This window comes from Priestia sp. USM5 (assembly GCF_058323215.1).
In genome coordinates, this window is sequence record NZ_JBSGKN010000002.1 from 1 (window position 1) to 224099 (window position 224099).

Annotated in this window: 215 protein-coding genes, 1 tRNA gene and 1 other RNA gene; 166 read left to right on the plus strand and 51 right to left on the minus strand. The window is 38.6% G+C overall.

The window, feature by feature from the left end; all coding sequences use genetic code 11:
* Positions 1 to 276: 276 nt before the first annotated feature.
* Positions 277 to 1737, minus strand: a complete 1461-nt coding sequence (gene katA, locus ACWATA_RS24395; RefSeq protein ID WP_473050247.1) for a catalase KatA — start codon at positions 1735 to 1737, stop codon at positions 277 to 279.
* Between the two features lie 276 nt (positions 1738 to 2013).
* On the minus strand, positions 2014 to 3822 hold the full coding sequence (gene cstA, locus ACWATA_RS24400) for a carbon starvation protein CstA (RefSeq protein WP_014457699.1): 1809 nt from the start codon (positions 3820 to 3822) through the stop codon (positions 2014 to 2016).
* Positions 3823 to 4075: 253 nt separating this feature from the next.
* Here cstA and proB point away from each other — a divergent pair, with 253 nt between their 5' ends.
* Positions 4076 to 4900: a glutamate 5-kinase gene (proB, locus tag ACWATA_RS24405; protein WP_013085533.1), complete on the plus strand. Its 825-nt coding sequence runs from the start codon at positions 4076 to 4078 to the stop codon at positions 4898 to 4900.
* The gene (locus tag ACWATA_RS24410) at positions 4897 to 6141 is read left to right on the plus strand and encodes a glutamate-5-semialdehyde dehydrogenase (RefSeq protein ID WP_034263707.1); all 1245 of its coding nucleotides are present in this window, start codon (positions 4897 to 4899) and stop codon (positions 6139 to 6141) included. Before proB ends, ACWATA_RS24410 begins: the two co-directional genes overlap by 4 nt.
* 273 nt (positions 6142 to 6414) lie before the next feature.
* Here the strand turns inward: ACWATA_RS24410 and ACWATA_RS24415 are convergent, their stop codons facing one another.
* Positions 6415 to 7800, minus strand: coding sequence for a sugar porter family MFS transporter (locus tag ACWATA_RS24415; RefSeq protein WP_049166315.1), 1386 nt, complete (start codon positions 7798 to 7800; stop codon positions 6415 to 6417).
* A 192-nt stretch (positions 7801 to 7992) separates the two neighbouring features.
* On the opposite strand from ACWATA_RS24415, the gene ACWATA_RS24420 reads away from it, so the two are divergent.
* From ACWATA_RS24420 to ACWATA_RS24460, 9 genes are all read left to right on the plus strand, one after another.
* On the plus strand, positions 7993 to 8769 hold the full coding sequence (locus ACWATA_RS24420; protein ID WP_047749562.1) for an alpha/beta hydrolase: 777 nt from the start codon (positions 7993 to 7995) through the stop codon (positions 8767 to 8769).
* 95 nt (positions 8770 to 8864) lie between these two features.
* Positions 8865 to 9875 carry a LacI family DNA-binding transcriptional regulator gene (locus tag ACWATA_RS24425; protein ID WP_473050248.1) on the plus strand — a complete coding sequence of 337 codons (1011 nt, stop codon included), beginning with the start codon at positions 8865 to 8867 and terminating at the stop codon, positions 9873 to 9875.
* A 144-nt stretch (positions 9876 to 10019) separates the two neighbouring features.
* Positions 10020 to 10781, plus strand: coding sequence for a threonine/serine exporter family protein (locus tag ACWATA_RS24430; protein WP_013085528.1), 762 nt, complete (start codon positions 10020 to 10022; stop codon positions 10779 to 10781).
* A gap of 14 nt (positions 10782 to 10795) precedes the next feature.
* Complete coding sequence (locus tag ACWATA_RS24435) at positions 10796 to 11251, plus strand: threonine/serine exporter family protein (RefSeq protein WP_013059882.1); 456 nt, start codon at positions 10796 to 10798, stop codon at positions 11249 to 11251.
* A 300-nt stretch (positions 11252 to 11551) separates the two neighbouring features.
* Positions 11552 to 12958 (plus strand): cytochrome ubiquinol oxidase subunit I, encoded by a 1407-nt coding sequence (locus ACWATA_RS24440; protein ID WP_028411940.1) that lies wholly within the window; start codon positions 11552 to 11554, stop codon positions 12956 to 12958.
* Positions 12945 to 13961: a cytochrome d ubiquinol oxidase subunit II gene (gene cydB, locus ACWATA_RS24445; RefSeq protein WP_028411941.1), complete on the plus strand. Its 1017-nt coding sequence runs from the start codon at positions 12945 to 12947 to the stop codon at positions 13959 to 13961. The genes ACWATA_RS24440 and cydB overlap by 14 nt, the downstream gene beginning before the upstream one ends.
* Positions 13961 to 15673 carry a thiol reductant ABC exporter subunit CydD gene (gene cydD / locus ACWATA_RS24450; RefSeq protein WP_099000257.1) on the plus strand — a complete coding sequence of 571 codons (1713 nt, stop codon included), beginning with the start codon at positions 13961 to 13963 and terminating at the stop codon, positions 15671 to 15673. The genes cydB and cydD overlap by 1 nt, the downstream gene beginning before the upstream one ends.
* Entirely contained in the window at positions 15673 to 17418 is a 1746-nt protein-coding gene (gene cydC / locus ACWATA_RS24455) for a thiol reductant ABC exporter subunit CydC (protein WP_047749566.1), read from the plus strand. The genes cydD and cydC overlap by 1 nt, the downstream gene beginning before the upstream one ends.
* A 225-nt stretch (positions 17419 to 17643) precedes the next feature.
* Positions 17644 to 19443: a cation:proton antiporter gene (locus ACWATA_RS24460; RefSeq protein ID WP_165635070.1), complete on the plus strand. Its 1800-nt coding sequence runs from the start codon at positions 17644 to 17646 to the stop codon at positions 19441 to 19443.
* 29 nt (positions 19444 to 19472) lie between these two features.
* On the opposite strand, the gene ACWATA_RS24465 is transcribed toward ACWATA_RS24460, so the two are convergent.
* From ACWATA_RS24465 to ACWATA_RS24505, 9 genes are all read right to left on the minus strand, one after another.
* Complete coding sequence (locus ACWATA_RS24465; RefSeq protein ID WP_165635069.1) at positions 19473 to 20849, minus strand: O-antigen ligase family protein; 1377 nt, start codon at positions 20847 to 20849, stop codon at positions 19473 to 19475.
* A 25-nt stretch (positions 20850 to 20874) separates the two neighbouring features.
* Positions 20875 to 22377 (minus strand): murein biosynthesis integral membrane protein MurJ, encoded by a 1503-nt coding sequence (gene murJ, locus ACWATA_RS24470; RefSeq protein WP_473050249.1) that lies wholly within the window; start codon positions 22375 to 22377, stop codon positions 20875 to 20877.
* A 30-nt stretch (positions 22378 to 22407) separates the two neighbouring features.
* Positions 22408 to 22740: an EamA family transporter gene (locus tag ACWATA_RS24475; RefSeq protein WP_014457712.1), complete on the minus strand. Its 333-nt coding sequence runs from the start codon at positions 22738 to 22740 to the stop codon at positions 22408 to 22410.
* A complete protein-coding gene (locus ACWATA_RS24480; RefSeq protein ID WP_013059873.1) occupies positions 22733 to 23068 on the minus strand; it encodes an EamA family transporter in 336 nt (111 codons plus the stop codon). The genes ACWATA_RS24475 and ACWATA_RS24480 overlap by 8 nt, the downstream gene beginning before the upstream one ends.
* Complete coding sequence (locus tag ACWATA_RS24485; protein WP_033580378.1) at positions 23068 to 24786, minus strand: DUF6020 family protein; 1719 nt, start codon at positions 24784 to 24786, stop codon at positions 23068 to 23070. Before ACWATA_RS24485 ends, ACWATA_RS24480 begins: the two co-directional genes overlap by 1 nt.
* Positions 24787 to 24788: 2 nt before the next feature.
* Positions 24789 to 25727: a glycosyltransferase family 2 protein gene (locus ACWATA_RS24490; protein ID WP_013059871.1), complete on the minus strand. Its 939-nt coding sequence runs from the start codon at positions 25725 to 25727 to the stop codon at positions 24789 to 24791.
* Complete coding sequence (locus tag ACWATA_RS24495) at positions 25724 to 26824, minus strand: glycosyltransferase family 4 protein (protein ID WP_165635068.1); 1101 nt, start codon at positions 26822 to 26824, stop codon at positions 25724 to 25726. Before ACWATA_RS24495 ends, ACWATA_RS24490 begins: the two co-directional genes overlap by 4 nt.
* Positions 26825 to 27114: 290 nt before the next feature.
* Complete coding sequence (locus tag ACWATA_RS24500; protein ID WP_028411950.1) at positions 27115 to 27900, minus strand: endonuclease/exonuclease/phosphatase family protein; 786 nt, start codon at positions 27898 to 27900, stop codon at positions 27115 to 27117.
* Between the two features lie 4 nt (positions 27901 to 27904).
* Complete coding sequence (locus ACWATA_RS24505) at positions 27905 to 29542, minus strand: PTS transporter subunit IIBC (protein WP_025752447.1); 1638 nt, start codon at positions 29540 to 29542, stop codon at positions 27905 to 27907.
* A gap of 275 nt (positions 29543 to 29817) precedes the next feature.
* On the opposite strand from ACWATA_RS24505, the gene pgmB reads away from it, so the two are divergent.
* The gene (gene pgmB, locus ACWATA_RS24510) at positions 29818 to 30525 is read left to right on the plus strand and encodes a beta-phosphoglucomutase (RefSeq protein ID WP_473050250.1); all 708 of its coding nucleotides are present in this window, start codon (positions 29818 to 29820) and stop codon (positions 30523 to 30525) included.
* Between the two features lie 88 nt (positions 30526 to 30613).
* Positions 30614 to 31483 carry a Cof-type HAD-IIB family hydrolase gene (locus ACWATA_RS24515; protein ID WP_033580381.1) on the plus strand — a complete coding sequence of 290 codons (870 nt, stop codon included), beginning with the start codon at positions 30614 to 30616 and terminating at the stop codon, positions 31481 to 31483.
* Positions 31484 to 31516: 33 nt separating this feature from the next.
* Here ACWATA_RS24515 and pdxK read toward each other — a convergent pair whose 3' ends face one another.
* Positions 31517 to 32341, minus strand: coding sequence for a pyridoxine/pyridoxal/pyridoxamine kinase (gene pdxK, locus ACWATA_RS24520; RefSeq protein ID WP_034263713.1), 825 nt, complete (start codon positions 32339 to 32341; stop codon positions 31517 to 31519).
* 490 nt (positions 32342 to 32831) lie between these two features.
* On the opposite strand from pdxK, the gene ACWATA_RS24525 reads away from it, so the two are divergent.
* Positions 32832 to 33521 carry a hypothetical protein gene (locus ACWATA_RS24525; RefSeq protein WP_367077561.1) on the plus strand — a complete coding sequence of 230 codons (690 nt, stop codon included), beginning with the start codon at positions 32832 to 32834 and terminating at the stop codon, positions 33519 to 33521.
* Positions 33522 to 33583: 62 nt separating this feature from the next.
* Here ACWATA_RS24525 and ald read toward each other — a convergent pair whose 3' ends face one another.
* Together ald and ACWATA_RS24535 are read right to left on the minus strand one after the other, a co-directional pair.
* Positions 33584 to 34717: an alanine dehydrogenase gene (gene ald / locus ACWATA_RS24530; RefSeq protein WP_013059863.1), complete on the minus strand. Its 1134-nt coding sequence runs from the start codon at positions 34715 to 34717 to the stop codon at positions 33584 to 33586.
* Positions 34718 to 34964: 247 nt separating this feature from the next.
* On the minus strand, positions 34965 to 36200 hold the full coding sequence (locus ACWATA_RS24535; RefSeq protein WP_028411954.1) for a PucR family transcriptional regulator: 1236 nt from the start codon (positions 36198 to 36200) through the stop codon (positions 34965 to 34967).
* Between the two features lie 396 nt (positions 36201 to 36596).
* Between ACWATA_RS24535 and gnd the strand changes: the two genes are divergently transcribed.
* A complete protein-coding gene (gnd, locus tag ACWATA_RS24540) occupies positions 36597 to 38009 on the plus strand; it encodes an NADP-dependent phosphogluconate dehydrogenase (RefSeq protein WP_013059861.1) in 1413 nt (470 codons plus the stop codon).
* Between the two features lie 42 nt (positions 38010 to 38051).
* Here gnd and zwf read toward each other — a convergent pair whose 3' ends face one another.
* Both zwf and ACWATA_RS24550 read right to left on the minus strand, forming a co-directional pair.
* A complete protein-coding gene (zwf, locus tag ACWATA_RS24545; protein WP_013085508.1) occupies positions 38052 to 39554 on the minus strand; it encodes a glucose-6-phosphate dehydrogenase in 1503 nt (500 codons plus the stop codon).
* Between the two features lie 305 nt (positions 39555 to 39859).
* Positions 39860 to 40306, minus strand: a complete 447-nt coding sequence (locus tag ACWATA_RS24550; RefSeq protein WP_013085507.1) for a staygreen family protein — start codon at positions 40304 to 40306, stop codon at positions 39860 to 39862.
* A gap of 177 nt (positions 40307 to 40483) precedes the next feature.
* Between ACWATA_RS24550 and ACWATA_RS24555 the strand changes: the two genes are divergently transcribed.
* From ACWATA_RS24555 to ACWATA_RS24565, 3 genes are all read left to right on the plus strand, one after another.
* Positions 40484 to 41158 carry a uracil-DNA glycosylase gene (locus ACWATA_RS24555; protein ID WP_473050251.1) on the plus strand — a complete coding sequence of 225 codons (675 nt, stop codon included), beginning with the start codon at positions 40484 to 40486 and terminating at the stop codon, positions 41156 to 41158.
* A 115-nt stretch (positions 41159 to 41273) separates the two neighbouring features.
* Positions 41274 to 41579, plus strand: coding sequence for a YwdI family protein (locus ACWATA_RS24560; RefSeq protein ID WP_231503786.1), 306 nt, complete (start codon positions 41274 to 41276; stop codon positions 41577 to 41579).
* A 15-nt stretch (positions 41580 to 41594) separates the two neighbouring features.
* Positions 41595 to 41966 (plus strand): DUF423 domain-containing protein, encoded by a 372-nt coding sequence (locus ACWATA_RS24565; protein WP_034264472.1) that lies wholly within the window; start codon positions 41595 to 41597, stop codon positions 41964 to 41966.
* 23 nt (positions 41967 to 41989) lie between these two features.
* Here ACWATA_RS24565 and gerQ read toward each other — a convergent pair whose 3' ends face one another.
* The 3 genes from gerQ to hemQ form a co-directional block, all read right to left on the minus strand.
* Positions 41990 to 42472 carry a spore coat protein GerQ gene (gene gerQ / locus ACWATA_RS24570; RefSeq protein ID WP_028411957.1) on the minus strand — a complete coding sequence of 161 codons (483 nt, stop codon included), beginning with the start codon at positions 42470 to 42472 and terminating at the stop codon, positions 41990 to 41992.
* Positions 42473 to 42498: 26 nt separating this feature from the next.
* The gene (locus ACWATA_RS24575; protein WP_016765947.1) at positions 42499 to 42921 is read right to left on the minus strand and encodes a cell wall hydrolase; all 423 of its coding nucleotides are present in this window, start codon (positions 42919 to 42921) and stop codon (positions 42499 to 42501) included.
* A gap of 156 nt (positions 42922 to 43077) precedes the next feature.
* A complete protein-coding gene (hemQ, locus tag ACWATA_RS24580; RefSeq protein ID WP_013059854.1) occupies positions 43078 to 43821 on the minus strand; it encodes a hydrogen peroxide-dependent heme synthase in 744 nt (247 codons plus the stop codon).
* A 276-nt stretch (positions 43822 to 44097) separates the two neighbouring features.
* Between hemQ and pta the strand changes: the two genes are divergently transcribed.
* On the plus strand, positions 44098 to 45069 hold the full coding sequence (gene pta, locus ACWATA_RS24585) for a phosphate acetyltransferase (RefSeq protein ID WP_013059853.1): 972 nt from the start codon (positions 44098 to 44100) through the stop codon (positions 45067 to 45069).
* A 31-nt stretch (positions 45070 to 45100) separates the two neighbouring features.
* Here the strand turns inward: pta and lipL are convergent, their stop codons facing one another.
* Entirely contained in the window at positions 45101 to 45952 is an 852-nt protein-coding gene (gene lipL / locus ACWATA_RS24590; protein WP_473050252.1) for an octanoyl-[GcvH]:protein N-octanoyltransferase, read from the minus strand.
* 128 nt (positions 45953 to 46080) lie between these two features.
* Positions 46081 to 46755 carry an RsfA family transcriptional regulator gene (locus ACWATA_RS24595; RefSeq protein WP_033580385.1) on the minus strand — a complete coding sequence of 225 codons (675 nt, stop codon included), beginning with the start codon at positions 46753 to 46755 and terminating at the stop codon, positions 46081 to 46083.
* A gap of 201 nt (positions 46756 to 46956) precedes the next feature.
* Between ACWATA_RS24595 and ACWATA_RS24600 the strand changes: the two genes are divergently transcribed.
* The 3 genes from ACWATA_RS24600 to ACWATA_RS24610 all read left to right on the plus strand — a co-directional run bounded on the left by ACWATA_RS24600 (position 46957) and on the right by ACWATA_RS24610 (position 49215).
* Positions 46957 to 47181, plus strand: coding sequence for a YuzB family protein (locus tag ACWATA_RS24600; RefSeq protein ID WP_013059850.1), 225 nt, complete (start codon positions 46957 to 46959; stop codon positions 47179 to 47181).
* A gap of 193 nt (positions 47182 to 47374) precedes the next feature.
* On the plus strand, positions 47375 to 48682 hold the full coding sequence (locus ACWATA_RS24605) for an HD domain-containing protein (RefSeq protein ID WP_013059849.1): 1308 nt from the start codon (positions 47375 to 47377) through the stop codon (positions 48680 to 48682).
* Between the two features lie 23 nt (positions 48683 to 48705).
* Positions 48706 to 49215 carry a YwgA family protein gene (locus ACWATA_RS24610; RefSeq protein ID WP_013085498.1) on the plus strand — a complete coding sequence of 170 codons (510 nt, stop codon included), beginning with the start codon at positions 48706 to 48708 and terminating at the stop codon, positions 49213 to 49215.
* A 46-nt stretch (positions 49216 to 49261) separates the two neighbouring features.
* Here the strand turns inward: ACWATA_RS24610 and thmT are convergent, their stop codons facing one another.
* Positions 49262 to 49447, minus strand: coding sequence for a 2-hydroxymuconate tautomerase (thmT, locus tag ACWATA_RS24615; RefSeq protein WP_013085497.1), 186 nt, complete (start codon positions 49445 to 49447; stop codon positions 49262 to 49264).
* Between the two features lie 273 nt (positions 49448 to 49720).
* On the opposite strand from thmT, the gene ACWATA_RS24620 reads away from it, so the two are divergent.
* A complete protein-coding gene (locus tag ACWATA_RS24620) occupies positions 49721 to 50368 on the plus strand; it encodes a site-2 protease family protein (RefSeq protein ID WP_028411960.1) in 648 nt (215 codons plus the stop codon).
* A 16-nt stretch (positions 50369 to 50384) separates the two neighbouring features.
* Complete coding sequence (locus ACWATA_RS24625; RefSeq protein WP_013085495.1) at positions 50385 to 50897, plus strand: YwhD family protein; 513 nt, start codon at positions 50385 to 50387, stop codon at positions 50895 to 50897.
* 38 nt (positions 50898 to 50935) lie between these two features.
* On the opposite strand, the gene ACWATA_RS24630 is transcribed toward ACWATA_RS24625, so the two are convergent.
* On the minus strand, positions 50936 to 53002 hold the full coding sequence (locus tag ACWATA_RS24630) for a transglycosylase domain-containing protein (RefSeq protein ID WP_028411961.1): 2067 nt from the start codon (positions 53000 to 53002) through the stop codon (positions 50936 to 50938).
* A 266-nt stretch (positions 53003 to 53268) separates the two neighbouring features.
* Here ACWATA_RS24630 and speE point away from each other — a divergent pair, with 266 nt between their 5' ends.
* From speE to argS, 4 genes are all read left to right on the plus strand, one after another.
* Positions 53269 to 54096 carry a spermidine synthase gene (speE, locus tag ACWATA_RS24635; protein ID WP_013059843.1) on the plus strand — a complete coding sequence of 276 codons (828 nt, stop codon included), beginning with the start codon at positions 53269 to 53271 and terminating at the stop codon, positions 54094 to 54096.
* Positions 54097 to 54171: 75 nt separating this feature from the next.
* The gene (gene speB / locus ACWATA_RS24640; protein ID WP_028411962.1) at positions 54172 to 55050 is read left to right on the plus strand and encodes an agmatinase; all 879 of its coding nucleotides are present in this window, start codon (positions 54172 to 54174) and stop codon (positions 55048 to 55050) included.
* 189 nt (positions 55051 to 55239) lie between these two features.
* A complete protein-coding gene (locus tag ACWATA_RS24645) occupies positions 55240 to 55680 on the plus strand; it encodes a YwiB family protein (protein ID WP_014457736.1) in 441 nt (146 codons plus the stop codon).
* A complete protein-coding gene (argS, locus tag ACWATA_RS24650; RefSeq protein WP_033580387.1) occupies positions 55677 to 57347 on the plus strand; it encodes an arginine--tRNA ligase in 1671 nt (556 codons plus the stop codon). Before ACWATA_RS24645 ends, argS begins: the two co-directional genes overlap by 4 nt.
* Before the next feature lie 32 nt (positions 57348 to 57379).
* Here argS and uvsE read toward each other — a convergent pair whose 3' ends face one another.
* The gene (gene uvsE, locus ACWATA_RS24655) at positions 57380 to 58333 is read right to left on the minus strand and encodes a UV DNA damage repair endonuclease UvsE (RefSeq protein WP_473050253.1); all 954 of its coding nucleotides are present in this window, start codon (positions 58331 to 58333) and stop codon (positions 57380 to 57382) included.
* A gap of 24 nt (positions 58334 to 58357) precedes the next feature.
* Positions 58358 to 59551 carry a cardiolipin synthase gene (gene cls, locus ACWATA_RS24660; protein WP_051137078.1) on the minus strand — a complete coding sequence of 398 codons (1194 nt, stop codon included), beginning with the start codon at positions 59549 to 59551 and terminating at the stop codon, positions 58358 to 58360.
* 198 nt (positions 59552 to 59749) lie between these two features.
* Between cls and ACWATA_RS24665 the strand changes: the two genes are divergently transcribed.
* From ACWATA_RS24665 to pyrG, 9 genes are all read left to right on the plus strand, one after another.
* Positions 59750 to 61861 carry a (Fe-S)-binding protein gene (locus ACWATA_RS24665; RefSeq protein ID WP_473050254.1) on the plus strand — a complete coding sequence of 704 codons (2112 nt, stop codon included), beginning with the start codon at positions 59750 to 59752 and terminating at the stop codon, positions 61859 to 61861.
* 104 nt (positions 61862 to 61965) lie between these two features.
* A complete protein-coding gene (locus tag ACWATA_RS24670; RefSeq protein ID WP_473050255.1) occupies positions 61966 to 63129 on the plus strand; it encodes an acetyl-CoA C-acetyltransferase in 1164 nt (387 codons plus the stop codon).
* 15 nt (positions 63130 to 63144) lie between these two features.
* Entirely contained in the window at positions 63145 to 63999 is an 855-nt protein-coding gene (locus ACWATA_RS24675; protein ID WP_033580390.1) for a 3-hydroxybutyryl-CoA dehydrogenase, read from the plus strand.
* A 12-nt stretch (positions 64000 to 64011) separates the two neighbouring features.
* Entirely contained in the window at positions 64012 to 65139 is a 1128-nt protein-coding gene (locus ACWATA_RS24680) for an acyl-CoA dehydrogenase (RefSeq protein WP_473050256.1), read from the plus strand.
* Between the two features lie 11 nt (positions 65140 to 65150).
* Positions 65151 to 66284 (plus strand): acyl-CoA dehydrogenase, encoded by a 1134-nt coding sequence (locus ACWATA_RS24685; protein WP_473050257.1) that lies wholly within the window; start codon positions 65151 to 65153, stop codon positions 66282 to 66284.
* Positions 66285 to 66311: 27 nt separating this feature from the next.
* On the plus strand, positions 66312 to 66956 hold the full coding sequence (locus tag ACWATA_RS24690) for a TetR/AcrR family transcriptional regulator (RefSeq protein WP_014457745.1): 645 nt from the start codon (positions 66312 to 66314) through the stop codon (positions 66954 to 66956).
* Positions 66953 to 70195, plus strand: coding sequence for a fused isobutyryl-CoA mutase/GTPase IcmF (gene icmF / locus ACWATA_RS24695; RefSeq protein WP_473050258.1), 3243 nt, complete (start codon positions 66953 to 66955; stop codon positions 70193 to 70195). The genes ACWATA_RS24690 and icmF overlap by 4 nt, the downstream gene beginning before the upstream one ends.
* 349 nt (positions 70196 to 70544) lie before the next feature.
* Positions 70545 to 71081 carry a DNA-directed RNA polymerase subunit delta gene (gene rpoE / locus ACWATA_RS24700; RefSeq protein ID WP_033580392.1) on the plus strand — a complete coding sequence of 179 codons (537 nt, stop codon included), beginning with the start codon at positions 70545 to 70547 and terminating at the stop codon, positions 71079 to 71081.
* A gap of 320 nt (positions 71082 to 71401) precedes the next feature.
* Complete coding sequence (gene pyrG, locus ACWATA_RS24705) at positions 71402 to 73009, plus strand: CTP synthase (RefSeq protein ID WP_033580393.1); 1608 nt, start codon at positions 71402 to 71404, stop codon at positions 73007 to 73009.
* Positions 73010 to 73047: 38 nt separating this feature from the next.
* Here pyrG and ACWATA_RS24710 read toward each other — a convergent pair whose 3' ends face one another.
* Positions 73048 to 73578, minus strand: a complete 531-nt coding sequence (locus tag ACWATA_RS24710) for a DUF2529 family protein (RefSeq protein WP_473050259.1) — start codon at positions 73576 to 73578, stop codon at positions 73048 to 73050.
* Positions 73579 to 73815: 237 nt separating this feature from the next.
* Here ACWATA_RS24710 and ACWATA_RS24715 point away from each other — a divergent pair, with 237 nt between their 5' ends.
* From ACWATA_RS24715 to fabZ, 40 genes are all read left to right on the plus strand, one after another.
* Complete coding sequence (locus tag ACWATA_RS24715) at positions 73816 to 74190, plus strand: response regulator (protein WP_087944205.1); 375 nt, start codon at positions 73816 to 73818, stop codon at positions 74188 to 74190.
* A 224-nt stretch (positions 74191 to 74414) separates the two neighbouring features.
* The gene (locus ACWATA_RS24720; protein ID WP_013059826.1) at positions 74415 to 75272 is read left to right on the plus strand and encodes a class II fructose-bisphosphate aldolase; all 858 of its coding nucleotides are present in this window, start codon (positions 74415 to 74417) and stop codon (positions 75270 to 75272) included.
* A 137-nt stretch (positions 75273 to 75409) separates the two neighbouring features.
* Positions 75410 to 76054 (plus strand): fructose-6-phosphate aldolase, encoded by a 645-nt coding sequence (gene fsa, locus ACWATA_RS24725; RefSeq protein ID WP_013059825.1) that lies wholly within the window; start codon positions 75410 to 75412, stop codon positions 76052 to 76054.
* Positions 76055 to 76261: 207 nt separating this feature from the next.
* Complete coding sequence (murA, locus tag ACWATA_RS24730; RefSeq protein ID WP_028411974.1) at positions 76262 to 77548, plus strand: UDP-N-acetylglucosamine 1-carboxyvinyltransferase; 1287 nt, start codon at positions 76262 to 76264, stop codon at positions 77546 to 77548.
* 525 nt (positions 77549 to 78073) lie between these two features.
* Complete coding sequence (gene rho, locus ACWATA_RS24735) at positions 78074 to 79348, plus strand: transcription termination factor Rho (protein WP_014457752.1); 1275 nt, start codon at positions 78074 to 78076, stop codon at positions 79346 to 79348.
* A gap of 154 nt (positions 79349 to 79502) precedes the next feature.
* The gene (rpmE, locus tag ACWATA_RS24740; protein ID WP_013085477.1) at positions 79503 to 79703 is read left to right on the plus strand and encodes a 50S ribosomal protein L31; all 201 of its coding nucleotides are present in this window, start codon (positions 79503 to 79505) and stop codon (positions 79701 to 79703) included.
* Positions 79704 to 79907: 204 nt separating this feature from the next.
* Complete coding sequence (locus ACWATA_RS24745) at positions 79908 to 80522, plus strand: thymidine kinase (RefSeq protein WP_153252841.1); 615 nt, start codon at positions 79908 to 79910, stop codon at positions 80520 to 80522.
* A 138-nt stretch (positions 80523 to 80660) separates the two neighbouring features.
* Positions 80661 to 81728: a peptide chain release factor 1 gene (prfA, locus tag ACWATA_RS24750; RefSeq protein ID WP_013059820.1), complete on the plus strand. Its 1068-nt coding sequence runs from the start codon at positions 80661 to 80663 to the stop codon at positions 81726 to 81728.
* Positions 81728 to 82579 carry a peptide chain release factor N(5)-glutamine methyltransferase gene (prmC, locus tag ACWATA_RS24755; RefSeq protein ID WP_028411975.1) on the plus strand — a complete coding sequence of 284 codons (852 nt, stop codon included), beginning with the start codon at positions 81728 to 81730 and terminating at the stop codon, positions 82577 to 82579. Before prfA ends, prmC begins: the two co-directional genes overlap by 1 nt.
* Positions 82580 to 82700: 121 nt before the next feature.
* Positions 82701 to 83594, plus strand: a complete 894-nt coding sequence (gene spoIIR / locus ACWATA_RS24760) for a stage II sporulation protein R (RefSeq protein WP_048021722.1) — start codon at positions 82701 to 82703, stop codon at positions 83592 to 83594.
* 85 nt (positions 83595 to 83679) lie between these two features.
* Positions 83680 to 84126 carry a GNAT family N-acetyltransferase gene (locus ACWATA_RS24765; RefSeq protein ID WP_033580397.1) on the plus strand — a complete coding sequence of 149 codons (447 nt, stop codon included), beginning with the start codon at positions 83680 to 83682 and terminating at the stop codon, positions 84124 to 84126.
* 192 nt (positions 84127 to 84318) lie between these two features.
* Positions 84319 to 85359: an L-threonylcarbamoyladenylate synthase gene (locus ACWATA_RS24770; protein ID WP_098627061.1), complete on the plus strand. Its 1041-nt coding sequence runs from the start codon at positions 84319 to 84321 to the stop codon at positions 85357 to 85359.
* 67 nt (positions 85360 to 85426) lie between these two features.
* A complete protein-coding gene (locus ACWATA_RS24775) occupies positions 85427 to 85987 on the plus strand; it encodes a manganese efflux pump MntP (RefSeq protein WP_028411979.1) in 561 nt (186 codons plus the stop codon).
* A gap of 231 nt (positions 85988 to 86218) precedes the next feature.
* Entirely contained in the window at positions 86219 to 86647 is a 429-nt protein-coding gene (locus tag ACWATA_RS24780; protein WP_028411980.1) for a low molecular weight protein arginine phosphatase, read from the plus strand.
* A 79-nt stretch (positions 86648 to 86726) separates the two neighbouring features.
* Positions 86727 to 87188, plus strand: a complete 462-nt coding sequence (rpiB, locus tag ACWATA_RS24785; RefSeq protein WP_028411981.1) for a ribose 5-phosphate isomerase B — start codon at positions 86727 to 86729, stop codon at positions 87186 to 87188.
* Between the two features lie 35 nt (positions 87189 to 87223).
* Positions 87224 to 87775 carry a TIGR01440 family protein gene (locus ACWATA_RS24790; protein WP_028411982.1) on the plus strand — a complete coding sequence of 184 codons (552 nt, stop codon included), beginning with the start codon at positions 87224 to 87226 and terminating at the stop codon, positions 87773 to 87775.
* A gap of 117 nt (positions 87776 to 87892) precedes the next feature.
* Positions 87893 to 89137, plus strand: coding sequence for a serine hydroxymethyltransferase (gene glyA / locus ACWATA_RS24795; protein WP_013059811.1), 1245 nt, complete (start codon positions 87893 to 87895; stop codon positions 89135 to 89137).
* Between the two features lie 213 nt (positions 89138 to 89350).
* A complete protein-coding gene (gene upp, locus ACWATA_RS24800) occupies positions 89351 to 89980 on the plus strand; it encodes a uracil phosphoribosyltransferase (RefSeq protein WP_013059810.1) in 630 nt (209 codons plus the stop codon).
* 22 nt (positions 89981 to 90002) lie between these two features.
* The gene (gene wecB / locus ACWATA_RS24805) at positions 90003 to 91154 is read left to right on the plus strand and encodes a non-hydrolyzing UDP-N-acetylglucosamine 2-epimerase (protein WP_063248427.1); all 1152 of its coding nucleotides are present in this window, start codon (positions 90003 to 90005) and stop codon (positions 91152 to 91154) included.
* Positions 91155 to 91221: 67 nt separating this feature from the next.
* Positions 91222 to 93414, plus strand: a complete 2193-nt coding sequence (locus ACWATA_RS24810; RefSeq protein WP_176344909.1) for a S8 family serine peptidase — start codon at positions 91222 to 91224, stop codon at positions 93412 to 93414.
* Positions 93415 to 93710: 296 nt separating this feature from the next.
* Complete coding sequence (locus tag ACWATA_RS24815; protein WP_013085464.1) at positions 93711 to 93932, plus strand: AtpZ/AtpI family protein; 222 nt, start codon at positions 93711 to 93713, stop codon at positions 93930 to 93932.
* Between the two features lie 6 nt (positions 93933 to 93938).
* Entirely contained in the window at positions 93939 to 94310 is a 372-nt protein-coding gene (locus ACWATA_RS24820; RefSeq protein WP_013059806.1) for an ATP synthase subunit I, read from the plus strand.
* 18 nt (positions 94311 to 94328) lie between these two features.
* Positions 94329 to 95039 (plus strand): F0F1 ATP synthase subunit A, encoded by a 711-nt coding sequence (atpB, locus tag ACWATA_RS24825; protein ID WP_013059805.1) that lies wholly within the window; start codon positions 94329 to 94331, stop codon positions 95037 to 95039.
* A gap of 90 nt (positions 95040 to 95129) precedes the next feature.
* Entirely contained in the window at positions 95130 to 95342 is a 213-nt protein-coding gene (gene atpE, locus ACWATA_RS24830) for a F0F1 ATP synthase subunit C (RefSeq protein WP_013059804.1), read from the plus strand.
* A gap of 102 nt (positions 95343 to 95444) precedes the next feature.
* The gene (locus tag ACWATA_RS24835; RefSeq protein WP_013085463.1) at positions 95445 to 95963 is read left to right on the plus strand and encodes a F0F1 ATP synthase subunit B; all 519 of its coding nucleotides are present in this window, start codon (positions 95445 to 95447) and stop codon (positions 95961 to 95963) included.
* Positions 95960 to 96505, plus strand: coding sequence for a F0F1 ATP synthase subunit delta (locus ACWATA_RS24840; RefSeq protein ID WP_176344908.1), 546 nt, complete (start codon positions 95960 to 95962; stop codon positions 96503 to 96505). Before ACWATA_RS24835 ends, ACWATA_RS24840 begins: the two co-directional genes overlap by 4 nt.
* Before the next feature lie 15 nt (positions 96506 to 96520).
* Positions 96521 to 98029: a F0F1 ATP synthase subunit alpha gene (atpA, locus tag ACWATA_RS24845; protein ID WP_013085461.1), complete on the plus strand. Its 1509-nt coding sequence runs from the start codon at positions 96521 to 96523 to the stop codon at positions 98027 to 98029.
* A gap of 105 nt (positions 98030 to 98134) precedes the next feature.
* Positions 98135 to 98992 carry a F0F1 ATP synthase subunit gamma gene (locus tag ACWATA_RS24850; RefSeq protein WP_013059800.1) on the plus strand — a complete coding sequence of 286 codons (858 nt, stop codon included), beginning with the start codon at positions 98135 to 98137 and terminating at the stop codon, positions 98990 to 98992.
* 36 nt (positions 98993 to 99028) lie between these two features.
* Positions 99029 to 100450, plus strand: a complete 1422-nt coding sequence (gene atpD / locus ACWATA_RS24855; protein ID WP_013059799.1) for a F0F1 ATP synthase subunit beta — start codon at positions 99029 to 99031, stop codon at positions 100448 to 100450.
* A gap of 26 nt (positions 100451 to 100476) precedes the next feature.
* On the plus strand, positions 100477 to 100881 hold the full coding sequence (locus tag ACWATA_RS24860; RefSeq protein WP_028411988.1) for a F0F1 ATP synthase subunit epsilon: 405 nt from the start codon (positions 100477 to 100479) through the stop codon (positions 100879 to 100881).
* A gap of 274 nt (positions 100882 to 101155) precedes the next feature.
* Positions 101156 to 101392, plus strand: coding sequence for a DUF1146 family protein (locus ACWATA_RS24865; RefSeq protein ID WP_013059797.1), 237 nt, complete (start codon positions 101156 to 101158; stop codon positions 101390 to 101392).
* A 160-nt stretch (positions 101393 to 101552) separates the two neighbouring features.
* Entirely contained in the window at positions 101553 to 102293 is a 741-nt protein-coding gene (locus ACWATA_RS24870) for a YwmB family TATA-box binding protein (RefSeq protein WP_028411989.1), read from the plus strand.
* A gap of 31 nt (positions 102294 to 102324) precedes the next feature.
* Positions 102325 to 103629, plus strand: coding sequence for a UDP-N-acetylglucosamine 1-carboxyvinyltransferase (gene murA / locus ACWATA_RS24875; RefSeq protein ID WP_028411990.1), 1305 nt, complete (start codon positions 102325 to 102327; stop codon positions 103627 to 103629).
* Between the two features lie 161 nt (positions 103630 to 103790).
* The gene (spoIID, locus tag ACWATA_RS24880; protein WP_028411991.1) at positions 103791 to 104813 is read left to right on the plus strand and encodes a stage II sporulation protein D; all 1023 of its coding nucleotides are present in this window, start codon (positions 103791 to 103793) and stop codon (positions 104811 to 104813) included.
* Positions 104814 to 104974: 161 nt separating this feature from the next.
* Positions 104975 to 105805: a stage II sporulation protein SpoIIQ gene (spoIIQ, locus tag ACWATA_RS24885; protein ID WP_028409695.1), complete on the plus strand. Its 831-nt coding sequence runs from the start codon at positions 104975 to 104977 to the stop codon at positions 105803 to 105805.
* Positions 105806 to 106080: 275 nt separating this feature from the next.
* A complete protein-coding gene (gene spoIIID / locus ACWATA_RS24890; protein ID WP_013059792.1) occupies positions 106081 to 106344 on the plus strand; it encodes a sporulation transcriptional regulator SpoIIID in 264 nt (87 codons plus the stop codon).
* 186 nt (positions 106345 to 106530) lie between these two features.
* The gene (locus ACWATA_RS24895) at positions 106531 to 107532 is read left to right on the plus strand and encodes a rod shape-determining protein (RefSeq protein WP_013059791.1); all 1002 of its coding nucleotides are present in this window, start codon (positions 106531 to 106533) and stop codon (positions 107530 to 107532) included.
* 114 nt (positions 107533 to 107646) lie between these two features.
* Positions 107647 to 108471: a flagellar hook-basal body protein gene (locus ACWATA_RS24900; RefSeq protein ID WP_033580401.1), complete on the plus strand. Its 825-nt coding sequence runs from the start codon at positions 107647 to 107649 to the stop codon at positions 108469 to 108471.
* A 23-nt stretch (positions 108472 to 108494) separates the two neighbouring features.
* Entirely contained in the window at positions 108495 to 109316 is an 822-nt protein-coding gene (locus ACWATA_RS24905; RefSeq protein ID WP_033580402.1) for a flagellar hook-basal body protein, read from the plus strand.
* Between the two features lie 83 nt (positions 109317 to 109399).
* Positions 109400 to 109834 carry a 3-hydroxyacyl-ACP dehydratase FabZ gene (fabZ, locus tag ACWATA_RS24910; protein ID WP_013059788.1) on the plus strand — a complete coding sequence of 145 codons (435 nt, stop codon included), beginning with the start codon at positions 109400 to 109402 and terminating at the stop codon, positions 109832 to 109834.
* Between the two features lie 28 nt (positions 109835 to 109862).
* Here fabZ and ACWATA_RS24915 read toward each other — a convergent pair whose 3' ends face one another.
* A complete protein-coding gene (locus ACWATA_RS24915; protein ID WP_028411995.1) occupies positions 109863 to 110285 on the minus strand; it encodes a helix-turn-helix domain-containing protein in 423 nt (140 codons plus the stop codon).
* A gap of 523 nt (positions 110286 to 110808) precedes the next feature.
* Positions 110809 to 111246 carry a YwpF-like family protein gene (locus ACWATA_RS24920; RefSeq protein WP_028411996.1) on the minus strand — a complete coding sequence of 146 codons (438 nt, stop codon included), beginning with the start codon at positions 111244 to 111246 and terminating at the stop codon, positions 110809 to 110811.
* A 96-nt stretch (positions 111247 to 111342) separates the two neighbouring features.
* On the opposite strand from ACWATA_RS24920, the gene ssb reads away from it, so the two are divergent.
* Positions 111343 to 111705 carry a single-stranded DNA-binding protein gene (gene ssb / locus ACWATA_RS24925; RefSeq protein WP_028411997.1) on the plus strand — a complete coding sequence of 121 codons (363 nt, stop codon included), beginning with the start codon at positions 111343 to 111345 and terminating at the stop codon, positions 111703 to 111705.
* A 282-nt stretch (positions 111706 to 111987) separates the two neighbouring features.
* Here ssb and ACWATA_RS24930 read toward each other — a convergent pair whose 3' ends face one another.
* The 3 genes from ACWATA_RS24930 to ACWATA_RS24940 all read right to left on the minus strand — a co-directional run bounded on the left by ACWATA_RS24930 (position 111988) and on the right by ACWATA_RS24940 (position 117529).
* Positions 111988 to 113046, minus strand: a complete 1059-nt coding sequence (locus ACWATA_RS24930; RefSeq protein ID WP_473050261.1) for a C40 family peptidase — start codon at positions 113044 to 113046, stop codon at positions 111988 to 111990.
* Positions 113047 to 113343: 297 nt separating this feature from the next.
* Positions 113344 to 115974 carry a DEAD/DEAH box helicase gene (locus tag ACWATA_RS24935; protein WP_028411999.1) on the minus strand — a complete coding sequence of 877 codons (2631 nt, stop codon included), beginning with the start codon at positions 115972 to 115974 and terminating at the stop codon, positions 113344 to 113346.
* A complete protein-coding gene (locus ACWATA_RS24940; protein ID WP_034263687.1) occupies positions 115967 to 117529 on the minus strand; it encodes a hypothetical protein in 1563 nt (520 codons plus the stop codon). The genes ACWATA_RS24935 and ACWATA_RS24940 overlap by 8 nt, the downstream gene beginning before the upstream one ends.
* A gap of 241 nt (positions 117530 to 117770) precedes the next feature.
* Here ACWATA_RS24940 and galU point away from each other — a divergent pair, with 241 nt between their 5' ends.
* From galU to ACWATA_RS24955, 3 genes are all read left to right on the plus strand, one after another.
* Complete coding sequence (galU, locus tag ACWATA_RS24945) at positions 117771 to 118655, plus strand: UTP--glucose-1-phosphate uridylyltransferase GalU (protein ID WP_028412001.1); 885 nt, start codon at positions 117771 to 117773, stop codon at positions 118653 to 118655.
* Positions 118656 to 118901: 246 nt separating this feature from the next.
* Positions 118902 to 120185 carry a nucleotide sugar dehydrogenase gene (locus tag ACWATA_RS24950; RefSeq protein WP_028412002.1) on the plus strand — a complete coding sequence of 428 codons (1284 nt, stop codon included), beginning with the start codon at positions 118902 to 118904 and terminating at the stop codon, positions 120183 to 120185.
* Between the two features lie 66 nt (positions 120186 to 120251).
* The gene (locus ACWATA_RS24955; RefSeq protein WP_028412003.1) at positions 120252 to 120959 is read left to right on the plus strand and encodes a WecB/TagA/CpsF family glycosyltransferase; all 708 of its coding nucleotides are present in this window, start codon (positions 120252 to 120254) and stop codon (positions 120957 to 120959) included.
* A gap of 36 nt (positions 120960 to 120995) precedes the next feature.
* On the opposite strand, the gene floT is transcribed toward ACWATA_RS24955, so the two are convergent.
* Positions 120996 to 122525: a flotillin lipid rafts scaffold protein FloT gene (gene floT, locus ACWATA_RS24960; RefSeq protein WP_028412004.1), complete on the minus strand. Its 1530-nt coding sequence runs from the start codon at positions 122523 to 122525 to the stop codon at positions 120996 to 120998.
* Between the two features lie 20 nt (positions 122526 to 122545).
* Entirely contained in the window at positions 122546 to 123079 is a 534-nt protein-coding gene (locus ACWATA_RS24965) for an NfeD family membrane protein (protein ID WP_013059777.1), read from the minus strand.
* 629 nt (positions 123080 to 123708) lie between these two features.
* Between ACWATA_RS24965 and ACWATA_RS24970 the strand changes: the two genes are divergently transcribed.
* The gene (locus tag ACWATA_RS24970) at positions 123709 to 124761 is read left to right on the plus strand and encodes a glycosyltransferase family 4 protein (RefSeq protein ID WP_013059776.1); all 1053 of its coding nucleotides are present in this window, start codon (positions 123709 to 123711) and stop codon (positions 124759 to 124761) included.
* Between the two features lie 38 nt (positions 124762 to 124799).
* On the opposite strand, the gene ACWATA_RS24975 is transcribed toward ACWATA_RS24970, so the two are convergent.
* Entirely contained in the window at positions 124800 to 125798 is a 999-nt protein-coding gene (locus ACWATA_RS24975; protein WP_028412005.1) for an LCP family protein, read from the minus strand.
* A 195-nt stretch (positions 125799 to 125993) separates the two neighbouring features.
* The gene (locus ACWATA_RS24980; RefSeq protein WP_028412006.1) at positions 125994 to 126629 is read right to left on the minus strand and encodes a YigZ family protein; all 636 of its coding nucleotides are present in this window, start codon (positions 126627 to 126629) and stop codon (positions 125994 to 125996) included.
* 438 nt (positions 126630 to 127067) lie between these two features.
* On the opposite strand from ACWATA_RS24980, the gene ACWATA_RS24985 reads away from it, so the two are divergent.
* The 15 genes from ACWATA_RS24985 (at position 127068) to cudC (ending at position 138912) form a co-directional block, all read left to right on the plus strand.
* The gene (locus ACWATA_RS24985) at positions 127068 to 128216 is read left to right on the plus strand and encodes a sensor histidine kinase (protein WP_013059773.1); all 1149 of its coding nucleotides are present in this window, start codon (positions 127068 to 127070) and stop codon (positions 128214 to 128216) included.
* Positions 128217 to 128293: 77 nt separating this feature from the next.
* Positions 128294 to 128977: a response regulator gene (locus ACWATA_RS24990; RefSeq protein ID WP_013059772.1), complete on the plus strand. Its 684-nt coding sequence runs from the start codon at positions 128294 to 128296 to the stop codon at positions 128975 to 128977.
* A gap of 378 nt (positions 128978 to 129355) precedes the next feature.
* Complete coding sequence (gene fliS, locus ACWATA_RS24995) at positions 129356 to 129787, plus strand: flagellar export chaperone FliS (protein WP_367077594.1); 432 nt, start codon at positions 129356 to 129358, stop codon at positions 129785 to 129787.
* 120 nt (positions 129788 to 129907) lie between these two features.
* A complete protein-coding gene (locus ACWATA_RS25000) occupies positions 129908 to 130345 on the plus strand; it encodes a YaaR family protein (RefSeq protein ID WP_033580405.1) in 438 nt (145 codons plus the stop codon).
* A gap of 106 nt (positions 130346 to 130451) precedes the next feature.
* The gene (locus ACWATA_RS25005) at positions 130452 to 131297 is read left to right on the plus strand and encodes a DegV family protein (RefSeq protein WP_367077573.1); all 846 of its coding nucleotides are present in this window, start codon (positions 130452 to 130454) and stop codon (positions 131295 to 131297) included.
* A 97-nt stretch (positions 131298 to 131394) separates the two neighbouring features.
* Entirely contained in the window at positions 131395 to 132885 is a 1491-nt protein-coding gene (locus tag ACWATA_RS25010) for an ATP-dependent helicase ComFA (RefSeq protein WP_473050262.1), read from the plus strand.
* The gene (locus tag ACWATA_RS25015) at positions 132882 to 133574 is read left to right on the plus strand and encodes a ComF family protein (RefSeq protein WP_028412011.1); all 693 of its coding nucleotides are present in this window, start codon (positions 132882 to 132884) and stop codon (positions 133572 to 133574) included. The genes ACWATA_RS25010 and ACWATA_RS25015 overlap by 4 nt, the downstream gene beginning before the upstream one ends.
* A gap of 61 nt (positions 133575 to 133635) precedes the next feature.
* Complete coding sequence (locus ACWATA_RS25020; protein ID WP_154974049.1) at positions 133636 to 134049, plus strand: TIGR03826 family flagellar region protein; 414 nt, start codon at positions 133636 to 133638, stop codon at positions 134047 to 134049.
* A 159-nt stretch (positions 134050 to 134208) separates the two neighbouring features.
* The gene (gene flgM / locus ACWATA_RS25025) at positions 134209 to 134463 is read left to right on the plus strand and encodes a flagellar biosynthesis anti-sigma factor FlgM (RefSeq protein ID WP_165635057.1); all 255 of its coding nucleotides are present in this window, start codon (positions 134209 to 134211) and stop codon (positions 134461 to 134463) included.
* Between the two features lie 21 nt (positions 134464 to 134484).
* Positions 134485 to 134946: a flagellar protein FlgN gene (locus ACWATA_RS25030; RefSeq protein ID WP_321201868.1), complete on the plus strand. Its 462-nt coding sequence runs from the start codon at positions 134485 to 134487 to the stop codon at positions 134944 to 134946.
* An 18-nt stretch (positions 134947 to 134964) separates the two neighbouring features.
* Positions 134965 to 136488, plus strand: a complete 1524-nt coding sequence (gene flgK / locus ACWATA_RS25035) for a flagellar hook-associated protein FlgK (protein ID WP_154992153.1) — start codon at positions 134965 to 134967, stop codon at positions 136486 to 136488.
* A gap of 2 nt (positions 136489 to 136490) precedes the next feature.
* The gene (flgL, locus tag ACWATA_RS25040; RefSeq protein ID WP_034264317.1) at positions 136491 to 137372 is read left to right on the plus strand and encodes a flagellar hook-associated protein FlgL; all 882 of its coding nucleotides are present in this window, start codon (positions 136491 to 136493) and stop codon (positions 137370 to 137372) included.
* Positions 137373 to 137453: 81 nt separating this feature from the next.
* On the plus strand, positions 137454 to 137876 hold the full coding sequence (fliW, locus tag ACWATA_RS25045) for a flagellar assembly protein FliW (RefSeq protein WP_028412016.1): 423 nt from the start codon (positions 137454 to 137456) through the stop codon (positions 137874 to 137876).
* Between the two features lie 24 nt (positions 137877 to 137900).
* Entirely contained in the window at positions 137901 to 138131 is a 231-nt protein-coding gene (csrA, locus tag ACWATA_RS25050; protein ID WP_029714345.1) for a carbon storage regulator CsrA, read from the plus strand.
* 226 nt (positions 138132 to 138357) lie between these two features.
* Positions 138358 to 138912 (plus strand): choline uptake/conversion transcriptional regulator CudC, encoded by a 555-nt coding sequence (gene cudC, locus ACWATA_RS25055; RefSeq protein ID WP_028409671.1) that lies wholly within the window; start codon positions 138358 to 138360, stop codon positions 138910 to 138912.
* 42 nt (positions 138913 to 138954) lie between these two features.
* On the opposite strand, the gene gbsB is transcribed toward cudC, so the two are convergent.
* Positions 138955 to 140157: a choline dehydrogenase gene (gene gbsB, locus ACWATA_RS25060; protein WP_016765895.1), complete on the minus strand. Its 1203-nt coding sequence runs from the start codon at positions 140155 to 140157 to the stop codon at positions 138955 to 138957.
* Positions 140158 to 140178: 21 nt separating this feature from the next.
* Positions 140179 to 141669 (minus strand): betaine-aldehyde dehydrogenase, encoded by a 1491-nt coding sequence (betB, locus tag ACWATA_RS25065; RefSeq protein WP_176521382.1) that lies wholly within the window; start codon positions 141667 to 141669, stop codon positions 140179 to 140181.
* 630 nt (positions 141670 to 142299) lie between these two features.
* Here betB and ACWATA_RS25070 point away from each other — a divergent pair.
* Positions 142300 to 144012, plus strand: coding sequence for a high affinity choline transporter 1 (locus ACWATA_RS25070; RefSeq protein ID WP_473050264.1), 1713 nt, complete (start codon positions 142300 to 142302; stop codon positions 144010 to 144012).
* Between the two features lie 39 nt (positions 144013 to 144051).
* Here ACWATA_RS25070 and ACWATA_RS25075 read toward each other — a convergent pair whose 3' ends face one another.
* On the minus strand, positions 144052 to 145449 hold the full coding sequence (locus tag ACWATA_RS25075; protein WP_154990613.1) for an amino acid permease: 1398 nt from the start codon (positions 145447 to 145449) through the stop codon (positions 144052 to 144054).
* Between the two features lie 325 nt (positions 145450 to 145774).
* Between ACWATA_RS25075 and ACWATA_RS25080 the strand changes: the two genes are divergently transcribed.
* The 5 genes from ACWATA_RS25080 (at position 145775) to hpf (ending at position 149969) form a co-directional block, all read left to right on the plus strand.
* Complete coding sequence (locus ACWATA_RS25080) at positions 145775 to 146461, plus strand: YpmS family protein (protein ID WP_224980629.1); 687 nt, start codon at positions 145775 to 145777, stop codon at positions 146459 to 146461.
* Positions 146462 to 146664: 203 nt separating this feature from the next.
* Complete coding sequence (fliD, locus tag ACWATA_RS25085) at positions 146665 to 148470, plus strand: flagellar filament capping protein FliD (RefSeq protein WP_473050265.1); 1806 nt, start codon at positions 146665 to 146667, stop codon at positions 148468 to 148470.
* A gap of 16 nt (positions 148471 to 148486) precedes the next feature.
* Entirely contained in the window at positions 148487 to 148888 is a 402-nt protein-coding gene (gene fliS / locus ACWATA_RS25090; protein ID WP_028412023.1) for a flagellar export chaperone FliS, read from the plus strand.
* A 2-nt stretch (positions 148889 to 148890) separates the two neighbouring features.
* The gene (fliT, locus tag ACWATA_RS25095) at positions 148891 to 149229 is read left to right on the plus strand and encodes a flagellar protein FliT (protein WP_028412024.1); all 339 of its coding nucleotides are present in this window, start codon (positions 148891 to 148893) and stop codon (positions 149227 to 149229) included.
* A gap of 188 nt (positions 149230 to 149417) precedes the next feature.
* The gene (gene hpf, locus ACWATA_RS25100) at positions 149418 to 149969 is read left to right on the plus strand and encodes a ribosome hibernation-promoting factor, HPF/YfiA family (protein ID WP_013059750.1); all 552 of its coding nucleotides are present in this window, start codon (positions 149418 to 149420) and stop codon (positions 149967 to 149969) included.
* 73 nt (positions 149970 to 150042) lie between these two features.
* Here hpf and ACWATA_RS25105 read toward each other — a convergent pair whose 3' ends face one another.
* Positions 150043 to 150447: a GNAT family N-acetyltransferase gene (locus tag ACWATA_RS25105; RefSeq protein ID WP_028412025.1), complete on the minus strand. Its 405-nt coding sequence runs from the start codon at positions 150445 to 150447 to the stop codon at positions 150043 to 150045.
* A 226-nt stretch (positions 150448 to 150673) separates the two neighbouring features.
* Between ACWATA_RS25105 and secA the strand changes: the two genes are divergently transcribed.
* The 6 genes from secA to cccB all read left to right on the plus strand — a co-directional run bounded on the left by secA (position 150674) and on the right by cccB (position 157887).
* The gene (gene secA, locus ACWATA_RS25110) at positions 150674 to 153190 is read left to right on the plus strand and encodes a preprotein translocase subunit SecA (protein WP_013059748.1); all 2517 of its coding nucleotides are present in this window, start codon (positions 150674 to 150676) and stop codon (positions 153188 to 153190) included.
* Between the two features lie 99 nt (positions 153191 to 153289).
* A protein-coding gene (gene prfB, locus ACWATA_RS25115; RefSeq protein WP_114896991.1) for a peptide chain release factor 2 occupies positions 153290 to 154388 on the plus strand; the annotation gives its coding sequence in 2 pieces (ribosomal slippage) (positions 153290 to 153352 and positions 153354 to 154388; 1098 coding nt in all).
* Between the two features lie 305 nt (positions 154389 to 154693).
* Positions 154694 to 156427, plus strand: coding sequence for an alkaline phosphatase PhoD (phoD, locus tag ACWATA_RS25120; RefSeq protein ID WP_372456118.1), 1734 nt, complete (start codon positions 154694 to 154696; stop codon positions 156425 to 156427).
* 26 nt (positions 156428 to 156453) lie between these two features.
* Complete coding sequence (locus ACWATA_RS25125; RefSeq protein WP_028412028.1) at positions 156454 to 156672, plus strand: twin-arginine translocase TatA/TatE family subunit; 219 nt, start codon at positions 156454 to 156456, stop codon at positions 156670 to 156672.
* Positions 156673 to 156731: 59 nt separating this feature from the next.
* Positions 156732 to 157448, plus strand: coding sequence for a twin-arginine translocase subunit TatC (gene tatC, locus ACWATA_RS25130; protein WP_028412029.1), 717 nt, complete (start codon positions 156732 to 156734; stop codon positions 157446 to 157448).
* A 124-nt stretch (positions 157449 to 157572) separates the two neighbouring features.
* The gene (gene cccB / locus ACWATA_RS25135; protein WP_013059743.1) at positions 157573 to 157887 is read left to right on the plus strand and encodes a cytochrome c551; all 315 of its coding nucleotides are present in this window, start codon (positions 157573 to 157575) and stop codon (positions 157885 to 157887) included.
* Positions 157888 to 157912: 25 nt separating this feature from the next.
* Here the strand turns inward: cccB and ACWATA_RS25140 are convergent, their stop codons facing one another.
* A complete protein-coding gene (locus ACWATA_RS25140) occupies positions 157913 to 158449 on the minus strand; it encodes a flavodoxin family protein (RefSeq protein ID WP_028412030.1) in 537 nt (178 codons plus the stop codon).
* 338 nt (positions 158450 to 158787) lie between these two features.
* Here ACWATA_RS25140 and ftsE point away from each other — a divergent pair, with 338 nt between their 5' ends.
* The 7 genes from ftsE to ACWATA_RS25175 all read left to right on the plus strand — a co-directional run bounded on the left by ftsE (position 158788) and on the right by ACWATA_RS25175 (position 166170).
* Positions 158788 to 159474, plus strand: a complete 687-nt coding sequence (gene ftsE, locus ACWATA_RS25145) for a cell division ATP-binding protein FtsE (protein WP_013085414.1) — start codon at positions 158788 to 158790, stop codon at positions 159472 to 159474.
* Positions 159464 to 160354, plus strand: coding sequence for a permease-like cell division protein FtsX (ftsX, locus tag ACWATA_RS25150; RefSeq protein WP_280158342.1), 891 nt, complete (start codon positions 159464 to 159466; stop codon positions 160352 to 160354). The genes ftsE and ftsX overlap by 11 nt, the downstream gene beginning before the upstream one ends.
* A 160-nt stretch (positions 160355 to 160514) precedes the next feature.
* Positions 160515 to 161723 (plus strand): murein hydrolase activator EnvC family protein, encoded by a 1209-nt coding sequence (locus ACWATA_RS25155; RefSeq protein WP_430078317.1) that lies wholly within the window; start codon positions 160515 to 160517, stop codon positions 161721 to 161723.
* Positions 161724 to 161896: 173 nt separating this feature from the next.
* Positions 161897 to 163336 carry a S41 family peptidase gene (locus tag ACWATA_RS25160; RefSeq protein ID WP_028412032.1) on the plus strand — a complete coding sequence of 480 codons (1440 nt, stop codon included), beginning with the start codon at positions 161897 to 161899 and terminating at the stop codon, positions 163334 to 163336.
* A 162-nt stretch (positions 163337 to 163498) separates the two neighbouring features.
* Positions 163499 to 164689: a PDZ domain-containing protein gene (locus tag ACWATA_RS25165; RefSeq protein WP_328141563.1), complete on the plus strand. Its 1191-nt coding sequence runs from the start codon at positions 163499 to 163501 to the stop codon at positions 164687 to 164689.
* A 20-nt stretch (positions 164690 to 164709) separates the two neighbouring features.
* Positions 164710 to 164940: a DUF2198 family protein gene (locus tag ACWATA_RS25170; RefSeq protein WP_473050267.1), complete on the plus strand. Its 231-nt coding sequence runs from the start codon at positions 164710 to 164712 to the stop codon at positions 164938 to 164940.
* 315 nt (positions 164941 to 165255) lie between these two features.
* A complete protein-coding gene (locus ACWATA_RS25175; RefSeq protein WP_028412035.1) occupies positions 165256 to 166170 on the plus strand; it encodes a proline dehydrogenase family protein in 915 nt (304 codons plus the stop codon).
* 64 nt (positions 166171 to 166234) lie between these two features.
* Here ACWATA_RS25175 and ACWATA_RS25180 read toward each other — a convergent pair whose 3' ends face one another.
* Positions 166235 to 167896 carry a sigma-54 interaction domain-containing protein gene (locus ACWATA_RS25180; protein ID WP_047749599.1) on the minus strand — a complete coding sequence of 554 codons (1662 nt, stop codon included), beginning with the start codon at positions 167894 to 167896 and terminating at the stop codon, positions 166235 to 166237.
* Between the two features lie 335 nt (positions 167897 to 168231).
* Between ACWATA_RS25180 and uvrB the strand changes: the two genes are divergently transcribed.
* From uvrB to ACWATA_RS25305, 25 genes are all read left to right on the plus strand, one after another.
* Positions 168232 to 170211 carry an excinuclease ABC subunit UvrB gene (gene uvrB / locus ACWATA_RS25185; protein WP_033580416.1) on the plus strand — a complete coding sequence of 660 codons (1980 nt, stop codon included), beginning with the start codon at positions 168232 to 168234 and terminating at the stop codon, positions 170209 to 170211.
* A gap of 6 nt (positions 170212 to 170217) precedes the next feature.
* A complete protein-coding gene (uvrA, locus tag ACWATA_RS25190; RefSeq protein ID WP_028412038.1) occupies positions 170218 to 173094 on the plus strand; it encodes an excinuclease ABC subunit UvrA in 2877 nt (958 codons plus the stop codon).
* A gap of 87 nt (positions 173095 to 173181) precedes the next feature.
* The gene (locus ACWATA_RS25195) at positions 173182 to 173493 is read left to right on the plus strand and encodes a hypothetical protein (protein ID WP_013059730.1); all 312 of its coding nucleotides are present in this window, start codon (positions 173182 to 173184) and stop codon (positions 173491 to 173493) included.
* A gap of 38 nt (positions 173494 to 173531) precedes the next feature.
* On the plus strand, positions 173532 to 174623 hold the full coding sequence (locus ACWATA_RS25200) for a DUF4097 family beta strand repeat-containing protein (protein ID WP_028412039.1): 1092 nt from the start codon (positions 173532 to 173534) through the stop codon (positions 174621 to 174623).
* A 41-nt stretch (positions 174624 to 174664) separates the two neighbouring features.
* The gene (locus tag ACWATA_RS25205) at positions 174665 to 174859 is read left to right on the plus strand and encodes a PspC domain-containing protein (RefSeq protein WP_013059728.1); all 195 of its coding nucleotides are present in this window, start codon (positions 174665 to 174667) and stop codon (positions 174857 to 174859) included.
* A gap of 2 nt (positions 174860 to 174861) precedes the next feature.
* Positions 174862 to 175227, plus strand: coding sequence for a phage holin family protein (locus ACWATA_RS25210; protein ID WP_013059727.1), 366 nt, complete (start codon positions 174862 to 174864; stop codon positions 175225 to 175227).
* A gap of 191 nt (positions 175228 to 175418) precedes the next feature.
* Positions 175419 to 176354, plus strand: a complete 936-nt coding sequence (gene hprK, locus ACWATA_RS25215; protein WP_028412040.1) for an HPr(Ser) kinase/phosphatase — start codon at positions 175419 to 175421, stop codon at positions 176352 to 176354.
* Between the two features lie 16 nt (positions 176355 to 176370).
* On the plus strand, positions 176371 to 177204 hold the full coding sequence (gene lgt / locus ACWATA_RS25220) for a prolipoprotein diacylglyceryl transferase (RefSeq protein WP_028412041.1): 834 nt from the start codon (positions 176371 to 176373) through the stop codon (positions 177202 to 177204).
* A 60-nt stretch (positions 177205 to 177264) separates the two neighbouring features.
* Positions 177265 to 177912, plus strand: coding sequence for a pyrophosphatase PpaX (gene ppaX, locus ACWATA_RS25225; RefSeq protein WP_033580418.1), 648 nt, complete (start codon positions 177265 to 177267; stop codon positions 177910 to 177912).
* Complete coding sequence (locus tag ACWATA_RS25230) at positions 177909 to 178436, plus strand: acyltransferase (protein ID WP_013059723.1); 528 nt, start codon at positions 177909 to 177911, stop codon at positions 178434 to 178436. The genes ppaX and ACWATA_RS25230 overlap by 4 nt, the downstream gene beginning before the upstream one ends.
* Positions 178437 to 178619: 183 nt before the next feature.
* On the plus strand, positions 178620 to 179801 hold the full coding sequence (locus tag ACWATA_RS25235) for an ATP phosphoribosyltransferase regulatory subunit (protein WP_028412043.1): 1182 nt from the start codon (positions 178620 to 178622) through the stop codon (positions 179799 to 179801).
* Positions 179801 to 180433, plus strand: coding sequence for an ATP phosphoribosyltransferase (gene hisG / locus ACWATA_RS25240; RefSeq protein ID WP_013059721.1), 633 nt, complete (start codon positions 179801 to 179803; stop codon positions 180431 to 180433). The genes ACWATA_RS25235 and hisG overlap by 1 nt, the downstream gene beginning before the upstream one ends.
* Positions 180434 to 180448: 15 nt before the next feature.
* Positions 180449 to 181717, plus strand: a complete 1269-nt coding sequence (gene hisD, locus ACWATA_RS25245) for a histidinol dehydrogenase (protein WP_028412044.1) — start codon at positions 180449 to 180451, stop codon at positions 181715 to 181717.
* A gap of 74 nt (positions 181718 to 181791) precedes the next feature.
* Positions 181792 to 182376 (plus strand): imidazoleglycerol-phosphate dehydratase HisB, encoded by a 585-nt coding sequence (gene hisB / locus ACWATA_RS25250; RefSeq protein WP_013059719.1) that lies wholly within the window; start codon positions 181792 to 181794, stop codon positions 182374 to 182376.
* Positions 182377 to 183024: an imidazole glycerol phosphate synthase subunit HisH gene (gene hisH, locus ACWATA_RS25255; RefSeq protein ID WP_034264272.1), complete on the plus strand. Its 648-nt coding sequence runs from the start codon at positions 182377 to 182379 to the stop codon at positions 183022 to 183024.
* A complete protein-coding gene (gene hisA, locus ACWATA_RS25260; RefSeq protein ID WP_025752584.1) occupies positions 183011 to 183745 on the plus strand; it encodes a 1-(5-phosphoribosyl)-5-[(5-phosphoribosylamino)methylideneamino]imidazole-4-carboxamide isomerase in 735 nt (244 codons plus the stop codon). The genes hisH and hisA overlap by 14 nt, the downstream gene beginning before the upstream one ends.
* On the plus strand, positions 183745 to 184503 hold the full coding sequence (hisF, locus tag ACWATA_RS25265; RefSeq protein WP_025752585.1) for an imidazole glycerol phosphate synthase subunit HisF: 759 nt from the start codon (positions 183745 to 183747) through the stop codon (positions 184501 to 184503). Before hisA ends, hisF begins: the two co-directional genes overlap by 1 nt.
* Complete coding sequence (gene hisIE / locus ACWATA_RS25270; RefSeq protein ID WP_028412046.1) at positions 184500 to 185123, plus strand: bifunctional phosphoribosyl-AMP cyclohydrolase/phosphoribosyl-ATP diphosphatase HisIE; 624 nt, start codon at positions 184500 to 184502, stop codon at positions 185121 to 185123. The genes hisF and hisIE overlap by 4 nt, the downstream gene beginning before the upstream one ends.
* 181 nt (positions 185124 to 185304) lie before the next feature.
* A complete protein-coding gene (locus tag ACWATA_RS25275; protein WP_028412047.1) occupies positions 185305 to 186807 on the plus strand; it encodes a tetratricopeptide repeat protein in 1503 nt (500 codons plus the stop codon).
* A 111-nt stretch (positions 186808 to 186918) separates the two neighbouring features.
* Positions 186919 to 187872, plus strand: a complete 954-nt coding sequence (trxB, locus tag ACWATA_RS25280; protein WP_013059713.1) for a thioredoxin-disulfide reductase — start codon at positions 186919 to 186921, stop codon at positions 187870 to 187872.
* 303 nt (positions 187873 to 188175) lie between these two features.
* On the plus strand, positions 188176 to 188634 hold the full coding sequence (locus tag ACWATA_RS25285; RefSeq protein WP_013059712.1) for an 8-oxo-dGTP diphosphatase: 459 nt from the start codon (positions 188176 to 188178) through the stop codon (positions 188632 to 188634).
* Positions 188635 to 188675: 41 nt separating this feature from the next.
* Positions 188676 to 189569: an RNase adapter RapZ gene (gene rapZ, locus ACWATA_RS25290; protein WP_013059711.1), complete on the plus strand. Its 894-nt coding sequence runs from the start codon at positions 188676 to 188678 to the stop codon at positions 189567 to 189569.
* Positions 189566 to 190552 carry a gluconeogenesis factor YvcK family protein gene (locus ACWATA_RS25295; RefSeq protein WP_028412048.1) on the plus strand — a complete coding sequence of 329 codons (987 nt, stop codon included), beginning with the start codon at positions 189566 to 189568 and terminating at the stop codon, positions 190550 to 190552. Before rapZ ends, ACWATA_RS25295 begins: the two co-directional genes overlap by 4 nt.
* Positions 190553 to 190585: 33 nt before the next feature.
* Complete coding sequence (gene whiA, locus ACWATA_RS25300) at positions 190586 to 191530, plus strand: DNA-binding protein WhiA (protein WP_013085390.1); 945 nt, start codon at positions 190586 to 190588, stop codon at positions 191528 to 191530.
* Positions 191531 to 191558: 28 nt separating this feature from the next.
* On the plus strand, positions 191559 to 191813 hold the full coding sequence (locus ACWATA_RS25305; protein ID WP_013059708.1) for an HPr family phosphocarrier protein: 255 nt from the start codon (positions 191559 to 191561) through the stop codon (positions 191811 to 191813).
* Between the two features lie 34 nt (positions 191814 to 191847).
* On the opposite strand, the gene clpP is transcribed toward ACWATA_RS25305, so the two are convergent.
* Positions 191848 to 192435, minus strand: a complete 588-nt coding sequence (gene clpP / locus ACWATA_RS25310) for an ATP-dependent Clp endopeptidase proteolytic subunit ClpP (protein ID WP_013059707.1) — start codon at positions 192433 to 192435, stop codon at positions 191848 to 191850.
* Positions 192436 to 192655: 220 nt separating this feature from the next.
* Here clpP and ACWATA_RS25315 point away from each other — a divergent pair.
* The 15 genes from ACWATA_RS25315 (at position 192656) to ssrA (ending at position 207898) form a co-directional block, all read left to right on the plus strand.
* Positions 192656 to 192727, plus strand: a tRNA-Arg gene (locus ACWATA_RS25315).
* 201 nt (positions 192728 to 192928) lie between these two features.
* Positions 192929 to 193603, plus strand: coding sequence for a DUF8580 domain-containing lipoprotein (locus ACWATA_RS25320; protein ID WP_473050269.1), 675 nt, complete (start codon positions 192929 to 192931; stop codon positions 193601 to 193603).
* Positions 193604 to 193889: 286 nt separating this feature from the next.
* Positions 193890 to 195200, plus strand: a complete 1311-nt coding sequence (gene rpoN / locus ACWATA_RS25325; RefSeq protein ID WP_473050271.1) for an RNA polymerase factor sigma-54 — start codon at positions 193890 to 193892, stop codon at positions 195198 to 195200.
* 12 nt (positions 195201 to 195212) lie between these two features.
* Entirely contained in the window at positions 195213 to 195461 is a 249-nt protein-coding gene (locus ACWATA_RS25330; protein WP_033580423.1) for a glutaredoxin family protein, read from the plus strand.
* Between the two features lie 133 nt (positions 195462 to 195594).
* Positions 195595 to 196623 (plus strand): sugar-binding transcriptional regulator, encoded by a 1029-nt coding sequence (locus ACWATA_RS25335; protein WP_014457838.1) that lies wholly within the window; start codon positions 195595 to 195597, stop codon positions 196621 to 196623.
* A 46-nt stretch (positions 196624 to 196669) separates the two neighbouring features.
* Entirely contained in the window at positions 196670 to 197677 is a 1008-nt protein-coding gene (gap, locus tag ACWATA_RS25340) for a type I glyceraldehyde-3-phosphate dehydrogenase (RefSeq protein ID WP_013059702.1), read from the plus strand.
* A gap of 309 nt (positions 197678 to 197986) precedes the next feature.
* Positions 197987 to 199171, plus strand: a complete 1185-nt coding sequence (locus ACWATA_RS25345) for a phosphoglycerate kinase (RefSeq protein WP_028412053.1) — start codon at positions 197987 to 197989, stop codon at positions 199169 to 199171.
* A 175-nt stretch (positions 199172 to 199346) separates the two neighbouring features.
* Positions 199347 to 200102: a triose-phosphate isomerase gene (gene tpiA, locus ACWATA_RS25350; protein WP_013085385.1), complete on the plus strand. Its 756-nt coding sequence runs from the start codon at positions 199347 to 199349 to the stop codon at positions 200100 to 200102.
* Positions 200102 to 201634 carry a 2,3-bisphosphoglycerate-independent phosphoglycerate mutase gene (gene gpmI, locus ACWATA_RS25355; RefSeq protein WP_028412054.1) on the plus strand — a complete coding sequence of 511 codons (1533 nt, stop codon included), beginning with the start codon at positions 200102 to 200104 and terminating at the stop codon, positions 201632 to 201634. Before tpiA ends, gpmI begins: the two co-directional genes overlap by 1 nt.
* Positions 201635 to 201658: 24 nt before the next feature.
* Positions 201659 to 202954, plus strand: coding sequence for a phosphopyruvate hydratase (gene eno, locus ACWATA_RS25360; protein ID WP_028412055.1), 1296 nt, complete (start codon positions 201659 to 201661; stop codon positions 202952 to 202954).
* 208 nt (positions 202955 to 203162) lie between these two features.
* Positions 203163 to 203396, plus strand: a complete 234-nt coding sequence (gene secG, locus ACWATA_RS25365) for a preprotein translocase subunit SecG (protein WP_014457843.1) — start codon at positions 203163 to 203165, stop codon at positions 203394 to 203396.
* A 268-nt stretch (positions 203397 to 203664) separates the two neighbouring features.
* Complete coding sequence (locus ACWATA_RS25370) at positions 203665 to 204405, plus strand: alpha/beta hydrolase (protein ID WP_028412056.1); 741 nt, start codon at positions 203665 to 203667, stop codon at positions 204403 to 204405.
* Positions 204406 to 204443: 38 nt separating this feature from the next.
* A complete protein-coding gene (rnr, locus tag ACWATA_RS25375; RefSeq protein ID WP_028412057.1) occupies positions 204444 to 206786 on the plus strand; it encodes a ribonuclease R in 2343 nt (780 codons plus the stop codon).
* Positions 206787 to 206931: 145 nt separating this feature from the next.
* Positions 206932 to 207399, plus strand: a complete 468-nt coding sequence (gene smpB / locus ACWATA_RS25380) for an SsrA-binding protein SmpB (protein WP_013059694.1) — start codon at positions 206932 to 206934, stop codon at positions 207397 to 207399.
* A gap of 137 nt (positions 207400 to 207536) precedes the next feature.
* Positions 207537 to 207898: a transfer-messenger RNA gene (gene ssrA / locus ACWATA_RS25385) on the plus strand.
* Positions 207899 to 208052: 154 nt separating this feature from the next.
* Here ssrA and modB read toward each other — a convergent pair.
* The 4 genes from modB to fdhF form a co-directional block, all read right to left on the minus strand.
* Positions 208053 to 208709, minus strand: a complete 657-nt coding sequence (gene modB / locus ACWATA_RS25390) for a molybdate ABC transporter permease subunit (RefSeq protein WP_034264255.1) — start codon at positions 208707 to 208709, stop codon at positions 208053 to 208055.
* 7 nt (positions 208710 to 208716) lie between these two features.
* Positions 208717 to 209514, minus strand: coding sequence for a molybdate ABC transporter substrate-binding protein (gene modA / locus ACWATA_RS25395; RefSeq protein ID WP_099000230.1), 798 nt, complete (start codon positions 209512 to 209514; stop codon positions 208717 to 208719).
* A gap of 124 nt (positions 209515 to 209638) precedes the next feature.
* Positions 209639 to 210118, minus strand: a complete 480-nt coding sequence (locus tag ACWATA_RS25400; RefSeq protein ID WP_033580426.1) for a helical membrane plugin domain-containing protein — start codon at positions 210116 to 210118, stop codon at positions 209639 to 209641.
* A gap of 11 nt (positions 210119 to 210129) precedes the next feature.
* Positions 210130 to 213069, minus strand: a complete 2940-nt coding sequence (gene fdhF, locus ACWATA_RS25405; protein WP_165635047.1) for a formate dehydrogenase subunit alpha — start codon at positions 213067 to 213069, stop codon at positions 210130 to 210132.
* Between the two features lie 366 nt (positions 213070 to 213435).
* Between fdhF and ACWATA_RS25410 the strand changes: the two genes are divergently transcribed.
* The 3 genes from ACWATA_RS25410 to moaA are packed head-to-tail and all read left to right on the plus strand — an operon-like array spanning position 213436 to position 215654.
* Positions 213436 to 213780, plus strand: coding sequence for a Na-translocating system protein MpsC family protein (locus tag ACWATA_RS25410; RefSeq protein WP_013059689.1), 345 nt, complete (start codon positions 213436 to 213438; stop codon positions 213778 to 213780).
* 15 nt (positions 213781 to 213795) lie between these two features.
* Positions 213796 to 214593, plus strand: a complete 798-nt coding sequence (gene fdhD / locus ACWATA_RS25415) for a formate dehydrogenase accessory sulfurtransferase FdhD (RefSeq protein WP_473050272.1) — start codon at positions 213796 to 213798, stop codon at positions 214591 to 214593.
* Positions 214594 to 214637: 44 nt separating this feature from the next.
* Positions 214638 to 215654, plus strand: a complete 1017-nt coding sequence (moaA, locus tag ACWATA_RS25420; protein ID WP_028412063.1) for a GTP 3',8-cyclase MoaA — start codon at positions 214638 to 214640, stop codon at positions 215652 to 215654.
* 13 nt (positions 215655 to 215667) lie between these two features.
* Here the strand turns inward: moaA and mobA are convergent, their stop codons facing one another.
* Positions 215668 to 216237: a molybdenum cofactor guanylyltransferase gene (gene mobA, locus ACWATA_RS25425; protein ID WP_473050273.1), complete on the minus strand. Its 570-nt coding sequence runs from the start codon at positions 216235 to 216237 to the stop codon at positions 215668 to 215670.
* Between the two features lie 161 nt (positions 216238 to 216398).
* On the opposite strand from mobA, the gene ACWATA_RS25430 reads away from it, so the two are divergent.
* Genes ACWATA_RS25430 through moaD form a run of 5 tightly spaced genes read left to right on the plus strand, consistent with a single transcriptional unit; the run spans position 216399 to position 219909 of the window.
* Positions 216399 to 217415 (plus strand): molybdopterin-synthase adenylyltransferase MoeB, encoded by a 1017-nt coding sequence (locus tag ACWATA_RS25430; RefSeq protein ID WP_028412065.1) that lies wholly within the window; start codon positions 216399 to 216401, stop codon positions 217413 to 217415.
* Between the two features lie 16 nt (positions 217416 to 217431).
* On the plus strand, positions 217432 to 218697 hold the full coding sequence (locus ACWATA_RS25435; protein WP_165635045.1) for a molybdopterin molybdotransferase MoeA: 1266 nt from the start codon (positions 217432 to 217434) through the stop codon (positions 218695 to 218697).
* On the plus strand, positions 218685 to 219212 hold the full coding sequence (gene mobB, locus ACWATA_RS25440) for a molybdopterin-guanine dinucleotide biosynthesis protein B (RefSeq protein ID WP_165635044.1): 528 nt from the start codon (positions 218685 to 218687) through the stop codon (positions 219210 to 219212). The genes ACWATA_RS25435 and mobB overlap by 13 nt, the downstream gene beginning before the upstream one ends.
* Positions 219209 to 219673 carry a molybdenum cofactor biosynthesis protein MoaE gene (locus tag ACWATA_RS25445; RefSeq protein WP_025752620.1) on the plus strand — a complete coding sequence of 155 codons (465 nt, stop codon included), beginning with the start codon at positions 219209 to 219211 and terminating at the stop codon, positions 219671 to 219673. Before mobB ends, ACWATA_RS25445 begins: the two co-directional genes overlap by 4 nt.
* A 2-nt stretch (positions 219674 to 219675) precedes the next feature.
* Positions 219676 to 219909: a molybdopterin converting factor subunit 1 gene (moaD, locus tag ACWATA_RS25450; RefSeq protein ID WP_028412068.1), complete on the plus strand. Its 234-nt coding sequence runs from the start codon at positions 219676 to 219678 to the stop codon at positions 219907 to 219909.
* Positions 219910 to 219941: 32 nt separating this feature from the next.
* Here moaD and ACWATA_RS25455 read toward each other — a convergent pair whose 3' ends face one another.
* From ACWATA_RS25455 to ACWATA_RS25465, 3 genes are all read right to left on the minus strand, one after another.
* On the minus strand, positions 219942 to 220583 hold the full coding sequence (locus tag ACWATA_RS25455) for a nitroreductase family protein (RefSeq protein WP_013059680.1): 642 nt from the start codon (positions 220581 to 220583) through the stop codon (positions 219942 to 219944).
* A 27-nt stretch (positions 220584 to 220610) separates the two neighbouring features.
* Complete coding sequence (locus tag ACWATA_RS25460) at positions 220611 to 221048, minus strand: MarR family winged helix-turn-helix transcriptional regulator (protein ID WP_013085370.1); 438 nt, start codon at positions 221046 to 221048, stop codon at positions 220611 to 220613.
* A 391-nt stretch (positions 221049 to 221439) separates the two neighbouring features.
* Entirely contained in the window at positions 221440 to 222066 is a 627-nt protein-coding gene (locus ACWATA_RS25465; protein WP_028412069.1) for an undecaprenyl-diphosphatase, read from the minus strand.
* 153 nt (positions 222067 to 222219) lie between these two features.
* Between ACWATA_RS25465 and ACWATA_RS25470 the strand changes: the two genes are divergently transcribed.
* Both ACWATA_RS25470 and ACWATA_RS25475 read left to right on the plus strand, forming a co-directional pair.
* Positions 222220 to 223356 carry an MGDG synthase family glycosyltransferase gene (locus tag ACWATA_RS25470; RefSeq protein ID WP_230624697.1) on the plus strand — a complete coding sequence of 379 codons (1137 nt, stop codon included), beginning with the start codon at positions 222220 to 222222 and terminating at the stop codon, positions 223354 to 223356.
* Between the two features lie 158 nt (positions 223357 to 223514).
* Positions 223515 to 224099: response regulator transcription factor (locus tag ACWATA_RS25475; protein ID WP_473050274.1), on the plus strand; the 585-nt coding region annotated here is incomplete at its 3' end.

Consider the following 224099-nt stretch of genomic DNA (forward strand, 5'->3'; position numbering starts at 1 on the left):
TTATGCTGGTTGCTTCTCTTTTTTTAGCGTTCGTAATTTTATTCCGCAACCGCAAAGTGTACTGTGCTTTAGTACTTTTATTTCTCTATGACACTGATTACATCTTATTTCTTGTCCAACCATTTCTTCATCCCTTCCTCTTTTTACAAGAATTTAAATAAGTATCCATAAAATATGGATACTTATTTAGTGATAAAATGTTAAACTAATTGAGAATAAACGAGAATCTAAAATGAGAAAAACATCTTTATTTTCTCAGTGGGAAAGCTGATATCTTTATTTTACTTGCTGCGGAACAGACAATCCTAAACCGTCTGCAACGCGTGTTCCATACTCTGGATCCGCTTTGTAGAAGTGCTGAATTTGACGCAGTTTAATCTCTTCTTTTTCTACAGGCTTCATAGCTTCAACGATGTTTGCAACTAGTCGTGTACGCTCGTCTTCGCTTAGGAGGCGGTATAAGTCACCTGCTTGCGTGTAATGGTCGTTATGATCATATGCAACACTATCGGCAACGCCAGAAACAGGGTATGCCACTTGTTTATTTTCATGAGATTCTGTCGGACCGCCAAAGCTGTTTGGCTCATAGTAAACAGAACGGCCGCCGTTATCGTCAAAGCGCATTTGACCATCACGCTGATAGTTATTTACTTCATTGCGCGGACGGTTAATAGGTAGCGCTTGATGGTTAGCACCCACGCGGTAGCGATGTGCATCGCTGTATGCGAATAGTCGACCTTGCAGCATTTTATCAGGTGATACGTCAATTCCCGGTACAAGCGTTCCAGGTGAGAATGTAGCTTGCTCCACTTCGGCAAAATAATTTTCTGGATTTCGGTCCAAGACCATGCGACCTACTTCAATTAACGGATAGTCTTTTTGTGACCAAACCTTTGTTACGTCAAACGGATCAAAGCGGTACGTATCAGCGTCTTCTAATGGCATAATTTGAACGTACAGCTTCCATGAAGGGAAATCGCCTTTTTCAATGGCATTAAATAGATCTTCAGTATGATAATCCGGATTTTCACCAGCTAGCTTTGCGGCTACGTCTGGAGACAGATTTTTCACGCTTTGCTCTGTTTTAAAGTGATATTTTACCCAAACGCCATCTCCTTCGGCATTAACCCATTTAAATGTATGGCTGCCAAATCCATGCATATGGCGTAACGTTGCCGGGATACCGCGATCAGACATTAAAATAGAAACTTGATGCAAAGATTCAGGAGATAAAGACCAGAAATCCCACACGGCCGTCGGGTTTTTCAAATGCGTGCGTGGATCGCGTTTTTGTGTATGAATAAAATCGGGAAATTTAATCGCATCTCGGATGAAAAATACAGGTGTATTATTTCCGACTAAGTCGTAGTTGCCTTCTTCTGTATAAAATTTAACAGCAAATCCGCGAGGGTCGCGAACGGTATCTGCTGAGCCGTTTTCACCAGCTACTGTTGAAAAGCGAACAAATAGAGGTGTTCGTTTTCCTACTTCAGAAAGGAAAGCTGCTTTTGTATAGGCTGAAACATTGTTTGTCACTTCAAAATAACCGTGGGCACCGGCGCCTTTTGCGTGTACGACGCGTTCAGGAACACGCTCTCGGTTAAAATGGGCTAATTTCTCTAAAAGGTGAACATCTTGAATTAAAGTAGGTCCGCGTGAACCAGCGGTCATCGAATTTTGATTATCTCCAACCGGAGATCCCCAACTAGTCGTTAAGTTGTTCTTGTTTGTTGTCATCTTAGAACCACCTCTTATTTGAATTTTATTATGTTAGAAATAATAATAACATTTTTAAATAAAAAATCAATACTAAATTATAATTATTATAATTTAAAGTGTTAATTTTGAGATGTAGTCAGTGGGGGTTATAAGCATGTGAAGTGTACGAACTATTTTAAAAATTTTCTGTATAGTATATTTAGTTTAATAATAAAAATGCCTGGTGTGCAATTATTTTGACCGGCTATTACCATATCAAAAACACGCTTGCTTATATAAGCAAGCGTGTTCGTTTTATATATTTTGTGATAAGTTTGCTTTCGCCGCTAGTTCAGCCTGAGGCGTGCGCCAAAGCTGCGTCCATTTTTGAATCGCGGCAATCATAATAATGAGACCGAGTATAAGCATGATGATTGAAAGAGTCGCATTTAATATGCTGTAACCTGCCGCAGCTTCATTTAAATACACATTCTTAACCATCCAATAACCCGCGTAGTTAACCGTTACGTAAAGGTAGGCTAGTGGAATAAGACAAGTAAGCATATAGGAGCGCTTATCTGCAATTCTAAGAATAACGGTTGCACCAATAATTAAACCAATGGATGCCATTAACTGATTCGATACGCCGAACAGCGCCCAAACTGAGCCAATATCTCCTGAGAACAATAAGTATCCCCACATAAAACAGGCTAGGGCACTTGCAAAAATGGACCCAGGAAGCCAGTCTACTCGCTTCAATGGCTTATAAAATTCACCGAAAAAGTCTTGAATTAAATAGCGGGAAACGCGTGTACCCGCGTCGATAGCAGTCAAAATAAACACTGCTTCAAACATAATAACGAATTGAAAAAAGTAAGAAGACAGGTGGCTGAACCAAGGAATTTCCGTGAAAATATACGTCATTCCTACAGCCAGTGTAACAGCGCCGCCTGTACGGCCTTCTAAGTTTAGGCCAATTTCTTGGCTAAGCTGAGGAAGAGCCGTTACGTTCATGCCAAGCGTTTTGAATACTTCAGGTGTAGAGTTGATTGCAAAATAGTCTCCAGGATGTAAAGCAGTTGCGGCAATTAATGCCATAATTCCTACTAAGCATTCGACTAACATCGCGCCGAAGCCTACAACTTTAATGTCACTCCAACGATCGAGCATCTTAGGGGTTGTTCCTGAACCAACAAATGCATGGAAGCCAGAAATAGCACCGCAGGCGATCGTAATGGAAATAAACGGCCACACAGGTCCTGCTAAAATAGGGCCGCCTCCGTGAATAAATTCAGTAACTGCAGGAAATGGAATTGCTGGATTTACGAAAAACACGCCTACAATCAGCGCGATAAAGACACCAATTTTCATAAAGCTGCTTAAGTAATCTCGAGGTGCCAAAAGCAGCCAAACGGGCAAGGCCGCTGCAAAAAATGCATAAACGGGAAGAATAATTGAAAGTGTTTTAATATCTAGCGTTAAAAAATCTCCTAAAGCTGTTCCTTGAATATAAGGACCGCTAAATACGGCGATTAAAATTAAAATGAAGCCGACGGTAGAAGCCGCTTTTAAATTACCTGTTTTTTTGTGGTAAATACCTACCCCCATTGCGATCGGAATGGTAATTCCAACAGCGAATGTACCCCAAGGATTTTTCTCAAGGGCGTGTAACACGACCATAGATAAACCGGCCATTGTAATGGTAATGATAAAAAGCATAGCTAAACCTGTACAAAAACCAGCGACGGGTCCTAGCTCTTTTTTAGCCACTTCTGAAAGCGACTGGCCTTTTTGGCGCATAGATGCAAATAACACAACTGCATCGTGAACGGCTCCTCCGATTACAGCTCCGATTAAAAGCCAGAGCAGTCCGGGCAAATAGCCAAACTGAGCTGCTAAAATAGGTCCAACAAGCGGACCCGCAGCTGCAATAGCTGCAAAGTGATGACCAAATGTTACCCATCGATTGGTTGGCACGTAATCTTTTCCATCTTCAAGCTCATGTGCCGGCGTTTTTTGCGCATCGTTTAGTTTCAAGACCTTAACAGCCATGAATGTTCCATAAAGCCGATACGCAATCATTAAAATACAGATAGATCCAATAACAATCGTAACCGCATTCATTACAAATCCCCCTATCCCTTAGTTGTCTGATGTTTGTACTACTACACAACGTTATGTAATTGTGTGTTCCCCTTACAACTTTCATTATAAAAGAAGAAAGCGCTTTTATCACCAGTTTTTCCCTTAATTATTTAAAAAATTAGAAAGTTCAAATTCCCTTTGAAAAACTATAAGACTTTTCACATAATCTCTGCTATAATTTTTAAAAAAATTAGTACGCATTTAGGTGTTTTTAGTTAGGGAGATGAAATGAGTGAACCATCGTCAAGAGTTACAAAATAGCAAGCGTATCGTAGTCAAAGTAGGGACATCTACGTTGACCTATGATAACGGAGATATTAACTTAGCACGCATTGAAAAACTAGCGCGTGTGTTATCTGATTTAATGAATGCAGGAAAAGAAGTTGTGCTTGTTACATCAGGTGCCGTTCAAGTGGGAGTAAAAAAACTAAAGTTAAAAGAAAAGCCAACTTCTATTCGAGAAAAACAAGCAGCAGCCTCTGTCGGGCAGTGTGAGCTTATGCATATCTATAGTAAATTCTTTGGTGAGTATAGTCACATTGTTGGTCAAGTACTGTTAACAAAAGATGTAATCGAAGATGAACATGTGCGCAATAACGTTGTGAACACGTTTGAAAAATTAATTGAAGACAAAGTGATTCCTATTGTGAATGAAAACGATACAGTTGCCATCGATGAGATTGAAAACATCGTGCGTTTTGGAGATAACGATAATTTATCCGCCATTGTTTCAGTTTTGATTCACGCAGATTTACTTGTTATTTTATCTGATATTGACGGTTTCTTTGATTCAGATCCCACAAAAAACCCTAACTCTAAATTAATGAAAGTAATAGATGGCATCACGCCGGAGCTTGAGAATTTTGCTGGAGATAGTGGAACTGACGTTGGAACAGGCGGAATGGTCACAAAGCTGACCGCTGCTAAAACAGCTACAAGTGCAGGCGTGAGCTTAATCCTAGCAAATGGGAAAGAACCAAGTATTTTGCGAGATATTATTGAAGGCCAAGAAATTGGAACGTTATTCTTAAAACAAGCTGAAGGAGTAATGAAATGAGTGAATTGCAGCTTAAAGGAAAGCAGGCAAAAGAAGCCTCTTATTTCTTAGGAAATGTAACGAGCGAACAAAAACAGCAGGCACTTTATAAAATGGCGGCTGCTCTATTGGATCAACAAGAGACAATTTTAAAAGCAAATGAATTAGACGTAGAAAAAGCCGTTCAAAAAGGCACGTCAAAAGCGATGTTGGATCGCCTATCTTTAAATGAAGGGCGGATTCATGGAATGGCAGACGGCCTGCGCCAAGTAGCTGCGCTTGCAGATCCGGTAGGAGAAGTGCTGTCTATGGCTAAACGACCAAATGGCTTACAAATTGGGCAGCAGCGTGTACCTATTGGTGTCATAGGAATTATTTATGAAGCGCGTCCAAACGTTACATGTGATGCAGCAGGCTTATGCTTAAAAGCAGGAAATGCGGTTATTTTGCGCGGAGGCAGTGAGGCATTTCATTCGAATCAAGCGATTGTTTCTGTATTATCCCAAGCTGCGGCAAGTGCAGGATTTCCTGAGCATAGCGTACAGCTTATTGAAGATACGTCGAGAGAAACAGCACTGGAGTTAATGAAGCTAAATGAATATATCGATGTATTAATTCCTCGAGGCGGTGCTGGTTTAATTGAAGCGGTGGTAAAAAATGCAACGGTTCCTGTTATTGAGACAGGAACCGGGAACTGCCACATTTATGTTGATGAAGAATATGACCGTGACATGGCAGCCAGTATTGTCATTAATGCAAAAACATCTCGTCCAGCGGTGTGCAACTCAGCCGAAAAGCTGATTATTCATGAACGGGCGGCTCATGAATTTTTGCCGATTATTGTTCAAGCGCTACGAGAGAAAGATGTAGAAGTACGCGGTGATGAACGTGCGCTCACAATCGTTCCAGATCTTGTTCCAGCAGGGGATGAGGATTGGAAGAAAGAATATTTGGATTTCATCATGGCAGTTAAAATCGTAGATGACATCGATGAAGCGATTTCCCATATTAATGTTCATAGTTCACATCATTCTGAAGCGATTGTAACAACAAATTATGCTCATGCTCAGCGTTTTTTACAGCGCGTTAATTCAGCTGCTGTTTATGTGAATGCTTCGACGAGGTTTACGGACGGAGAAGAGTTTGGTTTCGGGGCAGAAATCGGAATTAGTACACAAAAGCTTCATGCGCGTGGACCAATGGGATTAAAGGAATTAACAACATTAAAATATATTATTTACGGAGATGGACAAATTCGATAAAAAGAAGAGGCTGGGACGAAAGTATTTTAGACAAAGTAAAAACGAACCATTGATCAAAATTTTTGATTAGTGGTTCGGTTTTTTTGTTAGGGTGAACATAGTTTTCATCTGTTTAAATTCTTCTAGTAGTTGATTGGAGGGCGAGATGAAGACTCCCGCGGAAAGCGAAGTCTTGCACGGAAATCAACTACGGTGTCATAAGCCGTTTAGCTCATGTATCCCATTTGTTTTTCTTTAGATTGGATTCATTTAGTTATACCCCAACCTCTTCCCTTACTTCCATATATGTTCAATTTCTTCAAGTGACTTTCCTTTTGTTTCTGGCACCCACTTCCATATAAACAAAAATGAAGCGATACACATAATCATAAAAGATAAAAAGGTAAAAGATCCTCCAGCTTTGTTCCAAAGAATAGGAAAAAACTGAGACACAAACCAATTAGCTATCCACAAGAAAAAGGTAGAAATAGACATTGCATAGCCTCTCGCATGATTAGGAAAAATTTCAGAAATCACAACCCATACAACAGGTCCCATAGAAATATTAAAAAGAAATAAATAAAAAACAATAAGTAAACTAGTAGTCAAGCCTTCAGTACCCTGTGAATGAAATCCAAAAGAAACGAGAAGCTGCGTAACGGCCATACCGGCTGTGCCAATAAGTAATAAAGCTTTGCGGCCAATCCGGTCGATAAGCCACATGGAACAAAGAACGCCTAAAAAGGCAGCTACACCAATCATAGACGTAACAAGGAGCGATAAATCTCCTCTAGCTCCAGCTGCTTCAAAAACTTGCGGGGCGTAATAAATAATGGCATTGATTCCGACAAGCTGTTGAAAGGCTGCAAGTAGAATACCAATAAGCAACGCTTTTCGAAGGCCTGCCTCTTTAAAAAGCGAAAGAGAAGCCGGTTGATTTTCTTTTAACGATTGCTCAATATGATACAGCTCTTGGCGTGCAATGTGTGTCCCATTGATTTTAATTAAAATGTCCATAGCTTCTACAGTGCGGTTTGCTTTTACTAGCCACCTCGGACTTTCAGGAACAGGAGAAAGGATAAGAAGAAATAAAAGAGCTGGAATCCCAGAAGCACCGATAATGTAGCGCCATCCTGTGGAATTCTGCCATGCGTCTTCCCCAATAGATAAAATGTAGTCATTTACAAAATAGACAGAAACAATCCCAACGGCAACAGCAAATTGATAAAGAGAGCCTAAGCGGCCGCGCATGTGCGGAGGGGCTATTTCAGAAATATAGGTAATAGAAAGAACGGAGGCCATACCAATGCCCAGCCCTCCAATAATTCGAGAAATAATCACAAAAGAGATGGCTGAAGATAGTGCTTGCATAATTGCGGATACGATAAATAAAGAAGCTGCTAAAAGCAAGATACCTTTTCTACCGAATCGATCACTCAGTTTTCCTGAAGAAAGTACCCCAACGGCACCCCCGAGCAGCAAACTGGATACAACAAAACCTACCATCGTTGGACTGAGATTAAAATGCACTTCCATCAATCCAATAGCCCCTGAAATGACGGCTGTGTCATAGCCGTAAAGTAACCCTCCAAAAGCAGCTGCACATGAAATGAAAATAACAAAAAATAGATTTCCTTTTTGCTCTTTATACTCGTCAGAAGTTACTTTTACTATCCCCATATAAATTCCTCCTTTGAATCGCGTTCACTATTTTAATTTAAAAAAACGTTATACGTAAAACGTTTTCATAAAAGATGTTTTTTATGTTAAACTAAAAATTGTAAATAATCAAACTATTTTTTAGCTTTTATATGAATTATGTACGTTTTGTTATCAATCAATAGGGAAGAAAAAGTAAGGGGGAAGAGAAATATGGCGTTTATTCAATGTGATTTTTTTTCAGAAGTATTGCAAATAAGTACTTCAATGAACGTTTTGATACCGCAGCAAACAAAATCTCAGATTGGTTTACAAACCAATACAAGAAGTGAGAAACACCCTACGCTCTATTTATTACACGGTCTTTCTGATGATCATACGATATGGATGAGAAGAACTTCGATTGAACGCTACGCATCAGAATTAGGACTTGCAGTTGTAATGCCAAATGTAGATCGTAGCTTTTATAGAGATATGGCTTATGGAAAGAAGTATTGGACGTTTGTAACAGAAGAACTTCCTCAATTGGCTAGGTCATTCTTTCCGTTATCGGAAAAAAGAGAAGATAATTTTGTGGCTGGTCTTTCTATGGGAGGGTACGGCGCTTTAAAATGGGCGTTTCGCAAACCACATCAATTTTCTGCAGCTGCCAGTTTATCAGGAGTGATGGACATTGAAGGGCTTGGAGAGCGAGGGGAAGTTCAGTTCCTAGATTATCCTTTGATTTTTGGCATGCCGCCTGTTATTAGACCTGAGGATGATCTTTTCTGGCTGCTTGAAAATCGCCGGCGCTATGGAGAAGTGACTCCGCGTATTTATCAATGCTGTGGAACGGAAGATTTTTTATATCAGGAAAATAAACGTTTTTCCGAGCGATGTAAGCAAGAGCCTATTTGTTTTACATATGAAGAAGGAAAAGGAAGTCACGACTGGGCATATTGGGATCAAAAAATTCAAGATGTGTTAAAGTGGCTGTTTAGTGAAAAGTAGGGAAGGTAGTTTTGGGTGGTTCCGACTTCTAGTAGTATAATAAAGAAAAATGTTTACTTGGTCGATAGACTAAAAGGAAATAGGAGTCGGTACGAATGGGGAGAAAAAAAGTCACGATTACAGAAGTAGCAAAAGAAGCGGGTGTTTCATTAGCTACGGTATCAAGAATCTTCAATAATAAAGACGGTAAAATTAAAATCAGTGAAAAAACAAAACAAAAAGTACTAAAAGCAGCAGCTCATTTAGGGTATCAGACAAATCCATTTGCGGCAGCTCTGCGGGCCCAAAAAACAGGGATTATCGGGATATTAATTAGAGATTTAAAAGACCCATTTTTAATCGAGCTGTTAAAAAAGGTACAGCAGCAAGTTCAAAGTCGAGGGATGGACGTTCTTATTGGACATACGGATTACCAAGAAACAACGGCTGAGCGTCAATTAAATGTGATGATGAATCATTGGTTTGATGGAGTCATTTTATTAGATTATGTAGCCGCTCCGCATCCGTTTGTAGACGTATTAAAACAATATCAAACGCCTTACGTTTCTCTTACAGGAGACGGCTCTTCTGCACTTTGGCCAATTGTACATGTAGATGATGCGGAGGGAATGCAATTAGCTGTTGCTCACTTAACGGACCTTGGCCATAAGAATATCGGGTTCGTTGGAAAAGCTGTAAGCGGAGTCGAGCACCGTCTGTCTCTGTTTTATCAGTATGTACCGTCAGCAAACGCAAAGTTTGTGAAAGAAGATATGAATAACTCAGATGAACTATATCAGTTTATAAATGAGCTAGCTCATCATCCAGAGCCCCCAACTGCGCTTATTTGTGCTACGGATTACATTGCTCTGAAAGTGATACACTGTGCGTGGCAAAACGGACTTCACGTTCCAGCGGATTTGTCTGTTATAGGGTTTGATGATATTACAGAAGCTAGTGAAGCGCAGCCTCCGCTAACAACCATCCGTCAACCGATAGAAAAAATGGCTGAAAAAGCAGTAAACCTCTTACTTCAGCAAATTCAGGATCAGCAAGAAATAGATCAGGTACAGTATAAAATGGCACCTGTATTAGTAGAGCGTGAGACCACAAAACGTATGAATTGATAAGGAATGTATATACTATTCCTGAAAGTGTGAGACAAAAAGTCCACACTTTTTTGCATTAACCATTGCGTCCACTTCCCTCTTTCTTATACACTGTATGCTGTAGGGGAAAAAACCAAGCTTTAATATGTTTGGAGCGATTTGATGACACAGCAAAAATTAGATAAATATGAAATTATGGACGTTAGCTTACTAGCAGGTAAAATTATGTTAGAAAGCGGAGCAGAAACGTATCGAGTAGAAGACACAATGATGCGGATTGCAGCGTCTTACGGTATAAAAAAATCCCACAGCTATGTGACGCCAACAGGGATTATGTTTTCACTTGAAACGAAAGAACCGACGAAAACGAAGTTAATTCGTATTTCCGAACGAACGACCGATTTAAAAAAAGTAACTATGGTAAATAGCGTCTCAAGAACCATCAGTCAAGGAAACATCTCCTTGGAGGAAGCGTATGAAATGCTACAAGAAATTGAAGCAACGAACGTAGCTTTTCCACTATGGGTTCAACTTGCAGCTGCATCCATTTCTAGCGGATGCTTTTTAATCATGTTTCAAGGTTTATGGACGGACTTTATTCCAGCGATGTTTTCAGGAGGTCTCGGATTTTTAACCGTGGTGTATTTCCACCGTCTTATTCCGATTCGCTTTTTTGCTGAGTTTACCGCTTCGTTAGTTATTGGACTTTTATCAGCTCTTTTAGTCGCTTCAGGACTAGGAACGCAAATTGATAAAATTATTATTGGATCCGTTATGCCTCTCGTTCCTGGGTTATCGATTACCAATGCAGTGCGAGATTTAATGGCGGGACATTTACTGTCTGGATTATCAAAAGGAGCAGAAGCGTTTCTGACGGCATTTGCTATTGGTGCAGGTATTGCCATTGTATTTACGCTTCTATAGAAGGGAGGCATCATATGCATATCGTAGAGCAGATAATTACAAGTTTTATTGCTTCAGCAGCGTTTGGGATCATTTTTAATGTTCCACGTGAATCATTATTAAAAAGTGGCTTTGTCGGAATGATTGGCTGGCTCATTTACTATTTGCTAACGTTCTATGGTGTAGATGAAATTCCAAGCACTGTAGCATCGGCCTTTTTTATTGCTATTATTAGTCAAATTTACGCAAAAATTTATCGTACGCCGATCATTATTTTCACCGTAGCAGGTATTATTCCGCTCGTTCCAGGGGGAACAGCATACGATGCCATGCGTAACTTTGTAGAAAATAATTATAATGAAGCGATTAGTCTTGCAGCAAAAGCCTTTATGATTTCAGGTTCAATTGCCATTGGTATTGTATTTTCTGAAGTCATTAACCAAATCATTCGTCAATCTAAATTAAATGCGAAAGCAAAATATCGACCGTAGAGAAGCAAGCTCAAATCAGAGCGTGCTTTTTTTATGAAAAAATAAAGAGATCCTTCCCTTTTTTGTCACAAGAAAGTCACGTTTTAGTCTAAAAACGTTCAAAAAATGTACGTGCACAGCTAAAAAAATAGACTATACTATGTAAATAGAAAGAGAGACATTACATATGTTTGTGAAATGTTGAGCATATTTCTCGAATTGTTATGCTCAATGTTTCACAATATAAGTAAAAGATGCTCAGAAATGAGCAAAGTATCTATGGAAATGATGAATGTTCTTATATATGAAAGGAGAAAGAAGATGGATACAGTCATACTATCACGTATTCAATTTGCATCAACGACGCTGTTTCATTTTATCTTTGTACCGCTGTCTATCGGCCTTGTCTTTTTAGTAGCGATCATGGAAACGATGTACGTAGTAAAAAAAGATGAACAGTATAAAAAGATGGCAAAGTTTTGGGGGCACTTATTCCTGATTAACTTTGCTGTCGGAGTCGTAACAGGTATTTTACAAGAATTTCAGTTTGGCATGAACTGGTCAGAGTACTCAAGATTTGTAGGAGATGTATTCGGTGCGCCGCTCGCTATTGAAGCACTGCTCGCGTTTTTTATGGAGTCCACTTTCCTTGGACTGTGGATTTTCGGGTGGGATCGTTTGCCTAAATGGCTGCACTGTCTATGTATTTGGCTTGTTAGTCTAGGTACTATCTTTTCAGCGTTCTTTATTTTAACGGCTAATTCTTTTATGCAGCATCCGGTCGGAATGGAGCTAAATAATGGCCGTTTAGAAATGAATGACTTCTTTAAATTGTTAACGAACGGTCAGCTGTGGGTCGAATTCCCTCATACAATTTTAGGTTCGTTTGCAACAGGCGCCTTTTTTATCACGGGTGTCAGCGCTGTTATGCTCTTGAAGAAAAAACATGTGGCTTTTGCTAAAAAATCATTTCAAGTTGCTATCCTTGTAGGGCTAGTTTCAGGTGTAGGAATTGCACTATCTGGGCATGAACAGGCCGGATATTTAGTTAAAACACAGCCGATGAAAATGGCCGCAAGTGAAGGATTATGGGAAAACAGCGGAAGTCCAGGTGCTTGGACAGTAACAGCAAATATTCACCCTGATGAAAAGAAAAATACGAGTGAAATCAAAATACCTTACTTATTAAGCTTCTTATCATACGGTAAGTTTTCAGGCTCCGTTCCTGGAATGAATGAGCTGCAGCAGCAGTATACGGCGAAATATGGAGAAGGAAATTATATTCCACCCGTTCGAACAACGTTTTGGAGTTTCCGCATTATGGCTGGTCTAGGTGGCGTATTATGTGCATTAGGCATTTGGGGTACGTACTTGCTTTCTCGTAAAAAACTTCAAGAAAGCAAACTATTTTTACGTATTATGACGATTGCCATCGCCTTTCCGTTCCTTGGAAGCTCAGCAGGTTGGATTATGACAGAGATTGGCCGTCAGCCTTGGGTTGTATTTGGCTATATGAAAACCGAAGATGCCGTGTCTCCTGGTGTAACAGCAGGTGAATTGCTATTTTCTATTATCTCGTTTTCGTTCTTTTACTTAATTTTAGCTGTGATTATGGTGTTCTTGTTCGTTAAAGAAATTAAAAAAGGTCCAGATCACGATCACGAAGCACATACAAAAGTAACATCAACTGATCCGTTTACAAAGGAGGGATACAATGTTTTCTCTTAATGAATTCTGGTATTTGCTAGTATCCATTCTGTTTGTTGGTTTTATCTTTTTAGAAGGCTTTGATTTTGGGATTGGAATGGTGTCTCGCTTTTTAGGAAGAAACGACTTAGAGCGACGAGCTTTTATTAATACAATCGGTCCTTTTTGGGATGCAAATGAAGTTTGGTTAATTTCAGCAATCGGTGCTATGTTTGCCGCTTTTCCAAACTGGTATGCAACGCTATTAAGCGGGTCATATGTTCTTTTTGTTCTTCTGTTGCTTTCGCTTATCGGACGCGGTGTAGCATTTGAATTTCGAGGAAAAGTTGAAAAACAAGCGTGGAAAAATGCGTGGGATTGGGTTATCTTCTTTGGAAGTCTTTTTCCACCGCTCATTTTCGGCATCTTATTTTCAGCACTAATGAAAGGATTGCCTGTTGAGCGCAACATGCAAATGAATGCCGGCTTTTCGGATATTGTGAATCTATATACCATAACGGGCGGCGTGACGCTAACGATGCTTTGCTTATGGCACGGACTTATTTTTGCGACGATCCGTACGATGGATGACATTAGAGATCGTTCACGAAAAGTTGCCATGAAGCTTTTGCCTGTTAATGCCTTGCTGCTTCTTATTTTTTCAGGCATGACGTTTTTTGAAACAAATTTATTCAGCAATCATAGCCGCTTGATGCTATACACATTTTTTATCGGTATTTTCGTGTATTTACTAGCAGGATTTTTCCTTACACGGAAAAAAGACGGATGGGCCTTTGCTATGTCTGGCTTAATTTTAATTTTATCAATTTCCTCTATATTTGCAGGATTGTTTCCAACCGTTTTGGTTAGTTCAGTCAATGAAAGCTATAGTTTAACGATTCATAATGCAGCATCAGGGAATTATTCCTTGAAAATTATGTCTTACGCTGCTATTGCGTTACTGCCTTTTGTGTTAGGTTATCAAATTTGGAGCTACTACGTTTTTAGAAAACGTGTAGATCATAAGGAGCATATGGAGTACTAATGGGTAGAAATTTAATGGTTTACAACGGAATAAAAATGGTTCTTGCCGTGTTAATAGGGCTTATTACTATTCAAAGTGTAGCCATTATTTTTCAAGCTAAGTGGCTTGCCGAAGTAATTACTGCTCTTTTTCATGGTGAAAGTTTAACTTCGCAGACAAAAGCAATCGGATTGTTTTTGTCTGCCTTTATGATTCGTCAGATCGTAAGTTTTATAGTGAAAAAAACAGCATATCAATTTGGAGTCAAAACGACTCAGGAACTTCGTTTGACGGTCATGAAAAGCATTTTTGCACTCGGACCGCGCTTTACCAAAAATGAAGGGACAGGAAACTTGGTGACGCTCATCACCACAGGCCTACAGAAGCTTCGCGCTTATCTTGAGCTGTTTTTGCCTAAACTGGCCGCCATCAGCGTTACACCTTGGCTAGTGCTCGCTTTCGTTTGGTATCAAGATCGGCTTTCAGGCATTATTTTGCTTGTAACTATGCCAATTTTAATTTTATTTATGATTTTACTTGGACTGGCTGCCCAGAAAAAAATAGATAGCCAATGGGAGACGTATCATGTGCTGTCCAATCACTTTGTAGATTCGCTTCGAGGATTAGAAACGTTAACATTTCTCGGGAAAAGTAAGGAGCATGCTGAAACGATTGGAAGAGTCAGTGACCGCTATCGAAAAGCGACAATGGGAACGCTCCGAATTGCTTTTTTATCTACGTTTGCTTTAGATTTCTTTACGATGTTATCTGTAGCCATCGTGGCTGTTATGCTCGGTTTGCGGCTAGTGAACGGTTCGATGACGTTAGAGCCTGCACTTATGATTTTATTGCTGGCGCCTGAATACTTCCTGCCGATACGGGAAGTCGGAAACGATTATCATGCAACATTAGACGGAAAAGAATCCGGAGATGCATTAATTAAGATTGTAAAGCAGGCTGAAAAACCGTCGGCTAAAGAAGAAGATGTTCCTGATTGGACGGAAAACAGTGAAATTCAATTGCGTCATATCACCGTAAAATATGACGAAGAGCAGCCGCCTTCTCTTGAAGATGTGTCACTTCATGTTAAAGGAAGTAAAAAAATTGGGATTATAGGAAAAAGCGGAGCTGGAAAATCGACGCTTATTGATATACTGAGCGGCTTTGTACAATTTACAGAAGGGTCTGCTGAAGTAAACGGCGTGCCGGTTGATTTACGCTCAGATGCTTGGCAAAAGCAGATTACGTATATCCCTCAGCACCCATTTATTTTTAATGGAACAGTGAAAGAAAATATTGAATTTTATCAGGATAGAGGCGGTTCTTATGATTATGAAGATGCCTTAACGAAAGCAGGACTTTTATCTACGATTCAACAGATGCCTAAGAAGGAAAATGAAGTGATAGGAGATGGAGGACGGCAGCTTAGCGGCGGCCAAGCTCAAAGGATTGCCCTAGCTAGGGCGTTTCTGAGCGATCGCCCTATTATTATGCTTGATGAACCAACGGCGCAAGTAGATATTGAAACGGAATATGAATTAAAGCAAGATATTTTAACGATGTTTCAAGACAAGTTATTTATTTTAGCTACGCACCGTCTGCATTGGATGAAAGATATGGACCTCATTGTTGTAATAGAGAACGGAAAGGTTGCAGAAGTCGGCAATCATCAAGAACTGATTCGAAAAAAAGGAGCTTACTATCAATTTTTACATGAAGAGGAGGAGATATGATGAAATATAAAAGTTGGATATGGCCCTACTTTAAAACGTATAAATATCGTATCTTTTCTATCTTATTACTAAGCTTGTTAACGATTGGTTCTGCTTGTGCGCTAATGTTCACATCAGGTTACTTGATTTCAGCTTCTTCCTTACGTCCAGAAACAATCTTACTGGTGTACGTTCCCATTGTGCTTGTGCGTACATTTGGTTTAAGTCGAGCCGCCTTTCGTTATGCGGAGCGTCTTGTTAGTCACGATTTTATTCTTCGCATTTTAGCTAAGATGCGTACACGTCTTTATCATTTGATTGAACCGTTAGTTGCTACATCCCGCTATCGAACGGGAGATGTTTTAGCGGTTCTCGCTGAAGATATTGAAAGTTTACAAGACTTGTTCTTGCGTACCATTCTTCCAACAATCTCAGCTGTTATTTTATACGTTATTTCGATTGTAGCTTTAGGATTCTTTAGCCTAAAGTTTGCATGTTTGATTGCCATCTATTTATTTTTATTAGTAGTAGTGATGCCGCTTTTTTCCCTTTGGCATATGAAAGCGGCCAATCAGCGATATAAATCAAGCAAAGCACAGTTATATGCTAAGGTCACAGACGGGTTTTTAGGAGTTGCTGATTGGGTGTTAAGCGGTCAGCAGCAGTCATTTTTTCATTCGTATAACAAAACAGAAGATGAGCTAGACCGCATGGATCGTAAGCTTAAACTATGGACGTATTACCGAGAATTGATTGGCCAAGTTATTGTAGCAGGTTTAATTGTCACAATGATTTGGTTTGGGGCTTCTCTTTTTGCAGACAAAGAGCTTGCAGGTGTTTTTATTGCTGCTTTTATTTTAGTAGTATTTCCTTTATCTGAAGCACTGCTGCCGGTATCTAATGCAGTAGAAAAAATTCCTCAATTTGAAGAGTCATTAAATAGAGTGCAGGAAATGGAAAAGAACTGGGAATCTGTGAATGAAAAGAAAAAACATACTCTTTCCCTACCTTACAAAGGTTCATGGGACTCGGTTAGCTTAAAAGTCGAGCATGTAAGCTTTCGCTATAGCAATGAGGAAGAGTCAGTCATTCATGATCTTTCATTTCAAGTCGAGCAAGGGAAAAAAATTGCGATTCTTGGCAAGAGCGGAGCTGGAAAGTCGACTCTGTTAAAGCTGCTGCAAGGCTCCTTATTGCCTACAGAAGGTACAGTTCAACTAAACGGTCAGTCTGTTGCTGAAGTTCGTGAAGATGTACCAAAACTCATCTCTGTATTAAATCAAAATCCTTATTTATTTAATACAAGCGTAGCAAACAATTTATTACTAGCTAATGAAGAGGCTACAAAAGAAGAGGTAATTGAGGCAATGAAGCAAGTCAATATGCACTCCCTTGTGGAAGGTTTGCATCAAGGATATCAAACGTCCATGCTCGAAACAGGTCAGCGCTTTTCAGGAGGAGAACGTCAGCGGATTGCGTTAGCACGTGTTCTACTTCAGCGTACGCCAATTGTTATGCTGGATGAGCCAACTGCAGGGTTGGATACCGTGACTGAAAAGAGTTTGTTATCCACTATCTTTGAAACTCTTCACGACAAAACTTTAATTTGGGTTACACATAATTTAGTTGGGATGGAAAAGATGGATGAAATCTTATTTCTACAAGATGGAAAGATAGCCATTCGCGGAACGCATGAGGAATTACTTGCTACGAACAGTCACTATCAAAAGCTATATGAATTGGATCATCCGGTAAAAAGCCTTTAGCAGCAGCTAAAGGCTTTTTACTATTTTATACTAAAGTGAAATTCGACAAACATGAGTAAGATATGTGTCGAACGAAGGAAAATAGCTTGGATTCAAAGAGGGGAGAGGCGTTTAGCATTTTTGAAAAAGTGGTAAAACAAGGTAGTGTTTGTTTCTTCCTGTATAACATCGGTTTATTTTAGGGAAAATATATACACATTATGCGAACGAGAGAAGGAAGATACAATGGAACCTATGCTTGTACATATCACACTTGTAGTGGGACTAGGAGTTCTATCTCAGTGGCTGGCTTGGAGATTTAAGCTACCAGCAATTGTCGTGATGTCGATTATCGGACTGCTAACAGGCCCTATTTTAGGTTTAATTGATCCTAAAGCACAGTTTGCTCAGCTTTTTGATCCTTTTGTATCGATTGCTGTAGCTGTTATTTTATTTGAAGGCAGCTTGAACTTAGACATGAGAGAGGTAAGAGGAATCGAAAAGCCCGTGTTTCGCATTGTGACACTGGGAGCCATGCTAGCTTGGATGTTAGGCTCTTTAGCTGCTCATTATATAGCGGATTTATCCTGGGCGGTGGCAATTGTTATCGGAGGGCTTTTTATTGTGACGGGTCCAACCGTAATTTTACCTCTTTTACGACAAGCTAAATTAAAACCAAAACCAGCAGCGATTTTAAAATGGGAAGGTATTATTGTCGATCCATTTGGTGCACTGTTGGCCGTTTTTTCGTTTGAAATTGTTCAATTTTTAGTGCTGAGAGAAGTGAGTGGAAAAACAATTCTCTTTTTCTTCGTAGCCTCTATTATTGCCGTTTTAATAGGATGGATTCTTGGCCGCGGAATAGGATGGATGTTTCAAAAGGGGCATATTCCAGAGTATTTAAAATCTCCGGTCGTATTTATTGTCGTTATTGCCTGCTTTACAGTAGCTGATGAAATTAAGCATGAAACAGGTCTTCTAGCAGTAACAGCGATGGGGATTACCCTTGCTAATATGCATATTTCGTCTATTAGTGATATGCGACACTTTAAAGAGAATATTTCGGTTCTATTAACTTCTACTATTTTTATCATGTTAACGGCTGGACTGACGATGAAGACCATTACTGAAATTTTTCATTGGAATATTATTTTGTTTGTTTTACTTATGCTGTTTATTGTCAGACCTGTCTCCATCTTTTTATCAACGGTAGGCACAGATTTATCTATAAAAGAAAAAATACTGATTGGCTGGATTGCCCCGCGCGGAATTGTGGCGTTAACGGTCTCAAGCTACTTTGCGAAAGTACTAATTGATGAAGGATTTAAAGATGCTTCGATCTTAACAACGCTGACATTTGCTTTAGTGTTTGCTACGGTTTGTGCACACGGTTTTTCCCTTTCATGGCTAGCTAAAAAGCTGGATTTATCGATTGGCGAAGAACCTGGTATTTTGCTTGTGGGAAGCAATGATTTTACGGTTGCCTTTGCAACGAAGTTAAAACAGCTAGGCTATCCAGTATTAGTTGCTGATTCTTCGTGGGAGCGGTTAAGAGTTGCGCGCAGAGCGGAGGTAAATGTTTATCACGGAGAAGTACTAGCTGAGCAAACAGAATATCATCTAGACTTAACTCCTTATGAATATGTGATTGCTGCAACTGAGTTAGATGCATATAATGCGCTTGTTTGTACTGCTTTTCTTCAAGATATGGGGCGGAACAATGTTTTTCAATTGAGCATTCGTGACCAAGAAGATTCAAGAGAAGATGTTGATGAAATTATGCACACAGTAAGAGGACGTATGCTCTTTAAGAAAGGAATTACGTGGGAGTTTCTGCATCATAAAATGGAGCATGGATATACGATTTACAATACAAAAATCACGGATGAATATACGTACGAAACATATCTTGAGGAGAAAAGCGATGATTCTCTTTTACTAGCAGTGAGTACGCAAGGAAAGGCATTGAGTTTTTTTGCTCATGATCAAGAAATAAACGTCAATGCGGGTGACATGGTGTTAAGCCTTCAGCCATTAAAAAGATAAAAAAACAGGCCGTTAATGACCTGTTTTTTTTATGCTTGTCTTTGTTTAAAATGAATGACGAACAGATAAGCAGCAGCTGCTGCAAAATAGATAGTAACGGCTGGTGCGGTGAAGACATGCCCAGCTACAAAAGCAATTCCAAGAGCTAATACAATTGCTGTACTATACATCATAAAGCTTTCATCAAGAAGCTGTGATGGGTCTTTAAATAATCGAACCAACACGGTTAAACCAACTACTAGAAGTGGAAGAACCCATAGTAAAAATCCGATGATACCTAAAGAGAAAAACAAATCATAAAAATCCATTTCAATCATCTTTGGCGGAAGCTGTTTTGTATAGTCACCAGAAAAGCCCATACCTATCATTTTTCGTGCAATAGGTGCTTTTGCATACTCTTCCTTATGATGAGCTAAGAATTGCTCACGGCTGCTTAGAATCAGATTTTGAATATCTTTATCATCTAAATTTGATTCCTTTTGTTTTTTCTTTTTAGCCGGCTTTTCTTTTTCTTTCTTTTCCGGCTTTTCTTGCTTTGTTTTCTCTTTTTTAGCCTCTAACATATCGATGTGCGTATATGTGTTTTTATAAGCTGGAGAAATCGGAGTAGTTGCTCCGGTTACAATTAAAAGCAGAATTGAGATTACTAAGTTGGCTTTAATTAAGCTGCGTTTATTCGTAAATAATTTAGCAAATAAGACAACTGTTGCTACAACTAAAGAAAGAATAACGGCACCTAAGCCTACTTTCGTTCCAAGCATGATGGACGAAACGGCTAACAAGATAAAAGGAATCCAGTAATAAGCTTTTGAAAACGAACGTACTTTATCTAAAGCTAAAAGCAGTGTGAGAGGAAGCAAAATAGCAATGGTTGCGCCTAGCTCATTCGCTGCATAAAACCAGCCTTTAAACCCAATTTTATTATACTGATAACTCTCTAGTGCTGTACCCGTTAGCATTGTACCGATAAAAACAATACTGATGATGAGTGAAGCAGTTAATAAGTTTTTGCTCAGTATTCTTTTTACATCCACAGATGATCGATAATGTGAAAATATCACAATCATTCCAAGCAGCGTAACGTTCATATAAACAACTTTATTGAAAAATTTAATTTCTTGCCCAATATAATAAGGATCTTTCCATTGATGATTTAAGTAGATGTTGAGTCCAAGAAAGAGTGCAAAAACAATAAGGTAGATAATCGAATATCTAGCCCATTTTGATTGTTTGGCAAACACTAAAAGTAGGACACCTGCAAAAATCATATATAGAAAGCGAATAACAACCCCAATTGAGAGACCACTATCCATGTTCAAAACCATGTACGTCGTTAGCATATCAATAATCGGCTGAATTGAAATAAAACCAACGAACAGAAAAAATAACCAGTATGTGTTCTTCATATAGTACTCTCCTGTTTTACGTGAATTAACGTTTTCTTTTAACTAAAAGCATAACACCTTCTACTCTGCATAATAGCGTCGACATTAAGTATACTAAACCACCTGCAATACAGACAATACCAAATCGTAAGATAACATGTAATGAATTCAAAAATGCGATGTCCCTTAAGAAGAACATGACGATCGCAACAGGTACGGAAGCTAAAAGAATTTTTCCTGTTTCTTTCACTAGATATCCGTAATGGAAGTGATTGATTTGTTTTGCCAGCATAACGAATACGATAGCCGTATAGAAAAAGGCAACTACTGACATGGAAAGTGCTAATCCTTGGTATCCCATAAATTTAGTGAAAATCATGTTAAAGATGATATTTAACACAATGGATAATAAGCCTGCTCTCATAATAAGATAACCTTTTTGAAGAGAATAAAATCCTTTTGCAAGAACAGCTTGCAGGGAATAGAAAAATACCGAACCTAGGTAATAATAAGATACATCCGTTGTTTTTAGCGTTGATTGTGCGTCAAATGCACCGCGCTGATAAGCAATCATTACAATGTCTTTCATATAAAAGATCATAATAACAATCGTCGGAATCAGCAGCATCAGCATAAACGTAATCCCTTTTTCAATTCCTGATTTAAATCGTTCGTCATCTTTTTCAGAAATGGCTCTTGCAATCAGCGGGTAAATAATGGTTGCGACCGTAACCCCGAATATTGCCTGGGGAATACTTACAAGTCTGAAGGCGTAATTTAAGTATGAAATAACACCTTCACCAAAGGAGCCGGCAAAGAAGAAGTTGACAGTTAAATTAATTTGACCGACCATAATGGTCACACCAACAGGGATGAATACTTTATAAAAAGCCACCACTTCATCACGGTCAATTTTTTGCTTCCATAACAGCAGATGCTGCGGTTTAAAATAGACAACTTTAATTAAGAAAGAAGCAATAGTTCCTATAAAATAGCCAAGAGCAATTGCATAGCCGCCCATAATTGAATGTAATAGGATTGTACTTAAAATTGTAAATAATACAACAACCGTTTGAGAAAACACAGAGAAAGAATATTGACTTCGTGCATCAAATACACCTTCGTATACGGCATTCACTCCAACTAGTGAAAGAGATAAAAAGTACATAACGCCCGTATAAATTCCTAGTTCAATTGCTGCTTTAGAAAAATTAGAATACGAAGCGGGAAAGTAAAAGAAAGCCGCAATTGATCCGAGAACCGAAATAATGAAACAAATAAGAAAGGTTGATTTAACAATATTAGTCAAATGAACCTTTCCTTTATTTTCTTTTTCATAACGTAAATAACTAGGAATAAACGCATCCTTCATCCCCGTTAACATAAATAAAATAAAAGCATTTGGAATAATCATTGCTGCGTTGTATGAATCGACAATATAACTTGTACCGAAATAGTTAGCAATAACTAAATCACGAATCATACTAGAAAATTTCAAAAATAATGTTGATATGAGCAGTAAAATGCTCGCGAATTTTAAGTTTTTCATGCGAAACTCCTACCTTTTCAAGTTATCTCATCAACTATTAGCAATAAAGAAGCATCCGACAATTAGAAGAATACAGCCGATAACTTGTTTTGTTGTAACTTTTTCTTTAATTAAAAAGTAACCGAATGTTAATGTCCAAATGTACGTAATAGACGTGAGCGGAAATACAATAGAATAAGGTAACAGCGTTAAAACATACACATTAAGCAGAGCTGCCGCCCCGTAAAAAAGGCCGCCACCCACAAAACAAATAAGCGCTAGCTTTATCTTTTTTTCATTTAAATACGTAGAAATATACTTGAAAAAGACAGCTCCAACTGAACCTAAAAGAGTCATAATAATTAAAAGTGGGATACTATTCATCTTGGCCACCTACTAAAATTACACCTACGATAATAATAAGAGTACCGACCAGCTTCATAGGGCTAATGGTTTCATTTAATAGAAAGAAACCAAGAGCGATGCTGATGACATATCCTAGGCTTAAAAATGGATGAAGCAAGGAAACTCTTTCAAATTTAAAAGCGGCAATCATAAACACCGCTCCTAATCCATAAAGGAAAAAACCAATAATTAAATTTAAGTTAAATGAAGCTTCGGACAACTTCCAAAAAAGTTGTCCAACAGCTGTAAACAGGGAAGCCACAATAATGAGTGTGATTCCTAGCTTTTTGTTATAATTGCTCTCCATCAGGAGGTCACATCCTTTTCTTTCTGATCAAATCGGATAAAAGGAAGACCAATAAAGAAGAAAGACACAAATACGCTTGCTAATAAATATCGAAAATCTTGAGCCGGCAGTGCCGCAAGAACAGAAAGCGTGTTAAGTGCCCAAGGAATGACAATAATAAGGGACGTAATTCCTCTTCGAATCACTAGCATTAATGAAAATAATAAAATGACACAGTGATAAAAAGCTGGTTTCCATAAGAATGTAAAAACAGGGTGCTTAAAAATAGCTAAGTAAGCATTGGCAGTATGTGTAATAAACGGCTCGATTACTTTATTTTTAAGACCTAAATCATTGCCGTAATAAATGTTGGTTACGTACGTATCCGTGTAGCCATCTTTAAAAGGATTGATTTGCCATACTAAAGCTGTTTGTTTGAGAAAGCCTTCCGTTGCTAGATAAGGATTTTTGATGACAATGCTAGCATAGTTCTTAAAGTAAAGGCCTAAATCATTAAAAATAAACTCGCGGTCGTAGTATTTCCACGTGAATTTAATTGGATCGCTTTTGTATGGATTATACTTTTCTTTCCACAATTCAATAGGGAGCACTTTATTAAAATATTCGCGCTCTTCTTTTGACATCTCTCCATCATTTGAAATGATGTTTGCAATTTGTTGAGTTGGAATGGACAAAGCTTCATTTGGATCTGAAGGTTTTACATCAAGCCACGTGAACACAGGGCCTGTAACAATCTTTTGTAAAATAAAGACGACTAAGAAAATCGTGACAAGAGGTTTCCAATTTTTTCTGAATAAGACAATCATTAAAAGGAAAGTCAAAACAAATACAGGAAAACCATTATGTCTAAAGAAAGCTACTCCAAATGCGGAAAGTAAAAGTAAGAAAAAGCTCGCTTTACTTTTAACCCAAGCACCTTTTGACAGATAAATTTTTGCAATGTTAACCGTAAAAAACAGCAGAAAAGCACTGTATAAAATGTCTTTCCAAATAATAATTGAAAAGATTAAGAAGCTTGGAATAATGACAATAATAGCTGTTAAAAGTCCAATCATAACAGGATGTGCTTTGCGTTTAATGAAAAAGTCAAATGTATAGGCGTATATGCTCACTACAACAACAATTTGCGTGAACGCTACAATTCCTGGGTTATCCCATATTTTTGTCAGCAACATAATGAGCCACGTAATCATAATAGGGTGCCAATCGTTAAATTCTCCGTTATGTGCCTGTCTCCACTGTGCTAATGAATCAGGAGTCATGGCCGCTGGGAAAAAGGCGAACCAGTAATATAGACTAACAGTTAAAATAAGAATCGTAACAATTCCTAGATAACGCTTTGGGTGTGCAAATGTATAGTGAAAATCGTTTATCTGTTTGATAGCGCTGAGTACAGCGGCCGTCAGCAGCATTGCCAATAAAGTACGGCTGATGGCATACAAAACGAGTGAAAAAATAGTTGAGCTCGTCATATGTAAGTTATCTAAAAGTGAAAACTGTACGATAAACGAAAAAACAATCAGCAATAGCCATTCTAGCGGTTTAAATGAAGCATAAGCTCTATTTTTATAAATAAAAATAGAGCTTATGATGGTAAATACAAGTGCAGCAAAAAGGGAAAGATAGTGAACACCGTCTGGATTACCAATACTTAAACCGATAAGAATAATTAAAGCTGTTACTGTAAGCAGTAAAATACTTTTTTTATTCTTCATCATTGTTATTCTCCTACTTGTTCAATCTGTTCAATTTTTTTATTTAGTTCTAATTCATATTGCTTGCGATTTAATGAAGCGATTGTATCTAGAATTAATCCACAGACGAAAGATAAAACACCTAACACCATCAATCCAGTTGCTAAGATAGATGAAGGTACTTTGGTAATAAAGCCTGTATCAAAAAATTCATAAAGTACCGGAGCACCAACAGCTAATCCTGCGACAATAAACAACACTGTCCAAATGGAGAAGAACTGAAGCGGCTTGTACTCTTTAAATAACGTAAAAATCATTCGTAACACTTTAAATCCATCAGAGAACGTATTAAGTTTCGATTCGCTGCCTTCAGGTCGATCGCGATAATCGATCGCGATTTCTTTTAGGCGGAATCGTTTATCTAACGCGTGAAGACTCATTTCTGTTTCAATCTCAAATCCTGGGCTCATCACAGGAATTGATTTTACAAATAATTTATCGTACGCACGATAACCTGTCATGATATCTTTAATGTTACTTTTGTACAGGCCGTTAATTAAAGAACGTACTAAGTTGTTACCAAAATTATGGAAAGCACGTTTGTTTTCTTCGAGATACGTTCCGTTTGATAAACGATCTCCAATGACCATGTTAGCTTCTCGATTTCTAATAGGCTCAATTAATTGATGAACAAATTCTGCAGGATACGTATCATCCCCATCTACCATGACATAACAATCTGCATCAATTTCTTGAAACATTGAACGTACAACGTTTCCTTTTCCTTGCTTAAATTCTTTTTTGACGATTGCGCCGTGTTCAAGTGCAATTTCACTTGTACGATCTTTTGAATTGTTGTCGTATACATAAATATCTGCACTAGGCAGTTCGCGTTTGAAATCGTCAATTACTTTTCCAATTGTTACTTCCTCGTTATAACAAGGAATTAAAACTGCGACTTTCATTTTTCCACCTCATCAAAAAAAATTGTTGGGAGTTGTTCAGCAATTACATCTACTGTGTAGCGGTTTGCTGTTTGTAACGCCTGTTGAGACATTTGCTGTTTCACATCTTCAGGAAGATTAATAAAAGCCTGTAGCTGTGAAGCTAGTTCATCTACATTTTTAGGCTCAAAGAATAGACCATTCTTTCCGTCTATAACGTAATCTTTTAGACCACCAATCTGACTCCCAATCACGGGTGCTCCGCAAGCCATAGCTTCGAGGCCGACTAAGCCCAAACTTTCTCCTTTTCTTACGGTCGGAAACACGAATGCTTCAATCGCATTATATACGTAAGCAAGAGACGACTGAGGAAGCAGAGGAAAATGGATGACTTTTCCCTCTAGGCCCAGAGTCTTGATCATTTCCTTAAATGCAGCTTCGTCTTTTCCGCTTCCAACGTATAAGTATTTGTAAGAAGTGGGCGTTTGTTGTTCAGCTTTTGCAATTGCTTGAAGGTAGTATTCCCATCCTTTACCCACATCAATGCGGCTTACACATCCAATATAACGGATAGTAGGGTCCAAGTTTAGTTCTTGATAAGCTTTGCTTTTATCTGCATAAGGATGAAACAGATCTTTATTCACTCCTCCGCTTGGAAAAATATAGATTGGATTATGAACCTTATATTTCTCTTCAACGAGCCCTTTATAGTAGGGAGAAGGAGTAATAATTTTAGTGGAATGGTGCAATAAGTCATTTACTCTAGGCTGATATTTTTCCTGTGAAGCTACTTCAGGTACAACATCTGAACCATGCACGTTTGTCACAATCTTCACATTCTTCTTTAGCTTTTTGAGAATCAGCAGCGGAAGAGCATTATGAGATGCATAATGTACGTAAAGATAGTCGTAGTTTTTTGTTAAGCCCGTAACAATGACATTAGCATAATGAGAAGCATAGCTAAAAAGCTTGCTTAATTTGCTTGTCTTTTTTTGCATGACAATTTTATCAACTTGAATACCATGTTGAACTAAAATTTTTTCAGTGTTTTGAACAAATACACCATAGCTCGGGAATTGTTCAGAAGGATACATATTTGAAATCAACAAAATTTTCATGATTGTTTCACACCTATTTTTCTTTATTAGTTTATGATAATGACAACGGGTGTTCATTTAAATAGAGCTTACATGTATCATCTTACTATTAAGTTGAGCGATTTCATTGATAAACATGCAAAAATGGGTTGCATATCGTCAACATCACAATATTATAGCACACCTACTTTTTAAAATGCGAAAGTTTATCGGACACTTCTAAAACGATAGATAAAGCAGTAAAGAAGATGATTTTTACATAATCATAATCACAAGAAAAAAGCGAACGCTATTCGTTCGCTTTATGTCACTTATTTCACTTCAACGCTTACCCCAAAATGGTCAGAAACAACGGGATAATGTATGCCGTTAAAAACTACAGTCGATGATTGAATATCCTGCGCATGACTCGATAGAATGAGATCAAGGCGCAGCGCCCGTTCATTATCATCCCATCCAGCAATGTTCCCTTGAACTGTAATACCGCTATCTTTTTTGTTCGATAGAGTATACGTATCATAGAGGCCTTGGCTCAACAGGTAGTCATAACCTTCATGTCGTCTATGAGCGTCATTATTAAAGTCTCCAAGTAAGAAAAATGGGTTATCTTTGTGTACATGAGCTAGCAGCGTATCAACTTGCTGCTTGAATGGCTCTTCCTCATCATCCCACCAGCCAAGATGACAAGAATAAAAAGTAAGGAGTTCTTTTTCATATTCGATTGTTGCTCCAACAATTCTTCTCGTTTTCCAATAGTCAATATTTGACGTTTGTGAAACAAAAAATGAATGCTCTTCAATAATCGGGTGTTTCGTTAAAATGGCAATTCCTTCTTCATACACTTCATAGCCTATATGAGATAAATCCCATACCAATTGATAGTCTTCACCTTGCTTACCCAGTTCTTTTGCTAAAAGCCAAGCGTAATTATCGCTGCGAATGTAGTCATATACATAAGGCGCGTCTATTTTTTGGCTTACTTCCTGTAAAGCAATGACATCATATTTTTCTTTTTTAATTACTTCAGCTAGACAAGATAACTTGTCTAGCTGATTTTCCTCTTGCCAAGAGTGGCAATTTAACGTTAATAGCTTCATTATGTTAAGCTCCTAACAAATCTTGAATGTCGGATTTCAAAACATCCGCTTTAGGTCCATAAATAGCTTGTACCCCTTTATCTTTCAAGATTAAACCAAGGGCTCCGTTTTGTTTCCATTCACTTTCTCCTGCAACGGCATGTATATCTTTTACCGTTACACGTAAGCGAGTCATACAAGCATCCACGTCTTCAATATTGTTTTCTCCGCCAAGCAGTCCAATAATGACTGGGGCAAGCGAATCATTTTTCACCTGCTTGCTGCTTGTTGCAGTTGTTTCTTCATCGATATAGTTTCCGTTACGTCCCGGCGTTGGGAAGTTAAAACGTTTAATTAAGAAGTTTGCCACTCCAAAATTTAAGCCAAAAAATACAAGGCAGGCGATGACAAAGTTCATTAAGTCAGCCCATAGTCCGGCTTTGATAATCATTGGTGTACGTGTTAATAGTTCAATTACGCCAAATGAGTGTACGCGAACATGAACAATATCAACAATGGCAAAAGCCAGTCCTGTCATAATGGCGTATACGACGTATAGAAGAGGCGCCGCGAACATGAACATAAATTCAATCGGCTCTGTTACGCCTGTTAAGAAAACAGCTAGTCCAGCTGAAAAGAACATTGAACGATATTTCGAACGTTTGTCAGGATCTACGTTGCGATACATTGCTAAAGCAATTCCAATTAATGACGCACAAGATAAAATCATCTGTCCTACTTTAAATCGTGCAGGTGTAACGTCATGTAAGAGCTGCTTGTAGCTGTCCATATCTCCTGCAGCACGGAAGTTATTTAAGTCTGCAATCCAAGCAAGCCACAAAGGATCTTGACCGGCAACAGTGGAACCTGCTCCAGAACCCGTTAAAATTTTGTACGTACCGCCTAGCTCCGTATAGTTCATAGGAACTGTCAGCATATGATGAAGACCAAACGGAAGAAGGAGACGCTCTAATGCTCCGAAAATAAATGGTGCCAGAATAGGAGCTGTATCTCTAGATGTTGCAATCCACTGTCCGAAGCTGTTTAGCGAACCTTGGATGAACGGCCACACAATGGATAAAAGCAGTGCCGTTACAACTGAACCACCGATGACTACAAACGGTACGAAGCGCTTGCCGTTAAAAAACGAAAGGGCTTCAGGCAATTTATCATAATTGTAATATTTGTTGAATAAATTTGCGCCTAAGAAACCAGCGATAATTCCTACGAATACTCCCATGTTAAGAGCGGGAGATCCTAAAATAGATGTGAAGTAGTCTTTTACAACTAATTCTTGTCCAAACAGTGATTGAACCGTTGCTTTTGAATCTGAGAGCATTTCTGCTTTAACTCCAAAAATGGCTCCTGTAATTCGATTAATAAGAATGAATGCAATGAGTGCAGCAAATGCACCGCCAGCACGTTCCTTTGCCCAAGATCCCCCGATGGCAACAGCGAACAAGATGTGAAGATTTGTAATGATACCCCATCCTATATCTTCCATCACTCGTGCAATTGTTTGTACAGCAGTGATGTCTCCCCCAGTCATTGCAACTAGTTTTCCAAGTGAAATCATAATACCAGCTGCGGGCATAACCGCTACTACTACTAATAAAGCCTTACCAAACTTCTGCCAAAAATCAAATGAAAAGAACTTCTTCATAGTTTTTCCCCTTCCCCTATGTATGGGTTTTCATTTTATTTTTTGATAAACTATATTTTTAAGACAGTGCAACCGTTTGCATAAACCTATTGTAATAAAAGGGCTTTCATAATGCAATACTGTAATTTCTCTTTTTTTGAAAAATTTATTCATAAATTATAAATGATGAAAAAATTTTTATGATAAAGTGAACAATATCAACGGTATTTTAACATGGTGGGATGTAATAAAAGCATTTAAGTAATGGCATAAAGATAGGTACAGAGGAGGATAATATGAAAAAAGAAGAGCTACAAGCGATTATTTTTGATTTAGACGGTGTTATTGCAGATACAATACATTTATATTATAGAGCAAATAAAAAAGTAGCAGATCAACTTAACGTTTCGTTTTCTGAAGAACTAAATCAACAGCTGCAGGGAATCAGCCGGATGAGAACTGTAGAGCTCATTGCTGCGCAAGGCAATGTACACCTGACAGTGGAACAAAAAGAAAAGCTTGCTTATGAAAAGAATAAGCATTATCAGGCTTTAATAAGAGAAATGACAGAAGATCATTTACTTCCAGGCATTAAAATGTTGTTAGAAGATTGTAAAAAACAAGGCATTAAAATGGGAATTGCTTCTTCTAGTTCGAATGCAAATACTGTAATAGATGCGCTAGGAATACGCTCTTTTTTTGATTGTATTGTGGATGTGAGGAAAATCAAGAAGGGAAAACCAGATCCAGAAATATTTTTGACAGCTGCCGATCAATTAAAAGTAAAACCCGATGCATGTGTGGCAATAGAAGATGGAGAGGCAGGTATAAAAGCTATTAATCAAACAGATATGGTTTCTATCGGCGTTGGTAAGCATCTGAGGGAAGAGGATGTGAATTTTCGCGTATATTCAACAGCTGATTTGCATGTAAAGACGATCAAAGAGGTTTTCGAAAAAGCAAGAAAAGGAACAGATTATAACAGCGCGTATACAAAAAATTAGTAAATCTTTTACATGCAAGTAGCAAAGCGCTAAAAAACATATGCTAGAATAAAATAAGAGAGCAAAGATACATAGGAAGGGGTACATCATGATTAAATGTATTGCGATCGATATGGATGGAACGCTAGTAAATAGTGAACAAGTTGTAAGTAAAGAAAATGCCCAAGCGATTAAGACAGCTCAAAAGGCAGGGGTGGAAGTTGTTGTTGCTACGGGACGTTCTTATGAAGAAGCGCGTTATGTTTTAGAAGAAGCAGGACTTCATACATATTTAATTTGTGCAAACGGAGCAGAGCTTCGCAATCCACAAGGGGAAAAACAATATTCAGTAGGCATGACGATGGAAGCTATTCGTGAAGTAGAAGATATTTTTAAGAAGTTTCAGCTGTACTTTGAAGTCTATACAAGTGAAGGTACGTATTCAAATGACTATGAAAAAGCTTTGTCCGTATTAATGGATATTTATTTAAGTGCTAGCTTAAAAGATAATTATGAAAAATCGTTAGAAGCGGCAAAAGAGCGTTTCAATAGCGGCAGAGTAAAGCTTATTGAAGAGTATGAAGCGCTGTTTCAAGATCCAAACAAGGACATTTATAAGCTGCTTGCTTTCTCTTTTGATGAAGAAAAGTTAGAACAGGCAAAAGTAGAACTTGTGAAGTTAGATTCTATTGCAGTCAGTGCATCTGGTAAAGAAAATATTGAAATAAATGATGAAAATGCTCAAAAAGGAATTGCGGTTACATCATTTGTTCAAGAACGCCATATTTCTTTAGAAGAAACGATGGCTATTGGAGACAATTATAACGACGTATCGATGTTTCAGCGAGTTGGACGTGCCGTAGCGATGGGAAATGCCCCTCAAGAAATTAAAGAGTTTGCCCATATCGTAACAGGAACAAATGACGAGCACGGCGTAGCTCAAGCTATCTTAAATGCGCTTGAAACAGTCAAACAATAAGCAAAATAGAAAAGCATGCCTTTAGGCATGCTTTTAGTTTGTTACTTTTTCTTTTTTACGACGGTATGCACCGTGATTTGTTGGTCCGACATATTGATTTAAAGCAAATGAATGGCGAATTGCTTCTGTAATAAACTCTTTTGCTGTATAAATAGCTTGTTTGACGTCACTGCCTTTTGCCAATTCAGCAGCAATCGCAGCTGAGTATGTGCATCCAGCACCATGTGTAAATGTCGTTTCAATACGTTCAGACTCTAAGATCTCAAATGTCTTTCCATCATAAAGCAAATCGATTGCTTTTTCGTGTGCTAATTTACTTCCACCTTTAATCAATACATATTTGGCACCAAGTTCAGAAATTTTCACGGCTGCTTCTTTCATTTGATCAACCGTTTTGATAGGGCCAAGTCCGCTTAATTGACTAGCTTCAAATAAGTTAGGCGTTACGACTGTTGCTTTTGGAACTAGTACATCACGCAAGCTGACAGTTGTTTCCGGATGAAGCGCTTCGTCTTCTCCTTTACATACCATCACAGGATCTACTACAACATTTTTTAAATCGTATTCTTCAATTGTTTTTGCCGCTAGTTCAATAATTTCCACTGAGCCAAGCATACCCGTTTTTAGAGCTTGTACCCCTACGCCTTTTACAATTGTTTTCAGCTGCTGTTCAACAGTGGAAGCTTGTTGTGGAAATACGTTATGAGACCAGCTGTTATCGGGATCCATTGTTACAATTGTTGTTAAAGCTGTCATTCCGTAAACACCAAGTTCTTGGAATGTTTTTAAATCCGCTTGAATGCCAGCTCCGCCGCTGCTATCAGAACCAGCAATGGTTAATGCTTTATTCATTGTCATAAAAAATCCTCCCGTATTTTAAGTTCATAGAGAAAATAGAGTAAAATTTCTACCGGGCGGCTTTTAGTTGCCCAATGTGTTTTAGATAAATTTCTTCCATTCACTTTTTCTTCTATTTTATCGCTTTTAATGTAGATATTCAATTTCTAAAAACTGTATGAATCCTACGTGTAATTAAGAATTATCATGACTGACTGTGAAGCATGAGTTAAATGAACGTTAGCGAATGAGATATAAGGTGGTTTGAACATTTACTTTACATAAACTTAAGAGTAACCACCTTCACAAGTAATCGCATGCTAAAAAACCTCTTATTAAAAGGCTTTTTACCTTATTGTACAAGCACTCTTTTTCTTAATGAATAAAATGAATAGAAACTTAAGAAAGGGTGATTCACATAAAAAAACATTATAATCATGACAGTTATAAAGATGCCCCGGATTCTTCTAATCAATCACAACTTCAAAAGAGAAATCACAAAGACTGTTATATGAAATCGAATTTAATGAGCGATAACTTCAAAACTGTTAAGACAGGTACTTTAAATGTTTGTATAATCGTATTACCAGGAGCTAAAGTTGATCGAAACTCTAAAGATAATCCGTCTACAGTTCCCAACCGTGTAAAAAGAGACATAGCGGCTGCTAATAGGATATGGAAACAATATGAGAAAAACCAATTAATCCAGGGGGTTACATTTACTATTACACGTTCATTTGTTTTTTTTGAAAACATCAGTGGCATTGTAAGTAATGCGGAAAATTTTCCAATTAGAGGAGCTAGTCATCTTACAATGGTACAAGCAATGCTTGAAACTGGCCGAAAAGTTTGTCAAGACGCTGATGTATACGTATTTTATATGAATGGAAATAGATTTGGGCCTGTTAATTTTGACTATTCATCGACTCTTGCTGTAACTTATAACTCTTTTCCACTTGTGATTATGACAAATGCAAGTACAGATGAGTATCTTCTTGCACATGAATTAGGTCACTTTATGTTTATTACGAATCGGTTTAACGAGACAGATGATCCTGAACCATTTCATGAATTAGATGGTAATCATAATAGAACGCCTAGCAACCTTATGTTTCCTACTCCTGAATTCTGGCCAATGGTACCGGAGATTACCGGTGAACAGATACACAAAGCTTTAAATAGTCGTGTTTTTTACAGCTAATTGCTGTTTATTCAAAATAAAAACGCCCTTAACAGAGGGTTAAGGACGTTTTTTACTATCTATTAAATAGAAGCTAATTCTTTTTCAAGAGCTACGTCTACTGATACATAATCATAACCTAAATCATGTGCAACTGCTTCGTACGTAATAGCTCCGTTTGCAACGTTCACTCCTAATTTTAACGCTTCGTTTTGAGCGATTGCTTTGTGAACACCTTTAGAAGCAATTTGAAGTGCGTAAGGTACCGTTACATTTGTTAAAGCAATCGTTGATGTGCGTGGAACTGCTCCTGGCATGTTCGCAACTGCATAGTGTACAACACCGTGCTTTTCATAAGTAGGCTGATCGTGTGTTGTAATGTGGTCAATTGTTTCAACGATACCACCTTGGTCGATTGCTACGTCAACAATAACAGAACCTGGCTTCATGGTTTTCACCATTTCTTCTGTTACGAGTTTTGGAGCTTTTGCACCTGGGATTAATACTGCACCAATCACTAAATCTGACTCTGCTACTGCATCCGCAATGTTATAAGGATTTGACACTAGCGTATTGATTTGGTTGCCAAAGATATCGTCTAATTGACGTAGGCGTTCAGGACTTAAATCAATAATTGTTACATCAGCACCGAGGCCGATTGCGATTTTTGCAGCATTTGTACCAACACCGCCGCCTCCAATAATCGTTACTTTTCCGCGGCTAACTCCAGGAACACCCGCTAATAAAATTCCTTTTCCGCCGTTTGATTTTTGAAGGAATTGTGCACCAATTTGAGCAGCCATACGTCCTGCTACTTCGCTCATAGGTGTTAATAGAGGCAATGTACGATTGACTGCCACTGTTTCATAAGCAATAGCCGTTACACCGCTATCTTTTAATGCTTTTGCCAGTGCTGGTTCAGCTGCTAAGTGAAGGTAAGTGAATAAGATAAGACCTGGTCTAAAATAGCCGTATTCACTTGCTAATGGTTCTTTTACTTTCATGACCATTTCAGCTTGTGCCCACACGTCAGCTGCTGTCTCAACAATTTCAGCTCCGGCTTTTACATAATCTTCGTTTGTGAAGTTACTTCCAATACCCGCTTCATTTTCAATTAATACACGATGACCTGTACCAACAAATGATGCTACGCCTGCTGGTGTAATCGCTACTCGGTTTTCGTTGTTTTTGATTTCTTTTGGTACGCCAATAATCATGATTAATTTCCCCCTTGGTCGTTTGTGTATCTTTAGTATAAAGAAAGTTTTGTGAAATTTCTTTGTCTAGAAAGAAGAATTGAAGAAGCGGTTTTTGTTTAAACACACAAATGTAACCGCTTACTTATCAGAATTTTTAATTTTTATGTCAGGTTATCTAACATTGTTAAGGGAAGAAAACATAAAAAAGAGCTATTTATTTATCGGAAAATAAATAGCTTTCTGTTAAAAAATATAACATTATCTGTTATTTTTTATATTTCATTAACTTAATATCAATATAAAGAGTCATTTTTTGATTAACATCCTTTAAGTTGATATCACCAATCTCTGAAATTCGCTTTAATCGATAGCTAAGTGTATTCATATGCACATTTAATTCTTTGGCTGCTTCATTAATATTGTTATCATTATTTAAAAATACTTCAAGAGTCTCCACCAAGTTACTGTTATGACGAAGGTCATAATCAGTTAGCTTCTTTAAAGAATGGTTTTCAAATTGATCTTGAACGCGCTTGTCTAAAATAACATCTAGAAATTGATAAATACCTAATTCTTGATAGTTAATAATCTCTTTTGTTTCTTCTGGAAACTTACTTTTCATATCTAATACGTTCAAAGCTTCTTTATAGCTTTTTTCGATATGATCGTGCGATGAATAAATACTGCTGCAGCTGGCTTTAATTTGAGTAACATCAAAGCGTTCATGCATGTTTCCTCTAAAATAGTCTACAAAATCTCGCTGTTCATCAAGAGGATTTTCAACCGCATCCAAAGAAAGCAGTAAGATTAAATCATTGCAATCAATCGTATAAAGAACGATTTTTAAGCGGTGCATTGTTTTCAACATATACGAAATTTGGCGTTCAGCTTCAGGCGTAATATCTTCTTGGAAGCGGAAGATAGCAATGGAAAATGCTGATGGAGCCGTAATTTGAGCTTCATAAAACGCTTCTGAAATTTCTTGGCGAGACTTAATGTGGCCAGTTAATAATTTCCAGAAAAATTCCTGTGAGCGTTCCTCTCGTTTGTATTTTCGAATTTGAAGCTGCAGCAATTTGTTTTTTAATACATTCGCAGCTTTTTTTAATAGCTCCACTTCTTCATCGCCTAAGGCTTTCTCAATTTCCACAGCCCAAATGAATCCTAGAACTTCTTCATTTTTCCAGATAGAAATGGCTATACGATCTCCAAGCCCGATTTCATTTATATTTTTCACACGCACAGGTTCATTTGTCTCAAGGAGTTTCGGAATAATGCCTTCTTTCCATAAGTTGTTAATGACTTTTTCCGGAACTCTTCTTCCAATAATCGTAGCAATACGCGCTTGGTCCGTTCTTTCATCATGGGTGCTGTAAGCTAGTAAGCGATGATTAGCATCTTCAATCGTAATAGGGCAGTTCAATACCTCGCTAATGCGATCAGCAAATTCTTCAAGCGTATCAAAATTTTCTTTGAACGGATCTTTGATTGGTTTTGTCATATATAAAATCCCTCTTCGTAAAACAAAATAAGTACTAGTGCAGCTTTTTTAGCTGCAGTAAATATAGTAAAACGGTAACAACCGTGTTGATCATCAATTCATTGAAATGATTAACTGCTTAATATTTTAACAAAAGTAATTGTTTAAGAAAATGTTAAAATGCGTCTAAAGGTAGTTAAGAATGTACGGATGATTAGTAACTGCGTTCATTTCACTTATTTTATCGAAATTTTCTTCAAAATAATCAATGTTCGGTGAGCATGATTCTTTTCAAATGTGTATAATAAAACGTATGATTATGGTTATATCAAACTTGAATCTGTAACTTTCTTTATGATATGTTCAGTTACGATTAGGTTGACCAATTCATATTACACATGAAGGGAAGAATTTAACATGGCAAAACAACAAATCGGTGTTATCGGTTTAGCGGTTATGGGGAAAAACTTGGCGCTAAACATTGAGAGCAGAGGCTATTCTGTTTCAGTTTATAACCGCTCTCCTGAAAAGACAGAAGAGTTCCTAAAAACAGAAGCAGAAGGTAAAAATTTTGCAGGTACATACAGTGTGGAAGAGTTTATTAATTCTCTTGAAAAACCGCGTAAAATTTTATTAATGGTTAAAGCTGGTGCTGCTACAGATGCAACAATTGATTCGTTAAAACCATACTTAGAAAAAGGCGACATTTTAATCGATGGCGGAAATACATTCTTCCAGGATACAATTCGTCGTAACAAAGAGCTAGAAGAATTAGGTATCCATTTCATCGGTACAGGCGTATCCGGCGGAGAAGAAGGCGCATTAAAAGGACCTTCAATCATGCCTGGCGGACAAAAAGAAGCATATGAACTTGTAAAACCAATCTTAACAGCTATTTCAGCGAAAGTTGAAGGCGATGATTGCTGCACATACATTGGACCAAATGGTGCAGGTCACTACGTAAAAATGGTTCATAACGGCATCGAGTATGGCGATATGCAGTTAATTTGTGAAGCATACTTCATCATGAAAAACGTATTAGGCTTAGAAACAGATGAATTACATGAAGTATTTGCTGAATGGAATAAAGGCGAGCTAGATAGCTACTTAATTGAAATCACAGCTGATATCTTTACGAAAAAAGATGAAGAAACAGGTAAAGCACTTGTAGACGTTATTTTAGATACTGCAGGTCAAAAAGGTACAGGTAAATGGACAAGCCAAAGTGCGCTTGATTTAGGTGTACCACTACCAATCATTACGGAATCTGTATTTGCACGCTTTATTTCAGCTATGAAAGAAGAACGTGTAAAAGCAAGCAAAGTATTGAGCGGTCCAAATGCAGCTGCATTTGAAGGCGATAAAACCGAATTAGTAGAAGCAATTCGTAAAGCATTGTACATGAGTAAAATTTGTTCATATGCGCAAGGGTTTGCTCAAATGAAAGCAGCTTCTGAAGAATATGACTGGAATTTACAGTACGGTGATATTGCGATGATCTTCCGCGGTGGTTGTATCATCCGTGCACAATTCTTACAAAAAATTAAAGAAGCTTACGATCGCGATGCAGATCTAACAAACTTATTGTTAGACCCATACTTCAAGGATATCGTAGAAGGCTATCAGTCGGCTCTTCGTGAAGTTATTTCAATTGCGGTTAAACAAGGTATTCCTGTACCAAGTTTCTCAAGTGCATTAGCTTACTATGACAGCTACCGTACAGAAACGCTACCAGCGAACCTTTTACAAGCGCAACGTGACTACTTCGGAGCTCACACATATCAACGTGTTGATAAAGAGGGCGTATTCCATACTGAGTGGTTAAAATAAAAAACAAGAAAAGCAGCTGTATACTACAGCTGCTTTTTTTATTTACTCTTTAGGTGAGAAGTTGTCTTCTCCGACTGGCCACCAGTGGAAACCGTCTTCAGCAAGCAATGCGTCTGATTCTTTTGGTCCCATTGAACCTGATTCGTAGTTCGGGAAGTTTTGTGCTTTTGTGCTTTCCCATGCTTCTGAGATAGTATCAACAAATTTCCAAGAAAGGGCTACTTCATCCCAGTGAGTAAAGTTCGTTGCATCTCCAAGCATGCAATCATAAATAAGGCGTTCATAAGCTTCCGGTGTATTCATTTTATCTCCACAGTTATTGCAATAGTTCAAGTTAATCGGTGTGGATGATGTGGCACCTGGCGTTTTACGCGCGTTCAAGTGAAGCGTAATGCCTTCTTCCGGTTGGATATGAATGACAAGCAAGTTTGGATGAATTTCTTTATCTTTATTGAAGTACAGGTTCATTGGTAAGTCTTTGAACTGTACAACAATTGTCGTTGCTTTTTCTTTCATGCGTTTACCTGTACGGATATAAATCGGTACGCCAGCCCATCTGAAGTTATCAATCATAAGCTTACCAGATACAAATGTAGCGGTATTAGACTCAGGATCAACCGAGTTTCCTTCGCGATAGCCGATAACTTCTTCTCCTTCAAGTACACCTTTGCCGTATTGACCTCGTACAAAATAATCATCTACTTCATCCACTGATAAAGAGCGAAGAGCACGCAATACTTTTACTTTTTCACTGCGAATTTCTTCCGGTGTTAATTTAATCGGCGGTTCCATTGCAAGTAGGGCCACCATTTGAAGCATATGGTTTTGTACCATATCTCGAAGGGCACCTGAAGATTCATAGTAACGGCCACGGTCTTCTACACCAAGCGTCTCACTAGACGTAATTTGGATGTTTGAAATGTATTGGTTGTTCCACATCGGTTCAAATAGAGCATTTGCAAAACGGATAACTTCGATATTTTGCACCATTTCTTTACCGAGATAGTGGTCGATACGATAAATTTGATCTTCCTTAAATGCATGGCGAATTTGTTCATTTAATTCTTTAGCAGAAGGATAATCATGGCCAAACGGCTTTTCAATGACTAGGCGGCTCCAGCCTTCTGTTTGTGTTAAACCTTCATTTTTTAAATTCGAAGCAATCGTTCCGAAAAATTCAGGTGCCATTGCTAGATAGAAAATACGATTTCCAGGCACGTTGTATTGCTCATCAAGGCTTTCTGTTAGGCTTTTTAATTCTTGATAAGAAGCGACATCTGTTACGTCAAACGGTTGGTAATAAAAATGTGAAGCAAACTTTTCAATGTCAGCGTCACTGTTTTTGAAACTGCTCACTGATTTTTTTACATTTTCGCGTAATTCGTCATTAGTCCAAGGTCTTCTTGCGACACCAACAACAGCGAAATCTTCCGATAGTTTGTTCGCTTTATATAAGCGGAAAATAGAGGGGAATAACTTACGTTTTGCTAAATCACCTGTAGCGCCAAAAATTACGATAATGGATTTTGGTTGTACATTTGTCATTACTTCTAGGACCTCACTTTGTCGTAGTTACGTTCAATTTTTTTCCGCTTTAACAGACAACACTTAAATGAAATCTGGGGATTCATTGCCCGTTAAACTCGGCCTTTATAAACAAACGAATGATTGCTTGTTTACCTTTTCCTTTATGTATAGAACTACTAATAAATTGTAACGATTTTAAAGGGTTAACGCAAATAGATTAAAACAATTTGTAGTTATTATTCCATGTTTTTAACAAGTTTAAAAGTATTTTGTTTCGAATACGGAGAAAAAGCTACCGTTATTTTAACAGTAGCTTTTCTCATTTATTTATATTGATACAGGGAACCGATAGATTTTTTTGTTGAAAATGGCAGCTCAGGGCTATCGGCAATGATAAAAATAGGACAGTGCATTAAAAGTGGATGTTTTTCGAAAAAGGAAGCATCAGCGTGATAGATAGACGATAGAATAACAGGGAGCTGTTCTAAAAAGTGAAGGTAGCGTGTAATGGTTTCATCTGTTGATGTATGCGCACCGATGTAATAATACACAGTAAGGGAATAAAAACCTTTATCGAAGACGAAGGATGCTAAATATTCGTTCCGCTCTTTTTGCATATGATCGTAGGCAAATTCAATGCCAATTTGAATGGAAGGAACAGAAGTGTGTTGACCTGGGAAAACGGTGTATTTTCTTGGTATCATTGGTTCAACGGGTGTAACACCCAGGCTGTAGGTTACGTCTATTTGGTGGGGATTGCTGATGATCATATGGAATCCCTCCTTTAATATAAAAATACACTCTTTATAAGTGTATACAAAGTTTCATTGAACATGACAATATTAAAATATGCCCAGGCTCTCAGCGTATTTAAAGCAGGCAACGTTTGAGCAGGCGGCAGAGTTTACGATAAAATAACAAAAAAGATTATTATGAGGTGATAAGCAATGAGTATTTTAAAAAATGACTGGGCTCCTTTATTAGAAAAAGAATTTCAAAAAGACTATTACATACAGCTTCGAGAATTTTTAGTGGATGAATATAATCACCACACCATTTATCCTGATAAATATGATATTTTTAACGCTTTGCACTATACGGATTATAAAAATGTAAAAGTTGTCATATTGGGACAAGATCCTTATCATGGACCAAATCAAGCGCATGGACTGAGCTTCTCTGTTCAACCAGGAGTCAAAACACCGCCTTCTTTAGTGAATATTTACAAAGAGCTGAAAAATGAAATGGACTATCACATTCCGAATAACGGTTATTTAGTCAAATGGGCAGAACAAGGTGTTCTTTTGCTTAACACTGTTTTGACGGTTAGAAGAGGGGAAGCGAATTCTCACAAAGGAAAAGGATGGGAACAGCTGACGGACCGCATTATTGAATTAGTGGCACAAAAAGAGGAGCCGGTCGTGTTTTTGCTGTGGGGCAAACATGCACAAGCTAAAAAAGAGCTCATTCATCATTCACACCATTTAATTTTGGAAAGCCCGCATCCTAGCCCATTTTCAGCTAATCGAGGCTTTTTTGGCAATAATCATTTTCAACGAGCAAATGAGTTTTTGCTCCAACACGGACGTCAATCCATCGATTGGCAAATTGATGATGTGTAAAAGTGAGCATTTCATGAAGATTAGCTTCAGACATAGCCTCCTATTTCATCTTTTGATAAAATAGCTGTATAAAGTCATATTGAATGTAAGATGAGGTGTCTACATGGATATAAAAATGGCGCAGCTCCTTGATAAAATTAGTGCAGAAGTACAAAAAGCGAAGCACCATTCGAATAGTGGGAACGTTCGAGATCAATTGGTTGCTATCAAAGCACTGTGTGAGCTTGCATTAGATCAAAATGAAGAGGTTTCAGCATCGAAACCTGTCTCGGTTTCAAAACCTGTTGTCATGTCTTCACCGGAAATTATGCAATCGCCTGAGATTATGCAGCAACAGATTATTCAGTCATCCAAACCTAATTTTGAAGGAACGAAATTGAAATCAGATGATGCAAACGGCGATAGTTTGTTTGATTTCTAAAGTGAGGAGAAAAACATGAAACTATTTTTAATAATCGGTGCAATCAATGCGATGTTAGCGGTTGCTCTTGGTGCCTTTGGAGCACACGGGTTAGAAGGGAAAATCTCAGAGAAGTATTTAGAGGTATGGAAAACAGGAGTGCAGTACCAAATGTTCCATGCAATAGGACTGTTTGTCATTGCGTTTTTATTAAGCAAATTTCCTCAGTCTTCTTTGTTAACAGCTTCGGGCTGGATTATGTTTGCAGGGATTGTGCTGTTTTCAGGCAGTCTCTATGTATTAAGTACGTCCGGTATTAAAGTTCTTGGCGCGATTACTCCCCTAGGTGGAGTTGCTTTTATTGTAGCCTGGATTTTAATTGTTGTTGCAGCTGTAAAATGGCTATAAAAAAACCCCTGAAAAGGGGTTTTTTAACGCGGAGAATAATTGCTCAACTGCTGGCCTCCACCGCCAAATGGATAATTGTATTTAATTTCTTCATCGAAGGTAATGTAATCAAGATAAACCATAAGCAGTACATAGCGCGTTCCAGTCTGTGGATCACTTAAAATGATATGATCGCGTCCGGCCGCTTCAATAATACCTCTAAAGACCTTCGCGTTCCACTGCGTATTATTTTCAAACGTCATATATACAGTCGCTATTTTTCCTCGATTTAAACGTAAAATATTTTCAATATATGATTCTTCAATAGGCAGTTGATTTGGGTCTTGCGGGGCACCACTGCCTCCAGAAGAGGTAGGGGGTGGCCCTCCTTGGCTTTGCCCTTGAACCTGCGGCTGGCCGCCTGGCTGGGGCTGCTGCGGCTGAGGCATATAATAAGGGTAGTTTGGACTCATATACGGATTTTGCATATATTGCTGTTGCGGTTGATTAGACTTTGGTTTTTTCATAGGAACCTCCTTCAAACAAAAAGAAATTAGTAAACTCCTGGACAATCAGCTTGAGTTGGTGCAAAGAAACAGTGAGATTTAAATCGTCCTGTGTTATTTTGGTTATACCATTGAGCAGGACAGTCGCCGCTGGGCTTGAAAAACCACAGTGAGTTTTCCGCGGGGTTAAAACGTTCCCCTCTTAATACACGTCGTGCAAGTGTAATTTCAGACTGGCGGGCACGCTGATAAAAGTAGCCTTTTTGAGTTGCTTCAAATCCGCCTGGGTTTTGAAATACCATCTGACGAATGGTTCTTATATTTCTAAAATCCAAACAGGGAGCTTTAGCGCGGTTCACGCCTACATTTCCTACCAGTAACATCCCTTGTTTTCCTTCACTTTCAGCTTCAGCTCGAATGAGTCTGGCTAGGAGCTTAACATCTTCTTCGTTGTGTGCAACGACTGCCATTATCCCACCTCGCTTACTTGTGACACTGTTGTATATATATGGTCCTGTAGATGCGAATATGCCATGGGTAGAAAATAAAAAAACCTGTTTCCAAGTGGAAACAGGTTTTTTATATACTAAATTTTATAAAAGAGATGAACGCTTTTGCAGCTTAGTTTAAACGTGTAAAAAGCGTGCAATAGCTTCTTCTTTTAATAAATTTCCGACAAAGAAGCTGCCAAATTCCCCGTAGCGAGCACTTACTTCGTCAAAACGCATTTCGTATACTAATTTTTTAAATTGAAGAACGTCATCTGCAAAAAGAGTAACGCCCCACTCATAATCATCAAACCCAACAGAACCCGTAATGATTTGCTTTACTTTTCCAGCGTATTGACGTCCAATCATTCCGTGGCTGCGCATTAAGCTGCGTCGTTCTTCCATAGGAAGCATGTACCAATTGTCATTTCCTTGACGACGTTTATCCATTGGATAAAAGCAAACGTGACTAGCTTTTGGTAAAGTTGGATATAGTCTAGCTTGGATTTGAGGATTTTCATAAGGATCCTCCCCAGCAGGTAAGTAGTTGCTTAATTCAACTACTGATACATATGAATAAGTAGGAATGGTAAACTCAGCAAGCTTTGTTTTGTTAAATTCTGTTTCAATTTCATTTAGTTCTTCCATAGTAGGACGAACAAGCATTAGCATAAAATCTGCTTTTTGGCCGACAATGGTATATAAAGCATGACTGCCTTGCTTTTCAGCTTCAGTTCCTTTCCATTTCTCAATCAAACCTAAAAATTCATGGATGGCCGCTTGGCGATCGTCGCTTGATAACTGCTTCCAAGCGCCCCAATCGATTGAACGGAAATCATGAAGTGCATACCAACCGTCTAATGTTTGTGCTGCTTCTGCCATTTCGTTTCACTCCTATTGTCCGATTATGATAAATTCCAATTCTACTATATCATAGTTTGTCCGAAGAACTGGAATGAAAAACCTGTGATTTTGTGACTAAACTTTAAACAATTGTTGCAAAGTAAAAACAGGTTTTATTTTGAGTGTTAGCGGAAAATTAAGAATTAAAAGACTTTTTCGTAATCATGGATTCTTGAAGGACATGCCTTTGATTTTTAAAAAAAGTGGAGTATCCTATTATGAGAAAAGTTTTTTACATATCGAGGAGGATTTACTTTGAGTGATTTATTTACAGGTTTAAAACAAAAAGTATCAGCTAGCGATGTATCAATCGTATTCCCAGAGGGATTAGATGAGCGCGTATTAGGTGCTGTTTCTCGTTTAGCTGCCGACAATATCTTAAAGCCTATCGTTGTTGGAAATAAAGACGCGGTAGCATCAAAAGCAGCAGAATTAAACGTAAAATTAGACGGTGTTGAGGTTTTGGATCCTCAAAGCTACTCTGAATTTGATGAAATGGTGGCAGCATTTGTTGAGCGTCGTAAAGGCAAAGCAACAGAAGAAGATGCTCGCAAAATTTTATTAGATGAAAATTATTTTGGCACAATGCTTGTTCATATGAACAAAGCTGACGGTCTTGTAAGCGGAGCTGCTCATTCTACAGCAGACACGGTGCGACCTGCTCTACAAATTATCAAAACAAGACAAGGTGTTAAGAAAACATCTGGCGTATTTATCATGGTTCGCGGCGATCAAAAATACGTATTTGCTGACTGTGCAATTAATATTTCACCTGACAGCCAAGATTTAGCTGAAATTGCTATCGAAAGTGCTCGTACAGCTGAAATGTTCGATATCGATCCTCGTGTTGCTATGCTAAGCTTCTCAACAAAAGGATCAGCAAAATCTCCGGAAACAGAAAAGGTAGCAAACGCAGTAGAAATTGCAAAAGAATTAGCACCAAGCGTAACATTAGACGGCGAATTCCAATTCGACGCAGCATTTGTTCCTTCTGTAGCTGAAAAGAAAGCACCAGGTTCAGTGATCAAAGGAGATGCAAACGTATTTGTATTCCCAAGCCTTGAAGCAGGTAACATTGGTTACAAAATTGCACAGCGCTTAGGAAACTTCGAAGCAGTAGGTCCAATCTTACAAGGTCTAAACAAACCGGTAAACGATCTATCTCGCGGTTGTAACGAAGAAGATGTGTACAAGCTTGCTTTAATCACAGCTGCTCAAGCACTTTAATAAAAAAACTCCGTCCTAGGGCGGAGTTTTTTTATTCGGCTAATGAACCCAACGCTTTTTCATTGCGGTCATACATGCGCTGCAGCTGCGTCTCAAACAGCATTTGTTCGGTAGCATTTAAAGGCATATTTACAAGAGAAGAGCTCATGCTATTCAGTGTTTGCAATAAAAGCAGCATGACATCAGAAACGGTTAAATCAATCTGTAATAGTTCAGATAGAGAAGCCATTGTATGAGGCTCGATATCTGGGTATGAAAATTTAGTTTCTGTGTTTTGGAGCCCTTTTTTGTAAAACTCTTGAATGAGAGAAGCGCGTTTAGAGCCGCTTCCGTTAACGCATAAGTAAATTTGTACGGCCACACCGCCGCGAACGCGTCGCTGTGAAATGCCTGCAAATTTTTGATTGCGAATGCTCAAATCAAAGCTGCCGGGACAATAGGATCCTACGATTTCCTTCGCTTCAATTGCGGTACCGTAAGATGCAAACATGGCCTTAATCAAATCAAACATGGCTTCGTAGCCACGATCAATATCAATTCCTTTTTCTGCATCTGGAAAAATTAAAGAAATGTTTAGAACATCTTGATCAAGTACGACAGCGAGGCCGCCTGAATTGCGGACGATTGTTTTATACCCTTGTTCATGTAAATAAGCTGCACCTTCAGCCAGGTGAGGGAGCTTTGTATCTTGAATGCCTAATACAATCGTATCGTGATGCACCCATGAGCGCATGACAGCTGGAGATTCACCTCTTCCAATGGTTGTACAAAGCGTGTCATCGATGGCAAAAGAATGACGGGCATCAAAATGAGGACCTAGACTGGATTGATCAATAATACGCCAAGCGGGCTGTGCTAAAAGTTTCAAACTATTCTGCTGCATATCTCAAACCCCTTTATAAACAGTAAACGAACATATTATAGCATAAAGGCGTCAGGTCATTGTCTGTAAAATAGAAAAAGAAGAAAGCAGAGCCAAGTTTGACATCCCTCTTTCTTCGTTCGTGTAGCTTATTCAGCCATTTTCTCAAGATTTCCGTTACGATCCATTTTAAACGTAGTAGAAGAACGCTCTTCTTCATCAAATAGAGCTAACTTTCGCGCACGGTTCATGATTTGCATTAATGTTTCATAGTCTTCTTGAATAGTAGTAGCATTAGCTTCGAGATGTTTAATTTGTTTTTCCAACTCTGTGTTTTTCTTAGCTAACTCTGCATTTTCTTGCATCAAGCGTTTGTTTTCGCTTTGCAATGCTTGTAAATTGCTCGCTTGATTTGGCATTGTTTGCAAGAAGCGAATAACATCAGCCATTGAAAGCTCCTCACTGCTGCTTCTTTCTACGTGTGTTTCAGGTAAGCTATATGTTGCTGTAGGCGCAGACATCATTTGTTCCACATGCTCTACAGATGCTGGTGGCGTATATAATAATTTCTTTTTGCCTTGCTCTTGTCCAAGTGCACGCATACGCTGTTTTCGCTGTTTTTTAGCTAGCTGCAGTGCTTTTTCATACTGATGGCGTACAACAGCATTCCATCTGAATCCACATGCTGCTGAAGTTCGATTTAATTCATCTCCAACTTCTTCAAACGCATTCAACTGCGTACTTCCTTCGCGGACATGGCGCAATACTGTTTCAGCTAATAATAAGTCGTTTTCTTCTGTCCAAGCATCTTGTCTATCTTTCACTTTGTTCACTCCTCTATTTTCCATGACTCATAGTAATCATGTTTTGTAGTATCATCATGTACAAAAAATCCATACTTTATACCATTTCTTCTAGGAGTATGATAGATTTTGCTTCCTTCTTTAACTTGCATCGGACTTCAAATAGGGGTAAAATACCCCTTAGACAAAATGATGAACCAATTTTGAAAGGATTGTGTCAACATGGCAAATGAATTTAGAATTTGTGATGATTGTCAGGCAACAAACGTCAAAACGTTGTTACCTCGACTTAAAAAAATAGATGAACAAGCTGAAGTACAAATCGGTTGCCAGTCTTACTGTGGACCCGGACGTAAAAAGTCATTTGCATTTGTAAATAACCGTCCTGTAGCAGCGCCAACAGAGGACGAATTAATCGAGAAGATTGAAAAAAAAGTAAAAAAATAGATAGTGAAACAATAAATAGCTGCTTTTCTGCTACTTATTTGTCGAACGAGCTTCTTACAAACAGAATCGCCTTGTTTGTTAGGTAAATCACCTTGGTTGCTTGACAAGGTGATTTTTTATTCTGAATAGGAAAATAGGAAGTGAGTGTCGAAAAATTATAGCAACAACAAAGTGAAGATAGAGAGGTATGTAAATGACATATCCTAATGAAAAACTCAGTGAAGAAAAAGTATTTAAAGATCCTGTTCACCGCTATATCCATGTAAGAGATCGTGTTATTTGGGAGCTAATTGGGACAGCCGAATTTCAAAGGCTGCGTCGTATTAGACAGCTAGGAACGACATACTTAACGTTTCATGGGGCTGAACACAGCCGTTTTAGTCATTCCTTAGGTGTTTATGAAATTGTGCGCCGTATTATTGACGACGGTTTTCAAGGACGCCCTGAATGGAATGAAGATGAGCGTCTTCTTTGTCTTTGTGCTGCTTTACTGCACGATTTAGGTCACGGTCCGTTTTCACATTCATTTGAGAAGGTTTTCCACTTAGATCATGAAGAATTTACACAAGCCATTATCGTAGGTGACACGGAGGTAAATCAAGTGTTGACGAAAGTGGGAAAGGATTTTCCTAAAAAAGTGGCCGAAGTAATCGCGAAAACATATGAAAATAAGCTTGTCGTTAGTTTAATTTCCAGTCAAATTGATGCAGATCGCATGGATTATTTGCAGCGTGATGCGTATTACACAGGAGTAAGCTACGGTCACTTTGATATGGAACGAATTCTTCGTGTTATGCGTCCTCGGGAAGACCAAGCCGTGATTAAACACAGCGGTATGCATGCGGTTGAAGATTATATTATGAGTCGCTACCAAATGTACTGGCAAGTGTATTTTCATCCTGTTACGAGAAGTGCTGAAGTTATTTTGACAAAAATTTTACATCGCGCGAAAGAGCTCCATCATCATTACTATGAGTTCAAGCAGGAGCCTACTCATTTTTATTCGATTTTTGAAGAAGAAATATCGCTAAAAGAGTATTTGAAATTAGATGAATCTGTTATTTTATTTTATTTTCAAGCATGGGAAGAAGAAGAGGATGAAATTTTATCTGATCTATGCCGAAGATTTATGAATCGTCAGCTTTTTAAATACATTGAGTTTAATCCAAATTCACAAATGAAAATGTGGATGGAGCTTACAACACTTTTTAAAAAAGCGGGCATTAACCCAGATTATTATTTAGTCGTCGATTCTTCAAGCGACCTACCATACGATTTTTATCGACCGGGTGAAGAGGAAGAACGTTTGCCGATTCATCTGTTGATGCCAAATAATGAAGTGCGTGAATTATCACGTCAGTCGGAGATTGTTGAAGCAATTTCAGGGAAAAAGAGAACCGATCATAAATTATATTTTCCACAAGATCTCATTGATCAATTGTCGTCTAAGCGAAAAGTTAAAGATCAGATTATAAACTTACTAAAAGGAGATCAGAGTTAAATAGTATAGGAGTTGAAGGGGCTGTGTTAAACGATCACGCAAAGATTGTGAAAGTATTTTCCGCGGCGGGAGAAGTTGTTGGCAGAAAAAAGTTACAAAAGATGATATTTATCGGAAAAAAACTGAAGTTTCCTTTTTATGAAAAGTATAATTTTCACTTTTTTGGACCTTATTCTGAGGAATTAACGCTTCGAATTGAGGAGCTGTGTAACTTGGGCTTTTTAAGTGAAATTAAAGAGAAAAAAGGCGGGTATATGCAGTATCGTTACGTATTAACAGAAGCGGGAGAAGGATTTTTAAGTCACTATGACTTAGAGCTTCCTCACTTGCAGGAATGTATGAAGGATATGAACGAGCAAAGCTCTAAATTTTTGGAGCTCGTCTCTACGATTTTATATTTTGATAACTTACCTAAAGAAGAAGTAAAAGAAAAAGTGTTTACGTTAAAGCGTAAGCAAAACTATACAGAAGAAGACATTGCAGAAGCATACGAATATATTGAAAAACTTCAGGCAACTCTGTCTGTACATTAAAAAGATGCCATAGGTCAACTCCTATGGCATTTTTTTTATGTAGGCGTTATTGATCGCTCATGCGCTTGCCCGCTACAGCGTAATGGTTTTTAGACATTTCTTCGATGATAATCGATACTTTTTCAGGTGATGCACCTGTTGTTTCTACAACAGCATCCGTTACTTTTTCAACAAGAGCTCTTTTTTGATCATCTGTACGGCCCTCAAGCATCTTAACAGTTACAACTGGCATAATGTGTACACTCCTTTTTGGTCAGTATATGATTAGTGTACCCGTTTTCTGAATAAAATGACAGTATGAGGTAGTGATGCAGGTCATAATCTGTAGTATACTTTTTATCATAACATCGATGCTAAAAACCAGGTGGGGCCATAGGGAGCCCATGTCTGGTTTTTGAGACCTTTGAGGCCATATTCAAGAAGTCTTGTATCCTTCTTCGTAAGCAAACGGTTTATTTAGTAGATATGATGTGTAGAAATTATTTTAAAATAAAGGAGATAAAGAGTGGAACATTTTTTAGCTTTTTCATTGCAAGACCTTCCTTACGTGGTGATGACCCTTATTGTTGCATTCACACTGCATGAGTTTGCACATGCGTATGTAGCTTATTTATTTGGAGACCACACGGCTAAAAAGCAAGGAAGGCTAACGCTTTCTCCGCTGGCACATTTAGATCCATTTGGAACGCTTTTGTTAATTATCGCAGGTTTTGGATGGGCGAAGCCGGTTCCTGTTAATCGCTATTTCTTTAAAAAGCCTCGTTTAGCTGGTATTCTAGTATCGATAGCGGGACCGTTTAGCAACTTGTTGTTGGCATTTATCGGCTTGCTTATTTACTATTTGATGAACAATGCCGCAGTGGACAACGATGCGCTTTATCGTTTTTTTACATTATTTATTCAAATAAACCTAACACTAGGTGTATTTAACTTGTTGCCTTTTCCGCCTTTAGACGGCTACCGCGTGATTGAAGATCTCGTTCCGCCGTCTACGCGAGCCAAAATGACGCAGTATGAGTCTTGGGGTATTTTTGTATTTTTGATTCTTGTGATCACACCTCTGGATCGAATTGTAATCTGGCCGCTTCTAAACGGAGCAGCAACGTTTGTGATGAATATCTTTCAGCAGATATTAGCACCACTGATTTACTAAATAGAGGAGGCTTACTATGACTCAGCCAAAAAAGAAAAGTATAGGATTTAATATCATAAAAGACGATTCAACCGACGGCCACGGCGGCTACGGGGTTGGAGCGTTAAGTTTAGAAAACATTTCACCGGTTTTTGTTTGCCCAAGCGATGAAGAAGTATTTGTCGATATTGGTGCGATGCATGCCAGAAGTGTAGTAGAAAAAGGAATTAAGTTCTTACCGAATAAAGACGAGGTGCCAAACGGCAAGTTATATTGGCTTGTATGGGTAACGATTGATCGCAAGCAAGAAGGACCTTACTACGCAGGTATGACAGCATGTGAAATGACCGTTGATCGTGAAATTCGCCGCGGCTATAAGTCACTTCCTGAACATGTAAACAAAATGGATAAATCCTTAAAACGACGCATTATGGTAGAAGAAATGGATAACAAGTCTAAGGCTTTGCTTCGTGAGTTTTTGAAGTCTCATAATGAAGAAATCTGGACGTTATCTAATGATGACTTAAAAGAAGCGCTTCAAACATCGTAATGCTAAAAAAAGCTTAAGGCCAAGGCCTTAAGCTTTTTTTAATCAAACCATTTTGGGAACCAGTGAAATTTTTTACCTTCTGTTTCACGCTCTTTTTTCTTCGTTTTTGCTGCATGATCGATGTGATCAGTACAATATGTTTTAGGCTGTGTTCCAGTTAAATAATAAGCTTTATATTGAACAGGACATGATTTGGATGCTAACTTTCCATTTTGAGGATTAATGTTGACGCTCATTAATCCGTTTGGTGCTTTAAACTTTTCTTTTTTCTTCCCTTTTAAAGCATCTTCCATAAATAGCGCCCACATTTTTTTTGCGTATCCTTTTTCAGCTACATCATCCATTGTCCTTCCTTGATCATATCCAACCCAAACGCCTGAAACGAGCTGAGGAGAGTAGCCAATCATCCAGCTATCCGTAGAGGTTGTGCCGGATTTTCCCGCGTAAGGACGAGATACATATTTAGAAATAGGCTTTCCTGTGACGGTTGTATAGCCATTTAGCTTTTGATTAAACATGCCTGTCATTAAATGGGTAGTAAGAAAAGCATAGCGTCTATCAATGACTTGTTTCCGTTCAGAAGGAGCTTGATAAACAACTTCTCCGTCATGGGTTTCAATTCGTTTAATAAATGTTGGACGAATTTCTTTTCCGCCATTAGCAAAGATGCCGTACGCATTAACCATATCAATGACTTTGACAGGTGAAGTTCCAAGAGCTAAAGATGGAACTTTCTTTAAAGGTGATGATATACCAAGTGTTTTAGCGGTTTCGATCAAGCGATTTTCCCCAATGAACAAATGCGTTTTGACCGCATAAATATTGTCTGAAAGTGCGATGGCTTGAGCCATTGTAATAGGCGCATCTGCATAATAATTGTGATAGTTACTAGGCGTGTATGTCGAAACACCATCTTCTAATTTGAACGTCGTTTCTTCACTTTTCATTGGAGTGGATTCAGTAAAACCATCTTTTAATGCCGCATAGTATAAAAATGGCTTCATCGTTGAGCCAGGCTGTCTTACTGCTTGAGTAGCGCGGTTAAACGGGCTCTTTTCATAATCTCTTCCACCAATAAGAGCTTTCACTTGTCCATTTTTAGGATTCATCGCAACAAATGCACTTTGTACGTCTGAAGAGCTGCTGATAACATCTTTCATTTTTTCTTCTGCCGTTCGCTGCATCTTTTCATCCAGCGTTGTATAAACGCGAAGTCCATTTGTATAAATCATGGTTTCATCAATGCCTAAATCTTGCTTTAATTCTGCTAGCGCTGCATCCATAAAGTAAGAAGCGTCTTCTTTGTTAGGATCTTTTTCAGCAGGCTTTGAAAATGCTAGGGGAGTTACCAGCGCTTTTGTTGCTTGCTTCGACGTAATAATTCCATCCTCTTTCATGAGAGATAAAATGATATTTTGTCGTTTTTTTGCATTTTCCTGATGAATAAGAGGAGAGTAGTAGCTAGGGCCTTTTGGAATACCGGCTAACATACTCGCTTCACTTAACGTCAAATTTTTGGCGTGCTTATCAAAGTACAGCCTAGCTGCCGCTTCAATTCCATAAGCTCCATGGCCGTAGTAAATCGTATTCATGTAGCCTTCTAGAATTTGGTCTTTGCTATAATTCATTTCTAACCGAATCGTATACAGAGCTTCTTGAAGCTTTCGAGTCCACGTTTTGTCGTGCTCTAAAAACAAGTTTCGTGCATACTGCTGAGTAATAGTACTCGCACCCTGTACTTTTCCCATAGCTTTTATATCAGCTACAATTGCTCCGGCGATTCGATGCATATCAAAGCCGTGATGCTCGTAGAAGCGCTTATCTTCAACGGCTAAAGTCGCATCTTTTACGTAAGGTGAAATTTGATTAAGTGAAACCCAGTAGCGCTTTTGTCCATTGTGAACTTCATCAAGAACTTTACCGTTTGCTGAGTAGAAAACAGCTGTTTGAGAAACGTTTAGCGGAGGAGGGCCAGCGATTTTGGCGTAGAGAAAGATGCTTATGTAGGCAAACAACAATAAAGCCCCCGCTAATATACCAAGGACGAGAAGAATTCGGAAGATGCGTCTTGCCTTTTTTAAATGTTCGGTTAATACCGTTTCCATTTCCATTCACCACCAATATGTGTCACTATGCACCGTACATGTTGCTTTCAACACAACAAAATTCTATTAAAAGAGCGGTGCAAGTAGATTCTAAAGCTTGTATCTATCATCAGTATGAAATAGAAAAGGAGGTTTTAAACCTCCATTGCTAAAAATTTTACTTGCTTTTTTGCTGAATTCATCTATACTTTTTTCATGTTTGTATAAATTATGTTAGGGTAATCTATGCATAGGTTAATTCTCAAAATAGAAGGGAAGATTTTGAAATGGAATTATGGTTCACAGAAAAGCAAACAAAGAACTTTGGTATTACAGCTAAAATTAATCGCACTTTACATACAGAGCAAACGGAGTTTCAAAAATTAGACATGGTTGAAACAGAAGAGTTTGGTAACATGCTCCTACTTGACGGTATGGTTATGACAACAGAAAAAGATGAGTTCGTTTATCATGAAATGGTTGCACATGTACCGTTATTTACGCATCCAAATCCAGAAAACGTACTAGTTGTAGGTGGAGGAGACGGAGGCGTAATCCGTGAAATCTTAAAACACCCAAGCGTAAAAAAAGCGACGTTAGTTGATATCGATGGAAAAGTTATTGAGTACTCAAAAAAATTCTTACCTTCAATTGCGGGTAAACTAGAAGATCCTCGTGTTGATGTACAAGTAGATGACGGATTTATGCACATCGCTAAAAGCGAGAACGAATACGATGTCATTTTAGTGGATTCAACAGAGCCAGTAGGTCCAGCTGTGAATTTATTTACAAAAGGATTCTATGCAGGTATCTCAAAAGCACTTAAAGAAGATGGTATCTTTGTTGCTCAATCGGACAACCCTTGGTTCACGCCAGAACTTATCTCAAATGTTCAGCGCGATGTAAGAGAAATCTTCCCGATTACACGTCTATACGTAGCAAATATTCCAACGTACCCAAGCGGTTTATGGACATTTACAATGGGCTCAAAGAAACATGATCCATTGGAAGTAAGCGAAGATCGTTTCTTTGATATTGATACAAAATATTACACAAAAGAATTGCACAAAGCGGCATTTGCCTTACCTAAATTTGTGCAAGATCTTATTAAATAAGTTATCACATACAAGTAAGATGCCAGAGGTTTAAGGCTGGCATCTTTTCTATGAGTAATGAAGGAGGAACAAAATATGCGTTTTGATGAAGCTTATTCAGGTAATGTATTTATTGGCAGTCACCCTGTTTTTGAAGAAAGTGAAGCGGTTCTTTACGGAATGCCAATGGACTGGACAGTTAGCTATCGTCCAGGTTCACGATTTGGCCCAACTCGTATTCGTGAAGTATCAATTGGATTAGAAGAATACAGCCCGTATTTAGATCGGGAGCTAGAAGAAGTGAAATATTTTGATGCAGGAGATATTCCACTTCCATTTGGGAATCCTCAGCGCAGCTTGAACATAATTGAAGAGTATATCGACCAGCTTTTAGCAGCGGACAAGTTCCCATTAGGCATGGGCGGAGAGCATTTGGTTTCTTGGCCTGTTATGAAAGCTATGTATAAAAAATACCCAGATTTAGCCATTATCCATATGGATGCTCACACAGACCTTCGTGAAGAGTATGAAGGAGAACCACTTTCTCATTCCACTCCAATTCGTAAAGTTGCTGAACTAATCGGACCGGAGAATGTTTATTCATTTGGTATTCGTTCAGGAATGAAAGAAGAATTTCAATGGGCAAAAGAAAACGGTATGCATATTTCAAAGTTTGAAGTTCTAGAGCCGTTAAAAGAGATTCTACCAACACTTGCAGGTCGTCCTGTTTATGTAACAATTGATATCGATGTATTAGATCCAGCGCACGCTCCTGGTACAGGAACAGTAGATGCAGGCGGTATCACATCAAAAGAGCTTTTAGCTTCTATTCACGCAATTGCTAAATCAGATCTTCGCATTGTCGGAGGAGATTTAGTCGAAGTAGCTCCAATTTATGATCCGTCTGAACAAACAGCTAATACAGCAAGCAAGCTTATTCGCGAAATGATCTTAGGCTGGGTTCAAAAGAAATAAATAAAGTAAAAAGGCGGCCGCCTACGGCCGCCTTTTTTGTTTGAAATATGTGAGTACGTCAAACACAGTGAAAAAAGGAATTCTCGGCTTATCTATCATATTTCCTTTGAAGTATTATTGAATTCTTTCTTTAGAATGTTTATACTATTTAAGTTATAACGTATTCATTTTAATAAGGAAGTGTCTTTTGTGAGTAACGCTTCAGAAGTCAAAAAACCCATTGAAGTTAAAATTGTGACAGATATCCGTGATGGTCACCGAAAAGAGACAACATCGGTAAATGCAAAAGGTATGTATTATGAAAAAGGATCGAAAATTTATCTTACATACACAGAGCGCCAAGAGGAAATCGGAGATATTAGAACAATGGTAAAAATTAGCGAAGACGAAGTATCAATTAACCGAACTGGTGCTGTTCAAATGAAGCAATCGTTTCGTAAAAAGGTACAGATCGAAGGAACTTATATAAGCCCTTATGGACGTATGGATTTACTAACATTCGCTCATAACATTGAATATAAACAAATGACTCAAAAGGGTCGGTTATTTTTAACGTATGATCTAGAAGTACAGGGTCAGCCTACCGGGAAATATGCGTTAACCATTACATTCAAGGAGGAGAAAAAATGAACATCGTCGAACAAGTGCAGCAAAAATTAAAAGCTGAAATTCAAGATGCTGTGGTCAAAGCAGGACTTGCTGAAAAAGCAGAACTTCCAGAAGTTCTATTAGAAACCCCAAAAGATAAAACACATGGTGATTATTCTACCAATATGGCTATGCAGCTAGCTCGTATTGCCAAAAAAGCACCGCGTGTTATCGCTGAAGAGCTTGTAGCAAACTTCGATAAATCAAAAGCATCTATCGAAAAAATTGACATTGCAGGCCCTGGATTCATCAACTTTTATATGAATAACTCTTATTTAACAGAGCTTATCCCAACGATTATAAAAGCTGGTGAAGCATACGGTGAGACAAACGTAGGGAACGGACAAAAAGTACAGGTTGAGTTTGTTTCAGCTAATCCGACAGGAGATTTACATTTAGGACATGCCCGCGGTGCTGCAGTTGGAGACTCATTATGTAATGTTCTTGAAAAAGCAGGTTACGATGTGTCACGTGAATACTATATCAATGATGCTGGTAACCAAATTAATAACCTGGCTTATTCAGTAGAAGCACGCTACATGCAGGCTCTTGGTTTAGAGAAAGAAATGCCTGCAGACGGCTATCATGGTGCTGATATTATAAACATCGGAAAAGAGTTAGCAAAAGAGCACGGAGACAAGTATGTAAACGCCTCTGAAGAAGAGCGTTTTGAATTCTTCCGTCAATACGGATTAGATTATGAGTTAGCTAAATTAAAGCGTGATCTTGAACAGTTCCGTGTGAAATTTGACGTATGGTATTCTGAAACGTCTCTTTATAAAAATGATAAAATTTCAGTTGCACTTGAAACGTTGAAAAAACAAGGCCACGTATATGAAGAAGAAGGTGCTACGTGGTTCCGCTCTACAACATTTGGTGATGATAAAGACCGTGTGTTAATTAAAAATGACGGTTCATTTACGTACTTAACGCCAGATATTGCGTATCACCAAGACAAAATTCAACGCGGATTTGATAAGCTAATTAATATTTGGGGAGCCGACCACCATGGATATATTCCTCGTATGAAAGCGGCGATTCAAGCGCTTGGTTATGAAAAAGATACGCTGGAAGTAGAAATTATTCAAATGGTTCAACTGTATCAAAATGGCGAAAAAATGAAGATGAGCAAACGTACAGGTAAAGCAGTAACAATGCGTGACCTAGTAGAAGAGGTAGGCCTTGATGCAACTCGCTACTTCTTTGCGATGAGAAGTGCGGATACACATTTAGACTTTGATTTAGATTTAGCTGTTTCTCAATCTAATGAAAATCCTGTATACTACGCGCAATATGCTCATGCCCGTATTTGCAGTATTCTTCGTCAAGGTGAAGAGATGGGGATTCAATCAACATCTGGCGCCGACCTTTCATTAATTAGTGCAGAAAAAGAAATGGAACTGCTGAAGAAAATCGGAGAGTTCCCTCAGGCCGTAGCGGAAGCAGCAACAAAACGTATTCCGCACCGCATTACGAACTATGTATTTGATCTTGCTTCTACGTTCCATAGCTTCTATAATGCAGAAAAAGTATTAGACAGCGATAATATAGAAACAAGTAAAGCGCGTATTGAACTAGTGAAAGCTGTTCAAGTAACGCTTCAAAACTCCTTAAAACTAATTGGTGTTTCAGCACCTGAAAAAATGTAAATAAAAAAAGAGCCTCTTGGCTCTTTTTTTATTTAAAAAACAAGCGTGGCGCCTCCCGTACGCTTTACTCCTCTCATTGATGCTAAATCTTCCACTAATTTTAGCAGCGCTTTATCTTTTAACTTTGCTTCAATCATTACGTCAAAATCTTGTCCCATATCTTTAGCTATTTGCAAAAAAGGTGCGATGAAATCAGTTGAGACATAATCAGAGTGACTTCTAAATTCTTTTTCAGATTTAGGAGAAGAGATATGTACTTTTGGTTTTAATCCGATATGTTTCCACGTGTCAAAGATACGAGGGAGCAATAGGTCAAGAGGTTCTTCTCCTTCATTTGCTTTATGGTGGTGATAATCAAAGAGGAGAGGGACTTTCTCTTTTTCGCATACGGCTAATGTTTCTTCAGTTGTGTATGTTTTATCATCGTTTTCAAGAGTCATGCGCTTTTTAATGGCAGGCGGCAGCGTTTGAATGTTTTCATGAAATCGACTAATCGCTTTTTCTTTATTGCCATAAGCTCCTCCTACATGAATATTAATAAGAGCTTGATCAGCTACTCCCATCGCTTCAAGCATTCTATAGTGATAATCCATATCTTTTACCGCATTTTCTGTAATGTGTTTTTTGTCGCTTGTAAATAATGTGAACTGATTGGGGTGAAAACTCACGCGCAGCTGATGATTCCGAATCAATTCTCCTATCTCTGACCAGTCTTCTTGGAACGCATCAATGTAATTCCAAGCTACTTCAGGATGAGTAGCTAAAGGGACAAGAGAAGATGACAATCGATACAGCATAATTTCGTGGGCAATATTAAAATGCAAAGCGCGCTTAGTATGATTCAAATTTTGTTTTGTGACGTGATGAAGCTTATCCAGCCTCTCATCTTTTTTCATTTTTCCCCATCTAGTAAACGTGAGGGTTTTAGCAGGTGAGCAGTCCCAAAGCGACAGGGCATGTGATACATAGCCAAATCTAATTTTCATGATAAATCTTCCTCTTTTCGTTCATTAAAGTAACGGAGAAATAAAGGTTGCAAATCCTTGCTTTAGTTTTTCACTCCATTTTCGGTTTTTGACATCTTCTAAAGACAAAATTGGGCATTCCCCCATACAAGCTTTAAAGCTGTTCTTTACTTCTTCAATATACGTTGCATCATAGATTAAACAGTTGATTTCAGCATTTAAGAACAAGCTTCTTTTATCAAAATTAGCCGTTCCTACATCGCAGATAACATTGTCTGCAATTAATACTTTGGCATGGTAAAAACCGTAATAATATTGATAAATCATACAACCTGCTTGAAGTAATGTGGGAAGATAAGCAAACGCAGCATGATGAACAAGCGGTTGATCTGCACGCATTGGAATTAAAATATGAACTTTTACTCCCCGTGCACGAGCTTGGAGTAAAGCATTCATCAAAGGTTCACTTGGAATAAAATAAGGAGTACCTATGTACAATTCCCTATTGGCTTGGTTGATAATCGATAAAAAGCTTTCTTCAAGTGAAAAACCTTCAGTCGACTTTAGCTGAATAACATAGTCTCCTTCAGAGGTTGGTGGAAAGTATCTTTCCACTTTACGCAGGTCTAAGCCGGTAGCAGCATACCAGTCGCTCAATAGTTGCATTTGAAGGTCTTGTATACCTTCCCCTTCCATACGCAGGTGGTAATCTTTCCACACCCCAAGCTTGGCGTCGAGTCCTAAATATTCTCTTCCAATATTAAAACCCCCAATGTAGCCAACTTTCCCATCAATAACGGCCATTTTACGGTGATTGCGTGCGTTGAGTGTATAAAACAAATAAGGCCACCGTAGCGTTCGACTGTAAGCAAAATGAACACCTTGTTTCTTTAAGAATGCAATTTTGTTTTTCTTGATTTTATAGCTTCCTACACGGTCTACCAATAATCTGACTTCAACATTTTGCTGTGCTTTTTGGACTAGTAAATCTAAAAATTCTTGGCTAATTTCATCATTTTGTACAATGTAAAACGATAAATGGATAAATGAAGAGGCATTTTCTATTTCGTGAAATAAATCTTTATACAAGACATTCCCGTCTGCGAACAAAAAGAGAGAAGCACGGCGTTTTGGAAAAGTATTTTCAGCCTGGGAAAATACTTTCTTTCCAACACCAAGGTCAATTGCAAGCCAAGCAATAAAAATAATAAAAAGTAAAATCACAATCATGCCGCTCATCATGTCACCTCTTTTCCCGATGTAAATACATTTTATGTTGTTCTTAGTGTCACCTTGTTTAAATAGAATATGAACAAAAGAACGAAAAGATATTGACTGAATGCTCATTCATTATATACAATGAAAACAGATATATTATCAGAAAATTTAGTCGTCAGGAGGAAAGAAAGGTAACAAATTATTCAAGGAGGGGACGAGATGACAGGGTTGCTGTGGGTGAATTTTCTCTTTTTTATTATTGTAACCGCTTACGCTATCTCTTTGTTTGTATATTTAATTCGCACACGCATTGAGTACATTCAATTAGGAAAAAAAGTGGAATTTGATCAGCGGTTAAAAGAAAGGCTGCAAAAAATTTGGGTGAATGTGTTTGGACAAAAGAAACTGTTAAAAGATAAAAAAAGTGGAATTATGCACGTCATGTTTTTTTATGGGTTTATTTTAGTTCAGTTCGGCGCGTTAGACTTCATTATAAAAGGTTTGCTTCCAGGTAAACATTTGCCGCTTGGACCTTTATATCCCGGCTTTACATTTTTCCAAGAAATTGTGACGTTTTTGATTTTAGTAGCAGTTGTCTGGGCTTTTCACCGTCGCTATGTAGAAAAGCTTGTGCGTTTAAAAAGAGGATTTAAATCTGGTTTAGTACTGATTTTTATTGGAGCACTTATGCTGTCAGTGCTTGTTGGAAACGGCATGTCAATCATCTGGCATAATCATGAACCAGCATGGACAGAACCGATTGCGTCATCTATTGCCATCTTGTTTAAGGGAATCAATGATACTGCCGCTATCTCCATTTTTTATGTTTCATGGTGGATTCACTTAGCCGTATTATTGACGTTTTTAGTATATGTTCCTCAATCAAAACATGCTCATTTACTGGCTGGACCGGCTAACGTATTTTTTAACCGTGTTTCTAAGCCAGGTAAGCTTGAAAAGATTGATTTTGAAGATGAGACGCAGGAGACGTTTGGGGTTGGTAAGATTGAAGAATTCACGCAGCATCAGCTCATTGATTTATATGCCTGTGTAGAATGCGGTCGATGTACGAATATGTGTCCGGCAACGGGTACGGGGAAAATTTTGTCTCCAATGGATTTAATTTTGAAGATGCGCGATCACTTAACAGAAAAAGGAGCGGTTGTGACATCTAAGGCTCCTTGGGTTCCTACGTATGCATTCTCTAAAACAAAAGGAAATCAGCTGGCGATGATGGCGGCCAGCCAAGGCGGAGCAGAAGCCGCAGCAACAGCGGAATATAATCCCGCCCTAATTGGAGATGTCATTACGGAAGAAGAAATTTGGGCATGTACAACGTGCCGAAACTGTGAAGATCAATGTCCCGTAATGAACGAGCATGTAGATAAGATCATAGATTTACGACGTTTTTTAGTATTAACCGAAGGAAAGATGGACGCGGATGCTCAGCGTGCCATGACGAATATTGAGCGTCAAGGAAACCCTTGGGGATTAAACCGAAAAGAGCGTGAAGAATGGCGACATGTAAGAGAAGATGTTCACATTCCGACTGTTAAAGAAGTAAGTAAAGCGGGTGAAACGTTTGAGTATTTGTTCTGGGTAGGTTCGATGGGATCTTATGATAACCGCAGTCAAAAAATCGCTCTATCGTTTGCTAAGCTTCTCAATGAAGCTGGTGTTTCATTTGCGATTTTAGGAAATAAAGAAAAAAATTCTGGTGATACGCCCCGCAGGTTGGGCAATGAATTTTTATTCCAAGAGTTAGCTTCTAAAAATATCGCTGAATTTGAAAAAAATGAAATCAAAAAAATTGTTACGATTGATCCACATGCTTACAATATCTTCAAAAATGAATATCCAGATTTCGGTTTTGAAGGAGAAGTGTATCATCACACAGAATTATTAGCTATGTTGGTGAAAGAAGGTAACCTGACACCAAAACATGCGGTTAATGAAAAAATTACCTTCCATGATTCCTGTTATTTAGGAAGATATAACGAAGTATACAGTCCACCAAGAGAAATTTTGAAAGCGATTCCAGGTGTTAGTTTGATTGAAATGGATCGCAACCGTGAAAATGGTATGTGCTGTGGAGCAGGAGGAGGGTTAATGTGGACGGAAGAAACGACCGGCCAGCGCATTAACGTAGCGCGCACGGAACAAGCCTTAGCCGTTAATCCAAGCATTATCAGTTCAGGTTGTCCGTACTGCTTAACGATGCTAAGTGACGGAACAAAAGCAAAAGAAGTAGAAGAAAAGGTTCATACGTATGACGTAGCAGAACTGCTTGAAAAGTCAATTTATGGTGACGTGCAAGAACAGGTTTCATAAAGGAGAAGTAGAGATGGTATTCATCTCTACTTTTTAAAGAAAGGAAATTGAGCAAGCGTTCAATCGGCAAGGACAAAGAGTAGGAAAAAGGGGAGGAAACAATAGTGGGGAAAACAGTTATTGTGAGTGCAGTTCGAACACCTTTTGGAAAATTAGGTGGCAGTGTAAGCGGACTAAAAGCGGCAGAACTAGGCGGGAAAGCGATTCAGGCAGCGTCAAAGGGACGTACAGAAATTGATTCCGTTATTATGGGGTGCGTGCTGCAAGGGGGCCAAGGACAGCTACCTTCTAGGCAAGCCATGCATTATGCAGGTTTACCGTGGCAAGTAGAGACGGAAACCATTAATAAAGTTTGTGCATCGGGTATGCGCAGTATCACAACTGCTGATCAGCTGATTCGATTAGGAGAAGCAAAAACAATCATTGCAGGTGGAATGGAATCGATGAGTAACGCGCCGTATCTTCTTCCAAAAGCAAGATGGGGATTCCGGATGGGAGATAGCGTGGTGACGGATTTGATGGTTCATGACGGTTTGACATGCAGCTTTACAGGGGTGCAAATGGGTACGTATGGAAATGAAATAGCTTCTGAAATGAATATTTCCCGAGAAAAGCAGGATGAATGGGCGCTTCGCAGTCATCAATTAGCGGTAGAGTCAGAAGAAAAAGGGAGATGGGGTGCAGAAAGAATTTCAGTTGATATTCCGTCTAAAAAAGGAACGATAACGGTTCAAAAAGATGAAGGACCAAGAAAAGATACGTCGTTAGAAAAACTCTCGTCTCTTCGGCCTGTATTTGGCCACAGTGGAACCATTACAGCAGGAAATGCACCTAGCGTGAATGACGGAGCAGCTGCGCTCATGCTAATGGATGAAGATGTGGCGAAAGCAAATGGCTATGAGCCTTTGGCTACGATTATAAACCATACTTCTCTTGCGATGGAGCCAAGGGAATTTCCGAAAACGCCTGGGTTTGCTATTAACAAGCTACTGCAAAAAACAAAGAAGACAGTAGACGATATTGCGCTGTTTGAAATCAATGAAGCTTTTTCAGCAGTAGCATTAATGAGTATGGAGATTGCAGGGCTTCCGGCTGAAAGAGTAAATGTGAACGGCGGGGCAGTGGCACTTGGACATCCGATTGGAGCAAGCGGCGCCCGTATTGTTGTAACGCTCATTCATGAATTAAGACGACGAGGCGGCGGACTAGGCATTGCTTCTATTTGCAGCGGCGGCGGCCAAGGTGATGCCATCATGGTAGAAGTGTAAAAGGGGGAGATCAACTTGAATATTGAAACAGTTATGGTTATTGGAGCAGGTCAGATGGGAGCAGGCATTGCGCAAGTATTTGCTGCGAGCGGATATCAAGTTTCTTTGTATGACGTTGATCAAAAAAATACACAAAAAGGAATAGAAGGTATTGATAAACGTCTGAAAAAACAGGTGGAAAAAGGTTCTCTCTCAGCTAAGGAATATGAAGGGATTATGGAGCGCCTTCACTTGGCAAATGAAATAACAGCAGCACAAAAAGCAGATTTAATCGTCGAAGCGGTTGTGGAAAAGATGGAAGTCAAGCAAGCCATTTTTGCAGAGTTGGATTCGTTAGCCCCGAGTCATACTATTTTAGCAACCAACACGTCTTCGCTTCCTATTACTGAAATTGCAGCTGTGACCACTCGACCTGAAAAAGTAATTGGCATGCACTTTATGAATCCTGTTCCCGTGATGAAGCTCGTTGAAATTATTAGAGGGCTGGCTACTGCTGATGAAGTGTATCAAGCAGTCTATGAAACAACAAAAAAATTAAATAAAACCCCGGTGGAAGTTCATGATTTTCCAGGGTTTGTTTCAAATCGAATTTTAATGCCAATGATTAACGAAGCTGTGTTTACGCTCTATGAAGGTGTAGCAAACGAAGAGGATATTGATCAAGTGATGAAACTAGGAATGAACCATCCAATGGGACCTTTGACATTAGCAGATTTCATCGGCCTCGATACATGTTTGTTTATTATGGAAACGCTCCATAAAGGGTTTGGTGATGACAAATATCGTCCTTGTCCATTGCTTAGGAAATATGTAAAGGCAGGATGGCTTGGTCGAAAAACAGGAAAAGGATTTTTTACGTACGAAACATAAAGGAGTGGCAAAATGATCTTTTTTACGTCTGAACAACACATGATTAAAAAGATGGTAGCTGATTTTAGTGAAAAAGAAGTCGCTGCGGCTGTGCCAAACATGGAAAAGGGTGAATTTCCTCGAGGTTTATTAAAGCAGATGGCTGATCTTGGCCTGATGGGCATTCCCGTTCCTCAAACATACGGAGGAGGTGGACTGGACTTTGTGTCGTACATGATTGCCATCCACGAAATATCAAAAGTAAGTCCAGCCCTCGGCGTCATTTTGTCTGTTCATACTTCTGTAGGTACGAATCCTATTGTCGTATTTGGGACGGAAGATCAAAAACAAAAGTATGTAAAAAAACTTGCGACAGGTGAGTATTTAGGTGCTTTTTGCCTAACAGAACCTAGTGCAGGGTCTGATGCCGCAAGCCTAAAAACAAAAGCAGAACGAAAAGGAGACCACTATCTTTTAAATGGGTCAAAGCTTTTCATTACAAACGGGGGAGAAGCGGATACATATATTGTATTTGCTAAAACGAATCCCGAACGCGGGTCGAGAGGGATGAGCGCCTTTATCGTTGAAAAGACGATGGAGGGATTTTCAGTAGGAAAAGATGAACATAAGATGGGTCTTCACGGTTCTCGAACGGTTCAACTGCACTTTGAAAATATGCAGGTGCCTGTAGAAAATCGTCTCGGAGAAGAAGGTGAAGGATTTCGAATTGCTATGGCTAATTTAAATGCTGGAAGAATTGGTATTGCTGCTCAGGCGGTAGGAATTGCTGAAGGTGCGTTAACGGCAGCCAAAAACTATGCAAATGAACGATATCAATTTGGAAAGCCGATTTTATCTCAGCAGGGAGTTGCCTTTAAGCTGGCTGATATGGAAACGGCTGTTGAATCAGCGAAGCTTTTAATGTACAGAGCCGCTTTTTTATATGACCAAAAACTTCCTTGCAAAAAAGAAGCCTCAATGGCGAAATTGTTTGCTTCCCAGACGGCTATGAATGTAGCAATCGATGCGATTCAAGTTTTGGGAGGCTATGGTTATATGAAAGATTATCCAGTAGAGAGGTATTTTCGTGACGCCAAAGTGTGCGAAATCTACGAAGGTACAAGCGAAATTCAGCGCATCGTCATTAGCAGTCAACTATAGGGGGAATAATCATGTTTTTTAAACTTTCAGAAGAGCACGAAATGATTCGAAAAATGGTGCGAGACTTTGCCAAAAACGAAGTGGCTCCGACAGCTGCACAACGAGATGAAGAAGAGCGTTTTGACAGAGGAATCTTTACGCAAATGGCTGATCTAGGATTAACAGGTATTCCATGGCCAGAGCAATACGGAGGAATCGGCAGTGACTATCTAGCTTATTGCATTGCCGTTGAAGAACTATCTAGAGTATGTGCATCAACAGGCGTTACGTTGTCGGCTCATACTTCTCTTGCCGGCTGGCCAATCTATACATTCGGAACAGAAGAACAAAAACAAAAATACCTGAAACCTATGGCAAAGGGTGAGAAAATAGGTGCTTATGGTTTAACGGAACCGAGTGCTGGATCAGACGCAGGAGGAATGAGAACGCTCGCTGTAAAGGACGGAGAAGATTATATTTTAAATGGTTCTAAAATCTTTATTACAAACGGCGGCGAAGCGGATATTTACGTCGTATTTGCTCGCATCGATCCTAATGAAAAACGCACGAGCGCTTTTATTATTGAAAAAGATATGCCGGGATTTTCAGTTGGTAAAAAAGAAAAGAAACTGGGCATTCGCTCTTCACCTACCACAGAAATTATTTTCGAGGACTGCCGTGTTCCAAAAGGAAATTTGCTAGGAAATGAAGGAGAAGGATTTAAAGTTGCCATGATGACGCTAGATGGCGGCCGAAATGGTATTGCAGCGCAGGCGGTAGGAATTGCTCAAGGAGCGTTAGATGCGGCGGTGGCTTATGCAAAGGAACGTCAGCAATTTGGAAAGCCGATTATTTCTCAGCAAGGAATTGCTTTTAAGTTAGCCGACATGGCCACGAGTATAGAAGCTGCCAGACTGTTAACCTATCAAGCTGCTTGGCTCGAGTCTCAAGGGCTGCCATACGGTAAAGAATCAGCCATGTCAAAATTATATGCTGGGGATACAGCAATGAAAGTAACGACAGAAGCTGTTCAAGTATTTGGAGGGTACGGTTATACAAAAGATTATCCAGTAGAACGTTTTATGAGAGATGCAAAAATCACGCAAATTTATGAGGGTACACAAGAAATTCAGCGTCTCGTCATTTCTAGGTATCTTGCTAAATAAAACACTTGTTGTAGGAGAGGTGAAAAAATGAAAAAGAGAGAAGTTCTCACATCCATTAAAGATGAAAAGCTGATTGTAGAGCGTCGTAATCAAATGATTAAAGGGGCCGTCACGCTATTTAAGGAAAAAGGTTTTCACCGAACAACAACAAGGGAAATTGCCAAAGCCGCTGGGTTCAGTATCGGTACACTTTACGAATATATTCAATCTAAAGAAGATGTTTTATATCTTGTATGTGACAATATTTACGATGAAGTGAGAGAGCGATTAGAAGAGATGGTAGTGGATCGTTATACAATCGCTGAGCTTCAACAAGCGATTCAGCACTATTTTAAAGTTGTGGATGAGCTTCAAGATGAAGTATTAGTCATGTACCAAGAAGCGAAATCGCTGTCTAAAGATGCGCTTCCATATGTATTAAAAAAAGAGCTGGATATGGTTGAAATGTTTAAGGTTATTATCGAAGGCTGCGTAGAAAACAATCAATTTGCACTTACAGATAAAGAAATTTCGCTGTTTGCTCATCATTTATTTGTTCAAGGTCAGATGTGGGCATTTCGCAGATGGTGGCTGCAAAAGCATTATTCACTAGAAGAATATACAAATATGCAGTTGGATTTTTTACTTAAAAATTTTTCATTTCAACAACTGTGTGAGGGGGAGACAGTTTGAGTACAAGCAAAAGACCGCTTCGTTTTTTAACCGCTTCTAGCCTGTTTGACGGCCACGACGCGTCTATTAATATTATGAGACGGATTCTTCAAGCCAAGGGGGTAGAAGTCATTCATCTGGGGCATAACCGATCTGTCGAAGAAATTGTTAACGCTTCCATACAAGAGGATGTTCAGGGGATCGCCATTTCTTCTTACCAAGGCGGCCATGTAGAATATTTTAAGTATATGTACGATTTACTCCAAGAACAACAGGCTTCTCATATTAAAATTTATGGCGGCGGCGGCGGGGTAATTATTCCGAGTGAGATTCAAGAGCTTCATGATTACGGCATCTCTAAAATCTTTTCTCCGGAAGATGGACGAAAAATGGGGTTAGAAGGCATGATTCAATTCATGATCGATGATTGTTATTACACAAATCCCCCTGCACTGCCGAATGATCGAACCTTAACGCCGGTTAATGACCGTTTAATTGCCCAGCTTATTACATGTGCTGAAAATGAAGCCTATGAATACACAAAAGAGCATGCAGCCGCTCTTGAAGAAATACGAGAAAGTGTAATCGACAGCGAGACAGATCAAAAAATACCGGTTATTGGAATCACAGGAACAGGAGGAGCGGGGAAAAGTTCGCTTACGGATGAATTAGTAAGAAGGTTTATTGAACATATTCCAGATATTCATGTAGCTGTTTTATCCGTTGATCCAACTAAACAAAAGACCGGAGGAGCGCTTCTTGGGGATCGAATTCGCATGAACATCGCAGCGTCTCCTCGTGTGTATATGAGAAGTTTGGCCACGCGTTCATCTGGACATGAGCTATCGGCGGCCATTCGAGATGGAATTGCCGTCGTGAAAAAAGCGGGCTTCGACATTATCATTGTCGAAACAAGCGGCATCGGGCAAGCTGATGCTCAAGTTAAAGATATTGCAAACGTCTCTCTTTATGTCATGACAAGCGAATTTGGCGCGCCGTCGCAGTTAGAAAAGATTGAAATGATTGATTACGCAGACTTTATTGTCATCAATAAATTTGAAAAAAAAGGTTCCGAAGACGCAAAAAAACAAGTGCAGCGTCAATATCAGCGCAATCATCAGCTGTTTGAAAATAGTCTCTCTACGATGCCAATTTACGGAACAATCGCGAGTCAGTTCAACGACGGGGGAACAAATATTTTATTTGAAGATCTTGTAAATCATCTGCATCAAACATGCCGTACGTCTTGGCACGTAGAAAAATCATCAGAGCGCGTAAGTGAAAAGAAATATACCATCATTCCTAATGATCAACAGCAATATTTACAGGAGATTGTAAACAGCGTTCGCTCTTATCACCGCAATACGGACGTTCAAGCGCAAACAGCGCGTAAATTTTATCAGCTAGAGGGTGCTCTCGAAGAAGTGGAAACAGAAACAGCCAAGCAAGAGCTCACTCAGCTAAAGGAGAAATATCAAAAACAGCTAACGGCCGAATCGATTGAAAAGCTGGAAAACTGGCCTAAATTAAAAAGTCAGTATCGGCAAGAAGAACTTATTACAAAGGTAAGAAATAAAGAAATTAAAACGTCATTGCAAGTTGATACGCTATCAGGACTGCGTATTCCGCGCGTGGCCCTTCCAAAGGTTGATGAATACGGGGAAGTTCTTCGTTTTCTTTATAAAGAAAACGTGCCAGGTGCATTTCCATACACAGCAGGTGTTTTTTCGTTCAAACGAAAAGGTGAAGATCCTAAGCGTCAATTCGCAGGTGAAGGAACACCAGAACGAACCAATCGCCGCTTTCACTATTTGTCAAAAGATGATGAGGCCAAGCGTTTAAGTACAGCGTTTGATTCTGTAACGCTTTATGGAGAAAATCCGGATCCAAGGCCGGATATCTTCGGGAAAATTGGCGAAAGCGGCGTAAATGTCTGTACGCTTGATGATATGAAACTTTTGTATAAGGGATTTGATCTTTGCCATCCTTCGACTTCCGTTTCGATGACGATTAATGGGCCGGCTCCGATATTATTAGCTATGTTTATGAATACAGCTATCAGCCAGCAGGTAGAAAAGAAAGAAGAAGAATTAAAGCGTCCTTTAACGGAACAGGAATACGAGGAAGTAAAATCGGGTACGTTGAAACAAGTGAGAGGAACCGTTCAAGCGGATATTTTAAAAGAAGATCAAGGCCAAAATACGTGTATTTTTTCCACGGAATTTGCGTTAAAAATGATGGGAGATATTCAGCAGTACTTTATTGACGAGAAAGTGCGCAACTATTATTCTGTGTCTATTTCAGGCTATCATATTGCTGAAGCAGGGGCGAATCCAATTTCTCAGCTCGCGTTTACATTAGCCAACGGTTTTACGTACGTGGAATATTACTTAAGCCGAGGGATGCATATTGATGATTTTGCTCCTAATTTATCGTTTTTCTTTAGTAATGGACTTGACCCTGAATACACGGTTATTGGACGTGTGGCGAGAAGAATATGGGCAATTGTGATGCGTGATAAATACGGCGCAAATGAACGCAGTCAAAAGCTTAAGTATCATATTCAAACATCCGGCCGATCGCTTCATGCACAGGAAATTAATTTTAATGATATACGTACGACGCTGCAAGCCTTAATGGCTCTTCATGACAACTGCAACTCTCTTCATACCAATGCGTATGATGAAGCAATTACAACACCGACAGAGGAATCTGTACGTAGAGCGATGGCCATTCAACTAATCATTACAAAAGAGCATGGACTCACTAAGAATGAAAATCCATTACAGGGCTCTTTTATTATTGATGAACTAACAGACTTGGTAGAAGAAGCGGTATTGGCTGAATTTCAACGCTTAAATGATCGAGGCGGCGTTTTAGGTGCGATGGAAATGCAGTATCAGCGAGGTAAGATTCAAGATGAATCGATGGAATACGAGATGCAAAAACATACGGGAGCTTTACCTATTATAGGAGTAAATACGTATATTAATCCAAATGAAGAGGAAAGTTCCTCAGTTGATGACATGCAGTTGGCCCGCGCATCAAAAGAAGAAAAAAATCATCAAATTAATCAGCTTCAGAAGTTTCAACAGCAGCATGAAGAAAAAAGAGAAGACGCGGTGAAAAGGTTAAAGAAAGCTGCAACAGAAGGAGAGAACATTTTCAAAGAGTTAATGGAGACTGTTAAAGTAGCCAGCTTAGGAGAAATTACGCGAGCTTTATATGAATGCGGTGGGCAATATCGTCGAAATATGTAATAATGTATCGTTAGTATATAGTGATATATTAAAAGCCGCTATGACTATTTTTGGTCATCGCGGCTTTTATAGACTTAACCCTAACGGACTCAGAATAACTGATGGTGAATTCCTTTTGGTCAAAGGATACTGTTGGTGTATCAAGTAGAATGTATTATAGTAATAAAATGTCTATTTTTTCGTTGTTTTATGCGAAATTCTCGAGAATTTTAGAAACGAGGCTAGCATAAATGTATTGAATTTGTTTATAATGAATGGTATGTATTTATTCGTTTCCATCATTTACACATATGATGAATTGATTTAATAGATTTTCGATATACATAGCCATAGAAAGGATGTGCCAGATTTGAGTTTAGCACAGTACTCAAAAACGGATTTAAAAGAAATGTCGATGATTGAGATTGCTTACGCGCTTCTAGAAGAAAAAACAGATCGTCAAGCAATGTCATTCCAAGAAATTATTGCTGAAATTAAAGCAGCAGCGGAAATGTCAGATCAAGAATTAAAAACGAGATTAGCTCAGTTTTATACAGATATTAATATTGATGGTCGCTTTTTAACAGTAGGGGACAACCATTGGGGTCTTCGTGGATGGTATCCTTTTGACCAGGCTGAAGAAGAAGTTATTCCGGTTGCAAAACCTAAAAAGAAAAAAGCGAAAAAAGCTGTTGTTGAAGAAGTTGAAGACTTTGATGATCTAGAAGAAGATTTAGATTATGAAGATGTTGACGATCTAGACGAAGAAGAAGATTTTGAAGACATCGACGAGCTAGAAGAAGATGAAGATGATCTTGCAGAAGACGATTTTGACGATTTAGAAGATGATCTAGACGATGATGAGGAAGATGAAGAAGACGATTATGAGGACGAAAAAGAAAAATAATCCTTCTTGACTTTTTCAAGCGAAGTAGGTAGAATCTTTTTTGGGCTCTTTAAACAAGCATTTAAAAAGTTTTTATTTAAAATAGACTATTGCTCCCAATCCAGTTTTGGTATTGGGAGCAATTTTTTTATTTTATTTATCAATGTTTTACACCCCGATATGTTCTTATAAATCCTTGATAGAAACTTTCTTTTGGTTCTTGAACGTTTCACATTCATAAGGTTTCTTATAATTTCGCATGCACAATGAATGAATTGTGATTGTTTATGTGAAAACTTTTAATATTGTACAGTTCAAATTATTTAGAGGGGGAAGTATAGATGACAAAGTATATTTTCGTAACAGGCGGTGTTGTATCATCTCTAGGAAAAGGGATTACAGCAGCTTCTTTAGGCCGTTTATTAAAAAACCGTGGGTTGAACGTAACGATTCAAAAGTTTGATCCATACATTAACGTAGACCCAGGAACAATGAGTCCATACCAACACGGTGAGGTATTCGTAACAGATGACGGCGCGGAAACAGACTTAGACTTAGGTCACTATGAGCGTTTTATCGATATCAACTTAAATCGCTACAGCAATGTAACAACAGGTAAAGTATATTCAACAGTATTGAAAAAAGAGCGTCGCGGTGATTATTTAGGCGGAACAGTTCAGGTTATTCCGCACATCACAAATGAAATTAAAGAACGCGTTTTCCGTGCAGGCAAAGAAACAAACGCAGATGTTGTTATTACTGAAATCGGCGGAACGGTAGGAGATATTGAATCACTTCCTTTCCTAGAGGCTATTCGTCAAATCAAAAGCGATATTGGCCGTGACAACGTTATGTATATTCACTGTACACTTGTGCCATATTTAAAAGCGGCTGGTGAAATGAAAACAAAACCAACACAGCATAGTGTAAAAGAATTACGTAGCTTAGGTATTCAGCCAAACGTGATTGTTGTTCGTACAGAAATGCCAATTTCTGAAGATATGAAAGATAAGCTAGCTTTATTCTGCGACATTGATCCAAAAGCAGTTATTGAGTGTGCAGACGCTGAAACATTATATGAAATTCCACTATCTCTACAAGAGCAGCACTTAGATCAAATCACATGCGATCACTTGAAATTAGATTGCAAAGAGGCAGAAATGACTGAGTGGAAAGCACTTGTTGAGAAAGTAAAAGGACTTTCAAACACAACAAAAATTGCATTAGTTGGTAAGTATGTAGAACTTCAAGATGCTTATATTTCTGTTGTAGAAGCAATGAAACATGCTGGATATGCATTCGATGCAGATGTAAATATCAAGTGGGTAAATTCTGAATTTGTAACAAAAGAAAATGTTCAAGATTTACTTGGTGATGTAGACGGTATCTTAGTTCCAGGTGGATTTGGGGATCGTGGAATCGAAGGTAAAATTGTGGCAACACAATATGCACGTGAGCAAAAAGTTCCATTCTTAGGTATTTGTTTAGGTATGCAGCTAGCATCAGTTGAGTTTGCACGCAATGTATTAGGATTAGAAGGCGCACATTCAGCAGAAATTGCACCTGAAACAAATTATCCAATTATCGACTTATTACCGGAACAAAAAGACGTAGAAGACTTAGGCGGTACATTACGCTTAGGATTATATCCTTGTAAATTGTCTGAAGATACGCTTGCATATGAAGCATATCAAGATGAAGTGGTGTATGAGCGTCATCGTCACCGCTATGAATTTAACAACGAATATCGCCAGCAAATGGAAGAGAAAGGCTTTATCTTCTCTGGTACAAGCCCGGATGGCCGTTTAGTTGAAATTGTAGAGCTTAAAGACCACCCATGGTTCTTGGCTTCACAATTCCACCCAGAATTCACGTCTCGTCCAACAAGACCGCAACCATTGTTCAAAGAATTTATTCGCGCATCAATGGAGTCAGGCCAAAACAAATAAGTGAAATAAAAACACGCTGTCTTTAGACAGCGTGTTTTTTATTCATATTCTTCTACGATTTCTTTTAATGTAAAAATTAAACCGTAGTACGCGTATAAAGCGACCATCATTGCTGGAAAACCAAATCTTGAGCCGTCTTCTCCAGGAATAAGGGGCTTTAACAATTTTGTATCAATATGAGCATCTGCGAGTGCTGTTAAAGAAGGTTCGGTTATTTCTTTAGGGACAGCAGCAATGCTGACAAATGGAATATCGCGTTTCTTTAAACGTTCAGCTATTTCCACAGCTTTGTGATCTGTTGAAAATCGAGAGACAAGCAGTACGCGATCGACGCTGGTCAGCTGATTCAATTCATGTAAAGGCAAAGGTTTTGCCTGACTTAAAGGTTCTGCACTGCTTAGTGCTTCTAGTGTAACGGCATGCATTTCTTCTACACCATAAATATAGATAAATCCTTCTCCGACAGAGGCCTGTGCTAAAATACGCGCGGCATCTTCAAATTGGAATTCCTCTTGTTCTTCAATTCGTTTAAAAAAACCTGAAAGTTGAGTTGTGAAAATTTTAAGCATAGAATCTCCCTTCGATTTAAGCGGCTAAAGCCGTCTATCTACACATTATAACGAAAAAAGCTATCTGTATTCTATCTTGAAATGAGCTACAATGAAAGTAAAGTGCAATGAAGTTAGATGGATGACAAAAAAAGCTATGTTTTGTAACAATTTCTCTAATTAGCAGGGATTTTTGTTTTAAAGGCGAAATACATATGTTAGTTTTGTCTGTAGAAGAGGAATATAAAAGGTGGGATTATATTGGCAGAGAAAATTTTAATTGTTGATGATCAGTATGGTATACGTATTTTATTAACGGAAGTGCTGCAAAAAGAAGGCTATACGACATTTCAAGCGGCGAACGGCTTCCAGGCGATTGATATTACAAAAGAGCAAGCACCGGATCTTGTCTTATTAGATATGAAAATTCCAGGAATGGATGGAATCGAAATTTTAAAAAGGTTAAAGCAGCACGATGAAACGATTAAAGTCATCATTATGACCGCTTATGGTGAATTGGATATGATTCAAGAAGCAAAAGATCTAGGAGCGTTAACTCACTTTGCAAAACCTTTTGATATTGATGAAATCCGCAAAGTTGTTAGGGAATATATACCAGTAAAGTCGAATTAAGGTTTTGGTAGGGTTTTCATCCTAACAAATTTTGAATATCAGCCTAAAAATGTTGCTGTTTTCATTGTTAGTTGGTATCCTAATTACTGTATTCATAATTCGACAATCTATTATGTAAAGATGCGCGTTGTTTCTACATGAAACACTCAATTCAAGAGCATACTATTTGAGTGTGCCTTTTGGTTAGCATCTAATCTAAGGTTGATTTTAAGGAGGATTTCAATATGCCTTTAGTATCAATGAAAGAAATGCTTATTACAGCAAAAGAACAAGGCTATGCAGTAGGTCAATTTAACTTAAATAACTTAGAGTTTACTCAAGCTATTCTTCAAGCAGCAAAAGAAGAAAACTCTCCAGTTATTCTTGGTGTATCTGAAGGTGCAGCACGCTACATGGGCGGTTTCAAAACTGTTGTAGCAATGGTTGAAGCTCTAATCGAAGATTACGACGTTCAAGTACCAGTTGCAATTCACTTAGACCACGGTTCAAGCTTTGAATCATGTGCAAAAGCAATCCATGCTGGATTCACTTCTGTAATGATCGATGCTTCTCACCACCCATTTGAAGAAAACATTGCAATTACTTCTAAAGTAGTTGAACTAGCTCACTTCCACGGAGTATCTGTAGAAGCAGAACTAGGAACTGTTGGTGGACAAGAAGACGACGTTATTGCTGAGGGTGTTATCTATGCAGATGCTAACGAGTGTGAAGAACTTGTTAACCGTACAGGTATCGATTGCTTAGCTCCAGCATTAGGATCAGTTCACGGACCATACAAAGGTGAACCAAACCTAGGTTTTGCTGAAATGAAAGAAATCGGAGATCGTACAGGCTTACCATTAGTTCTACACGGTGGAACTGGTATTCCAACAAAAGATATCCAAAAATCAGTTTCTTTAGGTACTGCTAAAATCAACGTAAACACTGAAAACCAAATTGCTTCAGCTAAAGCTGTTCGTGAAGTATTAGCTGCGCAACCTGAACAATATGATCCACGTAAATACTTAGGACCTGCTCGCGAAGCAATCAAAGAAACGGTTCAAGGTAAAATGCGTGAATTCGGTTCTTCTAACAAAGCATAATTTGAAATCTTCGGATGGCCTGTTTGCAGTTAGTTGAGTCTGAAAAATAAAACCGTCTTATTTTTATTGTAAGGCGGTTTTATTTTTACTATAATTTTCTTATCATTCTGAATACATAACACAGGGGGATGGCATTCATGAAGTTTTTTATTGATACGGCTAATTTAGACGAGATTAAGGAAGCGCATTCATTAGGTTTGTTAGCGGGGGTTACAACAAATCCTAGTTTAGTAGCTAAAGAGAACATCACGTTTGAAGATCGTCTTCGTGAAATTACAGAGTTCGTTGAAGGATCTGTAAGTGCAGAAGTGATTGCGCTTGATGCAGAAGGCATGATTCGCGAAGGAAAAGAGCTTGCTGCGATTGCGCCGAATATTACAATCAAGGTACCGATGACTCCAGATGGCTTAAAAGCAGTAAAAGAATTTACTAGTTTAGGTATTAAGACAAACGTTACGCTTATTTTCTCAGCTAACCAAGCGTTAATGGCAGCAAGAGCAGGTGCTACTTACGTATCGCCTTTCTTGGGAAGGTTAGACGATATTGGTTTTAATGGCCTCGATTTAATCTCAGATATTGCAGATATTTTTGCAATTCATGACATTCCATCCGAAATTATTGCAGCATCTATTCGTCATCCGATGCACGTAACAGAAGCTGCAAAAAATGGAGCACATATTGCGACAATTCCTTACAAAGTTTTAATGCAATTGTTCAAACATCCGTTAACAAATGCAGGAATTGACCAATTTTTAGCAGATTGGGAAAAACGAAATGTCTAAACATGTATAAATTTGTGTGGCATTTACCATCCTGACAGGTGAATGCCATATTTTTCTTTTATCTTGTCGAAACTATACATGATTTTTTCATTTTCGTGTACACTAGTAGGTAATAGGAAAAATAACCATTCTTTTAGGTATTCTTTGTACCAAAATTTTCCTCAATTACTAGGTGAGAAACTTTCTTTCACTAGAAGGGAGCTATAAATGGAAAAGTTAAAAATACAAGGTGGCTTTACCTTAAGTGGATCCGTCCGCGTCAGTGGTGCTAAAAATAGTGCCGTTGCGCTTATTCCAGCAACAATTTTAGCCGAGTCACCTGTTACAATTGAAGGTCTGCCTGATATTTCAGACGTGCAGTTATTAGGGGATTTAGTTGAAGAAATTGGTGGGAAAGTAACCATTGATAACGACGAATTAACAGTAGATCCATCCGGAATGGTTGCAATGCCTTTACCGAACGGAAAAGTAAAAAAATTACGCGCTTCTTATTATTTAATGGGGGCGATGTTGGGACGCTTTAAAAAAGCGGTAGTTGGTCTTCCAGGAGGCTGTTACCTTGGTCCAAGACCAATCGATCAGCACATTAAAGGCTTTGAAGCTCTTGGCGCGAAAGTAACAAATGAGCAAGGAGCTATTTACATTCGAGCTGATGAACTGATTGGTGCTCGAATTTATTTAGACGTTGTGAGCGTAGGAGCAACAATCAATATCATGCTAGCTGCTGTGAGAGCAAAAGGGCGTACCGTTATCGAGAATGCTGCTAAAGAGCCTGAAATTATCGATGTAGCTACGTTACTGACAAGTATGGGTGCCCGTATTAAAGGTGCAGGGACGGACGTTATTCGAATTGATGGCGTAGATCAATTAAAAGGATGCCGTCATTCCATCATTCCAGACCGAATTGAAGCAGGCACGTATATGATTATGGGAGCGAGTATGGGAAAAGAAGTTGTTGTTGACAACGTTATCCCTCAGCACCTAGAGTCATTAACGGCTAAAATGCGGGAAATGGGTATTCATATCGAAACAAGCTCAGATCAGATTCTCGTAGCGACTCGTCAGCTGTTGAAGCCCGTAGATATTAAAACGTTAGTATATCCAGGTTTTCCAACTGATTTACAGCAGCCATTCACGACGCTTCTAACAAGAGCATCAGGTACAAGCGTTGTGACAGATACAATTTACGGTGCAAGGTTTAAGCATATTGACGAGCTGAGACGAATGAATGCATCTGTTAAGGTAGAAGGACGTTCAGCTATTATTAATGGTCCCATTCACTTACAAGGTGCACGTGTGAAAGCGTCGGACTTACGAGCAGGAGCAGCCCTTGTAACCGCAGGCTTAATGGCCAAAGGGATTACAGAAGTAACGGGTTTAGAGCACATTGACCGAGGTTACAGCCATTTAGTAGACAAGCTATCGGATTTAGGGGCAATGATTTGGCGTGAAGAGATGACTCAAGAAGAAATTGAACAATTTCAAAATTCATAGAGGCAAATTGCACAACAGTCAGGAAAGTAAATTCTAGAAATGAGCCGTTAAATAAGCTACACAGGTGTAGGAACGTTCTTCTATGTCTGTGTAGCTTATATATTTATGAATAGGGTAAATAGATAAAAAGGGGAAGCTAAAAGATAAATTTCACTTCTTATTTTAACGTCCAGTTTATTTCCTTTAATGTGAAATTATGAAAAGGTTTTCCTTGCTTCTCTTAAGCTATTAAATTTCCTTTTTTTTATTCATCTTCTAAAGTAAAAAAAGATTGATTAAAAAGATAGAAAAAGGTTAGAATATAAATTGCTACGTTAAATTTATCAAGATAATATAAATGGTTTTATGTCGGAATTATTCTTCTAAAAGTGTATGGTTAATCAATTGATTCTACTTATTATACTTCAAAGGTTATATTCTCCATTTTCACAGATTTATTCCATCCATATCATCTCTCAATTTTATATTTGAATTTAATATGGGAGGAACGGTTAAAAATTATTCATTATAAAGCGTGGTGTCCTAATGAACTTAACATTATCCAGTTTAGAAAATATGAAATTAAAAGAGCTATATGAACATGCTCGTGAGTATAAAGTTTCGTACTATAGTAAATTAACGAAAAAAGAACTTGTCTTTGCTATTTTAAAGGCTCAAGCTGAACAAGATGGGCTTTTATTTATGGAAGGCGTTCTTGAAATTATTCAGTCAGAAGGATTCGGTTTCTTACGACCAATTAACTATTCACCGAGTTCAGAAGATATTTATATCTCAGCTTCACAAATTCGTCGCTTCGATCTGCGTAATGGAGACAAGGTATCGGGGAAAGTTCGTCCTCCGAAAGAAAATGAGCGCTACTACGGGTTACTGCATGTAGAAGCAGTAAACGGAGAAGACCCAGAAACGTCAAAAGAACGCGTACATTTTCCAGCACTAACCCCGATTTATCCAAATGAGCAAATGCTGCTAGAAACTCAGCCAAGAAGTTTCTCTACGCGTATTATTGACTTGATTTCACCAATTGGATTTGGGCAAAGGGGACTAATTGTTGCGCCGCCAAAGGCAGGTAAAACGATGCTGTTAAAAGAAATTGCCAATAGCATTACAACCAATCATCCTGATGCGGAATTGATTGTTCTTCTTATTGATGAGCGTCCTGAAGAAGTAACGGACATTGAGCGTTCGGTTGACGGTGATGTTGTCAGTTCTACATTTGACGAAGTGCCAGAAAATCACATTAAAGTAGCGGAACTTGTCCTTGAACGTGCGATGAGACTTGTCGAACACAAAAAAGATGTTGTCATTTTGATGGATAGCATTACAAGACTTGCTCGTGCTTATAACTTAGTTATTCCACCGAGCGGTCGTACACTATCAGGAGGTATTGATCCAGCTGCTTTTCATCGTCCAAAACGATTCTTTGGAGCTGCGCGTAACATTGAAGATGGAGGCAGCTTAACCATTCTAGCAACAGCCTTAATTGATACAGGCTCTCGTATGGATGATGTTATTTATGAAGAATTTAAAGGTACAGGTAACATGGAACTGCATCTAGATCGTTCACTAGCTGAAAAACGTATCTTCCCTGCGATTGACATTCGTCGTTCAGGCACACGTAAAGAAGAGCTGTTAATTCCAAAAGAGCATTTAGACCACTTATGGGCAATTCGTAAATCAATGGCAGATGCTCCTGATTTTGCAGAAAAATTCTTAAAACGTTTACGTCAAACAAAGACAAATGAAGAGTTCTTTTCGATGTTAACGGAAGAGAAAAAAACGCTTCTAGCAAATAAACGATAAGTTATAAAACATGTGGTTGCAAAAGCATACAACCCTTGTTATAATTTCATCATGTGTGTTGATAAAGTACACAGTGAAATAGTTATTATTTCATCACTATCTTTATCAATAAACTCTGTTTCAGAATGATTCAGGGCGGAAGGAGATGAAACGAATGAAAACAGGAATTCATCCAAACTATAAAACAGTTATGGTTAAATGTACTTGCGGAAACGAATTTGAAAGTGGTTCTGTAAAAGAAGAGATCCGCGTTGAGACTTGTTCTGAATGTCACCCATTCTACACTGGTCGTCAAAAATTCGCTGAAGCTGGTGGCCGTGTTGATCGCTTCAACAAAAAATACGGTCTTAAATAATCACATTGTCGAAACAAACAGGCAAGTAGCTTAACTTCTTGCCTGTTTTTTTGCTTAAAAAAGTAGAAAAACAGTGTCTGCTTGATAAAAAAGTGGGTACTTTATCATAGGAATAAGATCTACATAGAAGACGTAGATTAAGTTAGTAGCGGTTCGCTCAGAAACGGAACGAGAAGAAGGGAGAGTCCCGCAGTGGTGTACGTAATGAAACAAAGCGGTTGGATAGAAGTAATTTGTGGCAGTATGTTTTCAGGGAAATCAGAAGAGTTGATTCGACGTGTGCGCCGTACGCAGTTTGCTAAACAAAAAGCACAAGTGTTCAAGCCTGCAATTGATAATCGATATAGTGAAGAAGCTGTCGTTTCACATAATGGTACATCTGTTATGGCTTATTCAATCTCAGCATCGCGCGATATTTTAAAGCGAGTAAATGAAGAGACAGACGTAGTAGCGATAGATGAAGTACAGTTTTTTGACACAGATATTTTAGAAATTGTTCAATCTTTAGCAGATCAAGGCTTTCGTGTGATTGTAGCAGGGTTAGACCAAGACTTCAAAGGTGAACCTTTTGGACAAATGCCCCAGTTAATGGCTATTGCAGAATCGGTAACAAAGCTACAGGCCGTATGCGCTTCATGTGGCTCTCCTGCGAGCCGTACGCAGCGTTTGATTAACGGTGAGCCTGCTTCTTATGACGACCCTATTATTTTAGTCGGTGCGTCTGAATCGTACGAACCAAGATGTCGTCATTGCCACGTTGTGCAAAAGTCCAAAGGACAGGCTGTGTCTGTGGACTCAAGCGAAATGGTCGAAAAATAAAGCAAGAATTTTATGATGATAAAAACAGAACGCGCAGTTCTGTTTTTTTGTTCATATACGTGTATTAACAAGGTTTTGACTCTATTTTAAAGCTATACTATAATTACAATGTTATGGATAAAGAATGAGGTGAATGACGTGTTTGATCGTTTAGAAGCGGTAGAGGCGCGCTATGAGAAGTTAAACGAACTTCTGAGTGACCCTGAGATCGTAAACAACCCCTCTAAGTTGAGAGAATATTCGAAGGAACAATCAGATATACAACAAACGGTAGCCGCTTATCAGGAATACAAAGATGTGAAAGAGCAGTTATCAGAAGCGAAAACGATGCTTGAAGATAAGCTTGATGCAGATATGCGCGACATGGTCAAAGAAGAAATTGCCGAGTTAGAAACGCAGCAAGAAGAGCTAGTTGAAAAGCTACGTATTTTATTAATTCCAAAAGATCCAAACGATGATAAAAACGTAATCATGGAGGTTCGTGGAGCGGCTGGTGGAGATGAAGCAGCGTTATTTGCAGCTAATTTGTACCGCATGTATTCTCGTTTTGCTGAATCACAAGGCTGGAAAACAGAAGTAATGGAAGCAACGACTACTGGAGTAGGCGGTTATAAAGAAATTATCTTTATGATTAACGGTAAAGGTGCGTACTCAAAGATGAAATTTGAAAACGGTGCACACCGTGTTCAGCGAGTTCCTGAAACAGAATCAGGCGGTCGTATTCATACATCTACAGCAACGGTAGCCTGTCTTCCTGAAGCGGAAGAAGTTGAAGTGGACATTCATGAAAAAGACATCCGTGTAGATACATTTGCTTCAAGTGGACCTGGTGGCCAAAGTGTTAATACGACGATGTCGGCAGTTCGTTTAACACATTTACCAACAAATACAGTGGTATCATGTCAAGATGAAAAGTCTCAGATTAAAAATAAAGAAAAAGCAATGAAAGTATTGCGTGCTCGCGTGTACGACAAATTCCAGCGAGAAGCACAAGCAGAGTACGATGCAACGCGCAAACAAGCAGTTGGGTCAGGAGATCGCTCTGAGCGTATCCGTACGTATAATTTCCCGCAAAATCGCGTAACGGACCACCGTATTGGTCTGACGATTCAAAAGCTAGATCAAATCTTAGAAGGCAAGCTTGATGAAATCATCGATGCATTAGTAATGGAAGACCAAGCGCGCCGAATGGAAGATTCGAACTAATGAAAGTATTTGAAGCCCTTAAGTGGGCTTCTTCTTTTTTGAAAGAGGCAAAGCGAGATGAAAACGCGGGAGAACTCTTGCTTCGCCATCACTTACAGATGACGAGAACTCATTTGCTAGGTGCTCTGCAGGAAGAACTAGAAGAAGAAACGCTAAAAAGATTTGAACAAGATGTCCATGCTCATAAAGCAGGGATGCCTGTACAATATCTCATCGGGACAGAAGAATTTTACGGACGTTCATTTATTGTAAACGAACATGTATTAATTCCAAGACCGGAAACAGAAGAGCTCGTATATGGAATGATTTCTCGAATGAAAAAAGAATTTCAACACCAGTCTATTGAGCTTGTCGATATTGGAACGGGAAGTGGGGCGATTGCTATCACTTTAGCGTTGGAGCTTGACAGCGTCAATGTTACAGCAACAGATATAGCTATAGAATCTTTAAATGTAGCCAAGGAGAATGCTCAAAATCTGGACGCTGCTGTCACGTTTATACAGGGAGATTTATTACAACCATTCCTATCATCAAATCAGAAATTTGATGTAATTGTGTCTAATCCGCCTTATATTCCAGCAGATGATGAATTGTCCACAGTGGTAAAAGATCATGAGCCAAATCGAGCTCTTTTTGGTGGAAAAGATGGTCTGGATTTTTATCGACGTTTTATGGAAGAGTTGCCATATGTGACGAAGTCAAACAGTATTATTGGATTTGAGGTCGGGGCCGGACAGACAAAAGATGTAGCTGAGATGCTGCAAAAAACGTTTCCGACAGCTTTTGTAGAATGTGTATATGATATTAATGGAAAAGATCGAATGGTTTTTGCACAACTTCGTGATAACTAAAAAAATCAGAGGGAATGATTTTCCCTTTGGTTTTTGAAAATCATGCATTTTTTTACTAAATTACTAGTTTAAGATATCTTGCTTTCGGCCATACTGTTCCTATGAAAGGGCGGTGGCCGAAATGAAGAAATATGCTATCATTTATTTTATTTTATTAATTATTGGAGCAAATGCTCAACTTATATATACACATAACCAAGTGCAGGCAGATCAGCCTGCAGTCATTCCAGACGAGGCAATTCGACTGCGTATTTTAGCAAACAGCGACGGTGAAAAAGATCAGTACGTAAAACGTCTGATTCGTGACCGTGTGAACGAACAAATTACAGAATGGGTAAAAGATTTAACATCTGTAACTGTAGCTCGAAAAACAATTAAAGAAAATTTGCCAGCGCTTGAGACAATTGCGAAAGAAGTGCTAAAAGAAGAAGGCGTAAATGAATCTGTTCACGTTAAATTCGGAAAAGTAGAGTTTCCTACTAAGCTGTACGGTCAGTTTTTATATCCAGCAGGTGAGTATGAAGCCGTGCTTATTACTCTTGGTAAAGGAGAAGGAGCAAACTGGTGGTGTGTACTATTTCCTCCTTTATGCTTCTTAGATTTTTCAAACGGTGAAGCGGTAAAAGCGCCAGAGCCATCTGAAGAAGAACCAAAGGTAGAAAAAGAAAAACCAGCAGCTTCTGAATTAAAATCTGCAGACAAAACAGATGATACGTCGGCTGAAAGTAAAGAACCCGCAGTGAAGACAGAAATTCAATCTGCAACTATTACATCGGATTCTATTAAGCAGAAAGCTGAGGAACCTTCTCAACCAACGGCATCTTCTAAAGAAGCAGCTGCAAAGGATACAAGCAACACAGCGAAAGAAGAAACAAGCGCTAAGGCTGAGAAAAAGGAAAGTAAGGAAGCTGAAAAGTCTGTTTCATCTAAGAAAAAAGCTGATGCTAAATCGAAAGAAGATTCTGTAGAAGTTAAGTTTTTTGTAGTAGAATGGGTATCGTCCGTATTTAATTAATAGAATCATTAAAAATAAAATTCAGTTCTACTTTTTTTAACCATCTCATAGATTTGTTACTAGAAAACAAGTTGAGGTGATTAAAATGAGAGAACAATTAAAAATTGCCAGTGAAAATGATTATATTCGAATTCAGAAGTTTTTACAAAAAGCGGGTATTAGCACAGCGGGTGTAGAAGAACATATTCATCAATTTGTCATCATGGAAAGTGAAGAAGGCGAGCTGCTAGCAACAGTTGGGTTTGAAAAAGAAGGCATGGACGGAATTCTTCGCTCCCTTGTCGTGTCACCTTCTTTGATGCAATCTGATATTCTGCTGCTATTTAAAAGTATCGTTCAGCTGGCTCAAAAGCATGGTGTGAAGCAACTATATTTACTAACAAATAAGGCATCCTCTCTGCATTTTTTTCAAATGATGAATTTTCAGCAAACATCTTATAGTGCTCTACCTGATTTGTTAAAAGAACATTCGTATTTAAAACAGTTACCAAATCCTAAGGATGTCTACGTGATGTTTTATGCAGCTAGTTAAAAGGAAATGTGGATAAATCATTTTAATGGGGTATCCACAATGTTATTCACAAAAATCTAAGCTTTATCCACATTTTGTGGATAAAGCTTGTTTGCTGATATAATGAATGCATGTATTTTACTGTTTTTGATACATATTGTACTTTTAAAGTAAAAAAAACCTAGATATAGAAAGAAAAAGGAGTTGAAGAAGATGGAAACTAAGTTATGGGTTGTGGATAATTTTATGAACGAAAAAGATATTTATCCACAGATAGAAGAAGCAGCAGATTTGCTGCGCAACCACGAAGTGGTTGCTTTTCCTACAGAGACGGTGTATGGATTAGGAGGAGATGCAACATCGGATAAAGCTGTGGATAAAATTTTTGCAGCAAAAGGACGTCCTAGTGATAACCCTCTTATTGTTCATATTGGAGATAAAGAGCAGCTGCATACATTTGTAGAGTCAATTCCTTCAAAAGCAGAGAAAGTGATTGATGCTTTTTGGCCAGGTCCTCTTACCGTGATATTACCTAAAAAAGATCAAGTTTCAGATAAGGTTACGGCTGGTTTAAACAGCATTGCAGTGAGAATGCCATCACATCCGGTAGCTCTTGCATTATTGAAAAAAGTGGCTTTGCCTATCGCGGCTCCTAGTGCAAACCTCTCCGGCAAGCCAAGCCCCACTTTAGCTCACCACGTGATGAATGATTTAGAAGGGCGTATTAGCGGAGTTGTAGACGGAGGAGCGACAGGGGTAGGAGTAGAGTCGACTGTCCTTGATTGTACTGAAGAGATTCCTATTATTTTACGTCCAGGCGGCATTACTCAGAAAGAGTTAGAAAGTGTAATTGGTCCCGTAAAAGTAGATCGAGCGTTAATAAGTGATAAAGAAGCGCCAAAATCTCCAGGTATGAAATATACGCATTACGCACCTGATGCACCGCTTGTCATTGTTGACGGCAGTTCAGATTTTTTCCAATCTATTATTGATCACTATCAAGATCAGGGTAAGCGAGTAGGGGTATTAACGACATCTGAACATGAAGATGTGTATAAAGCCGATGCCGTCATTACATGTGGATCTCGCTCAAATTTAGAGACGGTTGCTAGCCACTTATATGAGTCTCTTCGTTCATTTAATGAGTGCGATGTAGATATTATCGTTAGTGAAAGTTTTTCTGAAGAAGGAGTCGGTCATGCCGTTATGAATCGATTAATGAAAGCTGCAGGACATCACGTGATTAAGCAATAAAATTCATCTTCTAAACCTTTTCGAATGTGCATATTTTGAAATAGGAGCACGTCCGAGGAGGGTAAAGATGAATGTATCTCAGTTAATTAGTGAAATGATCACGTTAGTCATTATGGCGTTTGCCTTAGGAATGGATGCTTTCTCAGTTGGTTTGGGAATGGGGTTAATTCGTTTACGCTTTCGCCAAATTTTCTACATTGGTGTTGTTATCGGTATATTTCATATTTGGATGCCGCTATTGGGCATGTTTATTGGACGACTTTTGTCTGATAAACTTGGAATGTTTGCTACCTATGGCGGTGGAATTTTATTGCTGATTCTTGGGGCGCAGATGATTTATTCCTCCTTTAAGCATGACGATACGCCGTTTATCAAACCAGTTGGCTTTGGACTGTTATTTTTTGCGCTCAGCGTGAGTCTAGATAGTTTTTCTGTTGGACTTAGCTTAGGTATTTTTGGGGCAAGAACGTTTTTGACCATTATTGTTTTTGGCGTAGTGAGTATGCTATTAACTTGGTTAGGACTGTTGCTCGGCAGAAGAGTACAAGGCTGGCTTGGTTCATATAGTGAGGCACTGGGCGGGAGCATTTTATTAGCTTTTGGCATCAAATTGCTATTACCTTTTTAACTATATATAAATAGGTAAAGGACCATGACCATGCAGGTTATGGTCTTTTTTTGCTTCTTTTAGATTACAGCAATAAAAAAAGGAAAGCGAAGGTGTTTTTTTCAAGATAAATAAAGAGATTATGGATAAAAAACACCCAAAAAAGCTAACTGGATTTATGCAAGCAATAGAGATACAATAGGGTGGAATATCAACATAGTCGCACATAGTGAAAGCAAGGGAGGATGTATCTTGAAAAACATCTTATTTGTATGTACAGGAAACACGTGCCGCAGCCCTATGGCAGAAGCGTTGCTGAAAGCTAAAAAAATAGATGGAATAAACGTGAAGTCTGCAGGCGTATTCGCTTCAAATGGAAGTGAAGCTTCTGTTCATGCACAAGTTGCCCTTCAACAGAAAGGCATAGCTTGTTCTCATGCTTCGGCAGCATTAACGGAAGAACAATTGATGTGGGCTACTTATATTTTTACGATGACGGAGCAGCATAAAATGCTAATTTTGAACCAAGCTCCATACGTAAGTGATAAATTATTTACGCTAAAAGAATTTGCCGGCGAGCAAGGTGAAGTATCTGATCCGTTTGGCGGATCATTACAGACGTACGAACAGACTTTAGAAGAGTTAGAGCGTATGATTAACAAAATAGTCGACAAATTATAAAAGGTCCCATAAATTTTTGCAGACTTAAACTGAACAAAAATTAATAGAAGATGAAGGTATGTATGAGGAGGAAACAAAGATGAAAGTAGCTATTGCATCTGACCACGGCGGTATAAATTTACGACAGGAAATTATCTCTTTAATGGAAGAATTAAATATTGAATATGTGGATTTAGGGTGTGAATGCTCAGCATCTGTCGATTATCCGGATTATGCACTTCCCGTTGCTCAAAAAGTGGCGAGCCAAGAAGTAAGTCGAGGCATTCTTATTTGCGGAACAGGCATCGGTATGAGCATAGCAGCTAATAAAGTAAAGGGAATTCGCTGCGCTCTAGTGCATGATACGTTTAGTGCAAAAGCCACAAGAGAACATAATGATAGCAACATTTTAGCAATGGGTGAACGCGTCATTGGGCCGGGACTTGCACGTGAAATTGCGAAAATTTGGTTAACGACAGAATTTGAAGGCGGGCGACATGAAAATCGCGTGAATAAAATTAAACAGTATGAGCAGCAAAGTGATGCAACAGTAACGGCATAATGTGAACGTATTCAATGGAAGAAAGGAAGAAAAACGTGTCTGAACTTACGAAATGGAAAGAGCAGTTGGAAACAGTTTTATCTGATTTTTCAGCACAAGTGCAGTTATCTTCAGAACATACACTTGTCATTGGATGCAGTACAAGCGAGGTAATTGGTGAAAAAATAGGAACCGCAGGCGCAATGGAAGTTGCAGAAATGATCTTTGATACACTAGCAGATTTTCGAAAAAAAACGGGTGTCCACTTAGCATTTCAATGCTGTGAACATCTTAATCGAGCACTGGTAGTAGAAAGAGAATTAGCTCGTAAAGAACGCTTAGAAATCGTTAGTGTTGTTCCTATTCATAAAGCAGGTGGAGCAATGGCTACACAGGCCTATGGCCAGCTTAAAGATCCTGTTTTAGTAGAGTTTATTAAAGCTGATGCTGGGATTGATATTGGAGATACATTCATTGGTATGCATTTAAAGCATGTCGCAGTACCCGTTCGTTGTACGTTGAACGCAGTTGGACACGCTCATGTTACTTTAGCAAAGACGCGTCCAAAACTAATCGGTGGAATGAGAGCGTTTTACGAACTTTCGTAATTAAATATATTAAAATAATACACATTTTTTCTTTTTTATTCTAAATAAATCATGTTACAATGTAGTTGAATTAACAAATAACGAACATTGCGAATACGAAACGAGGAGAGGATTTTGATGGAGAAACAACTAATGCAACAAGATCCAGCAGTTTATAATGCGATCAAGGATGAATTACAAAGACAACGTACTAAGATTGAGCTAATTGCTTCAGAAAACTTTGTAACAACAGCGGTAATGGAAGCACAAGGTTCAGTTTTAACAAATAAATATGCTGAAGGCTATCCAGCTAAACGTTACTACGGTGGTTGTGAACACGTGGATGTAGTAGAAGACTTAGCTCGTGATCGTGCAAAAGAAATTTTCGGAGCAGAGCACGTGAACGTTCAACCTCACTCAGGTGCACAAGCAAACATGGCTGTATACTTCACTGTTTTAGAGGCTGGAGACACAGTACTTGGTATGAATTTATCGCACGGCGGTCACTTAACGCACGGAAGTCCTGTTAACTTTAGTGGTGTTCAGTACAATTTCATCGAATATGGTGTAGATCGCGAAACACATCGCATTAACTACGATGACGTATTAGAAAAAGCTCGTACACACAAACCAAAATTAATTGTGGCTGGTGCAAGCGCATATCCACGCGCAATCGACTTCAAGCGTTTCCGTGAAATCGCTGATGAAGTAGGCGCTTATTTAATGGTAGACATGGCTCATATTGCTGGTCTAGTAGCTGCAGGACTTCATCAAAATCCTGTGCCACATGCTCATTTCGTTACAACTACAACACATAAAACACTACGCGGACCACGCGGCGGTATGATTTTATGTAAAGAAGAATTTGCGAAAAAGATTGATAAGTCGATCTTCCCTGGTATTCAAGGTGGTCCATTGATGCACGTTATCGCTGCAAAAGCAGTAGCATTTGGTGAAGCATTACAAGATGAGTTTAAGCACTATGCTCAAAATATCATCGACAATGCTAATCGTTTAGCAGAAGGATTAAAGAAAGAAGGATTTGCTCTTGTATCTGAAGGAACAGACAATCACCTTGTGTTAATCGACGTAAGCTCAATGAATTTGACAGGTAAAGTAGCTGAAAAAGCGCTTGATGATGTAGGTATTACAACAAACAAAAATACAATTCCTTATGATGAGCAAAGCCCATTTGTAACAAGCGGTATCCGTATTGGTACAGCTGCGGTTACAACTCGCGGATTTGGCTTAGAAGAGATGGATGAAATTGCTTCTATCATCGGATTAACGCTTAAAAATATTGAAGATGAAGAAAAGTTAGCTGAAGCTAAAACACGTGTTGAAGCTTTAACAAGCAAGTTTGAAATGTATAAATCACTTTAAGAGAGACAGGCCTTTGTGCCTGTTTTTTTATGGAGAAAGTGGTAGCAATCCAATCATTTTTTGAATAATGCTTGAACTCAAAAACTTTTTTCTGTAAAATGAATGCAATGTATAAATTTAATTAGCAAGAGATATGTTTTTACTAGTACGTACCATTCAATTCGTTGAATGGTATTTTAATGTGTACATCTTTATATATAAGGAGAGATATCAATGGGCAAAGTATACGTATTTGATCACCCGCTTATTCAACACAAATTAACTTACATACGCGATGTAAAAACGGGAACGAAAGAGTTTCGTGAATTAGTTGATGAAGTGGCAAGCTTAATGGCTTTTGAAGCAACACGTGATTTACCGCTAGAAGATGTTGAAATTGAAACACCGGTTTGCAAAACAAAGTCAAAAGTTATTGCAGGGAAAAAGCTTGGTATCGTTCCAATTCTTCGTGCTGGTATCGGCATGGTAGATGGATTTTTAAAACTAATGCCAGCTGCTAAAGTTGGACACGTTGGCTTATATCGTGATCCAGAAACATTACAGCCTGTTGAATATTATGTAAAGCTACCTAATGATGTAGAAGAGCGTGACTTTATTGTAGTAGATCCTATGCTTGCAACAGGAGGGTCAGCTGTAGAAGCAATCAACTCTCTGAAAAAAAGAGGCGCTAAAAACATTAAATTTATGTGTTTAATTGCTGCTCCTGAAGGCGTGGAAATTGTAAAAGAAGCACACCCTGACGTAGATATTTACATTGCAGCATTAGATGAAAAATTAAATGACCATGGATATATTGTTCCAGGTTTAGGTGATGCAGGGGATCGTTTATTCGGTACAAAATAATTTGTAGATTTGGGTGATGAACATGAAGCAGCCAATTAAAGTAATGACGATATTCGGGACAAGACCAGAAGCAATTAAAATGGCTCCTCTAGTATTAGAGCTTAAAAAGCGACCAGAAGAGTTCGAAGCAATTGTTACAGTAACGGCTCAGCACCGTGAAATGTTAGACCAAGTATTGAGCATCTTTGACATTCAGCCTGACTATGACCTGAACATTATGAAGGATCGCCAAACCCTTATGGACGTAACGACCAGAGGATTACAAGGCTTGGACGACGTAATGAAAAAAGTAAAGCCGGACATGGTACTTGTACACGGTGATACAACTACGACGTTTATTGCTGGGCTAGCAGCTTTTTATAATCAGATTCAGGTCGGGCATGTTGAAGCAGGTTTGCGCACATGGAATAAATATTCTCCATACCCGGAAGAAATGAACCGTCAGCTTACAGGTGTTCTCGCTGATTTGCACTTTGCTCCAACAGATAAGTCTGCAGCTAATTTGCAAGCAGAGAACAAAAAAGAAGAGCGAATCTTTGTGACTGGAAATACAGCTATCGATGCGTTAAAAACAACAGTAAAAGAGACATATGAGCATGAAGTGTTAACGAAATTGGGAGATGATCGTCTTATTTTGTTAACGGCACATCGCCGCGAAAATTTAGGCGAACCAATGAAAAATATGTTCCGTGCTGTTAAGCGTATTGTAGATGAACATGAAGATGTGCAAGTTGTGTATCCTGTTCATTTGAATCCAGTAGTTAGAGAAACAGCAAACGATATCTTAGGAAATGACCCGCGCATTCATTTAATTGAACCGTTAGATGTAATTGACTTCCATAACTTCGCTGAGCGCGCTCATATTATTTTGACAGATTCGGGCGGTGTTCAAGAAGAAGCTCCTTCATTAGGCGTACCTGTATTGGTACTTCGCGATACAACAGAGCGCCCGGAAGGAATTGAAGCAGGAACGCTCAAACTAGCAGGCACGGAAGAAGAAACGATTTATACGCTAGCAAAAGAGCTGTTAATAGATGAAGGCGTATATAAGCAAATGTCACAAGCATCGAATCCTTACGGAGACGGCTTAGCTTCTAAACGCATTTGTGATGCTATTAGCTACTATTTCAACCGCCGTGAAAACAGACCGGAAGCTTTTAATCCGCTTTCGTAAGATTTCTAAACACCTTTCACATGAAAAGCGTCTCTTTGAGACACGATAGTGTGAGAGGTGTTTTTTTATGTGGATTAAATGGTTAATGATTAGCTTTATATTGGGGAGTGGGGGAGGGCAAATGTCGCTCAATCCGACATTTCCTTCTATAAAACAAGAAATGAATCATCAGGAAAAATCAATCATTGTGATGATTAAAAAAGAAAAATTCACGAAATTTAAAAGTCAGCTACAAAAAAATTATCCTAATATAAAGATTAAGAGCGAATTTCACACGGTGTTTACAGGACTTTCATTAAACGGCTCCATCTCGGATTTGGAAAAACTATCTCAGAATCCATCTATTATTAGTTCACATTCTATTAAAAACTATCAGGTTACAGAAGAAAATAGCGTAACGTTCATTGGCTCAGAACAGGTAAGAGGCTTGTTTGATACTCACAATCAGCGCTTAACAGGAAAAGGGATCAAAGTAGGCGTTATCGATACGGGGGTTGATTATTCTCATCCTGATTTAAAACAAACCTACAGAGGGGGTTACGATGTAATAGATGAAGATTATGAGCCGATGGAAACCACTCGTGAGCAAGGAGAACCGACTCTGCACGGTACTCATGTAGCTGGTATTATTGCAGCGAATGGGAATATTACAGGCGTAGCACCCCAAGCGGAAATCTATGCATACCGAGCTCTTGGACCTGGAGGAGCTGGAACGTCTGAAAGTGTTATTCTAGCTATTGAAAAAGCAATTCAAGATGATGTAGATATTATTAATTTATCATTAGGAAATGATGTGAATGGCCCTGATTTACCAACAAGCTTAGCGTTAGATCGAGCTGTTGAAAAAGGAATTGTAACGGTTACATCTAGCGGCAATTCAGGTCCAGGTTTATGGACGGTGGGCTCTCCGGGTACAGCGGGAAAAGCTATTTCCGTTGGCGCTTCTGTTTCTCCGACAACAGTTCAATTTCTAACAATTGGATTTAACAAAGAAAAAATTATGATGGCGCCAGTAGAAGGGTCTCGTCCATGGACATTTAATCAAACGCTGCGTGTAATAAATGAAGAAGATTCCAAAGAGCAAAAGCATGCGTCGGGTAACGTCATTTTGCTAAAAGCAGAAGGAAATGCGGTTCAAAAAAAGATTAAACAAGCTGAACAGGCGGGAGCAAAAGCGGTTATTTTATATAGCCCGACAGAAAAAAGCATAGTCAGTAAACTAAAAGAGTCAGTAAATATTCCCGTGATATGGGTAAGTAAAAAAAGCGGTGACACCATTAGCCAACACATTCAGTCTCAACAACCGTACTTACGCACTGGGCAGCAAGTGGTGCAAGACTTGCTCACATCTTTCAGTTCAAGAGGGCCTGTAACGACTACTTGGGGAATCAAACCAGACGTCGTCGCACCAGGTTACTTCATTAATAGTACAGTTCCTGGAGGATATGAACGCATGCATGGCACAAGTATGGCTGCGCCCCATGTAGCTGGAGCGTGTGCGCTGATTTTACAAGCTCACCCGAACTGGTCTCCTGAACAAGTCAAAGCTTCATTGATGAACACCAGTAAAGTAATGCAGCAGCTAAACGGTCAAACGTATCGCGTATATGAACAAGGAGCGGGAAGAATTCAAATAGCAAAAGCCGTCACAGCAGAATCTTTGTTTTATCCATCTTCTTTATCTTTTGGTATTTTTACGCGTCCATCAAAGAAAGTTTTATCTTTTAAAATTGATAACCAGTCTGATAAAGCAAAAACGTATCGCTTAAACGTTCCAAAAAGGGATGAAGGAGTGAACTGGGATGTTCCATTACCCGTCACGGTGCCACCCCGTCAGACAAAAGAGATAGCTGTTACTTTATCGGTGCAGCCCCGTTTTAAAAATAAAGGTATATATGACGGATATTTGGAAATAAATGATTCACGTGAAACATTTTCGCTTCCCTATATGTACATGATTAGCATTCCAGATTATCCTCGTGTCATGGGATTGCAAGTAGCAGCGGAAAAAGAGAAAAATACGTATAGCTATGAACTGTTTTTGCCTGAAGGAGCAGATCAGTTAGGCGTCGCTCTTTTTGATAAGCAGTCTTTACAGTTTGTATCGTATTTAGATGTTGACGTGGATGTAGAAAGAGGCATGAGAAAACGAAAAATAACGATTGATGAATCGCTTGTACCAGGAGTGTACCAAATATTTGCATTTGTGAAAAAGCATAGACAAGAGCAGGTTGTACACAGTACAATAACGATTGAATGAACCTCTTTAAATGTTTTCATTTGAAGAGGTTTTATGTGTGGCAGAAATGTGAACAATAAGAAGAGATTGTGAAGTTTTTAGCTTAAACACATTGACATTAAATATACGCTATTGTATGCTTACAGGGAATATAAATGATAAGGTTTTCAACCTGTGAAAACCGTTGATATTTCTGCGTATTTTATTAGCTGTTTTTACCTTTTTTAGCAATTTTTTTGCCTTTCTATCATATATTGAGCTATGAAAACGATAGAGAATTCGGAAAAAAGAAAATTTTGCAAAAGGGGTATGAGCTTATGAAAGATCGCAACCGTCATCCTTTGCAAGCGATGGCATTAGTGTCAATCATTCTATCACAGTTAGCAGGTTCAGTCTTAATTGGCTTATTCTCTGGAAGATGGGCTGATCAATGGCTTGACACCGAACCACTATTTTTGATTTTAGGCCTTCTTTCAGGGCTAGCAGCAGGTGTTTTTATGATGCTGCGGACAGTCCACCATTTTTTTTCAGGAGATTAATAATTCATGCAGGATTTGCAGCACGTTTTTCCAAGACTTCGTTCATACATATTGTATTTGTTAGCATTATACGTTCTCGGCTGGGGATTTACAAGTTATAAGGCTGTTTTTGCAGGTTTAATTTTAGGAACCGCCCTGAGTTTGTATAATTTGTGGAACTTAGTAAGAAAGTTTGAGCAGTTTGGACAGGCGTTGGATGAGGGGAAAAAGCCCCGTTCAATTGGGACTGTTGTAAGATTTGCAACAGCTGCTCTCGCAGTTGTGATTACCATCTCTTATCCAAAAACCTTTCATATTATTAGTGTAGTTGTGGGATTAATGACGTATTATGTTGTCATTATCATAGATTTAGTTGTTCAAAATATGCGTAGAAGATAGAAAGAGAGGTGAACACAGTTGGGTCATGAATCACCAACTATAGAGTTTCTAGGCCTTACTTTTAGTCAAAGTAACTTGCTTATGGTTACCGTAGCTTCTGTTATTGTATTCTTAATTGCAGTTTTATGTACTCGTACTCTTGCTATGAAGCCAAGCGGTGCACAAAACTTTATTGAATGGGTCTTAGATTTTGTTAAAGGACTCGTTAATAGCAATATGGATTGGAAAACAGGTGGCCGCTTTTTGACGCTAGGTGTAACTTTACTTATGTACATTTTTGTGTCAAATATGTTGGGTCTTCCATTCGCCATCGTGATTGACCATAACTTATGGTGGAAATCGCCAACCGCTGATCCAGCAATTACGCTGACGTTAGCCGTTATGGTAGTTGTACTATCACATTATTATGGTATTAAAATGCGAGGTTTCTCTGCATACACGAAAGATTACTTCAAGCCAATGGCATTTTTATTCCCGCTTAAGATTATCGAGGAGTTTGCCAATACGTTAACGCTTGGCCTTCGTCTTTACGGTAATATTTATGCTGGGGAAATTTTGTTAAGCTTGCTAGCTGGTTTAGCAACAACAGGCTTCCTAGGTACAATTGGAGCTGCTATCCCAATGCTTTTATGGCAAGGATTCAGTATTTTTGTAGGCGCAATTCAGGCCTTCATTTTCACAATGTTAACGATGGTTTATTTATCTCACAAAGTGAGTAGCGACCATTAATTTATAAAGCTTTGTTCAAGTAATACCCAATTTGGACAAAACAAAACTTAGTTAAACAAAATCATATATATTAAGGGAGGACTTTATAAAATGGGTTTAATAGCATCTGCAATTGCGATTGGTTTAGCGGCACTAGGTGCTGGTATTGGTAACGGTCTTATCGTTTCTAAGACGATTGAAGGCACAGCTCGCCAACCAGAAGCACGTGGTACATTAACTTCAATGATGTTCGTTGGGGTTGCCTTAGTTGAGGCGCTTCCAATTATCGCCGTAGTTATTGCATTCATGGTACAAGGTAAATAATAATGTGTTACATGTGGCGAAGATCATTCAAAAGAACCTTCGCCATTACTTTATGTCTTTAAGAAGTAAATTATATATGTGGAGTCTCTGAAGGGAGTGAACATGGCCGTGTCGAACATGTTTGTGTTAGGAGCAGCAGGCATTAATGGTGGAGATATTCTTTTCCAATTAGTGATGTTCCTTATCCTACTTGCGTTACTTCAAAAATTCGCGTTTGGTCCTGTAATGGGAATCATGAAAAAACGTGAAGAGCATATTGCCGGTGAGATTGATGAAGCAGAAAAGCAAAATGAGGAAGCGAAGAAGCTTGTTGAAGAGCAGCGTGAAATCTTAAAGCAATCTCGTCAAGAAGTGCAAGTAATGATGGAAAACGCTAGAAAGTCTGCAGAAGATAAAAAAGAAGAAATCATTGCAGCAGCACGCGAAGAGTCTGAGCGTCTAAAAGCTGCAGCAAAACAAGAAATCGAACAGCAAAAAGATCAAGCAGTTGCTGCGTTACGTGAGCAAGTTGCTTCATTATCTGTTTTAATTGCGTCGAAAGTTATTGAAAAAGAACTTTCTGAACAAGATCAAGAGAAGTTAATTCATGAATATATCCAAGAAGTAGGGGATGTACGATGAGTCAACCAGCTGTAGCCAAGCGCTATGCACTAGCTCTTTTTCAATTAGCAACAGAAAAACAGATGATCGATGAAATGCAAGAACAGCTACAAATCGTTGAAGAGGTGTTTGCTAAAACACCTGAATTAATGGATGTATTAACTCATCCAAAAATTACAATTGAGCGAAAAAAACAGTTTGTAAGTGAGGCATTTGCTGAACTTTCACCAACTGTTCAACATACGGTTCTTCTATTATTAGAGCGTCACCGCATTCAAATTGTTAGCCAAATGGTGCAAGAGTATCGTTTCCTAGCGAACGAAGTACGTGGCGTGGCAGACGCAACTGTTTATTCTGTCAAACCTTTAAGCGCAGATGAGAAACGAGCAATCTCGCAATCATTTGCTTCAAAAGTTGGAAAACATACGTTAAATATTTCAAACGTAGTAGATAAAAGCCTAATCGGCGGCGTGAAGCTTCGCATTGGTAATCGTATCTATGATGGCAGCATTAGCAGCAAATTAGAAACGATCCACCGAGGACTTCTTGCACACAGATCGTAGATAGGGGTGAAATTCATGAGCATCAAAGCTGAAGAAATTAGTGCGCTGATCAAGCAGCAAATTGAAAACTATCAGTCTGAGATTAAAGTGAGTGATGTAGGTACTGTTATCCAAGTTGGGGATGGTATCGCACGTGCTCATGGCCTCGACAATGTCATGGCTGGAGAACTGGTTGAATTTTCAAATGGTGTCATGGGAATGGCACAAAACTTAGAAGAAAACAATGTAGGTATCATTATTTTAGGACCATATACAGAAATTCGTGAAGGTGACGAAGTTCGCCGTACAGGACGCATCATGGAAGTTCCAGTAGGGGAGCAGTTAATCGGTCGTGTTGTTAACTCATTAGGTCAGCCAGTAGACGGCTTAGGCCCGGTAGAAACAACAAAAACACGTCCAATTGAAGGTGCTGCACCTGGCGTTATGGATCGTAAATCAGTACATGAGCCGCTTCAAACAGGTATCAAGGCGATTGACGCACTTGTGCCGATCGGCCGTGGACAGCGTGAGTTAATTATCGGTGACCGTCAAACGGGTAAAACATCGGTAGCAATCGATACAATCTTAAACCAAAAAGATCAAGATATGGTATGTATCTATGTAGCGATTGGCCAAAAAGAATCAACAGTTCGTAACGTAGTAGAGACATTACGTAAACACGGTGCTCTAGATTACACAATCGTTGTAACAGCATCAGCTTCACAACCAGCTCCACTATTATTCTTAGCACCATACGCTGGAGTAACAATGGGTGAAGAGTTTATGTATAACGGTAAGCACGTACTTGTTATCTACGATGACTTAACAAAACAAGCATCAGCTTATCGTGAACTTTCATTACTATTACGCCGTCCTCCAGGTCGTGAAGCGTATCCAGGGGATGTATTCTATCTGCACTCTCGTTTATTAGAGCGTGCGGCAAAGTTATCGGACGCAAAAGGTGGAGGTTCATTAACAGCTCTTCCATTTATTGAAACGCAAGCAGGAGACGTATCTGCTTATATCCCAACGAACGTAATTTCGATTACAGACGGACAAATTTTCTTACAGTCAGATCTATTCTTCTCAGGCGTACGTCCTGCGATTAATGCTGGTCTTTCTGTATCACGTGTAGGGGGATCTGCACAAATTAAAGCGATGAAAAAGGTAGCAGGTACACTGCGTCTAGACCTTGCATCTTATCGTGAGCTTGAATCGTTTGCTCAGTTCGGTTCTGATCTTGACCAAGCAACTCAAGCAAAATTAAATCGAGGAGCGCGTACAGTTGAAATCTTAAAACAAGGTTTACACAAACCGCTTCGCGTAGAAAAACAAGTAGCTGTGCTTTACGCATTAACAAAAGGCTTCTTAGATGATGTTCCAGTATCAGATATTACACGCTTTGAAGACGAGTACTTAACATGGTTAGAATCAAACCGTAAAGAAGTACTTGAATCAATCCGTACAACTGGTGGCCTTCCTGAAGCTGGCGTATTCGAATCAGCACTTGAAGAATTCAAGAAAACATTTATTGCATCTGAATAATATATTGTCAGCATGGTATGTTAAGACAATCTTTCAATAAGGTGAAGGTGAACATTTGTTCACCTTTCATACCACGTGATCTTCTAAAACAAGGTGGTGAAACCTTTGGCATCATTACGTGATATACAAACTCGAATCACATCGACGAAAAAAACGAGCCAGATTACGAAAGCAATGGAAATGGTTTCAGCTGCAAAGCTGAATAGAGCGGAACAAAATGCAAAATCGTTTGTTCCATATATGGAAAAAATTCAAGAGGTAGTCTCAAGTGTAGCCCTAGGCAGCAGAGGCGCTTCACATCCAATGTTAACTGCGCGCAGCGTGAAGAAGACTGGTTATATCGTAATCACTTCAGATCGCGGTCTAGCAGGAGCATATAACAGTAATATTTTGCGAAAAGTATCTCAAGCTATTGAAGAACGCCATCAATCACCTGATGAATACGGTGTGATTGCAATTGGACGAGTAGGGAGAGATTTCTTCGTAAAACGCGGTATTCCGGTTTTGCTTGAAATCACAGGCTTAGCAGATCAGCCAGCTTTTGCTGACATTCAAGGAATTGCTTCACAAACAGTTCAAATGTTTGCGGACGGTACGTTTGATGAACTTTACTTATACTATAATCACTTTATCAATACGATTTCACAAGAAGTGACGGAGAAGAAGCTATTGCCTCTAACAGATCTTCAACCTTCTGGTAAACTTGTTGGTTATGAATTTGAACCATCACAAGAAGAGATTTTAGAAGTATTACTTCCTCAGTATGCAGAGAGTTTAATTTACGGCGGCCTGCTTGATGGAAAAGCAAGTGAGCATGCTGCTCGTATGACAGCGATGAAAAGTGCAACAGACAATGCAAAAGATCTTATCAATAATCTTACATTGTCATATAACCGTGCACGTCAAGCGGCAATTACCCAGGAAATTACGGAAATTGTTGGCGGAGCGGCAGCTTTAGAATAGAAAGTTTAATGGAAAAGCAAGTTAGGAGGGAACACGATGACAAAAGGACGCGTTACTCAAATCATGGGTCCAGTTGTAGACGTAAAGTTTGACAACGGACACCTTCCGGCAATTTATAACGCCCTTAAAATTTCACATAAACCGAGCAGTGCAAGTGAAGTTGCAATCGAATTAACATTAGAAGTTGCGATTCACTTAGGTGATAACACAGTTCGTACAGTAGCAATGTCATCCACTGACGGCTTAGTTCGTGGATTAGAAGTAGAAGATACAGGTGCAGCAATCTCAGTACCAGTTGGTGACGTTACGTTAGGTCGTGTATTTAACGTATTAGGTGAAAAAATCGACTTAGACGCCCCAATCGATGCAGGTGCACGTCGTGATCCAATCCACCGTCAAGCACCAAAGTTCGAAAATCTATCTACACAAGCTGAAATTCTTGAAACAGGTATTAAAGTAGTAGACTTATTAGCTCCTTACATTAAAGGTGGAAAAATCGGTCTATTCGGTGGTGCCGGTGTAGGTAAAACAGTATTAATTCAAGAGTTAATCAATAACATTGCTCAAGAGCACGGCGGTATTTCGGTATTCGCTGGCGTAGGTGAGCGTACGCGTGAAGGTAATGACTTATACCATGAAATGACAGACTCTGGTGTTATTAAGAAGACGGCTATGGTATTTGGACAAATGAATGAGCCGCCTGGTGCACGTCAGCGTGTTGCATTAACAGGATTAACAATGGCAGAATACTTCCGTGACGAACAAGGTCAAGACGTATTATTCTTTATCGATAATATCTTCCGTTTCACACAAGCGGGTTCAGAAGTATCAGCATTACTTGGCCGTATGCCATCAGCAGTAGGTTATCAGCCAACATTAGCGACAGAAATGGGTCAGCTTCAAGAGCGTATCACGTCAACAAGCGTAGGTTCTGTAACATCGATTCAAGCGATTTACGTACCAGCCGATGACTATACGGATCCAGCTCCAGCGACAACATTTGCTCACTTAGATGCAACAACAAACTTAGAGCGTAAATTATCAGAGATGGGTATTTACCCTGCGGTAGATCCATTAGCATCTACATCTCGCGCTTTATCTCCTGAAATTGTTGGAGAAGAGCACTATGCAATTGCGCGTCAAGTTCAACAAACGTTACAGCGTTATAAAGAGTTACAAGATATCATTGCAATCCTAGGTATGGATGAGTTATCTGATGAAGATAAACTCGTTGTACAACGTGCTCGTCGCGTTCAATTCTTCTTGTCTCAAAACTTCCACGTAGCAGAACAATTTACAGGTCAAAAAGGTTCTTATGTTCCTGTAAAAGAAACTGTTAAAGGATTTAAAGAGATCTTGGAAGGTAAATACGATCATTTACCTGAAGATGCGTTCCGTTTAGTTGGTCGCATTGAAGAAGTTATTGAAAATGCGAAACGTATGGGAGTAGAAGTTTAATTTAAGGGACATAGGAGGTTTTTTAAATGAAGACAATCCATGTCAGTGTAGTGACTCCTGATGGCCCAGTTTACGAATCAGAAGTGGAAATGGTAAGTACCCGAGCACAGAGCGGTGAGCTTGGTATTTTACATGGCCATATTCCGATGGTTGCTCCTTTACAAATTGGAGCCGTCCGCTTGAAGAAAGCAAGCAGTACAGAACTTGTGGCTGTTAGCGGAGGATTTCTTGAAGTAAGACCTGACAAAGTAACAATTCTTGCACAGGCTGCTGAAACAGCTGAAGCGATTGACGTAGCTCGTGCAGAAGAAGCGAAAAAGCGCGCTGAAATGCGCCTTGATAGCAAACAAGACGACGTTGATGTTAAGCGTGCTGAAATTGCCTTAAAACGGGCAGTGAATCGTTTAGATATTAGTCAACGTAAGTTCTAAAAAAAGCCCTCTCAAACGAATGAGAGGGCTTTTTTGCTCTATTATATAAAAGAGGAAGAGCAAATAGCATTCGTCTATGATTATATATTCCATTTAACTAAGCGTATCCGTCTTCTTTATTTTTCTTAATAATGGAAAAGGATCTTAAAATAGGGAATAAAATAAATGTTTTTCATGTTACCGTTTACGAATTTGCATAAGTGTGCTTTAATATGAAAAGAAGAGACGATGATCGTCTCTTCTTTTCATATGGTGTTTAAAAGGAGTGCTTTTATTGTTTGGAGGAATTGAGCAGCAAACGTTACTAACCATGATTTCACATTTGATTTTTATTGTGATTACTTGGTATGCTTTGCAAGGCTTTCAAATTGAAAAGCTGATGAAACCTAATCATGTGTTTCAAGCAAAATTAATGCTTATTTTATTGACCATTACTATTTCATCAACAGTAAGTAATTTCTTTTTGGATTATTTATTTTGGTCACAGCGCATTCCCTCATTTTTTCAATGATTGGCAGGCTATGAGTCTATGATAAAATAGACGTTCATTCGTTGAAGATATACGAATTTATACGCTAATGTATGTCGCTATGTCTAAATATGACGACCCTTTTCATGTATGTATCATCGCCTTCTGGAAAGACTGATGAGTACGGAGAGGGAGTGGCGAAATGTTTAAAAAAATTAGTGTCTTTTTGGCTATTTTCATTACTGGCTTATTCGTATATCATGGAAGTTATGTGAGCAATGCCCAAAACAATGAAACTACTATTGAGAAGATTGTTCACACCTTAAATAAGCAGCATGTTTCGTTAACTGAAGTATCGTTGTATGCAAGAGAAGAAGTAAAAGCTGTTACTGACCAAAAAACCTTTTATTCGCAAGCTGAAAGTATTAAAAGTAATTTTAGAGGTTTTAAATGGGAAGTGAAGAGGGAAAGAGACCTATGGAAAGCAATAGGTACACGCAAAAGTGAAGATGTGAACGAAGTCATTCTGTTAACTTATGCGATCGATGAACACAGCAATGCGTACATATCGTATCATGTAACGGGACAAGGTTTAAAAGAAAAAAATATGACCCATTTTCAAAATGTATTTCAGACAAATTATGAAAAAATTTTCCTGTCAGAACCCATAATTTTCTCTTGTGCAACAGGGGAAATCAATGATAAGATGGAAAGTGTTTTGTCTGTTGAAATTCAAGACCTATTACGAGCTTTCAATGCTAAACCAGTGGAATCTCTAGTGGAAGAGTCATTTACCTCTGTTTCAGCATATACTGGACTGTGGAAAGAAGCTCTTCAAACGAAAAAGCAGGAAATGAACTTACAAATTGCATTACGCAAGACAAGAATGGGCGGTCAAACAACCATAGTTGTTGGCACACCTATCATTACGTCTGAATATTAATATAGAGAAAATGGACGCGGAGGGGAATACCTTGGAAAAAATCATCGTCCGCGGTGGAAATAGATTAAGCGGTACAGTTAAAGTTGAAGGAGCAAAAAACGCCGTTTTACCTATTATCACTGCAACCTTATTAGCTAGTGAAGGAAAAACAATTCTAAATGATGTACCAGCTCTCTCCGATGTATTTACGATTGGCGAAGTTTTAAGACATCTGAATGCAGAAGTAGATTTTGAAACAAATCGTGTAGTTGTAGATGCATCAAGAGAGTTAAAAACAGATGCACCTTTTGAATATGTAAGAAAAATGCGCGCTTCAGTACTTGTAATGGGTCCTTTATTGGCGCGTATGGGTGAGGCTCGTGTAGCTTTACCTGGTGGATGTGCGATTGGATCAAGACCGATTGATCAGCACCTTAAAGGCTTTGAAGCAATGGGTGCTAAAGTTCAAGTAGGAAATGGTTTTATTGATGCAAAAGTTGAAGGAAGACTAAAAGGTGCTAAAATTTATTTAGACTTCCCAAGTGTAGGTGCCACAGAAAATATTATGATGGCAGCAGCATTAGCGGAAGGCACTACAATTATGGAAAACGTAGCAAAAGAACCTGAAATTGTCGACTTAGCAAACTTCTTAAACGCAATGGGCGCTAAAGTTCGCGGTGCAGGAACTGGTACGATCCGTATTGAGGGTGTTAATAAATTATATGGTGCAGAACATGCAATTATTCCAGATCGTATCGAAGCTGGAACATTCATGGTAGCAGCAGCTATTACAGGTGGAAACGTACTTGTACGCGGTGCAGTAGCAGAGCACATCAGTTCACTTGTTGCTAAAATGGAAGAAATGGGTGTTGAAATTACTGAAGAAGGCGACGGCTTACGTGTTGTAGGACCTGAAAAGCTAAAATCAGTAGATATTAAAACAATGCCTCATCCAGGGTTCCCTACGGATATGCAATCTCAAATGATGGCATTATTATTAGCAGCAGAAGGCACAAGTATGATTACAGAAACAGTTTTTGAAAACCGCTTTATGCACGTAGAAGAGTTTCGCCGCATGAACGCTGATATTAAAATTGAAGGACGCTCTGTTATTATTAACGGACCTTCTCAACTACAAGGCGCTGAAGTAGCAGCAACAGATCTTCGTGCAGCAGCAGCGTTAACATTAGCAGGACTTGTAGCAGACGGTTATACGCGTGTAACGGAATTAAAACACCTTGATCGTGGTTATGTAAATTTCCACAATAAATTAGCCGCTTTAGGCGCTGATATTGAACGTGTAAATGACGAAACAAAGCAGGTAGAACAAACTCAACAGGCTTCAGACGTCAAGTAAATATGTCATAAAAAAGCATCTCATAGCGAGATGCTTTTTTTGTCGTTGGACGACCCTTATGGCCGGTTTGCTGTCATAAAAGGTTGTCCACCTCCATACATATGGAATATAGGGATATAGGTGTTCCTTGTCAAAATAATAGATATGGAGGCTAGGCGTTCATGAAACAAGCAAAGCCAATCGTCGTACTAGGAGTCATCTTTTTTTTCGTTGTGTTACTCATCCCAACACTTCTCGTTGTTCCTTTTACTGAAAAGACAGATGGAAAGCTACATGAAAATGTCAAACAGACCCCAAAAACCGAAAAACTACAAAAAGTGACAGCGTCTCCTCTTGATGTCAGTGTTTATCGTACGGAAACGAAAAAAGTAGAAAAACTGCCGCTCGAAGACTATCTTGTAGGGGTAGTAGCAGCTGAAATGCCTGCTACTTTTGAACTTGAAGCACTTAAGGCTCAAAGTTTGGCAGCCAGAACCTATATTGTGCAAACTATGATGAATGGAAATAGTCATCTTCCCCAAGGAGCGGATGTGACTGATACCGTAGAGTACCAAGTATATTTAAATAAAGATGAGCTAAGAAGCCGATGGAACAAAGACTATGATTGGAAAATCAAAAAAATTCAAGAAGCAGTGAAGGACACCCAAGGTCAAATTCTTACGTATAAAAATAAGCCAATTAATGCTACGTTCTTTTCTACCAGCAATGGTTACACTGAAAATTCAGAAGCGTATTGGAAGAATTCCATTCCTTATCTAAAAAGTGTAGCTAGTCCATGGGATAAAAAGTCTCCTGAATTTACAAATCAGAAAGTAATGTCTGTTGCTAGCTTTGAACAGAGGCTTGGAGTGAAATTAACAAACAGTGGATCAGTAGGTGAAATCGTCTCTAGAACGCCGGGGCAGCGCGTAGATTACGTAAAGATAAACGGTAAAGAACTGTCGGGAAAAGATGTTCGGGAAAAACTGGATTTATCGTCAGCCGACTTTCATTGGACAAAAAAAGGGAATGAAATTATCATCAATACAAAAGGATATGGACATGGTATTGGGATGAGTCAGTACGGAGCAAATGGTATGGCACTGGAAGGAAAAACGTATAAAGATATTGTTACTCATTATTATACAGGTGTTGCGATTACTCCTAACGATCAGTTTGTTGCACAATTGACAGCTAAACGCTAATTCAACGACCCTTATAGCAGGGTCTTTTTTATGTTTTTCACTTTTTTTAAATAAAATGTATATTTTAGATTCATCTGTTGAAAAATAATCGAAAAAAATTTTTTATCGCTGTGTATATATTCATTCAATTGTGTTCAGACTGATTGCTGAGGTGATGATATATGAGAGAGGAAGAAAAGAAACGTACTTCTCCAAAATCGAAAGTTCAAAAATTAGTTAGAAAGCGTTGGGTGTTCCCGGCTATCTATTTAGCGAGTGCAGCAATTATTCTTACAGCAGTCCTTTGGTTTCAAGCTAATGGAAATGATATTAGCAAAGAAGACAAAAGCGGCTATAGCCAAGACGGTACGGCTTATCGAGACGACGCTGTAGAGGTAAATGCTTCGCTTGAAAATTTAAAAATGCCAGTTGCTAGTGAAGCATCAGCTATCGTGAAAAAGCCTTTCTACGACGATCAAGCATCTGAAAAACAACAAGAAGAAGCACTAGTTTTCTACAACAATACGTATCATCCAAACACAGGTGTTGATTTAGCTGTTAAGGGAGATAAATCATTTGATGTTGTAGCAGCAGCTAGCGGTACAGTAACAAAAGCAACAAAAGATCCTTTACTAGGTTATGTAGTAGAAATTGATCACAAAGATGGTTTAGTAACACAGTATCAATCTCTTGAGAAAGCTGATGTAGAAGTAGGAGATATTGTTAAACAAGGCCAAACGATCGCAAAAGCTGGAAAAAGCTTATATAATCAAGAAGCAAAAACACATGTGCACTTTGAAGTTCGTAAAGATGGTGTAGCAATTAATCCAAGCAGTTATTTTGGAAAATCGGTTAGTTCTATCAAAGAAGTCAAAGCAGCTGAAGTGACAGAACCAAAAGACGACTCTTCTTCTGAAGAATCAAAGGATAGCGAAAAATCATCTGATGAAAAGACTAAAGAAGATAAAGATTCAAAACAACCTTCAACAGATACGTCTAAACCAAATGCATAAAGCAAGACCATAAATACGAAAAGAAGCTGGATAAAACCGAGCTTCTTTTTTTATGAATTTTTCTAAAATGAGATGCATTATGTTAAAAAAGTAAATAAAAAACACTAAATTTTCAAAAAAATATAAGAAATCACTTGTCCTTACTGACTTTTCTAGCATATATCTGCACACAAGCTAATAAACTGTTACAAACCTATAAAGAGAATGTTAGAAAAGGGATAATATATACATTCCCTTGGATACTTCTCATATCCAATTTGGGGAGGGCGAGTAGTGTGCACGATTACATCAAAGAGAGAACTATCAAGATTGGAAAGTATATTGTAGAAACAAAGAAAACAGTTCGTGTAATTGCGAAAGAATTTGGCGTTTCGAAAAGTACTGTCCATAAAGATTTAACAGAGCGTCTACCAGAAATAAATCCTGAGTTAGCAAATGAAGTAAAAGAAATTCTTGATTACCATAAATCTATTCGGCATTTGCGTGGAGGAGAAGCAACAAAATTAAAGTACAAAAAAGAAGAAGAAACTGTAAAGTAAAAGAATGCCCGATATTGCCTTTTTTATAGAGGTAGTATAGGGCATTTTAATTTTTGGATAAAATAGGTATATAATAAATATTTTTGCTAATAACAACATACATATACAAATTGTGATAAAATAGTAAATTAGGAAAAAAGAATGGTTATCATGCAAAGATATGTAAATAGAAGGAGGATTTAAGGTATGTTAGCAAAAGACATTGGTATCGATTTAGGTACAGCTAACGTCTTAATTCACGTTAAAGGCAAAGGAATTGTGTTAAATGAACCGTCTGTTGTGGCGATTGATAAAAATACAAATAGAGTGCTAGCAGTAGGGGAAGAAGCGAGACGTATGGTAGGAAGAACGCCCAGTAATATTATTGCCATTCGTCCATTAAAAGATGGCGTTATCGCTGACTTCGAAATTACCGAGTCTATGCTCAAACACTTTATTAATAAATTAAATGTAAAAGGTTTTTTATCCAAGCCTCGTATTTTAATTTGTTGTCCAACAAATATTACCTCTGTTGAACAAAAAGCAATTCGCGAAGCTGCTGAAAAAAGCGGTGGAAAAACCATTTACTTGGAAGAAGAACCAAAAGTCGCGGCTATTGGCGCTGGAATGGATATCTTTCAGCCGAGCGGAAACATGGTCGTAGATATTGGTGGAGGTACAACCGATGTGGCTGTCCTTTCAATGGGCGATATTGTAACAGCAGCTTCTATTAAGATGGCTGGTGATCGTTTTGATGCGGAAATTTTGCAGTACATTAAACAAAAATATAAGCTCTTAATTGGAGAGCGTACAGCAGAAGAAATTAAAGTGAAAATTGGCACAGTGTTTCCTAAAGCTCGTAATGAAGAGCTGGACATTCGAGGGCGAGACATGGTTTCAGGCTTACCTCGTACGGTTACTGTTTATTCTGAGGAAGTAGAGGAGGCACTTAGAGAGTCTGTCAGCGTCATTGTACAAGCTTCGAAAAGTGTATTAGAGCGTACACCTCCCGAACTTTCTGCCGATATTATAGACAGAGGCGTTATTTTAACTGGCGGTGGAGCATTGCTTCACGGTATGGATCAGCTGTTAGCGGAAGAATTAAAGGTGCCTGTGCTAATTGCAGAAAATCCAATGGGTTGTGTAGCTGTTGGAACAGGTATTATGCTTGATAATATTGATAAACTATCTCGTCGCAATATTGTTTAAATAAATGAAGACTCCTCTATTGGCTCGTTTCATACAGAGGAGTCTCTTCTTTTATTTATTATACTCTGTCAGCCGGCTATAACGAACAACGTTTACTTGTAAGGAGGATGAAGTATGTTTAAAGGGTTTTACACGGCAGCAGCGGGTATGCTGTCTCAGCAGCGTCAAACTGACTTATTAACGAATAACATAGCAAATGCTAATACGCCAGGATTTAAAGCAGATCAAGGTACGTTAAAGGCATTTCCTGATATGTTACTGCAGCGAATGGAATCTGAAGATTTACCCACTGACCGTAACATCTCTGTTCAGAACAAAAAAGACATAGGTACAATTAATACGGGTGTGTATATGCAAGAAACAGTTCCAAATTTTACACAAGGTGATCTTCAGCAAACGTCTCAATCAACTGATATTGCATTGATGGAGCAAAATATGCCTACAAAAGAGGGCGGCCTATTTTTTGTGGTACAAAGCCCTAATAATACGCCTCAATATACAAGAAACAGTAATTTTACATTAGATCAAGAAGGGTTTTTAACTACGTCTACGGGAGCTTATGTATTAAATACAAATAATCAGCCAATTCAACTGAAAAGTGAAAACTTTACAGTTGATTCACAGGGTAACGTAACGGAAAATAATCAGCAGATTGCACAAATCGGTATTGCTTATTCTAGTGATTTACAAACGATTAAAAAGGCAGGGAATGGATTGTATGAAACGTTGAACAATCAGTCCTTGCCTTCAGCAAGAAATAATCCAGGCATTTCTTATCAGTTAAAGCAAGGATTTGTTGAACGTTCCAATGTAGATGCTGCTCAAAGTATGACGGATTTACTAACAGCTTACAGAGCTTTTGAAGCAAATCAAAAAATAATGCAAGCTTACGATAGAAGCATGGATAAAGCGGCAAATGAAATTGGACGTGTGCGCTAAAAGCAACAGGGGAGATGAAGAGAATGAACCGTACAATGATAACAGCGGCTAATACAATGGGGCAGCTACAGCAGCAGCTTGATGTCATCAGTCACAATTTATCTAATACAAATACGACAGGATATAAATCGAGAGACGCTTCATTTAACGATATGCTGTATCAACAAGTAAATAATCAAGTAGACCAGGGAACAGAAAAGCGGCTTACACCGTCTGGAATTCGACAAGGTTCAGGAGCTTATCTAGACCAAACACGCTTAAATATGACGCAAGGTGCTTTTGAAAATACAGACAAACCATTAGATGTAGCTGCATCAAATCCAAACGTTTATTTTCAAGTTGCCGTAAACGATTCCGAACAGCCTGTACAATATACGCGAGATGGTTCATTTCACCTTAGGCCTGAAGGCCCCAACAATGTTAAATTAGTAAACGGTTCTGGCCAGGATGTGCTGGGGGAAAATGGTCAAGCTATTATTTTCAGTAACGCATTTAAAGATATACAGATTGATGGAAGTGGAACGATAACGGTTACTACGAATACGGGCGTTGACCAGTTTACCCTTGGGTTAACAAATGTCCAAAAGCCGCAGGAGCTAGAAGCTAAAGGAGAAAATCTATTTGCTTTTCCAGCTGGGATGAACCAACCGAATATGTTTACAGATCTGACTGGAAAAGCTCGAGAAACAGCAGGCGTAGATCAAGGGAAATTGGAACAGTCAAATGTAGATTTGAGCAAAGAACTCACTGATATGTCCATTGCCCAACGTGCGTATCAGTTTAATTCCCGCTCTATTTCAATTGCAGACCAAATGATGGGCTTGGTGAATGGAATCAGAGCTTAAGCAAGTAGTTGCTTCTCAATTGAGCATTCTGTATATTGATAATAGTATCGTATGTTACATGCGGTTTGAAAGGAGACTTATTTATGCTTGATATTGAACAAATTAAAGAAATTATTCCACACCGATATCCATTTTTATTGGTCGATCGTATTTTAGAAGTGGAAGAGGGAAAGAAAGCAGTTGGTTTAAAAAACGTATCTGCCAATGAAGAATTTTTTAACGGGCATTTCCCTGACTATCCTGTGATGCCAGGGGTTTTAATTGTAGAAGCTTTGGCTCAGGTAGGAGCAGTAGCTATGCTAAAAAAAGAGGAAAATCAAGGACGTTTAGCATTTTTTGCAGGCATTGACAACTGCCGTTTCAAAAAGCAAGTAAGACCTGGTGATCAGCTGCGTTTAGAGGTTGAAATTGTACGTGCGCGTGGATCTATTGGCAAAGGAAAAGGTATCGCAACTGTAGATGGAGAGTTAGTCTGCGAAACAGATATTATGTTTGCTTTAGGCGATAAAAAAGAATAGTACATAAGAGCTGCTGATGCAGCTTTTTTTATTGGCGCTGCAAAGCAGAAAAAAGTTTCTTTAATAAAGGTATAATATCCGTTAGCAACTCTTTTTGAAGAGTTGGTGACAGAGATGAAAATTGTAAGAGCACATGTTTTAATAAGGGCTGTTTATCTATGAGGGTTAAAATGGTATTTTCCTGTGAATCCGATTCACGTTTTCTTGTTAAGTAAAGAAGTTGGAAGTCATGTAAATAATCTTGTTTATAAGAGGAAGGCTCAATAAGTTGGTCTAGCGTAATTTGAAAACAATTACATAGAGATAGAAAATCAAAAATGGAAGGCGTTTGTTTCGAACATTCCCATTTTGAAATAGTTGTACGAGAAACATTCAACTGATTTGCTAATTCTTCTTGTGAAAATCCTCCTTTTAGTCTGAAATGTTTAATTCTTTCTCCAAAATCTTTCATATGCATCACCTGATTTCGTAAAGATAAGTATATGTCTTATTGTTCGAATGTAGTTCATGTTCTTTGTAACATGCTTAATTTGCACAATATGAAACATATACACTTTACTTTCTGCAATAAAGGGAATAAAACCTGTTTTTATTTCTTTTTTTTCTCTAAAAAGATTCATTTTTCTGCATGGATATAAAAAAAAGAACAAAAATAGAGGTTTTTATAGTAAAAAAATCCTATTTTTTGTTCGGTATATTGAAAAAAATGGTTGAATAACGGGGAAAAATGCATTAATATACGAATTACAAAGAAAAAGGAGTGAAAAAATGACAAATTTTTATTTGAAAAGGCAAGGTGCTCGCATAAGAGATAATCGCTTCAAACGTTCTAGTCATGCACATTTATTTTTAGGAAAAAAAGAAAGGTACCTCTCCAGTGAGTTCTCTTTTCTTTACCCTTCTCATGGACCAACGAAAAAGACCTCAAACAATAATCCTCTCTTTTAAATCCAGACACCTTGAGATGACTTGACTTATTTTTTAGATGTACTTTTTACCGGTCTGTTTCGAAGCTGCAGTTTGAACTGTTGAAGTAAATCTTGACCTGATAACCCTTGGTTAATTAAATCCTCTAAGAGCATTTCAGCATAATGAAGTCTCCGTTCTTTTAAAACACCTTTCATCAACAAACTAATACGATTTTCACCAATTGAAGTAATGGAAGCCACGGTAGCTATAAAGGTAGCTGGATCATTTGTTTCTTTCGTAATTTTAGCTTCTACCGTCACTTTTTGTTTATCTTTCAACAAAACATGAAATTCATCGTACCATTTCTTATCGATAACTGCTTCTAAAATCCAGTTATTTTCGCCGTCTTCTTTATTAATAATAAGGCCATTAGTTAGTGAGACAGACTGACGCTTTTCTTGATCATCAACCAATTGAAATGACACAAGTTTAAATGTTTTCATTGATGTTTCCTCCTTTACGTAAATAGTAGGTTATCCATATTATAACATGAATGAGCTTAAAGATTCCCATTATTCAATCAGTTGGAGTGGTAGACTATGATTAACCATATTGTTCTTGTAGGAAGACTGACAAAAAAGCCGGAGCTTCGATATACCCATGAAGGGATTGCCGTATCTACTATTACGTTAGCAATTAATCGAACGTTTCGAAATGTTGAAGGTGAATATGATGCTGATTTTGTCAACATTACTCTGTGGAGAAAAAATGCAGAAAATACAGCTGCTTACTGTGATAAAGGAGCGGTTGTAGGCGTGGTAGGGCGTGTACAAACGCGCACATTTGAAAATAATCTTCAGCAACGAGTATATATGACCGACGTTGTGGCTGATGCGGTTAAATTTTTAAGTGGAAAGCCATCTGATTCTTCTTCATTTGGTTCAAATCAACAAGAAGAATAAAGTGATCTAGTATGAAAGGGGGTGATTAGTTCAGCTAAGGTTTTAATTCCCCTTATCTATCATAATAGAAGATAGATCCTCCTTAAGAGCAAGGCTCTTTCTATATTCTCAAGAGAGAAAATTAAAGTATTCACTATCCCCGAATTATTCCTCTATTTCAGCCGTTAAATTATTTAACGGTTTTTTTAATGAAAAGATCCGAACGAGTTTGATTCTCCATCAAGAATCAAACTCATTCGGATCTTCCTTCAGCTAACATACTCTTGTCTCAGCTTCTATCAGTTATTTAGCAAACCTTTTTGCACCTAAGTAGCGCTTGCTCCAGTAGCTGTTATCTAAGCTTGCAATGGTTACACCGGTAGAAGATCCAGCATGAATAAATTGACGATTACCAAGGTAAATGCCCATATGTGTAGGGCCGCTAGAATATGTATTAAAAAACACTAGGTCACCAGGCTGTGGATTACTTACGGGTGTTGATACACTCCAATAACCAGCCGTCGTATAGCGCGTTGTAGAAATTTGTTGTTTCATTACGTAATAAATGAATCCGCTGCAGTCGAAACCAGAAGGAGTTGTGCCACCCCATTTGTAAGGAACACCCATATAACGTTTTGCATCTGAAATCATTTGCGATACATTTAATGTTCCGCTAGAAGTTGAAGGTGTTGATGTACTTGGTTTTGTTGTTGGCGTAGTTGTTTGAGCGCTTTTTGATACCTTTAATTGTTGATTTACATAAATCGTATTAGACGTTAATCCATTTATTTGTTTTAATTCGCTCACGCTCATGTGAAATGCCGAAGCTATTTTAGACAGGCTATCTCCACGCTGAACTTTGTAAGTTCCGTTTGCATCCTTAGAAGGAGTTTCTGCTGGTTTACTCGTAGTTGGAGTCGATGCGCTGTTGCTTCCATTTACTTTTAACGTTTGGTTAATATAAATGATGTTGGAAGAAAGAGTGTTCAAACGTTTTAATTCTTCTACGCTCATATTAAAACGAGTAGCCACTTTCCAAAGGGTATCGCCGCTTTGAACTTTATAGGTTGAACCAGTAGCAGGAGCTGAAGGCTTTTCTTCCTTATTAGATGGTTGAGAGGTTGAAGCAGAAGGAATCGATAACGTTTGTCCTATGCGAATTGTATTTGAAGATAACTTATTTACGCTTTTTAAAGCTTCTATCGTTTTATGATATTTAGTAGATAACGACCAAAGTGTATCTCCAGCTTTCACTTGAACAGTTGAAGCAGATGCTTCAGCAGATGCTTCAGCTGAAGCTTGATATAAGAATGTCCCGCCAACAATGGCGCCTAGAGATAAAGCGAGCTGCCTTTTTTTCATTAATAAATCCCCCTAATTATGTAAATGTTTCGTGTTTATTTTTCCAATATGTCTATTAAATTACAAAAATATTATATGTATAAATATGCTGGAATTTAAAGAGAAAGTAAAGGGTCTTTTTCGCTATAAAAATACCTTTTTATTCAAAAAACGATATTTATCGCGTTTTTTGTATCTTTATCAGTAGTTGAAGAACGATTTACACTTATTTTTTTGTGTCGAATGATCTAATAAAAAAAGAGGACAAGTAAAAAAGTCCTCTTTTTGGTAACGGTGTAACACATTTTATAATTTTTCTTATTCATTTCTGTAAGCAAGAAGCTCTTGTAGCTCTTTATTCGAAAGTTCTGTTACCCATTGATCTCCTTGGATGAGTTCATTGTTGAGATGTTGTTTTTGATTGATCACTTCATCAATTTTTTCTTCAATCGTTCCTCTTGTAATGAATTTATGAACATGAACAAATTTATTCTGACCAATGCGATGGGCCCGATCGGTTGCCTGGTTTTCAACGGCTGGGTTCCACCATCGGTCAAAATGAATAACGTGATTTGCAGCTGTTAAATTCAATCCAGTTCCACCTGCGCGAAGAGAAAGGATAAAGATGGCTTTTTTCCTTGCTTGAAATTGAGCAACCATTTCATCTCTTTGCTCTTTTGACAAACTTCCGTGAAGGAATAAAACCGGCTCGTTGATTTCTTTTTCTAAGGTTCGTTGTAGCATGAGTCCTGTTTCAATATACTGAGTAAAGATTAAACAGCTTTCTTGCTGTGTGCGAATGCTCTCTACGAGTTCAATAATTTTTTCACTTTTATGAGATCGCCGTACCGTTTGTTTAGCTGCACTTTCCTTTAAGTACAAAGCTGGATGATTGCATAATAATTTTAGCTTATTTAGTGTTTGCAAAATCATGCCTTTTCGTTCAAATCCTGTTTTTTCCTCTGTTTCTTGAAGCATTTCTTGAACTAGCTCCTGGTAAAGTGAAGCTTGTTCCGCTGTCAGCGGGATATATTCTTTTTGTTCTTGTTTATCAGGCAGTGAGCGGGCGATGCTTTTATCTTGTTTTGTTCTTCTCAATAAGAAAGGTTGAATGAGTGCTTTAAGCTCAACAGTTCGTTCAGGTTTCTCGCCTTTTTCAATGCCGGCTACAAATCGGTTTTTAAATGAATTGATTGTTCCTAAGTAACCGGGATTGATGAATTCAAATAATGACCATAGTTCCAGCAGACGGTTTTCAATTGGAGTTCCAGTAAGCGCAATTTTGTGTCTTGCTTGCAGCTGACGGATGGCTCTCGCCTGTTTAGTCTGCGGGTTTTTAACATGTTGCGCTTCGTCTAAGGAAATGCTGTTCCATATAAACCCTTTCAACAATTCGACATCCAAAAGGGCAACTTGATAAGTCGTAATCACCACGTCAGTACTTTCACATATCTTCTCAAATGCATCTCCGCCGGTTCTTTTCGGCCCGTAATGAACATGAACACGAAGAGAAGGGGCAAATTTCTGTAATTCTTTTTCCCAGTTTCCAATTAAAGAAGTTGGGCAAACGATAAGAGAAGGAAAGCTATGTAACTGATGAATGTTTGTTAAATAACTAATTAATTGAATGGTTTTACCTAGCCCCATGTCATCTGCTAGACATCCTCCTAAGTTAAACTTTCTCAAAAACATGAGCCAATTCAAGCCTTGCTGCTGATAAGGTCTTAATATCCCTTTAAATTCAGAGGGAGGCAGCACTTCCGGCAGCCGTTCTAAATCCGTTAAGGATGTAATAAATGATTGAAAGGAAGCGGGGAGTTGGAATTCAACTTTTACCTCTTCTTCATCAGTTTTACTGTCTGCCATGTAGGTTAGCTTCGTTTTTAAAATTTCATGAATTGAGACGCCTTTTTTACTAGCTTCTTTAACAATTTTCTGCGCTTGTTTAATTAATCTAGAATCCAGTTGAATCCACTGTCCGTTAATAGATAATAATCGGCGTTTTTGTTCGACTAATTTCCGAAACTCTTCTTCTGAAAAAGTTTGATCGCCAATAGAAAATGACCAGCGGAAGCTGCTGATAGCTTGTTTACCAAACAATGCAGATGAAGTATTTTCTATAGCGCCAGATACTTTTATGGTGGCTTTTTTTAATGATTCCCACCAGCTTGGCAAATGGATAGAGACACCTTGTTCAATCAATGCTGCACTATCTTGAGTTAGAAATTCCCATACTTCCTCATCTGTTAGGACAGACTGAATAAACGCTCCTTTTTGGTATAAAGTAGGAGCCAATGCTTTCCATCGTTCGTGTTCGTAAGCGATATATGATTCGTAGTGATTCCACTCTTTAGGAAGTGTTCCTCCCAGTATAAAAGGTTCTTTGGCTTCATCGTGGGGAATCACAAATGTTTCAGCCGTCCATACATCTCCATCGGTCGTTGGCTCTACAACACGCAATGAAAGGTCAAAGGGAGGATTATAGCTCTCGCCTCCTATGCTTATTAAAAAGTCTTTTCCTTCTTTTTTTAATAGGCTCTCTTTAATTTGTGCTCGCCACTCTTGCTCATCAGCTTGTGAAAGCGATCCAGTCATTTGTTTTTTTAAAGGAAGAGAATGAAATTTCCCTTGGATAATCTTCTTTGTCATATCGACTGCAATTTGCTGATAATCTTCCGCTGAAGCGGATAAAGCCGGTTTCAACACATGCTGTTGAATAGGTGATTGTATGAAAGTGAACATTTGCCATGCAGAAAGAAGAATTCCTTTTTTTCCATTAATCTCAACCTGTGTAGCTTCACTTCCGTAATAGGTCTGTTCATGCCATAGAAACAGCGCATCTTTCCATGTATCAGGGAGCAAAATTTGGCCGCTAGGTGATACACAGTAGAGAAAAAAGTCATCGTGTACAGGTTCGACTTCAAGTGTTAAATGAAACAAATCAAACATTCAGTAAATCTCCTTTTTCTAATAGTTGTTGAAATGCGCGCTGTTTCTTCGTTTTTATCGCTAATTCTTCTATATAATGTTCCCATAGTAGAGAGCGATTCATTTGTAGATAAAGTCTTTTTAATTCTTGTAAGTAGATATAGGCTTCTTGATAACTGCTTTTCTTTTTTTCATAAATCAGCTTTGAAATCATTTGATGATAAAGAGGAATAACCAGCTTTTCATCTTTTTGTTTTAAGGCCTCTATCGTTTGCTCGTCATATTTAATGCTGTCATATTGAAGAAGCACCTGTAATTCAACCCATTTTTTTAATTGGTTAGAAGCATATAGAAAATCACTGTATTCAATAAAACTATAGGGAAGTAATGTTTGCAATGCTTCAGTATACAAAGTTTGCTCGTTCGTTAAGTCTTTATAGTGCTGAAATAAATTTACAATCATGGAGACCATATTTCGGCTTCCTTGATAAGTAGTTGGAACGGTGCGTACGTAATCTCCTATATAGGTCATTATATAAGAGCCCCACTGAGCAAAGCGGTCAGTTTCTTTTTCGTGCAATAAATCATTTAACCAAGGGATAAGATAGGGAATCATTTGTAATGTTCCATCGCTCAAACGTTCTTTTGCTTCTCTATCTTTTTCTTGAAGAAATAAAAGATAGGAAAGAGCTGTATTATTTATAAAAGAACCATGCTTGGCTTTTAATTCGCGTTCCTCATTTTTTCGCCATCTTTCTAACGTGAAGACTTTTTGCCAAATAACGCGATAAATTTCAATACGCTCATATTGTAAAGGCATATCATTATGCAATAATTCTCGGATGTATGGGATGCTGTCCTCTATAATAGATAATGCATCCCGATCGTATTTCGTTTGCTTTAATGAATCAGCGGTAGCATAAATTTCATTTGTTATTTTGTAGACGTGACTATATACGAATGATTCCTCGATGTTAGTAGAAAGCTGATGTGCCTGTAATTGAGCTGATAGTTTATAAAATGTATGAACCGCTCCATACATACAAAATAAAGCATAAAGCAATGGATGCTCAGGAGCTTTTTTCACTAAAGAACGGTAATAGTACTGATAATATTCATGATAAATGGACCGGTCATTTTCGTTCCGCCCCTGCATAAAAAGCGTATACTGCTCCTCAAAAGTTTGTCTCCACTCTTGAAAAGTTGCCTTGGGTTTTTTTAACACTTGTTTGGCAGATAGCATAGTCAAAGCTTCTTTCTCATGGTTTCGCCATTCTTTGAATAGGGGCGAAAGCGGTTCTATTAATGAATACATATAAAAAAACGCTGCAAAGCAGTGTTCACAAAATCCGTTATGCTGACAAGAACAGGTACTTTCAGGGAGCAGCTGTTTGTTTAGTTCAACATAAAACGAATCGATTTTAACGTTTAATATCTGTTCATCATTGTGCAAAATGAAGAATGAATGGGTACGGTAAAGGTCTAGTCCTGCTTGGGCATTTGTACGATAGCTTGCATCACTGTACGGGAAATGATGTATAAATTGGTGCTGTAAGTGATCTGAAAACGAACTCATAATCCCATTCCTTTCTATACATAAGTGGAACATAAAATTATATTTATAAGTGATTAATTTTCTTTTCATTATAAATGATAAAAATAGAATTATACAAAATCTTTTGTTATGATAAAGCAGAATCCAACATGACTCTTTATAAAAAGAAATGGATTCAACATGACTTTGTGTACATACTCAATCGAAGACTTACTATACTATAACCAATAAGCACGATTGACATTGACAGGAGGAAAAGTAAGTGAAAATTCGTAAAGCTATTATTCCAGCAGCTGGATTAGGGACACGCTTTTTGCCGGCTACAAAAGCACAGCCTAAAGAAATGCTGCCAATTGTAGATAAACCAACGATTCAATACATTGTGGAAGAAGCAGTAGCATCAGGTATTGAAGATATTTTAATTGTAAGCGGTCGCGGAAAACGAGCAATCGAGGATCATTTTGATAAATCATATGAGCTAGAAGAAACATTAGCGGCAAAGGAAAAGTGGGACATGCTTGAAGAAGTGCAGGGGATTTCGAATTTGGCTAATGTTCACTACATTCGTCAAAAGGAACCTAAAGGATTAGGTCATGCCATTCACTGTGCAAGAAGTTTTATCGGAGATGAACCGTTTGCTGTTATGCTAGGGGATGATGTAGTTCAATCAGAAACACCTTGTTTGAAACAGTTAATGGACGTATACGAAAAATATGAATGCGCTGTAGTTGGTGTACAGGAGGTGCCTAGGAAAGAAACCTCAAAGTACGGAATTGTAGGCCCTAAAGGAGAGCCTCTTGAAAAAGGATTATTAGACGTAGAAACGCTCGTTGAAAAACCGAATCCAGAAGATGCCCCTTCAGGCTATGCAATTATGGGGCGCTATATTTTAACACCGGAAATTTTTGATATCTTAAGCAGAGAAGAGATTGGTGCAGGTGGAGAAATTCAATTAACAGATGCTATTTTACGTCTGAATGAATTTCAACGTGTTCTTGCTTATTATTTCGAAGGAAAACGTTATGATGTTGGAGATAAATTTGGATTCATTAAAGCAACAATTGATTTAGCCTTACAAAGAGAACCGCTGCGAGAAGAGTTAGTGAGCTATTTTAGAGAAATTGTCGAAAAAGAAGGGCATATGTAAAAATAGATTTACTAGGAGAACTATTGGGAATCATGGAGATTTTCAATAGTTCTTTTGGGTTAGAGCCCGTTGTACAAAAGATGGTTATATCGTTTATTGATGAATTCTCATAAAATGTTACATAATAATAAGTAAAAGAAATTATTTCATGTTTTTATATAAATGCTATCATGAAATGACATTTTTCGATATAATATCAGATAGGTTTTATTTATTAAGCATGTCATATAAAGGAGATTTTCTGCAATGACAAAGAAATTGTGTGTAGTTGGTTTAGGATATATAGGTTTACCGACAGCTGTTATGTTTGCCAATCACGGCTTATATGTACATGGTGTTGACGTAAATGAAAAAGCAGTAGAATTAATTAAAAATAAGCAACTTCATATAGAAGAAAATGGCTTACAAGAACGTTTAGAATCAGCAGTTGACAACGGCCACTTTACGGTAGGCACAACAGCTGAAGAGGCGGATATTTTTATTATTGCTGTACCATCACCAATTAATGAAGATAAAACGGCAAACTTGAACTATGTTCGAGAAGCGACAAAATCAATTGTTCCTTACGTTCGTAAAGGAAATTTAGTTATTTTAGAATCCACAGTTCCTCCGCGTACAGTAGAAGACGTTATGCTACCTGTGCTAAAAGAAACTGGTTTAGAATTAGGCAGTGAGTTATTTGTTTCTCACTCACCTGAACGTGTTATTCCAGGAAAAGTATTTGAGGAACTAGTAAATAATGACCGTATTGTCGGTGGTATTAACGAAGAGTCCAGTCGCTTGACTGTTGAGCTTTATAAAACATTTGTAAAAGGAAATATTCACGTAACGGATGCTACAACAGCTGAAATGGTGAAAGTAATTGAAAACACATATCGTGATGTGAACATTGCCTTTGCAAATGAGCTGGCAAAAATCAGTGAAAAAATTGGTGTAAATGCGTGGGAAGCGATTAAGTTAGCGAACTATCATCCACGTGTAAACATCCATTTACCAGGTCCTGGTGTAGGCGGCCACTGTATTGCTGTTGACCCTTGGTTCTTAACGGAGCTTCAGCCAGAACTTGCGAAAATTATTTCTCTTTCTCGTCAGACAAATGATTCAATGCCTGAATATACAGCATTAAAAACGAAAAGCCTACTAGATGAGAAGGGCATTCAACATGGACGTGTAGCTGTTTTAGGTTTAGCTTTTAAAGGAAATATTGATGATATGCGTGAAAGTCCATCAACGGATGTGCTTCATCACTTAGAAAAGCTAGGTGTTGATTACACAGCATTTGATCCTCATATCAAAGAGAATAAAATCGAACGTCAGACGCAAAGTTTGGATGAAGCTGTTGCACATGCAGATGTGATTCTTATTTTAACAGATCATAATGAGTTCAAAGAGCTTCTTCCATCAGCTGTTGAAAATCATATGCGTACAAAGATTATTTTTGATACGAAAAACTGCATTCAGCGTGATCAATGGAAAGCAGCAGGCTTTGACGTAGTGTTACTTGGTGATTCAAAAGTTTCTACTTTATAAAAAGACGGGCTGAACAGCCTGTCTTTCGTTTGTAAAAAACTAAAAAATCAACATACGGGTGATTTAATGAAGGAAAACATCTTAGGAATAGACGTTTGTAGCGACACGTACGATGAGCTAGCGGCAAAGTTACTTCAGGATATAGATAAAGGCCGAAAATCATTTATTGTAGCAATCAATCCTGAAAAAATTATGAAAGCACAAGAAGATCAGGAACTAAAGTCACTGTTAAATCAAGCGACTTATCAAATTCCAGATGGAATCGGTGTGATTTTAGCTTCAAAGCTCAAAAAGGGACGTATTCGTGAGCGTGTAACGGGTATTGATATGATGCTGAAGCTGTGCAAAGAAGCAACTAATAACGGTAAAAGAATTTTTTTATACGGAGCCAAGCCTGGCATTGCAGATGAAGCCAAAGCTAAATTGGAAGAGATGTTTCCAGGGATTTTAATTGTTGGAACATTAAATGGCTATGAAAAAAATGAAGAAGTCATTGAACGTACGATTAATGATTCAGGAGCAGAAATTGTGTTTGTCGCTTTAGGCAGTCCAGCGCAAGAAAATTGGATTATTGCTCATAAAGAAAAACTCAATCCTTCTGTTTATCAAGGCGTAGGCGGCTCGTTTGATGTTATTTCAGGACGATTGAACCGGGCACCGGCTGTTTTTCAAAAATTTGGTTTAGAGTGGCTTTATCGACTATTAAAAGAACCATGGAGATGGAAGCGTCAGTTAGAATTGCCTAGGTTTCTTCTTCGAGTGTTAAGAGGTTAAAAAAGCATGCGGATGATATCCGCATGCTTTTTATTTTTAGATATCTTCTTTTTTGTTTTGTTGCTTGATTTCATCCGTTAGTTCGTGCAAGCTCTGGCGCACATTTCCTTTTCCAGAAAAGTTCTCAATCAATTCCTTTACATCTATACCTGAGGATGCTTTCAGCGATTCTTGAAGAGAAGACATTAAGTTTGTTGCATAACCAGTCACTTTATTAGCTCCGCTGTTTTCACCGTTGCTTCCTGTATCCACAACCGTAATTTTATCGATATTTGCTAAAGGACTTGCAACTTGTTTTGCATATTCAGGAAGCATTTTGATAATCATATCTAAAATAGCCGCTTGACCAAACTGCTCGAATGCTTCCGCAACTTTTTGTTTAGCCTCTGCTTCTGCTAAACCTTTTAAGCGGATAATCTCAGCTTCAGATTCACCTTGGGCACGCTGAGCGTCAGCTTTTGCTAAACCATCAATTCGAACGCGTTCAGCTTCAGCTTTAGCCATTGCTTCAATTCGATATTTGTTGGCGTCAGCTTCCGCAAGCTGTTTTGCTTTTTCAGCTTCTGCGGATTGCTCAACAGAGTAACGATCTGCATCTGCTTTCTTTTTTACTTCAGAATCGTATTGACGCTCACGACGAAGAATTTCTTTTTCTTCTAATTCAATTTGTTTCTGACGTTCAATAATGCGGATTTGCATTTCTTGTTCTGTTACATCTTGTTTCGCGCGAGCTGTTTCTAGATCATACGCTTGGTCAGCACGAGCTTTGGCAATATCTTGTTCGCGACGATATTCAGCGGTTTTTAATTGATTCATTTTTTCAGCTTCCGCGATTTCTGTATTTCGCTCAAGCTCCGCTTTTTGGGCATCTTTATGAGCCTCGGCACGCTTGATTCTTGTTTCTTTTTCAGCTTCCGCTGTTGCAATGTCAGCATCTCGCTTAACTTGAGCAATACGAGGCTTCCCTAGCGATTCTAGATAGCCGTTCTTATCCCGAACGTCTTTAATTGTAAACGATACAATAATTAATCCCATTTTAGCTAGATCTTGTGAAGCTACGCGCTGTACTTCTTGAGAGAATTTTTCACGGTTTTTATAAATTTCTTCGACCGTCATAGAACCAAGAATCGAACGAAGGTGACCTTCTAAGACTTCTCTAGCTTCGGTTTCACGATCTTCTTTTGCTTTGCCCAAAAACTGCTCAGCGGCCGTTGCGATTTCTGAAATAGAACCTCCAATTTTGATGATTGATACCCCATCAGCCATAACTGGAACACCTTGTTCTGTATATACTTCAGGTGTAGATACTTCCAGTTTGCTTGACAACAAGCTCAGAGGCTCAGCCTGCTGAAAAACTGGCAGCACAAACGTACCGCCGCCGCGAACAATTTTAATGCGGTTTCCGGATTCATCGACGTGCACGTTTTTATTTCCGAGATAGCTCCCTGTTACAATTAACGCTTCATCTGGACCTGCTGTACGGTATTTTGTAATAAATACGGCAATCAGCGCAATTAATAAAAAAACAACAATTCCAACGACAACTAATATAGGTGTTGAAAACATAAAACTCCCCCTAATACTATTTATAATGAGTGATTGGTCATAACTTCTTCGTAAATCACAACGAGTGCGTTGCCCCTTTGTATATCTACCACAAGCACTTTGCTGCCCAAAGGTATAGCAGTGTTTTTAAAGCTGGCAGCGGGTTTGGAGATCGTGCCGCTAACCCCTTCGATAAATACTTCTCCATAACCATCTGCAGGAACGGAAGTAATAATGGTACCAAGTCTTCCTTTTAACGAATCTTCAGTAAAAGCAAGAGACTCTTCAGCCGATGATAAAGGAATCAATACGAAAACGTTGAGCAAAATAACGAGTAGAAGGGCAATAAGAGCGGAAATCGAAATAATCCAATAATTTTGCAATGACGTATAGGTGAACAAATATCCACTGGCACTAAAGAATGTTAAAAAAGAAAAAAGAAGAGTGGGGTTAAAAAAAGGTATCGCTTCAGATAATCCATCTAACAAATCGCTAAATAAAATGTATAAGAAGGTGAGACTTCCGCAGATAATTAATCCATACAAATACACTGTTTGAACAGATAGACCAAACATAGTTCATTCAACACCCCCTTTATGTAAGATGAATGATACTGTTTCTACTATGTATTACGAACCGTATCAAAAAAAGTTTCATTTTTTTGATAAAATTCCTTTTTTTGTTTAATTTTATCTCTGTCCATTTCACTATATTTTAACTTTTAAATGATATAAGATAAGGACAACGATTCAGCGAATGTGGTTTGAAGTAGTGGACATGCATAGGTCAAAAGTTTGTTCATATAATGAGTGGGGCCATGTGAAATAAAAATAAAGGTTTAAATATGCTTAATAAAAAGGAAAAAGAGTTAAAGATGACGAATAAATTAGACGAAAAGGGGGGAGTTCGCTTATATTTTAATAAAATATAGTAAAGAAAATGTTCTACATAAAATAACCACATAAGAATAAAGTAAATCAGCTGTTTATACACCAAAAAATACAGTTCTTTTCTATTAATAGTTTGTAAATGTGCTAATTTTTGAGAATAAATTTCTATTTAAGTAGTAGAATCATTGTGATATAATCCATTTTGGGAATAAGTAAGTAATTATTGTTATACGCAATTTGAAATACTATCCAATTATATAAAGTTGGATACATTTTTTATGGTTTTGGTTAACATAAACCTGAGGAGGGTCTCCATGCTATATTTGACCTTGTTTATTTGTTTTATTACATCTATTCTGATCACTCCGCTGGTTAAGAAGCTGGCGTTTAAAATAGGTGCAACGGATAAACCAAATCAACGAAAAGTTCATCAAAAAATTATGCCTCGCCTTGGAGGTTTGGCGATATTTTTTAGTTTTCTTATTGGATACCTCGTTTTACAGCCTGACAGTAAATATGCGCTGCCGATTTTAATCGGAAGCATCATTATCATCATTACCGGTGTCTTAGATGATATGATTGAGCTATCCGCTAAAATTAAATTAGGCGGTCAGCTAGTAGCGACATTAATTGTTGTTGTATACGGTGGAGTCCAAATTGACTTCATTAACTTGCCGTTTGGCGGAAAATTAGAATTCGGAATGTTAAGTATTCCAATTACGGTATTATGGATTGTAGGAATTACCAATGCTATTAATTTAATTGATGGATTGGATGGATTAGCTGCCGGCGTTTCCTCTATTGTATTGATTACCATCTCTGGTATGGCTATTATGATGGGTAATGTGTTTGTGACAAGCATGGGTTTCATCGTATTGGGAAGTACGCTTGGATTTTTGTTTTACAACTTTCACCCCGCTAAGATTTTCATGGGCGATACAGGAGCACTATTTTTAGGCTATATGATTTCTGTATTGTCTCTGTTAGGATTTAAAAATGTAGCGGTTATTTCCTTCATTGTTCCAGTTATTATTTTAGGGGTACCAATTTCAGATACGTTCTTTGCTATTATTCGCCGAATCGTAAAAAATCAACCGCTATCGGCTCCTGATAAATCTCATTTGCATCATTGCTTGTTGCGCTTAGGGTACAGCCATAGACAAACGGTTTTAATTATTTATGGAATGAGTGCGATATTTGGCTTAGCGGCAGTTATCTTTTCAAAGGTACAAACAATGTGGGGGTCTTTTCTTGTACTAGCTATCCTCCTTGTGGCGATTGAAATTATCGTTGAAAAAATAGGATTAGTTGATAAGACATATAGGCCAATTCTTAACATGGTTCGTGGGCTTCGTTTAAAAAATTAATTAAAAAGACCTCTTGCATATCCAAGAGGTCTTTTTAATTATTCTGTTGTATCTGAAGTTGATTCAATGCCTAAATGCTTGCGGAGCTTTTCACTTACTTTTTCCACTGAATCATTGTCTAGTTTGAAGTAGTAAACGCCGTTAATTTTTTCATCGCTACCGTCTAAGTTAATGGTTTCGATGTCTACTTTTTTCGAAGCGTAATCATAAAACGAAAGCATTTCACCGAACATTAAATTCGTTTTCATATTATCGCCAACAGCTTCGATAAGATTGCCATATTTATTAAGTGATCCAATGGAAGCAGCTTTTTTAATCATGGCTTCGATCAACTGCTGCTGTCTTTTTCCTCGCTCAATATCGTTGTCTTGTTTTCGTGTTCGAGCAACAGCTAACGCTTCTTCACCATTTAAATGTTGGTTTCCTGGTTTTAAGACAATAGCATTATGACGATCTTTTGAGTCCTTTTCACTCATCGCATAAGGTACATCAAAATCGATTCCCCCAAGTGAGTCTACAATGTCTGTGAAAGCTTTAAAATTCACTTTAACATAGTAATCAACAGGGACATTAAACAGCTGTTCTACCGTTTCTACAGTTGCTTTTGGACCTCCGTACGCATGCGCATGCGTAATTTTATCTTTTTTGTTCACTTCAGGTATATAAACCCGCGAATCTCGAGGTATGCTTACAAGCTTTACGGTTTTATTTGTTTCGTTAAAGGTCGCCAAAATCAAAGCATCTGTACGGGCTGATTTTCCGAACTTCCTGGTTTCACTGTCATCTACGCCCATAAATAAAATGGATATATCATCTTTTTTGGGATCGATTTTACGATCACGCATAGGAGAGTTATCGCGATCTCCAAGTCCTTCATAAGAATCAGAAGCTACTGTTTTAGCCTTAACAAATAAATAAGAGCCATAAGCGGTTGCAGAAAGCCCTAAAATAAGGATAGGTAACAGAAAAAATGTAAAAAGCCTTCGTTTTCTTTTCCGTTTGTTTACTCTTTTTTGAAAACGTCTATATTGAGCCATACGGTTTCTCCTTTTATTCGTATATTCGAACACTTATTGTGACACTTAGTATGTGTTATAAATTGGAATGTATGAATCAAACTCGTCAAAGCTATGCGTCTTTACGAGGTTTTTACTCATTGACAAGTAGCGCAACCATCAGAATAGTTGCGCTATTTATCAATTGTACAATGTTTTTTAATAAGAGTAAATAATTCATTCTACATCTTCTTCTAAATAGGTCGTCTCACCTGCTCGAATATCTGCTTGGCCGTTTGTTAGCTCGGTCATCCATTCAATAAATGCTTCTGTTTGAGCTTCCTCTACAAATGTTTCAATCTCTACCATGTCTGCGTAGTGGATTTCTTTTAATAGATAAACGGAACTGCGAAGCTCATTTTCTAATTTTCCAAGCCATGTATAGTCGACGGTTGTATGCATAACCGCCATGAGAGTTCGTTTGACTGTACCTAATTCATTTAACGCTTCGGAAACGGATTTTCCATACGCGCGCACCAATCCACCTGCGCCCAATTTAATACCTCCGAAATAGCGCGTAACGACGACTACCGTATCTTTTAAGCCTCTCTTTTTAAGCACTTCTAACATTGGTACGCCTGCTGTTCCACTTGGTTCTCCATCATCGTTTGCTTTTTGAAATTGATCTCGTTCTCCAATTAGGTAAGCTGAACAGTTATGAGTAGCATTCCAGTGCTGTTTTTTAATGTCTTGAATAAATTGCTGAGCTTCTTCCTCAGTTGTTACACGTTTCATATGACAAATGAATCTAGATTTTTGAATAGTGATTTCATGTGAACCTTCTTGTTTTACGGTATAATATTGTGATAACAATCAAAAAATCCTCCTTAGCGTTATAAATAGAAGAAAAACGGGTATTTACGTACTGTTTACTTGCTATTAGTATAAAATGTTTATGAAAAGACATCAATTAATCAAATTCAACATCACTTAAACAAGCCATACAGAATATACGTTATAATAAAATAGTGTGCAGGCTTGTATAGCTAAATAATGAAATGATTTAAACAGGCAGTTAGTCACTGTTGAAGAGTGAGCGTAAATGGTAATCTATTCAAATAACGCGAGTCAAGCGTCGATTGATGTCGAGTTTGAGGGTACTAAAACAACCGTTACTTTTTGGATATAAAAAGTCAGATAGGGAGAAAATATGGATCTTATCCTCACAATTCAGATAGGTCATACGAATACTATATATAGCATGAACGTATAGACATTTCTCCGAATGTGAGTATAGTTTGGGGTGAGTAAATGTCGAAACATAAATTAACAAGCAAGGCACTTGATGAAATTTTTGAGAAGATTATTGGCACAGTGGGAGATAGTAAAAATGAAGTCTATCGCCTTTCTGAAGATGCCAGACAAGAATATCAGCAAATTAAAGAAGAGTTAGAAGTATTAAAAGGAAAAGTTCTTGAGACGATAGAGCAAGGTGATAAATTAGAAACTCAGGCAAGGTTGGCTCGAAAGCGTTTGTCTGATGTGAGCCGACATTTTCAAATTTATTCAGAGCCTGAAGTAAAAGACGCTTATGAAAAAGCACACGAATTACAAACCAAGCTGCTGATGAATCAGCAAAGCGAATATCAGCTGCGTAATCGTCGAGATGAACTAGAAAGACGCTTGCTTACATTGGAAGAAACGATTAAACGTGCAGATCACTTAGTAGGTCAAATTTCCGTTGTGTTAAATTATTTAACAAGTGACTTAAAACAAGTAGGGGAAATAGTAGAAGATGCTATTCAAAAAGAGTATTTTGGCTTTCGGATTATTGAAGCTCAGGAAGAGGAACGGAAACGTTTGTCAAGAGAGATTCATGACGGCCCAGCTCAAATGCTTGCAAATGTTATGATGAGATCAGAATTAATTGACCGAATTTACCGGGAACGTAGTGCAAAAGAAGCAATGGAGGAAATTCGAGATTTACGAAAAATGGTTCGTTCTGCCCTATACGAAGTACGTCGAATTATATATGATTTAAGACCGATGGCACTTGACGACTTAGGTCTAATTCCGACGCTGCGTAAATATCTTGATACAATCGAAGATTATAACGAAGGCAAGCCTCGGATTACGTTTATTTCCATTGGACAAGAGAAGCGAACTGCTTCAAAATTAGAAGTAGCACTGTTTCGTCTAGTGCAAGAAGCTGTAACGAACGCATTAAAACATGCAGACGCGACGGAAATCCAGGTGAAGATAGAGTTCAACAATGAACACGCTATTTTGCTGGTCAAAGATGACGGCTGTGGTTTTAATCAAGAAGAGAAAAAAGAGAATTCGTTCGGCTTAATAGGAATGAAAGAGCGTGTTGATTTGTTAGATGGGACTATTTCTGTTCATTCGAAAATTAACCAAGGCACGCTTGTTATGATTAAAGTACCGATTATAGCCGCTTAAAAAGGCAGAGATATGTATATAAATAGGGGTCAATATAGAGTAAAACATTTGTTGTTCGATTTGGGGAGGAATCAAACATGCAGACAAGAATTATCATAATCGACGATCACCAATTATTCCGTGAAGGAGTAAAAAGAATTTTAGATTTCGAAAAAGATTTTGAAGTAGTTGCAGAAGGTGACGACGGTAGCGAAGTTATTGACCTTGTAGAAGAACATCAACCTGATGTTGTAATCATGGATATTAATATGCCGGCTGTGAATGGTGTAGAAGCTACGAAAAAGCTTGTAGAAGTAAATCCGGATGCTAAAGTTATTATCTTATCTATTCATGATGATGAGACATATGTAACTCATGCCTTGCAAACAGGGGCACGAGGCTATCTGCTAAAAGAAATGGATGCGGATGCGTTAATTGAAGCGGTGAAAGTAGTTGCAGAAGGTGGTTCATATTTACACCCTAAAGTAACGCATAGTTTAGTAAAAGAGTACCGTCGACTAGCAGCTCAAGGACAGTCGTCTTCTTATCCGCACGAACCAATTGAGATTCGCCGTCCACTGCATTTGTTAACACGTCGTGAGTGTGAAGTGCTACAATTGTTGGCTGATGGTAAAAGTAACCGAGGAATCGGAGAAGCATTATATATTAGTGAAAAAACCGTTAAAAACCATGTGAGTAATATTTTGCAAAAAATGAATGTAAATGATCGCACGCAAGCTGTTGTTGTGGCTATCAAAAACGGTTGGGTAGAAGTAAGATAAGTTCAAAAGTCCGATATACCACTAGGTATATCGGACTTTTTTTTTCTTTTTATAACTTTTTTTGAAATTGTGGGTAAAAAGTCATGTGTAATGAGAGAGGAAACCAACCGATAAGTTAAGGGAAGAAGATATCTTCTAGGAAGGCGAAGGGTGATACCTCTGTGCATTTACTCGTCCTTCAACTTTCGACAAAAGCATCCATACCTCAAAACAATGTCCATCCATTTGATGCAAGCTCTTGTAAAGGAAGGTCTTCAATACATTCAGATACATATGAGGTCGTAAAAGAATTTATTCAAACCTCAACTGGTATACTTTAAAAATTTAAGAGTTATAGCGCAACACATAGAAAATGGATTTAAAGAAGGCAAGAAGGTGATGAAGCTGAATTTTATAACGGAAGAATTAATCTATCATAAATCTCCTCAAGAGCTAACAGCTATGATGTATGAAAAATTTATTCAAAATATTGATGAAGCTGTTAGAGCAATTCAACACAGCGATTATTTTACAGCGAATGAAAAAATTAAACAGTGCAACAATATTTTATATCGTCTAGGAATTGGCTTAACATATCAAGCAGGTATTATTGCAGAGCAGTTAGATACCCTTTACAACTATATGTCTGAGAGATTAATTATGGCTAATTTAAAAAAAGATACGTTTATTTTATGTGAAGTTCAACAAATGATGAAGAAGCTTTCTAACGCTTGGAATGAAGTGTTAAAAGAGACGCCTAAAGTTACCTCTTCGCCCCGCAAAAACAAGCTGCCTTCTTATGAACAGCACATACGTATTACTCTTAGCTAAAGGATAATCATCATATCCACGCATCAGATGCCTCTCGAAACTTTTCAGCTAATCAAGCAAGCACATCTAAAAGTCTAAACTGAATGAAGTGTATACTAACAGAGAAAGGAGAGATACATAGTGGAGTTACAGCGAATTAACGGTCTTTCTTCTTCCGTGAATCTCATTAGAGAAAAAGAAGTAAGTAGTTCGGCTTCATTTACAGGAGTAATGGTAAAGAAACAAAAAGAACTGACCTATGAACATTTAACTCAAGTGATAAATAAAATTGAAGAACAGGGAAAGCAGTTAGTAAAAAGTCAAACTATTGATTCTTTGCGGAAATACAAGACGCTTGTGAAGCAGTTTATGAACGAAGTCGTTAAAAATGGTTTTGAACTGCATGAAGAAAGAGGATTTAACCACAGAGGAACCACTAAAGTATATAAGCTAGTGAAAGAAGTGGATACGAAACTAGTTGACTTGACAAATGATATCCTTCAAAAAGAAAAAGACAGTTTAAATTTACTCAAGCAGGTAGGGGAAATTCAAGGTTTGTTAATTAATATGTATACGTGAAGGAGCTTTTACTAATAGGTAAACCTCTCGTTACATGCATTTTAATCCTAAATGTTGTAGAATAGAGTGAAATTATTTTATATAACAAAGGATGGATCCCTATCTTATGAAAACAGCAATTATTACAGATAGTACCGCCTATATATCAGAGGAAATTCGATCAAACTATCATATACATATGGTACCGCTAAGCGTTATTTTTGGTGAAGAAACATATCGTGAAGAAGTAGATATGACTGCAAATCAATATTTTGAAAAAATTAAAGAAGCAAAAAATCTTCCAACCACTTCTCAGCCTGCTATTGGAGAATTTGTAGAGTTGTTTGAACAGTTAAAACGAGATCAGTTCGATGCTGCTATCGTTATTACGTTATCTAGTGGAATTAGCGGAACGTATCAGGGTGCTTTGACGGCAGGTAGCATGGTAGAAGACTTTGATGTGCACGTATTTGATTCAGAAATCAGCTGTATGGTTCAGGGCTTTTATGCGATTGAAGGAGCCGAGATGGTCCGATTAAATAAACATCCTGACGAAATCATTGCGCGTTTCGAAGAGATGAAACTATCAATACGTGCGTATTTTATGGTAGATGATTTATCTCACTTACAGCGCGGAGGTCGCCTAAATGCTGCTCAGGCTATTATTGGCAGTCTTCTTCAAGTAAAGCCCGTGCTCCATTTTGAATCTAAAAAAATCGTTCCGTTTGAAAAAATTCGTACGCGTAAGCGAGCATTAAAACGAATTACCGAGCTTCTTGATGAAGATGCAAAAGAAAACGTACCTATGAAAGCTGTAGTTATTCATTCTAATCGTAAAAATGAAGCAAAAGAAATTCAACGAGACTTAGAACAAGAATATCCTCATATTGAATGGAGCCTTTCTTATTTTGGGGCTGTCATTGGCACGCATTTAGGTGAAGGTGCCATCGGTATAGGCTGGTATAAAAAGTAATCGAAAACCAAATCATTTGATTTGGTTTTTTTGCAGGAAAAAACACCTTTTTTTGCGTATATAGATGTGTACGATAAAAATGGAAAGGAATGAAGAGATGCTTTTTACTGTTAAACAAGAACTGCTAGATCCCGTTCAAGTGCCTAGTCCTGATGCTTTTCCTCTCTCTCAAATCGATACGTGGAGAACTCCACCTTTAAATCCTTCATACCCTTACTCTTTAGATCTTCAGCGCTCTTTAAGCGGAAAGCAGCTGCTACTCAATCAGACTCCCTATCCTTTACCCCTCATTCATGAACATTACCTAAACGGATATATTTCCTATCAAAAAGCAATCACCCAAAAAGAAAATCGATATAGATGCAACCGGTGTGGAAGTGATAGCCCTTTTTATTTCGCTTCATTTCCATGCAGTAGATGTCACCAGAACTGCTACTATTGCCGAGCATGTATTGTAATGGGCAAAGTAAGTGAATGCACACCCTTTATAAACTGGGAAGGGCCAGCAAGTAACGCCCTGCCAAAAAGCAGCGTGATGAATTGGAAAGGCACGCTGTCTAAAGCTCAAGAACGTGCTTCAAATGAACTCATTCAAGCTATAAGAAAGGATGGAGAGCTGTTAATTTGGGCTGTTTGCGGAGCAGGAAAAACGGAAATTTTATTTAAAGGTATTGAATCCGCGTTGAACAGCGGAAAGAAAGTCTGTATTGCTACTCCAAGAACAGACGTGGTTATTGAGTTAAAGCCAAGAATTCAATCGGCATTTCCGGATATATCTGTGCTGGCTATGTATGGAGGCAGCGAAGACCGTTTTCATGAATCCTCTCTTATTATTTCCACCACTCATCAACTTTTGCATTATTATCAAGCATTCGATGTGCTGATTATTGACGAAGTAGATGCATTCCCGTATTCAACAGAGCCTATGCTGCACTATGCTGTTGCAAAAGCAGCTAAACACGTTGCGTCAAAGATTTATTTAACAGCGACTCCAAGTGAATCATTAAAAAAAGACGTTGAGCAAGGAAAAAAACAAGTAGTTAAAATTCCAGCCCGCTATCACCGAATGCTTATTCCTGTTCCTCGGTTTGAATGGTGTGGCAATTGGAAGAAAAAAATAAAAACAGATACCTTGCCTGCTAATGTTGAGAAATGGGTAAAAAAAAGAATAGATGAAGGGAAACAATGCTTTGTCTTCGTCCCGCAAATTAAGTGGATTGCTCCGATCACAGACATGATTCGAAAGCTGACCGAAAAGGTAGACGGTGTCCATGCTGAAGATTCCCAGAGAAAAGAAAAAGTAATGAAATTTAGAGAAGGGCAGCTCGTTATTTTAGTAACGACAACCATATTGGAGCGAGGCGTAACGGTTCCCAACATAGATGTTGCAGTATTGGGAGCAGAAGAAACGATTTTTACTGAAAGTGCTCTTGTGCAGATTTCAGGAAGGGTGGGGAGGAGTGCTCAATTTCCAACGGGAGACGTGGTCTTTTTTCATTATGGACAATCTCTGTCTATGCGAAAAGCAAAAGGACATATTGAACATATGAATGCTCTAGCTTATAAGGAAGGGCTGATTGATCGATGACAATATGTCTGATTTGTTTTGAACCTCTTGTCTCTTCTTTCGATTGGAGGTCATTGTTAAAATCTTCTTCAACGGATAGGATTTGCACTGTTTGCTTGCAAAGATGTCCCATCATCACCAGTAGCGTTTGCAGGGGATGCGGCCGCTCTCTTGCAGACCTGGCTCCTTCTCATTATGAGCTAGACACATGTAAGGACTGTCAGAAATGGAATGATGCTTCTTTTTTTAACCGTTCTCTTTATACGTACAGTGATTTTATGCAAAGCATAATAGAGCGTTTTAAATTTCAAGGAGACTATGAAATTATCCAAGCATTCAAGGAGCAGTGGTATAAGTTCTATAAAAAAGAATGTAATCCAAAAGCTATACTAGTTCCTGTACCTTTAACGGAGGAGAGATTATATGAAAGAGGGTTTAACCAATCTTTAGCACTAGCTGAACTGATCAGTGACAACATAGAAATGCCTCTTGTTCGTTGTTCAGGAACAAAGCAATCAAAGAAAAATAGGCGAAGTCGGCTGACAGAAAGGCTGGAATTTAAAGTAGTCGACTCCTCAATGGTTACGAATCAAGAATTTCTCTTGATTGATGACATTTATACAACAGGAGCAACCGTGCGCCAAGCGGCAAAGTGTTTGCAGGAAGCTGGGGCACGTTCAGTTCGTTCGCTCACTTTAATTCGTGCATGAAGATGTATAATTTAAAACTTTGACCGATAGTAAAATAAAAAACAAATGAGGAGTTTCGAATATGGGAACGTTAGATAATTGCAGGGAATGCGGTCATTTATTTGTGAAAATTGGATCAATAAGTATATGTAAATCATGTTTTGACAAAGAAGAAGCTCTGTTTCAACGTGTTTCTTCATTCTTGAAGAAAAGAGCAAATCGTACAGCAACGACTTACGAAGTGATGAAAGAAACGGGCGTTTCAGATTTGTTAATTCATCAATTTATTCGACAAGGTCGCTTAGTGTTAGCTAACTTTCCAAATATAAGCTATCCATGCATGCAATGCAACACTCAGATTCGGGAAGGGAAACTTTGCCATTCATGCTCTCAAGAAATTAAACATGGGTTAGAAAAGCATAATCGTGAGATGATTCGTTCAAATGAAGAGCCCACGCGTCCCACCTATCGTTCTAACGAAAGGAAAAAAGAGTAAAAGTGTGCTGAATGTTTGCAGACTCTCTATCTATAGACCTATGTTTAAGGTGGACTGTGAAAATGGTCTCAACTTCCTTGCGGATGCTAAAGGTTTAGGTGGAAATTCCGATATAATGAATAGAGATAACGGATACAAATATAAAAAGAGGTGAGAGAGATGAAGATTAACCCATCGAACTTATTTGGAATAAATCCGTACAAAAAACAATCAGAAAAAACAGAACAGGTCTCTAAAAAAAATCCACAAGATCAGATTCATATTTCACCTGAGGCGAAGAAACTTCAGGGAAATGAACCATCTCCAGAAAGACTTGAAAAATTGGAGAAGCTCAAACAGCAAATTAACAGCGGAACATACGAAATTAACGGAAAAGAAATTGCTAAAAGTATTGTAGATTTCTATAAAAAATAAAAGGACTGACATTGATTGAACGTGCAAGAAATTCAAACGATACTAGAAAAACAAGTAACGCTTCATAAAAGTTTGTCTGTCATTGTTAAAGAGAAAACGAATTTTATTATTAAACAAGATGTAAAGGCATTGACGGCTTCTTTGCAAAAAGAGCAATCTCATATAGCTGCTATTTCTGCACTGGAAACAAAACGTATAGAAGCAATGGAAAAAGTCGGACATACTGCTCGCTCCATTGAAGAAATAGCAGGCTCATTCTCTGAATACTCCATCTTGATACCCTTTCAAAAACAGCTAATAGATATCATTCAAGATATAAAGTATGCAAATGACTTAAACAATCAGCTGCTCACACAGTCTTTACAGTTGATTCATACCGAACTAGACCTTCTTGTTCCATCGAAGCGAGAGGATTCGTTCAATTACACAAAAACAAATAATAGATCGTTTCAGTCCAACTCTATTTTTAATTCGAAGGCATAAAGAACGGAGGAAAGCAGAATGAGTTCAACATTTCATGGTTTGCAGGTGGCTAAACGAGGAATGGACGCCCAACAAGCGGCTCTTTACACGATTGGCCATAACGTATCTAATGCAAATACGCCGGGCTATACGCGTCAGCGAGTAAGTTTAGAAACGTTCCCAGCTTATCCGGCCCCAGGGATGAATCAGACTGGGACTGCGGGTCAAATAGGAATGGGAGTAGAAGCCAGCACGGTAGAGCGAATACGTGATACATTTTTAGATACCCAGTATCGAGATGAAACCATTAAAGTGGGGTATTGGGATGCACGCGCTGGTGCTCTTGAAAAAATGGAGGAAATTATGAATGAACCTACTGAAGATGGACTTTCAGCTGTTTTTAATCAATTCTTTGAGGCCATTCAAGATGTAGCTTCACACCCTTCAGAAGCAGGAGCCAGGTCTGTTATGATTGAACGAGCTGAAGCAGTAGGCGATACTTTCTCTTATTTATCTACTTCTTTAAAAACGATTCAAGGTGATTTACAAAACGAGCGTGACGTAGCCGTAACACAAGTAAATTCGTTGCTAGAGCAAATAAATAATGTGAACCAACAAATACAAAACGTAGAACCAAATGGCTATTTACCTAATGATTTGTATGATGAAAGAGATCGGCTGCTAGATGAGATTTCTAAATTTATGCCGGTTTCTTTAGAGTATACAAAAAGCAGCGGGAACGCTTCTGCAACGTCAGAAGGAGTGGTAACGGTTCAGCTTCAAACGTCTCAAGGACCTATTACTCTTTTAGATGGGAAAACTCATCAAATAAATACCATCAGTTTGACAACAAATCAAGATTCCTATGTGACGGGCATTCATATAGGGGATGAGATACGGAAACCTGAGTCATTTCCTCAAGGAAAACTTAAAGGGTTAATTGAGGCTTCTGGATATATAGATAATAGTGGTAATAGAACTGGTGTTTACGCTTCAATGATTGATGATTTAGATGAAATGGCATATGAATTTGTGAACTGGTTTAATGATAAGCACGAACAAGGTGTCACGCTAGATGGTGAGAATGGTGTGTCCTTTTTTAATGAGATTTCTCAAAAAGAAGGAGCTGCAACTGGAATTGTTATTGCTGATAAAATCAAACAAAACACAAATAATATCGCTGCTGCTTCTTCGGCCTCTTCTGAAGATGATGGAACTGGCCGCAAAGGAGATGGACAAAATGCTCAGCTGTTGTCTCAATTTCGTCAAAAGGTGCTTATTAATTCCGGAAACGGAGCTGTTTCATTAGATGGATTTTATCAATCTGTCATTGGCCAAATGTCAGTAGATGCCCAACAAGCCAACCGCTTAAAAAGTAATTCAGAAACTCTCCAAGGAGCTGTGGAGCAAAGGCGCCAGTCTACCAGTGCAGTTTCATTGGATGAAGAGATGACCAATATGATTCAGTTTCAGCATGCATATAACGCTAGTGCCCGTATGGTGACGATGATTGATGAAATGCTTGATAAAATTGTAAACGGTCTTGGAACTGGAGGAAGGTAAAGATGCGTGTCACACAAGGAATGTTAGCGGCTAATTCGTTAAAACAGATTAGCAATAGCTATAATAAGCTGGAAACCCTTCAAAACCAATTATCAACGGGAAAGAAAATTACTCGTCCTTCCGATGACCCGGTAGTCGCTACGAAAGGAATGGCGTATCGGTCTAATCTTTCTGAAGTAAATCAATATAAACGTAATTTAACAGAAGCTCAGTCTTGGTTTGATAGTTCAGAATCAGGACTTGAACAAGTCAATTCCATTCTTCAGCGCACTAAAGAGCTGGTCGTGCAAGGGTTAAACGGTACGAATGAAAGTGATGACCGACAAGCGATTGCACGTGAAATTGAACAGTTAAAGCTGGATTATATGCAAGTCGGCAATACGCAGGTGGCAGGAAACTATATCTTTAACGGTGTAAATGTAGGAGCGCCACCTGTTAGTGAGGACGCAAGTGGTACAATCAAGTCAACTATTAACCTAGATCCTTTTTCAGTTGAGGTATCAAAAGGTATCCAGCTGAGAGTCAATATTCATCCTGAAAACATCTTTGGACAAGGTGCATTCGACTTAATGAACAATGTTCAAACAGCTTTTGAACAAAACGATGTAAACTCACTAAAAGATCTTTCTACACAGGTAGACACGCAGCTGTCTACGCTATTAGCGGAGCGATCTGAATTGGGAGCAAGGAGCAATCGGCTTGAGCTGATCGAAAACCGCCTTGATTCACAGGAAATTACGGCTACTAAGATGCTTTCAAATAATGAAGATGCAGATATTGAAAAAGTCATTACGGATTTAACCGTACAAGAAAGCGTGCATCGTGCTGCTTTGGGAGTAGGGGCTCAAATTATTCAGCCTACGCTGCTAGATTTCTTGCGTTAAAAAGCTCCTTCTACACAGAAGGAGCTTTTTTATAATGAAAAAAGATAACAAGAAAAAATTAATTAGCAAAGGTGTGATGAGATGAAAATTTCCACAAGCTATCATGGAGATATAGAAATAGATAATCAGCAAACACTGACATTTAATCAAGGGATTCCAGGTTTTTTGGAAGAAACTGAATTTGTTATTTTACCACTTCCGGAAGCCGAAGCTTTCCAAGTTCTGCAGTCTACTCAAACCAAAGAATTAGCTTTTATTATCACGGATCCATTTCAGTTTTTTTTAGATTATGATTTTCAACTAGAACCTCAGGAAATCGAAAAGCTTCAATTACAACAAGCGGAAGATGCAGCTGTTTACGTATTGCTTACGATGTCAGATTCTGTGGAAAAGATAACGGCTAATTTGCAGGCTCCTGTTATTATTAATACAAAGCAACAGCTTGCTAAGCAAGTGATTTTAATGAATACAGCTTACGAAACGAAGCACAGGTTATTTGAGTAAGAGGAATAGATAAGGAGTGAGTCTATGCTTGTTTTAACACGAAAGTTACATGAAACAATCAAAATAGGTGATGAAATTGAAGTGACCGTCCTTGCAGTTAATGGTGATCAAGTAAAGTTAGGAATTCAAGCTCCAAAGTCTGTAGATATTCATAGACAAGAGATTTATGAAGAAATACGTAACGAAAATAAAAGTGCTTCTCAAATTACATTACATGCTATTGATATGCTGAAACAATTACCGAAAAAGAAATAAAACAATCAGATTGAAAATAATTAAAAATATACCGTATAAATAATATCTAAATCGGGAAAGATAAACATATAGTATTCCCCACTATGTCTTAAGCCTTTCTCTTTAAGAGAAGGCTTCTTTTTTATCAAAAAATTGAACTGAATTTCTGTTTTTTTCCTTTTTATCGTGTATCATTAAATTTATTAAGTATAATTCAAATAAATTTAACAAAAGAGGAGAAGAGTAAATGAGTGATGTTCAAGAGTATCATGATTTATTAAAAGAAGCCGAAGATGTGGTTGTCAGTGCTTTAGCTGATACGATGGATTTATATGGTGTTACACCTTCAGTAGGAAGGCTGTATGGCATGCTTTATTTTATGGATGAACCTGTTACATTAGATCAAATGAGTGAAGAATTGGGTATGAGTAAACCAACGATGAGTACATCTATTCGTTCACTGCAAAATATTGACATGGTCCACAAAGTGTGGAAAAAAGGTGTTCGAAAAGACTTATATGAAGCAGAAAAAGATTTTTCTAAGTCCTTTTTTTCATTTTTCTGTAAGAAGTGGCAAAGAGAAATTTCAGTTAATTTAGAGGCAATCGAAGAAGCGGAAAACAAGCTGCAGATTCTTTTAAATGATGAAGATGTACCTGAGGAGATCGCAGTAAAAGCAAAGCGTAATTTAGCGCAGATTATAGAGTCCAAACATTATTATCATTTCTTGAAAAAAGTAGTGAAAGTTTTTGACGACCGAAGAATCATCGATATTTTAAATGAAGAATTAGCGAAAGAGTAACATAAAAAAGGCTGTTGAAAAATCAACAGCCTTTTATCATTTTTATACGGTTAATGGTGTAGCTTCAAAACAGCGGTTATAAATCCATTCGTAACTTTTTACAGTTAAATCACGAGGATTCCCAACTGTTTGAGGATCATTAAATGCTTCTTGCGCTAAGCGAGAAACCGCTTCTTTTGGAACACCTTGTTCTTCTAAAGAAGGGATTTGTACATCTTTAACTAATTGATATACTTCACGAACAGCTGCTTGAGCTGCTTCTTCAAGTGTTAGTTCATGTGTATTAACCCCTAGAGCTTGAGCTATGCGCGCAAATTTCTCAGGCTCACCCATCCAGTTATACTCCATTACAGGACCTAGCATTGCTGCTACGCAAGGGCCATGGGCAATTGGATAAATGCCTCCTAATGTTTGAGCCATCGCGTGAGCTGCTCCTGCAGATTCACTTCCATATGAAAGGCCAGCAAGCATAGCTGCATGCGCCATTCCATAGCGTGCTTCGATATCCTGTCCATTTGCAACTGCACGTCGTAAGTATTTTCCAACGTACTCAATAGCCAATAAAGCAACAGAGTCTGTCATTGGTTGCGCAAAGTGGCATGTATAACACTCAATTGCATGAGCTAATGCGTCAATTCCTGTACCGGCCGTAATATGTGAAGGCATAGATACGTGCAGTTCTGGATCAATAATTGTTAAGTGAGCAGCAATTAAAGGTCCACCTGTATTAAACTTAAACTCACGAACAGGATCCGTAATGACGGCCCATTGTGTGACTTCGCTTCCTGTACCCGCAGTTGTAGGGATTGTTGTTAAAGGAGGGATACGTTTTGTTAAAGGTTTTTTTCCTTCAGCTGCTTCATAATCTAAGACGGGAGCATTATGAGCTACTTCTACACCAATAGCTTTTGCCGTATCCATTGAACTTCCGCCTCCAACAGCTACTAGTCCGTTGCATCCATTTTCCTTGTACATTTTTGTGCCGTCTGCTACTACGTGAATAGAAGGGTTGGCTTCTACTTGGTCAAATAGAATAACGTCTACGTCCGCTTCTTTTAAACTAGCGATTACGGGATCTGCTAAACCTACTTTTTTTACACCAGGATCTGTTACTAATAAAACTTTAGACACACCTAGGTTTTTTACTTCCTCTCCAGTATGTTTTACAGCACCAATTCCATGTTTTACAACCGTTGGCATCTCAAAACTTTTTAAACGTTCCATTCTTTCAAATCGCATAAACATCTTTAAATTCCCCCTTAATTTTTATTGAAACCAGCGCATTGGCTGTGGATTTGTATTGGTATAAATATGTTTAATTTCCGTATACTCTTCTAGACCGATATGGCTAAGCTCTCTTCCAATCCCAGATTGCTTATAACCTCCCCAAGGAGCCTGCGGGAAGTAGGGATGATAATCGTTAATCCAAGTTGTTCCCATACGGAGTGCTTTCACTACACGTTCAGCTCGGTTCATATCACTTGTCCAAACAGCTCCAGCTAATCCATAGATCGTATCGTTAGCAAGTGCGACTGCTTCTTCTTCAGTACTGAAGCGCTCAATTGTCATAATCGGACCAAATGACTCTTCTTGGACAACTTTCATGTCTCCATGACAGTTTGTAAAAATAGTTGGTTCGATAAATAATCCTTTTTGTAAAGAATCCTGAGTTGGACGCTTGCCTCCTAAAACAAGAGAAGCACCTTCTTGTTTCCCTAGCTCAATATAATGTTCCACTTTAGCTAGATGTTCTTTTGAGATAACGGGTCCCATTTGAGTGGCTTCGTCCATGCCGTCCCCTAGCTTAATTTTTTTTGCTTGTTCAATAACTGCTGAAACAAATTTATCGTGAATATCATCTTGAACGAGTAATCTCGCACCAGCTGAACAAACTTGACCAGCATGAAAGAAGACCGCATTTAATGCATAGTCAACCGCAGTGTCAAAGTCAGCGTCAGCAAAGACGATATTCGGATTTTTCCCTCCGAGTTCAAGAGCAATTTTTTTAAAGTTGCCTGCGGCAGCCTGCATGACTTTACGTCCAGATACTCCGCCACCTGTAAAGGAAACTAAATCTACTAAGTGACTCTCTGCCATTTCTTGTCCAACGGTCGCACCTGGACCGAGCACAATGTTAATGACGCCTGCTGGAAAGCCAACTCTTTCAAAAATTTTCATCATATGAATAGTTGTTAAAGGGGTGATTTCGCTTGGTTTAATAACAATTGTGTTCCCAGCAGCAAGTGCGGGAGCCAATTTCCAAGAGGCTTGCAATAACGGGTAATTCCAAGGAGTAATTTGGCTGCACACGCCTACAGGCTCACGGACAACGCGGCTAACAGAATCGGGATTAGGTGACTCAATCATCTGTCCGCCATCTTTATCTGCTAATCCAGCATAGTATTGAAAGACATCAGCAATTCCATCCATGTCTGCTAGGCTTTCAACGAGGGTTTTTCCGGTATTTAAGGTTTCAAGCTTTGCTAGTTCCTCGCGATCATTGCGAATTTCTTCCGCTACTTTAAATAACAAAGAACCTCTTTCGGCCGCTGTAAATTTAGACCATTCACCTGCATCAAAAGCTTTTCTAGCTGATTCAATGGCTTCTATGGCATCAGCACGATTTCCTTCTGTAACGACAGCGATAACCTCTTGATTAAAGGGGTTTACAATTTCTCTTTTCTCGCCGCTGCGTGCTTCAACCCATTGGCCGTTTATGTGCATTTTCTCAAGCATAAGTGTTTGTTCCAATAGCATCGACCTCCAAATAATAGAATTTGTTAAATTTATATTTAACGTTCTTAACAATTTGAATTATAGCATCGGCCATTTAATTTAGTCAAATCAAAAAACTTTAAATGTTCTGAATTTAAATTGATTTTCTTCTCTATTAAGAGCTGATTATTCGGATATTAAGAAAAAATTTAACAAAAAGTAATTAAAAAATACTGATTGCTATGTCCCTTGATACAAAAGGTTTTTTTATGTATGAGCTATGAGAATATTATTCTTTTTTTATATGAAAACACTTAAACTTTTTTGACAATATCCTAAACATTCAGATATATTAACCATAGTACGATATCTGCTTGCATACAAACCTTGAGAAACAAAGGATTTTGAATGTGGAAATTAAGAAAGGAGTTTAGAGAGAAGATGAAAATAATTATGAATTTTTAGCTGAATAATAAAATAAGTCAATTTAAATTATTTTAATATAATTATATAAACGTAATTTCTCCCCTTCGTATTGGTATTTATAATCCAACTATTTATAGTTTATTCTAAAAAAATCTATTTTTAGGTTTAATTGTATGCTGGTAGGAAAAAGGAATAGAGGACAGTTATGTCTTTAGATTTCTTTATCAATTTAAAGGATGTGAGACGATGCAAAATGCTAAAAAGCCATTTCGTTCAGACACACAACAAGCCAGGCCTGAAAAGTCGAATGAGACTTCTGACTTTTCAGGGAAATCAAACAGAAACAACCGTCTACTAACCCCCTTATGGACAACTATTATAGGATTTTTCATCTTTATGGTTGTCGCATTTATCTATTCTCTCTATAATCCAGATCTCTATTGGCCAGGCCTCATTTTAATGTTCATTATGTATGGTGTTATTTATTTTATTGGTGCTCGAGCTGCTGCAAGTAAAAAAGGAAAATCAGATGATATGCTTGTTGCGGGAAGATCTATGCCGCTATGGATTTCAATGTTCACAATGACCGCTACTTGGGTAGGTGGAGGGTATATTGCTGGAACGGCCGAAACTGTTTATTCCTCAGGACTGACTTGGACGCAAGCGCCATGGTGTTATTCAATCAGCTTAATTTTAGGCGGTATCTTTTTTGCTAGAAAGATGAGAAGGTTTGAGTTTATGACAATGCTCGATCCTCTAGAATCTCGTTTCGGTAAGAAAATGGCTACGGTTCTTTATTTTCCAGCTATATTAGGAGAGCTGTTTTGGAGCGCAGCTATCTTAACTGCTTTAGGAACAACATTCGGTGTGATTTTAGGCCTCAGTTTTTCAATTTCCATCATTCTTTCCGCACTTATTGCCATTGCATACACCGTGATTGGCGGCTTGTGGGCAGTAGCACATACCGATATCTTACAGCTTTCTATTATGTTTTTAGGATTATTTCTGGTGCTTCCTTTTGCATTTTCGAATACGGGAGGGGTGGGAGCCGTTTTTTCTACTTATTCAGAAGGTATGACTGGTTCTCTTCATTTATTTCCTCCATTAAAAGGCTGGGAAGATCCAAAATGGGGAAATACATATTGGCAATGGTGGGATAGCACATTTTTACTTATTTTTGGTGGTATTCCATGGCAGATTTATTTTCAGCGCGTGTTATCTGCTAAAAATGAAAAAGCAGCAATGTGGCTATCTATTACAGCCGGCATTTTTTGCGCTCTAGCGGCCTTTCCTCCAACTTTAATAGGAATGATTGGTTACAGTGCGGACTGGTCTTCATTTGGAGCGTCAAGCCCTGAGAGCGCGTCTATGATTTTAACATACGTATTTAAATATCTAACGCCTGATTTAGTAGGAGCGATTGCGCTTGGAGGACTAGCTGCTGCCGTCATGGCTGCAGTAGCGGCTTCGTTACTTTCAGCTTCGGGAATGGCAGCTTGGAACGTGTATCGTCCGATTGTAAAACCAAATGCGACACAGGCGCAGTTAGATAAAGTTATTAAACGTTCTATCATTATCATTGGAACTGGAGCAACTTTAATTGCTTTAAACTCTGAGAGTGTCTACTCCTTATGGTATTTATCAGGGGACCTAGTGTATTGTATTCTTTTTCCACAATTGGTTTGCGCTTTGTTCTTTAAAGGAGCAAACTGGTACGGATCTTTGGCTGGATTCATTGTGTCTCTTGTTCTTCGAATCGGTGGAGGGGAACCGCTGCTTCATTTAAAAGCGCTGCTTCCGTATCCGATGATAGAAGACGGGGTGGTCATGTTTCCATTTCGTACATTTGCGATGGTAGGCGGGTTGTTAACTATTTTTATTGTTTCTTACGCAACGCGACGTATTTGCCCTCCTCAGCCGCTTCGAAACCTTCATCGTGACATATCGGTTGAGAAATAATCAAAAACAAAATAAAAAAAGCCGCAGATGCGGCTTTTTTTATTTTGCAATATTTTCTGACTCGGAAAATTGATCGTCAGGTCGCTTGTTATTTGTTTTTTTGATGAACGAGTATGAAAGAAGAACAACAGCGGTTAATCCAAGAGTTAAGAAAAACTGTGAGCGCATCGAATCAATAAATGCCATTGATAAGAAGATCACGGTAATAACAGCAATTGTTACGTATGTTAAATACGGGAACAACCACATTTTCATCCCTTTAATTGGCTGGTTGGCTCGATTCATTTTCTTACGCAGGCGTAAGTGAGAAATAGCGATAGCTAAATATACAATAAGAGCAATGGCTCCTGATGCATTAACTAAGAATAAAAAGAGTTTATCCGGCGAAACGAAGCTAAAGATAGCACATACATATGCGGCAGCTGTGCTAATCCATACGGCTCTTGCCGGCACGCCTGATTTGCTTACTTTTGCTAAAGCACGAGGAGCTTGTCCTTTTTGAGCTAATGATAAAATCATTCGTGAGTTCGTATACAAAGCAGAGTTCAAGCAAGACAAAACGGATACTAATACGACTAAATTCATAATTTGTGCAGCAGCTGGAATGTTGACCATTTCTAACATTGTTACATATGGACTTTTTAGTAAATCAGCTGAGTTCCAAGGTAAAAGAGTTACTAAAATAGCAACTGAACCAATATAGAAAATTAAAATTCGCCATACGACACTGCGAATAGCAGTTGTAATAGCTTTTGCTGGATTTTCTGATTCACTAGCTGCAATAGCCGCAATTTCAGCTCCAAAATAAGAGAAAATAACGGTAATAACTCCTAAAAAGATAGAGTTCGTACCTTTTGGCATAAAGCCTCCGTGCCCCGTTAAATTAGCTAAACCAGGTGAAGATGTACCTGGGATTAATCCGAAAATAATAGCTAAACCGATTCCCATAAAAGCAACGATTGCCACAATTTTAATCATAGCAAACCAATATTCAAATTCTCCAAATGATTTGACAGAGAATAAGTTTGTTAAGGTTAATGCAAAGGTTAAGATTAAGCTTAAAAGCCAAATTGGTACGGAAGGGAGCCATTCATGAACAATTGCTCCTCCTGCAGTGGCTTCAATCGCAATTACAATTAGCCAGAAAAACCAGTAAAGCCATCCAACAGCATAACCTGCCCACGGGCCAATTCCTTGCTGAGCATATGTCGCGAATGAACCTTTATCTGGATTTACCATAGCCATTTCACCGAGCATACGCATTAATAGAACGACTAACAGTCCGGCTGCTGCATATGAAACTACTGCTGCTGGGCCTGTTGCGTTAATAACGGATCCGCTTCCTACAAACAAGCCGGCCCCGATAATACCTGCAATGGAAATCATGGAAACGTGACGTTGCTTTAACTTTCCGTGTGATTCTGTTTTGTTTCCCATCGTATTCACTCCTTTAAAATTATCGAAAGACTATTAGAAAATAAAGTAAATTCTGAAAATATAAATAGAAATTCCTCCCCTTACCTTTATAATAAGCAAGAAGTGTGCCAATTATCAAATTCCTATAAAAATCGACTTTAAGTTACTAAAATCGACGCATTTTAAGTCGAAAAAGACTCGTTTTATTCACTATAGACTTATTCGCCATTTGGGATGTCGAGTATATACGTACATTTTATACAAGTTTTCGACATACATCTTATTTATCTTGTATGATAAAAGATAAATCGGTATTATGTTCCAAGAAGAATGTTTGAAAGGGTGCGTGTGTTTGAGAAAATTTATAGCTGTTATTTTTCTATTTATTATCCTTTTATTTGGGTTGTATTTTTTCGTTAGTCCAGTTAGAAATGTTGAAAAGCTTGATCAGACTGCTTCATTATCTTCACTAGCACAAGAAAAGTCCGCTCGTGCGACGTCGCTAGAACTGAACGGAGGCTCCCCTATTTTAGGCTACCGATTGAGCGAGAGCGATGTTAACGATTATTTGCGCAGCTACCTTTATGAAAATGATGAAACGGTTGAGGGAGCAGAAGCGGAGTTGCTTCCGGAACATATAAAATTTTATATTAATAAACATGTAGTATCTTTTATGGAATCACAGTTTGTAGTTGATGTAACACCAAATGCCGAGAATGGAAAGCTTGTTTTGAAGGTGAATAGTGTGCATTTAGGAAGAATGCCGATTCCGAGGTCTCTTGTATGGGATCGCTTAAATATTAACGAGTCTTCTGATGTCACGGTCGATAAAGAAATGAATGAAATTACTCTGCTCAATAATTTGCCAGATTCCATTTCGTTTGAGCAAGCAGATACAACGGATGAATATATAAATTTATCTGCCTCTGTAACCATTGATTCGTTACGAGATATTATAAATCTAGCACCATACCTTATTCCTAAGGATATTCAAAGGAATTTATCCCAAAAACTGAACTTGTTTGGCCAATAATAAAAAGCTCACTTATTGTAAAAAAATAAGTGAGCTTTTTCTATCTTGCACCCTTTGACCTATGAAAAAAATGTTCGTTTTACCGATACAAAATAGAGAAGTGGTGAACCTATGAACGAATAGGGAGATTCGAAAAAATATACTTATATTTTATGGCTAGCAGTTGATGGATAGATGAATAAAAAAAACGGTGGTGATGGTAAGTGGTAAGAGTAAGTGGATTAGCAAGTGGGATGGATATTGATCAAATCGTCAGTGATTTAATGAAGGCTGAACGAATGCCTATTGATAAGATGAAAAAACAAAAGCAAACGTTAGAGTGGCAGCGCGACGATTATCGCTCTATGAATTTGCTGTTATCAGACTTTAATAATCTTGCTTTTAATATGACCTTGCAGTCTTCTTATTCGTCCAAAACGGTATCTTCAGCAGATGAAACAAAAGTAAAAGCATCAGCTACTTCCTCAGCAGGAAATGCGTCTTATACCCTTTCAAACGTGACAATGGCGACTGCTGCTCAGACTATTAGCACCAGTATTGATTCTAGTATGGATCCGACGAAAAGCTTGTGGTCTCAACGCGGGTCGATGGATTCAAGTGTTTGGACTGAGAAAACAGTGGAACAAGCCGCCATAACATTAAGTGCGGATACTAGTACAGTGAAATTAGCTAAAGGTGCTGTTTCTGCTGTAAATCAGAACACAGGCACTTTAAACTCTATATCCGTTACCACGGATGGTACAAGTAAAGCGTATACCGTAAGAATAGGAACAGCGGCGGGAACTATAAATTCTAATGAAGTATTTATTAACGAAGACACAGGTGAAATGACGTTTGGTACCACATTAACAAGCGGCAGTATAATTGAAGCGTTCTCGTATCAGCAAAATGTGCTGAACTTTTCTATGACAACTTATGATAGTACAGGCAAAGCAACAGGAAATATTCAAGATGGGGGAAGTACGCCATTTGAATTTGATGGTTCCACCTCATTAAACACCCTTCTCACACAAATCAGTAATTCAAAAGTAGGCATTTCAGCTTTTTTTGATGAAGGAACGAATAAAGTTGTCATGACTCGTAAAGATACGGGGAATTTATCTTCTGTTGACAGTCCAGATGGATCCAATATGGTTTTTTCAGGAGCATTTTTGACAACGGGGTTTCTACAGCTTGCCGGTAATGCGAAAGGAACAGACGCAAAATTTACGCTAAACGGTCTAGAAACAACTCGTAAGTCTAATACATTTACAACGGGAGGCGTTACCTATACCCTTCAAAATAATTTCACAGGAGATGTGCGCGTTAACGTAAGCAATGATACGCAAAAAGTATTTGATACAATCAAAGATTTTGTGACTAAATATAATGAGCTGATTGAGAAAATTAATGGAAAGATTACCGAAGAAAGAGACCGAAACTATCAGCCTTTGACGGATCAAGAAAGAGAAAAGCTAACGGACAAACAAGCTGAGCAGTGGGATGATAAAGCAAAAAGCGGTTTGTTAAAAGGAGACACAATTTTATCAAGCGGGCTGAATCAAATGCGTTCTAACTGGTATGCCTCTGTATCAGGAGTGAGCGGAGCATTTTCACAGCTAACGGACATCGGTATTTCAACTAGCGCAAACTATAGTGATCGAGGCAAGCTAGTGATTGAAGGTGACGGGACTAAATTAAAAGAAGCAATTGAAAAAGACCCGCAGTCTGTTATGGATTTATTTATGAAAAGTGGAAGTACAACAAGTGAAAAAGGGATTGTACGACGTTTACGAGATACGATTACTCAAACCGTATCCAAAGTTGAGCAGCGCGCTGGCCGTTCAACATGGACAAGTGAACAATTTTTGCTTGGGCGGAATTTAAAAAGCGTAAACAGCCAAATTACTAGTTTTGAAAGCAGGCTCACACAAGTAGAGGACCGGTATTATCGTCAGTTTACAGCAATGGAGAAAGCCATTCAAAATGCAAATGCTCAAAGCGCGCAGTTATCGCAATATTTTAGTTAAGAAGGAGTGAACGTTTATGGCAGCAAATAATCCATATCAAGCGTATCAGCAGGGAGCTGTTCAGACTGCCTCTCCAGGAGAGTTAACGCTTATGCTGTATAACGGGTGTTTGAAATTTATCAAACTTGCACGAACAGGCATACAGGAAAAAAATATTGAGCTAAAAAATACGAATTTGTTAAAAGCACAAAATATTATTCAAGAATTAATGATTACCCTTGATACAAACGTGCAAGTTGCTAAGTCTATGATGACTATGTATGACTATATCAACCAGTGTTTAATTGAAGCGAACACAAAAAATGACATAGAGAGCTTGGATGAAGCCGAACAATATGTAACAGAGTTCCGCGATACGTGGAAGCAAGTTGTGCAGCTTCACCGCCAGCAAGTCCATGGAAGCGGCGGCCAAGCATAAATATGATAAACGAACTGTATCAGATAACTGACGAGATTTACCGACTTACTCAAATATTTTCTGACAAAAATCGAGAAGAGGACATTCAGAAATTAGAGTATCTTCTATTAAAAAGACGTGACCTCATGGAGAAGCTGCCGCCAAAAAGTAGAGATCATGAATGGATGGGTAAGAAAATTGTCGAAATGAATAAGACGATTGATCAAAATCTGATCTTCATCCGGCATCGAATCATGGAAGATCTCCGTTTGCTAAAAGTGAAAAAAAAGCATAATAACAGCTATGTAAACCCTTACGAAATGAAATCGTTTGATGGGATGTTTTACGATAAAAAAAATTAATTTTGCGTAAAAAATACAACCCTTCTTCTTATGAAGAAGGTCTATTTTTTTGGTTTTTTCATAAACTTTTCTCAGGTTCCAAAAATTTTCACTAAATTTTCTAAAAATTTTAATAGTTTAGGAAGGGATTGTGTCGGGTATTGTAGAATTGTAGAGGTATAGCAATGGATTAAAGGAGGAGTTCGAACATGATGTATAACATTCGCGGTGAAAACATTGAGGTGACTCCAGCAATTAGGGAATACGTAGAGAAAAAGCTTGGTAAGTTAGAGCGTTATTTCGACGAGACACCAACTGCTGACGTAAATGTAAACTTAAAAGTCTACAATAACGATCAAAAAATAGAAGTCACAATCCCAATGAATGATCTCGTATTGAGAGCTGAAGAGACCCACAGTGATTTATACGCAGCTGTCGATCTTGTCCTAGATAAATTAGAGCGTCAAATTCGTAAACATAAAACAAAAGTGAATCGAAAAATGCGTGAAAAAGGTGCTGAGAAGTATCTATTTGCAGCATTAGAAAGTGAAGCGAACGTAGCTGTTGCAACTGAAGAGGATGAATTAGAGCTAGTTCGTACAAAACGATTTAATTTAAAACCAATGGATAGCGAAGAGGCTATTTTACAAATGAATATGTTAGGACATAGTTTCTTTGTATTTACAAATGCTGAGACAAACATTACAAACGTTGTGTACCGAAGAAAAGATGGCCGATATGGATTGATTGAACCAAACTAAAGGTTACAGTCTTTCTTAAATAAGAGCAGTAAAATAAAAGCAGCGTGCTTCCGCACGCTGCTTTTTTAGCTGTTTAAAAAAATAGTTCCATAACTACATAGCGTGTAGAAGATTTGGTGAATACACGCGTGGTTTCTTTCATTTTGAATGCCTGATAAAAAGATACTTTATTTTCTCGTGCGTTACACCAGACCCTTCGTATCCCAAGATTCTTGAGTTTGAACAAAACCTCTTTTAGCAAATGACTGCCGTACCCTTTTCCTTGTTCTTCTTTGAGCGTAGCAAATTTCCGGAATTGAGCTTCATCACCTGTTATAAATAAGGAAACAACTGATTTTAACTCTCCTTTTTCAAACAGTCCATAGTGCATGCCTGATGGATCCTCTTTCAGCTGAACATAACTGAAATCTTTATGAGGCCACATGACGATATGTCGGACTTCCCAAGCTTGTTCTTTCGTAATCGTTTGAACGTTCATTCTACATTCCCCTTTTTTATTGTAAGAGTGAGGCAGGGAAAATCACAATAGAAAATAACTCCTTAATAGAGTAGTACTAGTAAAGAGACAGACGAAAAAGGGTACAAGTTGCTACTTGTTTAGCTGCAATGTTACAATTTTACTCAGAATGTTTTATAATGAAAGATACAGATATGAATGAAAATAGTATAAAATGTACTGATTATAAATAGAGGAGCGTTTTAATATGCTTGGATTATTTAAAAAAGTGTTTGACGGCAATCAGCGCCAAATCGGCCGTTTAGAAAAAATGGCGGACCAAATTGATGCGTTAGGTCCTGAAATAGCGTCTTTAACGGACGATCAGCTTCGTGAAAAAACAGCTGAATTTCAACAACGCTACCAAAATGGTGAATCGCTCGATAACCTATTAGATGAAGCTTTTGCGGTTGTACGTGAAGCAGCGAAACGTGTGTTAGGCATGTATCCGTACAAAGTTCAGCTAATGGGGGGTATTTCTCTGCATGAAGGGAATATCTCGGAAATGAAAACGGGTGAAGGTAAAACGTTGACAGCTACTATGCCTGTATACTTAAACGCCATTACAGGCAAAGGTGTACATGTAGTAACAGTCAATGAATACTTAGCGAGCCGTGATGCTAGTGAAATGGGTCGTTTATATGAATTCCTAGGCTTGAAAGTAGGGTTAAACTTAAACCATTTAACGCGTGAAGAAAAACAAGAAGCATATGCAGCGGATATTACGTATAGTACAAATAATGAACTAGGATTTGACTATTTACGTGATAACATGGTGCTTTATAAAGAACAAATGGTTCAACGTCCGCTTCATTTTGCTGTAATCGATGAAGTTGACTCTATCTTAATTGATGAAGCACGTACGCCGCTTATTATATCCGGCAGCGCACAGAAATCGACTGCGCTTTATATTCAAGCTAATGCATTCGTTCGCACGCTTGATAAAGAAACCGATTTTACTTTTGATATCAAAACAAAAAGCGTTCAGCTAACCGAAGAAGGTATGTCAAAAGCCGAGCGCGCATTTGGCATTGAAAACTTATTTGATATTTCACACGTAGCGCTAAACCATCACATCAACCAAGCGCTTAAAGCACATGTAACGATGCAAAACGATGTGGATTATGTAATTGATGAAGATCAAGTCGTAATCGTTGACCAATTTACTGGTCGTTTGATGAAAGGAAGACGTTTTAGTGACGGCTTGCATCAAGCTATCGAAGCTAAAGAGAACGTTGAGATTCAAAATGAAAGCATGACGTTAGCTACAATTACATTCCAAAACTACTTCCGTATGTATGAAAAATTATCAGGTATGACGGGTACAGCTAAAACGGAAGAAGAAGAATTCCGTAATATCTACAACATGCACGTTGTCGTTATTCCGACAAACAAGCCAATTTCACGTGATGATAAAGCGGATTTAATTTACAAGTCAATGGAAGGCAAGTTTAATGCGGTAGTGGAAGATATTGCCGAGCGCCACGCAAAAGGACAGCCTGTTCTTGTTGGTACAGTTGCGATTGAAACATCTGAAGTTTTATCAGCATTATTAAAGAAAAAAGGCATTCGCCATCACGTTTTAAATGCAAAACAGCATGAGCGTGAAGCGGATATTATCGAGAATGCGGGTCACAAAGGTGCGGTAACAATCGCAACGAATATGGCCGGTCGTGGTACGGATATTAAACTAGGTGAAGGTGTCGTTGAAGCTGGAGGTCTTGCTGTAATTGGTACAGAGCGTCATGAATCACGTCGTATTGATAATCAGCTCCGCGGACGTGCTGGACGTCAAGGGGACCCAGGGGTGTCTCAATTCTATCTATCCATGGAAGATGAATTAATGCGCCGATTTGGTTCTGATAATATGATGGCGATGATGGATCGTCTTGGTATGGATGATTCACAGCCAATTCAAAGTAAAATTGTAACAAGAGCTGTTGAATCCGCTCAAAAACGCGTTGAAGGTAATAACTTTGATGCGCGTAAACAATTGCTTCAATATGATGATGTTCTTCGTCAGCAGCGTGAAGTTATTTACAAACAACGCTTTGAAGTGCTTGATTCAGACAACTTACGTGCGATTGTAGAACGTATGATTGAATCAACGCTACAGCGTGTGGTTGAGGTAAATACACCGCGTGAAGAATTAGAAGAAGAATGGAATTTACAAGCGATTATTGATTACGTAAATGCTAATGTTCTTGAGGAAGGCGAAGTCACAGAAGAAGATCTTCGCCGTAAAGAGCCTGAAGAAATGGTAGAACTGCTGGTAGATCATGCAAAAGCTCGTTATAATGAAAAAGAAGAGCAGCTCCCTGAAGAACAAATGCGTGAATTCGAAAAAGTAGTTGTTCTTAGAGCAGTTGATTCTAAATGGATGGATCATATCGATACGATGGATCAGCTTCGCCAAGGTATCCACCTTCGTGCGTACGGCCAAACAGATCCTCTTCGCGAATACCAAATGGAAGGTTTTGCGATGTTTGAAAATATGATTGCAACCATTGAAGAAGAAGTGACGAAGTATATCATGAAAGCAGAAATTAACAACAACCTTGAGCGTCAAGAAGTAGCGCAAGGTCAGGCGGCTGTTCATCCAAAAGAAGGAGACGCGCCGGCTAAGAAGAAGCCAAAAGTAAATGCGATAGAAGTTGGCCGAAATGATCCTTGTATCTGTGGAAGTGGCAAAAAGTATAAAAACTGCTGCGGTAAAGAATCATAAAATAAGAGTCAATTAGTATAGAATGAACTAGTACAGGAAGGAAATGAGTCTTCTCATTTCCTTCCTGTGCGTCAAAAATAAAATAGAGGTGTTTAACTCATGGATTTAGTAGAAATTAAGCAAGAACTTGACAAAACAGCTAAGCGATTAGCGGACTTTAGGGGGTCTCTTTGACCTCGATACAAAACAAGCTCGTATCGATGAATTAGATGAGACTATGGCTGATCCAAATTTTTGGAATGACCAGCAGGCAGCTCAGACTGTTATTAATGAAGCCAATGGTTTAAAAGATGCAGTAAATCAATTTAACCACTTAGATGAAACATACGAAAATTTACAGATATCTCATGAACTTGTAAAAGAAGAATATGATGAAGATTTAGCAGAAGAACTAGTTAGTGAACTAAAAGAGCTTATTTCAGGCATGAACGACTTTGAATTACAGCTGCTTTTAAGCGAGCCGTATGATAAAAATAACGCCATTTTAGAATTGCACCCAGGTGCTGGTGGAACAGAATCACAGGATTGGGGTTCAATGTTACTACGTATGTATACGCGCTGGGCGGAGAAAAAAGGTTTCAAAGTAGAAACACTTGATTACTTACCTGGGGATGAAGCTGGTATTAAAAGTGTAACGCTTTTAATTAAAGGCCATAATGCGTACGGGTATTTAAAAGCTGAAAAAGGCGTTCATCGTCTAGTTCGTATTTCTCCGTTTGATTCATCAGGCCGTCGCCATACGTCATTCGTATCGTGCGACATAATGCCGGAATTTAACGATGAAATTTCAATTGATATTCGTACGGAAGATTTGAAGGTTGATACGTACCGTGCAAGCGGTGCCGGAGGTCAGCATATCAATACAACAGATTCAGCTGTTCGTATTACTCACCTCCCAACTAATGTAGTCGTATCTTGTCAGACGGAACGTTCACAAATTAAAAACCGTGAGCAAGCAATGAAGATGTTAAAATCTAAGTTGTATCAGTTAGAAATTGAGAAGCAGCAAGAACAGCTAGCTGAAATCCGCGGAGAACAAAAAGATATTGGATGGGGAAGTCAAATTCGTTCTTACGTATTCCATCCGTATTCGTTAGTAAAAGATCACCGCACAAATACGGAAGTCGGAAACACGCAAAGTGTAATGGATGGAGATCTAGATCCGTTTATTGATGCGTATTTACGTTCTCATATTTAATCAAAAGGCAGTATACCTCGGTATGCTGCCTTTTTTTAGTTGTTAGGACTTTGTAAAATTTGAATGAAGAAAAACGAGCGTAAAGAACTATTTGTAGATAGAAAATTAAGAAAATGCAGAAATTTAAAGGTTGCTGTCGTCCGTTCGCTTATTTTGTCAATGAAATAAAATGGTTTAAAATACCTATTTTATGGTAAATGCTTCTTTACAATCCTTTATACCTCTTTTACAAACAGCTTTTATAATTTGAGTTAAATCAAGAGGAAGGGGCATGTGCAGTGGCAAATAAATCGTTACACGAATTAATAGAGCAAGTAAAACAGAACAGTTTTTCTTCGAGTAAAGGGTTTGATAGAAGGCATTTTTTACAAGGAGCTGGAAAAGTAGCAGGAGTATCACTTGGCTTAACAATTGCTCAGTCTATCGGTTTAAATGCAGTAGAAGTTTCAGCGGCAGCGCCTAAATTTTCAAGTTATCCGTTCACTTTAGGCGTCGCATCGGGAGATCCTTTAGCAGATAGTATTGTTCTTTGGACAAGATTAGCACCAGACCCATTGAATGGCGGGGGAATGCCTAATCAACCCGTTCCAGTAAAATGGGAGCTTGCCGAAGATGAAGACTTTCATCGAATTGTCAAACGAGGAACAGAAATAGCTAGACCTGAACTTGCTCACTCTGTTCACGTTGATGTAAAAGGATTAAAGCCAGGCCGTATTTATTATTATCGATTTAAAAGCGGTCATGAGTTAAGCCCGGTTGGAAAAACAAAAACACTTCCTTCAGCAAATGCAGAAGTAGCCAGCATGACGTTTGCATTCGCTTCGTGTCAACAGTATGAACATGGTTACTTTACAGCTTATGAACATATGGTTAAAGAACAATTGGATTTTGTGGTTCATTTGGGCGATTACATCTATGAATATGGACCAAACGAGTATGTGGCTGCAAGCGGAAATGTTCGTACTCACAGCAGCGCAGAAATTCAAACGCTTCAAGACTATCGAAACAGGCATGCTCAGTACAGGTCAGATGCCAATTTGAAGTCTGCTCATGCTGCTTTTCCGTGGATTGTGACGTGGGATGATCATGAAGTAGAAAACAATTATGCAAATGTAATTCCTGAAAAAGGACAATCAGTAGAAGCATTTATTCAACGCCGCGCGGCAGCTTATCAAGCTTATTACGAACATATGCCTTTGCGTCAAACATCCTTGCCTCACGGAACGGATATGAGATTGTATCGTGACTTTTCATATGGGAAACTAGCTTCCTTTCAAGTGTTGGATACGCGTCAATACAGAGACGATCAAGCAAATGGAGACGGAACAAAGCCGCAAACGCCAGAATCTCTTGATCCTAAACGTACGCTATTAGGGATTGAACAAGAAAAATGGCTTTTTACTAATCTTGAAAAATCAGCGTGTCATTGGAACGTACTGGCTCAACAAATTTTCTTTGCTCCCAGAAAATTTGGAACGGCGGCTAAGCCTACATACAGCATGGATGCATGGGATGGGTATACGGCGAATCGTCAGCGTGTTATTGATTTTATTGAAAAGAAAAAGTTGGACAACGTCATTGTACTAACTGGAGATGTGCACGCTAACTGGGCTTCTAATTTACACACGGATTTTGCCAATCTTAATTCAAGAATTATTGGTGCAGAGTTCGTTGGCACCTCCATCACTTCCGGAGGGAACGGAGCAGATAAACGAGCTGATACGGATAAAATTTTAAGTCAAAATCCACATCTCACATTCTTTAATGATTACAGAGGATATGTAAGGTGTACGGTCACTCCTGATATATGGCAAGCTGATTATCGCGTTGTGCCTTTTGTAACAGAACCTGGTGCGGAAATTTCAACTCGAGCTTCCTTTCAATATAAAAAAGATGGAAAAGGTATGACAGAAGTTGAAGTAAATAACGTGCCGCGTGGGCTAAAGATTTCTAAGGAAGTAGAGGAAGATCGTATGCGGGCACACGGGAAAGCACATGAAAAACAAGAGTTGAAAAAGAAAGAAAAAGTACAGCAGTAAATTGAGTAAGGGAAAGGAGGTCAAGTATGCTTTCTAATATTGGAATTCCTGGTTTAGTTATTATTTTGGTCATTGCGTTAATTATTTTTGGGCCGTCTAAGCTGCCGGAAGTTGGACGGGCGTTTGGGCGAACATTAACTGAATTTAAAGGAGCAGCAAAAGGGCTCGTATCAGATGATGAAAGTGTTAAAGAAAAGCAGGCAGCAACCGTTTCTGAACAAAAAAGGAATGAATCGACATTGTAAGTAAGGAAATAGACGAGGAAACTCGTCTATTTCTACTTGTCAGAAAGGAGAAATAGACAATGGGAGAAATGAGCTTGATGGAGCACCTTGAAGAATTGCGTGTTCGTATTATTAAAACACTTTGTGCATTTGTAGTTTTACTTATTGTCAGTTTTGTATTTGTACAAGATATTTATCAGTGGCTAGTGAAAGATTTGGACGGCAAGCTTGCTGTACTTGGACCAAGTGAAATTGTATGGATTTATATGGTGATTGCATTTGTTTTTGCGCTTGCTTTTACACTTCCAGTAGCTGCTTATCAAGTATTTCGGTTTGTTTCACCGGGATTAAAAAAGGAAGAGTATAAGATTATGATTACCTTCATTCCATTCTTTTTTCTCTTATTTGTAAGTGGCTTGGGGTTTGGTTATTTTGTTTTATTTCCAATGGTTTTAGCATTTTTAACAGGTTTGTCGAATGATCAGTTTTCACTCATGTTTACGGCGGAGCATTATTTCCGTTTTATGCTTAATCTGTGTTTACCATTTGGTTTTTTATTTGAAATGCCTTTAGTTGTCTTATTTTTAACGCGTTTAGGGGTTCTAAATCCAGTGAGGTTAGCTAAAGCAAGGAAGTTATCTTATTTTGCTTTAATTGTGATATCTGTGCTTATTACTCCTCCTGATTTTATTTCGGATATTTTAGTCATTGTCCCGCTTCTGCTCTTATATGAGCTCAGTGTGACAATTTCACGCGTAGTATACAAAAAACGTTTAGGAAACGAATCAATTGCTTGACCTCATACATAAATACGATGAGAGAATTCATGAAATTGAAACAAAGTCCTTGTAAACAGAGTGTTTTAAACATTCTTGAGTAGGTTATAATAGAGTGAAAACTCTACAGCAAGGGGGAGAAGGCTTGAAAAAAGTATTATTAACGTTAACAATTGGCCTAGCGCTTGTTTTGTCCGCGTGCGGCGGAGGCAGTTCCAAAAATGAATCTGCCGGTGAATCTTCAGCGAGTGCAGAAGATATTGTGAAGAAAAACTGTACAGGCTGTCACGGTGTAGATTTAGGAGGAGCAAATGGGCCAAGCTTGCAGCATGTAGGCAGCAAGCACTCAGAAGCTGAAATTGAAAACATTATTAACAATGGTCAAGGCGGTATGCCAAAAGGACTGATTAATGAAGAAGATGCCAAAAAAGTTGCGGCTTGGCTGGCAAAGAAAAAATAAGACGGGTATCCGTCTTATTTTTGTGTTAAAGCTGCTTTAATTGTTCATTTAAGACAATAGCTTGCTGTTGAGCTTTGACATCTTTTGCTATGTCTCCAGGTGCATTGGCTTCTCCAATGATGTATCCGCTAAAGGAAGAACCAATAAAATCGACAATGTATTGAAATTGCATAATAAGAGGAAGGGCCTTTACAGATGCGCCTGTGCCCCCGACTACTAATACATAGACGCGCTTATTTTTCATTTGTTCTTTAAAGTTGATTGTCGAATCTCTAAGGCTTTCAGACCAACGATCCACAAAGTTCTTCATCAATCCGCTCATACCGTACCAGTAAAGAGGCGTAACAAATAAAATAGTATCGTGCGCTGCCATCTTTTTCGCTATATCATAATAATCATCTTGTTGATTGGTAAATCCATGTTCATCGTGACGCATATCAGTAATGGGGTTAATGGTATGCCTACGTAAGTAAACTTCTTCAGTATTGATATCTTTTAAGACTGCTTTAGCCAATTCTTCCGTATTTCCGTTTTCCCGTGAACTTCCATAAATAGTGATCATGTTATCTCTCCTCATCGTTTTTCTTATTTATCATACCTTGTTTGTAAAAAAGTAGACATGAATGTGCTTTGTCTAACGATATTCGTAAAAAAATGAACAGCAAAAAACAACAGAATTAAAAATAAGGATAAATTCTCATACCCTGCTAAAAATATCCTACTTATGTCATATTTGAAATAAAAATGTAATATTTTTGGGGCTTATTTTCACGAAGAGTGATGTTATAATGAGAAAGCGCGTGAGAAGAGTCGAATTTTTGGTTTGAATTGTAGAGTTTTGTCGTATTTTGACAAGTTTTACATAGTATTAAAATAACACACTTGATTAGGTGATTACTTATGATTGAAATGCAAAATGTATATAAAACGTATCCGAACGGTGTAAAAGCAATCAATGGCATTAGCATCAAGATTAATCAAGGTGAGTTTGCTTATATCGTAGGACCAAGTGGAGCAGGAAAATCCACTTTTATTAAAATGATGTATCGTGAAGAAAAGCCTTCTTCAGGAAATATCATTGTAAACGGTGCAAATGTAGCAAAAATAAAAGATAGCAGAGTTCCTATCTTTAGACGTCATATTGGTGTAGTCTTTCAAGATTTCAAGCTGCTTCCAAAATTAACGGTCTATGAAAACATTGCTTTTGCACTAGAAGTAATTGAGCAAAGTCCCGAAGAAATTAAAAAGCGAGTGCTAGAGGTGCTAGAGCTTGTTAAGTTAAAGGGTAAAATGGATTCTTTCCCTGATGAATTATCTGGAGGAGAGCAGCAGCGTGTGTCTATTGCGCGTTCAATTGTGAATAGTCCTAAGGTTGTCATCGCCGACGAACCGACAGGGAACCTTGATCCGGAGACCTCATGGGAAATCATGGATATTTTTGAGGAGATTAATAAACGCGGTACGACTATTTTAATGGCAACGCATAACCGTGAAATTGTAAATACAATTCGAAAGCGCGTAATTGCGATTGAAAATGGAAATGTTGTGCGTGATGAAGTAAGAGGTGAATACGGATATGAAGGCTAGGACATTCGGTCGCCACTTACGTGAAGGATCTAAAAGTTTAGGAAGAAACGGCTGGATGACATTCGCATCTGCAAGCGCGGTTACCGTGACGCTCTTGCTTGTAGGCGTATTTTTTATGTTGATGATGAATTTAAATCACATTGCTAAATTGATTGAAAATGATGTGGAAATTCGCGTTCACGTTGATGCTGCAGCGACAGCGGATGATCGAAAAGCAATGAAAGAAAAGCTAGATGCAATTAAGCAAGTTGATACGGTGACGTTTTCTTCTAAAGATAAAGAGTTAAAAGATTTAATTAATAGTATGGGTGATGAAGGACAAGCTTTTGAACCGTTTGAGCAGCAAAACCCATTAAATGATGTGTTTGTTGTTAAAACAAAAGAGCCGACTGATGTCGCAAAAGTAGCTAAACAAATTGAGAAATATCCGTATGCAGCAAAAGTTCAATACGGACAAGATCAAGTTGAAAAGTTATTTAAAGTGCTGAAAGTAGCTCGTAATATCGGAGTAGTACTGATTTTAGGGCTTCTATTTACAGCGATGTTCCTCATTTCAAATACAATTAAAATTACGATTGTAGCTCGCCGTGAAGAGATTGAAATTATGCGCTTAGTTGGAGCCACAAACTCCTTTATTCGCTGGCCGTTCTTTATTGAAGGTCTGTTTTTAGGAGTGCTTGGTTCTATTGTGCCAATTGCTGTTATTATCGGTGTGTACAGCGTTTTATATAATGAAGTTCAGCCTAAGTTCGGTGGATTCTTTGAACTTTTACCTGCTTTTCCATTCGTGCTTCAAGTATCGCTATTACTACTTGTAATCGGTGGTCTAATTGGGATGTGGGGAAGTACATTATCCATCCGTAAATTCTTACGAAAATAAAGATAGATTTTTAACATAATAGATTATAACAACCTCACATTTGATGTTTATCAGATGTGAGGTTGTTGTGTAATTACAGATAAAAATAGAAAAAAGTGCTAATGGGGGTCTTGCTAATGCCCGTTTATACGGGGAAATATGTGCAAATGGGGAGAAACAAATGACACGTAAGACATTAGTAATGACAGCAGCAGTTTTAGTTGGACTAGGTACAGCTTGGATAGGTAATGAAAAAGTTGCTTATGCAGAAAGTGCCAGCACTACTAAACTCAGTGATTTAGAGAAAAAAAGTAACGATGTGAACCAAAATATTAATCAAAATAAAGAGAAATTAAAAGAAGTTCAAGAACAGCAAAAAAACGAAGAAGCTGAGATTGTGCGTTTGGATTCAGAAGTCGGACAGACAAATGCAGACATCCGCAGCCGTGAAGCTGAAGTAGAAAAAGCAAAGCAAGACATCGAAAAGCTGAAAAATGAAATTGACGTTGTAAAAAAAAGAATTGAAAAACGAAATGAGCTATTAAAAAAGCGTGCTCGTGCTTTACAAGAAAACGGCGGGTCTGTGGATTACATAGATGTACTGCTAGGCTCTGAAAGCTTCGGAGACTTTATTAGCAGAGTGAGTGCGGTTTCGACAATTGTAGGGGCTGACCGCGATTTGTTAATGCAGCATGAAGCTGATAAAAAGGCAAAAGAAGAGAAAGAAACAAAAGTTCAAAACAAGCTAACGGAAGTAAATCAAGCGCTTGAAGAACTTAAAAATCTTCGTGCGCAGCTGCAAAAACAAGTGGATGAAAAGAATCACCTCATGCAAACGCTCAAAGATCAGGAAAAAGAATTTAATGAAGAAGCCGTTGGATTAGAAGAGCAAGCTTCTATTTTAGCCGATCAAAAAAATGCAGCACAAGCTCAACAGCAAGAAATTGAAAAAGCCGGGGCAACAGAGGAGGCACCACCTGTTACAAGCGGGTCGTTTATGAGGCCGGCAAAGGGCCCGGTAACATCTCATTTTGGATATCGAGAAACGTTTGGAAGAGGACATTACGGTATTGATATTGGAAAGCGAGGAGAAAGTGTGCCAGTTGTAGCCGCAGCAAGCGGAAAAGTAATTAGAGCATATCATTCTTCTTCTTTTGGTAATGCCGTATTTATTCGTCACAATGTCGAAGGTCAGACGTGGGTTACAGTTTATGCTCACTTAGAGAGCTACAGCGTCTCAAGTGGTCAATCTATCAATAAAGGTCAACAATTAGGTTATATAGGGAACACAGGACGTTCGTTTGGTGCTCACCTGCATTTTGAATTGCATAAGGGCGATTGGAAAGGCAAAAGCTCTGCTGTAAACCCTGAACGTTATATTAAATTTTAAGTTCCTAGCATACGTGGTACAAGCTCAACATATAGTTTAACAAAAAGGCATCGCACTTGATTTGTGTGGTGCCTTTTGCTACAAATAACACATGCATCCTTTTTATTACATAGTTTTGGTTGTATCTATTATAATAAGAAGAGATGGCTTAAGGTTGAGGAGGATGAAAGAACTTGAATCGGAAAATCGTTGCACTATTAATGGCACTCTCCTTAGTTGTTGGAGCAGCAGGTACATATTTTGGCATTCAGTATGCAAATGCTGGAACGGTCAGTACCCCCCTTACAACTTCTTCAAATGATAGTAAAGTGGAAAAGGAAGAGCTAGACAAAATCAAGCAGGCTTACGAACTGATATCTTCAAAATATTACAAAGATGTAGATGACAAAAAATTATTAGATGGCGCAATCCAAGGAATGGTACAAACCTTAGGAGACCCTCACTCATCTTACATGGATAAGAAAACGGCACAGCAATTCACGCAGTCTCTTGATTCATCGTTTGAGGGGATTGGTGCTGAAGTAAGCATGGTAGATGGAAAAGTAACAATCGTAGCTCCGTTTAAACAATCTCCTGCGGAAAAAGCAGGATTAAAACCAAATGATCAGATTTTAAAGATCGATGGTAAAAGTATCGCGGGTCTTGAATTGAATGAAGCGGTATTAAAAATTCGCGGTAAAAAAGGCTCTACCGTGACATTAGATGTTCAAAGACCAGGCGTGAAAGAAACGATGAAAGTAAAAGTTGTAAGAGATGAGATTCCAATTGAAACCGTCTATTCTTCTGTTAAAAATGTAAACAATAAAAAAATTGGTTACATGGAAATTACGTCATTCTCTGAGTCAACGGGAGACGAATTTACGAAACAGTTGAAAAAACTTGAAAATAAACATATTGATGGTTTAGTTCTAGATGTTCGTGGAAATCCTGGTGGCTATTTAACGAGTGTTGAAAAAATGCTCGATAAATTAGTAACGAATAAAAAGCCATACATTCAAATTGAAGATCGTAACGGTGAACGTCAAAAAGTGGTTTCTTCAATGAAAAAGCAAAAGGATTATCCAATTGTGGCCTTGATTGATGGAGGAAGTGCATCTGCTTCTGAAATTCTTGCCGGGGCATTAAAAGAAGCAGGCGGATACAAGCTAGTCGGTGAAAAATCCTATGGAAAAGGAACGGTTCAACAAGCTGTTCCAATGGAAGACGGCAGTAATTTAAAATTAACGTTCTATAAATGGCTAACGCCTGATGGAAACTGGATTAACGAAAAAGGTATAAAACCAACGGTAGAAGTCAAGCAGCCGGATTACTATTATGCAAATCCAATTCAAGTTGATAAAAAGCCATTAACACGTGATATGACAGGTGACCAAGTGAAGAATGCTCAAGTGATGCTAAAAGGCCTTGGCTTTGAACCTGGACGTACAGACGGATATTTTAGTAAAGAGACAGAAACAGCTGTAACTGCATTCCAAAAAGCCAATAAGCAAAAAGCTACAGGTGAAATTGATGAAGATACAGCAGCGCTTTTACAAACAAAACTATTAGAAAAAATTAAATCCAAAGATGAAGATCGTCAGCTTCAAACGGCTTTAAAGCTAGCTAGTCAATAAGAAGTAGAAAAAGTTCCGTGCTTTTCCAAAGCACGGAACTTTTTTAGTAAAAACAACATTGTCGGTTAGTGATGCATTTTGATAAAATAAAGAAGCCTATGATACATAACAATCAATCGTAAATGTTGTAATAAAAATGTGAAAAATACAGGTGGTGAAAAAATGGATTTTGCATTAGAGCTTTTAAAAGGTATCGGGCGTTTATTTTTGCACCCGTTAACTTATTTATTTCTGCTCGTCTCGTTTTTTGTAGGTCTTTCTCGCGTCAAGAGAGAGCGTCAGAATTTTCATGTTCGCGTGTTTGATTTTATTTTAGAAGCAAAATATTTATTTTTTCCAGGTATCATTATTGGTTTGATTTTATCCGTTGTTACCGTGTTGCTAGGTGTCTATGTATCTATAGGAACGATTGTACTTGTAGCTGTTTTAACTTTTATCATAAGCGGCCCGTGGACGTTTAAATGGCTTTCTCCTTCTTATACCGTAGGACTGGCTGTGCTTGCGACCTTGCTTATTCCTGCAGCTGGTTTCGGTGAAGGATTTATTCAAACGTGGTCTGTGCAAGCTCATAACGCAGATTTACCTTCTCTTACTATTTTAATGTCGCTGCTTGTATTAGCAGAAGGATATTTAATTTGGAAGTTTGGAGCAAAAGGTACGTCTCCAGCCATTGTGAAAAGTAAAAGAGGGCAGGAAATTGGGGCTCATTATTCTCAAAAATTATGGGTTGTTCCGCTTTTTGTCTTAATTCCAGGCAGCGCCATTACGTCTGTGTTTCCATGGTGGCCTGTGTTATCTATTGACGGAACATCATTTAGCCTGTTTTTTGTTCCTTTTGCTATCGGTTTTTATCAGCGAATTCAAAGTATGGTTCCGTTTAAATCTATTGAATTTACCGGTAAGCGTGTATTAGCATTAGGCGTGGGATTAACGATTATTACAATTGTTGCTATTTTTTATCCTCCTGCCGCTGTCGCTGTTGTTATTCTAGCGATCATAGGAAGAGAGTGGATTCGTTTGCAGCAGCGTCGAAGCGATGAAAAAGCGCCCGCACTATTTACTAAGCGTACACAAGGTTTGGTTGTGTTAGGAATCATCCCTCATTCTCCGGCAGAGAAAATGGGTTTGAAAGTAGGAGAAGTGATTATTAAAGTAAATGGAATCGCTATATCTGAAGTCCATAAATTTTATGAAGCATTACAAGTGAATAACCGTGCTTTTTGTAAGCTAGAAGTTATTGACGAAAATGGAGAAGTTCGCTTTACTCAGCGAGCATTGTATGACAACGAACATCATGAACTAGGTATTTTGTTTGTACACAATTATACAAAACGTAATTCACAAGCTGGTTAAAAGACGGATAAAAAGGAGAAATGTTTGTGGAAGTCAAAACGATTGCCGCAGTTTTTCTACCCGCCATATTGCTTGTTCTGTTTGCTAGAGTAACATATAACCTATATGTTGCCACAGCGCTGACGCTTTTGTTGATAGCTGTTTCTGTATATAAAGGGTACGCAGATTATCCGCTTATTATTTTAATAGCTTTACTTTCAGCAGCCATTGGTTTTATATATGCAAAAGGCATGCTAGCAGCTGGAAAATAAAGATTGTTGCTTTGATGATAAGTGAATCGTCCTATTATCAAAACTTACGCAGAAGCTCTCTACGAAATGTGGAGAGCTTTTTTATGTCGAAAAACGAGTTAGAACTCATAACACTGTTGTTACGGTTCCATCGATAAATGAGTATAATTAAATTAATTATACAAATATGTTTGTAAATAAAATAACTTAAACAATTTTGTGTAAATTATTTTAAATACGTGTACAAATATGTAGTTAGGGTATAGAAAAATAAAGAAATTAATCTGAAAATTATATTTATTTTGATTTTTAAAAATAGAAGGAGGTTTAGTATCGATGGAAGTGTTAATGAGAACGATGTTTCAGTCGCTTGGCAAAAATCATTCAATGAATAAATTAGCTAAAAAGTATGGATTGCGGATGGGGGCAGCTCGTTTTGTTGCTGGAGACTCAATTGAATCAGCAATTCAAACATCCAAGGAGCTTAACAATGGTGGGAAAGTTGTGACACTCGATCATTTAGGCGAATTTGTTTTTACAGAAGAGGAAGCTAGGTTATCTACGGCCATGTGCATTCAGACACTAGAAGCCATTGCAGCATCGGGCGTTCAATCAAATTTATCATTAAAGATGACTTCTTTAGGATTGGATATTAGCAAAGAGCTTTGTATGGAAAATATGCGCAGAATTCTACACACAGCCAGAGTGAATGATATTTTTGTTCGAATTGATATGGAAGACTACTTGCACTGCCAAATCTCCCTTGATATGTATAAAGAATTACGCAAAGAATTTGATAATATTGGAATTGTGATTCAAGCGTATCTTTATCGTACAGAACAAGATATGAATGACTTACATCAATATCAAGCCAATTTACGTCTGGTAAAAGGAGCTTACAAAGAATCGCCAGAAGTATCGTTTCCGGAAAAGAAAGACGTAGATGAAAACTATAAAAAAATCATTAAAATGCATTTATTAAATGGACATTATACAGCTGTAGCAAGTCATGATGAGGAAATGATTCAGTATACAAAACGATTAGTAAGAGAAAACGGCATTTCAAATGATCAGTTTGAGTTCCAAATGCTTTATGGAATTTGCGTAGAGCTACAGGATCGTCTGGTCAAAGAAGGATATAAAGTCAGGGTTTATGTTCCTTACGGAATTGATTGGTTTGGGTATTTCATGAGACGCCTAGCCGAACGCCCCGCCAACGTATGGTTCGTATTAAAAAATTTCTCCAAATAAGTTCAGTCCAAGAAACATAAAAAATTCGACACAAGTATCCTGAGCTTCGTGTCGAATTTTTTAATTAGTTTAATCCGTATTCTTTGATTTTGTTATAAAGGGTGCCGCGCGAAATGCCAAGCAGATCTGCTGCTGCACTTTTGTTTCCATAGGTTTTTTGAAGAGTCTCTTCTATTAGCCTAGCTTCTTGGAGAGAATCTTCTTCTTTTTGAACTTCTGTGAAAGAACTGGCATCCTTCAGATTGTCAGGAAGGTGCGTAAGGGTAATCAACGACTGATCACTAAGAAAAATCATTCGTTCAATCGTATTTCTCAGCTCGCGAATATTTCCTGGCCAATCGTATTGCATAAAGGCTTCGAGAACTTCAGAGCTGATGAAAGGAGCCTTCTTTTTATACTTTTTACTAAATTCCTGTACAAATTGCTGCGTTAATGCTTCAATGTCTTCTTTATGGTCTCGAAGCGGCGGAATGATAATATTAATGACGGTCAGCAAATAGTAAAGATTTTCATGGAATTCACCGGCTTTTAGCAACTCTTCCAAAGGCGTCGTAGTAGAGGCTACAATTCGGGTTTGGACTTGAATTTCTTCCGTGCCTCCAACGTGATAAAAGGCTCGTTCTTCCAAGTAACGGAGAAACTTAACTTGAATTTCAAGAGGCATTTTATCAATTTCTTCAATAAATAACGTCCCGTTATGAGCCTGCTCCAGTTTTCCTGCAATGGTCGTTGGATCTTCTGAAAAGACGTCTTTTTGATGACCAAAGAGTTCAATTTCCAGAAGTCCAGATGGAATAGTGGCGCAATTTAAAGATAAAAAAGGTTCTTTATGTTTGGATCCCCCGTAGTGGATGGCCTGAGCCAGCATTTCTTTCCCAGAACCAGGTTCTCCTGTTAATAAAATAGGCATATCTGTAGATGCCACTTTTTTGGCAATGTCAACGGCTTGCTTAATTTCAGGACTGATACCCGCAAAAGAAGAAAATGGATTATCTTTCGGAATGAGAAGAGATACATCAATTTCTTCATTTAGTCTTACAATATTGGTAATGTCATGTTCGGTTGCGACTCCACCTATGACTCGGTTGTTTCTTATAATAGGAGATGCATTGATGAGCACGTGAGTTTGTTCATTAGGACGATGATACGTTCCGCGCACAGGACGCCCTTCATTTAGAATCGTATGTAGAATGATGGATTCATCTTTAAAATGCTCTCCGATTTTTCTACCAATAATATCATCTCTCTGAATCTTATACGTATGTTCCGCAGCAGTATTCCACAAGATTACATTTCCTTCATGATCGACCGCTGTCACTGCATCATTAATGGTTTCTGCCAATGTATCAAAATAGGAAGCTAATATCTCATTTTGGCTATGCAAATGTGTAATCCACTGTGAAGGTGTTACAAGTCCTATTGTGGTTTCTTGGTTTTCTGCTTGAATGAGGACTGGTCTATTCCAGTTTGTGTTGGCTTGTAAATTGGCTAACGTAGAAGTAGAAGATGAAGGCCAATTTGTGTCCGCTATTACTTTTTTAATGGACGATGCCTCGTCATGACCTGTTAAAAGGTATCGTTCATCTTTTTGTATTACATAAAAGGTACTTGCTGTGACTACAACGAAATCATAGTTGGAAAGTTCAGATTTCACTTTAGCTAAAGAAGTTGATTCTTCAACTGTTATAAAGGAGTTATTTATAAGAACTTGATCAACGCTTGCCATACTAAACCCCTCTCAGTACATATTTTTTATACTGTATCATAATTTAGAAATTGGCGCAAAAGCCTATCTTTTTCAAACAATTAGGCAGCTTACTTTCTTTTATTGCTTTCATCTAAAGAGTTGTATTCCCCTCGAAAAGGGTAGTATAAGAATTTAGTGGGTAATAAAGTAACAGGGTAAAAAATCAAAACAAACAAACACTATATAAGATTAATACTCATTAGTTTCATTTATGAGTATAAAGTGATAAAATACGAATATCAGTTCGTGTTTTCGGTTTTTACATATCGTAATAAAAATATATAAAACAAGAAAATAGAAACGGAGGCCTTCATTTGAAAGATCAGTTTGAATTAGTATCCCCATATCAACCGCAAGGTGATCAGCCAAAGGCAATTGAAAAGATTGTGAAAGGAATTAAAGAAGGTAAGCAGCATCAAGTATTATTAGGTGCTACAGGAACGGGAAAAACCTTCACTATGTCTAATGTTATTAAGGAAATAAATAAGCCGACATTAATAATGGCTCATAACAAAACGCTTGCTGGTCAATTGTACAGTGAGTTTAAAGAGTTTTTTCCTAATAATGCAGTCGAATACTTTGTCAGTTACTATGATTACTATCAGCCTGAAGCTTATGTACCTCAAACAGATACATTTATTGAAAAAGATGCAAGCATTAATGACGAGATTGATAAACTTCGTCACTCGGCAACTTCTGCTCTTTTTGAACGAAAAGATGTCATTATTATTGCCAGCGTATCCTGTATTTATGGATTAGGGTCTCCGGAAGAATACAAAGAAATGGTCGTATCTCTTCGAGTAGGAATGGAAAAAGAACGCAATCAGCTGCTTCGTACGCTAGTGGATGTACAGTACGAAAGAAACGATATTGACTTCAAGCGCGGAACGTTCCGCGTTCGCGGTGATGTTGTTGAGATTTTTCCTGTGTCTCGAGATGAACACTGTATTCGCGTGGAATTTTTCGGGGATGAAATTGACCGCATTCGCGAAGTCGACGCCTTAACAGGAGAAATTATTGGAGATCGTGAACACGTGGCTATCTTCCCGGCATCTCACTTCGTCACGAGGGAAGAAAAAATGCGTGTGGCCATTCAAAACATTGAAAAAGAACTAGAAGAACAGCTAGAGAAGTTAAAAGAAGCAGGAAAGCTTTTAGAAGCGCAGCGCTTGGAGCAGCGCACTCGCTACGATCTAGAAATGATGAGAGAAATGGGATTTTGTTCAGGAATCGAGAATTATTCTCGTCATTTAACGCTTCGTCCGGCTGGTTCTACACCTTATACACTGCTGGATTTCTTCCCGGAAGATTTCCTTCTTGTGGTGGATGAATCCCACGTTACCATTCCTCAAGTTAGAGGAATGTATAATGGAGACCAAGCGCGTAAACAAGTGTTGGTGGACCATGGTTTCCGCTTGCCGTCTGCATTAGATAACCGTCCGCTTAAATTTGATGAATTTGAACAGCATATTAAACAAATCGTCCATGTTTCAGCAACACCAGGTCCTTACGAACTTGAGAAGGCGCCTGAGGTGATTGAACAAATTATCCGTCCAACGGGATTATTAGATCCAAATATTGAAGTTCGACCAATTGAAGGGCAGATTGATGATTTAATTGGAGAAATTCACGACCGGATTAAGCGAAATGAACGAGTGCTCGTCACGACGTTAACAAAGAAAATGTCTGAGGATTTAACGAACTACTTAAAAGAAATTGGCATTAAAGTTCAATATCTTCACTCTGAGGTGAAGACGCTCGAGCGTATTGAAATTATCCGAGAGCTGCGGCTTGGAAAATATGATGTGCTCATAGGGATTAACTTACTCCGTGAAGGTTTAGATATTCCAGAAGTTTCGTTAGTAACCATATTAGATGCGGACAAAGAAGGATTCTTGCGTTCAGAACGATCGCTTATTCAAACCATCGGACGTGCTGCGCGAAATGCTAATGGACATGTCATTATGTATGCAGATCGCATCACAAACTCCATGGACATTGCTATCAATGAGACCAAGCGTCGTAGAAGTATTCAAGAAGCTTACAACGAAGAGCATGGTATCACACCGACAACGATTCAAAAAGAAGTTCGAGGCTCAATTCGTGCAACAGTAGTAGCAGAAGATACAGAAACGTATGAAGAAGCACCGGCATTTGATAAACTCAATAAAAAAGAAAAAGCAAAGCTCGTAGAAGAAATGGAACAAGAAATGAAAGAAGCAGCCAAAGCGCTTAACTTTGAACGCGCAGCTGAGCTTCGTGACTTGATTCTAGAATTAAAAGCGGAAGGGTGATAAAACATGGCGATGGAAAAAATCGTGGTAAAAGGTGCACGAGCCCACAATTTGAAAAATATCGATATTGAAATCCCGCGAGACAAATTAGTGGTATTAACAGGGTTGTCAGGTTCTGGTAAATCTTCTTTAGCTTTCGATACAATCTATGCTGAAGGACAAAGACGTTATGTCGAGTCACTTTCGGCGTATGCAAGACAGTTTTTAGGTCAAATGGATAAGCCAGATGTAGATTCGATCGAAGGATTGTCGCCTGCTATTTCAATCGATCAAAAAACAACGAGCCGAAACCCTCGTTCAACCGTCGGAACTGTGACCGAAATCTATGACTATTTGCGCCTTTTGTTTGCTCGTGTAGGAAAGCCGATTTGTCCTAATCATGGAATTGAAATTACGTCTCAAACGATTGAGCAAATGGTAGATAGAATTTTAGAGTACCCTGAACGTACAAAACTTCAAGTACTGGCCCCTGTGGTATCTGGCCGAAAAGGCACCCATGTAAAAGTATTAGAAGATATTAAAAAGGAAGGGTACGTTCGCATTCGAGTAGACGGAGAAATGCGTGAAATAACAGAAGAAATTGAACTGGAAAAAAACAAAAAGCACTCCATTGAAGTAGTGATTGATCGCGTTGTTGTCAAAGAAGGTGTAGCCGCTCGTTTGTCGGACTCTTTGGAATCAGCTCTTCGCCTTGGAGATGGGAAAGTAATTATTGATGTAATAGGTGAGGAAGAATTACTTTTTAGCGAGCATCATGCTTGTCCAAAATGTGGCTTCTCCATTGGAGAACTTGAGCCCCGCATGTTTTCATTTAATAGTCCGTACGGGGCGTGTCCAACGTGTGACGGTTTAGGAACGAAATTGGAAGTGGATAAAGATTTAGTGATTCCTAACTATGACTTAACACTTCATCAGCACGCAATTGCACCTTGGGAGCCAACAAGTTCTCAATACTATCCGCAGCTGCTTGAAGCCGTATGTACACATTACGGCATCGACATGGATGTGCCGGTTCGAGATATCCCGGAACATTTATTTGATAAAGTATTATATGGCAGCGGTAAAGAAAAAATTTATTTTCGCTATGAAAATGATTTTGGCCAAGTAAGAGAAAATCATATCGAATTTGAAGGTGTGCTTCGGAACGTAGAACGCCGTTATCATGAAACAAGTTCTGATTATATCCGTGAGCAAATGGAAAAATACATGGCTCAGCAAGCTTGTCCAAAATGTAAAGGAAATCGTTTAAAACGCGAAAGCTTAGCGGTGCTTATTGACGAAAAGCATATAGGAGATACAACACGCTTTTCAGTAAAAGAAGCATATGACTTTTTTGAAAGTCTCAGTTTATCTGAAAAAGACATGAAGATTGCGGATATGATACTGCGTGAAATTCGTGAGCGTCTAAGCTTTCTCATTAACGTGGGACTTGATTACTTAACATTGAACCGCTCTGCTGGAACTCTTTCAGGAGGGGAAGCGCAGCGCATTCGCTTGGCTACTCAAATCGGTTCTCGTTTGACGGGGGTTCTTTATATTTTAGATGAACCTTCTATCGGTCTTCATCAACGTGACAACGATCGCTTAATTCGCACAATGCAAGACATGCGCGATATTGGAAATACGTTGATTGTTGTAGAGCATGATGAAGATACGATGATGGCAGCTGATTATTTAATTGATATCGGACCAGGAGCCGGCGTACACGGGGGTGCCGTTGTTTCTCAAGGCACGCCTCAGGAAGTGATGGATGATGAAAATTCCTTAACGGGTCAATATCTATCAGGAGAGAAGTTTATTCCACTTCCAGCCGAAAGACGTTCGATAGATAAAGATCGGATGATTGAAATTATAGGAGCAAAAGAAAACAATTTAAAAAATGTAAAAGCAAAGCTTCCGTTAGGTGTATTCACAGCTGTTACAGGTGTATCTGGATCAGGTAAGAGTACGCTTGTAAATGATATCCTTCACAAATCATTGGCGCAAAAGCTGCATAAAGCAAAAAGCAAAGCAGGAGAACATAAAGAAATCAAAGGCATTGAACATTTAGATAAAGTCATTGATATTGATCAGTCTCCCATAGGCCGTACGCCTCGTTCAAACCCTGCAACCTATACGGGTGTATTTGATGACATTCGAGATGTATTTGCCCAAACAAACGAAGCAAAAGTGCGCGGATATAAAAAAGGCCGCTTTAGCTTTAACGTGAAAGGCGGCCGATGTGAAGCTTGTCGAGGAGACGGTATTATTAAAATCGAAATGCATTTCCTGCCAGATGTATACGTTCCTTGCGAAGTCTGCCACGGCAAACGATATAACCGGGAAACTTTAGAAGTAAAATACAAAGATCAAAACATTTCAGATGTGTTGGATATGACAGTTGAAGACGCGCTTCACTTCTTTGAAAACATTCCAAAGATTAAGCGGAAGCTGCAGACCATTTACGATGTAGGACTTGGCTATATCACGCTTGGACAGCCGGCCACTACTTTATCGGGTGGAGAGGCCCAGCGTGTAAAGTTAGCTTCAGAGCTTCACCGTCGCTCAACAGGAAGAACGCTGTACATTTTAGACGAACCGACTACCGGTCTTCATGTCGATGATATCGCACGTTTATTAAAAGTGCTTCAGCGTTTAGTTGAAAATGGAGATACAGTTCTAGTGATCGAACATAATTTAGACGTGATCAAAGCAGCTGATTATCTACTTGATTTAGGGCCTGAAGGTGGAGATAAAGGCGGACAAATTGTGGCTACGGGTACGCCAGAAGAAGTGGCGAAAGTAAAAGAATCCTATACGGGCCATTATTTGAAGCCAATTTTAGAACGTGACCGTAAGCGTATGGAGAAAAAAGTTGAAAAAGCAGAGGCATTAACTCGTTAAAAGACACCAGCATTGGTGTCTTTTTTATAAAGAATGAAACTTTTTAACTCATTAAAACGTAATACATGATATAAGGAGCTGATTATTATGGAAGGAAATCGCATACTATCTTCCTTAAATTATTTTAGCGTTTTCTTTGCACCATTTTTATTACCTATTATTATTTATTTTGTTGTTCATAACATAGAAGTAAAGAAACATGCAAAAACTGCATTTTTGTCACATTTATTACCTATCGCTACAGCGATCTTGTTCTTATTTTTCTTGCTTCCTGCTCTTACTGGCTCTAGTGGAACGGTATTTATTCTTTTAATTGTAGCTTTAGTTGTTGTTTCTTTAGTTAATGTTGTTGTGTTTGTATGGAATATTGTAAAAGGGATACAAATATTAAGCAGATAAAAGTTAAATGACTAAAACGTAAAGAGGAGATGGAAGGTATGAGTGAAAAGCGCAAACAAATTTTACAGATGGTAGAAGAAGGGAAACTTAGCGTAGATGAGGCTTTAACCCTGCTGAATTCACTGGAAAAAGACTCAGCTAATGACTCTTACTATGCTACGCCTGATAAAGCTGAGCTATCCCCTTATGTAGGAGGAAAACAGAAAAAAACGTACGCTTCTAAGTCATCTCAAAGCTCTTTAAAGGAAAAATTATTTACATTTGTAGATCAAACGGTAAAAAAAGTAAAAGAAGGAGATTTAGATTTTAACTTTGGTCCTTCGATTGACGTTCAGCACATCTTTCAGCAATCAGAAGCATATATTCAAGAGATTGACGTAGATTTAGCAAATGGAAGCGTTCAACTCCGACCTTGGGGAAGTACAGAAGTACGAATAGAGTGTGAAGCTGCTATCTACAAAGTAGAGAATTCGGATGAAGCGCGCCGCACTTTCTTGCAGCATACCGCATTTTCCATCGAAAATGGCAAACTGCGCTTTGCAATTCAGCAAAAGCAAATGAAGGTGAAAGCGATTATTTATATTCCAGAAATGGAATATGAACGCGTCAAGCTCCGTATGTTTAATGGTTCAATCGATGGGGAAAGACTAAGCGTACGAGACCTAAAAGCCAAAACAGCTAATGGCACCATCCGCTTTTACGATGTGAATAGCCATTCTCTTGAAATGGAGACATCAAACGGGCATATGGAACTTTCTCGAATACTCGCTTCGAAATGTGAGCTTGAAACAATCAATGGAACGGTTAAATTTGATGGAGATACAAAAAAGATTGATGTTCAGACATTTAACGGGGATATTGATACGTATTTAAAAGGAGAGCGCATTGAAAAAGCATTTTTCAAAACGACTACAGGAAGCATTACGCTCTATACGCCGTCCCACCTCTCCGTTGATGGAGATTTGAAATCTAACTTTGGGAATTTTACGTGTACACTTCCTGAGATGGAAATAGTAGATGAGAAAAAAGAAACGGTGATGAAACAACTTCGTTTCAAAGCAAATGTCGCTTCGCCGAAAGGCTATAAATTGTTAGCTGAATCCAAAACGGGCTCAATTGTTATAAAATAGAAAATGCTTGTTTTAGTAAAAAAGCAAAGGAGATGATTAACGTGCGAAAGTTGTATCGTTCGCGAACAAATCGCAAGCTTGCGGGTGTTATCGGCGGTATTTCTCAGTATATCGGAATAGATGCTTCACTACTCCGCGTATTGTTTATCATCAGTTTATTTTTTACAGTAGGTACTCCGGTCATTTTATATATGATTTTTGTGTTTTTAGTTCCAAATGAAGAAGGAGATTTCTAAAAATGTTATTGCGTGGAATCATTAGTATTTTAATCAATGCCCTCGTATTAATCGTAATCGCAGGTTATATTGACACCTTTCACTTGGAATCGGTCAGTGCAGCTATTATCGCGAGCTTAATTCTATCGATTTTGAATGTGTTTGTTAAGCCGATTTTAATTTTACTTACCCTGCCGGTGACATTTCTTACGCTTGGCCTATTCTTATTCGTCATTAATGCCATTACGCTGATGATTACACAAAGTGTTATGGGAGATTCTTTTAATATTGACGGGTTTGGTACAGCGCTTTTAGCCTCGGTAATTATGTCGCTTCTAAATGCGCTTATTCAACGAGTGATTGTTGAACCGCTTCAAAATAGAAGATAACTTTCTTGCAATATTTAATTTTCTAAAAAAGATGGTAAGGCGATGCAGCCTATGCCATCTTTTTTTTCTTTTCTTTCTGTATTAATGATAAAATAAAGTGGCTAGTAGAACCAAACGCGACATAAAAGCGAGAGTTGGATATACTGTAGACATGAACAGGTATATGACTGTTTATAAAAGGAGGATGCACGGTGGTTAAAGTACGTACAAAAGACATCATTGAGAAATTTAAATTAGAGCTTATTAGCGGAGAAGAAGGAATCGACCGCCCTATTTCAACAAGTGATATTTCACGTCCAGGTATTGAAATGGCAGGTTATTTTACATACTACCCAGCAGAACGTATCCAGCTGTTAGGTAAAACAGAACTATCATTTTTTAAACAGTTAGATGAGGAACAAAAAAAAGTTCGAATGGAAAAAATGTGTACAGATATCACGCCGGCTATCATTGTTTCCCGCGAAATGGATGTACCGAAAGAACTTATCGAAGCTTCAGAGCGTGAATCAGTTCCCGTGCTGCGTTCAAGCTTTAAAACAACGCGACTTTCCAGCCATTTAACGAATTTTCTTGAAAGCAGGCTAGCACCTACGACTGCCCTGCACGGCGTATTAGTTGATATATACGGAATTGGTGTATTAATCATGGGAAAAAGCGGCGTTGGTAAAAGTGAAACAGCTCTAGAGCTTGTTAAGAGGGGTCATCGTCTAGTAGCCGATGACTGTGTGGAAATCCGTCAAGAAGATCAAGACACCCTTGTAGGAAATGCGCCTGGTTTAATCGAGCATTTGCTTGAAATTCGAGGACTAGGGATCATCAATGTGATGACGCTATTCGGCGCAGGAGCTGTACGAAGCTATAAGCGAATTTCACTTGTTATTCAGTTAGAGACATGGGATCAGCAGAAACATTATGATCGCCTTGGTTTAGAAGAAGATAAAATGAAAATTATTGATACAGACGTTACAAAAATTACATTGCCAGTACGTCCGGGACGAAACTTAGCTGTTATCATTGAAGTGGCAGCAATGAACTTCCGCTTAAAGCGTATGGGTATTAACGCAGCAGAACAATTTTCTGCACGTCTAACAGATGTAATTGAAGAAGGAGACCGTGAAGATTTATAAGAAAGGGTGTTAACTTGTGGAAGCAACTATTCAGCCGTTAGATCGCGTTTTCCTTGAAATTGGCCCTCTAACGGTCTACTGGTATGGTGTCATTATCGGTGCAGGTGTTCTGTTGGGTCTTTATATTGCGACAAGAGAAAGCGTAAGAAGAGGCTTATCAAAAGATACATTTGTTGATCTTATTCTATTTGCTGTGCCAATAGCTATTATTTGTGCACGAATTTATTATGTATCCTTTGAATGGGGATACTATTCAAAGCATTTGAACGAAATACCTCAGATTTGGCAAGGCGGGATCGCCATTCATGGTGGCTTAATCGGAGGCGTATTAACTGCCATTGTGTATTCGAAAGTAAAAAAGATTTCATTTTGGAAGTTGGCTGATATTGCTGCGCCTAGTTTAATCCTTGGCCAAGCCATTGGGCGCTGGGGCAACTTTATGAATCAAGAGGCACATGGGGGGCCGGTTACCCGTGCTTTTTTAGAAGGGTTGCACCTTCCAAATTTTATTATTAACCAAATGTATATTAATGGTACATATTATCACCCTACGTTTTTATACGAATCATTATGGGATTTTGCCGGATTTATCCTGTTGATGGTACTTCGCCGCACCAGTCTGCGAAAAGGAGAAATTTTCTTATCTTATTTAATCTGGTACTCAGTTGGACGCTTCTTTGTAGAAGGGCTTCGCACGGATAGTTTAATGCTGACGCATACACTCAGAATCGCTCAAGTTGTTTCACTTGCACTGATTGTCATAGCCATTATTTTAATTATTATCCGCCGCGTGACGGGAATGAGTAAACAGAAATACTTAGAGAATGAAGAAGCACAATCTAAGGCGTAAATGAAGAAAAGCTACAAGGTTTAGACAAACTTGATTTGACGCAAGGGAAGGAAATGAATAATGACGATTAATACGGTTTTGTTTGATTTAGACGGTACGTTAATTGATACAAATGAATTAATTATTGCTTCGTTTACTCATACGCTTAATCACTATTATCCTGAACAATACACTCGTGAAGATATTTTACAGTTCATGGGTCCGCCTTTATACGACACGTTTGTAGAAATGGATAAAACGAAAGTAAACGAAATGATTGAGATGTATCGCACGCATAATCTAGCCAATCATGATTTGCTTGTGAAAGAATTTGAAGGCGTACTTGAAACAGTTAAATGGCTGCACGAGCAGAATTATAAATTAGGTATTGTCACAACTAAGCAAAGAAATACGGTCATGATGGGGCTTAAGTTAACAAAGTTAGATCAGTTCTTTGATACGATTGTCGCAATTGAAGACGTAACAAATGCAAAGCCGCATCCTGAGCCGGTCGAAAAAGCGCTGAATCTGCTTGATGCTAAACCTGAAGAAGCGCTGATGGTAGGAGATAACCATCACGATATCGTTTCCGGCCAAAGAGCTTACACGAAAACAGCTGGAGTTGCTTGGAGTGCAAAAGGAAGAGATCATATCGCTTCTTATAACCCTGATATTATTTTAGAAAATATGACGGATTTAATTGATATATTAAAAGGAGAACGTCAGTGAGAAAAACAACGCGCTATCCGGTTAAAGGAGCTAACTCCCTTTGGCATGTCTATAAGACCGTGCCTTTTTGGAAAGTAGTGCGCAACTTCCTCATCATTCAATGCGCTCGTTATACGCCTTTTCTTTCGATGAAAAACTGGCTGTATAAAGCGTGCTTAGGGATGAAAGTAGGACCTCAAACATCCTTTGCCCTTATGGTGATGCTTGATATTATGTTTCCTGAAAAAATACAAGTAGGACGCAATACGGTCATTGGATACAATACCACTATTCTCGCTCATGAATATCTGATAACGGAATATCGTCTTGGAGATGTCATCATTGGGGATGAAGTGATGATTGGAGCAAACAGCACCATCCTTCCAGGTGTAACAATCGGCAACGAAGCGGTTGTAGCGGCTGGAACGGTGGTTCATAAAGATGTAGCACCCGGTTTCTTTGTTGGAGGTAACCCTATGCGTGTCATCTATACAAAAGAAGAAATGGAAAAGCGCAGGGAAGCAGAACCTAAAGCCACAACTTAGCAAGAACTAAGCTGTGGTTTTTTTTGTAAATTTGAACAGCTGGCGGTTGACGGCTGACTTTATCGGGTGTAAACTATCAATAACTTTAATTTGTTATTTCGCTAATACATTAGCGTGATAAAGTAAAATCAACCTATCAATGGTTCCTTAATAGATAAAATCAAGCTTAAAGGACGTGTCAGAATGTCAAAGTTATTTATGTTTGAAAAACCCCTTGGAATGAGAGATACCCTGCCAGCTCTTTTTGAAAGAAAAAAACAAGTTCGCAGTCAGCTGGCAGATGAAATCAGCAGCTGGGGCTATCAATATATGGCAACACCTACTGTGGAATACTACGAGACGGTAGGAAGCGCATCAGCTATTTTAGATCAACAATTGTTTAAACTTTTAGATAAAGAAGGGCATACGCTTGTGCTGCGACCGGATGTAACAACGCCATTTGCACGTGTGGCCGCTTCAAAACTTTTAAATAATTCTCCTTTGCGCTTAGCTTATGAAGCAAATGTATTCCGAGCTCAGCAGCGTGAGGGTGGCCGCCCGGCGGAGTTTGAACAAATAGGCGTTGAGCTAATTGGAGATGCTACGATGAGCAGCGATGCTGAAGTCATTGCTCTCATGATCGGCGCATTAAAAAGAGCGGGACTTAAATCATTTAAAGTCGCAATTGGCCACATCGGGTTCGTTAATTCGCTTTTTTTAGAGATTGTCGGAAATGAAGAACGTGCTAACGTGCTTCGCCGCTTTTTATATGAGAAAAATTACGTGGGTTATCGTAATCATGTAAAAGATTTGAATTTATCTTCTATCGATAAACAGCGTCTCCTTCAGCTGCTTAACCTGCGTGGAGATGAAAAGAAGATTGAAGAAGCGGTTGAACTCGTTGAAAACGAAGCTGGGCAAAAAGCAGCCGGTGATTTGAAAAAGCTATGGAATATGCTTGATGCGTACGGTGTAACGGATGAAATTAAAATTGATTTTAACTTAGTCAGTCATATGAGCTATTACACAGGTATTTTATTTGAAGTTTTTGCTGAAAACGTTGGTTTCCATATCGGTAATGGAGGACGTTATGACCAGCTTCTTGAAAAATTCGCGTCTAAAACACCAGCTACAGGATTTGGAATTCAGCTCGACCGCTTAATTGAAGCGCTGGGCGAAGAAGTATATGAGCCTTCAGTAGTATACGGCATATTATATAGTCAAGAGCGTTTAGATGAGGCATTAGCTTTAGCTGCTGAACAGCGCAAGCAAGGATACCGGGTAGTGACTCAGGAAATTGCGGGCGTTGATGATGTTGATGTATTTACTGCACAGTTTGAAGAAGTCACGTTTCTAATTGGAAAACGAGGCAAGGGGGGACAATAATGAGTGAACTATTAACAATTGCAATGCCAAAAGGACGTATTTTTGAAGAAGCAGCTGAACTTTTGCGTCAAGCAGACTTTCAATTGCCGCCAGAATTTGACGATTCGCGCAAGCTGATTGTAGACATTCCTGAAGAGAACATGCGCTTTATTTTAGCGAAACCAATGGACGTTACTACTTATGTAGAATACGGAGTAGCGGATCTTGGTATTGCAGGCAAAGACGTAATGTTAGAAGAAGAACGAGATGTCTATGAGCTGTTGGATTTAAATATTAGTAAATGTCATCTGGCCGTTGCCGGCTTGCCTAATGCTAAAAAATCAGAAATTGCTCAAAAAGTGGCAACCAAATATCCAAATGTAGCATCTACTTATTTCAGGGAGCAAGGAGAGCAAGTAGAGATTATTAAATTGAATGGTTCGATTGAATTAGCGCCTTTAATCGGCCTTGCTGATCGGATTGTTGATATTGTATCAACAGGACAAACACTAAAAGAGAACGGACTTGTTGAATTGGAGCACATTGAAGATATTACATCGCGTTTGATTGTGAACCCTGTAAGCTATCGTTTAAAAGACGAACGAATTGATGATTTAGTGAATCGTTTAGCCCAAGTGGTTCAACCTGTATAAAAGAGGTGACATACATTGAAAATTACACGTGTAACAGAACAAGTGAGCTTAAAGCGTACGATTGATCAAGGGACGAGTGCCCAAAGAGAAATTGTCGTAAATATTTTAAAGCAAGTGCAAGAGCAAAAAGACGAAGCTTTAAAAAGATATACAGCCCAATTTGACGGCGTTGAGCTTTCTTCTTTGCTTGTGACAGAACAAGAAAAGAAGCGTGCTTATGAGCTGGTTGATGCAGATATGCTGTCAATCATTCGTGAAGCTGCTGACAACATTCGTGATTACCACGAAAGAATGGTCGAGCAGTCTTGGATGACAACAAAAGAAGACGGCACCATTTTAGGGCAGAAAGTAACGCCTTTAGATGCAGTAGGTGTTTATGTACCGGGAGGTCTTGCAGCGTATCCTTCTTCCGTTTTAATGAATGTCATTCCTGCTCAAGTGGCAGGTGTAAAACGTATCGTGATGGTTTCACCTCCAGGAAAAGACGGCGCGCTTCCTGCTGGAGTAGTTGTAGCAGCGAGTGAGCTTGGGGTCGAAGAGATTTATAAAGTAGGGGGAGCTCAGGCAGTAGGAGCACTTGCCTATGGAACAGAAACAATTCAACCCGTCGATAAAATTGTAGGGCCTGGTAATATCTTTGTTGCATTGGCGAAGAGAGAAGTATATGGCTTAGTAGACATTGACTCAATTGCTGGACCTAGTGAAATTGTCGTACTAGCAGACGATACGGCTAAGCCGAACGAAGTGGCCGCTGATTTATTGTCTCAAGCAGAACATGACAAATTAGCTTCAAGTATTTTAGTTACGCCTTCTATGAAGTTAGCCGAAGCTGTTAAAGAAGAAGTGGAAAGGCAAGTAGAATCTTTACCACGTAAAGAAATTGCCAAACCTTCTATTGATAACCATGGCGCTATTTATGTGACCGGGTCATTAGAAGAAGCGGTTGAAGCTGTGAATCAATTAGCCCCTGAGCATTTAGAAATTATGACTGAAAGTCCGCTTGAACTTTTAGGTTCCATTCGTCATGCCGGTGCTATTTTTCTAGGAAGATACAGTTCAGAACCTGTTGGCGATTATTTCGCTGGACCAAACCATGTTCTTCCAACCAATGGGACAGCAAAATTCTCAAGTCCTTTATCAGTTGATTCATTTGTGAAGAAGTCTAGTATTATTTCATACAGCCAACAAGCCCTGCAGAAAAATGTCTCAAAAATCGCAGCGTTTGCTCGTTTAGAAGGGCTAGAAGCTCATGCAAGGGCGGTTGAAGAACGCTTTAAAAAATAAGGCGGAGATTAAAAAAAAGAGTAGAAATGTTCTTTTCTTTACTTATTACATGCACAGTTGAAAGGAGTTTCACAATGAGAGAGTCAAGTATTAAACGTACAACAAACGAAACGGATATTGCATTAGCGATTGGAATCGATGGAGAAGGAAAAGCGAACATTGATACAGGCGTTCCTTTTTTAAATCATATGCTCGATTTATTTACAAAACACGGACAGTTTAACCTTGATGTAAAAGCAGATGGAGACACGGAGATTGATGATCACCATACAACGGAAGATATCGGTATTTGCCTTGGTCAAACGTTCAAAGAAGCGCTCGGTGATAAAAAAGGAATTAAACGCTATGGAAATGCGTTTGTACCAATGGATGACGCGTTAGCCCAAGTCGTAGTAGATTTAAGCAATCGTCCTCATTTTGAATTTAAAGGTGACATTCCCGCTTCGCGCGTCGGTACATTTGATACAGAGCTTGTATATGAATTTTTATGGAAATTTGCATTAGAATCTCGCATGAATGTACATGTAATCGTACACTACGGTAAAAATACGCACCACATTATTGAAGCGGTATTTAAGGCATTAGCACGTGCTTTGGACGAAGCGACAACGATTGATCCGCGTGTCAAAGGTGTGCCTTCGACGAAAGGGATGTTGTAAATGATTGGCATTATTGACTATGGGATGGGAAACTTATACAGCGTAAGTAAAGCTCTTGAACGATTAAACTATGACTATATCATCTCCGCAGATCCTGCAGAACTAAGAAAGGCAAAAGGGCTGATTCTTCCTGGAGTTGGAGCATTCAAAGATGCGATGGAACAGCTGAATCAAACAAAGCTGACGGACTTTATTAAAGAAGAAGTAGAAAAAGGAATGCCTTTGCTTGGAATTTGTTTAGGTATGCAGCTTTTATTTGAAGAAAGCGATGAGAACGGTGTAACAAAAGGGCTGGAACTGTTAAAAGGGAGAGTCGAGCGTATTCCCGGCATTACTGCGGAAGGACAGACATATAAAGTTCCGCATATGGGCTGGAACTCTTTAGATTTTCATCAGCAGTCCGCTCTGCTTGATGGAATCAGTGCAGGTCACGTGTACTTTGTTCACTCTTATTACGTAAAAACAAACGACCAAGACGTGCTTTTAGCAACAAGTCCTTATGATGTTGAAGTTCCAGCAGTTGTTGGAAAAGAACACGTATTTGGCACTCAATTCCACCCTGAAAAAAGCAGTGCAATCGGAATGCAAATGCTTCAAAATTATGCAAACTTCGTAGAGAAAAGGAGCCCATCGTATGAGCAAATTTGAAATATATCCAGCCATTGATATGCGCGGAGGGAAGTGCGTCCGTTTGCTTCAAGGAGATTACACAAAAGAAACGGTGTACGGAGACTCTCCGGTAGATATGGCCACACAATTCGCAAGTGAAGGCGCTCAGTGGATTCACATGGTTGATTTAGACGGCGCAAAAGCGGCTAAGCGCGTGAATGATGAATTTGTGCTAGGCGTGAAAAAGAAATTAAATGTACGTGTGCAAATTGGAGGAGGCATTCGCTCAGAAGCTGACGTTGCTTACTATTTAGAAAACGGAATTGACCGCGTCATTTTAGGAAGTGCAGCTATTTCAAATCCTGAATTTGTGAAAAAAATGTTGAAGGAATATGGTGCGCGTATTGCTATTGGTATTGATGCACGTGATGGCTATGTTGCGACGGAAGGCTGGGTGGAAACATCTACAATCAAAGCGACAGAACTAGGAAAAGAATTGGCTAATGCTGGTGCGGAAACATTTATTTTCACGGATATTTCTACAGATGGTATGCTGTCTGGTCCTAATGTGGAAGGAATTGTTGAAATGGCTAAGGCTACTGGAAAAGGTGTGATTGCATCAGGGGGAGTTAGTAAGCTTGCTGATCTAGATGCACTAAAGAAATATGAAGCTGACGGCGTTATTGGTGCGATTGTAGGGAAAGCACTTTATACAAATAAGTTTACAGTAGCTGAAGCACTTCAAGAGGTGAAAGCGTAATGATTACAAAACGAATCATTCCTTGTTTAGATGTAAAGGACGGCCGTGTGGTAAAAGGAGTTCAGTTTGTGGAACTTCGAGATGCAGGAGATCCTGTAGAGTTGGCGAAATTTTATGATGAAGAAGGCGCAGACGAATTAGTCTTTTTAGATATTTCTGCTTCTCATGAAGGACGCAAAACAATGGTACATGTTGTAGAAGAAGTAGCATCTCAGCTAGCGATTCCTTTTACGGTGGGCGGAGGAATTAATGCATTAGAAGATATGAAGAGAATGCTTCGTGCTGGTGCAGACAAAGTGTCATTAAATACAGCGGCCGTACTCAATCCAGCACTGATTACAGAAGGGTCCGACTTTTTTGGAGCTCAGTGTATTGTGGTAGCAATCGATGCTAAGTACGATGAAAGCTTACAATCATGGCGAGTCTATACACACGGAGGCCGCAATGCAACGGACTGGGAAGTAATCGACTGGGCAAGAGAAGCAGTGAAGCGCGGTGCGGGTGAGATCTTGTTAACGAGCATGGATAAAGACGGCGAAAAGTCAGGGTTTGATTTAGCGTTAACCAAAGCGGTCAGCCAAGCGGTGAGCGTTCCTGTTATTGCTTCTGGCGGCGCAGGAAATGGTCAAGATTTTGTCGATGCGTTTGAAAAAGGAGAAGCTGACGCGGCTTTGGCGGCTTCGATCTTTCACTATAAAGAAACATCTGTAAAAGAAATTAAAAGCTATGCAAAACAACAAGGAGTGAGCATTCGATGACGATTGAAAACATTAAATTCAACAGTGATGGACTTGTGCCAGCTATTGTACAAGATGCTGTGAGCAAAGAAGTTTTAACATTGGCTTATATGAACGAAGAATCACTTCAAAAATCAATTGATACACGTGAAGCATGGTTTTACAGCCGTTCTCGACAAGAGTTATGGCACAAGGGCGCAACCTCTGGGAACACACAAAAAATTGTGAGCATGGCATATGACTGTGATGCTGATTCTCTTGTTGTAAAAGTGGAGCCTCAAGGTCCTGCTTGTCATACGGGGGCTTACAGCTGTTTTAATGAAACAATTCTTGGCGAAAATAAACAAAATGATAATCGGTTTGCTATTATTAATGAGCTAGAAGAAGTGATTGCTAAGCGTGAAGCTGAAATGCCAGAAGGAGCTTATACGACGTACTTATTCGATAAAGGCGTAGATAAAATCCTCAAAAAAGTAGGAGAAGAAGCAGGTGAAGTGATTATTGCAGCAAAAAATCGTGACCATGATGAGCTGAAGTGGGAAGTTGCGGATTTACTGTACCACGTACTTGTTTTACTTCGTGAGCAAAAGCTGCCTTTGGACGATGTCCTATCAGTATTAAAGGAACGTCACTCTAGCTAATAGCTACATAGTGAAAGGAGAGAAGGAGTTGTCTCATTTTAGATAAAAGAGGCAAACCCTTCTCTTATTTGCGTCAAGAAATGACTGCTTGCAGGCTCCTTTTTTGAATAGAGGTATTAAACTTCTTGGCAAATGTGATATACTACGAACGTCGAAATTATCAACTTATTTGGAGGGCTTAATGGAAAAACACTCAAAAGTAATTCAAAAAATGGCACAAGTAATTCCATTTTCGCAAACGGGTGACTTCTATTTCGAAAAAGCGCTGCAGGCGTTTGAAGAAGAGGAGTCAGATAAAGCGCTCAAGTATTTAACGCGTGCAAACAAAGAAAATGCCCGTAATCCACAGCTTCTTACAAACGTTGGAGTAGCTTTAACGGAGCAGGGAGATTATCAAGATGCCAACGAGCTTTTTCTCCATGTGATTCATCATATGGACGATACATTAGGAAGCTGTTACTACTATATAGCCAACAGCTATGCGCATCTTGGACTGTTTGAAGAATCAAAAAAATACGCGATGTATTACATTGAGCATTTTCCAAATGGTGACCTCTTTCGATCGGCTACAGATCTGTTAGATTTACTATCAATTGATGTGGATGAAGAAGATGAAGAGCCTAAAAATCAGCTAGGCGACATGCTGATTATAAAACAAGAACAAGCAAAACGACTGCTTGAAGCAACGAATTTTGAAGAAGCAGTGGATTTGTTAACTGAAATAATTGATGAGTATCCAGAATTCTGGTCTGCATATAATAATTTAGCGTTAGCTTATTTTTATTTAAATAAAATTGATGAGGCAATGGATTTGCTGAATGAAGTATTGGAGAAAAACCCTGGAAATCTTCATGCGTTATGCAATCAGCTGATTTTCTATTATTATTGCCATAAGCATAAAGAAGTTGAGGAGCTTACAGACGGGCTTAGCCGCGTTTATCCGATGTCATTTGAACACCGCTATAAGCTTGGAGCAACATTTGCGTTGATTGGTCAATACAAACTATCATACAGATGGTTAAAAAAGCTTTATACACAAGGTTTTCAAGGAGACAACTCATTTCATTATTGGCTTTCATACGCCTCTTACTATACTGGACATGAAGCCTTCGCTAAAGAAATGTGGAAGCTGGCATTGGAAGACGTTCCTGATAAAGAAGGAGAGGAGCCTTGGCGCATCAGTCAAAAAGCTGCGAAGGTTTTTCAATCGAAAGTGGATGTTACAGCGAAAAAGAAGTGTGCAACAAACAATGTTCACGATCAGCTTTACAGCTTGTATATGGCAAAAAAACTTCCTCAACAGCAGCGTCTGCTTCTTTTAGAAGAAATCAAATCGTCCATACATATGAGTACACTTTTGGATGAAGTATATACGTATGTATGGCAGGATAAACAACATGTGATTTTTGAGGTGGCAGATGTTATTGAACTGGAGATGGAATGGCAAACTGAAAGTGATACCCAGGATCTTTTAAGCTTTTGGTTTTATGTATATGTACAGGTATATAAACAATCCTATGATTTTCAGCATGTGAACGTAAATGCATGGGCTGCAGCCGTCACATATATATGGGCGAAAGAACAAAACCAGTCTATTACTCAAGCCGATGCGGCAAAACAATATTCCATTTCGGCTGCAACAGTTAGAAAGTACAGTAAAATTGTGAATACGTTATTAAATTGAGCAAAAAAATAGACGATAATAGGAAGAACATATTAGGATAGTGGTAACGAAATAATTATCCATAAATTTGGAATCAACTACGAAGGAATTTCCTAAAAGGAGTGTAAAGAAATGACAGAAGAAAAAATTTATGATGTCATTATTATTGGGGCAGGTCCAGCAGGTATGACTGCTGCTGTATATACATCTCGTGCAGATTTATCAACACTAATGATTGAACGCGGAATTCCAGGCGGTCAAATGGCTAATACGGAAGATGTAGAAAACTATCCAGGTTATGATCATATCCTTGGTCCTGACCTTTCTAACAAAATGTTTGAGCATGCAAAAAAATTCGGTGCGGAATATGCGTACGGTGATATTAAAGAAATCATCGACGGAGAAGAATACAAGACAGTTCGTGCAGGCAGCAAAGAATATAAAACACGTTCAGTAATCGTTGCTACTGGTGCTGAATATAAAAAATTAGGTGCGCCAGGAGAAAAAGAACTAGGCGGCCGCGGCGTATCTTATTGTGCGGTATGTGACGGTGCATTCTTTAAAGGTAAAGAGCTAGTCGTTGTAGGCGGTGGAGACTCTGCGGTTGAGGAAGGCGTATATTTAACACGCTTCGCAACAAAAGTAACAATTATTCACCGACGCGATGAGCTTCGCGCGCAGAAAATTCTACAGCAGCGTGCATTTGACAACGAAAAAGTTGATTTTATTTGGAATACAACAGTCAAAGAAGTAAATGAAAAAGACGGTAAAGTAGGCAGCGTAACGTTAGTAGACACAAAAACAGGTGAAGAGCGCGAGTTTGGTGCGGACGGCGTATTCATTTATGTTGGAATGGTTCCACTAACAAAACCATTCGAAAGCCTAAACATCACGAATAAAGAAGGATATATTGAAACGAACGAGCAAATGGAAACAAAAGTACCAGGTGTGTTCGCAGCTGGAGACGTTCGTGAAAAGGCTCTTCGTCAAATTGTAACAGCTACAGGTGATGGCAGCATTGCTGCTCAAGCGGCTCAGCACTATGTAGAAGAGTTAAAAGAAAAGTTAAAAGCTATTCAGCAATAAGGCTGAAATCAATCGTTTACAAAACGTAATTCGGTTTTAACTGTTCTGTAACACCTGTGAAACATTGATGGGGTACTATATAGATAGTAATTGACCCCCTTTTATAAAATATATGTATGTCGGGCATAGGACGTGTTCCTATGCCTCTTTTTTTTGACTATAACAGATTGAATTTACGTATATAACAGTAAGTGTTTATTTTCAGAAAATTTAGTAATAGTTAGTTCATCTCCGTTGTGAGAGAAGTTTGTTTCGTAGTATAATAAAAGAAAATGTCAGTATACATATGATGAGGTGGAAAACATGCAAAGGGTCACAAATTGTGTATTAATGAAAGACGATAAAGTATTGTTGCTTCAAAAGCCACGAAGAAACTGGTGGGTGGCCCCGGGTGGGAAAATGGAGCAAGGAGAATCTGTAAAAGACTCTGTTGTAAGAGAATTTCGTGAAGAAACAGGAATTTATTTGAAAAATCCCACTGTAAAAGGTATTTTTACTTTTACGATGAAAGAAAACGATCAAATTTCATCTGAGTGGATGATGTTTACTTTTTTTGCTACAGATTTTGATGGGACAAATGTGCTAGAATCAGAAGAAGGCAAACTCGGTTGGCATAATTTGAGTGAAGTAAGTGAATTGCCGATGGCACCGGGAGATCATCACATTATCGATTATGTAGCAAAAGGGTCGGGTGTTATTTATGGCAACTTTACGTATACAACGGATTTCGAGTTATTATCTTATCGAATTGATCCTTGTTAATGATAAATAGACATGTATGCATAGATTGAGGGGGATGAAAAATGAGTACTGGGTCTGTAAGCGATATTCAATTAGTGATTATTACTGGAATGTCAGGTGCAGGAAAAACAGTAGCAATTCAGAGTTTTGAAGATTTAGGGTTCTTTTGTGTAGATAATTTACCCCCTACATTGCTACCGAAATTTTTGGAACTCATGAAAGAGTCAGGGAATAAAATGAATAAAGTTGCTCTTGTTATGGATTTGCGAGGCAGAGAGTTTTTTGAAAGCCTATTTGAAGCATTAGATAACATGAGTGAAACAACGTGGGTCACGCCACAAATTTTATTTTTAGATGCAAAAGATTCTGTACTGGTGACGCGCTACAAAGAAACGAGACGTTCACATCCGCTAGCTCCTTCAGGTTTACCGTTAGAAGGAATTGGTATGGAACGGGAGCTGCTTGAGGAGTTAAAAGGAAGAGCTCAGCTTATTTATGAGACATCAGAGTTAAAGCCAAGAGAGCTTAGAGAAAAGATTTTAACTCAGTTTTCTTCGCACGCTTCACAAGTTTTTACTGTTAATGTGATGTCATTTGGTTTTAAATACGGGGTGCCTATTGACGCTGATTTAGTCTTTGATGTGCGCTTTTTGCCAAACCCTCACTATATTGACCATATGCGTCCTAAAACAGGGCTTGAAGAAGAGGTTTCTTCTTACGTATTAAAATGGACGGAAACTCAAAAGTTCATTGAAAAAGTAGTAGACCTACTTTCGTTTATGCTTCCGCAGTACAAGCGAGAAGGTAAAAGCCAGCTGGTCATCGCTATAGGGTGTACAGGGGGACAGCATCGCTCCGTCACATTAGCTGAATATTTAGGTCACCATTTCCAGAATGAATACAAAACTCATATTTCTCATCGTGACATTGAGAGGAGAAAGGAAAATCATAGATGAGCAGTGAACAGCTTCCAAAAGTTGTCGTCATTGGGGGAGGAACGGGTTTACCAGTGCTGTTAAGAGGGTTGAAGGAATACCCTCTTGATCTTACAGCCATCGTAACCGTAGCAGACGACGGGGGAAGTTCTGGCCGATTGCGCGATGAACTTGAAATCCCTGCTCCTGGTGATATTCGAAATGTGCTAGCTGCTTTATCTGATGTAGAGCCACTAGTTGAAGAGCTTTTTCAACATCGATTTGATACAGGAAATGAGCTTACAGGCCATTCTCTTGGCAATTTGTTGCTTGCAGCTATGACGTCTATTACTGGCGATTTTGTGCATGCTATACGAGAAATGAGCAAAGTACTAAACGTCAGAGGGAAAGTGCTTCCGGCAGCTAATCAAAGTGTTGTGCTGCATGCGGAGATGCAAGATGGATCCATCGTAACAGGTGAATCTAAAATTCCAGAAGTTAATAAAAAAATTAATAAAGTGTTTTTATCGCCTGCCGATGTGAAACCGCTTGTCGAGACAATAAAAGCTATTCGACGCGCTGATTTAATTGTATTGGGGCCGGGAAGTCTTTATACAAGTATTTTGCCGAATTTACTGGTGCAAGATATTTGTAATGAGCTTTGTTCGACAAAAGCAAAGAAAGTGTACGTGTGCAACGTGATGACGCAGCCGGGTGAGACATTGGGTTTTAAGGCAAGTGATCATATTAAAGCGCTTTACAACCATATGCCGTGTGCGTTTTTAGATGCGATTATTGTCAATAATGCACCTATTCCGGCACCTTTAAAAAAGAAATATCAAGTAGAGCAGGCTCAGCCTGTAGAATATGACCGTGAAGTATTGCTAAAATTAGGTTTAGAAGTGATTGAAGATCAAATTATTCAGTATGACGGCAGCGTAATTAGGCATGATACAAAAAAAGTAGCAAAGCTTGTGTATTCTATGCTGACATCGCTGCAAGGTAAAGCGAATACAGGTGTTTAACACTATTTCCGTATGTAGATTGGAGGTGAAGTTATGTCATTTGCATCAGAAACAAAAAAAGAGTTAACGAATTTAGAAGTCAAGGATTGCTGTGCAAAAGCAGAGCTCTCTGCATTAATTCGAATGAATGGTTCACTTTCTTTTTCGAATAAAAAATTCACAGTTGATGTCCAAACTGAAAACGCAGCGATTGCTCGACGCATTTATGTCCTGCTTAAGAAAAATTATGATGTGTCAGTAGAACTGCTTGTACGTAAGAAAATGCGGCTGAAGAAAAACAATGTGTATATTGTTCGATTAGTAGAGAAAACAAGAATGCTTTTGGAAGACTTAAAAATTGTAGAAGAAGGATTCACGTTTACACATCGTATTTCACCAGAGCTAGTACAAAAGAAATGCTGTAAGCGATCCTACTTAAGAGGCGCATTTTTAGCCGGCGGCTCTATTAATAACCCGGAGACATCATCGTACCATCTTGAAATCTTTTCATTGTATGAAGAGCACAACGAAGCTTTATGCAATTTAATGAACGAATTTCAATTGAATAGTAAAACATTAGAACGAAAAAAAGGCTATATTAACTATTTGAAAGAAGCTGAAAAAATTACGGAGTTTCTAAATATCATTGGAGCCCATAACGCTCTTTTACGGTTTGAGGATGTAAGAATTGTCCGAGATATGCGAAATTCCGTTAATCGCTTAGTTAATTGTGAAACAGCTAACTTAAACAAAACAATCGGAGCGGCCATTCGTCAAGTGGAAAACATTCGTTATATTGATGAAACAGCTGGATTAGATATCTTACCAGAAAAGCTAAGAGAAATTGCTCGTTTGCGTGTGGAATATCAAGACGTTACGTTAAAGGAGCTTGGTGAGATGGTATCTGGAGGTCAAATTAGCAAATCAGGCATTAACCATCGATTGCGTAAAATTGACCAAATAGCAGACAAGCTTCGCGCCGGTCAGCCAGTCACATAAGGGGAATTGCAAGGGGGAGGATTTTATCATGGAAAAACAAGTAGAAGTAAAATTAAAAACGGGATTACAAGCTCGTGTTGCGGCACTATTCGTGCAAGAAGCAACTCGTTTTACATCTGATGTGTACTTGAAGAAAGATGAGAAAGTAGTCAACGCTAAAAGTATCATGGGGTTAATGAGCTTAGCGATTAATAACGGTTCTCTTATTACGCTCATTGTTGAAGGGGTAGATGAAAAAGAAGCAATGGATGCGTTAGTCGCTTACGTAGAGAACGATGCATAAAAAAGCCTTTCCCAAAGTGGGAAAGGCTTTTTTCTTATTTAGGGTCGTTTTCTAATACTTTGTCAATTAGACCGTATTCTAAAGCGCGTTCAGCAGTCATGAAATTATCACGATCTGTATCACGTTGTAGCACTTCTAACGGTTGACCTGTACGCTCAGCTAAAATTGAATTTAGTTTTTCACGTAGGAATAGAATACGTTTTGCCGCAATTTCGATTTCAGTAGCTTGTCCTTGAGCACCACCAAGAGGTTGATGAATCATTACTTCGCTGTTTGGAAGAGCAAAACGTTTGCCCTTTTCACCAGCAGCCAGTAAGAAAGCACCCATTGATGCAGCCATACCGATACAAATTGTAGAAACTTTTGGCTTAATGAATTGCATCGTATCATAGATAGCCATTCCAGCTGTAATAGAGCCACCTGGGCTGTTGATATAAAGTGAGATATCTTTTTCTGGGTCTTCAGCAGCTAAGAATAGAAGCTGAGAAACGATCGAGTTAGCTACATTATCATCAATAGCACTACCTAAAATAATAATGCGGTCTTTTAATAAACGTGAATAAATGTCATAAGCACGTTCACCACGGTTTGTTTGTTCAATAACTGTAGGAATTAAGTTCATATTAAATTCCTCCTTAACAAGAATAATTTGTTATGTACCTATAATACACGTATGGTCAATAAAGGTCAAACAAAAGAACCTCTACTACACATATTCGCTTAAAAGACTATGTATTCCTCTTTGACATTATTAAAATTTTTCCCCCTTCTAAAAAAAATAAACGTAGTATTCTATTGAAAAGAGAAGTTTTCTCTCCTATAATGGAAGTTGTGACAAATATGCCCTCGTAGTGTAGTGGATAGCACAAGAGATTCCGGTTCTCTTAGGGTGGGTTCGAATCCTGTCGAGGGCGTCTTAAAACGTTGCGGATTACGCAACGTTTTTTCTTTTGAGTAAAAAGGCTCATCTTCTCAAAAAATAATATTTATTTTCCTTCTATAACCCTTTATACGCGTAAGGAAGCAAGAAATTAATTCCATTGTACCGGTTGCGGAATTTGTCAGAATACTATAAAACAGTATATAAGGAAAAGAAACACGGAGGAGGAATAAATATGAAATACATGAACAAACTTTTCATTGTCAGTGCATCGGTAGCCCTATTACTATCTGCATGCGGGACGAACGAAGATTCTGCTCAGCCGAAGTCTAATGATCAAGCAGAAAATGTTCAGCAGGATACAGCTTCTAAATCTGATCAAACATCAGGCGCTGCAAAAGAAGAGTCGAAAAAAGATGCGGATTCTGCTGAGGTCTCAGCCGAACCTTCAGGAAGTCAATCATCGACTAGCGAAACGGCGGAAGGTGGACAGTCAAGGTCTTCTTCAGAAACAAAACTAACAAAAAGCCCAGAACAAGATTATTCTATTCAAGTAATGGACGGCTATAAACTAACGGGTGAAGAACCTGGAAAAGATGCGTTAGTGTTAACTTCAGATGATTCTCAATTTATGCGTATTGAAATGCTTTCATCAGAAGCATCGCTGGATGACGCTGCTCAATCTGTTAAACAAACGGCAACAGCAGTTAATAAAAATGCAGTAGAGAAAAAGAATCTTGAAGAGAATGGAATCTTCAAAGATTCTGTTTGGTATGAAGCCACATCTGGCGATCATACGGTAAACGCCGTGTTGGTTAAAGGAAAGAAACCAATGAAGCTAACCATTTTTACGAAAAATGACGCAGAAAACTTAGACAAGTTTATGCAAATGGCACAAACTATTCAATAAGCAATTCTTCTATATATTATACAAATGCAGAAAATTCGACATGACGAAGAAAACGTCATGTCGAATTAGTACTCGGATCATGTAGTAGGCGCGAATTATAATGAAAAGTTATAAAGGTGTATAGCTCTATTACTTTTTTGATGGTTAGTAACTAAAAATAGGATGAAATGCTTCGTTAACAAAGGTTGACGGAGATTTTTTGATGAAAAAATTACATATAAAAAATAGTTACATGCTCTTTGAAAGCGTTTTTATAGTAAAATAGATGAAGGGGAGGGGAGAAATAATGGAGATTGGATTATTTCAGCAGCAGTCGTTAAAACTGACGATGTCAAAAGAATTATCACAAGCTATTTCTCTTTTACAATATTCATCGATGGATATTGTAGCGTTTTTACATGAGCAGGCGCTTCAAAATCCGCTTATAGATTTTTCAGAGCTGCCCGTCAATACATCTCACAATCAAAAAAATCATGCAACTTCTGATTCAACAGATTATATGAGCAGTATACCAGCTCCTAAAGAAACGCTGTACGAACATTTAATGAATCAATCCGCATTATTAAAATTAGATGAATGTGAGCAGGCAGCCGTTGAGTTTGTTATTCATAGTCTGGATGATGCTGGCTATTTGCACGATGAGTTAATCATACTTGCTAACCAGCTTGGCCAAGATCAAGAGCAGGTTGAAAAGGCTCTTCAACTTGTGCAGCAGATGGACCCGGCAGGAGTAGGGGCGAGAAGTTTACAGGAGTGCTTAATGCTCCAATTAAAAAGAAGTAATCAATGGACAGAAAAAATAGAGCAAATTTTGACACATCACTTTGAGGAATTTGCTTATAAAAAATGGATAAAAATCTCAAAGTTATGTCAAATCTCACTTGAAGCTCTTCAACAATTACATGAACAGATTAAGAAATTAAATCCTCGTCCTGGATCATTTTATATGAAGTCCAATGAACGATTCATTGTACCGGATTTTATTGTGAAAATTGAAGATGGAAATGTCGTTGCTTATGCAAATGAGGATTTGGAACCTCGTCTTTCAGTGAACGAACAATACAAACTTCAGCTGAAAAATAAGCAGAACCAAGAAATGTTTTCTTATTTGCAAGAGAAATATCGTGAATTTCAATGGATTATGAAAAGTTTACACACACGCAAAGACACATTAAACGCATTAATGAATACTTTACTCGTTGAACAAGAAGCGTTTTTTAAAAAGGGCCCTTCGTATTTGAAGCCGTTAACGATGAAGGAAGTAGCGGAACAAACCTCTGTGCATGAATCAACGATTAGCCGTGCTACTCGGCACAAATATATTCAAACGCCTTTTGGCACCTTTTCAATGAAATCTTTTTTCTCAACTAGTATTCAACTGGGCAACAACGAAGCGACTTCTACAACTCACGTAAAAGAACTGCTTAAAAAGCTAGTATCAGAAGAAAACAAACAGCGTCCGCTTTCAGATCAGCAGTTGGCTAACGTCTTGCAAAGCAATTATAACGTTACTATTTCAAGAAGAACGGTAGCCAAATATCGAGACCAATTAAACGTTCTACCATCCAGTCAACGAAAACTTTTTGTCACGCAGTAAAGGAGTGGGAATGTGGAAGTCGTACTATATACCAAAAATGGCTGTCATTTATGCGATGATGCAAAGAAGCTGCTTGCAGAGATGCAGTCTGAGTTTCCCTTTCAGCTTATGGAACGAGATATTTACAAAAACGATGAGTGGTTGGAAAAGTATCACCTTGCGATTCCTGTAGTAGAAATGGATGGAGAAGAAGTGGAATATGGAAAAATAACAGGTATTCCATTAAGAAAACGCTTACTTTTAAAAATAGGCAACACATGAGTTGAATAAAGGATTCACTCCTGTTAGAATAGATTTTGTAGCAGGGTGAATTTTTTTTGCGCAAGGTGGGACATAATATGTCTATATGGGACAAAATATGTCCAGCAAGTTTATGCCTTAAGGGGATTTTAACATGCGTTCTTTAATAGAAGTACAACGAAAATTATTACCTGAACTTCTCTCAGTTATGCAAAAGCGCTATCAAATCTTGCAATACATACGTTTAATGCAGCCGATTGGCCGCAGAAACTTAGCTGTAAGCCTTGGGCTAACAGAGCGTGTGTTACGAAGCGAAGTAACATTCTTAAAAGAACAAGATTTGATTGACATTTACCCTAGTGGGATGACGCTTACAAACGAGGGAGAACTACTTCTAGCTGAGTTAGAAGAAGTAATGAAGGAAGTTTCAGGACTTCGATTATTGGAAACAACATTAAAAGAGGCGTTTTCTTTATCAGAAGTTGTTGTTGTATCTGGAGATAGTGATCAGTCTCCTTGGGTCAAAAATGAAATGGGTCGAGCATCTGTTTCGTGTATCAAGGAGCGCCTTGTTGGTGAAAAAAATACCGTTGCTGTTACAGGTGGTACAACGCTTGCCGCCGTTGCCGAAATGATGACACCTGATTCAAAACACCCTGATGTACTTTTTGTACCTGCTCGCGGAGGGTTAGGTGAAAATGTACAAAACCAAGCAAACACGATTTGTGCTAAGATGGCTGAAAAGTCCATGAGTCACTATCGCTTGCTTCATGTTCCAGATCAGCTTAGTGATGAAGCATACCGATCCATTATCGGTGAGCCATCTATTAAAGACATGCTTCATTTAATCAAGTCCGCTGGTATGGTTGTTCACGGAATAGGAGACGCTATGACAATGGCAGAACGCCGTAAAACACCACAAGCTGACTTAGAAAAAGTGAAAAATGGACATGCTGTAGGTGAGGCATTTGGATACTATTTTAATCATCAAGGCGAAGTTGTTCATAAAGTTAAAACAGTTGGCATACAACTCGATGATTTAAAGAACAATAAATGTGTTATTGCTGTTGCAGGAGGTTCATCAAAAGCAAAGGCAATTAAAGCGTTTATGCAACAAGCGCATGATTCGATTCTCATTACAGATGAAGGCGCCGCAAAAGAGTTAGTAAGGGATTTTAATTAATCCCTCATATAAAAAAATACTTTTTACATTCAAGGAGGAAATACCCATGGCAGTAAAAATTGGTATTAACGGATTTGGTCGTATCGGCCGTAATGTATTCCGCGCAGCTTTAAAAAATGATAACGTTGAAGTAGTAGCAATCAACGACTTAACAGATGCTAACATGCTTGCTCACCTTTTAAAATATGATTCTGTACACGGAAAATTAGATGCAGAAGTAGTAGTAGATGGTAGCAACTTAGTAGTAAACGGTAAAACAATCGAAATCTCTGCTGAACGCGACCCAGCTCAATTATCTTGGGGCAAACAAGGCGTAGAAATCGTTGTTGAATCTACTGGATTCTTCACAAAACGCGCTGACGCTGCAAAACACTTAGAAGCAGGAGCTAAAAAAGTAATTATCTCTGCTCCAGCATCTGATGAAGACATCACAATCGTAATGGGTGTTAACGAAGACAAATACGATGCAGCTAACCACAACGTAATTTCAAATGCTTCTTGTACAACTAACTGCTTAGCGCCATTTGCTAAAGTGTTAAACGACAAGTTCGGTCTTAAACGCGGAATGATGACAACAGTTCACTCTTACACAAACGACCAACAAATCTTAGACTTACCACACAAAGATTACCGTCGTGCTCGTGCAGCTGCTGAAAACATCATCCCAACTTCAACTGGTGCTGCTAAAGCTGTATCTCTAGTATTACCTGAATTAAAAGGTAAATTAAACGGTGGAGCTATGCGTGTTCCAACTCCAAACGTTTCTTTAGTAGACTTAGTTGCTGAACTTGATAAAGAAGTAACTGTTGAAGATGTAAACAACGCTCTTAAAGAAGCTGCTGAAGGCGATCTTAAAGGCATCCTTGGTTACAGTGAAGAGCCACTAGTATCTGGTGACTACAATGGTAACATCAACTCTTCTACAATCGATGCATTATCTACAATGGTAATGGAAGGTAACATGGTTAAAGTTATCTCTTGGTACGATAACGAGAGCGGATATTCTAACCGTGTAGTAGACCTTGCTCAATACATCGCTGCTAAAGGACTATAAGAATAACTTAAAATTCGCTTCTATTTGATTCAATAAGACAGAAATCGACTAGACTTTCCTTTTTTATTGGATATCTGAAAATAGAACGACTATAATAAGACTTGCTAAGGAAGAGAGGGGCATACCCCCTCTTCCTTGATTTATGTATTGGCTTCTACATGAAAAAGCGTCATAAACAGCTAACTCGAGTTTCACTTTATATAGAAAGGCGCCAATATATAAAATGAAATGTACGTTGGTTTGTGGATTGATGATTACATAGAAGCCTACTTGCTTAGTACCATAAATACTTAAGGAGGCCTTTTAACGATGAACAAAAAAACGTTGAAAGACATCGATGTAAAAGGAAAGCGAGTATTTTGTCGCGTAGACTTTAACGTACCAATGAAAGACGGAAAAGTAACAGACGAAACTCGTATTCGTGCAGCTGTTCCTACTATTCAATATTTAGTAGAACAAGGTGCAAAAGTAATTTTAGCTAGCCATCTTGGACGTCCAAAAGGCGAAGTTGTTGAAGAATTACGTCTAAATGCTGTTGCAGAACGTTTACAAGCTCTTCTTGGTAAAGACGTTGCAAAAGCTGACGAAGCTTTTGGTGAAGAAGTAAAGAAAACAATCGACGGCATGAGCGAAGGCGATGTTTTAGTACTTGAAAACGTACGTTTTTACCCAGGCGAAGAGAAAAACGATCCTGAATTAGCAAAAGCGTTTGCTGAATTAGCAGATGTATACGTAAACGATGCATTCGGTGCAGCTCACCGTGCGCATGCTTCAACAGAAGGAATTGCTCAACACATTCCAGCAGTAGCAGGTTTCTTAATGGAAAAAGAGCTTGATGTGCTTTCAAAAGCATTATCGAACCCAGAACGTCCATTTACTGCAATCGTTGGTGGAGCAAAAGTTAAAGACAAAATCGGTGTAATTGACCACTTACTTGATAAAGTAGATAACTTAATCATCGGTGGAGGACTTTCTTACACATTTATTAAGGCACTAGGCCATGAAGTAGGTAAATCACTTCTTGAAGAAGACAAGATTGAACTTGCAAAATCTTTCATGGAAAAAGCTAAGAAAAACGGAGTAAACTTCTACATGCCAGTGGACGTGGTAGTAGCAGATGACTTCTCAAATGATGCTAATATTCAAGTTGTATCAATTGAAAACATTCCAAGCGATTGGGAAGGCTTAGACGCAGGACCGAAAACGCGTGAAATCTATGCTGACGTAATCAAAAACTCTAAGTTAGTTATTTGGAATGGACCAATGGGTGTATTTGAATTAGACGCATTTGCTAATGGAACAAAAGCAGTAGCTGAAGCTTTAGCAGAAGCAACTGACACATATTCAGTAATCGGCGGAGGAGACTCTGCAGCAGCTGTTGAAAAATTCAACCTAGCTGATAAAATGAGCCATATTTCTACAGGTGGCGGTGCGTCACTAGAGTTTATGGAAGGTAAAGAACTTCCAGGCGTAGTTGCACTAAACGATAAGTAAGTTTATGTTTCAGTAAGACGGAGGACCGACCTGACGACTGATAATATAAATAATTATCAAGCAGCGAAGAAGGATGACCAAGAGATAAAAGGGACCGAATCACTTTTAACAGCACCCTCTTGGACATCTAACGCGTGAAGTGAAAACCCACAATAAACAAAGGACGGTGTTACACATGCGTAAACCAATTATTGCAGGAAACTGGAAAATGAATAAAGTACTTTCTGAAGCAACTAGCTTTGTTGAAGAAGTAAAAGGAGCAGTACCATCTCCTGAAAGCGTAGATTCAGTAGTATGTGCACCTGCACTATTTTTAGATCGTTTAGTAGAAGCGACTAAAGGCACAGACTTAAAAATTGGTGCACAAAACATGCACTTCGAAGAAAACGGTGCGTTCACTGGAGAAGTGAGCCCTGTTGCATTAGCAGACCTAGGTGTGAACTACGTAATTTTAGGACACTCTGAACGTCGTGAAATGTTTGCTGAAACGGACGAAACAGTAAACCAAAAAACAATTGCTGCATTCAAACACGGTTTAACACCAATCGTTTGCTGCGGTGAAACAAACGAAGAGTATGAACAAGACCAAACAAAAACAGTTGTAGCTAATCAAGTACAAAAAGCATTAGCTGGTCTAACTGATGAGCAAGTAAAACAAACGGTTATCGCATATGAGCCAATCTGGGCAATCGGTACAGGTAAATCTTCAACTGCTGAAGGTGCAAACGAAGTTTGTGCATACATCCGTAGCGTTGTTGCAGAACAATTCTCTCAAGATGTTGCAGATGCTGTACGTATTCAATACGGCGGTAGCGTAAAACCTGCTAATATTAAAGAATATATGTCTCAATCAGACATTGACGGAGCTTTAGTAGGTGGAGCAAGCTTAGAAGCAGATTCTTTCTTACAGCTTTTGGAGGCTGGTAAGTAATGAGTAAAAAGCCAGTAGCATTAATCATCTTAGATGGTTTTGCATTACGCGATGAAGATAAAGGTAATGCGGTAACACATGCAAAAAAACCAAACTTCGACCGTTTCTGGAACGAGTATCCTCATGCTACACTTCAGGCGTCTGGAGAAGCTGTAGGCTTACCGGAAGGCCAAATGGGTAACTCTGAAGTAGGTCACTTAAACATCGGTGCAGGCCGAATTGTGTACCAAAGCTTAACTCGTGTAAACGTAGCAATTCGTGAAGGCGAGTTTGAACAAAACGAAACGCTTGTAGCAGCTGTAAAGCACGCAAAAGAAAAGGGTACAAACCTTCATCTTTTCGGACTTTTATCTGATGGCGGTGTACACAGTCATATCGAACATCTTTATGCATTATTGCGTCTAGCTAAGAGTGAAGGCTTAGAAAAAGTCTACATTCATGGCTTCTTAGATGGTCGTGACGTAGCACCTCAATCTGCTGAAACGTATTTAAAAGAACTTAATGAAAAAATTGAAGAGTACGGCGTTGGTGAAATTGCAACACTTTCAGGACGTTACTACTCAATGGACCGCGACAAACGCTGGGAGCGCGTAGAGAAATCATACCGCGCAATGGTGTACGGTGAAGGTCCATCATATACAAGCGCTGAAGAGTGCGTAAAAGATTCATATGAAAATGGAATCTATGACGAATTCGTTTTACCTTCTGTTATTACAAAGGAAGACGGATCGCCAGTTGCGACAATTCAAGACGAAGATGCAGTCATTTTCTACAACTTCCGTCCCGATCGCGCAATTCAAATTTCAAATACGTTCGCAAACGAAGATTTCCGCTCATTTGATCGCGGTGAGAAACATCCGAAAAACTTACATTTTGTATGTCTAACTCACTTCAGCGAAACAGTTGACGGATATGTAGCCTTTAAGCCAATTAACTTAGATAATACGCTTGGTGAAGTATTATCTCAAAATAACTTAAAGCAGCTTCGTATTGCTGAAACGGAAAAATATCCTCACGTAACGTTCTTTATGAGCGGTGGACGTGAAGCAGAGTTTCCTGGTGAAACACGTATCTTAATCGATTCACCAAAAGTAGCAACATATGACTTGAAACCTGAGATGAGTGCTTATGAAGTGACGGACGCGTTGCTTGCAGAAATCGAGGGCGACAAGCAGGACGCTATTTTATTAAACTTTGCAAACCCTGATATGGTAGGTCATTCAGGTATGTTAGAACCAACGGTAAAAGCGATTGAAACAGTAGATGAGTGCTTAGGCAAAATTGTAGATGCAATTTTAGCTAAAGGCGGTACAGCAATTATCACAGCAGACCATGGTAATGCTGATGAAGTGATTACACTTGAAGGTAATCCAATGACGGCTCATACAACGAATCCTGTTCCGGTAATTGTAACAAAACAAGGCTTAGAGCTTCGTGAAGACGGTATTCTAGGGGATCTAGCTCCTACAATGCTTACTCTTCTAGATGTAGCACAGCCAAAAGAAATGACAGGTAAAACATTAATTAAATAATTAATTATAAAGGAGAGTTTTAAAATGCCAACAATTCTTGACATTTATGCACGCGAAGTATTAGATTCTCGCGGTAACCCAACAGTTGAAGTAGAAGTATATACTGAATCAGGCGCTTTCGGACGCGCAATCGTACCAAGTGGTGCTTCTACTGGTGAACACGAAGCAGTAGAATTACGCGATGGTGACAAATCTCGCTACCTAGGTAAAGGTGTATTAAAAGCAGTAGAAAACGTAAACGAAATTATCGCTCCTGAATTAGTAGGTATGGACGCAACTGATCAAATCGGTATCGACCGCCTTATGATTGAGCTAGATGGTACGGAAAACAAAGGTAAATTAGGTGCTAACGCTATCCTTGGTGTATCTATGGCAGTAGCTCACGCAGCAGCTGATTTCGTAGGTCTTCCATTATATCGTTACCTTGGTGGATTCAACGCGAAGCAATTACCAACTCCAATGATGAACATCATCAACGGTGGTTCTCATGCTGATAACAACGTTGACTTCCAAGAGTTCATGATTTTACCTGTAGGAGCTCCTACATTCAAAGAAGCAATCCGTATGGGTGCTGAAGTATTCCACGCGTTAAAATCTGTTTTATCTGCAAAAGGCTTAAACACAGCTGTAGGTGACGAAGGTGGATTCGCTCCAAACCTTGGTTCTAACCGTGAAGCATTAGAAGTAATTGTTGAAGCAATCGAAAAAGCTGGCTACAAAGCTGGTCAAGACATCCAATTAGGTATGGACGTTGCTTCTTCTGAATTCTTCAACAAAGAAACTGGTAAATATGACTTAGCAGGCGAAGGTCGTACAGGCGTAACTTCTGCTGAAATGGTAGATTTCTACGAGCAGTTAGTTAACGAATTCCCAATCGTTTCAATCGAAGACGGTTTAGACGAAAATGACTGGGATGGTCACAAGCTATTAACTGAGCGCATTGGCGGCAAAGTACAGCTTGTTGGTGACGATTTATTCGTAACAAACACGAAAAAACTTTCTCAAGGTATCGAACAAGGCGTAGGTAACTCTATCCTTATCAAAGTTAACCAAATCGGTACATTAACTGAAACGTTCGAAGCTATTGAAATGGCTAAACGTGCTGGTTACACAGCAGTAGTTTCTCACCGTTCTGGTGAAACTGAAGATGCAACAATCGCTGATATCGCTGTTGCAACAAATGCTGGTCAAATCAAAACTGGTTCTATGAGCCGTACAGACCGTATTGCGAAATACAACCAATTACTACGCATCGAAGACGAGCTAGGTGTTCTAGCTGTATACGATGGCGCTAAATCTTTCTACAACTTAAAAAAATAAGTTGAAATCATAAAAAACGGATGACGATTGTCATCCGTTTTTTTATGTTAAAATCCGGTGTATTTCGCTGTCATTACTTGTATGAGAGGGTTTTTTATGATAAATTAACCTTAGCGTAGTGCGCGTACTTTATCCCCGGTAATGCCAATCAGAAGGGATGAAGAAACCCCGCTGATTGACTATTACTTGGTGTAGGAGGTGTGTCTTAGTGCATACATTGCTGATTACTTTGCTAGTGATTGTTTCAATTGCATTGATTGTTGTGGTCGTTTTACAATCAAGCAAAACTACTGGATTATCTGGAGCTATTTCCGGTGGAGCTGAAACGTTATTTGGAAAACAAAAAGCACGTGGAATTGACTTAGTTTTACACCGTTTGACAGTAGTGTTATCTATCTTATTCTTTGCGTTAACACTTGCTGTATCTTATTTCAAACTTTAATATGTTACTGGATAGACTGCCACCTAATGCATACGTACTTGGTGTATACCAACTTATGTATTAGGTGGCTTTTTTAATGGGCGTGTTGAATACTTTAATTTCATTTTTAAGTAATGATATAATATAGCTTTAGAAAAAAGTACTAAATATAGTATAAAAGCGTAAAAGTTGACGGACACATCTCTTGTTATGTGATGACCGTCACATAAATACATGTTTTTTTCTATTATGACTGCAGATATTATAACTAAAAGGAGTTAAATGATATATGAAAATTGCACAACCAAAGCCATTTACATTTGAAGGCGGCGAAAAGGCTGTTTTATTACTTCACGGTTTTACCGGAAATTCTGCTGATGTTCGTATGTTAGGTCGTTTTTTAGAGAAAAAAGGATACACATGCCACGCACCTCACTATAAAGGACACGGTGTAGCGCCTGAAGAGCTTGTTCATACTGGTCCAAAAGATTGGTGGAAAGATGTCATGGAAGGCTATGAGTTTTTGAAAAGTAAAGGCCATGAAAGTATTGCCGCTGTAGGTCTTTCACTAGGTGGCGTATTTTCACTGAAATTAGGTTACACTGTACCTATAAAGGGTATTGTGCCTATGTGCGCGCCTATGTATATAAAGAGTGAAGAAGTCATGTATGAAGGTGTTTTAGCGTATGCACGCGAATATAAAAAGCGTGAAGGTAAATCGTCTGAACAGATTGAACAAGAAATGGAAGAGTTCAAACAAACACCAATGAACACGTTAAAGTCTTTACAGGAATTAATCGCTGAAGTGCGAAATTCAGTTGATATGATTTATGCACCGACATTTGTTGTACAAGGTCGTCATGATCATATGATTAATACAGACAGCGCCAATATTATTTATAATAGCGTCGAGTCTCCTACAAAAGATATAAAGTGGTACGAAGAATCTGGTCATACCATTACCTTTGATAAAGAGCGAGATCAGCTTCACGAGGATGTATATGCATTTTTGGAATCACTTGATTGGTAATAGAGATAATACGAATAAGGAAAAAGGAGGGACATGATGTGAAAGAAGAAAATCAGCCCTATATGAATGAAATATTGGATTTTATGAAAAGGGATAATTACAAACCTTTGACTGTCCAAGAGCTTGCAAAAGAATTTAATACGGAGGATGCAGAGTCATTCAAAGAGTTTGTTAAGGCACTTGTTATTATGGAAGAGAAGGGTTTAATTATCCGAGCAAGAAATGACCGCTACGGGCTGCCGGAACAAATGAATTTTGTCAAAGGGAAAGTAAGCGGACATGCAAAAGGGTTTGCGTTCGTAGTTCCTGAAGAAAAAGATGCGGGTGATGTATTTATTCCCCCTACTGAAACAAACAATGCTATGCACGGAGATATTGTGCTTGCAAGAGTGTTATCAGAATCATCAGGTGCTCGTCGTGAAGGAACCATTGTAAAAATCTTAGAACGAGGTACCCAGCAAATTGTAGGTACGTATACGCAAAGCAAGAATTTCGGCTTTGTGATTGCGGATGACAAAAAAATTGCAGGTGATATCTTTATTCCCAAAGCAGCAAGAAACGGTGCAGTTGAAGGCCATAAAGTAGTAGTAGAGCTCACAACCTATCCGGAAGGCCGCATGAATGCAGAAGGAAAAGTTGTTCAAATTCTTGGACATAAAAACGATCCGGGGATCGATATCATTTCTGTTATCCATAAGCACGGTCTTCCTCAAGAATTTCCTGCTGACGCTTTAACGCAAGCAATTGATACACCTGAGACGATTGATGAAAAAGATATCGGTAACCGTCGCGATCTTCGGGATCAAGTTATTGTAACCATTGACGGAGCAGATGCAAAAGATTTGGATGACGCTGTAACGGTTACAGAGCTTGAAAACGGAAACTACAAATTAGGTGTTCATATTGCAGATGTAAGTCACTACGTTAAAGAAGGTTCTCCGATTGATGTAGAAGCAGCAGAGCGCGGAACAAGCGTCTATTTAGTAGACCGAGTTATTCCGATGATTCCTCACCGTTTATCTAACGGAATCTGCTCATTAAATCCAAAAGTTAACCGTTTTACACTTTCTTGTGAGATGGAAATTAATCCACAAGGTGAAGTAGTAAAACATGAGATTTTTGAAAGTGTCATCAAAACGACAGAACGAATGACGTATTCAGATGTGAACAAAATCTTAGTGGATAAAGATGAAGAAGTGTTAGAACGCTACGAGCCAATCGTTCCGATGTTTGAGCGTATGGAAAAGCTGGCAGCTATTCTTCGTAAAAAGAGAATGGATCGCGGTGCCATTGATTTTGATTTCAAAGAAGCAAAAGTATTGGTAGATGATGATGGACATCCTCACGATGTTATTTTGCGTGAACGTTCAGTTGCTGAAAAGCTAATCGAAGAATTTATGCTGGCGGCGAATGAAACAGTAGCAGAACATTTTCACTGGATGAACGTACCGTTTATTTATCGTATTCATGAAGATCCAGATGCAGAGAAGCTTACTCGTTTCTTAGAGTTTATTACAAACTTTGGTTATACAGTGAAAGGGACAGGCAACGATATTCATCCGCGTGCGCTGCAAGATATTTTAGAAGAAGTAAAGGGTACGCCTGAAGAGATGGTTATTTCAACTGTTATGCTTCGTTCGATGAAACAAGCGAAATATGAAGCAGAAAGTTTAGGCCACTTTGGTTTATCAGCTGAATTCTATACGCATTTTACGTCTCCAATCCGTCGTTATCCGGATTTAATCGTTCATCGTCTCATTCGTACGTATTTAATTGAAGGAAAAACAGATCAGCAAACGCAAGAAAAATGGCGCGAGCTTCTGCCTGATGTTGCTGAGCATTCTTCTAATATGGAACGTCGTTCAGTTGACGCTGAGCGAGAAACGGACGATATGAAAAAAGCTGAGTTTATGGCTGATAAAGTTGGGGAAGTATTCAATGGTATTATTAGCTCTGTTACAAACTTTGGGATGTTCGTGGAGCTGGAAAATACGATTGAAGGGTTAGTTCATGTTAGTGACTTAACGGATGACTATTATCGTTACGACGAACGTCATTATGCGATGATTGGAGAAAGAACGGGCAACGTCTTCCGAATTGGAGACGAAATTGAAGTGAAAGTTGCCGATGTGAATAAAGACGAGCGTTCAGTGGACTTTGTTATTGTGGGAATGAAAGAAGGCCGCAAACGCTTATCTAAAGATCGTCCTAAAGTGATTAAGGCAAAACAAAAGTCACGCAAAGACGATAAAGGAAAAGGTCGAGAGGGCAGCCGAAGCAAAAATGAAGAGTGGTCTACTCAAAAACCAAAGAAGAAAAAGAAAAAAAGATTCTTCGAAGGCGCTCCAAACGTTAAGCGTAAAAAGAAAAAGCGCAAATAATCGACAGCAGTGAAGCAGAAGGATAGACCTTCTGCTTCAAAACAGCTCTATTAAACGTTTTAGTTGTTGTTTAGATTTCCATACAGTAAAATGATACATAATATCATACATATACGTAAGTACGGCTGAAGGGAAGGAACGTTTTATGCCAAAAGGTGAAGGGAAATTAATTGCACAAAACAAAAAAGCCCGCCACGACTTTTTTATTGAAGAAACATATGAGACGGGTATTGTTCTACAAGGAACGGAAATTAAATCAATTCGTAATGGTCGTGTGAATTTAAAGGACTCTTTTGCTCGTGTGCAAAACGGAGAAGTATTTTTACACAATATGCACGTTAGTCCTTACGAACAAGGAAATCGATACAATCATGAGCCACTTCGTACACGAAAGCTATTGCTGCATAAACGCGAAATCAGCAAGCTAATTGGCTATTCAAAAGAAACAGGTTATTCACTAGTTCCGTTAAAAGTGTATTTGAAAAATGGATACGCAAAGGTTTTACTAGGGCTTGGTAAGGGTAAAAAGAAATATGATAAGCGTGAAGACTTAAAGCGTAAAGAAGCCAAGCGTGATATCGAACGAGCATTTCGTGATCGTCAAAAGATGTAAAATTACAAAATCTTACAATTGCAAAATGCTCATTTTGTGATATAATAAATATTGTTATCAGTTAGATTTCATTTTGCACACTGAAGTCGCTATCTGATGTAAGAATTTTTCTTACACATTCCGACTCCCTTTTATATGGGGACGTTACGGATTCGACAGGGATAGTTCGAGCTTAGGTTGCGAGTCGAGGAGATGGCCTCGTTAAAACATCAACGCCAATAATAACTGGCAAATCTAACAATAACTTCGCTTTAGCTGCATAATAGTAGCTTAGCGGTTCCTCCCTCCATCGCCCATGTGGTAGGGTAAGGGACTCACTTTAAGTGGGCTACGCCGGAGTTCGCCGTCTGAGGACGAAGGAAGAGAATAATCAGACTAGCGACTGGGACGCCTGTTGGTAGGCAGAACAGCTCGCGAATGATCAATATGCCAACTACACTCGTAGACGCTTAAGTGGCGATATTTCTGGACGTGGGTTCGACTCCCACCGTCTCCACCAAATACATATTTTTGGTGGCTTACCTTACTTATAACAGGAGCTAATCAAATGTATGATCTACATTTGATTAGCTCCTTTTTAATTTATGATGTATGTAAAATTGAAAAAGCGGTACAAAAGTAAAAGGATGCCTCTTTGTGTAAGAGGCATCCTTTTACTTTTGCTTAAGCTGAACAAAAAGCAGCATAAGAAAGGAAAGAAAGACGATCGAGATAACCCATAGCCAAGCGAGATTCATGTTTCCAGAGTCAATCGCGACGTAGATAGCGGTAGGAACAGTTTGAGTTTCACCTGGAATATTGCCAGCAAACATCAAAGTGGCTCCAAATTCTCCGAGTGCTCTTGCCAGACTTAACACACCTCCTGTTACGATAGCTTTAGAAGCTAAAGGAATGGAAATAAAGAAAAAGACTTTCCATTCGCTTGCACCATCTACTCGAGCTGCGTCTTCAATTTCATGATCAACGCCTTGGAAGCCCGTTTTGGCAGATTGATACATAAGGGGAAACGCAACGACAACGGATGCAATAACAGCTGCCCACCACGTAAAAATAACGGGTTGTTGAAAGACCCATTCAATTGCTCGGCCAAGTAGGCTGTGTTTTCCGAATATGACAATCAATAAAAATCCAACAACGGACGGAGGCAGGACCAATGGTAGCATCAACACCGTTTCAACCATCACTTTTCCCTTAAAGTGTTTCCTGGATAACAGTTTTCCTATAACAGTGCCTAGAATAATCACGACAAATCCCGCTACTAATGCAATTTTAAGCGATAGCTGAAGAGGAGATAAAAACTCTTGAATCATAGCAATCTCAATTCGCAGTGAAACCGTATTTTTTAAACGTGTTAAGAGCCGTCTTACTTTGTAAAAATTGATAAAAATCCTTTGCTTCTTGTGGATGTTTCGAATCCTTAATAACGCCTACAGGATATACAATTGGTTTGTGAGTGCTATGATCTGCAGTGGCGACAATCTTCACTTTTTTTGAAATCAACGCATCGGTTTTATAAACAACTCCAGCTTCAACGTTTTCTGTCTCCACATAGGAAAGCACCTGGCGTACGTCTTTTGCATAGACGGTTTTAGGCTCAATGTTTTTCCACAGATTCATGTGTTCAAAAGTCTCTTTTGCATACTGTCCGGCAGGAACGGATTCCGGTATGCCAAGTGCAATTTTTTGAACAGCAGGCTTTGATAGATCTTCAAAATTTTTGATGGCAGCCGAATTATTCTTTGGGACGATAAGCACAAGATCGTTGCCAACCAAGTCAGTTCCATTTTCTTTAGAAATAACTCCTGACTTTACCAGTGCATCAAACTTATCTTCCGCTGCTGAAAAAAACAAATCAGCCGGTGCGCCGTTTTCGATTTGCTGTTGCAGCGAGCCTGAAGCCCCAAAATTAAATTTTAAGTCGACATTCGGATGCTTTGTTTCATATTGCTTTTGAATATCGGTAAGCGCATCTTTTAAGCTGGCTGCAGCGGATATCGTTAAGCTGACGTTTTGGTGCTGAGCCGCTGATTGACTCGTATTTGTTCCGTTTGAACAAGCAGCAGTAAACATAATTAAAAATAATAGTGCGAATAAGGGTTTAAAGTATTGTTGCATCGTGTCACCTCAATTAGTTTTAGTAGAGCAATTTAGTATAACTATATCACGTTCACTTAGAAAAGGACTTCCTAAAAAGAAAACAGCGACTTGAAAGGGAAAAACTTTCAAGTCGCTGCCTTATTTACTCTTCCAACGCTTTGCCCATTCCTTTTAAAAAGTGAAGTCCAAATCCAATTGCACGATTAACATCTGGATCATTTAGCGCTTTTATAAGAGCTAACGCACTTACTTTTTTTCCTGTTTTTACATATTCATTTGCTTCGTTCATACCAGCTGTTGCACTGTTAACAAGTTTAGCAGTTACCTCTGGGTCTGCCTTCATCAAACCGCTGCTTGCACCCATAAGGGTATTAATTAAATTGGTTACGGGTTCTCTAGAAATTTGATGAAGCGCAATTTTTGAGATTTTTTCTTTTGCTTGAATCATTGAATCAGCAGCTTCAAGAACACCCATGTCGTTAAGTTCTCCGACAATACCGAGAATACGATTCAGCGCTTCTTCATTATCTGCCAGCAGAGAAGTCAAGTCTTCTAATTTTTGCTGTTTTTTTTCTTCCTCGCTTAGAAGAGGCTTTTTAATTTCTGTAATAGGTTGTGCCATCTTTTCTCCTCCTATTTACTTGTTAAATGGACGTAGCCAGGACGATTCCATTTACGCTGAACCTCGACCCCATTTTGAGGATGACGTTTTTTGTTACGCGGATTTGTAGACGGTAAAGGCGTTTTTCCACCTTTGCTTAATACTTCCATCCGTACTTTTGTTTGTTTGTAAGCCGGCGTATTTGTTCGTTGGTCGACTGCAGGTCCCGTCAAGAAGTTAATAGCCGAATCTTTATGAACGGAGTGCATCGGAAGATACAGCTCATTTGCTTTTACTCGCTCTGTAATTAATGCCTGTACTTTTACTGCTCCAAACGGTGAGATTAATCTGACAAGCGAACCGTCTTCAATTTCACGCTCCTTGGCAAGCTGAGGTGAAATTTCTACAAATACTTCCGGTACCTTTGATTGAATACCGCTCGATTTATTGGTCATATTCCCTTCATGAAAATGTTCTAACATTCGTCCGTTATTAATGTGCAAATCATATTCCTCTGGAAATTCAGCAGGAAGAACCCAATCTGATAAAGCAAAGCGCGCTTTTTTATCTGGGAAATTAAACCCATCGACGTAAAGTAAAGGCGTGCTTTTCCCCTCTAAGCTCCCCCATAAGAAGCTATCCCAGCCTTCAAGGTTTTCGTAGCTGGCTTGGCTGAACAGAGGTGATAGACTAGCCATTTCTGAAAAGATGTCACCAGGGTGTGTATACGTCCAATTTGCACCTAAGCGGTTTGCAATCTCTTGAACAATCCACCAATCCGGCTTCGAATCACCAAGCGTTGGCAATGCTTGATACAATCTTTGTACGCGTCGCTCCGTATTGGTAAACGTTCCGTCTTTTTCAAGAGAAGGAACAGCAGGGAGTACAACATCAGCATATTGAGCCGTTCTTGAAAGGAAAATGTCTTGGACAACAAAAAAATCTAGATTTGATAATATTTCGTGTACGTGATTAGCGTTCGAATCGACAAGAGCCATATCTTCTCCTACAAGGTACATAGCTTTCATTTTTCCTTCATCAATTGAATGAAGCATTTGGATATTATCAAGACCCGGCTTGTCTTTAATTTTCACGCCGTATGCTTTTTCAAATTTTTCTCGAGCGACTGAGTCCGTGACGTGCTGATAACCTGGAAGCCAAGCGGGAAGAGTTCCCATATCGCATGCGCCTTGCACGTTATTGTGGCCTCGGAGTGGATAAGCGCCTGCACCAGGGCGTCGATAGTTTCCAGTAGCAAGCAACAGGTTTGAGATAGCCGCTGATGTATCAGAGCCTCCTGTATTTTGCGTCACGCCCATACCCCACAGCACACAGGTTCCATCGGCGTCTCGAATCATTTCAGCTATTTGAATGAGTGTTGCTGCTGAAATACCCGTAATTTGTTCAGCATATTCAAGCGTGTACTTTTCAAGCAAAGAGTTAAAGTCTTCAAAATAGTTGACGTTTTCTTGGATAAATTTTTCGTTGTGCCATCCTTGATCAATCATGTATTTTGTTACAGCCATTAGCCATACTTGGTCCGTACCTTGTTTTGGACTGATAAAAATGTCAGAGCGTTCAGCCATTTCGTTTTTGCGCAAATCTGCGACGATTAGTTTTTGGTCATGAAGCTTATGCGCGCGTTTGATACGAGTTGCTAATACAGGGTGACCTTCGGCAGGGTTAGCTCCAACGATGATAACCAGTCCAGCTTTTGCGATGTCTTTTATCGTGCCGGCATCGCCTCCCATTCCGACTGTTCGAAATAATCCATCGGTTGCAGGAGACTGACAGTAGCGAGAACAGTTGTCTACGTCATTTGTTTCAAACATTTGGCGAGCCAGCTTTTGAATAACATAGTTTTCTTCGTTTGTAATCTTAGAAGAAGAGATAAAACCAACGGATCCATGTCCGTACTGCTGATTGATGGAGTTTAACCTGCTTGCTACTAAATCGAGCGCTTCTTCCCATGACGACTCTACAAATGCGCCATTTTTTCGGATTAAAGGCTTAGTAATACGTTTTTCAGAGTTTACAAAATCCCAGCCGAATTTTCCTTTCACACAGGTTGAAATAGCGTTTGCGGGAGCATCTGAGCTAGGTTGAACTTTAAGGATTTCGCGGCCTTTTGTCCACACTTCAAATGAACATCCAACTCCGCAAAATGTACAGACGGTTTTTGTTTTTTTCGTCCGAGTTTCACGCATAGCTGCTTCCACCTCTGAAACAGCAAAAATTCCGCTGTACCCTGGTTCCACTTCTTTAACTAAATCAATCATTGGATTCAAAACGCTTTTTGGAAGTCCGGTCATGAATCCAGCTTCTCCGAGCATAGATTTTTCCATTAAGGCATTACAAGGGCATACTGTTACACATTGACCGCAGCTCACACAAGAAGATTCATTGATTGCTACACCATCATCCCAGAGAACGCGGGGACGTTTCGCTTCCCAGTCGATAGAGAGCGTTTCATTAACTTGAAGATTTTGACAAACCTCTACACATTGTCCACAAGCAATGCATTGATTAGGGTCATAACGGTAAAACGGATGAGACATATCGACTTCATCCTCTGAGGCCTTTGGCGTATAGGGGTATTTTTGATGTTCAATCTCCATCATTTCGGCTGTATTATGTAATTTACAGTTTCCGTTGTTATTATCGCAAACGGTGCAGTATAGCAAATGATTTTCTAATAAGCGATCCATTGCTTCCGTCTGTGCCGCTTTTGCGGGTGCTGATTGTAATTCAATCTTCATGCCGTTTTCAGCTTTTGTAGAACAAGAACGAACTAACTCGCCATTCATTTCAACAATACATGTGTCACAAGTTTGAATAGGGTCTACTTCAGGCACATAACAAATCTGAGGATGCTCGATGTTTTGCTGGTTAATAATTTCGAGTATGGTAGAACCTGAAGCTGCCTTGTATTCGCTGCCATTTATATGAACAGTGATGATTTCACGACTCATTTGTTTTCCTCCTTTATATAAAACAAAAAACCACCATGAATACACATGCCTAATTAAATAAGGGAAGTGCAATCATGGTGGAATAGTTTACTAGCAGGTCTTACTAATATGCCAATCCGGCCCATTTATATCGTTAAGAAAAAGTGATAGAGTAATAACAATTCATTATTATTATTATTCCATCTCGGTTATTTATAATTATATCGCTACGTTTTTAAATGCACAACTTTTTTAAATACCCAACTCTCTTCAAAAGTTTTGCTGCAAAGATTTTAGGCTTTTATTTTTTGAAGTGTTGATTTATGATAAAAAAACTGTAGGAATAAAATGCACAATTTAATTTTAATCGGTGGGAGAGCGTTGATTATGTCAAAAACAATTCATGAATTTAATGATATTATTCGGAAGCTTCGAAAAGATTTATTTGGAAAAGGACCGGAAAGAATACATACGGTTTTTGTTGAAAATATGGCTGTCTCAACACTGTATGGAAATTTAACTCCGACAGAAACATTTATTGCAAGCACTTCTGAAGGGTGTGACATGGTTCATTTAGCTCGAACAAAAATGATTCAAGATGTATATGCATCGAATCCGCCGGAAGGGCTAGAAGAATTGGTAGGAGCAAAGCTGGTTAATTTATTTTCAGATATGAAAATAAAAGAAAATATAGCGGTTTCCGTATTTGTTTTTGATAAAAACATTATTTAAAAAAGGAGACATCACATGAATTCGACCGTTAAGAAGCGTACAGTTCTTAGATTTAAAAATGGTGAAATGGAAAGCGTGGAAGATAAAATTGTAACGGAGTTTCCTGTGACTGTGAAAATTAATGAAGAAGAGTTTGTCACGATGGTATGTAGCCCTCAATACATTGAAGATATGGTAATTGGCTATTTAGCATCTGAAGGGGTTATTCGAGAATACAAAGACATTAAAAACATATGGGTTCAAGAAAAAGAAGGGTATGTTCATGTTACAATAGATAAATTAAACCCGTATTTTCAAAACCTTCAAAATAAACGATATATCACGTCTTGCTGCGGGGCGAGCAGACAAGGGTTTGTCTTTATAAATGATGCGCTGACTGCTAAAAAAATGAATGATATATCGGTAGAACTTTCAATTAAGGATTGTTTTCAACTCATGAATAAGCTGCAGCAATCTGCTGCTACGTTTCAAGAAACGGGTGGCGTTCATAACGCTGCCATTTGTGATAAAAATGGTTTCATGCTTAGCAGAATGGACATTGGCAGGCATAATGCTCTAGATAAACTATATGGGTATTGCTTAAAACACCATATTTCAATTAGGGATAAAGTAGTCGTTTTCAGCGGCCGTATTTCTTCAGAAATTTTGTTGAAAGTAGCGAAGATCGGGTGTGAAGTGGTTCTTTCAAAATCCGCTCCGACTGAACTTGCTTTAAATCTAGCAGAAGAATTGAGAATTACAACGGTAGGGTTTATCCGAAGTGATTCGTTGAATATTTATACATACCCGGAAAGAATTTTAAGAGAAAGTTAATCTGCTGTGGAGAAGCTGACAGCTAGAGAGGAGAGATGAGGCAGATGTCATACACTATAGTTGATACGTTAAAGCGCCCTTTACGAGACTTGCGTTTGTCCGTAACAGATCGCTGTAACTTTCGCTGTCGATATTGTATGCCTGAAGAAATTTTTGGGGCAGACTATCCATTTTTACCTGCCGAAAATATTCTTTCGTTTGATGAATTAGAGAGACTCACGAGATTATTCGCATCGCTAGGAGTAAAAAAAGTGCGTATAACGGGAGGAGAGCCACTGCTAAGAAAAGGCTTGCCAGATCTAATCAATCGTCTGAAGCAAATTGAGGGTATAGATGATATTGCCATAACAACAAATGGCTCACTGTTAAAGAAGCATGCAGAAGCCTTATCAAAAGCGGGATTATCAAGAGTAACCGTCAGCTTAGACTCGCTTGATGAAGTGAGATTTCAAGAGCTGAACGGAAATCGAGGAAGCGTCAAACGAGTGTTAGAAGGAATAGAGGCAGCAGCTCTTGCGGGGATTTCAGTCAAAATAAACATGGTTGTCCAAAAAGGCAAGAACGAGCAGGATATCCTTCCGATGGCCCAATATTTTAAAGGCAAAAAACATACGCTGCGCTTTATTGAATACATGGATGTTGGAAATTCAAACGGATGGAAAATGGATGAGGTTATAACAAAGAAACAAATTCTTGATATAGTTGGACAAGAAATGCCTCTTGAAGAAATTCCGCCTCATTACACGGGAGAAGTAGCTACCAGGTATCGGTATGTTGGGACAGAAGAGGAAATTGGTATCATTTCATCCGTGACAGATTCATTCTGTTCGACTTGTTCACGCGCAAGAGTATCGGCTGAAGGAAAGCTCTATACCTGCTTGTTTGCGTCAAAAGGGTACGACCTCCGGAAACTGATACGATCACAAGCATCTGATCATACTGTTTGTGACACCATTTCTGATATCTGGAATCATCGGAAAGATCGTTACTCAGATGAGCGGGCTAACGGAAGACAGGTCCAAGGCGCTGAGAAAGTGGAAATGTCTCATATTGGTGGATAATTCAAAAAAAGCCTTATAAATGCCAATCACTGCGATGATTTACATTTATAAAAGTAGGATCTTCTGCTGAAAAAGGCACGCGAAGGACGTTTGCCTGATTCAACAATCCTGTGAGCCTTCTTTCACCTTGTGTAACGAGTTGGTCAATAAGAGGAAGCGTTCTACGGTGATAGAGGGCTAGAAGCGGGTGCATGTGATTTGGCTGAACAGGAAGAACAATATCAGCTGAGTTCGCCTGAGTTAGGGTAATCATATTATGAACAAACTCAGCATTAACAAAAGGAATGTCACACGAAAGAATAAAGAACCATTCAGCACGGCAATCAATTGCAGTTAAAGCATGATGAATTGCATACAAAGGTCCTTGATACGGGCATTTTTCAACTGCAAATGAAACATCTTTTCTTTGAAAATAAGGAAGTAAATCTTGGTTGGTAGACACAAGTATAGGTGTGACGTGATTTTCTTTTAATGCATCTATACTATATTCGTAAAATGATTTCTTGTTATAGGTTTCAAACATTTTTGGTTGACCGTAGCGAGAAGATTTTCCTCCTGCTAATACAATGCCGGCAATGAACATTTATTAAATACCTCCATCAAAATATAGTTGTATATTTATGCACATAAGCGTCCGTAAAGCAGCTTAGCTTTATGTGTATAATAGCATGTTTTTAAAGAAATATCTTTGACGAAGGAATAGATAGTGAAGTCATAGATTGAACGAGAAAGGGAGAGAAAAGAGTGACAGAACGTTATTCACGTCAGCAGCTTTTCCAGCCCATTGGAAACAAAGGGCAGCAGCAAATTAGAAGTAAGCATGTTTTAGTTGTAGGCGCAGGGGCTCTAGGCAGCGCTAGTGCAGAAGCTCTCGTGCGTGCTGGAATTGGAAAATTGACTCTTGTAGATCGTGATTATGTAGAATGGAGTAATCTGCAGCGTCAGCAGCTTTATACAGAACAAGATGCGCAAAACAAACTGCCTAAAGCTGTAGCAGCCAAAAATCGTTTGCGTCAAATAAACACAGAAGTGAAAATCGAAGCGCTGGTGATGGATGCTCAGCCTGCTAATTTAGAAAGTATCGTCCAAACAGCTGATTTGATTATCGATGCGACAGACAATTTCGACATTCGCTTTATTTTAAATGATTTGTCACATAAGTATGAAGTTCCTTGGATCTACGGCTCATGTGTAGGGAGTTATGGCACCACTTATACCGTTATCCCAAACGTAACCCCTTGTCTGCACTGCATATTGAAAAAAGTGCCTGTGGGAGGAGCGACGTGTGAGACAGCAGGAATTATCAGTCCAGCCGTTCAAATTGTGGCAGCCTATCAAATAACCGAAGCATTAAAAATTTTAGTGGGAGACGTTGAAGCTTTGCGACACACATTTCTAACTTTTGACGTCTGGAATAATCAGCACGCTGAATTTAAGACGGGTAAAATGAAAAGTTATGAATGTTCTTCTTGCGGATCGGCACGCACATATCCGTACTTAGCGTATGAAAATCAGCTTAAAACAGAAGTTCTTTGCGGCAGAGAGACGGTTCAGATCAGACCCTCGCAGCAGCATTTACACAACTTTGATGAATTGGAAAAGCGTTTAAAAAACCAAGGGAAAGTAGACCGCAACCCATATCTTCTGTCATGTCAGCTTCCAGAGCAGCGCTTTGTTATTTTTCAAGATGGCCGTGTATTTATTCATGGAACGAATGATATTCAATTTGCGAGAAGTTTATATTATCGTTTATTAGGATGAGTAAAGGAGTGAAAAAATGAGAGAAAAGCGAACTCCTATCCCTGTCGGAGAATGCGTTGGGCGAGTGATGCAGTATGTCAAAAGCGGAAAGCAAGAAATCATTGCGCTTGAAGAAGCTCACGGCAGATTTTTAGCAGAAGATTTAATGGCAGATCATGATGTTCCTGCTTTTAATCGTTCTCCATATGATGGTTTTGCTATTCGGTCACAAGATACGAAAAAAGCATCATCACTTCATCCAGTAGAACTGGATGTTCGAGGAGAGATAGGAGCGGGTTCTGTTTTTGAACATACAGTCAACGCGATGCAGGCTGTGCGTATTATGACAGGAGCTCCTATTCCAAAAGGCTGCGATGCGGTGGCAATGCTTGAAGTAACAAAAGAATATACAAAAGACAACCAGCCCGTCGTTCAAATCAAGCGGTCGTTTAACAGCGGAGATAACATTTCGTTTCAAGGAGAAGAAACAAAAAAAGGCACCATGTTAGTTTCAAAAGGAACGTATATCACTCCGGGAGTAGCTGCTCTTCTAGCCACATTTGGTTATAGTAACGTAGCTGTCTTCAAAAAGCCTGTAGTTGGATTACTTGCAACGGGAAGTGAACTAGTGGAAGTACGTGATCCTGTTCAGCGAGGGAAAATTCGTAATAGCAATGCTCATATGCTTCGTGCCCAAATTGAAAAAGCTGGAGGAGAAGTAAACTATTTTGGTATTATGCCCGATGATTTAAGTCAGTGCTACAGCGCGGTAAAATCTGCGCTATCAGAAGTGGACATACTGATTACAACGGGGGGCGTTTCAGTAGGAGATTATGATTATCTACCAGAGGTGTATAAGCAATTACAGGCCGAAGTTCTTTTTAATAAAATAGCGATGAGACCAGGCAGTGTCACAACAGTTGCACGTATGGAAGACAAGCTTTTATTTGGTCTATCGGGAAACCCTACGGCCTGCTACGTTGGTTTTGAACTGCTAGCTCGTCCGGTCATCAGTACATATGCGGGGAAAAGAACCCCTCATCTCCGGAAAGAAAAAGCTTTGTTAGGAAAAGACTTCTTAAAGCCAAATCCTTTTATGCGATTTGTATCTGGCAGGCTTTCATACAGGGAAGGACAGCTGATTGCTTCTCCATTAAGCTTTACAAAATCTAGTGCTGTTTCTTCTTTAGCTCATGCGGATACGTTAATTATATTTCCCGGAGGGACGAGAGGGTACAAAGAAGGAATGCTGGTTGACGTCTTATTGCTAGATGACGTGCAGGGAAGTGAATGGCCTTGGTAGCAAGTTGCACCGTTTTACAAGTAGTTGGATTTCAAAACAGCGGAAAAACGACTTTAGTGGAAAGGCTAATTAAAAAAGCGAAACAATTCGATCTACGTGTAGGTTCTATTAAGCACCATGGACACGGCGGACCTCCAGATAGCAGCAGTGAGCTAAAAGACAGTCATCGCCACCAGCAAGCAGGTGCCGATGTGGCAGGTGTAGAAGGAGGTGGGATCCTTCAGCTTACGGCAAACAGTAAAGACTGGAGCCTAAAAAAGCTGATTGATTTTTATCAATTTTTCTCGCCAGATGTCATTTTTGTTGAAGGATATAAAAAAGAATCCTATCCAAAAGCAGTCTTGATTCGAAGCGAAGAAGATCTTGTTCTGCTTTCCTCTCTAACCAATATCATATGCGTGATTAGTCACATTCCGCTTAAAAACGAAGTGCAGCGAGCATATCCAATGTTTCACTTACAAGAAGACGAGCTTTATCTTAATTTTTTATTGAAAGAAGTGGGGGAAAGAAGATGAACCAGCACTTATTTGAAGTAGTAAATCAGCCAATTGCGGTAGATGAAATAATTAAAAAAGTTTCTAGAAGAGACGCGGGAGCTATTACGACATTTATTGGAACGGTAAGAGAATTTACAAAAGGCAAAAAGACGCTCTCTCTTGAATATCAAGCCTATGTGCCAATGGCAGTGAAAATGCTCAGCCAAATTGGTGACGAAATTCAGGAAAAGTGGCCGGATGCTTTGACAGCTATTACTCATCGAATCGGAAAGCTTGATATAACAGAAGTCGCAGTAGTTATTGCGGTTTCTTCTCCGCATCGCAAAACAGCTTATGAAGCAAATGAGTATGCTATTGAACGTATTAAGCAAATTGTGCCAATTTGGAAAAAGGAATTTTGGGAAGATGGAACAAAATGGATTGGGGATCAGTTAGAAACAAAAGAATATCCTGAAGGAAAGCCATTGAAGGAGATGTAAAAATGATTAACGTCTTATTTTTCGCTGCTATACGTGAAGAGGCTGGAGTGGAACAAGTAACAGTTGATAAGCAAGATATAACAGTGAAGGAATTAAAGGAATATGTACAAAAAACATATAAGCTGTCCTCTCTGAATCAAACGATGACAGCAGTCAACGAAGAGTTTGTAACAGATGAAGAAATCATTGGAACGGGAGATACCGTTGCATTTATTCCACCCGTTAGTGGAGGATAAAAAAAGGTGCTGAATACACAGCACCTTCTTTATTATCTAAATTGAGCTACTTTTTCAATTGGTAAACGTACAGAAGGGTAACCGCTATTTGCTGCTTTGCCGATTGAAAGTAACATAACCGGTGCATAGCGTTCTTTGTCTAAACCGAATGCTTCGGCAATTTGATCTTTTTCATAACCGCCAATAGCATTCGTATCATAACCGTGAGCACGTGCAGCAAGCATTAACTGCATAGATACTAAACCGCCGTCAATTAATACCGTTTCTTTATTTAATTCTTCAGAAGCAGCTGCGTAGTGCGCTTTGATTTTTGGAATTTGCATATCTCTAATTTCTTGTGGCATATAGCCTAGTTCAACAGCTTTATCGTAAATTTCATCTAAATTTTCTTCGCTTTTTAAATCGCCGAATATCGCAATAACAGCTGCCGATGTTTCTACTTGTGATTGATTAAATTTAGCAAGCGGAGCTAGTGTTGCTTTTCCTTCAGGGCTATCAATTACTAGAAAGCGCCAAGGCTGTGCATTAACAGAAGATGGAGCTAGCGTCGCTTCTGTTAAAATTTCTTTCATTTCTTCACGGCTGATTTTGACAGATGGATCGTAATAACGAATAGATCTGCGCCCTGTAATAATATCTTGGAAATCATTGTTTAGTGTTTTTGTTTGTGTCATGATGAACTCTCCTTTATGTTAAAAATGTTATGACCGTTCAATGGCCGAAATGTTTACTTTTAAACGCTCAAGCATTTTGGAAAGCAGCAGCTGTTCTTCTTCGCTGAAATCTTTAAATGCTTCATCAATAAAGCGAGCTTTTTCGTTTCGAAATGCACCGATTTTTTCATGTCCGCTTTTCGTAAGCTTTACAAATGTTACGCGGTTGTCATCAGGATTTTTACGGCGTGATACAACATCTCTTTCTTCTAGCTGCTTTAAATGCCTTGTAATTGCAGCATTATCAATGTTTACTTGCTGTTGAAGCGCCTTTTGACTCATTTCACCTGTTTCATAAAGCTGATGTAAAATATCAAGACGTGATTGGCTAACACCGGTACAATGCTCAAACTTTTGATTAATTTGTTTATTAACTTCTTGCAGAGCATACAGAACATTTGCTTTTTCAGAACATGAATGTGACAAGAAAGTCGCTCCCTTTTTTCTATGATATTTATTGATGGATTAATATTTGATACATCAATGTTTGATACATCAACTAATATAAAATAAATAAAAGTGAAAGTCAAGAAAGTGAACAATCTTTTTTTTATAAATAATAAAAAGAGATTGAGATATAACGAAATCAATGCAATCTAAAGACGAACAAATCGGATAAATGAGCTCGTATGGACCGCTTGTGACACGGTAGTTGATTTCCGTGCAAGACTTCGCTTTGTCCTCCAATCAACTGCCAGAAGGAACGAAACAGATAAAATCTACGTTCATCGTAACCAAAAAAAACGAACCACTGATCAAACGGTTTGATTAGTGGTTCGTTTTTCACTTCAACTATACTATTTTTGTTTCAGCGTCTTTAAGCTGAATGATTTTTTTTACTAATTTGTTCATGCGTGTAAGGAGACAGAAACGGAATACGCTTGATAATCACATCGTGAATCCAGAATAATCGCTGGATAAGAGGAGCTGTTTTATCTGAAAGATAGATAACAAAGCAGCTGATAGCTCCCGCAATTACCATTCCTCCAAGTACATCTGCTGGATAGTGGACACCTACGTAAATGCGTGAAAGGCCCGAGATGGCAGCCCATATAAAAATGACGCTTCTCCATTTGTTTTTTCGTAACCACATGATCCAAGCAGCAGAAAAGACTAAAATCGAATGATCACTGACAAAAGATGAATTAGCCGGGTGCGGAATCAGCTTATGAACATGATGAGTCACAAACGGACGCGGGTGGTAATACACCAGGTGAATGACTTCATTGATACAAAGAGAAAGGACAATTGTAAACAACATGTATAAAGCCGTATAACGGTGATAAATTGTTCTTTCTGTTTTTCCGCTAAACCAAAGCAAAAGCAAACAAGCCATTATAAAATAAGGAACGCTATTCGTAATGATAACCATGACAGAATCCATTGCGCTGGATTTACCAGCAAACGAGTTAATCCATTGAAATACTTCGTAATTGAGGTTCATTTGTTTTCTCCTTATGCAGTACTTTTCACTCTTAGTTTAGATTGACACTCTAAAAAAACGATGAATTTCACATTAAAAATCAATTAAAATCCGAAATTCAAGGGCATTTAATGATATAAAAAGGAGAGGAAGAAACTGCTTTTAGAATAGGAGATGAAACAGTTGAAAAAGGTTTTATTTTTACCTCTTCTAAAAATGCCTTCTGGCCATCATCAAGTGGCAGAGGCGTTAATGGATATATTGGAAAGAAGAACAACAAATATTTGTTATAAAAAAATAGATTTATTAAGTTATACAAACGAACTATTAGAAAAAGTGGTTACAGGCACATATTTGAAATGGATTCGTTATGCTCCAGAAACATACAATATGGCATACAAACATCTCTTTTATGAACCGCCTGTTCATTCATTCAAATGGTATCATCACGTATTCGCAAAAAAAATGGAGCACTTAGTTAAAGAAGAAAATCCGGATTTAATTATATGCACACATGGATTTCCTTCTTATTTGCTCAGCCAATTAAAAGCAAAAGGCAAGTGCAATGTTCCTATTATAAATGTCTACACGGATTTCTTTATTAATAATTTATGGGGAAAAGAAGAGATTGACTTTCACTTTCTTCCTAGTGAAGAAGTAAAAAGAGGGCTTCGTGCTCAAAGTGAAATTCCACTTCAAAATATGATGGTCACAGGGATACCGGTACATGAAGAAATAACAAAAACAAGAACTGTTAAGCATCATGGTAACCGAAATATTTTAATTGCCGGAGGCAGCAGCGGTCTAGGCAATATTATGGATTTTTACAATGATTTAAAAGACGCGCGCCATTTTCATTACTTTGTCTTATGCGGCAAAAATCAAAAGTTATATGAAGAAATCAAAGGGTGGGAACTACAACACGTTACACCAATTCCGTACATTTCATCACGCACAGAAATGAATGAACTGTATGAGCGAGTGGATGCTATTGTAACAAAACCAGGTGGTATCACGGTCAGTGAAGCTCTTCGCAAAAATTTACCGATTTTTGTTCATTCTGCTTTACCGGGTCAAGAAGAGGTGAATTTACGCTATTTAACAGAGCGAAACTTAGTTCAAGAACTAAAGGCGGATCAATCGTTAGAAAGTCAGCTGCAGACAGTGCTGCAGGATGCTGATAAAATGAGCACATTGTATAACGCGATTGCTGCTTACCATAAAGAAATCGAAGCACAAACGCCTGAAGAACTTTTAGCAGTAGTCAATTGGATTCTAGGTGAAAAGCAAACGATTGGTCTTCATGCGTAAAACATTCATGTTTACAAACAATAAGGATAAGCTAAAGAACAAGTATGTTGAAAAAGTAGGATTTAGATAAAAAAACAAACATCTTTTGAAAAAGGTGTTGTTTTTTTATCTAAAGAAGCTATTCTTTCACTTAAGACATGTGGTGAGAGGTGCATAATATGAAAGAGAAAATTTTAATTGTGGAAGATGAAGCGCAAATTGCGAAAGTGCTAAAGATTGAATTGGAATTTGAAGATTATGAAGTAGATGTTGAGTACGACGGGAAAGCGGGTTTAGAGACGGCAATATCCGCTCAATATGACCTCATTTTGCTCGACGTGATGCTTCCAAGTCTGAGCGGTATTGAGGTGTTAAGAAGACTTCGGAAAGCGGAAGTGTTTACGCCAGTTATTTTATTAACTGCCCGAAATACGACGTTAGATAAGGTAATGGGGTTAGACCAAGGGGCTAATGATTATGTTACAAAACCGTTTGAAATTGAAGAGCTGTTAGCACGAGTTCGCTCTTGTATTCGCTATCGTTCGCTCGTAGAAGCATCAGGAACGAAAGAAGCTGAAGCAGAGCTCTTAACGATCAGTGATTTGACCATTAATCTTGAAACAAGGGAAGTCCTAAGAAACAATGAATCCATTACGTTGACACCGAAAGAGTATGATTTAGTCGTGTATTTGCTTACGAATAAAAATAAAATTGTCACGAGAGAAGGGATTCTCACAAACGTTTGGGGCTATGAATATGAAGGA

Bases quoted from the DNA above. Each gene is read 5' to 3' on its own strand.
- ACWATA_RS24480 (WP_013059873.1), bottom strand. From the start codon at position 23,068: ATGGAGAGCAATTATAACAAAAAGCTAGGAATCACACTCATTATTGTG.
- hisIE (WP_028412046.1), top strand. From the start codon at position 184,500: ATGACGATTGAAAACATTAAATTCAACAGTGATGGACTTGTGCCAGCT.
- clpP (WP_013059707.1), bottom strand. From the start codon at position 192,435: ATGAACTTAATTCCTACAGTTATTGAACAAACAAACCGTGGTGAACGT.
- ACWATA_RS25010 (WP_473050262.1), top strand. From the start codon at position 131,395: ATGCTTTTTACTGTTAAACAAGAACTGCTAGATCCCGTTCAAGTGCCT.
- pdxK (WP_034263713.1), bottom strand. From the start codon at position 32,341: ATGACAATGAATAAAGCATTAACCATTGCTGGTTCTGATAGCAGCGGC.
- ACWATA_RS24410 (WP_034263707.1), top strand. From the start codon at position 4,897: ATGAGTGAATTGCAGCTTAAAGGAAAGCAGGCAAAAGAAGCCTCTTAT.
- csrA (WP_029714345.1), top strand. From the start codon at position 137,901: ATGCTTGTTTTAACACGAAAGTTACATGAAACAATCAAAATAGGTGAT.
- ACWATA_RS24430 (WP_013085528.1), top strand. From the start codon at position 10,020: ATGACACAGCAAAAATTAGATAAATATGAAATTATGGACGTTAGCTTA.
- ACWATA_RS24565 (WP_034264472.1), top strand. From the start codon at position 41,595: ATGAAACTATTTTTAATAATCGGTGCAATCAATGCGATGTTAGCGGTT.
- ACWATA_RS25200 (WP_028412039.1), top strand. From the start codon at position 173,532: ATGAGTGAAAAGCGCAAACAAATTTTACAGATGGTAGAAGAAGGGAAA.
- wecB (WP_063248427.1), top strand. From the start codon at position 90,003: ATGAAGCAGCCAATTAAAGTAATGACGATATTCGGGACAAGACCAGAA.
- hisH (WP_034264272.1), top strand. From the start codon at position 182,377: ATGATTGGCATTATTGACTATGGGATGGGAAACTTATACAGCGTAAGT.
- pgmB (WP_473050250.1), top strand. From the start codon at position 29,818: ATGAAAAAAGAAGAGCTACAAGCGATTATTTTTGATTTAGACGGTGTT.
- ACWATA_RS24745 (WP_153252841.1), top strand. From the start codon at position 79,908: ATGAAACAAAGCGGTTGGATAGAAGTAATTTGTGGCAGTATGTTTTCA.
- ACWATA_RS24940 (WP_034263687.1), bottom strand. From the start codon at position 117,529: ATGAGTTCGTTTTCAGATCACTTACAGCACCAATTTATACATCATTTC.
- fliS (WP_367077594.1), top strand. From the start codon at position 129,356: ATGAAGCTGAATTTTATAACGGAAGAATTAATCTATCATAAATCTCCT.
- smpB (WP_013059694.1), top strand. From the start codon at position 206,932: ATGCCAAAAGGTGAAGGGAAATTAATTGCACAAAACAAAAAAGCCCGC.
- spoIIQ (WP_028409695.1), top strand. From the start codon at position 104,975: ATGAGAGAGGAAGAAAAGAAACGTACTTCTCCAAAATCGAAAGTTCAA.
- ACWATA_RS24710 (WP_473050259.1), bottom strand. From the start codon at position 73,578: ATGCTTAAAATTTTCACAACTCAACTTTCAGGTTTTTTTAAACGAATT.
- ACWATA_RS25455 (WP_013059680.1), bottom strand. From the start codon at position 220,583: ATGACACAAACAAAAACACTAAACAATGATTTCCAAGATATTATTACA.
- ACWATA_RS25020 (WP_154974049.1), top strand. From the start codon at position 133,636: ATGGGAACGTTAGATAATTGCAGGGAATGCGGTCATTTATTTGTGAAA.
- ACWATA_RS24950 (WP_028412002.1), top strand. From the start codon at position 118,902: ATGACAAAGAAATTGTGTGTAGTTGGTTTAGGATATATAGGTTTACCG.
- ACWATA_RS24625 (WP_013085495.1), top strand. From the start codon at position 50,385: ATGACTCAGCCAAAAAAGAAAAGTATAGGATTTAATATCATAAAAGAC.
- gbsB (WP_016765895.1), bottom strand. From the start codon at position 140,157: ATGTTTATGCGATTTGAAAGAATGGAACGTTTAAAAAGTTTTGAGATG.
- ACWATA_RS25155 (WP_430078317.1), top strand. From the start codon at position 160,515: ATGACACGTAAGACATTAGTAATGACAGCAGCAGTTTTAGTTGGACTA.
- ACWATA_RS25285 (WP_013059712.1), top strand. From the start codon at position 188,176: ATGCAAAGGGTCACAAATTGTGTATTAATGAAAGACGATAAAGTATTG.
- tatC (WP_028412029.1), top strand. From the start codon at position 156,732: ATGGGAGAAATGAGCTTGATGGAGCACCTTGAAGAATTGCGTGTTCGT.
- ACWATA_RS25195 (WP_013059730.1), top strand. From the start codon at position 173,182: ATGGAAGGAAATCGCATACTATCTTCCTTAAATTATTTTAGCGTTTTC.
- ACWATA_RS24550 (WP_013085507.1), bottom strand. From the start codon at position 40,306: ATGATCATCAGCAATCCCCACCAAATAGACGTAACCTACAGCCTGGGT.
- cls (WP_051137078.1), bottom strand. From the start codon at position 59,551: ATGAGCGGCATGATTGTGATTTTACTTTTTATTATTTTTATTGCTTGG.
- gap (WP_013059702.1), top strand. From the start codon at position 196,670: ATGGCAGTAAAAATTGGTATTAACGGATTTGGTCGTATCGGCCGTAAT.
- ACWATA_RS24495 (WP_165635068.1), bottom strand. From the start codon at position 26,824: ATGAAAATTTTGTTGATTTCAAATATGTATCCTTCTGAACAATTCCCG.
- ACWATA_RS25125 (WP_028412028.1), top strand. From the start codon at position 156,454: ATGCTTTCTAATATTGGAATTCCTGGTTTAGTTATTATTTTGGTCATT.
- ACWATA_RS24415 (WP_049166315.1), bottom strand. From the start codon at position 7,800: ATGGGGATAGTAAAAGTAACTTCTGACGAGTATAAAGAGCAAAAAGGA.
- ACWATA_RS25105 (WP_028412025.1), bottom strand. From the start codon at position 150,447: ATGAACGTTCAAACGATTACGAAAGAACAAGCTTGGGAAGTCCGACAT.
- ACWATA_RS25345 (WP_028412053.1), top strand. From the start codon at position 197,987: ATGAACAAAAAAACGTTGAAAGACATCGATGTAAAAGGAAAGCGAGTA.
- hisG (WP_013059721.1), top strand. From the start codon at position 179,801: ATGAGTGAACTATTAACAATTGCAATGCCAAAAGGACGTATTTTTGAA.
- ACWATA_RS24665 (WP_473050254.1), top strand. From the start codon at position 59,750: ATGACAGGGTTGCTGTGGGTGAATTTTCTCTTTTTTATTATTGTAACC.
- ACWATA_RS24535 (WP_028411954.1), bottom strand. From the start codon at position 36,200: ATGACAAAACCAATCAAAGATCCGTTCAAAGAAAATTTTGATACGCTT.
- hisB (WP_013059719.1), top strand. From the start codon at position 181,792: ATGAGAGAGTCAAGTATTAAACGTACAACAAACGAAACGGATATTGCA.
- ACWATA_RS24835 (WP_013085463.1), top strand. From the start codon at position 95,445: ATGGCCGTGTCGAACATGTTTGTGTTAGGAGCAGCAGGCATTAATGGT.
- tpiA (WP_013085385.1), top strand. From the start codon at position 199,347: ATGCGTAAACCAATTATTGCAGGAAACTGGAAAATGAATAAAGTACTT.
- ACWATA_RS24815 (WP_013085464.1), top strand. From the start codon at position 93,711: ATGAAAGATCGCAACCGTCATCCTTTGCAAGCGATGGCATTAGTGTCA.
- ppaX (WP_033580418.1), top strand. From the start codon at position 177,265: ATGACGATTAATACGGTTTTGTTTGATTTAGACGGTACGTTAATTGAT.
- ACWATA_RS24560 (WP_231503786.1), top strand. From the start codon at position 41,274: ATGGCGCAGCTCCTTGATAAAATTAGTGCAGAAGTACAAAAAGCGAAG.
- ACWATA_RS25320 (WP_473050269.1), top strand. From the start codon at position 192,929: ATGAAATACATGAACAAACTTTTCATTGTCAGTGCATCGGTAGCCCTA.
- fdhD (WP_473050272.1), top strand. From the start codon at position 213,796: ATGAATTCGACCGTTAAGAAGCGTACAGTTCTTAGATTTAAAAATGGT.
- upp (WP_013059810.1), top strand. From the start codon at position 89,351: ATGGGCAAAGTATACGTATTTGATCACCCGCTTATTCAACACAAATTA.
- ACWATA_RS24515 (WP_033580381.1), top strand. From the start codon at position 30,614: ATGATTAAATGTATTGCGATCGATATGGATGGAACGCTAGTAAATAGT.
- ACWATA_RS24440 (WP_028411940.1), top strand. From the start codon at position 11,552: ATGGATACAGTCATACTATCACGTATTCAATTTGCATCAACGACGCTG.
- ACWATA_RS24485 (WP_033580378.1), bottom strand. From the start codon at position 24,786: ATGATGAAGAATAAAAAAAGTATTTTACTGCTTACAGTAACAGCTTTA.
- murA (WP_028411974.1), top strand. From the start codon at position 76,262: ATGGAAAAGTTAAAAATACAAGGTGGCTTTACCTTAAGTGGATCCGTC.
- zwf (WP_013085508.1), bottom strand. From the start codon at position 39,554: ATGACAAATGTACAACCAAAATCCATTATCGTAATTTTTGGCGCTACA.
- ACWATA_RS24770 (WP_098627061.1), top strand. From the start codon at position 84,319: ATGGAAACTAAGTTATGGGTTGTGGATAATTTTATGAACGAAAAAGAT.
- ACWATA_RS24600 (WP_013059850.1), top strand. From the start codon at position 46,957: ATGGCAAATGAATTTAGAATTTGTGATGATTGTCAGGCAACAAACGTC.
- ACWATA_RS24500 (WP_028411950.1), bottom strand. From the start codon at position 27,900: ATGAAGCTATTAACGTTAAATTGCCACTCTTGGCAAGAGGAAAATCAG.
- gpmI (WP_028412054.1), top strand. From the start codon at position 200,102: ATGAGTAAAAAGCCAGTAGCATTAATCATCTTAGATGGTTTTGCATTA.
- ACWATA_RS25335 (WP_014457838.1), top strand. From the start codon at position 195,595: ATGCGTTCTTTAATAGAAGTACAACGAAAATTATTACCTGAACTTCTC.
- fliT (WP_028412024.1), top strand. From the start codon at position 148,891: ATGATAAACGAACTGTATCAGATAACTGACGAGATTTACCGACTTACT.
- floT (WP_028412004.1), bottom strand. From the start codon at position 122,525: ATGTTTTCAACACCTATATTAGTTGTCGTTGGAATTGTTGTTTTTTTA.
- katA (WP_473050247.1), bottom strand. From the start codon at position 1,737: ATGACAACAAACAAGAACAACTTAACGACTAGTTGGGGATCTCCGGTT.
- ACWATA_RS24525 (WP_367077561.1), top strand. From the start codon at position 32,832: ATGAAATCGAATTTAATGAGCGATAACTTCAAAACTGTTAAGACAGGT.
- speE (WP_013059843.1), top strand. From the start codon at position 53,269: ATGGAATTATGGTTCACAGAAAAGCAAACAAAGAACTTTGGTATTACA.
- ACWATA_RS24820 (WP_013059806.1), top strand. From the start codon at position 93,939: ATGCAGGATTTGCAGCACGTTTTTCCAAGACTTCGTTCATACATATTG.
- ACWATA_RS25445 (WP_025752620.1), top strand. From the start codon at position 219,209: ATGAACCAGCACTTATTTGAAGTAGTAAATCAGCCAATTGCGGTAGAT.
- cydD (WP_099000257.1), top strand. From the start codon at position 13,961: ATGGGTAGAAATTTAATGGTTTACAACGGAATAAAAATGGTTCTTGCC.
- ACWATA_RS25070 (WP_473050264.1), top strand. From the start codon at position 142,300: ATGCAAAATGCTAAAAAGCCATTTCGTTCAGACACACAACAAGCCAGG.
- hisF (WP_025752585.1), top strand. From the start codon at position 183,745: ATGATTACAAAACGAATCATTCCTTGTTTAGATGTAAAGGACGGCCGT.
- ACWATA_RS24765 (WP_033580397.1), top strand. From the start codon at position 83,680: ATGAGAGAACAATTAAAAATTGCCAGTGAAAATGATTATATTCGAATT.
- fliW (WP_028412016.1), top strand. From the start codon at position 137,454: ATGAAAATTTCCACAAGCTATCATGGAGATATAGAAATAGATAATCAG.
- spoIIR (WP_048021722.1), top strand. From the start codon at position 82,701: ATGAAGAAATATGCTATCATTTATTTTATTTTATTAATTATTGGAGCA.
- ACWATA_RS24575 (WP_016765947.1), bottom strand. From the start codon at position 42,921: ATGGCAGTCGTTGCACACAACGAAGAAGATGTTAAGCTCCTAGCCAGA.
- fliS (WP_028412023.1), top strand. From the start codon at position 148,487: ATGGCAGCAAATAATCCATATCAAGCGTATCAGCAGGGAGCTGTTCAG.
- prmC (WP_028411975.1), top strand. From the start codon at position 81,728: ATGAAAGTATTTGAAGCCCTTAAGTGGGCTTCTTCTTTTTTGAAAGAG.
- ACWATA_RS24915 (WP_028411995.1), bottom strand. From the start codon at position 110,285: ATGAAAGATTTTGGAGAAAGAATTAAACATTTCAGACTAAAAGGAGGA.
- speB (WP_028411962.1), top strand. From the start codon at position 54,172: ATGCGTTTTGATGAAGCTTATTCAGGTAATGTATTTATTGGCAGTCAC.
- atpD (WP_013059799.1), top strand. From the start codon at position 99,029: ATGACAAAAGGACGCGTTACTCAAATCATGGGTCCAGTTGTAGACGTA.
- ACWATA_RS24460 (WP_165635070.1), top strand. From the start codon at position 17,644: ATGGAACCTATGCTTGTACATATCACACTTGTAGTGGGACTAGGAGTT.
- ald (WP_013059863.1), bottom strand. From the start codon at position 34,717: ATGATTATTGGCGTACCAAAAGAAATCAAAAACAACGAAAACCGAGTA.
- ACWATA_RS24860 (WP_028411988.1), top strand. From the start codon at position 100,477: ATGAAGACAATCCATGTCAGTGTAGTGACTCCTGATGGCCCAGTTTAC.
- ACWATA_RS24970 (WP_013059776.1), top strand. From the start codon at position 123,709: ATGCTATATTTGACCTTGTTTATTTGTTTTATTACATCTATTCTGATC.
- eno (WP_028412055.1), top strand. From the start codon at position 201,659: ATGCCAACAATTCTTGACATTTATGCACGCGAAGTATTAGATTCTCGC.
- ACWATA_RS25370 (WP_028412056.1), top strand. From the start codon at position 203,665: ATGAAAATTGCACAACCAAAGCCATTTACATTTGAAGGCGGCGAAAAG.
- ACWATA_RS25015 (WP_028412011.1), top strand. From the start codon at position 132,882: ATGACAATATGTCTGATTTGTTTTGAACCTCTTGTCTCTTCTTTCGAT.
- argS (WP_033580387.1), top strand. From the start codon at position 55,677: ATGAACATCGTCGAACAAGTGCAGCAAAAATTAAAAGCTGAAATTCAA.
- lipL (WP_473050252.1), bottom strand. From the start codon at position 45,952: ATGCAGCAGAATAGTTTGAAACTTTTAGCACAGCCCGCTTGGCGTATT.
- gnd (WP_013059861.1), top strand. From the start codon at position 36,597: ATGGCAAAACAACAAATCGGTGTTATCGGTTTAGCGGTTATGGGGAAA.
- thmT (WP_013085497.1), bottom strand. From the start codon at position 49,447: ATGCCAGTTGTAACTGTTAAGATGCTTGAGGGCCGTACAGATGATCAA.
- ACWATA_RS24955 (WP_028412003.1), top strand. From the start codon at position 120,252: ATGAAGGAAAACATCTTAGGAATAGACGTTTGTAGCGACACGTACGAT.
- ACWATA_RS25170 (WP_473050267.1), top strand. From the start codon at position 164,710: ATGTTTGTGGAAGTCAAAACGATTGCCGCAGTTTTTCTACCCGCCATA.
- ACWATA_RS24420 (WP_047749562.1), top strand. From the start codon at position 7,993: ATGGCGTTTATTCAATGTGATTTTTTTTCAGAAGTATTGCAAATAAGT.
- ACWATA_RS24435 (WP_013059882.1), top strand. From the start codon at position 10,796: ATGCATATCGTAGAGCAGATAATTACAAGTTTTATTGCTTCAGCAGCG.
- ACWATA_RS24985 (WP_013059773.1), top strand. From the start codon at position 127,068: ATGTCGAAACATAAATTAACAAGCAAGGCACTTGATGAAATTTTTGAG.
- ACWATA_RS24810 (WP_176344909.1), top strand. From the start codon at position 91,222: ATGTGGATTAAATGGTTAATGATTAGCTTTATATTGGGGAGTGGGGGA.
- gerQ (WP_028411957.1), bottom strand. From the start codon at position 42,472: ATGAAAAAACCAAAGTCTAATCAACCGCAACAGCAATATATGCAAAAT.
- rpmE (WP_013085477.1), top strand. From the start codon at position 79,503: ATGAAAACAGGAATTCATCCAAACTATAAAACAGTTATGGTTAAATGT.
- ftsE (WP_013085414.1), top strand. From the start codon at position 158,788: ATGATTGAAATGCAAAATGTATATAAAACGTATCCGAACGGTGTAAAA.
- ACWATA_RS24930 (WP_473050261.1), bottom strand. From the start codon at position 113,046: ATGAAAAAAAGGCAGCTCGCTTTATCTCTAGGCGCCATTGTTGGCGGG.
- ACWATA_RS24905 (WP_033580402.1), top strand. From the start codon at position 108,495: ATGAACCGTACAATGATAACAGCGGCTAATACAATGGGGCAGCTACAG.
- modA (WP_099000230.1), bottom strand. From the start codon at position 209,514: ATGCAACAATACTTTAAACCCTTATTCGCACTATTATTTTTAATTATG.
- rpoN (WP_473050271.1), top strand. From the start codon at position 193,890: ATGGAGATTGGATTATTTCAGCAGCAGTCGTTAAAACTGACGATGTCA.
- ACWATA_RS25435 (WP_165635045.1), top strand. From the start codon at position 217,432: ATGAGAGAAAAGCGAACTCCTATCCCTGTCGGAGAATGCGTTGGGCGA.
- cydB (WP_028411941.1), top strand. From the start codon at position 12,945: ATGTTTTCTCTTAATGAATTCTGGTATTTGCTAGTATCCATTCTGTTT.
- mobB (WP_165635044.1), top strand. From the start codon at position 218,685: ATGGCCTTGGTAGCAAGTTGCACCGTTTTACAAGTAGTTGGATTTCAA.
- ACWATA_RS25210 (WP_013059727.1), top strand. From the start codon at position 174,862: ATGTTATTGCGTGGAATCATTAGTATTTTAATCAATGCCCTCGTATTA.
- rho (WP_014457752.1), top strand. From the start codon at position 78,074: ATGAACTTAACATTATCCAGTTTAGAAAATATGAAATTAAAAGAGCTA.
- hpf (WP_013059750.1), top strand. From the start codon at position 149,418: ATGATGTATAACATTCGCGGTGAAAACATTGAGGTGACTCCAGCAATT.
- ACWATA_RS24490 (WP_013059871.1), bottom strand. From the start codon at position 25,727: ATGAAAGTCGCAGTTTTAATTCCTTGTTATAACGAGGAAGTAACAATT.
- betB (WP_176521382.1), bottom strand. From the start codon at position 141,669: ATGCTATTGGAACAAACACTTATGCTTGAGAAAATGCACATAAACGGC.
- ACWATA_RS25275 (WP_028412047.1), top strand. From the start codon at position 185,305: ATGGAAAAACACTCAAAAGTAATTCAAAAAATGGCACAAGTAATTCCA.
- fsa (WP_013059825.1), top strand. From the start codon at position 75,410: ATGAAGTTTTTTATTGATACGGCTAATTTAGACGAGATTAAGGAAGCG.
- ACWATA_RS24425 (WP_473050248.1), top strand. From the start codon at position 8,865: ATGGGGAGAAAAAAAGTCACGATTACAGAAGTAGCAAAAGAAGCGGGT.
- hisA (WP_025752584.1), top strand. From the start codon at position 183,011: ATGAGCAAATTTGAAATATATCCAGCCATTGATATGCGCGGAGGGAAG.
- ACWATA_RS25295 (WP_028412048.1), top strand. From the start codon at position 189,566: ATGAGCAGTGAACAGCTTCCAAAAGTTGTCGTCATTGGGGGAGGAACG.
- uvrA (WP_028412038.1), top strand. From the start codon at position 170,218: ATGGCGATGGAAAAAATCGTGGTAAAAGGTGCACGAGCCCACAATTTG.
- rapZ (WP_013059711.1), top strand. From the start codon at position 188,676: ATGAGTACTGGGTCTGTAAGCGATATTCAATTAGTGATTATTACTGGA.
- ACWATA_RS25075 (WP_154990613.1), bottom strand. From the start codon at position 145,449: ATGGGAAACAAAACAGAATCACACGGAAAGTTAAAGCAACGTCACGTT.
- ACWATA_RS24920 (WP_028411996.1), bottom strand. From the start codon at position 111,246: ATGAAAACATTTAAACTTGTGTCATTTCAATTGGTTGATGATCAAGAA.
- ftsX (WP_280158342.1), top strand. From the start codon at position 159,464: ATGAAGGCTAGGACATTCGGTCGCCACTTACGTGAAGGATCTAAAAGT.
- ACWATA_RS25165 (WP_328141563.1), top strand. From the start codon at position 163,499: ATGGATTTTGCATTAGAGCTTTTAAAAGGTATCGGGCGTTTATTTTTG.
- ACWATA_RS24680 (WP_473050256.1), top strand. From the start codon at position 64,012: ATGATCTTTTTTACGTCTGAACAACACATGATTAAAAAGATGGTAGCT.
- glyA (WP_013059811.1), top strand. From the start codon at position 87,893: ATGGAGAAACAACTAATGCAACAAGATCCAGCAGTTTATAATGCGATC.
- flgM (WP_165635057.1), top strand. From the start codon at position 134,209: ATGAAGATTAACCCATCGAACTTATTTGGAATAAATCCGTACAAAAAA.
- ACWATA_RS24895 (WP_013059791.1), top strand. From the start codon at position 106,531: ATGTTAGCAAAAGACATTGGTATCGATTTAGGTACAGCTAACGTCTTA.
- moaA (WP_028412063.1), top strand. From the start codon at position 214,638: ATGTCATACACTATAGTTGATACGTTAAAGCGCCCTTTACGAGACTTG.
- ACWATA_RS24990 (WP_013059772.1), top strand. From the start codon at position 128,294: ATGCAGACAAGAATTATCATAATCGACGATCACCAATTATTCCGTGAA.
- ACWATA_RS25470 (WP_230624697.1), top strand. From the start codon at position 222,220: ATGAAACAGTTGAAAAAGGTTTTATTTTTACCTCTTCTAAAAATGCCT.
- murJ (WP_473050249.1), bottom strand. From the start codon at position 22,377: ATGAAAAACTTAAAATTCGCGAGCATTTTACTGCTCATATCAACATTA.
- uvsE (WP_473050253.1), bottom strand. From the start codon at position 58,333: ATGAAAATTAGATTTGGCTATGTATCACATGCCCTGTCGCTTTGGGAC.
- flgK (WP_154992153.1), top strand. From the start codon at position 134,965: ATGAGTTCAACATTTCATGGTTTGCAGGTGGCTAAACGAGGAATGGAC.
- ACWATA_RS24465 (WP_165635069.1), bottom strand. From the start codon at position 20,849: ATGAAGAACACATACTGGTTATTTTTTCTGTTCGTTGGTTTTATTTCA.
- trxB (WP_013059713.1), top strand. From the start codon at position 186,919: ATGACAGAAGAAAAAATTTATGATGTCATTATTATTGGGGCAGGTCCA.
- ACWATA_RS25235 (WP_028412043.1), top strand. From the start codon at position 178,620: ATGTCAAAGTTATTTATGTTTGAAAAACCCCTTGGAATGAGAGATACC.
- whiA (WP_013085390.1), top strand. From the start codon at position 190,586: ATGTCATTTGCATCAGAAACAAAAAAAGAGTTAACGAATTTAGAAGTC.
- ACWATA_RS25180 (WP_047749599.1), bottom strand. From the start codon at position 167,896: ATGGCAAGCGTTGATCAAGTTCTTATAAATAACTCCTTTATAACAGTT.
- ACWATA_RS24975 (WP_028412005.1), bottom strand. From the start codon at position 125,798: ATGGCTCAATATAGACGTTTTCAAAAAAGAGTAAACAAACGGAAAAGA.
- mobA (WP_473050273.1), bottom strand. From the start codon at position 216,237: ATGTTCATTGCCGGCATTGTATTAGCAGGAGGAAAATCTTCTCGCTAC.
- moaD (WP_028412068.1), top strand. From the start codon at position 219,676: ATGATTAACGTCTTATTTTTCGCTGCTATACGTGAAGAGGCTGGAGTG.
- ACWATA_RS25175 (WP_028412035.1), top strand. From the start codon at position 165,256: ATGGAAGTGTTAATGAGAACGATGTTTCAGTCGCTTGGCAAAAATCAT.
- ssb (WP_028411997.1), top strand. From the start codon at position 111,343: ATGATTAACCATATTGTTCTTGTAGGAAGACTGACAAAAAAGCCGGAG.
- ACWATA_RS24630 (WP_028411961.1), bottom strand. From the start codon at position 53,002: ATGGAAACGGTATTAACCGAACATTTAAAAAAGGCAAGACGCATCTTC.
- ACWATA_RS24870 (WP_028411989.1), top strand. From the start codon at position 101,553: ATGTTTAAAAAAATTAGTGTCTTTTTGGCTATTTTCATTACTGGCTTA.
- cstA (WP_014457699.1), bottom strand. From the start codon at position 3,822: ATGAATGCGGTTACGATTGTTATTGGATCTATCTGTATTTTAATGATT.
- fdhF (WP_165635047.1), bottom strand. From the start codon at position 213,069: ATGAGTCGTGAAATCATCACTGTTCATATAAATGGCAGCGAATACAAG.
- ACWATA_RS25305 (WP_013059708.1), top strand. From the start codon at position 191,559: ATGGAAAAACAAGTAGAAGTAAAATTAAAAACGGGATTACAAGCTCGT.
- ACWATA_RS24555 (WP_473050251.1), top strand. From the start codon at position 40,484: ATGAGTATTTTAAAAAATGACTGGGCTCCTTTATTAGAAAAAGAATTT.
- ACWATA_RS25465 (WP_028412069.1), bottom strand. From the start codon at position 222,066: ATGAACCTCAATTACGAAGTATTTCAATGGATTAACTCGTTTGCTGGT.
- pyrG (WP_033580393.1), top strand. From the start codon at position 71,402: ATGACAAAGTATATTTTCGTAACAGGCGGTGTTGTATCATCTCTAGGA.
- cudC (WP_028409671.1), top strand. From the start codon at position 138,358: ATGAGTGATGTTCAAGAGTATCATGATTTATTAAAAGAAGCCGAAGAT.
- hemQ (WP_013059854.1), bottom strand. From the start codon at position 43,821: ATGGCAGAAGCAGCACAAACATTAGACGGTTGGTATGCACTTCATGAT.
- ACWATA_RS24505 (WP_025752447.1), bottom strand. From the start codon at position 29,542: ATGAAGAAGTTCTTTTCATTTGATTTTTGGCAGAAGTTTGGTAAGGCT.
- ACWATA_RS24475 (WP_014457712.1), bottom strand. From the start codon at position 22,740: ATGAATAGTATCCCACTTTTAATTATTATGACTCTTTTAGGTTCAGTT.
- ACWATA_RS24690 (WP_014457745.1), top strand. From the start codon at position 66,312: ATGAAAAAGAGAGAAGTTCTCACATCCATTAAAGATGAAAAGCTGATT.
- ACWATA_RS24840 (WP_176344908.1), top strand. From the start codon at position 95,960: ATGAGTCAACCAGCTGTAGCCAAGCGCTATGCACTAGCTCTTTTTCAA.
- cydC (WP_047749566.1), top strand. From the start codon at position 15,673: ATGAAATATAAAAGTTGGATATGGCCCTACTTTAAAACGTATAAATAT.
- spoIID (WP_028411991.1), top strand. From the start codon at position 103,791: ATGAAACAAGCAAAGCCAATCGTCGTACTAGGAGTCATCTTTTTTTTC.
- atpA (WP_013085461.1), top strand. From the start codon at position 96,521: ATGAGCATCAAAGCTGAAGAAATTAGTGCGCTGATCAAGCAGCAAATT.
- secA (WP_013059748.1), top strand. From the start codon at position 150,674: ATGCTTGGATTATTTAAAAAAGTGTTTGACGGCAATCAGCGCCAAATC.
- rpiB (WP_028411981.1), top strand. From the start codon at position 86,727: ATGAAAGTAGCTATTGCATCTGACCACGGCGGTATAAATTTACGACAG.
- ACWATA_RS25005 (WP_367077573.1), top strand. From the start codon at position 130,452: ATGAAAACAGCAATTATTACAGATAGTACCGCCTATATATCAGAGGAA.
- modB (WP_034264255.1), bottom strand. From the start codon at position 208,709: ATGATTCAAGAGTTTTTATCTCCTCTTCAGCTATCGCTTAAAATTGCA.
- fabZ (WP_013059788.1), top strand. From the start codon at position 109,400: ATGCTTGATATTGAACAAATTAAAGAAATTATTCCACACCGATATCCA.
- ACWATA_RS25140 (WP_028412030.1), bottom strand. From the start codon at position 158,449: ATGATCACTATTTATGGAAGTTCACGGGAAAACGGAAATACGGAAGAA.
- ACWATA_RS24965 (WP_013059777.1), bottom strand. From the start codon at position 123,079: ATGTTTGGTCTATCTGTTCAAACAGTGTATTTGTATGGATTAATTATC.
- ACWATA_RS25410 (WP_013059689.1), top strand. From the start codon at position 213,436: ATGTCAAAAACAATTCATGAATTTAATGATATTATTCGGAAGCTTCGA.
- atpE (WP_013059804.1), top strand. From the start codon at position 95,130: ATGGGTTTAATAGCATCTGCAATTGCGATTGGTTTAGCGGCACTAGGT.
- ACWATA_RS24605 (WP_013059849.1), top strand. From the start codon at position 47,375: ATGACATATCCTAATGAAAAACTCAGTGAAGAAAAAGTATTTAAAGAT.
- ACWATA_RS25400 (WP_033580426.1), bottom strand. From the start codon at position 210,118: ATGGCACAACCTATTACAGAAATTAAAAAGCCTCTTCTAAGCGAGGAA.
- ACWATA_RS24720 (WP_013059826.1), top strand. From the start codon at position 74,415: ATGCCTTTAGTATCAATGAAAGAAATGCTTATTACAGCAAAAGAACAA.
- ACWATA_RS24685 (WP_473050257.1), top strand. From the start codon at position 65,151: ATGTTTTTTAAACTTTCAGAAGAGCACGAAATGATTCGAAAAATGGTG.
- flgL (WP_034264317.1), top strand. From the start codon at position 136,491: ATGCGTGTCACACAAGGAATGTTAGCGGCTAATTCGTTAAAACAGATT.
- ACWATA_RS24900 (WP_033580401.1), top strand. From the start codon at position 107,647: ATGTTTAAAGGGTTTTACACGGCAGCAGCGGGTATGCTGTCTCAGCAG.
- ACWATA_RS24775 (WP_028411979.1), top strand. From the start codon at position 85,427: ATGAATGTATCTCAGTTAATTAGTGAAATGATCACGTTAGTCATTATG.
- ACWATA_RS24935 (WP_028411999.1), bottom strand. From the start codon at position 115,974: ATGTTTGATTTGTTTCATTTAACACTTGAAGTCGAACCTGTACACGAT.